The sequence below is a fragment of the Winogradskya humida genome (genome assembly GCF_016862215.1).
Taxonomy (GTDB): domain Bacteria; phylum Actinomycetota; class Actinomycetes; order Mycobacteriales; family Micromonosporaceae; genus Actinoplanes; species Actinoplanes humidus.
Map to the genome: position 1 here is coordinate 54,940 of NZ_BOMN01000041.1, position 226,806 is coordinate 281,745.

Here is a 226,806-nt window from a genome sequence, read left to right on the forward strand (position 1 = left end):
CTGAGTTCGGCCCGCTCGACGCCCCGCCGCTGGATGACGTCGTCGCCGCGTTCCGTGCCTTCGGGGCGGCGGTCTCGATCGTCGCTCCCGGGTTCGAGCAGCGGCTGCTGAGCGAGGGGCGGTGTGTCTTCGAGGGCGCGCAGGGGGTGCTGCTCGACGAGTGGCGCGGCTGGCACCCCTTCACCACGTGGTCCACCACGACCTTCGACAACGTGGCAGCGCTCTGCGACTCGTTCGAGCGGCTCGGCGTGGTCCGCACCTACACGACGCGGCACGGCGCCGGACCGTTCGTCACCGAGGCGGCGCTCGACCTGCCGGAGGCGCACAACGGCGTGGGGGAGTGGCAGGGTTCCTTCCGGGTCGGCCACTTCGACGCGGTCGCCCACCGGTACGCCGTCGAGGTGGCCGGTGGCGTCGACGGGCTCGCTGTCACCCACCTCGACGCCCCGGCACGCTGCCCGGAACTGCGCATCTGCACCTCGTACTCGACGCTGGACCACCTCGGCCCCGGTCCTTTCCGTGATCTGGCCTATCAGGAACGGCTGACCTCGCTGCTGATGCGGGAGCGGCCCGGTGTGCTCTATCGCCCGGACGACTGGGCCGCCGACATCGGCTCGCTGCTCGGGGCGCCGGTGCTGCTCGAATCCTGGGGCCCCAGGCGGGTCAACGTGCGGGTGCCCGCATAGGCCAGGGGGATCAGGGCCGAGCCGAAGAGCACCAGCGCGCTCAGCGTCAGGATCCGGTCGGTGCCCAGCGCCGCGGCCAGCGGACCGGCGAGCGCGTTGCCCACCGGCATCGCCAGCAGCGACGTCAGGATGTCCCACGACGCGACCCGGGCGAGCAGGTGGTGCGGGATGTGGTCCTGGATCGCCGTCTCCCAGGCCACGCCGTAGAAGTTCAGGCCCGCATAGCCGATGACCGCACCGGCCAGCACCGCCGTCAGGGTGCCCGGCCAGACGAACGCCAGCGCCCACAGCGGCATCACCAGCAGGGTGAGCCAGCCCGCATACAACAGCCGGGCGGGCCGCCACCGCAACGCGATCGCCGCGCCGATCACCCCGCCGAGCCCCTCGGCCGCCGCGACGAAGCCGGCGGCGTGCGCCCCGCCCAGCCGCTCGATGGCGAGCACCGGGACCAGCACCAGCAGGATGCCGTTGGCCACGTGATAGACGGTCGCCGCCAGCACACCGGAGAGCAGCCAGTCGCGCCGCCGGATCTCCCGCCAGCCCGCGCCGAGCTCCCGGAGCATCCCCTCGCCCGGCACCCGGACGGTCCGCGCCCGGATCAGCAGCGCGGCGACCCCGGAGGCCACGAAGCTGGCGGCGTTGACCGCGAACCCGGTGCTCGCCCCGAACTGCGCCACGACCAGCCCGCCCAGCGCCGGCCCGGCCACCCGGCAACCGGTCTGCAGCAGGCTCAGCGTCGCGTTGGCGTGCTGGCGGCGGGTGATGTCGACCAGCATCGGCTTGAGCGCGGTCATCGCCGGCTCGAAGAACGCCCCGGCACCGGCGGAGACCGCGGCGAGCGCGCAGAGCAGCGGCAGGTGATAGGACCCCGATGCGAACATCACCGCGATCGCGGCCGTGGTGACGAACCGGACAGCGTCGGAGGCCACCATGACGCGCTGCGGCTGCACCCGGTCGGCCCAGACGCCGCCGAACAGGGTGCAGGCCAGCATCGCGAGCACCGAGCAGGCCATCACGAGCCCGAGATCGCCGGCGCTGCCCCCGCTGATCAGGACGGCGACGGCCAGCGCGATGGTCTGGAAGCCGTTGCCGAGCCAGGACAGGGACATGCCGGTGGCGAGCAGCCGAAAATCAGTGAGCCGGAAATCGGTCATGCCCGATAGAGTAGTTCGGCGTCGAACTATTCGGCAATGAATTATTTGATGCTTGACAGATATCTGGCATGATGGTGGACATGGCTCGCGACGAGATCGACGATCACGTGCACCGCTGGTCTCGGCTCTGGGAGGGCAATCCCGAGGTCGCGCCGGAGATCGAGGGCGCGCTGGTCCGGATGAAGTACATCCAGCGCCGGTCCCAGCGCGGCGATGTCGCGGCGTTCACCGATCCCGACTTCACGCGGGAGGACTACCTGACGCTGCACGCGCTGATGGTCCAGCCGTCGCCGGTCCAGGCGACCCCGGCGCAGCTCGCCGAGGCGGCCACCGTGACCCGGGCGGCGATGACGGCCCGCCTCGACCGGCTCGACCGGGCCGGGCTGATCACCCGGGAGGTCGAGCCGTCGGACCGCCGCCGGGTGATCGTGCGGCCGACGACGGCCGGGCGTGCGAAGTGGGAGGAGCACATCTACGCGGGCATGGCCCGCGACCGGGAGCTGCTCAAAGCGCTGAGCGTCGACGAGCTCAAGCAGCTCAACGCCATGCTCCGCAAGGTGATGCTGTCCTTCGAGCAGGAGAATCAGTAGCCGACTGCCATCGCGTGACCGATCGTCGCCGGGTTCTGTGCTGCTTCCAGGAGGGCGTGGGCCAGGTCGGCCCGGGAGATCGTGCCGCCACCCCGGACGGTGCGGTCGAGTTCGGTCCGGTACCGCTTGTGGCCCCCGTTCGTCAGGCGCGGCGGCCGCAGGATCGTCCAGTCCAGGCCGCTGGCGGCGACCAGCGCGTCGGTCACCGCGAAGTCCTCGAACGAGGCCCGCAGGAAACGGCGCAGGACCGGCTTGAACAGCCTGATCGCCGGCCCGTCGTTCGCGTCGGCGACGTGCCCGGACGCGGTGACGACCAGCAGGCGGCGGGCACCCGTCGCGCGCATCGCGGTGATGATGGCCGCCGCGCCCGGCGCGCAGATCGGGGTGTCGACGCCGGGGCGACGGCCCAGGGCCGAGATGACGGCGTCGCGGCCCTTCACTGCCGACTCGATCGCGACGGGGTCGGTCGGGTCGGCGCGGAAGACCTCCGTGGCGGTGATGTCGCCGCCCGCGCGCACCACGGCGGTCACCTCGTGACCGGCGGCCAGAGCTTGCTCGACGACCTGGCGGCCGGTACCGCCGGTGGCTCCGAAAACGGTGATGCGCATCTGGTGCCCCCTGGTTAGTAAACGCTCACTATCTCGTCAGGATGGTGAGCGTTCACTAACCTGTCAAGGGTGAGCACCCGGGACGTCATCCTCGACGCGGCCGCCGCCGTCATCCGTGACCGCGGCCTGGCCAACGCCACCACCAGGCAGATCGCGACGACGGCGGGGTTCTCCGAGGCGACCCTCTACAAGCACTTCGCCGACAAGGTCGACCTGATGCTGGCCGTGCTCCGCGAACGCAACAGCGGATTCACCGAGCTGGGGCAGGCCCTCGAGGACACCACCGGCGACCTCGAGGAGCGGCTCGTCGCCGTGGCCGGCGCGGCGATCGCCTTCTTCTCCGTGAACTTCCCGATGCTCGCGTCGATCTTCTCCGACCGGGCGATCCTGCGCGGGCACAAGGAGGGGCTGCACAAACACGGTGGCGGGCCGCACATGGTCAACGAGGCGGTCATCGGCTACCTGCGCCGCGAGGCTGTTGCCGGGCGGATCGCCGCGGACTCCGACGTCTACGCGGCTGCGGCCCTGCTCGTCGGAGCGTGTATGCAGCACGCCTTCCTCGGGCTCATGGACTGGTCCGACCGCCGTGACGACGAAGCGGCCGCCCGGTCGTTCGCCCGGACCGTGATCAGGGGGTTAGAGGTACATCCCGGTTGAGGGCGGGATCGGGGGGACGGTCACGGGCTGGGCGCCGGTCCTGAGCGCGTACAGCTCGGCGAGGGTCGCGCCGTCGGGCCCGACGCCCTTCGACGTGCCGAGCCAGGCGACGGCTTCTCCGTACGGCAAACGCCCCACCTCGATGCTCGCCAGGCACCGCCCCGGCCGGACCACCGCGGGGTGCAGCGACGTCAGGTCCTCGTTGGTCGTGATGGCGATCAGCGCGTTGCGGCCCTGCCCGAGCAGCCCGTCGGTGAGGTTGAGCAGCCGCGACAACGACTGACCGGCGCTCGCCTTCGCCTCCCCGCTGATCAGCTCGTCGCAGTCCTCGAGCATGAGCAACCGCCAGCGCGGTTCGTCGTCGTCGCCACTGCCCAGCGCCACGCTCATCAGATATGCCGGGTCGCTGAACAGCCGCTCGGGGTCGAGCACGCAGTCGACCTGGCACCACGAGCGCCACTGCTGGGCGAGGGCACGCAGCGCGGTGGTCTTGCCCGTGCCCGGCTCGCCGTGCAGCAGCAGGAGCCGCCCGTTGACCACCGAGCCGTCGAGGGTCATCAGGCGGTCCAGGGTGCGCCCGACCGCCCCCGAGTAGTTGGCCCGGATCCTCTCCCAGGGCGCGGCGTCGATCTCCCGCTGCGCCCGTCGCGGCCCGTGCGGCCCGAAATGCCAGAATCCGATGGGTACGCTGTCCGCAGCCGGTTCGGCCTCCTCCACCGCATCCACGACCGCCGAGGCCAGCACCGATTCGGCCAGCTCGGAGCTCACCGCGGTCACCGTGACCCGGGCCCGGCGGCTCTGCTTCCACCGGGTCACGTGCAGCGTCCAGCCCTCGCCGATCGACAACCGCCCGTGGCTGTCCTCCTCGAGCGCGTCCCGCACCACGCGGGCGTCCTCGGTGGTCAGCGCGGCATCGGCCCGCACGTTCTCGAGGTACGACGTGCGCCCGTACGGCTCGCGCCCGGTGACGAACGCATCGAGCGCGAGCAGGTCGACCACATCCACCAGCCGGTCACCGTCGTCGACGGAACCGGTCAGCGGCAGCGAGAGGGGCGCACCCCGGCCCGGACTGTCAATCGGCGGAGCGAGCCGGTCGAGGGGCTGATGGGGGGCGCGCATCACCTGATGATCCGCTCTGTTGCCGGGCGCGGCACCCCGTTTTTCACCTAGTTGGTTCTAACGGGACCGTCGTCCGTGGCCTTCGCCCTTCCCATCGTGTGATCGCGGGCTACCACACGAGGCGGGTCGCGGTCAGGCCGCCGTCGACGTCCAGCGTGGCCCCGTTGATCCCGGACGCCGCGTCGGAGACGACAAAGGCCACCATCGCGGCCACCTGCTCCGGCTTGACCGGTACGCCCGCCGGCGTAGCTTTGGCCTGCGCGTCGACCACGTCCTGGGCGTACTCGTTGCCCGGCGTCAGCGTGATGCCGGGCGCGACCGTGTTGACGCGGACCCCGCGTGGCCCGTACTCGGCTGCCCAGGTGCGGGTGTACTGCTCGATCGCCGCCTTCGACGCCGTGTAGCCCGCCCCGAAAGGCACGCCCACCCGGGACATCCACGACCCGATGTTGACGATGGAGCCGTGGCCGCGCTCGGCCATGGCCGGGGCCAGCTCGGCGACCAGCACGTGCGGGGCCCGGACGTTGATGGCCAGCATCCGGTCGAGCTCGGCGTCGGGCAGGTCGGCGGTCGGCGTGACGGGGTAGACGCCGGCGTTGTTGACCAGGATGTCGACCCGGCCGCCCAGGGCATCGCGGGCGGCGGCGGCGAAGGAGCGCAGGCCGGCGTACGTGCCGCCCAGGTCGGCGGGGACGAAGATGCCCCCGATCTCCGCGGCCAGGGCCTCCCCGCGGGACTTGTCCCGGCCGGTGACGACGACGGTGGTCCCGGCGGCGGCCAGAGCGCGGGCGGTGGCCGCGCCGATGCCACTCGTGGAACCGGTGACGACGGCGGTCTGCGGTGTGGTTGTCATGCATCCAGCCTGCGTCCGGCGGCGGGTTTCCGACTGGGCACGGCAGTGCCACCCAGGCCCCGGGATCACGTGCTAATCATGGTTGATGGCAGTCAGGCGCAGCGAATTGGGCGAGTTCCTGCGAGCCCGGCGGGACCGCATCAGCCCCGCCCAGGCCGGGATGGAGGCGTTCCCCGGCCCGCGCCGCGTGCCCGGGCTGCGCCGCGACGAGCTGGCCTATCTGGCCGGGGTCAGCACGGACTACCTGAGCCGGCTCGAACAGGGCCGCCAGCAGAACGTCTCCGACGCGGTGCTGAACGCGCTGTCCCGGGCACTGCGCCTGACCGGCGTCGAGAAGGACCATCTGCGCCGGCTGGCCGCGCCGTCGGGAGCGCCCCGGGGCAGCGCCGACCTTCCGCAGCGAGCCGACCCGGGGATGCTCCGGCTGATGACCGCGCTGGACCATCTGCCCGCCCTGATGCTGGGCCACCGCGGCGACATCCTGGCCAGCAACCACCTGCTGCACGCCGTGCTGGGCCGGTCGTTCGAGCCGGGTGACTCGTTCACGTGGTTCATGTTCACCGACCCGCTGGCCCGCGAACGGCTCGTCAACTGGGCCGCTTTCGCCTCCGCCACGGTGGCAGGGCTACGCCGGGAGGCCGGTGAGCGTCCCCACGACGCCCGGCTGCGACGGATGATCACGAAACTGCGCGAGACCGACAGCCAGGTTGATGACTGGTGGCAGGACCAGCGGATCCTCGCCTACGCATCGGTGGTCAAGCGCATCGCCCACCCCGTCGCCGGACCTCTGAGCTTCGCGGTCGAATCGGTCATGCCCCCGCACGACCCCGAGCAGCGCCTGATCGTCTACACGACCGAGCCGGACTCCCCGACCGCCAGAGCGCTGCCCTTGCTCGCTTCCTACGGCGTTGCTCAGTCGAAGTCATAAACCGTCACCGGGACGTCCCGCGCGCACAGCGACTCGACGACGAGCGGCTCGATCCGCTCCCACTTGCCGCCTGCCAGCCCGCAGCCGATCCGGGGCATGTGCACGCTCGCCCGCAGTCGCAGCGCCTCGTCGCCGAGAGCCATCAGACCCTTCGCGACCGCGTCGTAGCGGATCGGTGGCCCGGCGCTGCCCCGTCTCGTGCCGTGCTGCCCGATCAGGTTGGCGACCCAGGTATCCGGCCGCACCGCGACGAGCCGCAGCGCACCGAGCCCGAAGTCGTTGCCCGACCGTTCCCGGTGCCAGCGGCGGTAGTCGGCCTCCGGCTCCGGCCACCGCTTCGACAGGGCGAGCACAAAGCCCTTGCCCCACCCGCCCATGTCGTTGCAGCAGTGCGCGATGACCTTGGGCCCGCTCGCCTGGGGGCTGGTCGCGTCCCCTTTGATCACCTTCAACGCCTTCACGGGGAAAGCATCCCAGCCGGGTACGACAGTTTCAGCCCTCGATGCGTGTCAGAACGAAAACCGGGATGATGCGGTCGGTCTTGGTCTGATATTCCTCGTACGGCGGGTATGCCGCCACGGCACGCTCCCACCACACGGCACGCTCATCGCCGCTCAGCTCGCGGGACTCGTAGTCGTGCTTCTCCGCGCCGTCCTGAAGCTCGACGTGCGGGTTCTTGGCCAGGTTCCAGTACCAGACCGGGTGCTTCGGGGCGCCACCCAGCGAGGCGACCACCGCGTACTCGCCGTTGTGCTCGACGCGCATCAGCGGGGTCTTGCGGAGTTTGCCGCTGCGGGCGCCCACCGAGGTGAGCAGGATGATCGGCATGCCCCGCAGATCGCCTGCCTGCGCGCCGTTGGAGGCCTCGAACTTCTCCGCCTGCTCGCGGGCCCAGTCCGAGGTGCTTGCTTCGTACTCGCCGGTCAACGGCATGATGGTGCTCCCTAACTGTCGGCTCTGTCCAGCAAAGCAGCCAGGGCGGCATTCCGCTCGGCGAATTCCTGCCAACCCGCGGGGCCCTCGGCGGCGGGGCGGGTGGTGTGACGCTGCGTCCAGGTACGGACCCGTCCCGCACGGACGGTGAACGAGACCAGGACGCCGTCCGCCCAGCCGCGCACGGCGAAGTCACCGGCCTCGTCGCTCGTCACCCGCTGCGGGGCGGTCACCCAGTCCAGGGCGCGGAGCTCCTCGGTGATCCGGCCGGCCAGCTCGAACGCCAGCGAATCGGCAGCTCTGGTGCGTACTGACAGCAGTGTCTCCTGGGCGGCAGCGACCGCGACCGGATCGCGCAGCAGGACCGACGCGACGGCCTGGGTCAGATTCTCCCGGTCGGCGATGGTTACTCCCCGCGTTGCCGCCAGGTCACGCTCGGCACCGGTCAGGCCGCTTCTTGTGTACGCGAGAGGGTGCACCCGATGCAGCGCGCTCACCGTCAGCCGGGTCCGCACCCCGCCCAGATAGGGCCCGAACCGCGTAACCCCCGCCACCTGCGGTTCCGGGACGTGCACGAGGCGCAGGCCGGCCGTGGCAGCGCGCGCGTCGAGAATGAGGTACGCCGGGACCTCCTGCCCGCCGCGGGTCCTGTTCCACCGCGGCTTCGACTCCTCCAGCAGGTTCCGCTCGAGCCACGCCGCCTCGTGAACTGAGTCACAGCTGATCGCCTCGATCCGGGTGATCCGCGGCACCATCCGGCGCAGGTGCCGCCGATCCCGCAGCTCGCCCCAGTACGAGGCCACACGCGATCGCAGCTCGGTGGCGCGGCCCATGTAGAGCACCCGCCCGGTCTCGTCGCGGAACCGGTAGACACCCGGCGCGGCGGGCAGAGCGGAGATCGTACGGCGAATCTGCGGACCCATCGCGACAGTATCCGCCGGTAGGGTTCCGGCATGCCTTCGATCTCCGTCGGCGACGTCACGCTGACCTATGAGGAGTCCGGCCGGGGCGCGCCCGTTCTGCTCCTGGCGGGCACCGGCGCGAGCGGCCGCAGCTGGTGGCTGCACCAAGCCCCCGCGCTGGTCGCGGCCGGTCACCGAGTGATCACCCTGGACAACCGCGGCACGGGCGGCAGCGGTCCGGCCGGGCCCGGTCTCACGGTCGGTGATCTGGTCACCGACACGGCAAACCTGATCACCCAGCTGGTCGGTGGTCCCTGCCACATCGTCGGCACCAGCATGGGCGCCTACATAACCCAGGAGCTTCTGCTCGTACGCCCGGAGCTGGTGAACCGAGCCGTCCTGATGGCCTCCCGCGCCCGCCCCGACCCGGTCTCCACCGCCCTCGCCGCCGCCGACCGCGCCCTGGCCGACTCGGGCATCAAGCTCCCGCCCGAATACGACGCCGTCACCCGCGCCCTGCAGAACCTCTCACCGGCCACCCTCGCCGACCCCGAATCAGCCCAGGACTGGCTCGACATCCTGGAGCTGTCCCCCGCCGCCCCCGCCGACCACCGCGCCCAGCTCAACGTGACGCTGACCACCGACCGCCGCGCCGCGTACGAGAGGATCACCACGCCCACGCTTGTCCTCTCCTTCGCCGACGACCTGATCGCACCCCCGGCTCAAGGCCGCGACCTAGCCGCCGCCATCCCCGGCGCGGCCTTCGTCACGATCCCGGCAACGGGCCACTACGGCTACCTCGAACAACCGGACGAGGTCAACAGAGCGATGCTGGAGTTCCTGACCGCATGATCGAGCGCCTGCTACCCCCCACGATCCAGTCGCGGCACTCCCTCGAGGACAAGCCCGAATCCACCCTCCTCCCCGGCGAGGAAGAACTGATCGCCAACGCCGTCCCCAAACGCCGCGCCGAGTTCACCACGGCCCGCTGGTGCGCCCGCGAGGCAATGGGCAAGCTGGGCGTCGCTCCAGCCCCGATCCTGCGCGGCGAACGCGGAGCCCCGATCTGGCCCGCCGGAGTCGTCGGCAGCATGACCCACTGTCTGGGCTTCCGCGCCGCCGCGGTCGCCCTGTCCACCGACATCGCCGGCGTCGGCATCGACGCCGAGGTGCACGACAAACTGCCCGAGGGCGTCCTCGACCTGGTCTCCCTGCCGTCCGAACGGGCCCACCTCGCCCAGCTGTCCGCCGGGTGGCCGGACGTGTGGTGGGAGCGGCTGCTGTTCAGCGCCAAGGAATCCGTCTACAAGGTCTGGTTCCCGCAGACGGGGGAATGGCTCGGCTTCGAGGAGGCCGAACTCACTTTCTCACCGGAATCCGGCACCTTCACCGCCGCCCTGCTCCGAAACGGCCCGTTCAAAACGCTGCACGGAAAATTCCTGGCCGAGGACGGCTTCGTCCTGACAGCCATCGTCCTGGAACACGCCTCCACCCAGGCGGACCAGCCATGACCGTAACCCTCCCACCCCCGATCCAAACCTTCTTCGACGCCACCAACACTGAGGACAGGGCCACCTTCCTGTCAGCCTTCGCCCCCGACGGCATCATCGACGACTGGGGCCGGGAGTTCCACGGCCACGACGCCATCGGCCACTGGAACGACACCGAAAACATCGGCACCCACACCCGCTTCGAGGTCACCGCCATCACCTCCCCGACCCCGAACACGTACGTGGTCACGGCGACCGTCACCGGCGGCGGCTTCAACGGCCCCAGCTACTTCACCTTCACCCTGGCAAACAGCCAGATCACCCGCATGACCATCACCGCCTGACCGCCGGGCCTGACCGCCGGGCCTGACCGCCCGATCGCCAGGCCATCTGCCTGGCCGCCTGCCCTGCCCGGCCCGCTCCCGGTTGCTGGCCGGCTCCCGCCCGCCAGCCCGGCTTTGCCTGCCCGGCCGCCTTACCGCCCGGCCGCCTGTCGGTCCGTACGCCTGCCGGTCCGGCCGCTCGGCCGCCCGCCCGGCTGACCCGGCCGCCCGCCCGTCTGCCTTGTCCAGCCTGCTCCCGTTTACTGGCCCGGTCCCGCCTGCCGGCCCGGCGTTTGCCGGCCCGGCCGCGGTCAGCAGGTCGAGTGGAACAGTGCGCCGACGGCCCGGTGCTCACTCAGCTCGTTGTAGATCCGCACGGCTTCCCGAGTCTCGGCCACTTGCACCTCGATGCCTTTCCCCGCAAGGAAATCCAACACCGTCTGATCAACCTGAAGCACGAGATCCATCCCGCGCGACAGCACAATCACGTCGGCCCCCCGCTCCAGCAACTCGACCACATCAACAGGCCGAACCCCGGGCCGATGCCGCATCCCCGTCTCCCGCCAATCCCAGGCCCGCCCACCCCCGGGATAAACGATCACATCCTTGAACTCCCCCACCCCCGCAACAACAATCCGCCCCCACTCAACCTCCGCCACCCGAGGCGACCGCCCCGCCCCGCCGCCCTGCTGTGCACCCTCAACCCCCGCATCGGAAAGGTCGGCCGATTCGCCGCCACCCGCCGGCGCCCCCACAGTCTCAGAACCCGATGTCATGCCGTCCATAGTGGCCCGCCCGTCCCTGGCCCGTTGCCCCCGCCCGTCCCTGGCCCGTTGCCCCCGGCCCGGCCCACTGCCGACCGCGCCAGGCCCCACTGCCCCGCTCGGCCCCGGCCCATTGCCTCGGCCCATTGCCCGGACCCGTTGGTGCGGTCACGAGTCGGCGAGGCGGTCGGCGAAGGCCATCAGGTCTCTTCGTTCGATCGCGGCGGCCATCAGATCCGGGAACGCGTCGGGCGTACAAGCGAAAGCCGGCACTCCCAGAGCCGCCAGCGCTGCGGCGTTCTCGTGGTCGTAAGCGGGTGCTCCCTCATCGGAGAGCGCGAGCAGCACCACCACCTGGACACCAGCGGCTGTCATCTCGGCGACGCGGCGCAGCATCTGGTCGCGGACGCCGCCTTCGTACAGGTCGCTGATCAGGATGAAGATGCTGTCGCGGGGGCGGGTGATGAGCTGGCGGCTGTAGCCGATGGCTCGGTTGATGTCGGTGCCGCCGCCGAGCTGGGTGCCGAAGAGGACCTCGACGGGGTCGGTGAGCTGGTCGGTGAGGTCGACGACGGCCGTGTCGAAGACGACGAGGGAGGTTTTCAGAGAGCGCATCGAGGCGAGGACCGCGGCGAAGACGCCCGAGAAGACCACCGAGGCGGCCATCGAGCCGGACTGGTCGACGCAGAGGACGACGTCGCGTTGGATTGCCGTTGTGCGGCGGCCGTAGCCGATGAGGCGTTCCGGGATCACCGTACGGTGCTCGGCCTGGTAGTGCTTGAGGTTCGCGCGGATCGTACGGTCCCAGTCGATGTCGGTGAGTTTTGGGCGGTTGATCCGGGCTGCGCGGTTCAGGGCGCCGCTCACCGCCGTGCGCGTCTTCTGGCTGATGCGCTTCTCGAGTTCGTCGACGACTTTGCGGACGACCTGGCGGGCTGCGTCCTTGGTCTTCTCGGGCATCACGCGGTTGAGGGAGAGCAGCGTGCCGACCAGGTTGACGTCGGGTTCGACGGCGTCGAGCATTTCGGGTTCGAGGAGCAGGCGGGTCAGGTCGAGGCGTTCGATGGCGTCGGACTGCATGACCTGGACGACGGTGCTGGGGAAGTATTCGCGGATGTCGCCGAGCCAGCGGGCCACCTTGGGCGCCGAGCCACCGAGACCGGCCGAGCGGGATCTGCTCTGGCCCTCGGTCTCGCCGCCGCCGTCGTAGAGCGCCGCGAGCGCCGCGTCCATGCGCCCGTCGCGCCCGTCGGCCGTACCCAGGGAAGTCTCTGCCGGACCGCCCAGAACGAGCCGCCACCGGCGCAGCCTTTCGCGCCGCGAGTGATCCGTGTTGTCCGTCATCCGACCTCCCGGCCGAGCAGGGCACGCAGCGTGGGCAGCACCCGCGCGGCGCGTTCGTGGTCCAGCATCAGAGGTTCGCCACCGGCACGGCTCGCACCACCCGCGATCCGCTCACCGATCGCGCGGCGTTCCCCGGTGGCAAAAGCGCCGAACGTACGCCGTAGCAGCGGCAGCACGTCGTCGAAAGCATCCGCCGGAATGTCGGCGAGCCACTGGTCGAGCAGCTCCAGCAGCGCCTCGTCGTGCACGAGCAGCAGCCCGCCGCCGGAGAGGAACCCCTCCACCCAGGCAGCACCGTGCGCGGGCGGCGTACCGATGGTGAGCGACAGCCCGAGCCGCCGCCGCACCTCTGCGCCGTCGACCCGCCCCGCGTCGAGCAGCAACCGCGACAGCCGTCCGGCGAGCAATCCGTGCAGGTCACTCCGCCCCGCCACCGAGGTGAGCGCGTTCAGCCACTGTTCGCGGGTAGCGTCGTCGTCGAGCAAACCGACCGCCTGGTGCACGCCGTCGATGTGCCCGCGCAACTCCTTCGCCGCGTCATCGGACAACGATCCCGACGCCGCGGGCAACCCCACACAGACCCGGGTGAGCAGGCTCGCGGTGACAGTCTCCAACCCCGCCACATCGGTACGCCGGACATCGCCGTACCGCAACGTCCGAGCCAGCGCCGGAATCGCCGCCATCAGGTGATTGAGGTCCGCATCGAGCGCGGCACGCGTGTCGAGCGCGGCGAGCACCGCCGGGAAAGCGTCACCCAGCTCGGCGAGCAGGCACACCTCCACCAGCGCGGTCACCTCACCGAGCGTCGCCGCCTCCCGCGCGGCCCCGGTCACCTTCGCGGTCGCCGCGCCGGCCACGGTCGTACCGTGCATGCTGCCCTCGACCAGCTGAACCTCGAAGTCCGGCAGCCACCGCAACCGCCACTGCTCCCGGAAAGTCCCGGTGCCCCGCCGAGCGGCCTCAGCCTCACCCCACGGCACCCCGATCGCCCGCATCCGGTGCAGCAACCGGCTGCGCCCCAGATCAAGATCCTTCCGAAGGTCCAGTTCAAGAACCCGTTCCAAAGCCTCAGGCTTGAGCCGTACGGCCCGCTGCTGCACCGCAAGATCCTTGGCCAACGGTACGGTCGGCATGTCCGCAGGCACACCCCCGAGCCGCTCCCCGACAACCATCCGCCGCCCGATGAGCTCCACCCGCAACGGCTCCCCGTCACACATGACAGCCTCAGCAGCCTCGGTCACCTCAGCCAGCCCCGCAAGCGGCCGCCCCCGAACCGTCGCCAGCGCCTCCGCCAACCGCGTCGCCTCGATCACGTGCGCCGACGACGTCGGCACCCCCTCCGCCCGGAGCACCCCTGCAGCGTCGACCAGCCACCGTGGAACGACCTCGTCCGCCGTGGTGAAAAGGTGGTGATACCACCCCGGTGACTGCACCCCCGCCCCATAACCGGACCACGACGCCAGCCGCCCATAGGTCCACGGAACCCAGGTAAAACTCACCTTGACCTTCTTGCGCCCCTTGAGCAACGCGGCATCATCCTTGGCGGAAACCTTGCGGCTCAACGCCGGCACATGCCAGGCCCCACACACCACAGCCACATTCTCATGGGTACGCCGAACCTCCCGAAGCACCGTCCGCATATAAGCCTCCCGAACCAGATCCTCAGGATCCTCCGGCGACGCCTCCCGGATAGCAGCCATAGCCTCCGCAATGGCCACGAACGCCGGCATCCCCCGATGCTCCACAACGTCCTCCCACCACCGCTCAGGATCGTCATACCCCGCCGCCGCAGCCAACTCCCCAATCGGATCAACCGGCCGCACCCGCCCGGCCCGCTCCAACGGTGCCTCCCCATCCACATCGGACGGCGGGAAGGTGACCTCGCGCACTGTGGTAGGCGCAGCCACGGCTGAGGGCAGAACCGTGACCGAGCACGCTGACTGCCATGACGCCGTCACACCAACGTCACCGGAGGGCTCGCCACCGGAGGGCTTGGCTGCGGAGGGCTCGCCACCGGAGGGCTCGCCACCGGAGGGCTCGCCACCGGAGGGCTCGCCACCGGAGGGCTCGCCACCGGAGGGCTCGCCTGCGGAGGGCTTGCCACCGGAAGGCTTGCCCGCGGAAGAACCGCTAGGGGAAAGCTCTCCAGCGGAAGAACCGTCAGGGGAAGGCGCATCAGCGGAGAAACCGTCAGGCGAAGGCGCGTCAGCGGAGGAACCGTCAGGGGACGAACCGCTAGAGGAAGGCTTTCCAGTGGAGGAACCGCCAGGTGAAGCAGTCCCGATGGAAGGACCAGCAGCAGAAAGCCAGCCAGCCAAAGGTTCGCTGGCGAACTGACCGTCAGCAGAAAGCCCGTCAGCGTTAGGGCCGTCAGCCGAAGAGATAGCAGCGGAAGTGACAGCGGTCGGGCCGACAACGGACGAAGCAGCAGCAAGCGGATCGGCGGCAGCGGAAGTGACGGCGGCCGGTTCGACAACGGATGTGACACCAGCAGGATCGGCGGCAGCGGAAGTGACAGCGGCCGGGCCGACAACGGACGAAGCAGCAGCAAGCGGATCGGCAGCAGCGGAAGTGACGGCGGCCGGGCCCACAGCAGCGGCCGGGTCCACAGCGGCCGGGTCCACAGCGGCTGAGACAGCGGCGGCTGAGACAGGGGCAGGGCCGGGGGCAGGGGAATTGTCGGTGGGAGGGGAATCGGTGGCAGGGCCGTCAGTGGGGGAGTGGTCCGGGGCAGCGGTGGGTGGGAGGGCGGGGGCGGCTGGGGTGTTGGTCAGGCGGTAGGCGTAGGGGAGGTCGAAGAAGCGGACCGGGATGCCGTTCGTGACGGCCCAGCGGAGGGCTTGCCATTCTGGGGAGAAGATGGCGAAGGGCCAGAAGGCGGAGCGGCGGGGGTCGTCGGTGGCGTAGCCGAGGAGGGCGACGGGGGGTTGGAGGGCGGGGTCGGCTGCCCAGCGGATGAGGTCGTCGGCTTCGGGTGGGCCTTCGATGAGGAGGATGGTGGGTTGCTGGCGGTCCAGCTCGGTGACGACGGCGCGGGCTGAGCCGGGGCCGTGGTGGCGGATGCCGTAGTGGTGTTCAGGCATTGCGGGCTGCTCGGTAGAAGTCGCGCCAGTCGGGGCGTTCGCGGAGGACGGTTTCGAGGTATTCGCGCCAGACCACGGTGTCGGAGACGGGGTCCTTGATGACGGCGCCGACGATGCCCGAGGCGAGGTCGGCGGGTTGGAGGGTGCCGTCGCCGAAGTGGGCGGCGAGCGCGAGGCCGTTGGTGAGGACCGAGATGGCTTCCGCGGTGGACAGGGTGGCCGTGGGGGATTTGAGTTTGGTGCGGCCGTCCTCGGTCATGCCGCTGCGGAGCTCGCGGAAGACGGTGACGACGCGGCGGATCTCTTCGAGGGCGGCGGGGATCTCGGGGAGGTCGAGGGAGCGGCCCATCTGGGCGACGCGGCGGGCCACGATCTCGACCTCGTCGTCGGCGGAGGCGGGCATCGGGAGGACCACCGTGTTGAAGCGGCGGCGCAGGGCGCTGGAGAGCTCGTTGACGCCGCGGTCGCGGTCGTTGGCGGTGGCGATGAGGTTGAAGCCGCGCTGGGCCTGGATCTCGGTGTTGAGCTCGGGGACGGGCAGCGTCTTCTCGGACAGGACGGTGATCAGGGCGTCCTGGACGTCGGAGGGGACGCGGGTGAGCTCTTCGAGGCGGGCGATCGTGCCGGTCTGCATCGCGCGCATGATCGGGCTGGGGGTCAGCGCCGCCTCGGAAGGGCCTTCGGAGAGCAGGCGCGCGTAGTTCCAGCCGTAGCGGATGGACTCCTCGGCGGTGCCGGCCGTGCCCTGCACCAGCAGCGTGGAGTCGCCGCTGATGGCCGCGGCGAGGTGCTCGGACACCCAGGTCTTGGCGGTGCCGGGGACGCCGAGCAGCAGCAGGGCGCGATCGGTGACCAGGGTGGAGACGGCGACCTCCATGAGCCGGCGGGGGCCGACGTATTTCGGGCTGATCTTGGCGCCGTCGCCGAGCAGGTAGGTCACCACGGCTTGCGGGGAGAGCCGCCAGCCGGGCGGGCGGGGACGGTCGTCGGACGCGGCCAGCAGGGCCAGCTCGTCGGAATACTGGTCCTCGGCGTGCGGGCGCAGAGCGGTCACTCGAACTCCTGGAGCATCTCGTGGCGGAAGGTGAGGGTGCGGGCCAGCTCGGCCACCGGGCGAACCCGCGAGGGGTCGGCGGCGGCCTCGTCCAGCTGGACCGCGAGTTTGGACAGGTGGGGCGAGTAACGGGGTGGCATGGCGAGCGCCGCGGCCCGGCACAGCTCGGCGAGCTGCCAGCTGTGTTTGTCGGTGCGGGCGCGGTGGGCGATGGTCTCGATGACGGCTATGGCCAGCTCGTCGGGCCACGCGCCGGGGTGCACGGCGAGCAGCCGGTGGGCGAGGTGGTCCTCACGGCGCAGGAAGTCGGCGGCTATCCGGGCCAGCTCGGCGGGTGGGAGCAGCAGGTGCAGGTCCCAGCGGACGGCCTCACGCAGGTTTTCGTCGCGTACCAGCTCGGTGGCCCATTCCGGGGCCTGCTGGACGATCGCGGCCTTCGCGAACCCGTGCAGCAGCGGCGTCTCCCAGTCGTGGCTGCGGGCCAGGGCGACCACCGCGGCAGGGCCCCGCCCGAAGGCAGATGTCCAGGTCGTCAGCGGTGCCCCGGCGATGACCTCTTCCAGTAACCAGGCCTGCACGCCGGTCCCACGCGCAGGCTGGGCCGCGAGCCCGTCGCGGCGTAGCTCCGGGGTCAGCTCGGCGGGCGGGACCACCACGAGCCGGTCGCCATGAAGGGTGACCGCCGCGAGGGCCCGCTCGGCCATCCGCCGGCCCAGCCCCGAACCGGGCAGGCGCTGCAGCAGCTCAAGAGCGGCCTCGCGGACCTCCTTGCGCCGATCGTCGAGCGCCGCGTCGAGGAATGTGTCGTCGTCGGTGGACAGCCCGTGTGCCAGCGCCGTGATGAACCGGGCACGGTCCTCGGCAGTCTCGGATTTCCACGTGCCCCGGAGCATGGCCAGCGCGGCGCCCGGGTCGGTCCTCCGGAGCCGGGTGAGGTGCTCGAGGCGCTCTCCGGGCGTACCCGTGTCCCAGGTCAGGGGGTCGGACTCGCCCGGGGACTCGTCGCGCAACCAACGCCAGTCGGGCCGCATCGCGGCCAGCCATTGGCCGCGCCGGCCGCCCACCCGGCCGATCGCGGGACGGATCACGCTGTTGCGCCGGCCCGCGTCGAGCAATGCGGGAAGCGTGTCGGGCGGCACGTGCCCGCCGTGGGAAGCGGCCGCGGCCAGCCACTGGCTGAGCAGCTCCTGGGCCTGCTGGGTGCCGCCGGGCGTGCCGCCGTCGGAGAGCAGCCGCCGTAACCGGATGCCGGCCGCACCCGGGAGTGGACTGTCGGTTTCGGCGGGCGCGGGTGGCACGCCGGGCCGGTCGGTGGCGGCAGTGACGCCCGCCCGGGCGTAGATGAGGGCGGTCGCGGCCGCTTCCAGCAGCGACAATCGGGAGACCGGCAGGGACCGGTCGCCGACATCGATACTGGCCGCCGCGAACGGGCGGCGGGCCGTGCCGACCAGCGCCGCGGCGAGCAGATCGGGCGGAAGCTCGGGGGAGCGAGCCACGCCCGCGCCCGGCATGGGCGGACCGGCCGGGATGAAACGGCCGTTGACCCAGGCGGCGAGGGGACGCAGGCCGCCGGGGGTCCACTCGCCGGCGACGGTCGCCGGGGCGCCGCCGGAGAACGCCAGCAGCCACCACGGCTCGCGGTAGCCGGCCGCGAGCGGCAGGGACGCACCGGACGCATCGGTGAGGTGGCCATCGGCGCTGGGCACCACGGCCGCGAGCAGCATCGGGGCGTCGGTGCGCCAGGGCTCGGCGGCCACCACATCGGTCCACCCGGCCAGGGCCACGCCGATCCCGACCGCGCCCACCGGCTCCGGCAGGGGCCGCACGGGGCTGAGCCGGTCCTTGAGCAGGGCACGCAGCGGGACGGCGCCCGGATAGAAGCAGAGCTCGCCGTCGAAGGACGTGCCGGGAACCAGGTCGGCGGCGAGGGACTGGCCGGGCGCGGCGAACGACAGGTGCAGCGCGAAGCGGCCGGTGCCGGCGCCGAGCAGCCAGCTGCGCCGGGTGGTGATCGTGCCGTCGTCGCTGTCGTGCTGACCGAGCACCTGCCAGTGATCGCGGACCGCCTCCCCGGCGAGCACCTCCTCGGTCGGGACCACAAAACCGATCCGGGACCGGACCGTGGCGGCCAGCGCGGGGGAGAGCTCGTCGAGCCGGTCGTGCCCGTCGACCAGCAACCGGAGCATCGCCAGGTCACCGAGCAGCCGGTCACCCCAGTGCGGCCCGATGCCCGCGACGCTGCCGAGGCGGCGCACCGCGGACGCGGCGCCCGGGGCCTGCGCGTCGACGAGGCGCGCGGCCATCGTCTCGTAGGGCTGGTGACCGGCGCGCTCGGCGGTGGCGAGCCCCTGTTGCACCTGGTCGTCCAGCCAGCGGCTCAGCTCGGCCATGCCACCGGCGACCCGCTCGGCGCGCTGCTGGGCCCGTTTCTCCGCGGCGGCGGGATCGGCGCTGCCGGTCGCTCTGGGGGCGGCTGCTCTGGCAGCCCGTGCCGACCGGCTCGCTTGCCACTCGGCGACAAAGGCGGGAGCCTCGGCGGACTCCTCGATCGTCGCGCCCCCGGCCCAGACCAGCAGCAGCCCGAGCGCGTGTTTGCACGGAAACTTGCGGCTCGGGCAGGAACACTTGTAGGCGGGACCGGAAAGATCGACACAGACCTGGTAGGGATTGCTGCCGCTGCCCTTGCACAGGCCCCAGAGCACGTCGTCGAGCAGGCCGGACCCCTGCCACTTGGCAGGTGTGCCGACGCCCCGGGCGCCCTTCAGCGAGCTGGCATCGGGGGCGACGGCGTCGACCTGAGCGGGGGTCCATCGTTCAACGGGCACGGAGAGGACAGTAGGAGCGGGGTACGACAATTTCGCGGAGGTACGGCGGATGAAAGTGATCGTTTTCGGGGCGTCCGGCATGGTCGGCCAGGGCGTACTGCGGGAGAGCCTGCTGGCCGACGACGTCGAGGAAGTTCTGGTGATCGGCCGGCGCGCTCTGGGCGTACACCACCCGAAGTTGACCGAAGTCACCGTGACCGACCTCGGTGATCTTGCGCCGCTCGAAGATCGGCTCGACGGCTACGACGCGTGTTTCTACTGCCTGGGGATCTCGTCCTCGGGCGTGAGCGAGCAGCAGTACACCAGGATCTCCTACGACTATCCCGTTGCCGCCGCCCGCATCCTGGCAAAACACAACCCCGAGATGGCCTTTGTGTACGTCTCCGGCGCGGGCACCGACGTCGACGGCCGCGCCAGCTGGGCCAGGATCAAGGGCCGGACCGAGGTCGAGATCATCAAAATCTTCCCCCATGGGTACGCGTTCCGCCCCGGATTGATCCAGCCGACCTACGGCGCCCAGTCGAAGACCCGCAGCTACCGGCTCCTCTACACGCTCATGGCCCCGGTCATGCCGCTGCTGGTCCGCTACGTACCGAAATACACGACAACGACCGACCGGCTGGGGCGCGCGATGTTGCGAGCCGCACGCCTCGGCTTCCCGGACCACGTCGTGGAGAACGCCGACCTGCGCTGATCAGGCCCGGGCACCGTGCTCCGCGGGCACAACCTCGGCGGGTACGGGCGGGGGCGGCGGGGTGCCGTCGCCGAACGGCCGCCCACCCAGTTTCTCCCGGCCGTGCTCGGTGAGCCAGTTCGCGAGATCCGGCCCGGCCGGCACGATCCCGGTCGGATTGATGTCGCGCTGCACCTCGTAATAGTGCTTCTTGATGTGCACAAAATCGATGGTGTCCCCGAATCCGGGCGTCTGGAACAGATCCCGCGCGTACGCCCAGAGCACCGGCATCTCCGACAGTTTCGACCGGTTGCACTTGAAGTGGCTGTGATACACGGGATCGAAGCGCGCCAGGGTCGTGAAAAGGCGCACGTCCGCCTCGGTGATCGTGTCGCCGACAAGGTATCGCTGCTCTGTGAGCAGTTCGGACAGGCCGTCAAGCCGATCGAAGAGCCGGTGGTACGCCTTCTCGTACGCCTCCTGCGACCCCGCGAACCCGGCCCGGTAGACCCCGTTGTTGACGTCCGCGAACACGAACCGGTTCACCTTGTCGATCTGCTCCCGCAACGCCTCCGGATAGAGCTCCGGGGCACCCTCGCGGTGATACTGCCGCCATTCCGAGGACAGGTCGAGGGTGATCTGCGCGAAGTCGTTCGTCACCACCTGCCCGGTCGGAATGTCGACCATCGCCGGCACGGTGATGCCCTTGTCGTAATCCGGGAAGCGCTTGAAGAACGCCTCCTGCAACCGTTCGATGCCGAGCACGGGATCCTTCGCCCCGGGATCCAGGTCGAACGTCCAGCTCCGCTCGTCATGGGTCGGCCCGGCGATCCCCATCGACAGCACCTCTTCGAGCCCCAGCAGCCGCCGCACGATGATTGCCCGGTTGGCCCACGGGCACGCGCGGCTCACGATCAGCCGGTACCGCCCGGGCTCGACGGGGTATCCGTCCCGCCCGTCGGCGGTGATCCGGGTGGCGATGTAACGCTGGTCACGGGTGAACTCACCGGCTGTTGACACGTAAGGCATTCCCCCATCTTGCTCCCCGAGCCCGCGTCGTAGATCCTCGCTCCGCGTGCTGATCACGACACTTTCTGGCAGGGTTGTTTGATGGCTGCCAAAATCAGTTCGTATTTATCCCATTGGACGACGTACGTCCCAGTGGTCGCTGTGGCGACCCTCATCCTCACCTGGGGCCGCGACCTTCCGCCCCCGCTGGTGATCATCAGCGCCCTGTTTCTCGCCGGTGCCGTGCTGGCCGCCGTGCACCACGCCGAGGTCGTCGCGCACCGCGTCGGTGAACCGTTCGGCTCGCTGGTGCTCGCGGTCGCCGTCACGATCATCGAGGTCGCACTCATCGTCACGCTGATGATCAGCGGCGGTGAGAAGACCCAGGCACTGGCCCGCGACACCGTCTTCGCCGCCGTGATGATCACCTGTAACGGCATTCTCGGCCTGTCCCTGCTGGTCGGAGCGTTGCGCCGGCGGGTCGCGGTGTTCAACCCCGAAGGCACCGGCGGCGCCCTGGCCGCGGTCGCCACGATCGCCGCACTCAGCCTGGTCCTGCCGAGCTTCACCACGAGCCGGCCCGGCCCGCAGTTCTCGCCCGCCCAGCTCGGCTTCGCCGCCGTCGCCTCTCTCGGGCTCTACCTGCTGTTCGTCCTGGTCCAGACCCGCCGGCACCGCGACTACTTCCTGCCGATCACCACGGCCGGCAAAGTCATCGATGCCGAGGAACACCTCGAACCACCCTCGACCCGCGCCGCGCAGGTCAGCCTCGGCCTGCTCCTGGTCGCGCTGATCGCCGTCGTCGGCCTGGCCAAGGGCGTCTCCCCGGCGATCGAGGACGCCGTCGCCGGCGCCGGCCTGCCGCAGGCCGTGGTCGGTGTGGTGATCGCGCTGCTGGTGCTGCTCCCGGAAACGATCGCCGCCGTCCGCGCCGCCGCCCGCGACCGCATCCAGACCAGCCTCAACCTGGCCCTCGGCTCCGCCATGGCCAGCATCGGCCTGACCATCCCGGCAATCGCCATCGCCATGATCTGGCTGGACGGCCCGCTCCTGCTCGGCCTCGGCGGCACCCAGATGGTCCTGCTCGCGCTGACCGTGGCGGTCGGCACGCTCACGGTGGTCCCCGGCCGCGCCAACGTCCTGCAAGGAGGAATCCACTTGGGGTTGCTGGCCGTCTTCCTGTTCCTAGCAGCTAGTCCTTAGGACAAGGCCCGCCAGTCTCTAGAAACGGCTCAGCCCGGCCCCTTCCAACCGGGGGCCGGGCCGAGAAAAGGCCTACTTGGCGGCCTGGAGCTGGTCGTGGGGGGCGGCGCAGGCGCCGGGTGGGACGACCGGGCTGCCGAGGATCGAGAGGGACTGGTTGACCTCGGTCGGGGTGGCGAGTTGGCGGTACAGGGTGCCGACGACCAGGTTGACCGTGGCGTCCGTACGCTTCGGGTCGTATTCGGCTTTTGATTCGTTGAGGAAGAATGCCTGGATCAGCCAGGCCGAGGACAGGCCTTTCGGGCCGTACTGGACGAGCGCGACGCCGGTGAAGCGCTTCTTGCTCTCCGCGGGCTTCTGGGTCGTGAAGCCGCGGTTCTTCATGTCCTGTGTGAGAGCGGCAGCGAGCCCCGGCCGCCCCGTGCCGTTGAGCACCTTCACCGTGACGTCGGACGTGCCGCGGGGAAGGGTGGCATTGACCATGACGGCGCCCTTGCAGGCGTCGGCGACCGGTCCGTTCTGGGTGTCCTTCGTGACGGCGACGATGACGACGACGAGCGCGGACACCACCAGCACACCGAGCACGATGAACGCTCGGACGCGCGTAAGACTCATCTTGTTCACTCCGGGGGAATCGACCGGGCACAGCGCCGGTACCGGCGACGCTAACAAGCGCCACCAAATCGATCCCCGTCTCAGGCTGAGCGACGGGTGACCAGGGTGGGTTCGTAGATGACCGCGGAGACCCGCATGCCGGGGTCCTCGATCCGGGCGAGCAGGAGTTTTGCCGCCTCGGCTGCCATGTCCTCGAGGGGGTGGCGGATGGTGGTCAGGGGTGGGCTGGCCGAGGTTGCCGCGCTGCTGTCGTCAAAGCCGACCAGGGACACGTCGGCAGGGACGTCGCGGCCGGCTTCGCGCAGGGCGAGCAGGGCGCCGAGGGCCATGACGTCGTTGGCGACGAAGACGCCGTCGAGGGCAGGGTTCTCGGCGAGAAGCGTGCGCATGGCTGCCTCGCCGCTCTCCTGGGTGAAGTTGCCGGCGGCGACCGGGACCCAGCCGTGGCCGTGGCGGGCCATGGCGTTGCGGAAGCCCGTGGTGCGGTCGTTGCTGGCGGGGACCTCGGGTGGGCCGGCGATCATGACGATCGTGTGGCGGCCCGTGGCGACGAGGTGGTCGGCGGCCAGGGCGGCGCCGCTGTCGTTGGCCAGGTCGACGTAGTTGATGGGGACCGGGTCGGCGGGGCGGCCGATCATCACCGCGGGGACGCCGGCGTCGGTGAGCATGCGGGGCAGGGGGTCGCGGCCGGGTAGCGACAGGACGATCGCGCCGTCCGCCTGGCCGTGGCGCAGGTCGCCGACGAGGCGGGTGCGCTGGTCCTCGGTGCCGGCGATCTGCAGGGCGAGCTGGATGCCGGCGGTGCGCAGGACGCTCATGAGGCCGCCGACGACCCGGCCGAAGTAGGGGTCGGCGAAGAAGCGCCCCATGAACGGGTCGTCGTCGTGCGCCTCGGAGTCGGAGACGACCAGGGCCACCGTGCCGGTGCGCCGGGTGACCAGGGAACGGGCGAGGCGGTTGGGGACGTAGCCGGTGCGGCCCACGGCGTCCCAGACGAGCTCGTGCAGCTGCGGGTCGACGTTGCGGATGCCGTTGACGACCCGGGACACAGTCGCGCGGGAGACGCCGGCGACCCGGGCGACGTCCTCCAGGGTCGGGAGGCGTTCGACGCGCCCGGTCTGCATACCAGACTTTATAGCACACCCCGGAGAGCGCTCTCCGAAACAAGCCGACGAGAGGCCGGCGAGTCGCCGTGGAGGCCGGGAAGTTCCGGAACCTGAGCGAGATATTGACGTACGTGCAATCGGGGCGTAACACTTCGGAAAGCGCTCTCCAAAGCTTCCCAAGCCGGACCCCGAACCCGGCCCGGAAGCGACCCCTCCCGTGCACCGCGCGGGAAAATCCCCGGGAGATCCCATGAGAACGAAGCTCAGACGTCTCGTCGCCCCGATCGGTGCCGCCGCGCTCGCCGGTGCAGCGCTGCTGGTCGGCATCCCGCAAGCACACGCCGCCGACACCCTGCTGTCGCAGGGCAGGCCCGCTATCGCCTCGTCGCTGGAGAACGGCGAGTCACCCGCCTCCGCCGCCGTCGACGGCCGCGCCGAGACCCGCTGGGGCAGCCAGTGGGCCGATCCTCAGTGGCTGCGCGTCGACCTCGGCAGCACCGCCACGATCACGCAGGTGGTGCTGCAGTGGGAGACCGCGTACGGGAAGGCGTACAAACTCCAGACCAGTCCGGACGGCACCGCCTGGACCGACATCTTCAGCACGACCACCGGCACCGGCGGCACCGAGACCCGCAACGTCACCGGCTCCGGGCGCTACCTCCGGATGTACGGCACCCAGCGCGGCACGACCTACGGTTACTCGCTCATCGAGTTCAAGGTCTACGGCTCCGTCGCCGGCTCGCCGCCCTCCGAAGGACCGGGCTATGTGTACGCGAACCCGCCCGTAACCGGCGTCACCCCGTCCACGGCCACCCCGCCCGCGACGAACCCGCCCACGACGCATCACGAGTTCCAGGCGAACTGCTCGGTGAGCCGCTCGAACCTGCCCGACGACCCGATCGTGTTCCCGAACATGCCGGGCGCCTCGCACTCGCACACGTTCATGGGCAACACGACCACCAACGCGGCGACCACGCTGACCAGCCTGCAGTCCGGTCAGACGTCCTGCATCACGCCCGGTGACAAGACCGGCTACTGGATGCCGACGCTGCTCAACGGCGACACCGCGGTCCAGCCGGTCGGCCGGCAGGTCATCTACTACAAGAGCGGCGTCATCGACTACCGCAGCGTGCGGCCCTCACCGCCCGGCCTGCGTTACGTCGTGGGCAGCCCGGCGGCGACGCTCGACGAGTTCCGCAACTCGCCCGGCGCGGTCGAGGGCTGGGAGTGCGGGGAGAGCGTCCGCAACTGGGACTTCCCGGCCAGTTGCGTCGCGGGGAGCCAGCTCAACATCCGGTACCAGGCGCCGAGCTGCTGGGACGGCATCCACCTGGACACGCCCGACCACAAGAGCCACATGGCGTACCCGACGGTCGGGGTCTGCCCCGCCGACCACCCGGTCGCGGTCCCGATGATCGAGTTCAAGATGGCGTTCCCGGTGAGCGGCACCATGTCCGCGGTGCGCCTGTCCAGCGGCCGGGCGTACTCGTTCCACTACGACTTCTACAACGCGTGGGACGCTCCGACGCTCGCGGCACTCGTCAGCCACTGCATCGACGGCGGGCTGCAGTGTGACCCGCGCGGCTTCGACCAGTACAAGCCGGACCGTGGCGCGGCGCTCAACGAGAACTACGTACTCCCGTAATGCCGGGAAACGTCCGGGTCCCTCGCAATAGGGGCCCGGACGTTTTATCGGGACGCGGATAACAAAAACTCAGCCGAGATCTTTGAGATATTTCTGGCGCGTGGAGATCACCTTTACGGCGAGTTCTTTGGTACGCGGTTCAAGGCCCGCTTTCCCCTCGGAGCCGGCGAGGTTCACGCCCTGCTCGAAGTGAGCCTTCAGCGCCTCGGTGAGGAGCTTGTCGAACGCCGCGCCCCGCACCTTGGTCGCCGCGGTGACCTGCTCGGGGGTCACCATCCCCGGCATCGGCATGCCCTTGTGCGGGTTCTCGGACGGCAGCTTGGCCTCGTCGTGCAGCGCGCGGAGCTGGGTCAGCTCGTCCTGGTGAAACGTCGTGAGCTCGGCGGCGAGCGCCTTGACCTGCGGACTCGAGCCGTTGGCGGGGGCGAGGGCGAGCAGCGGGAGCAGCTCCTCGTCCATCGCGATGTTGATCTCGACCCAGGCTAGGTCGGTGCCGCCGAAGAAGCCCGCGCCGCCCGCCGACGGCGCGGGTGTGGCGGCGGCGGAAGCGGGTGGCGCGGGGGTGTCACCGCTCCCGCACGCGGCTGTGCCGAGCGCGGCGGTAAGCGCCCATGCGGTCACAAATGCGAGGGAGGAATGCCGATTCACACAGCGAGTCTCCGTGTCGCCGACAGCTGTGTCAATTGGGCAAAAGCCCAGCAAGGTATTGACGGTCGGCAACATGGTTGTAACACTGCCCGCAAGCTTCGGAGAGCGCTTTCCAAGCACAAGCGTCAGGAGTCCCCCGTGCTTCCATCCAAGATCCCCCTGTTGATAGCGCTGGTGGTCGCCGCCCTCGTCGGCGTGCCGAGCCCGGCGCAGGCCGCCGATCCGTTGATCTCCCAGGGCAAGCCCGCCACCGCGTCCTCGCAGGAGGGCGCCGACGTGACCCCCGGCAACGCCGTGGACGGCAACACCGGCACGCGCTGGTCCAGCCAGTTCACCGACGCCCAGTGGTTGCAGGTCGACCTCGGCTCCACGTACACCGTCTCCCAGGTCGTGCTGCAGTGGGAAGGCGCGTACGGGAAGGCGTACAAAATCCAGACCAGTGCCGATGGCAGCGCCTGGACCGACATCTACAGCACGACCACCGGCGCGGGCGGCACCGAAACGCTCGGGGTGACCGGCTCCGGGCGATATGTGCGGATGCAGGGTGTGCAGCGCAGCAGCGGCTACGGCTACTCGCTGTGGGAGTTCAAGGTCTACGGCTCAGCCACCGGTGGCGGTGGCGGCGACTGGTCGACCGTCTGGACCGATGACTTCACGGGTACGGCGGGCACCTCGCCGAGCGCCGCGAACTGGATCCTGCGCACCGGCACGCAGTATCCGGGTGGCGCGGCCAACTGGGGGACCGGCGAGGTGGAGACCGCGAGCGCCTCGACCGCGAACGTGTCCCTCGACGGCGCCGGCAAGCTGAACATCAAGGCGATCCGGGACGGCGCCGGCGCCTGGACCTCGGGCCGGATCGAGACGCAGCGCACCGACTTCGAGCCGCGGGCCGGCGAGCAGACCCGCTTCACCGCCGTGCTCAAGCAGCCCGATGTGGCGAACGGCGCCGGGTACTGGCCAGGGTTCCGCGCGACCGGGGCCGCCTACCGCGGCAACTACACGAACTGGCCGGGCGTCGGCGAGACGGACATCATGACCGACGTCAACGGTCGCAGCCAGCTGTCGCAGACGCTGCACTGCGGGTCCGCGCCCGACGGTCCGTGCGCCGAGTACAACGGCCGGGCCAGCGGATTCGCGAGCTGCAGCGGATGCCAGACGGGGTTCCACGAGTACTCACAGGTCGTCGACCGGACGCTGACCGACGAGGAGATCCGCTTCTCGCTCGACGGACGGCAGACCTGGGTGGTCAAGGAATCGCAGGTCGGGGTCGCCGCCTGGCAGGCCGCGATCCACCACGGCTTCTTCCTGCGGCTCGACCTGGCCATCGGCGGGTCACTGCCGAACGCGGTCGCGGGTTACACCACGCCGACCGCGGCCACGACCTCCGGCGGGGTGCTCTCCGTCGACTCGGTGAGCGTTGCCCGCAAGACCGGGACCACCCCGGCGGCGATGACCGATCCGGCTACTCCGGCCGGGCCCAGCGTCGTACGCGTCACGGGCTCGCAGGGGAACTGGCAGCTCAACGTCAACGGGTCCGCGTACACACTCAAGGGTTTGACCTATGGCCCGCCGCAGGCAGCGGCCGATGGTTACCTGCGGGATCTGAAGAGCATGGGCGTCAACACGATCCGGATCTGGGGCGTGGATGACGCCAACACGCCGGGGCTGCTGGACAAAGCCGCGCAGCAGGGGCTGAAGGTCGTCGTCGGGCACTGGCTCAACCAGGGTGCCGACTACGCCAACGACACCGCGTACAAGAATTCGGTGAAGGCCGAGATCGTCGCCCGGGTCAACGCGCTGAAGAACCGGCAGGGCGTGCTGCTGTGGGACGTCGGTAACGAGGTGATCCTGACGATGCAGGACCACGGGCTGTCCGCGGCCGAGGTCGAAGCCCGGCGCATCGGGTACGCGAAATTTGTCAACGAGCTCGCCCAGGCCATCCACGCGGCCGACCCGAACCACCCCGTGACCTCGACCGACGCGTACACCGGGGCGTGGCCGTACTACAAGCAGTACGCCCCCGACCTGGACCTGCTCGCGGTGAACTCCTACGGCGCGATCGGCAACGTCAAGCAGGACTGGATCAACGGTGGGTACACGAAGCCGTACATCGTCACCGAGGGCGGCCCGGCCGGCGAGTGGGAGGTGCCCAATGACGTCAACGGGGTGCCGACCGAGCCCACGGACCTGCAGAAACGCGCCGGATACACGGCGAGCTGGAACGCGATCAAGGCGCACCCGGGCGTGGCGCTGGGGGCGACGGAATTCCACTACGGGCTGGAGAACGACTTCGGCGGGGTGTGGCTGAACACCTTCACCGGCGGGTGGCGGCGGCTCGGATATCACGCGCTGAAGCAGGCGTACACCGGGACGGCCTCGGCGAACACACCGCCTGAGATCACTGCGATGACGGTCGGTAACCAGACGGCGGTGCCGGCGGGTGGCACGTTCACCGTGAACGCCTCAGCCAGCGATCCGAACGGCGACCTCATCCGCTACAACCTGATGTTCTCGGACAAGCACATCACCGGAAACACCGGGCTGACCAATGTGGTCTTCACGGACAACGGCAACGGCAGTTTCACCGTACGAGCACCCGAGCAGCTCGGCGTCTGGAAGGTCTACGTCTACGCGTACGACGGCCAGGGCAACGTCGGCATCGAACAGCGCTCGTTCAAGGTCGTCCCGCCGACGATCCCGGGCACCAACCTGGCCCGGGGCCGGACGGTCACCGCGTCGTCATACCAGCCGACCGGGACGACCGGGCCGCAGCTCCCGGCGTACGCGGTGGACGGCGATTACGGCACCCGATGGGCCAGCGAATGGGTCGACACCGCGTGGGCCCAGGTGGATCTCGGCTCGGTCCAGTCCTTCAACCACGTGCAGCTCGCGTGGGAGGCGGCATACGCCAAGGGCTACACCGTGCAGGTCTCCAACGACGGTTCGTCCTGGTCCACGCTGTACTCGACGTCGACCGGTAACGGCGGCTTCGACGACCTGGACCTCAACGGATCCGGCCGCTACGTGCGTGTGAACGCGACAGGGCGCGCTACGGCGTACGGATATTCGTTGTGGGAGTTCGGGGTTTATCGCAGTTAGGAGTCGGTGCCGCCCTCGGCTGAGGGCGGCACCCACCCTTCAGAACGCGTAGGGCCACGCCGAGGAGTCGAAGCCCAGCAGGTTGATGCCGAGCCGGGCGTCACCGGCGGCGGTGTAGTAGTGGTAGACCAGCACGGAGTCGGTGCCGTCCGCGAACACCGCCGGGTGGCCGGGGCCGTAGACGCTGCCGTGGCTCGCCAGGATCTCGGTGCCACCGCCGGCCGTCATCGCCGTGCCCGCGCGGTCGACGTACGGTCCGGTGATGGTTTTGGAGCGGCCGACCATCGTGCGGTACGTGCTCGCCGCACCCTTGCAGCACGCGTCGAACGCCACGAACAGGTAGTAGTAACCGCCGTGCTCGTAGACGTACGGTGCCTCGATCGCCTTGTCCGTGGTGAAGCGCTCGGCGATGGACCTGATGGTGGTGTCCGCCCGCTTGCCCGACGACGGGTTGATTTTGATCATCTTGATGCCGCTCCAGAACGAGCCGAACGTCATCCACCACTCACCGGACGACGTCACGACGAGGTTCGGGTCGATGGCGTTGAAGCCGCTGGCCGCCGTGCTCTCAATGACAAGGCCCTGGTTGGTCCAGCTCCCGGCCGCGCCGGTGGTGCTGGAGGCCATGAAGATGCCCGAGACGCTCTTCCCGAAGCTCGACGCGGAGTAGTACATGATGTACTTTCCGCCACGGTACGAGATGTCCGGCGCCCACAGGTTCGTGTCACCGCCGGTATATTTGTCCGCCCACGGCGTGCCGTTGGGGAACGCCGTCCCGGCGTCGGCGAACGCAGTGCGGTCGGCCGAGGTCTTCAACCCGATACCAGGCGCTGTGTATGCCAGCAGGTAACCGCCCGCCGGCCGTTTCACCATCGACGGGTCGTGCGCGAACGTCGACCCGGTCACGACACCCGGGTTCGGGTAGGTCGCCGCGTCGGCGTTCTCGAGGCCGAAGACGCCGGCCGCCACCGCCACCAGGCCGGTCGCCACGGTCAGCAGGATCTTGCGCAGAGGGGATTGGCTCACGCGCTCAAGTTGCCGCCCGGGCCGCAAAGGTTGCCCGGGCGGCGCCGGAAATTACAGGTCGCGGGCCCAGGCCAGGACTTTCTCCACATCGTCGCGGGTCCAGCCGACCTCGGAGTCGATCGGCACGAGCAGGGTCGGCGCGGCGCGGTCGGCCGCCCAGCGGCGTCCCGCTTCGGTGTGGTTGTCGTCGATCCAGGCAACCGGGCGGTCCTCCACGACCTCGGCGATCGCCGGGACCTTCTGCTCGGGCAGGAACGGCAGCGGCGGGAACGGCACGAACGGCAACGGCTCGATGCCCAGCATCGGCGCGAACAGCGTATTGGCGTCCTCGCCCCAGGCGGTCGCCCAGCGCAACTCCCCGGCGGTGGCCAGCTCACTGATCCACTCGCCGTGCGCGGGACAATATCGCAGGGGCCCCTCACCCGGGTAGAACTCGTGCTCCACGTAGCCCTCCGGGCAGGTGGACGCACCGAACGGGTTCAGCACGCCGTCAAGATCCAGCAGCATCACGGGTCGGTTCACCCATCTATGAAACACCCGGCCCCTGACACTTTTGAACACACCCGGCCCGTACGTTCCCCGAACATCGCGCCGGTTGATTTCTGGGCACAATGATCGGGTGAGTGACAAGGGGCTGGTCCTGGTCGTGGAGGATGAGCGGCCCATCGCCGACCTGGTCAGGCTCTATCTGAGCCGGGACGGTTACGGGGTGCATGTCGAGCACGACGGTGTCGCCGGGCTGGCTGCCGCGCGCCGGATGCGGCCGGTCGCGTGTGTGCTGGACATCGCGTTGCCGAGTCTTGCGGGCACCGAGATCTGCCGGCGGCTGCGCGAGGCCGGTGACTGGACGCCGGTGGTTTTCCTGACCGCCCGTGACGACGAGGTCGACCGGATTCTCGGCTTGGAGCTGGGTGGCGACGACTACCTGACCAAGCCGTTCAGCCCGCGCGAGCTGGTCGCGCGGGTGCGGGCTCTGCTGCGCCGCGCGGCCGGTCCCGGCGAGGGTGAGCGGGTGAAGACGCTCGGGCCGGTGACGCTGGACCCGGGGCGTCGCCGGGTCACCGTCGAGGGCGATCCGCTGACCCTCACCCCCACCGAGTTCGACCTGCTCGGGCATCTGCTGGGCCGTCCGGGACGGGTCTTCACCCGCGAGGAGCTGCTCGCGGCGGTCTGGGGGTACGCCTCCCACGCCGGCACCCGCACGGTCGACGTCCACGTGGCCCAGGTCCGCGCCAAGCTCGGCGCCGCCGCGGGTCTGATCCGCACTGTCCGCGGCGTCGGTTACACCGCTGATGCCTAGGACTTTTGCTGGGCGGGCCGTGCTGGTCACCGCGGCCACCGCCGTCATCTCCGTGATCATCACGGCGCTGGTGGCGCTGCCGATCGCCGTACGCTCGGCGAACAACGCGGCCCGCGCCGACCTGGTGGAGAAGTCCGCGATCGCCGTCGAGCTGCTCGCCACCGAGCGTCCGGCTGCCCGCGAGCGGATCGTCGCTCGGCTCCGCGACGACGGCATCGCCCTCTACCTGGTCCGGCGGGGCGTCCCCGATCATCCCGGGCTGCCCGCCCGGGTCGTCGAGCAGATCGCGGCGGGTCAGGTCGTCAACACGCGCGGGGTCGTCGGCGGCAAGGCGGTGCTGATCGCCGGGAGCCCGCTCAGCGGTAACAACGCCGGCGTGGTGCTGACCCGCCGCGCGGTCTCCGGCACCGCCGCCAAGGTGTTGAGCGGGGTCTGGATCGCGCTGCTCGCGGGGCTGCTCGGCGGCGTCGGCGCGGGGGCGCTGCTGGCCCACTTCATCGCACGCCCGCTGCGTCAGGCCGCCTTCGCCGCGGCCCGGTTGTCCGCGGGAGACCGCACGGTGCGCCTGGCTGTCCGCCCACCGGCCGAGGCCGCCGAGCTCGCTGCCGCGCTCAACCAGCTGGGCGCGGCGTTGCAGGTCAGTGAGGGCCGGGAACGCGAATTCCTGCTGTCGGTCTCCCATGAGTTGCGTACGCCGCTGGCCACGATCCGCGGTTACGCCGAGGCCCTCGCCGACGGCGTGGTCGAAGCCGACGGCGCGGCGAAGGCCGGCGAGACGATGCTGAACGAGGCGGACCGGCTCGACCGGCTCATCTCGGATCTGCTGGTGCTGTCCCGGCTCGAGGCCGCTGACCTGCCCGTACACATAGTCGCGGTTGATCTTGCAGACGTGACAGGCGCGGCGGGCGAGGCCTGGGCGCCGAGGTGTACGCCGGACGGCCCGTCCCTCACCGTCGACCTGCCGGCCTCGCCGGTCCTGATCGACACCGATCCCGGCCGGATCCGCCAGGTGATCGACGGCCTCTGCGAGAACGCGCTGCGGGTGCTCCCGCCCGGCACACCCCTGATCCTCGCCGTGCGAGCGGGGGAGCGCGGTGGCGTCGTCGAGGTCCGTGACGGTGGCCCGGGCTTCACCGACGAGGACCTCGCCGTGGCGTTCGAGCGCGGCGCGTTGCAGCAGCGCTACCGGCACGTACGCAAAACCGGCAGTGGCCTTGGCCTCGCCCTCGCCGCCCGGCTCGTCAACCGGCTCGGCGGCACCATCGAAGCCGGCCACGCCCCCGAAGGTGGGGCGATGTTCTCGATCACGCTCCCTTACACAACCCGAACACAACGCTGATCGCCTCCATGCACGCGAGCCCGAAGCTGGCCGCATGACACGTTCCCGCATCGCATTCTCTCTGGGACTCGCCGGCCTGCTCGCGCTCGCGGGCTGCGGCGCCGCACCCACCACCGCGGATGTTGCCGCGGAGACCTACGCCCTCACCGCGATGGACGCACCCTCGGCCTCGCCGTCGGAGGCGGCGGCCGCGAAGCCGCGACGGGCGTACCTGCGCAGGAACACCCTGCACGGCGAGATCACGGTGCAGGTCAAGGATGGAACCAGGACGGTGGTGGTCCAGCGCGGCACGGTCACGGCGACCGACGCGAAGACCCTCAGCGTCAAGTCGAGCGACGGGTTCACCCAGACCTGGACGCTGGGCGACAAGGCCAAGGTGCAGGGGACGCTGAAGACCGGCGCCGAGGTCGGGGTCGCGGGCCGTAAGGACGGCAGCACCACCGTTGCGCGCCTGGTCAGGGTGAAGTAAATGGTGCAGGGCCCGCGCTCGGAAGACCGAACGCGGGCCCTGCCCCGCCCCCTCAGTGAAAGTCGTTACTGCAGGATCGCGCCCATCGGCGAGAGCAGCAGCTTGCCGAGCGACTCGGCGGTCCGGTCGAGGCGGGTGCGCTCCTGGGAGACGGCCTGCAGGTCGTGGCGTACGGCCCAGAGGCGCTGGGCGTTTCGCCAGGCGACGTTGCGGGTGTATTCGACGACCTCGCCCTGCCACCAGTCGTCGAGGTCGCCGTTCATCATGTCGATGAGCAGCTGCCATTTTTCGAGGAAGCCGCGGCGCAGACCGGGGATCTGCTCCGCGAAGATGTCGTTGATCTGCAGGTAGTCGCGGTGCTGGTCGCTGTCGTCGACCGGGTCGCAGCCCTGGAAGTCGAGCGTGGTGACCAGGGCGAACGGCAGGTCGTAGTTGATGTGCGCGTTGATGCCCGCTGCGGCGGACGGGAGCGGGCGCGCGTCCGGGCCGGGGATGCGGTGGAACAGCACCATCCAGGAGCGGGGGCAGCCGGCGCTCATGTCGGACCACTGGCGCAGCGCGTCGAAGTAGCGGGCCGCGAACTCGACGTCGAGCCGGGAGAGGAACGCGGGGTCGGCGAACTGGCCGGCGTAGAGCCGCTCCAGCACGCTCGTGGTGATCGTGAGATACAGCTTGTTGAAGTCGGCGAGCGGGTTGCTGCCCATCAGCGGCGGCACGTGGGTGAGCACGTCCTGCAGGCGGGTCAGCTGGTCGACGACCGAGGGCACGTCGTCGGGGTGACCGGCGAGCACATCGGCCATGTCCCGTTGCACGGGTCCCCACACGGACGACTCGGTGATCATCGATCCCTCCACGGCGGGCTGCGGGGCGGAGTGTTCCAGCACCGCCCGGCGACCCATGGCCCTCGTGGTGCGGGGCGGTCCGCCGGGCGGTGCTCCCCCGAACGGACCTCAGCTTTTCACCGCTTACTTACGCGCGGATCGGTAGAACTACGTATCCCTGCGCCGCAGATAACGAATAGGTCACGCCGCACCTAGGTAGACCCGGCTGGCCTGGACGCGGGTGCGGACCTGGAGTTTGTCGAATATGTGACCGACGTGGACGCCGACGGTGCGTTCGCTGATGAACAGGGACTGGCCGATCTCGCGGTTGGTGAGACCCTCGGCGACCGCGGCCAGCACCTCGCGCTCCCGCTCGGTCAGCAGGGAGAGCTCGTCGGTGCCACGCTCGGGCACGACGGCCGAGCCGGGCGCCTCGACCAGGGTGACGCGGGCCCGGCCGGCGATCTGGACGATCTCGGCGGCGAAGGGTTTCGCGCCCATGGCCTGGGCTGTCGCGTACGCCTCGCGGATGGCCATCGTGGCGGCCGCCTTACGGACCCGCCGGGCGAACGAGGCCTCGGCCTGGCGCAGCCGCGAGTAGGCCGCCGGATAAGGCTGCCCGCGCCGGTCCCACGCGCTCGCGGAGCGGGCCCACAGCTCGGGGTCGCTGCGCTGCTCGATGCGGCTGGTCTCGGCGGCGCACAGGTCGAGATAGGCGTCGACGACCGCCCGGACCTGCGGGGCAGCGTCGCCGACCCCGCGGGCCATCCGCTCGACGATGCTGCGCAGCCGCCGGACGGCGGCCGGGTCGACCGGCACCTCGCCGCCGGCCTGGGCCTCCGCCTCGGCGCGCAGCCCGTGCCAGGCGAGCACGCCGAGCAGCACGAGGTCGTCGGAGCGGGTCTCGGTGAGGCCGCGCTGCACGGCGGCGCGGGCGTCGGCGTGCCGGCCCTGCCACATGGCGAGCCCGGCGCGCAGCGTCAGCATCGGCAGCACGTGCCGGGCGCCGCCGCCGGCCAGGATGGTGGCGACGGCGTCCAGGTCGCGGTTGGCGGCCTCGATCTCGCCGAAGCCGACCCAGAGCCGGCAGCGCGCGAGCAGGATGTCGACCGCGTCGGCGCCGGACGGGCGGTGCCGCATCGCGTCGTCGAGCACCTTGCGGGCCTCGCCCCACTGACCGACCCGGAACAGGCCGTTGGCGGCGATCGCCAGCAGCCGGGTCTGGTAGCTGCGGCCCTGCCCGATGGCGGCGAGCTTCTCCGCACCGCGCCGGGCGACGAGGACACCCTCCTCCACGCTGCTGAGCGGATTGGTGAGCAGCTCGGCGAGGTGCTGGTAGGCCACGCCGATGTCCTCGGGGTGCCCGGAGCGCTCGGCGATCTCCACCGCCTGCCGGACGATCGCGAGCCCGGCGTCGGGGTCCTGCAGGAAGGCGAGGCTGAACCCGAGCGCGGCGCTGGCCCGGACCAGGTCGGCGGTCGAGTCCTCGGTGCCGTCGGCCAGCTCCAGGGCCTCGCGGGCCCGGTCGCCGGCGTCGGCATAACGCCCGAGGTGCACGAGCAGCTCGGCCAGGTTGGCGGCGGCGGTGGCCTTCTCCCGCGGGGTGCACTCGTCGGCGGCGAGAACGAGCTCGTACTCGGTCTCGGCGGTCGCCGCCCGGCCCGCCGCGGCCAGGTAACGGGCGCGCCGCAGGTGGAGCTGGCACTTGCTGGGGGCGTCCGGGCGGGCCGCGAGCTGCTCCAGCGTGGTCAGCGCGCGCTGGTGCTCGCCGCACCGGTGGGCCGACTCGGCGGTGTATCCGAGCAGGGCGGTGCGGGCGGAGTCGTCCTCGGGGGTGAGGCTCAGCGCGAGCGCCCAGTAGCGGTAGGCCTCGGTGAAGCCGTACAGCTCCTCCGCGGCGCGGGCGGCGGCGATCACCGAGGGCAGCGCGCGGACCGGTTCGCCGGCCTGCTGCCAGTGCCGGACCAGCCGGGCGTGGTCGTTGTCGCCGGGCGCGGCCTCGATCGCCTCGGCGTAACGGCGATGCCGGGCGGCGTGCTCGGCGGGCAGCACCTCGTGCTCCAGCACCTCCGCCACGACCCGGTGCCGCAGCCGGTAGCCGTCGTTCGCGCTGGTCACGAAGCGGTGCGCGACCGCGGCACGGATGGCCTCGATCAGCTCCGTCTCGCCCAGCGGCAGCACCCGGGCCAGCAGCGCGTGCTCGACCGGCTCCACCCCGGCGGCCACCGCGTGCACCACCTCGTGCGCGTGCGGGGGCAGCTCGTCGACGCGGGACAGGAAGATCTCGCGCAGCGTGTCGGACAGCTCGACGCGGCCGTCACGCAGGTCACGGGCCAGCTCCTCGGCGACGAACGGGTTGCCCCCGCTGCGCTTGAAGACCCGGTCGGCGTCCTCGGAGACGACGTCGTTGCCGGCGATCGCGGCGACCAGCTCGGCGGTGGCCTCACGGTCGAGCGGTGCCAGGTCCAGCACCCGTACGCTGCGCAGCCGCCGCAACTCCGCCAGCACCCGCCGCAGGGGATGGGAGCCGTGCAGCGACTCCGAGCGGACCGCGGCCAGCACCGACAGGTTGATCTCCCCGAGCCCGGCGAGCAGGTAGAGCAGCAGCTGGCGGGTGCTCCGATCGGCCCACTGGAGATCGTCAAGGACGAGCAGGAGCTGCCGGCCCTGGGCGAGTGTCTGCAGCTGGTGTGAGACGCGTTCGAGCAGGGCACCGGCGCCGTCGGAGGCGTCGGGGGAGCCCGGGCCGGGGTGCGCGCCGGCCTGACGCAGCGCCTGCAGGACCGGGTGCAGCGGCGAGGCGTCACCGATGTCCAGACACGCTCCGTAGAGCACGGCGGCTCCGGCCTCGCGCATCGCTTCTGCGGTTTCCCGCAACAGCCGGGTCTTGCCGACGCCGCTCTCGCCGGTGACGAAAACCGCCGCGGTCCCCCCGGGCCCGATGGCGGCCAGGTCGGCCTGAATCGACGTCAGTGTGCCGGTACGTCCGACAAGTGGCGCGTCGTCCCCCTCGCTGGCCATGCGTGGCAGCCTAGTGGGAAGCACGGCTGTGCTCTCTCGGCGGTTCGGACTGTTCTGCGTCACATCTGACAGGACGCGGGGGCGCCCGTCGCAGATACGTCATTCTGACGATCCGTTGTCCGTGGGCCGCTGGCACCGTTCTCTTCGCCTACAGGGAAGGGAGCGGATGACATGAATACGACGTCCGCCGACGTTATCTGCCGACGACAGACAGTAACTATTCTCTTCGTCGACATCGTCGGATTCACCAGCCTCGTCGACGAGCTCGACTGCGCCGACGTGCGAGACCTGCAACGCGATTATTTCGGGACCGTCTCGGCCGTGGTGCGGGCCGCCGGCGGCATCGTGGAGAAGTTCATCGGCGACGCCGTCATGGCCGTCTTCGGGACCGTCGGTCCGGATGCTGGGACGCCGGCCGAGGTGCGGTGCGCGGCAGCGGCCGCGGTGCGAGCGGGGCTGCTGGTGCAGGAGTCGCTGCGGGGGCGCCTCCTGTCCGGCCGGTACGCGATCAAGACCCGGGTAGGGCTCGCGACCGGCACCGCGATGGTCGATCTGGAGGCTGCTCGTGACGGCGGGTACGGCATGGTCAGCGGCAGCGTTGTGGCTACGGCTTCGCGGCTGCAGGCGTACGCTCCGCACGACACCGTCGTTGTCTGTGCCGCCACCCAGGAGGCGAGCGCCGACGCGGTGGACTACCAGGAGCTTCCGCCGGTTTCCGTACACGGCAAGCAATCCCCGGTCGAGCTCTGGCGTGCCCTGCACCCGCGCAACGCGGCGGTAAGTGCCCTGACGTTGCAGGCCTGCGGCTGACAATTCCTACAGCGAGCCCCGGACGCGCCGATAAAGGCGTCGTGGGTGCTTCGCCTTCCGTACCGGCAGAGCCGGCAGCGGTCCAGTGGGAGCTCGGCGACATCGCCGAGCTTGAAGTGCTGGGCGAAATCGGACGGGGCGCCCAGGCGGTCGTATACCGGGTCCGCCGGGACGGCACGGAGTACGCGCTGAAGTCGCTGCTGCAGGACGACCTCAAGCCCGAGCGGCTGCGCGAGTTCCGGCGCCAGGTCGCGCTGCTGGCGTCGTTCGCGAGCCCGAACCTGCCCCGGGTGCACAAAGCCGGCGAGTTCGGTGGCCGCCCCTACGTGATCATGGACCTGATCGACGGCGAGCCGCTCGCCCGGCGGCTGCTGCGCGGCCCGCTCGACGAGCGCGACGCGGTCACGATCGGCGCCGACCTGGCCACGGCCCTGCGTACCGCCCACGCCCACGACCTGATCCACCGCGACATCAAGCCCGAGAACGTCCTGGTCACCGCCGCGGGCACGGCGTTCCTGGTCGACTTCGGCCTGGCCTCCGGCGCCACCGGCAGCGCGATCGGCCCCGACGACGCGATCGCCGGCACGCTGACGTACTGCTCGCCCGAGCAGGCCGGCATGCTCAACCGCCCGGTCGACGCCCGCTCCGACCTGTACGCCCTCGGCGCGGTCCTGTTCGAGTGCGTCACCGGTGCCCCGCCGTTCGCGGCCGACGACGTCGGTGAGCTGCTGCACCTGCACGCGACCGCCCCGGTGCCGGACCCCCGTGCCCTGGCACCCGGGCTCGGCGCGACGTTCGCCGCGATCATCGTCCGGCTGCTCGCCAAGGACCCGGACGACCGCTACCAGAGCGCCGCGGGCCTGCTCGCCGATCTGCGCCGGCTCGCCGGTGACCCGGCCACCGTCTTCGCGCTCGGCGACGATGACGCTCCGGAATTGCCGAACGACGCCCCGATGACCGGCCGTGACGCCGAGTTCGAGACGCTGCGTGAGCACTGGGACAGGACCATCGCGGGCAGTGGCGGGTTCGTGCTGCTGCACGGGCCCACCGGCGCCGGCAAGACCCGGCTGGCCACCGAGCTGGGCAGGCACGTGCGCCATTCCGGTGGCGTCGTGCTGCGGGGCGGCGCGTCGTCCAGTGACCGGCGCCCGATGGGGCCGCTGCGGGCTGCTGTGGACGCGTACGTGAAGGATCTGCTGCGTGCCCCGGGCGGCCGCGAGAGCGCCGCCGAGACCCTGCGTGCCGCGGCGGGGGAGAGCGCCGCCCTGGTCACCAGCCTGTCCCCGGCCCTGGCCGAGCTCCTCGAGGTGCCGCAGGTCAGTGGCGAGGTCGGTTTCGGCCGGCACGCCGCCGCCGTCGCCGACCTGTTCGCCGGGCTGGCCGCCACCGCGGGCCCGGTCCTGCTGCACCTCGACGACGCCCAGTGGTACGACGAGGGCACCGTACGCGTTCTGGAACAGCTGGCGGCCCGCGCCGGTGAACTGCCGCTGCTGATCGTGGCGACGGCCCGGCAGGACGACGCCAAGCCGTCCCCGGTGCTGTCCCGGCTCGCCGCGGCCCAGGTCCGGGAGATCACCCTGGCGCCGTTCGGCCCGCGGCAGGTCGCCGATCTGATCGCGATGCTGTCCGGCGGCATCCGGATCAACGAGCGCAGCGGCGAGGCGGTCGCCATGCTCACGGGCGGAAACCCGTTCGTGACCATCGGGTACGCCCGGGCCGTGATGGACGCCGGTCTGCTCACCCCCGACTGGGGCGTGTGGCAGATCGACCCGGACGGCATCCAGGACCTGGCGCTGCCCTCCGACTCCGCCGAACTCGTGCTGCGCCGCCTCGGCGGGCTCGACGCCGAGGCCCGGCGGCTGCTCGCCGTCGCGGCGGTGGTCGGCACGACCTTCGACGACACGATTGTGGCCCAGGCGGCCGGGGTCGAGCCGCGCGTCCTGGCCGACTCGCTCGCCGACGCCGCCCGCCAGGGCATCGTCGAGGCCCGCGACGGCATGTACCGCTTCCTGCACGAGAGCATCCGCACCACGCTGCTCGCCGGCCTCTCCGCGCAGGACACCCGCGACCTGCACGGCAAGGTGGCCGACGCGCTCGACGCGACGGACAGTTCCGACGTGTACGCGCTGGCCCGGCACTGCTCGCTGGGCGACCCGGCGAGCAACCCGCAACGGATGCTGCGCGCCTGCACCGAGGCGGGCGCGCGGGCCCTCGACGAGCACGCCCCGGACACCGCGTTGACGTACCTGGAGTTCGCCCGGGACGCCGCCGAGTCCGGCGAGGTCCGGCTGGGCAGCCGGTTCAAGCAGCTGCTCGGCACGGCGTACCACCAGAACGGCCGGCTCGACGACGCGGCCGCGACCCTGACCGAGGCGCTCGGGGAGACCACCGGCCACATCGAGCGCGCCGGCATCCAGCTGCTGCTCGCCCGGGTGCACGAGAGCAACTGGAACGGCGCCGCGCAGCTCGAAGCCGTCGAGCTGGGCCTGGCCGAGCTGGGCCGCACCATGCCCGCCAGCCGGGCGATGCGGGTCTTCACCAGCTTCTGGATACTGATCATCGGCGGTCTGTGCCGGTTCACCGGCCTGGGCTACGGCACGGCCCGGGGCAAGCACCGCGACCTGCTGCGGCTGGAGACCACCCTGCACCACTACGGCGTGTCGGGCAGCCTGCGCGACCTGCGCCCGAACCACGCCCTGCTGCACGGGATGCGGACCATCTACCCGATCAACCGGCTCGGCCGCTCCCCGGAACGGGCCCGGGACCTGGTCATGCTCGCGGTGACACTGCGCATGGCCGGCCTGCGCCGCTTCGCCGACCGGATCACCACCAACTCGCTGAAGCTCGCCGCTGAGCTGGGCGACCCCACGATGACCGCCCGGATCGAGTTCCTGCACGCGATGGGCCTGCACGGCGCCGGCGCCGACTCGGGCGAACGGATCCGCCGGGTGCTGCACGAGCGCGAGCGCTTCCTCGATGTCGGCCTGGTGCTCGACTGCTACGCCGTACTCGGCTGGGACTGGCTGCTGCGCGGCGAGCTGGTCGAGGCCGAGGCCGCCGCCGCGGCCCGGCGCCCGTGGCTCGACGCGGTCGGGCACGCCGACCGGCCCACGATGGTCGCCCTCGACGCCGGGGTGCTCGCCCTGCGGGGACGCGCCGGCGAGGCGATCGCCGAGCTCGGCCGGGCCGCCGAGGGGCCCAAGGGTGTCAACGAGGTCGTCGACACCATCATCGTGCGGATGCTGAGCGCGCTCGAGCGCGACGACCTGGGCACGCCGTTCGACGACGCGGTGGCCGAGTTCGAGGGACTCGGGCTGAGCCAGCGCGACCTGCTGCCCGCGCACCACGGCTTCTACGTCTACCTGGCATACGGGCGGCTCGAGCAGGCCCGTCGTGCCGCGCCCGCCGAGCAGGAGCGGGCGATGAAGGCAGCGCACGCCGCCGTCGCCGCCCTCGGCAAGATGACCCGCCGTCCGCTGATCACGGCACACCACCACATCACCCGCGCGATGCTCACGGTGCTCACCCCGGGTGGCGCGCCCAAGGCGCTGGCCATCCTGGCCGAGGCCGAGGATCTGCTGCGTACGGTGGACGCGCCGCTCCCGGCGTTCGAAGCGGCACTGGTACGCGCCAGAGCCCTCGCCGCTACCGGAGTGACCGGGGAAGCGGAGCGGCAGGCCCGTCTCGCCGCCGGGATCGCCGAGGATCGGGGCTGGCCGCATCGCGCCCGGCGCGCCGCCGCGGAGTTCAGGATCGACGCCGGGCGTCGTAACCGCGTACCCGTGGCTGCCGCCCGTGGTCGTGAGGGACAGCGGTGGGCCGCGCTGGAGCAGCTCAGCAACGCCGCGTCGCGGGTCATCGACCCCGAACGGCTCACCCGGGTCGCGCTCGACGAGACCGTGCGCCTGCTCGGCGCCGAACGGGCCATGCTGTTCCTCGTCGACTCGGCGAAGGGCCGGCTCACGCCGTACGTCGGACGGGACGCCTCCGGCCGCGACCTGGCCGAACTCAGCGGGTACAGCACCACCGTCGTCACCAAGGTCCGCAAGAGCCGCGAGCCGCTCGTCGTCACCGGCACCGAGGAGGGCGTCGCGCTCGGCGCCGAGAGCGTCGTCCAGTACGGACTGCGCAGCATGCTCGTCGCCCCGCTCGAGCTGGACGACCGGCTGCTCGGCGTCGTCTACCTGGACAGCCGGGTCGCCAAGGGCGTCTTCACCGTCGACGACGTGGATGTCCTCACCGCGATCACCCACCACATCGCCGTCGGCCTGGAGACCGCGCGGGCCGCCCAGCTCGAGGTCGCGGTCGCCGCGGCCAACCGCCAGCGCGACCTGGCCGAGACGCTGCGCCGCGCGATGGCCCGCCTCACCGGCACGCTCGACCCCGAGCTCGTGCTGCGCCGGTTGCTGCTGACCGCCCGGCAGACCCCCGGCGGCGAACGCGGCTGGCTGCTGCTCGGCACCGCCGAGTCGGACGAGGTCACCGTGCTCGGCGGCTCCGCGGGCCCGTCCAGCGTGGTCCTCGACGAGCACCCCGAGCTGCGCAAGCTGTTCGAGAACCGGCAGGCCGACCTCACCGCGGGGGTGCCCACCTGGGCGTCCGCGCTGGGCGACTACACCGGCGCGAGCTGGCTCACCGTGACGCTCGACGACCGCGAGGGCATGGTCGGCGTCCTCGTGCTCGCCTCCGAGCAGGCCGGCATCTACACCGCCGCGGAGCTCGGCGTCGCCGCTGCGCTCGTCGGCCAGGGCATGGTCGCGTACGACAACGCCCGCCTGTTCAGCCGGATCAACGAGCTGGCCACCACGGACAGCCTCACGGGGGTCGCCAACCGGCGGCGGTTCTTCGAGCTCGCCGAACGCTCCGTGACGGCGGCCCTGGACGCGCGCCGCCCGATCACCGCGCTGATGATCGACATCGACCACTTCAAGCGGATCAACGACTCGCACGGCCACCAGACCGGGGACGACGTCATCAAGGGCGTGGTCGCGCGGGTGCTGAGCTGCGTACCCTCCGACGGGCTGGTGGCGCGTTACGGCGGCGAGGAGTTCGCCGTGCTGCTGCCCGGCGTGGCCGACGACGGCTTCGCGATCGCCGAGAAGGTGCGCGCCGCGGTCGACGGCTCGCCGATCGAGACCCGGACAGGCAACATTCCGGTGACGATCAGTGTCGGGCTCTCCCGCTTGCGTCAGCAGGACAACACGCCGGACGCCCTGCTCGGACGGGCCGATGCGGGCCTCTACGAGGCAAAACAGGGTGGTCGCAACCGTGTCGTGGCTCACGACGAGTGACCTTGACGGTCCTCCCTCGCGGAATCTGTCGTACCAGCCCGGTAGGCTCGCCGCGTCGTTGACGGCTGTGACTGCTCGGGAGTAGTACCTAGTGACTGCGCAACAAGAGATCCTCTACGGGGCCGATGACCTCACGCATCTCGAGGGTCTCGACGCGGTGCGCAAGCGGCCCGGCATGTATATCGGCTCGACCGACAGCCGGGGCGTCAACCACCTCGCCAACGAGATCATCGACAACGCGACCGACGAGGGCGTGGCCGGCCACGCCGAGAACGTCGCCGTTTGCCTGCACGCCGACGGGTCGGTGCAGGTCGACGATGACGGCCGCGGCATCCCCACCGACATCAACGCCAAGTCCGGGCTCTCCGGCGTGGAGCTGGTGCTCACCCGGCTGCACGCGGGCGGCAAGTTCGGCGGCTCCGGCTACAAGACCTCCGGCGGTCTGCACGGCGTCGGCGCGTCCGCTGTCAACGCGCTGTCGCTGCGCTACGACGTCACCGTCAAGCGCGAGGGCAAGGTCCACGAGATCTCCTTCCAGCGCGGCGTGCCCGGTGTCTTCGCCGGCGACGGACCCAACGCCAAGTTCACCCCCGAGCCCGGCCTGCGGGTGGTGCGCCGGATGAAGCGCGGCGAGCGTTCCGGCACCTCGACCCGCTACTGGTACGACGCCCGTTACTTCGAGACCGGCGCGAAGCTGGACGTGGACGTGGTCCGGGCCAAGCTTCGCAACACGGCGTTCCTGGTGCCCGGCGTCGCGTACACCCTGGCCGATCTCACCGCCGAGGAGCCGGTCGAGGAGACGTTCGTCTTCCCGCACGGCCTCGCCGACATGGTCGAATTCCTGACCCCCGCGTCGGACAAGCCCGTCTCCGGCATGCTCATGGTCAACGGCGAGGGCAAATACAAGGAGAACGCCGCCGACGCCAACGGCGTGATGCAGTCCAATGTCGAGCGCATCGCCGAGGTCGAGATCGCGTTCCGCTGGGGCACCGGCTACGAGCGCACCGTCGAGTGCTTCACCAACACGATCCGCAACTCGCACGGCGGCACCCACCGCAAGGGCTTCGAGCGGGCCATGGTCCGGGCCCTGTCCGACGCGGTGCGCAACACCCGCGGGCTGCTGAAGGCCAAGGAGGAGCCGCCGGTCCTCGACGACTACCTCGAGGGCCTCACCGCCGTCATCCACGTCCGCGTCCCCGAGCCGCAGTTCACCTCGCAGACCAAGGACGAGCTCTCCACCGCCGGCATCACCCGCGTGGTCCAGGGCCTGGTCGAGCAGCACCTCAAAGCATGGATCGACGACAAGCGCACCAAGGCCGAGGCCCGGACGATCCTGCAGAAAGTGGTCGACGCCGCGCGCGTCCGGCTCACCCAGAAGCAGCAGAAGGACGCGGCCCGGCGCAAGACCGCCCTCGAGGGCGCGTCGATGCCGCCCAAGCTGGTCGACTGCCGCTCGACCGGCATCGGCCGCAGCGAGCTCTACATCGTCGAGGGTGACAGCGCCCTCGGCACCGCCCGGATGGCCCGCAGCTCCGAGTACCAGGCGCTGCTCCCGATCCGGGGCAAGATCCTCAACGTGCAGAAGGCGAGCCTGCAGCAGGTCCTCGACAACGCCGAGTGCTCGGCCATCGTCCAGGTCCTCGGCGCCGGTTCCGGCCGCACGTTCGACATGACCACGATGCGCTACGGCCGCGTCATGATCATGGCCGACGCCGACGTCGACGGCTCGCACATCCGCACGCTGCTGATCACACTGTTCGCCAAGTACATGCGCCCCGTCATCGAGGACGGCCGGCTCTTTGCGGCCATGCCCCCGCTGCACAAGGTCAGCACCAAGGGGCGCAACGGCGAGGTCATCTACACCTACACGCAGCAGGAGATGGAGACCACGGTCGGCCGCTTCGAGAAGGCGGGCAAGTCCGTCAACAAACCGGTGCCCCGCTTCAAGGGCCTCGGCGAGATGGACGCCGACGAGCTGTGGGACACCACGATGAACCCCGCCACGCGTACGGTGCGGCGCATCACCCTCGACGACGCCGAACGCGCCGAGGCCACACTGGAGCTCCTGATGGGTGAGCGGGTCGAGCCACGCAAGAACTGGCTCATCGAGGCCGCCGGCCGCATCGACCAGGACACGATCGACGCCTGAGGAACGGGTCAACAGACATGGCACGCCGCAAAACCGAGCAAACCCGGGTGGACCTGTCGGCCTTCGACCAGGCCGGTGCCCGGGTCATCGACAACCCCCTCACCACCGAGGTCGAAGACTCCTACCTGGAGTACGCCTACTCGGTCATCCACTCCCGAGCCCTCCCGGACGCCCGCGACGGCCTCAAGCCCGTCCACCGCCGCATCCTGTTCTCCATGCACGAGCAGGGCCACCGCCCCGACCGCCCCTACGTGAAGTCCGCCCGGGTCGTCGGCGACGTCATGGGCCGCTACCACCCGCACGGCGATGTGGCGATCTACGACGCGATGGTGCGCCTCGCGCAGGACTTCTCCCTCAACGTCCCGCTGGTCGACGGGCACGGCAACTTCGGGTCCCCGGACGACGGACCGGCAGCGAGCCGTTATACAGAGTCGCGGATGTCGCGCGAGGCGATGCTGCTCGTGGGGGAGCTCGGCGAGGGAACCGTCGACTTCAAGGGCAACTACGACGGTTCCGAACTGGAGCCGACGGTGCTGCCGGCGGCGTTCCCGAACCTGCTGGTCAACGGGACGTCGGGTATCGCGGTCGGCATGGCCACGAACATGATTCCGCATAACCTCGGCGAGGTCGTGGCGGCCGCGCGGCATCTGATCACCAATCCCGAGGCGGACCTGGACGAGCTCATGCGGTTCGTGCCCGGGCCGGATCTGCCCACCGGCGGGCAGCTGCTCGGGCTGGACGAGGTGCGGCGGGCGTACGAAACCGGTCGTGGTGTGGTCCGGATGCGGGCGCGCGCACAGACCGGGCTGCTGGAAGGCGGCCGGGGCAGGCAGGCGATCACGGTTGTCGAGCTGCCCTACGGGATCGGCACCGAGAAGATCATCGAAGCCATCACCGAAGAGGTGAAGGGCAAGCTGTACGTCTCCGGCCCGAAGAAGGGCCAGCGTCAGGCCGCCCGGCTGCAGGGCATCTCCGACGTCAAGGACCTCACCGACCGCGAGCACGGCACCCGGCTGGTCATCGAGTGCAAGGTCGGCGTCAACCCGCAGGCCCTGCTCGCCGACCTCTACCGGCTGACCCCGCTGGAGACGTCGTTCGGCATCAACAACCTGGTCCTGGTCGACGGGCAGCCGCGTACGCTCGGCCTCAAGGCTCTGCTCGAGGTCTTCCTGGCCCACCGCTACGAGGTGGTCACCCGGCGCACCACGCACCGCCGCACCAAGCGCCAGGACCGGCTGCACCTGGTCGACGGCCTGCTCATCGCCCTGATCGACATCGACCGGGTGGTCGCGATCATCCGGGGCAGCGACGACGCGGCCGCCGCCAAGGCCGGTCTGATGAGCGAGTTCGGGCTCTCCGACATCCAGGCGACGTACATCCTGGACACCCCGCTGCGCCGGCTCACCCGCTTCGACCGCATCGAGCTGGAGACCGAGCAGCAGCGTCTCAACGAGGAGATCGCCGAGCTGAGCCGGATCCTCGACAACGACGACGTCCTCAAGAAGCTGGTCTCCGACGAGCTGGCCGAGGTGGTCTCCGAGTTCGGGGCGCCGCGGCGCACCACGCTCATCGACGGCGACCTCAAGGAGGTCCTCGCGGCGTCGGCCCCGGCCGGCCCGCTCGAGGTCGCGGACGACCCGTGCCAGATCATCCTCTCCGCCACCGGCCTCATCGCGCGCACCGCGGCGGAGAGCGAGGAGGCCACCGAGGGTCGTCGCCGTAGCGGCCGCGTCAAACACGACGCCGTACGTTCCATCGTGCATGCGACCGCCCGCGGCCGCATCCTCCTGGTGACCAGCCACGGGCGTGCGTTCAAGACCGACGTCCTGCCGTTGCCGGTCCTGCCCGAGCAGAGCGGCACGGTCTCCATCCGCGGCGGCATGTCCGCCTCGGAGCTCGTCCCGCTGGAAAAGGGCGAACGCGTCGTCGGCCTCGCGCCGCTCAACCCGGAGGGCTCACCCGGCCTGGCACTCGGCACCCGCCAGGGCGTCGTGAAGGTCTGCGCCCCCGAATGGCCGGTCCGCTCCGACGAGTTCGAGGTCATCACGCTCAAGGACGGCGACGAGGTCCTGCAGGCCACCTGGCTCACCGACGGCGACGAGAGCCTGGTGTTCGTCACCTCGGACGCGTCGCTGCTGCGCTTCCCCGCCAAACTCGTGCGGCCGCAGGGCCTCAAGGGCGGCGGCATGGCGGGCATCAACGTCACCAAGGACTCGCGGGTGCTGTCGTTCAACGCGGTCGACACCAAGGACGACCAGCACGGCGAACCCATGGTCGTCACCTCGACCGGCACCCAGGTGAAGGTCACGCCGTTCGAGCTGTACCCGGCGAAGGGCCGCGCCACCGGTGGCGTCCGGGTCCAGCGCTTCCTCAAGGGCGAGACCCAGCTCGAGGTCGCCTGGGTCGGCCCCCGCCCCGTCGCCGCCGGCACCAACGGCGACCCGATCGAACTCCCCGCCACCGACCCCCGCCGCGACGGCTCCGGCGAACCGATGCCCATGGGCCCGCAACTCGTCGGCCACCTGATCGAACGCGGCTGACCGCCCTGCCCGGGGCCGGCCGCTACAGCCGGTCCCGGGCGTCTGTCAGCAGGATCGTCAGGAGATACAGGATGTTGCGGGGCAGGTCCCAGGATCGTTGGTCGGGGTCGGTGATCCGCAGGCTCCATCGACTGTTGAGCACGTCGCTGTTGAGCACGTAGGCCACGGTTGAACCGTCCACCATGGTGGCCACCGTCAGCGTCGGCGGTGTGAGGTAGCGCAGCATGCCGACCGTTGGGCCTGGCATCGGTGCGGGGAGCGCCGCAGGTGGGGTCAACGTCAGGTGGTCGCCGAGGACGGCGGGTTCGTAGTCCTCCATCAGCCAGCGGTAGTCCGCGGGCAGGTCGAAGGCCACCGCGTCCCAGTCCACCGGCTCCGGGTGGTCGCGCGGGTTGGCGAGCTGCGCCAGCCGCTCGCACAGATCCGCACCGTACGTGAAATCGACCTCCACCAGCAGCGGAAGGTCAGCGTCGTACTGGCCACCGGTCACCGTCACGGCCCAGTGACCCGCTCGCAGCCTGATCCGGCTCCCGTAGTCGACGAGTTCGTCGATCACGAACTCGTCGGCCGGGGCGAGGCCGAGCCCCGCGGCGACCTCCTCGGCAAGCGTCTCGGCAGCAGCCCCAGCCGAGCTCGGTCAGGACTTCCGCCAGGTTCGAAGCGGTCGGGAGGTCGATCACCTGGCTCAGCCGCTGGGCGAGGGCCGCGATATGCATCGCGGGATCGTAGCGGGAGCGCGTAAAGTCGCCCGCGGAACCCGAATTCTGTGCTCTGGATAGGCGTCGCAGGTGGGCACGGGACCTCGTCGTGATCGGGGAGGGGTGGCGACAGCGATGTTCGCTGCCCACTTCACGGAGATGACATGGATCTCGGCCTCGGATTGCCCATCAGTGACGCCGGCCGGCTGGTCGACTGGGCCCGCCGCGCGGAAGCGCTGAATTTCGACACGATCGCCCTGCTCGACCGGCTCGTCTACGACAACCCCGAACCCCTCGTCGCGCTGTCGGTGCTGGCCGGGGCGACCACCCGGATCCGGTTGCAGACCGAGGTGCTGCTCGGGCCGCTGCGGGCCACCCCGTTGCTGGCCAAGCAGGTCGCCACCCTCGACCGGATGTCCCGGGGACGGTTTGTTCTCGGCATCGGGGCCGGCGGTCGCGAGGATGACTTCGCCGCGGCCGGGGTGCCGCTGACCGCGCGGGGACGCCTGCTGGACGAGCAGCTGGCCGGGCTGCGCGAGATCTGGGCCGGTGAGTACATCGGGCCGCGGCCCAGCACGCCGGGCGGGCCGAAGATCCTCATCGGGGCGTTCGCGCCGGTCGCGCTGCGGCGGGTCGCGCGGCACGGGGACGGCTTTCTCTGCGCTGCGCCGCTCAAATGGGCAGGACAATTGGTTCGTACGGTCCAGGATGAATGGGCCGCAGTGGGCCGGAGCGGCAGTCCGCGGTTGGTTTGCCAGGTGAATGTCGCCGTCGGCTCGGCCGAGACCGTCGAACGGGCACGGCGGGCGATCGCCGGTTACTACGCCTTCACCGGGCGGACAGACTGGGGCGAACCGATCAGCGATCCGGCGCAGATCGCCGACCTCGTCGCCGCCTATCGGGACTTCGGTGCGGACGAGCTGATCCTCTACTGCTACGGAGATGAGCCGGCGCAGGTGGATGAGCTTTACGAATTGACGAAGTAGAGTTCCTGCTCGTGCTGGAGCCGCTGTCACCCACCGATCCGGACGCCCTCGGCAAGTACCGGTTGCTGGGGCGTCTCGGTGCCGGCGGGATGGGCACGGTCTACCTCGCCGAAGCGCCCGACGGGGAGCCGGTCGCCGTGAAGTGTGTGCGTCCCGAGTTCTCCGCCGAGCCGGAGTTCCGGGGGCGGTTCCGGCAGGAGATCGAGCGTGCCAGGCAGGTGCCCGCTTTCTGTACGGCCGAGGTGCTCGACGCCGACGTCCGCGGCGAGCGGCCCTACCTGGTCACGGAGTACGTCGACGGGCCCGCGCTCGGGCAGGTCGTGCGGAACGGCGGGCCGCTGCGCCGCGGGAACCTGCACGCGCTGGCGCTGGGAGTCGCCGGTGCGCTGACCGCGATCCACGGGGCCGGGGTGGTGCACCGTGACCTCAAGCCGGGCAACGTGCTGCTCGCGCTGGGCAGTCCCAAGGTCATCGACTTCGGGATCGCGCGGGCGTTCGAGGCGACGACGCGGCACACCCGCACCGGTCAGATGATCGGCACCGTCGACTACATGGCGCCCGAGCGGTTCGACGAGCGCGCCGACAACGCGGGTGCGCCGGCCGACGTGTTCGCGTGGGGGGCCGTCATCGCGTACGCGGCCAACGGGAACTCGCCGTTCGGTGGCGGCTCGCCGACCGTGACCGCCGCGCGGATCCTCACGGTGGAACCGGATCTCGGCTCGCTGAGCGGCCCGCTGTGTGACCTGGTGGCGTGGGCTCTGCGGAAGGAACCCGCCGACCGGCCGACCGCCGCGCAACTCGTGCAGGCGCTGCTGACCACACCCGGTGCCGCCCCGGTGCCGGCGTCGGACGATGACCGGGAGGGGGCCGCGCGGGTGTTGCAGCAGGCGGTCCATGACGGGCATCTCGGGCTCGACGAGTTCGACGGAAGGTTGCAGCAGGCACTTGGTGCGCGTACCCATCGGACTTTGGGTAAAGCTGTCGCCGATCTGCCGATGGCCTCGCCGCCGGAGGTTCAGCCCGTGGAGATCCGGCGGGGGCCGATCGAGCGGAGTCTGCTCGCGGCCGGGCGGGGGTTGCGGTCCACCGCGCTGTTCCTCGCGCCCTCGGTCGCGGCCGGGGTGGGGGCGGAGATCGTCATCCCGGAGTACACGCCGGGTGTGGTGCTGGCCGCGCTGGTGGTCACGGGGCTGCGGAAGATCGTCCGCGCGGAACGCCGTCGCTACAACAAGCCGGTCACCGACCCCGTCACCAGGTCGGGCGAAGGCGGCCGGGGGTAGCCAGGCCGGTCAGGTCGGTGCGTAACGCGGCGAGGCGTTGGGGGCCGAGGCGGGCGGCCCAGGGTTCGAGGACCTCGGTGGCTGCTTCCTCGGCGGCGCGGGTGCAGGCGATGCCGCGGGCCGTCAGGGTGATGAGTTTGGCGCGGGCGTCGTCGGGGTGGGGGTGGCGTTCGACGTAGCCCTTGCGGACCAGGTCGTCGACCATCTGGCTGGCGGCCTGCTTGGTCACGTCGAGGTGCTCGGCGAGCTGGACGACCGTGGCGCCGGTGCCGGAGATGCGGGCGAAGGCGTAGCCGTGGGCCGGGCGGATGTCGGTGAAGCCACGGGCGCGCACCCCCGCGTCGATCCCGTCCACCAGGGCACGGGCCGCGCTGAGCAGCAGGAACGGTACGTCGAGGAGCTCACGGTTCACGACTGGAGTTTGACACATCCGACAAGCTGGTTGACTATGTAGTCAAGCTGCTTGACTAAAACTGCTTGACTGAAACTGCTTGACTAAAAATGGAGGTGCCGTGGAAGTTCATCGGATGCACGGGTCGACGTTCCACTCGTACTTCTCGCCGTCGAGCGGGAGCCGGGAGCTGTGCGCGTGGCGGCTCGAGGTCGCGCCCGGGACGACCGGGGTGCCGCACCGGGTCAGCCGGGAGGAGGTCCTGCTCCTGCTGGACGGCGAGCTGACCGCGACCATCGACGGGGTGGCGGCAACGTTGCGGGCGGGGGAGGCGGCGATGGTCCCGGCGGGCTCGACGTTCGGCATCGACAACGTGTCCGGGCGGCCGGCGAGCGCGTGGGTCACGACCAGCGTCGGGCTGGAGGCCACATTGGACAGCGGTGAGGTGATCCGCCCTCCCTGGACCCGGTAAGAAGAGCTGCCCGGCCGCCTTTCGGCGACCGGGCAGCTCCGGGGCGGGGGTGAAGGTCTACTTGGAGGGCTCGGGGAGATCGCAGGTGATCTTCGGGTTGACACCGAGCCAGTTGAGCGGGCCCGCCACCACGGTGACGATGACCGTGCCGGCTTCGGCGCAGCTCGTGTCGCCGCTGTCCTTGAAGTATCCGCGCTCTGCCGCGGCGACGGCGCCGAGGACGAGCCAGATGAGGAGAATGACTCCGCCTATAGATCCTGCGCGCATCGGGGGGCTCCTAGCGTGGGTGGGCTGAGCCTCATGTACCCCGCCTGCGGCGATCTCTAAACGGCGTTGCGTACGGCCTGCAGCGTGTAGGAGTGCGGAAGGCGCCGCGGCCGATCGGTGACCTGCCACTCGCCGTTCGCCACCTTCGTCATCTTGCCCGGCAGCGCGAGCCACGGGACCGTGTCGTGCTCGACCAGACCGGTGATCGTCATCCCGGCATCGAGCAGCGCCGTCACGATCTCGCCCATGCCGTGGTTCCACGAGTGGGTGACGGTGTTGACGAACTCGTGCTCCGTGGCGACGTACGTGCCGCCCTCGTCCCAGACGAGCGGATCCTTGTGCTCGAAGTAGTCGAACTCGAGGGCCAGCACGTCATCCTCGCGGCCGTCCTGCAATCCCCAGAGCACCGGGTGCCCCTCGCGGATGAAGAGCCGCCCGCCCGGTCGCAGCAGCGTCGCGACGACCTTCGCCCAGCGCCGGATGTCGGGCAGCCAGCCGATCGCGCCGATGCCCGTGAAGACGAGGTCGAAGGCCGCGTTCTCCAGGACGTCCGGTGCGCCGTACAGATCCGACTCGACGAACTCGATGTCGGCCTTCGCCAGCGTGGCGAGCCGGCGTGCCTCGGCCAGCGAGTTGGCGGAGAAGTCGAGGCCGGTCATGGTGGCGCCGAGGCGGGAGAGCGACACGGTGTCCGTACCGATATGGCATTGCAGATGAACCGCCCGCAGGCCGGTGATGTCCCCGAGCAGTGGCCGGTCGAAGGCGATCACATCGCTGATGTGCTGCGGATCGGCCGCGAAGGCGGCGAAGTTGTAGTCGTCCGATGCGGCATGCGCCGGGGCTCGTTCGTCCCAGTTGGCCCGGTTGACGTCGAGATAGTCGTTCACGGCGCGACGGTAACCCATGCGGGGCGCCCGCGTCGCACTGTTAACTCGGGATAGCGTTGAATGAGGAGATCGATGATCGAGAGGCTGGTGCGGGTTGGAGAAGAGGCGTACGACAGTGCGGGACGTGCGCCGCGCTAACCGGGCCAGCCTGCTGACAGATCTCTTCCACGGCGGAAGGCAGAGCCGGCAACAGCTCGGTGACACCACCGCGCTCAGCCAGGCCAGCGTCAGCAACCTGATCGGCGAGATGATCGACGAAGGCCTCGTCGAAGAGGCCGGTCTGGTCGGCTCGGACGGCGGCCGGCCACGAGCGCTTCTGCGGGTCGCCCCGGGCTTCGGGTACGTTGCCGGCGCTGACGTCGGCGAGACCCGCGTGACGGTCGAGTTGTACGACCTCGCCATGTCCCGCCTCGGCTTCGCGCAGTATTCCCTCGGCAGCGACGGCATGTCCCCGGAGGCCGCTGCCGCGAAACTGCTCGAAGGCCTTGATGCCGTGATCGCCGAGGCCGGGGTCAGCGCCACCGAGGTGCTGGGCTTCGGCGTGGGCGTCCCCGGGATCGTCGACCGCAGCGGACCCGACGCGGTCGTCCACTCGCAGACCACCGGCTGGGACGGTGCCGCGCTCGGCGAGATGCTGCGCGCCGGCACCCAGATCCCGGTCCACGTGGAGAACGGCGCCAAGGCCGTGGGCCAGGCCGAGATGTGGTTCGGCGCGGGCCGCGGCGCACGCGACGCCGTCATCGTCATGGTCGGCACGGGCGTCGGCGCTGCCGTGGTGATGGACGGGCGCGGATATCACGGCGCCGCCAACAACGCCGGCGAGTGGGGCCACACCACCATTGTGTACGGCGGGGACGTCTGTCGATGCGGGGCGCGAGGCTGTCTCGAGGCGTACATCGGGGCGGGCCGGATCACCGCTCGCCTCGCGGCCGTCACCGGCGCGGAGCCCGCCCGGGATCTGCTCGTCCGGGTGCTGAACGGGGACGGGCCGCTCGCCCCGGAGGTGACCGAGGTGATCACGCAGACGGTCGGCTACCTCGGCGCGGGGATCGCCAACCTGATCAACCTGTTCTCCCCGGAGCGCATCGTGCTCGGCGGGCCGGCCGGCTTGGCGCTGGGAGAGCGCTTTCTTCCCGACATTCGCGACGCGGCGGCGCAAAACGCTTTACGGCAGCCGTACGCGCAAACCCGGATCGATCTGTGCCAGCTCGGGCCCGACGCTGTGGCGATGGGCGCGGCCACCCTGCCGATCGCCCGGTTGCTCGCCGAGGGCGGGCTGCCGCCCGCTTCGGGGCCGGCGCCACTCTCCCGCGCCGCCAGCCGCCGCTCCCTGAGCCGGAACCGCGGCTAGGCGGGGACCACCGCTTCCTGGAAGTCGGTGATCGCGGAGCCGTGGCGGACGGACCACTCGGTGAGGACCGTGATGGGCTCGATGAGGGTGCGGCCCAGCTCCGTGAGGCGGTAGTCCGAGCCGTGTTCGACGAGGCCGTAGCTCTGCAGGCGGCGCAGGGTCTGGGTGAGGACCTTGCGGGAGATGCCGCCGATGGCGGTGACGAGTTCGCCGTGGTGGCTGGGACGGCGGTGCAGGGCCCAGAGGGTGACGACGGCCCATTTATCGGTCATGATCTCGACCGCGAGCCGGGCGGGACAGTCGGAGACGAAGCCGGTCGGGCACAAGTCGTTCATGATTCGAAGGTACCTGTCGGTACCCGAGGCCGTCCTAGCGTCGTGATCATGGAAACGATTCTTGTGATCGGCGGCACCGGTGCGATGGGTGGCGCTGTGGTGCGCCGCCTCGTGCGGGATGACGTCGTCGTCAAAGTTCTCACCCGCAGTCCCGGGCAGCGGGAAAACGCGGTCAAGGGTGACCTCAACGATCCGGAAAGCCTGCGGGACGCCCTCATCGGCGTCGACCACGTCTTCGCCAACACCGACTTCTTCAATACGGCGAGTGTGCTCGGCGAGCACCGGCAGGGAATCGCGTTGCTCGAGGCGGCGCGGGACGCCGGCGTGAAGCGCTTCATCTGGTCGTCGCTCGACGGAGCGGCGGCGCTGACCGGGGGAAGGATCCCGGTCCCGCACTACGACGCCAAGGCCGCTGTCGCCGCGCACATCAACACGATGCGGTCCGAGGAGTTCATGCGTCAGGAGGAGGACGGCTGGTTCTCCGAGCACGTCCGGATCCTGACGACGGCGCCGTACTTCGAGAACCTCTACGCGCTGGCGCCACAGGACGGGCATGTCTTCGCGCTGCCGCTGGGGGAGGGTAAGTGGCCGCTGATCGCTCTCGACGACATCGCGTGGTTCGCCGGTCACCTGTTCGCGAACTGGGAAATCGGGGATCTGGCGGTTGTCGGTGAGAGTCTGAGCGGGGCGGAGATCGCGGCTGTCTTCGAGCGGGTGACCGGGACGCCGTCGCTGTACCAGCCGGTGCCGCTCGACGTCTTCCAGGACGCCATCCCGGGAGTGGGGCATGACCTCGCCGCCATGTTCCGGTTCTTCCAGGAGCGGGAGCTGGACCGGGATGTCAGCGCGTTGCGGGAGATCCATCCCAGCCTGATGACGTTCGAAGCGTGGCTCCGGTCAACGGGCTGGGACGGGTCACCGCGTTAGGAACGCAGGCGGGCGATGTTGTCGCGGAACCACAGCGCGGACTGCTTGGGCGTACGTTTCTGGGTCTGGTAGTCGACGTGGACGATGCCGAAGCGTTTGGCGTAGCCCTCGGCCCACTCGAAGTTGTCCATGAGGGACCAGGCGAAGTAACCGCGGATGTCGGCGCCCTGGTCGCGGGCTGCTGCTACCGCGGCGATGTGCTCGGCGAGGTACGAGGTGCGGTTGTCGTCGGCGACGAAGCCGTCCGGGGTGGCCCGGTCGTCGAAGGCGGCGCCGTTCTCCGTGATGACCAGGGGGAGGCCGGGGTAGTCGCGGTGCAGGCGGACGAGGAGCTGGGTGAAGCGCTCCGGGGTGATGGGCCAGTCCATCGCCGTACGAGGACGGTCCAGCGGGATCGCGCGTACGACCGGGTGGCCGTCCTCGTCGAGCGGGTTGCCCGCCTCGTCCGTACCCGAGAAGTCCTGTCCGAAGTAGAAGTTGACGCCGAGGACCTCGAACGGGGTGGAGATGATGTCGAGGTCGCGGTCCTGGACCGGGAAGGCCGAGCCGCGGGCGGTGAGGTCGTCGACCATGTCCTGCGGGTAGGCGCCCTTGCGCAGCGGGTCGAGGTAGATGCGCAGGCCCATGCCGTCGGCCCGGCGGGCGGCGTCGCGGTCGGCTTCGGTGTCGGTGGCCGGGTCCGCCGTACCCATGTTGAGGGTGATCCCGAAGGTGTGCCCGGGTGAAGCGGCGGCCTTCATCCGCTGGGTGGCCAGGCCGTGGCCGAGCAGCAGGTGGTGCACGGCCGAGATCGCCGCGTCGAAGTCCTTGCGGCCGGGGGCGTGCACGCCGACGTTGTAGCCCAGCCACGCCGAGCACCACGGCTCGTTGAGGGTGGTCCAGTTCGTGACGCGGTCGCTGAGCTTGTCGAAGACGAGCATCGAGTAGTCGGCGAACCGGTACGCGGTGTCGCGGTTGGGCCAGCCGCCGGCGTCCTCGAGCTCCTGCGGGAGGTCCCAGTGGTAGAGCGTGACCCACGGGTCGATGCCGACGGCGAGCAGCTCGTCGGTGAGCCGGTCGTAGAACGCCAGCCCGGCCGGGTTCACCGGGCCGCGGCCGTGCGGCTGGACCCGGGGCCACGCCACCGAGAACCGGTACGTGTCCACACCCAGGCTCTTGATGAGCGCTACGTCCTGCGGCATCCGGTGGTAGTGGTCGCAGGCCACATCACCGTTGTCGGCACCCACCACGGCGCCGGGCACTCGGCAGAACGTGTCCCAGATGGACGGTGTGCGGCCGTCCTCGGCGACGGCACCCTCGATCTGGTAGGACGAGGTCGCGACGCCCCATTTGAACGACGTCGGGAAGTCGGCGGTGGGCAGCAGCAGGCCGGGCGCTGCGTTGGATGTCAAGAGACCGGCTCCTTAAGAGAAGCGGACGCGGGGTGCAGCCAGCAGGCCACGGTTCGCACGGACCCGTCCGGGGTCTCGGGATGGCCGAGGATCGGGATGGTGTCCGCGCACGGGTCGAACGCCTTCGGGCAGCGCGGGTGGAACGAGCAGCCCGACGGCATGCCCTTGAGGTCGGGCGGGGAGCCGGGGATGCCGGTGAGCTCGCGACGCGGTCCGCGCAGGGCCGGGAACGAGCCGAGCAACCCGGCGCTGTACGGGTGCAGCGAATCCTTGTAGAGGGTGGCCGCCTGGGCCTCCTCGACGATCCGGCCGCCGTACATGATGGCGATCCGGTTGGAGAATTCCACCAGCAGCGACAGGTCGTGGGTGATGAAGATGACCGAGAAGCCGAGCCGCTCGCGCAGCTCGATGAGCTGGCCCAGGATCTGGCGCTGCATGACGACGTCCAGCGCGGTGGTGGGCTCGTCCATGATGACGACCTGCGGCTGCAGGATCAGCGCCATGCCGATCATCACGCGCTGACGCATGCCACCCGAGAGCTGATGCGGGTACGCGTCCATCCGGTCCGCCGAGATCCCGACGAGCTTGAGCATCTCGCGGGCACGGGCGGTGCGGCTGTGCGCCGACATCTTCGGCTCGTGGGCCGCGAGCACGTCGGTGAGCTGGGTCGAGATCTTGTGCACGGGGTTCAGGGAGTTCATCGCGCCCTGGAACACGATCGCGGTCTCGGCCCAGCGGAAGTCGCGCAGTCCCTTGTCGGAGAGGCCGAGGACGTCGTACGCGTCGCCCTTCTCCGGGTGGTAGATCACCTCGCCGCCGGTGATGACACCGGGCGGGGGGAGCAGCCGGGTCAGGCCGTACGCCAGGGTGGACTTGCCGGAGCCGGACTCGCCGGCCAGGCCGAGCACCTCCCCGCGGTGCAGGGTCAGGCTGACGTCACGGACCGCGCGCACGGCCTGGTCGCCGAGGCCGTAATCCACATTCAAATTCTTGATCTCGAGTACGGGCTCAGCGCTCACTTGGCCGCCTCCTTGCTACTGGTGTTCCGCAGAACCGGTGTGGCGGTCGTGCTCTTCAGGACAGGCGTGAAGCCGACGCGCATGCGTACGGTATGGCCGGAGGCAGTCTTGATCTTGGTCTTGCCGGCACTGCGCAGGCGGGGGCTGACGAACTCGTCGATGCCGAAGTTGATCAGCGAGAGGGCGGTGCCGAGGAACGCGATCGCGAGACCGGCCGGGACGAACCACCACCACGCACCCTGCGCGAGGGCCTGCTGGCTCTGCGCCCAGAACAGGATCGTGCCCCAGTTCCAGCCGGTGTCGGCGCCGATGCCGATGAACGCGAGCGTGATCTCGGAGGTCACCGCGAAGATGACCGTGCCGACAAAGCCCGACGCGATGATCGCGGTGAGGTTCGGCATGATCTCGAACAGGATGATCCGCCAGGTCTTCTCCCCGGTGGCCCGCGCCGCCTCGATGTAGTCCCGGCGCCGCAGTGACAACGTCTGTGCCCGCAGCACCCGCGCGTTCCAGGCCCACGACGTGGCACCGATGATCAGGGCGACCAGCACCGCGCCACCGCCGGGTGCCGCGGCGGTCACGATGATGACCAGCGGCAGGGCCGGGATGACCAGGAAGACGTTGGACAGCGCCGACAGGCTCTCGTCGAGCCCGCCGCCGAGATAGCCGGCGGTGACACCGATCAGCACCGACAGGATCGTGGCCATCGCGCCGGCGGCGAGACCGACGACCATGACCGTCCGGGTGCCGTCGAGGAGCTGGCTCAGCACGTCCTGACCGAGGTGGGTGGTGCCCAGCCAGTGCGCGCCCGAGGGCGGCGACACCAGGTCCTTGCTGCGGGCGTCGGGGGCGTACGGCGCGACCCACGGCCCGATGATCGCGAAGAGGATGTAGATGCCCAGGATGACGATGCCGGTGAGGGCCTTGCCGCTGGAGACGAACCGGAACCGGCTGCGCTTCGCCTTGCCCGGCGGGGTGGCATCCGGCTGCGCCATCGCCCCCTGCTCGGGGATCACCTGCTCGATGCTGGAGGTCGGAATGGTCATCGCTCAGCCCTCCTTGCGGGTGCGCGGGTCGAGCAGCAGGTACGCGATGTCCGCGATCAGGTTCGCCACCAGCACCGAGATGGTGATGACCAGGAAGATGCCCTGCATCAGCGGATAGTCCTTGGCGGTGACCGCCCGGAATAGCAGGAAGCCCAGCCCCGGGTACGAGAAGACGATCTCCACCAGCAGCGTCCCGCCGACGATGAATCCGAGCGACAACGCGAACCCGGAGACGTTGGGCAGCAGGGCGTTGCGCGCCGCGTAGCTCAGCGCCACCCGCTTCTCCGAGAGGCCCTTGGCGTGCGCGACCGTGATGTAGTCCTCGGCCGCGACGGTCACCATCATGTTGCGCATGCTCAGGATCCAGCCGCTCACCGACGAGATGAGGATCGTCAGGGCGGGCAGCAGGCTGTGCTGGATGGCGCTCGGGATGAAGTACTGGTCCCACGCCGGGATCAGGCCGGGCGTGTAACCGCCGCCCGACGGGAAGATGCTGTTCGGCCCGGCGAGCAGGAAGATCGCGAGCAGGCCCAGCCAGAAGTACGGCACCGACGACAGGAACGTCGTCGCCGGCAGCAGCCCGTCGACCCAGGAACCGCGGCGCCAGCCGGCGAGCACGCCGAGCCCGGTGCCGAGGAAGAAGCTGATGACCGTGGTGATGCCGACCAGCGCGAGAGTCCACGGCAACGCGCTGCCGATCACCTCGGACACCGGCGACGGGAACGCCGTGAACGACAGGCCCAGATCACCGTGGAACAGCTGCTTCCAGTAGTCGAAGTACTGCTCCCAGATGCTGGCGTTCTTGTCGAGGCCGAACAACACGTAGAGCGAGTCGATCGCCTGGCTGCTCATCTGCCCCTGGAAGCGGGAGAGCAGGGACTTCACCGGGTCGCCGGGGATCATGCGAGGGATGAAGAAGTTGAGCGTGATCGCGGCCCACGCGGTGAACAGGTAGAACGCGATCCGCTGCAGGAGGTATTTCACTTTGCGGCCTCCGGCTCAGTGTCATACAGCCAGCACGCTGCCCAGTGGCCCGGCTTGTCGTTGATCTCGAGGCGTACGGGCAGATCGGTACTGCACCGCGGCATGGCGACCGGGCAGCGCGGGTGGAACCGGCAACCCGTCGGCGGGTGGATCAGGCTCGGGGGCTCGCCGTCGCCACGGTCCGCGGTGTCCGCCGTCATGTTCGCGATGCGGTCCGGGTCGGGCGCCGAATCGATCAGGAGCCGGGTGTACGGGTGCGCGGGGTTCTGGGTGACCGTCTCGCTGTCGCCGCCCTCGACCATGCGGCCCGCGTACATCACCAGGGTCTCGTCGGCGAAGTAACGCGCCGAGGCGATGTCATGGGTGATGTAGAGGATGGCCAGGTTGAGCCGCTCCTTCAGGTCCCGGAGCAGGTTCAGCACGCCGAGGCGGATGGAGACGTCCAGCATGGACACCGGCTCGTCGGCGAGCAGCGCCTCCGGGTTCGCGCCGAGGGCCCGGGCGATGGCCACGCGCTGACGCTGGCCGCCGGAGAGCTCGTGCGGGAACTTGTCGAGGTACCGCTCGGGCGGCGTCAGGCTGACGCGGTTCAGGAGCTCGGTCAGCGCCTGCTCCAGCTCCTGCGCGTTGCTGCCGGCGTTGCCGTGGATCTTCAGCGCGCGGGTCAGGTGGTAGCGGATCGTGTGGACGGGGTTCAGCGAGGCGAAGGGGTCCTGGAAGATCATTTGGACCTTTTTGGCGTACGCGCGGAACTGCCTGCCGCCCTTGACCCTGCTTGATGCTCCGTGCAGCTGGATGTCGCCGTCCGTGCGCGGGTAGAGCTGCGCGAGCAGGCGCGCCACCGTGGACTTGCCGGAGCCGGACTCACCGACCAGGGCGACCACCTGGCCACGCCGCAGCGTGAGGTGGACGTCGTCGACGGCGTGCACGGCTTCGTGGGTGCGCTTGAAGATGTCGCGCAGGTTCCGGCGGACCGGGAAGTGCTTGGTCAGGCCGGTCGCCTCGAGCACCACCGCGGTAGGGGGCGCCGGCGCGTCGGGGGTCAACGTCATGCCGTGGTTCCTTCTGCTTCGGCAAACAAAGGGGTCTTCAGGCCGGCCAAGGGCGGCGGTGGGGTGGTTGGACGGGGGGAGCCGCCCCGGGGACCAGGTCCCCAGGGCGGCGCGACGGATCAGGAGTTGGCGGGCTTGAGGTGCAGGATGACGTCGAGCGCGTTGGCCTGCGTGGGCTGACCGGCACCGTAGGGATTGGTGTCGTCGGGCCAGCCGACCCAGTTCTTCGTGCTGTACGCCATGCCGACGTTGTCCGCGCCGACCGGGATCATCGGGACCTGCTCGACGAAGATCTTCTGGATCGTGGCGAGCGCGGTGGTCCGGGCGGCGTCGTCGGACGCGTTGGCGTACGCCTTGAGCGCCGCGGTGGCCTCGGGGCTGTTGAAGCGGCCGAAGTTGCCACCCGGGGACGCGGTGCCGATCGGCTTGAGCGCCGTACCGTCCATGATCGTCTGGTAGATGTCGTACGGCGTGGAACCGCCGTTGGTCCAGCGGAACGTGGCGTCGAACTTGCCCTCTTCGACGTTGCGCGTCCAGGCGTCCTGGTTGGCCTTGTCAACCGTGGCCGCGATGCCGATCTCGGCGAGGTTGCTCTTCACGATCTCCAGCGAGGTCTGGTAGTCCGACCAGCCGGAGGGGTCGGTCAGCGTGAGCTTGACCGGCTTGCCGCTCGGGTCGTTCAGCGTGGTGCCGTTGAGCTTGTAGCCCGCCGACTCCAGCAGGGCCTTGGCGCCGGGCACGTCGACCGTGAGGTTCTTGCCCTTGTACGCCTCGGTCACGAACGCGTCACCGGCCGGCGAGGGCAGGCCCGTCACGTTGGTGACCTGCGGGTGGAAGTAGCCCGCCTCGGCCTGGTTGAAGATGTCCTCGCGGTTGACGACCATGTTCATCGCCTGGCGCAGCTTCGGGTCGTCGAACGGCTTGATCGTGGTGTTGATGTAGACGCCGTGGATGCCGAGCACCGGGGGAGCCCAGACCTTGTAGTGCGCCGGGTCCTTGTCGAGGAAGACCGTCTTGTAGTTCGGGATGAACACGAACGCCCACTCGTTGGAGCCGTCCGCCAGCGCGGTGGTCTGCGCGTTGTTGTCGGTGTACGACGTGTAGCGCAGCTCCTTGACCTGCGGGAGGTCCTGCCAGTAGCCCGAGTCCTTGACGCTGAGCGTGATGGTCTGCGGGGTGAACGACTTCAGCTTGTACGGGCCGGAGCCGATCGGGTCCTTGATCGGGTCCTTGCTCGGGTCCGCGATCGACTCCCACTGGTGCTTGGGCACGATCGGGGTCTGGCCGAGGAACTTGTCCTTCAGCACGAACATCGAGGCGGTGAAGTTCACGGTCACCACGTTGCCGGCCGCGGTGGCGTCCCCGATCGGGGCGGCGAGGGTGTTGAACGCCTCGACCTTCTTCAGCAGGTTCATGGTGAACGCGACGTCGTCACCGGTGACCTTCTGGCCGTCCGTCCAGGTCGCGTTGTCGCGGACCGTGATCGTGGCCTTCTTGAAGTCCGGGGTCCACTCGACGCCGGAGGCCAGCCACGGCTTCGACGGGTCGGCGGGCTTGACCGGGTTCCACATCAGCAGCGGCTCGTAGAGCGCCCAGCGGTAGCCCAGCGAGTTGGCCGCCGACGTGGAGACGAACGGGTTGTGGTTCTCGGTCTGCGGGCCGTTGGGCATGCCGACGGAGAGGAAGGTGCTGCCGCCGGACCCGTTCTTGCTATTCGCGTTGGGCGAGTCGCTGCTGCAGGCAGCGAGACCGCCCGTGGCGAGCACGCCCGCGAGCGCGGCCGCGAACAGTTTCCTTCTCTGCATCTCTGAACTCCTTGAGGTGAAGCGAAATCGGGTGAGAGGGGTGCCCAGGGTGCAGGCGGGTAACGGCCGGTCGCTTTCGCGGCCGGGCCGAAGGTCTGTGTGTGTTTGTGCTACGAGCCCGTGGAGGCGCGGGCGGTGAACGTCGCGGGGATTATGGTCGGCCGGTTGGGCAGTGGTGAGCCCTCGAAGTGCGCGAGCAGCGTGCGGGCCGCGGCCTCGCCCATCTCCCGCAGCGGCTGGTGCACTGTGGTCAGTGGCGGCTGGGTGTGCGCCGCCATCGGGATGTCGTCGAACCCGACGACCGCCACGTCCTGCGGGATGCGCCGCCCGCTGTCGAGCAGGGCCTGCATCGCGCCGGTCGCGGACAGGTCGTTGTGCGCGAAGACCGCGTCGAAGTCGAGCCCGCCGTCGATCGCCGAGTTCACCGCGTCGAAGCCGGAGGCGATGGTGAAGTCGCCGGGCAGGACGTGGCTCGCCGGAATGGCATGCCCGGACTCTGCGAACTCGGTGCCGAACCCGTCGAGGCGCTGCTGCGTGCACCCGAAACGCTCCGGGCCGGCGACGACGAGCGGCTTGGTGCGCCCGATCTCCAGCAGGTGCTTCGCCGCCGAGCCCGCGCCGGTGAAGTTCGTGGTGCCGACGCTCGGGATCTGCTCGGTCTTGACGTCCCGGTCGTCGATCAGCACCACCGGCAAGCCGCGGGCATGCAGGCCGGCGATGTAGTCGAGGGTGCCCTCGGGCTCGATGACCAGCAGCCCGTCAAAGCTCTTGGCCGAAACCTGCGCCCCGAACTGCCGCATCGACTCGTCCCCGCGGTTGCAGGTGAACAGCAACAGCCCGTAACGCTCGGTCTCCAGCACGTCGACCGCCCCCTGCAGCACCTCACCGATCCACGGCCAGGTCAGCGAGGGAACCAGCATGCCGACAACCCGGGTCCGCCCCCGAGCCAGCCCGACCGCCCGCGAACTCGGCACGTAACCGAGCTCATCGATGACCGCCCGAACCCGGGCAGCGGTGGACTCGTCCAGCTCACCCTTGCCGTTGAGCACCCGGGACACGGTGGTCTTACTGACCTTCGCCCTGGCCGCAACGTCGGCGATGGTGATTGGCACGCGTCCTCCGACTGTGTCCACGCGGTAACACCGCAGTTTCGGAACCGGTTTCGGGACCGGTTCCGGCAGTTAACCCCCGTGAGCCGGGTCACGTCAACGCGTCCGAGTCTTTATTTAGGTTTCGGGTCTATAACCAAGCCGCACCTGAAACGGTTAATGGCTTCGCGCTTCGCCCCAGACCGTGCAAAACGGTCCTAACCCCTGATGGGTACGCCTTCCACGTGCCGAACCAGCGCCGGAAGCACCTGTCCGAGGGCGGCGTCCACAGTCAACTGCGCATACGGCTCGCCCCGGGTCACGCCCTGGTTGACGATCGCGACCCTGATCCCGTCCTTGGCGGCGCGCAGCACGAAGCGTCGCCCGGACATGACTGTCAGCGATGAGCCGAGCACGAGAAGGGTGCGGGCGCCGGCGACGAGGTCGAAGCTGCGGCTGACCCGGGCGGCGGGCACCGTTTCGCCGAAGTAGACGACGTCGGGCTTGAGCATGCCGCCGCAGCCGGTGCAGTCGACCACCGTGAAGCCGTCCAGCTCGGCGTCGTCGAGCTCCACGTCGCCGTCCGGGTTGACCGTTGCCACCGTCTTCGTGTCGGCGAAACCGGGGTTCGCGGCGTTGAGGCGGTCCTCCAGCTCGGCGCGCCCGGTGACCTCGCCGCAGGCCAGGCAGATGACGCGGGCCAGGTTGCCGTGCAGCTCGACCACGCCGTGGGCGCCGCCGGCCTGGTGCAGCCCGTCGACGTTCTGGGTGATGATGCCGTCGAGGCGGCCCAGCTCCTGCAGGCGTGCGACGGCCCGGTGCCCGTCGTTGGCGCGCGCGTCGCCGATCGTTCGCCAGCCGAGGTGGCTGCGCGCCCAGTAGCGGCGCCGGGCGATCGGGTCGCGGGTGAAGACCTGATAGGTCATCGGGGTCGCGCCGCGCGCCACGCCCGACGGCCCGCGGTAGTCCGGGATCCCTGACTCGGTCGACAGACCGGCGCCGCTGAGCACGACCACACCGCCGTCGGACACCCACTCGGCCAACTCACCCACTGATTCCACTCATCCATGGTCCCTCACCAGGATCTCTTTAACCCGAGGGCAGTCGGTCACCCGGCGGAGTGGGACGAAGGACTCAGTCGATACCTTCTGTGCAGAGAGCTCCCGACCACGGTAAGTTAGGCACGTGGCCGCCGTTGCACGCCTGCTCCCCCGTTACTGGGACGGGCGTCGCCTGCTGCAGTTTTTGGCCGGGATGGCGCTCATCGCGCTGGCATTCGCCATCCCGACGCTGACCGCGCCCGAGACGGTTCCCGAGCCGCCTGCGGTCGTCACGGTTGTCGACGCGCCCACGGCCACCACGGATCTCTCCGACCGGATCGTGCAGCCGGAGCCGCTCGCGGACACGCTCGACGAGGACGTTCTCGAGGTCTCGCCGATCGACGCCGGCACGGTCATCCCCGGTGGGCTGCGGCCGAACGCATTCGCCGGTCGCGCGCCGCCACTCGCCTGATCCTTCGCACTGCCCGTTTTCGCGACGCCCCGGCTCATCAGATCTGGGCGTACTCACATCGGGCCGGTCCTTAATCACAGCGAGTGACTTCCGACGTACGAGAGAAGCCGGTGCCAACCGTGGAACCCGCCGTCCTGATCTGGATGATCCTCCTGCTCGTCTTCGCGGGCGCGACAGCGATCTTCGCCGTGCCCCGCCGAGACCCCAACATCGACGGCCCGGCCCCGAGTGACCGGCCGCGCAAGCTGGTGGCCCGCCCCGAAGCCGACAGGTACGCCGAAGAGGTCGCCGCCGCAGCCGAGCAGGCCGCCGTCACCGCCCGTAGCCGCCGCGAGGCCTGGGAACGGGCGCAGGAAGCGGCCGAAACGGCGTGGGCGGCGTTCGACGAGGCCGACCGGATCGCCCGGCGCAGCGCCGCCGCGGCCGTCTTCCCCGTCTTCAAGCAGCGCCGCACCCGCGCCGAGATCGCTGACCGCGAGCGTTTCCTGCACCGCAAGGCCCTCGCCGCGACCCGCCGCCGGGAGCTGTCGATGGACCAGCTCAACGACGTCCTGGCGCACCGCGACGGCTGGAACCCCCGCAAACACCCGGTCGCCCAGGAAACCGCCCTGCGCGCCGCCGTCCGCGAGCACCGGTTCGCCGGCTACCAGGCCGCTACCGAGCGTGAGCGTTATGCATGGCAGGAATCGGAGAAAGCCGCCACGACCCTCCGTGGCCTGCGCGCCGAGGCCCTGGCCGCGAAGATCCGCGCCGGCTCCGGCGTCGTCACCGAACGCCGCACCGCCCCGATCCCCGCCGCCCGCGCCTCCCAGCCCCGCCTGGCCGTCCACTGAGAGCAGAGGTTGCACAGCGAGTTCCAGTTAGGCCAGGTACCGTCTTTAGGGCAAAGCTGGTGGATCACGACGGCCTGCGCCGGGCCCAGGCGTTGACGAGTAACGGCAGGAGGCCGACGTGTCAGTGACCCCGGCGGGCCGCACGCCCGCCGTGCGGCTGCATCGCGCCGCGCGCATCGAGGACGCCGTGCACGAGGTCATCGAGCGGAGGCTGCGGCAACGCGGCTGGCAGCCGGTGATCACCGCGTACACCGGGTACGGAGCCCCCGGCTGGGCCCGCGTCATGGCCCGGGTGGTGCTCACCCGGCGTAATCAGGTGACCAAACGGCTGGAGAAGGTACGCGGCTGGCGCAGCTTCACGACCTCACCGGTGAACAACGCGGCCGTGCAGATCCAGATCGGCGACCGGATCCACGAGACCCGCACCGACCGCAGCGGATACGTCGACACCCGGGTGAAGGGCGACCTCGAACCCGGGTGGGGCAGCGTCCGGCTCAGCACCGACGGCGCTTCCCCCGTGGAGGCGCCGATCCGGGTGGTGGACCCCGCCATGAAGTTCGGGGTGATCAGCGACATCGACGACACGGTCATGGTGACCGCGCTGCCCCGGCCGTTGCTGGCGGCGTGGAACACGTTCGTGCTGGACGAGCACGCCCGCAACGCCGTGCCCGGCATGGCGGTGCTCTACGAGCGGCTCGTCACCGCGAACCCCGGTTCCCCGGTCTTCTACCTGTCGACCGGCGCGTGGAACGTCGCCCCGACCCTGAGCCGGTTCCTGTCGCGCCACCTCTACCCGGCCGGTCCGCTGCTGCTGACCGACTGGGGCCCGACCCCGGACAGGTGGTTCCGCAGCGGCCGGGAGCACAAGCGCAACACCCTGGCCCGGCTCTCCAACGAGTTCCCGCACATCCGCTGGCTGCTCATCGGCGACGACGGGCAGCACGACCAGGAGATCTACTCCGAGTTCGCCAACGCGCACCCGGACAACGTCGCCGCCATCGCGATCCGCCGCCTGTCCGCGACGGAGTCGGTGCTGGCCGGTGCCATTCCTGGCCCGGCCGGCACTCCCGAGACGGTAGGTTCCGGAGGTAAGACCTGGTTCTCCGCGCCGGACGGCGCGGGCCTGTGGTCCCTGATCCGGGATTCCGATGTCGCCTAGCTACGGGCCTCAGTCGTCGTCGACGCTGACCGAGTCCCTCGACGTCTCCGACTCGGCGACCCGGGCATGGAGCCGGTCCCGGATCTCATCGGGCGTGTACGCCCGTCGTTTGCGCTCCTGTCGTGCCAGCACCGCACCCGTGGCGGCGACTCCCGCCAGCCCTGCCAATCCCGCTACTTTCCACCAACGCATCTGCCGAGGATAGACAAGTGGTTGCCGACATCAGCCTCGAAGAGGCCATCGACCTGACCCGCACGGGCGATATCTGGATTTTCCGGGGGCGATCGGGCCCGGACCGGGCCATCCAGACCATGACGAACAGCCCCGTCAACCACGTCGGCATGTCGATCGTGATCGAGGACATGCCCCCGCTGATGTGGCACGCCGAGCTGGGCCGCTCCCTGCCCGACATGTGGTCCGGCACGTTCCAGCGCGGGGTGCAGCTGCATGACCTGCGCGACGCCGTGACGGTCTGGGCGCATCGCTACGGCCAGCGCGGCTGGCTGCGTCAGCTCGAACAGCCGGTCACCAAGGAGATGGAGGACCGCGCCCTCAAGACGGTCGCCCGCCTCGACGGCACGCCGTTCCCGTCGAGCGCCCAGCTCGCGTGGCGCTGGGCCCGCGGCCGGGTGCCGCAGCTGCGCCTGCCGTGGCAGGACGCCGAAGAGCCCGAGGGCGACCTCGAAACGGCCTACTGCGCCGAGGTGGTCGCGGTCACCTACGAGGACATGGGCCTGCTGCCCCGGGACCGCAAGGCCAGCTGGTACGACCCCGGCCGCTTCTGGAGCGGCGACGACCTCGAACTGCGCGACGGTTACCGCCTCGCCACGGAGCTGGCCGTCCGCACCCCCTGATCGCCGTTCGGACTCCCTGATCAACAGACAAAAAATCGGCGGTGCCCGCCCGGGCACCGCCGATCTGTCGTTTCAAAGGCCGGCCGGCCGTTCAAGGCCGGGTGGCTGATCCCCGGCGGACGCCGAAGCGGCTGCCGGGTTTCGCTGAGGTCAGCGACCCCGCCGGCCGCCGACGCGGGAGCCGGAGGAGAACGCCGCTGCGCCGCCGGTGCTGCTGCCGCCACCGGTCTGGGTGCTGTGCACCGGCGTGGAGCCCGTACCACCGCCTCCGCCGCGCCGTCCGCGTGCCTGGCCGCCCGTGCCGCCACCGGCGGTCGTGGCGCGGCCGCCCTGCGCGCCGCCCCGGGAGCCGCCGCCCTGTGCGCCGCGGGCGCCACCCTGGGAGCGGGCACCGCCCTGGCCACCGGCAGCGCCACCCTCGTGGGCAGCTCCGGTCGTGGGCCGGCTGGCACCACGGCGACGTCCGCCGCCGCCGGTGCCACCGCCGCCACCCGAGCCACCACGCCGTGCGCGCGGTGCGGCGTTCTCGCCGTCGCCACCGTCGCGGCCCGCGGCGGGCTGTGCGGCGGCCATGGCAGCGTCGAACGCGGCCGGCTCGGTGTAGGTGCGCTCGCCCGGGGCCAGCTCGGCGAGCAGCGCGTCGCCCGGGCGAGTGCGCGTGGTCGTCGGCTTGATGCCGGCCTTGCGGGTGAGGTCGCGGACGTCGCCCTGCTGGTCGTCGGTCATCAGGGTGATGACCGTGCCCTGGGCACCGGCCCGTGCCGTGCGGCCCGAGCGGTGCAGGTAGGCCTTGTGCTCGACCGGCGGGTCGGCGTGGATGACCAGCGCGACGTCGTCGACGTGGATGCCACGGGCGGCGATGTCGGTGGCGACCAGGGTCGCCGCGCTGCCGTCCGAGAACGCCGAGAGGTTGCGGTTACGCGCGTTCTGCGCCAGGTTGCCGTGCAGCTCGACCGCGGGCACGCCGGCCTGGATGAGCTGACGGGTCAGGGTCTTGGCGCGGCGCTTGGTGCGGGTGAACACGACCGTACGGCCGGGGGCCGCGACCAGGTCGACCAGCACCGGGAAGCGGTCGTCGTGCCGCACGTGCAGGACGTGGTGCGACATCTGGATCGGCGCTTCGGAGGCCGAGTCGACGTGGTGCGTGACCGGCTTGTGCATGAACCGCTTGACCAGGATGTCGACGCCGCCGTCGAGCGTGGCGGAGAAGAGCATCCGCTGGCCCTCGCGCGGGGTGAGGTCCATCAGCCGCCGGACCACCGGGAGGAAGCCGAGGTCGGCCATGTGGTCGGCCTCGTCCAGCACGGTGATCTCGATCGAGTCGAGGCTCGCGTGGCCGTTGCGCAGGTGGTCGTCGAGCCGGCCGGGGCAGGCGACGAGGATGTCGACGCCGTTCTTGAGACCGCGGATCTGGGGGTTCGCGCCGACGCCGCCGAAGACGGTGAGGGTGCGCAGGCCGAGCTTGGTCGCCAGCGGCGAGAGCGTGGCCTCGATCTGGGTGGCGAGCTCGCGGGTGGGCGCCAGGATCAGCGCGCGGGGACGGCCCGGCTTGCGGGGAGCACCGGAGGCGGCGAGACGGGCGACGACCGGGAGGACGAACGCGTACGTCTTGCCGGAGCCGGTGCGGCCGCGGCCGAGCACGTCGCGCCCGGCGAGGGAGTCGGGCAGGGTCGCGGTCTGGATCGGGAACGGCTCGTTGATGCCGAAGCCGGACAGGACCGTTGCGAGCTCGGCGGGCACGCCGAGATCGGTGAACGAGGTCATCAGGTGGGAACTCCGTATGTCTGAGGGGTCGGTTCCTCCCGGCGCGGACCGCGCTTGAGGATGTGGCGCGTGAGTCGCTGCTCGTGGTGGCCGACCCTGATGCTGAGATCAAGTGTACGCGCCTACTCACCGCAACCCCGCTGCACCCGAACGTGACCCGTTCTGCACTCGACGGACCTCACCGTTCTCCTCAGCGCCGGAAATCTCCCCCCGATCCGGCTGGTACCCGAGGAGAAGCTTCCATGAGCGGTGTTGCCGAGACCGATCGCCGTCTAGGTGCGCGGGCTGTCGAGACCGATCGTCGTCGCGAGGACGTCGTCCGGTCGCACATGCCTCTCGTAGGCCACCTGGTGCGCGAGATGCTGGCCCGGGTGCCCGCCCACGTGAACCGCGACGACCTGCTCTCCGCCGGTTACGCGGCGCTGGTGGCCGCGGCCCGTGGGTTCGACGACTCCCGGGGCGTGCCGTTCGCGCGGTTCGCCGCGGCCCGGGTCCGTGGTGCCCTGCTCGACGAGCTGCGCGGCCTGGACTGGGCGAGCCGTTCGGTGCGCCAGCGGGCCCGCCGCACCGACACCGCCCGCCAGGAGCTGACCGCCCAGCTGGGCCGTACGCCCACCATCGCCGAGGTCGCCGAGCGGCTCGGCTGTTCGCCCGAGGACATCGAGTCGGCCGACGACGACGTGCAGCGTGCCGTGGTCTTCAGCCTGCAGGGCTTCGCGACGGCCGGCGCCGACGACATGGTGACGGAGCCGAGTGCCGGCCCCGAGGAGATGCTGATCCGCCGCGAGCGCACGGGTTATCTGCGTCACGCCGTCGACGTCCTGCCGGACCGGCTGCGCGCGGTGATCACCGGTTACTTCTTCGAGGAGCGCCCGATGGCGGCCATCGCCGCCGAGCTCGGGGTCACCGAGTCGCGGGTGTCGCAGCTGCGGGCGGAGGCGTTGTCGCTGCTCAAGGATGGTCTCAACACCCACCTCGAGCCGTCGCTGGCGGGCAACTCGAAGGACGGTTGCGTGGCGCGCCGCCGGTCGGCGTACTACGACCAGATCGCGACCCACGGCACCCTGCGCGACCGGCTCGCCGTGACCGGTGTGGACGGTCTGCCGGTCCCCGTCGCCGCGTGATCCTTTAACAGGTTCCGGCCTTCTTCTGCAGGGCGATGGCCTTGTCCGCACCCTTCGCGTACAAGGCCAGACCCTGTTTGGCCGGTGAGAGCTTCCAGGCGTTGTGCTCATAACGCATCGTGTACGACTGCGCGGCGCCCTTTTGCTTCGCGATCACGACGGCCTTGCCGGGGCCGTCCATCCGGGCGCTTGTCAGCTTGATGGGCAGGCCGTGGCGGGCGCAGGTCTCGTTGAGCTTGATGTAGTCCGCCCTGGTGATCGCGGCCTTGCCGGCGGCGGTGTAGAGCTCCCACGCGCCACCGAAGTCGCCGCCGCTGAACCGGTCGAAGACGGTCTGCGCCGCGGCCTTGGCGCCGTCGAGGGTTTGCGGCTCGCCGGAGGGTGTGGCCGCGGCGGCCGCGGGCTGGTCATCGCCCGAACAAGCAGAGCTTGTGACGAGGGCGGCGACCAGAAGGGCCGCGGCGCCGAGCCGACGTCGCAACTGCTGGCTGTGCGTCATAACACTGTTAATCACTACGGCGGGCGTGGCGTAACGGGCAGGCCCGCGATGACGGATTGCGGACACCGTCCGAAGAACGTCGTAACTTCGCTCACGGAGTCGCCGCGGGGAACGCGGGTCGGCTATTCTTTTCGTTTCTGCACAAACGAAAAAAGCGACCACGAATGGCCGCTGACCTGGCGAATGTTACCACAACAGGGAGCACTTTTGTCAAGCTCCGCCGACGGTAGGAACACTTTGCGGAACGACGCCGATCTCCTCACCGACGAGCAGGCCTATCTCACGGCTCTCTATGAGCGCCTTGACCTGCTGCGCGACCAGGCCGCCGAGAGGCTGCGGGCCATTCTGCTCGAGGCCGGCGGCACCCCGCAGGGCCGCTCGCAGCGCGAGGCCACCCGCAGTCACTGGGCCGAGCAGGTCGCGCAGATGAATGCGGTCGAGAACGGCCTGTGCTTCGGCCGGCTCGACTTCGCCGCGGACAACCCCCGCTACATCGGCCGGCTCGGGCTGTTCGCCGAGGACCGGGACCAGGATCCACTGCTCGTCGACTGGCGTGCCCCGGCCGCGCGCCCGTTCTACCTGGCGACCGCCGTCTCACCGGAGGGTGTGACCCGCCGGCGCCACCTGCGCACCAGGGGCCGCGAGCTGACCGGCATCGACGACGAGGTCCTCGATCTCGCCGCTGCCGGTGCCGGTGGCCGGGAGGACGTGACCGGCGAGGCCGCGCTGCTCTCCGCGCTGACCGCGGGGCGCACCGGCCGGATGCGGGACATCGTCGAGACGATCCAGTCCGAGCAGGACGAGGTGATCCGCTCCGGGCTCGCCGGCGTGATGGTGGTCCAGGGTGGACCCGGGACCGGCAAGACTGCCGTCGCGCTGCACCGCGCCGCCTACCTTCTCTATACCCATCGGGCCCAGTTGACACGGCAGGGCGTGCTGATCCTCGGTCCTAATGCGACGTTCCTGCGCTACATCTCGCAGGTTCTTCCGTCTCTGGCCGAGACCGGTGTGCTGCTCGCGACGCTCGGCGACATGTTCCCCGGGGTGACCGCCCGCGCCGACGAGGCCCCCGCGGCCGCCGCGATCAAGGGCGGTCTCGGCATCCTCGATGTGCTCGCGCAGGCGGTCGCCGACCGGCAGACCGTGCCCGACGACTACGTCGAGGTCGACCACGACGGCTACCCGCTGCGCATCGAGCGCGGCGTCTGCGAGGACGCCCGCGAGATCGCCCGGCGCTCCGGCCGCCCGCACAACGTGGCCCGGCAGCTCTTCGTCACCGAGGCGATCCACGCGCTGTCGCAGCAGATCGCCGATCGCATCGGCGCCGACCCGCTCGGCGGCGAGAACCTGCTCGAGGAGTCGGACCTCGCCGAGACCCGCCGCGAGCTGCGCGAGGATATCGACGTGCAGCAGGCCCTCTTCGACCTGTGGCCGGTGCTGACGCCGCGCCAGGTCCTGCGGGACCTGCTCAGCGACGCCGACCGGCTGGAGTCGGCCGGGGTCGGCGAGGAGGATCGCGGTCTGCTGCTGCGCGCCCACGACGCGCGGTGGGCCCCGGCCGACGTGCCGTTGCTGGACGAGCTCGCCGAGCTGCTCGGTGTCGACGACACGCTGCGGGCCCGGGCGGTCGCGCAGGAGCGGCGCGAGGCGATCGAATACGCCGAGGGCGTGCTCGAGATCGTCCAGGGTTCCCGCTCGCTCGACTTCGAGGACGACCGCGAGGAGGAGGTGCTGTCCGCGATCGACGTCGTCGATGCCAGCGCGTTCGTCGAGCGTCACGAGGTGCTCGACACGCGGACGGCGTCCGAGCGTGCTGCCGCCGACCGCACGTGGGTCTTCGGGCACGTGATCGTGGACGAGGCGCAGGAGTTGTCGCCGATGGCGTGGCGGTTGCTGATGCGCCGCTGCCCGAGCCGGTCGATGACCGTGGTCGGCGATGTCGCGCAGACCGGTGACCTGGCCGGCACGACGAGCTGGGACCAGGCGTTCGAGCCCTACGTCGCGCAGCGCTGGCGGCTGGCCGAGCTGACCGTCAACTACCGCACCCCCGCCGAGATCATGGCGGTCGCGGGGGACGTGCTGGCCGGGGTCGACCCGTCGCTCCAGCCGCCCCGCTCGGTCCGGGAGGCCGGCGTCGAGCCGTGGGCGCGCCGGGTGCCGGCCGCCGAGCTTTCCGATCAACTGATTTCCACCGTACGCACGGAGTCCGCCCAGGTGTCCGACGGTCGTGTCGGCGTACTCGTCCCCGATGCTCTTGAAGAGTCCCTGGGCGCCGAGCTGACCGCCGCCGTCCCGGGTGCGGCCGTGGGGGAGCAGCCCGACCTGCTGAACCACATCGTGCTGATGACGGTGAAACAGGCGAAGGGCCTCGAGTTCGACAGCGTCGTGGTGGTGCAGCCCGACGAGATCATCGCCGAGAGCCCGCGCGGGCTCAGCGATCTCTACGTCGCGGTGACCCGGGCCACCCGGCGCCTCGGCGTGCTGCACACCGCCGACCTGCCCAAGGAGCTCGCCGCCCTGGCGTGACCGTTCCTGTTCCGGACACACGGAAAAGACCGGCGTGGGACGACGCCGGTCTTTTCCGTGTCAGGTACTCAGGCGACCTTCAAGGTCGAGTGGCCGTGGGCGTTGGTCAGCGCGAGCCGCGAGTGCAGGTTGGTGTTGCCGGCGATCGTGGAGTAGTAGGACGCGCGGCGACGAGCCGTGATGCTGGCCGGGTTCTCCGGAGCCGGCGCGAGGTCCGGGTCGAGGTGGGTGTTCATGCCGTCCTTGAGCAGCGACAGCGCCTCGGCGCGCAGCTGCGACACCCGCGACTCGGTGACACCCAGGTCGGCGGCGATGTCCGCCATCGGGCGCTCCTTGAGGAAGTACTCGGTGATGACGAGCTGCAGGCGCTCGGGCAGCGACTCGATCGCGTGGTGCAGGTAACCGATCTGCTCACGGCGGATCAGCATGTCCTCGGGGCCCGGGGCGGCCTCGGTGACCAGGTCGTCGGCGCTGCTGGTGGTGAAGCCCTGCAGCGACAGCACGGTGGCGCGCTGCACGTCGTTGTCGCGCTGCGTCAGGTCGGTCGTCGTGGTGCCGAGCGCCTGGGCCAGCTCCTCGTTGGTGGGCGTACGGCCCAGCGTCGTGGTCAGGCTCTGCCGCGTGGTGTCGGTGTTCCGCGCCTTCGAGCGCACCGAGCGGGTGGCCCAGTCGAGCGAGCGCAGCTCGTCGAGGATCGCGCCGCGGATGCGGGTCGTGGCGAAGCGGTGGAACGGGATGCCGCGGTTCGGGTCCCAGCCGCGGCTCGCCGTCACCAGCGCGTGCAGGCCGGCGCTGGTGAGGTCGTCGCGGTGGATGTGGTTGGGGATGCGGGTGAGCATGTCGCGCACCAGGTGACCGACGAGCGGCATGTGCGAGCGGATCAGCTCTTCCTGCTCGGCGGCGGTCAGGGCCGGCACGGCGGTCACGGCGGCGGCGTCGGCGGTGAGGTCGGCAGCGGTCGTCATGGTGCTCGTCATGTCTTTTCCCCCGGATGTTGTCGGTAGCCCGCGGCAGTGGGCGGTACCGGCTGACAGGGAGAACTTTCCGTGACGTGGGGTATGCGTTCCGGTCGCACAGAGTTGCGTACCGGTTGCTTCGACTCTTTTCCTCAAGCCTCCTGGGGCGGGTGGTCTCCCTGGTGATCCACGGGGTTTCAGCGACGGATGAGGTCCCACACAAAGCGGTCCGGAGCGAACGCTTCCGCATAGCGGACCCGCGCCTGGGCGCCGAAGTGCCGGGCCGTGGCACTGGTCAGCTCCGGGTCGGTGGACACCTCGAGCTTGTCTTTCAGGTACGCCGTGATGTCGACGTACAGCGAAGGGTCGAACCGCAGCGTCGACTCCCCGGCGTAGTGCAGCACCCGGCTGCTGTGCCGCGCCGCGACGACAGTGGCCTCGGCGGCCTGCTGGCGATCGTCGTTCGCGTCCTCGGGTGCGTGCACGTAGATGACATCGGCGTCGACACCGGTGAGCACGTTCTCGATCGCGGCGGTCGCGGGCGGGCGGCCGACCCCGGCCCGGCGGTCCTCGGCACCGCGGTCCCGCCTGCGCCGATCCGTGGCCTGCCGGCGCTCGGCGGCCTCGGGGCCCCAGAGCAGCAGGCAGTCCAGCGCCTTGGCGGCGGCCTCCGTACGTTTGGTCGACGGGTGGTCCGGTCCGTCACAATTCAGCACGAGCATCGTGACGAAATCACCGGCGGCCCGGTGCGCGGCGAGCGTGCCGGCACAGCCGAGCTCGAGATCACCAGGATTCGCACCAACGGCGAGAACGCTGCGCGGGGTCACAGCTCACCCTCCAGAGACTCACGGCCCGGTCGGCGCATGTGGGTACCTCCGCGACTGACTCAGGGCGCCGCATCGGGGGTGGCGGCGCTGAGTGTCCATCGGTCGTGGGGCCCCGCGGTTGAGGACTCTTGCGCGACTACGGCAGTGTTGTCACATGGACCTCAGCGACAGCGGTACGACCGTCAACCTCATCGCCGGCATAGCGATGGTGGTGGGCGTGCTCGGCGTGGTCATCCCGGTCCTGCCCGGACTGCTCCTCTGCTGGGGCGCGGTCCTGCTCTGGTCCCTGCTCGGCGACGCCGGCTCCGGCCGCTGGGTCGTCCTCGCCCTGGCCACGGTCATCGCCCTCGCCGGCACCGTCGTCAAATACCTCTGGCCCGGCAAACGCCTGAAGAGCACCGGCGTGCCGACCACGTCCCTGCTCGCGGGCGGCGTCCTGGGCCTGATCGGCTTCTTCGTGATCCCGCTCGTCGGCCTGGTCCTCGGCTTCATCCTCGGCGTCTTCCTGGCCGAACAGATGCGCCTCGGCTCAGGGCAGGCCTGGCCCTCCACCAAACGGGCCCTGGCCGCGGTCGGCCTCTCCCTCCTCGTCGAATTCACCGCGGCCCTGGGCGTCGCCGTCATCTGGTTGTTCGGCCTGGTCTTCGCCTGATCCGAGCCGGTTGCCGTAGGAGGCGAGGGCAGCAGGGTCTGGCCCTGGGGCACGAAGTTGCGCTCATTCCGGCAATGCCGCAACGTTCTGCGGTGTCAGGTGTCAACCGTGGACCCATCACGTGTGGCCAGGGAACAACTGTTCTGCTGCCAGACACGATTGGCGAGATTTGACGGGCAACACCGCAGAAAGTTGTCGCATCCCGCTGTCCAGCGCAACATTCAGCCAGGCGGGCACCGTTACGGGTGGACAAGCGCCGAGGTCCAGGTTTCGCCCCACGCAGCGGGACCGAAGCTGGACCTCGGCGCAGACAGCCGTGATCCCTCAGATGCGCCCTAGTAGAAAGCCTGCGGGTTGCTGCTGCGGGAGCGGCGGCGGCGCACCCGGCGGCGGCGCTGGGTGAGGAGCAGTAGGAGCGGGGTGGCCGCCAGGACGATGGCGACGCCGGCCGCCGCCAGCAGCGGGAAGCCGTTGTCGTCTGCCGGACGTGCCGCGGCCGGGGCGGGTCTGGTGGCATCCGGCGAGGCGGGTGCGGCGCTCTCCCCGGTGGCCGTGCCGGTTGCTGTGCCGGTGGCGTCGGGGGTGACCAGTTTGCCGACCGAGGCGTCCTTGGGCAGGGAGAAGCCCCAGTCGAGCAGTGCCTCGCCCTGTTCGTAGCCGCGCAGGGGGTTGTTCTCGGCGCCGAGCAGGGTGGCGACGAGGCGGCGGCCGCCGCGCTGGGCCGCGCCGACGTAGCTGTGCCGGGCCAGCTTGGTGAAGCCGGTTTTGCCGCCCATGGCGCCCTTGTAGTCGAAGATCAGGCGGTTTTCGTTCTGGATCTGAAAACCGCCTTTTTTCAGCTGCTTCTGCGCCGGGATCTGGGTGTTCTTCGTCAGGGCGTACCTGCCGAAGTCGGCGTTGGCGAAGCAGTCGCGGGCGATGAGCGCCAGATCGTAGGCACTGGTGAACTGCCCCGGTCCGTCCAGGCCGGAGGGGGTCACGGCATGCGTTTGGTACGCGCCCAGCCGTTTCGCTTCCGCATTCATCGCGGTCACCGTGCCTTGCACGCCGTCCGCGCCGCCGCCGAGGCGGGCGAGGGTATTCGCAGCCTCGTTGCCGGAGTTGAGCAGCAGGCCGAGCCAGAGCGTGGCAATGGTGTACTTGCCGCCCTTGAGCAGGCCGACCGCCGAGCTGCCGGGCTCGATGTTCAGGTCTTCCTGGGTGATCGTGATGGTCTTCTTGGGATCGAGTTTGTCCATCACCGTCGCGGCGAGCAGCAGCTTCTGCACGCTGGCCGGGGTGCCGTAGACGTGCGGGCCGCAGCCGCCCAGCACCTCACCGGTGTCCAGATCGGCGACCAGCCAGCTCGTGGCGGTCAGGGCCGGGGGCTGCTTGGCGCCCTGCGGGACGATCAGCCCGTTGGTGGCGAGGTCGTCGCCGCCGACCGCGCGCAGGACCGGGTCGTCCGCGGGCGGGACGGGCCGGGCGGGCCGTCCCGCGGGCGGCTTCACGTCGGGCTTCGGGCACGGCACCTCGGCCTTCGCGGCGGCAGCCCGCACAGCCCCTGCCGAAGCGGACGCCGAGGCCGGGGTGGGTGCGGACAGGGTCGCGGCGCCGAGGGCGAGGGCGCAGAACGTCGCCAGGGTGCGGCGCCGGGTCGTGGGTGTGGTGTCGCCAGGGATCACGGCCAGACGGCTCCTGCGGTGAGGCGGCGCTCGAGCAGCTGCGCCAGGGGGATGGTTTCGCCGTCGCCGCCGCCCGCGCCGACCACCAGCCGGGGGGAGCTGGGTGACACGGTCGCGCCCGTGAAGCGGGCGCGAAGGGAGGACGGGACGGTCAGGACGTAGTAGCCGCCGTCTGCGCCGACGGCCACCGAGCGGTTCGATTTCAGATACCAGCCGCGCAGCGTGGTGCGGAACGTGGACCGGCCGTCGAAGGCGACCGCGCGCAGGTCGTGCGGTGCCAGGCCCTGCTCGGCGGCCCGGCGCACGAAGCTCGCGAGCAGCGCGCCGGCCTTCTCCGCCTCGGCGGCCCGGTCGGCGGCCAGCGCCGCCGCGTGCCCGTCGACGGCCTGCCGGCGCTGCTCGCGCCAGGTGGCACGGTCGTCGTCGGCGTCCATGGACCCGACCCTAACGGCATCCCGCGGCCGCTGCCCACCCGGGTTTTGCGCACCTCGTGCGGATCGGGGCGCACCGAGCGTCGATTCGCCGACAATAGTGGCGGCGCAATTAGTGGCCCCGCTCGCCGTTAATTGCCCGGCCTCGGCGATATTCTGTGAAATCCTGCGAAACTGTTGCGCGTGCGCCGGTTCACAGTCCATGCTTAAGCCCGTTATTCGGATTCTTCTCAGGAGTCGTTATGGCGCGGCAGGTAATCACCACCCTCATCGACGACCTCGATGGAAAGCCAGCCGATCGCACGGTCGAGTTCAGCCTCGACGGCACGGCATACACCATCGACCTTTCCGAGGCCAATGCCGGCAAGTTGCGCAAGGCCCTGGATCCGTTCATCAACGCGGGCACGCGAATCGGCCGCGCGGGTGCGGCCCGGGCAGCGGGCCGGCCGGCGCCGGTGCGCACTGCCGGAAGCCGCGACGAGAATCGGCTGATCCGCGAGTGGGCGGCCGAGCACGGGCACCAGATCTCCGAGCGTGGCCGCATCCCGCAGGGCGTCAGTAGCGCCTACCGGGCCGCGCACGGTCGCTGATCCCACTTCGAACCGCATTGCCGCGGCCGACCGGTCACCCGGTCGGCCGCAATGCTGTGTGCAGCCGGGCGACCGGCTTGCCGGCCTGGAGGCTGCATGAGCCAGTCTGTTAGCTCTTTGTGGCGAGACGGAAGCTGAAAGTGATCAGCGGGCGGTCGGCAATGGCGATCGGCCCGGCCCGCCGCGGATCCGGGCACCGCGCGTAAATGGTGATCAAGGCGGCCCGCAAGCGATGTCCAAGCGGTCCGGGCTATGCCCAAGTGATGACTAAAGGGGCGGCCGGTCCAGGAAAGGCAGCCGAAGCGCATGCCTAAAGGCGGGGATCGGCCGGGCCCGAAAGTTGCCGGTGCGATCGGTGGGTACTACGCGAAAAGGCTAGGACTTTCGCGAGATACACATCGTTCATCGTCGCTGCGTGCCGGAAAGATTGCGGTGCGTCGCGGGCGGTGGCTCAGGATTCGCGGAGCGCGGGCAGCGCGGCGGCGACCGTTTCGAGAACCCTCTCGTCACCGGCATACCAGCTCGATGCCCGCGGCCAGTGCGCGAGAACGTCGGTGAAACCGAGTTCGCGGGCCCGGCCGATCGCGTCCTCGAATGCCTGCGGGCTGCTCAGCGAGAAGACCGGCGACGAGTCGAGGTTGAGATAACGGTCGACACCGCTGCGGCCGGCCTGCTCCAGCGCCGCGCCGAACCGCTCGCTGATCTCGGCCACCGAGCGCCACCACGCGTTCTCGTCGTCGACCGCCTGGGCGCCGGTGGTCACCCAGCCGTCGCCGTGCCGGGCTGCGAGACGCAGTGCCCGGGGCCCGTTCGCCGCCACGATCAGCGGGGGATGGGGCCGCTGCAGCGGGCCGGGGAGCGTACGCGCGTCCACCGCCTGGTAGTAGGTGCCGGAATACGAGACGTGGTCCTCGGTCAGCAGTCGCCCGAACAGGTCGAGGAACTCGGCGAAACGATCCACCCGCTCGCGCGGCGTCAGCGCGGGCTTGCCCAGCACGTCGGAGTCGAAGCCGAGGCCGCCCGCACCGACCCCGAGCAGCAGCCGGCCGCCTGAGATGTCGTCCACGGCGAGGGTCTCGCGGGCGAAATGCACCGGGTGCCGGAAGTTCGGGGAGGCGACGAAAGTGCCCAGCCCGATCCGGCTGGTCACGCTCGCCGCGGCGGTCAGCGTCGGGACGGCGTCGAACCAGGGACCGTCGACCAGATCGCGCCAGCCGAGATGGTCGTACGTCCAGGCGTGGTCGAAGCCGTACTCCTCCGCGCGCCGCCAGCGATGGCTCGCTTCGGACCAGCGCTGGTCGGGGAGGATGACGATGCCGATACGCATCGGGGGAACCTATCGCACCCCGCGCTCAGGGCGGCGAGCACCGGGCTGGTCAGGCCGTACGAAGCCCGTCGCTGTCATCCTCGGCGGCCGAGCCCGTCGCGACCGATGTCGCTGCGGCGTCGAAGGCCGCGAGGGCCCGCACCAGTTCGGCGCGCCGGGCCGGTGGCATCCGTTCCAGGACCTCCGCGAGCGCCGACTGCCGCCGCTCGCGGAGCTCGTCCAGCAGCCTGCGGGCCGCGGGGGTGGGCAGCAGGCGCACCTCGCGACGGTCCCGGGGGTCTGGCACGCGGCGCAGCAGGCCGGTCGCCTCGAGACGGTCGCAGAGCCGGCTCGCGGACGAGGGCACGACGTCGAGCGTCTCGGCCAGCCGGCTCATGTTGACGTGCTCGTTACGCGAGATGATCGTGAGGACCCGTAGCTGGGCCGGAGGGACGGCCGGGGACTGGGCAAGCCGGGCGCTCTCAAAGACGCCCAGCATCGACTCCACCGTCGACTCCACAGCCGCGGCGACGTCAGTGACGCGCTCCATGCCGGTCCTCTGTACTCGGGGACTGGGGGTTTTCTTGCGGTGCCTGCGTACCCGATCGCCCCGGGTTTGAAGCGTCATCGCCGCCAGTCGAGGCAGACGGTGACCGCGTCGTCGTCGGGGTCCGAACCCGCGTGGTAATCCCGGAGGCCGCGCATCACCGTACCCACTGCCTCGGTCGCGGGCTGCAGCCGCGTCCTGCGCAGTGCGGTCAGCAGGGCTGACTCACCATACGGGGTACGCCCGCCCGGCGCAGCGGCGTGCACGCCGTCGCTGACGATGAGCAGCCGGTCGGCGGGTTCGAGCGAGAAGTGCTGGGTCTCGTAACGCGTCTCGCCGAACATGCCCAGCGGCAGCTGCTGCTCCAGCGTGACCGGCCGGATCTCGCGTTCGCGGGCGATGACGGCCTTCGGCGACCCGGCGTCGACCGCGGCCACCTGCCCGCTGACGAGGTCGACCTCCAGCAGCAGGGTGGCGGTGTGCAGGACACCGGCGTAGCGCCCGTAGATAGCGTCGGACGCCAGCTCGGCCTGCTCGACGATGTTGGCGCCGGAGCGGCGGGCGTTGCGCATGGCGTTGACCGCCACCGTGCTGAGCACCGAGGCCTCGAGGCCGTCGCCGGAGCCGTTGAGCACCGTGACGGTGAGGCGGTTGCCGGAGAGCTCCCAGTCGAAGTGGTCGCCGTACACCGCGTACGCGGGTTCGAGCTGACCGGCGATCAGGAAGCGGTCATCGCCGAGGGAGCGGCCGGGCAGCAGCTCCCACTGCAGCTCGGCGGCCATCGTGAGGCGCTGGCGCCGGGTCACCTGCCGATAGCGGTCGGTGACTACGTCGGCGGCCCGCAGCGCGATGGCGAGTTCGTCCGCGATGGCCGAGAGCTGCTCGGTCAGGCCGGTGCCCGACGGCAGCGAGGTTTCCACGACGAGGACGCCCAGCCGTTCGCCCCAGACGCTGAGCGGCAGGTAGGCCCGGTTCAGCTCGGGGGTGATGTCGACAACCGGGCGCTGGCTGCCGAAGCAGCGCGGGGCGAGGGTGCTGGCGTCCTGGACGCCGGGGTCGATCAGGGGCCAGAGGCCGGTAAGGGTGAGGTCACCGAGCAGCACCTCCACCCGGCCGGCGGCGTGATGCCGGCGCAGGTGCTCGGCCACCACCTCGGGCAGCCGGTCGGGCGGTGCCGCACGCAGCAGCACGCCCAGGGGTGTCGGGCGGTCGGACAATGTGCAGCCTCTTTCCTTTGTGTGAGCTATAGCAATATTTGCCGTAGAGCAAAGATGATAAGGGGGACGCGTGGGACCCCCGCGCGGGGTCGCGCGGTGTTTCCCTGTGGCGGAGCTGTCTCCCGGTGCGGCACCAGGATGTGGATCAATGCGCGGTCGCGAAGGCCTTTTCGAAGTGGATCAGGCTGCCCCGGCGCGGGGTCGACTGCATGCGGACGTTCTCGCTGAGCGCCCGGATGAGGAACAACCCGCGGCCGTGCTCGGAGCTCTGGACCGGGTCGTCCACGGCGTCGGCGTCGAAGCCCTCGCCGTTGTCGCTCACGTCGATGGCGCAGCGGTCCTCGCCGACGTCGAGGCGTACCTCGAGGCTGTCGGCGCCCTCCGCGTGACGCACGACATTGGCGCACGCCTCGGTCAGGGCGATCTCCAGATCCTCGCCGACCTCGCGGTCGACGTGGAAGACGGCCAGGGCGCAACGGAGCAGCCGGCGGACGGCGGGAACGCTGTCGACCTCACGCGGCAGGTTCAGATGAAGCGAGACACGCATGGCGCCGACCTCCTCCGCTGCTCGTATGATCGCGATCGCCGATGACGGTGGAGTGCCCGCGCCGGGCCCCGGCTAACCCCCGGTGTGGCGGCAATCGCGGTCGGAAGGCTCCGGAAGAACGCGCCGAAGTTCCTGTTATCGCAGGCCGTCCGGGCAGTCTCCCTATCCGTGGCCGGCAAAACCGCTGCCGCGAGCAATGATCGATGCTCCACGGAGAGGTCCTCACACAGATGGCGTTTCAACCGGACACCGCGACGGTGGTGGCCGCCCGGGAGGGCGACGCGGCCGCGATCGACCGCCTCGTCGCCGGGTACCTGCCGCTCGTCTACACGATCGTCGGGCGGGCCCTCGACGGGCACGCGGACGTCGACGACGTCGTGCAGGACACGATGCTGCGGGTTCTGCGCAACCTCGGTGACCTGCGCGACCCCGAGGCGTTCCGGTCCTGGCTCGTGGCGATCACCGTCCGTCAGGTCCGCGAGCGCTACCGGGTCCGCCGCGGCACCCCGGACGCGCTGCTGCCCGACGACGTGCGCGACCCCGGCGCCGACTTCACCGACCTGGCGATCACCCGGCTCGAGCTGGCCGGTCAGCGCAAGGAGACCGCGGAGGCCACCCGCTGGCTCGACGAGGACAACCGCGAGCTGCTCTCGCTCTGGTGGCTCGAGGCCTCCGGCGAGCTGACCCGCGACGAGATCGTCGACGCCATCGAGGTGACCCGCCAGCACGCCGCCGTCCGGATCCAGCGGATGAAGGGCCAGCTGGAGACCGCCCGGGTGGTCGTGCGGGCGCTCGACGCGACCCCGCCCTGCGCGGAGCTGGCGTTCGTGCTGACCGAGTGGGACCGGCGGCCGAGCCCGCTGTGGCGCAAGCGCATCGCCCGGCACACCCGCGACTGCCGCCAGTGCTCCCCGGCCTGGTCGGGACTGGTCGCCGCCGAGCGGCTGCTGGTCGGGATGGCGCTGGTGCCGATCCCGGCGTCGCTGGGCGCCCACTTCGGTGGCTACGGAGCCGGTGCGACGGCCGCGAGCCACGTCGCCGCCCACGCGGCAGGCGGCTCCGGCAAGGCGCTCGCCACCAAGATCGCGATCAAGGGCACGGTCGGCATCGGCCGCCGGGTCCTGACGGCGGTGCTCGCAACCGGTGCGGTCGCCGGCGGTGGCGCGGCGGCGGTCGTCTACACCCACGACGACAAGCCGGTGAACAGCGCGGCGGTCGTCACGGCTGCCTCACCGACCCCGCGGCTCACGCTGCCCCCTTCCGCAACACCGAGCACGTCGCCCTCAGCGAAAGCATCGGTCAAGCCGTCCCCCAGTAAGACGAAGACGAAGACCAAGGCGGTCACCCCGGTGCCGGCCACGGAGACGTCGGCCAAGAAGGGCGTGGGCAGCTGGGAGTTCAGCGGTGCCAAGGGCGCACTCGCGGACGTCGGCGCGGGCTGGTACTACAACTGGTCGACGAACAACGACAGCATGCCGGGGCCCGCGGACGTGGAGTTCGTACCCATGATCTGGGGTAAGGCGAACGTCACCACCGCCGACCTCGCCAAGGTCAAGAAGGAGGGCGACGTCCTGCTCGGCTTCAACGAGCCGGACATGGGCGGGCAGGCGAACATGAGCGTCGAGGACGCCCTCGCCGACTGGCCGAAGCTGCAGGACACGGCGATGCGACTCGGCAGTCCGGCGGTCGCCTACGGCGCGGACACCGACGGCGGGTGGCTCGACCGCTTCATGACCGGCGCCAAGGACAAGAACCTGCGGGTCGACTTCATCACCCTGCACTGGTACGGCTCCGACTTCAGCGACGCCGCGGTGGGCCAGTTCCTCGGTTACGTCGACGCGGTACACAAGAAGTACGACCTGCCGATCTGGGTCACGGAGTACGGCCTGATGAACTTCTCCGGCTCCCCGAAGTACCCGTCGGCCGCTCAGGAGGTCGCGTTCATCCAGGGCAGCACGAAGGGCATGGAATCGCGGTCCTGGCTCGAGCGCTACGCCTGGTTCGGCCTGCCCGCGGTCGGGGACAGCGTCGACTTCGGTCTCTACAAAGACGCGAGCACCCCCACGGAAGCCGGTAAGGCGTACAAGGCCGCGGGATAGGGTCGGTTCATGATTCGGTTCGGCTACAAGGCCTCGGCGGAGCAGTTCGCCCCGCGCGAGTTGCTCCGCTACGGCATCGACGCGGAGCAGCAGGGATTCGACTCCGTCTTCGTCAGCGACCACCTCCAGCCGTGGCGGCACGACGGCGGGCACGCGCCCGCCGCGCTGCCCTGGCTGGGCGCGCTCGCGACCAGCACCGAGCGGGTGCTGATCGGCACGAGCGTGCTCACCCCGACGTTCCGCTACCACCCCGCCGTGGTCGCCCAGGCGTTCGCCACGCTCGGCTGCCTCGCCCCCGGTCGCGTCGTGCTCGGCGTCGGCTCGGGGGAGTCGCTCAACGAGGTGCCGCTCGGCCTGGCCTGGCCGGACGGCAAGGAGCGCTTCGCCCGGCTCAAGGAGGCGGTCCAGCTGATCAAGCAGCTCTGGGCCGAGGACCGGGTGACGTTCGAGGGCAACTTCTACCGCACCGAGGTCGCGACGATCTACGACAAGCCGGAGCAGCCGGTGCCGATCTACATCGGCGCCTCCGGCCCGGCGGCCACCCGGCTCGCCGGTCGCATCGCCGACGGCTTCATCACGACCAGCGGCAAGGGCCACGAGCTCTACACCGACACGCTGCTGCCGGCCGTCAAGGAGGGTGCGGAGAAGGCGGGCCGCTCCCTCGACGACCTGGACCTGATGATCGAGGTCAAGGTCTCCTTCGACCCCGACCTCGAACGGGCCCGCAACGACACCCACTACTGGGGTGCGCTGGCCCTCTCCCCGGAGGAGAAGACCGGCGTCGAGGACCCGATCGAGATGCAGCGCCGCGCGGACGCGCTGTCGGTCGACCGTACGGTCACCCGCTGGATCGTCTCCTCCGACCCGGACGAGCACGTGGCGAAGGTCGCCGAATACCTCGACATGGGCTTCAAGCACCTCGTCTTCCACGCGCCCGGCCCGGACCAGGACCGTTTCCTGCGCGTCTACGGCGAGGAGATCCTCCCGAAGCTGCGCAACCGTTAGCCGCTGCGGCGCCGGGGTTCCTCCCAGCCGGAGCCCGTCTCGCTGCCGCCCTCGCCGCGGATGACCCTGAGGTCTCCCCGGCGGCGAGGGCGCGACGGCGGCGGGACGGAGTGCCGGCCGGTCTGCTCTGCGTTGCCGGCGAAGTCTGCGTTGCCGGCGAAGGGGAAGTCGGTGCGGCGCGGGCGCTGGATCTGGGATTCCGGCAGCTCCGCGGCGCGGGGGACGACCCGGCCCGGAGTGCGGCCCCAGCGGCGGGCATATTCGGTCAGCACCGTGCGGAGCACGCGCAACGCCGCCGGGAAGAACTGCCGGGGCCGGTCGCCGTGGATGCGGGGATAGCCGACGGTCGCGACCTCGACCACGCGCAGCCCGCGGGTCGCCATCCGGACCGTGATCAGGGTTTCGATCTCGGCGCCGTCGCCCCAGGCCGGGCTGCCGCGCTTGAGGCCGCGCTGCACCGGAGCCGGCAGGTCGAGCACGGGCAGAAGCTCCCGCCAGTACGCGTTGTAGCCGCAGCTCAGGTCCGTGAACCGGGTGCGGAACGCAACGTTGACGATGCGGCTCAGCACGGCGTGCCCGAAGCGTTCGGCCGGCAGGGCGTCCTTGTGGTCGCCGCCGTATCGGAACCGGGAGCCGTGTGCGGCCTCGGCGCCGGAGAGCAGGGCGTCGACGAAGCGCGGGATCTCGCCGGGGTCGGCCGACCCGTCGGCGTTGAGGGTCACCACGATGTCGCCGGTGGCGGCGGCGAAACCGCAGGCCAGAGCGTTACCTTTGCCGCTGCGGGTCTGCCGGACCACGATCACGTCGGGACGCACCTCACGGGCGACCGCGACGGTGTCGTCGTCCGAGCGGCCGTCGACCACAATCACCTCGTCGACGGCCGGGAGGTTTTCGAGCACGAGCGGCAGGTTGTGTTCCTCGTTGAGGGCCGGGATGACAACGGTCACGCTCGGTGACCAGTTTGCGTGCGACGGGGGCGGACGTCGCGACGAGGGAGGCATGGCGGTGGCTCCTCGGCGGCGGGGCGATTTCTGGGGCGGGACACAACTTACCAATCGACTACGTTCGGTCTACCACGCGGGCACGTTGTGATTAACCGGTTCAGGCGTGGTCACGATCCACTACGGACGGTTATTAGGCTCATCCCGTCCATCTTCCGGCGATAGGGTTTTGACGGGAATCTCCCACGGAGAGGAAATCTCGTGAAACTGGGTCTGCACATCGCCGACTTCACCTGGCCCGACGGATCGGCCGGGATCGGGTCGCGACTGGCCGACATCGTGACCGCCGCCGACGAGGCCGGTTTCGAGCGGATCAGCGTCATGGATCACCTCTGGCAGATCTTCGGCAACCCCGAGGCCGAGATGCTCGAGGCGTACACCGCGCTGGGCTTCATCGCCGCGCACACCAAGCGGGCCAAGCTGCTCACTCTGGTGACCGGCGTGACCTACCGTGACCCCGGCCTGCTGGCCAAGGCGGTCTCCACGCTCGACGTGCTCTCCGGCGGCCGGGCGATGCTCGGCATCGGCGCCGCCTGGAACGAGGACGAGTCCCGGGGTCTCGGCCTGTTCTTCCCGCCCACCGCGGAGCGTTTCGAGCGCCTGGAGGAGACGCTGCAGATCTGCCTGCAGATGTTCCACGGCGACGAGCGGCCGTTCGTCGGCAAGCACTACAAGCTGGGCCGGCTGCTCAACCAGCCGTTGCCGCTGTCGAAGCCGCACCCGCCGATCCTCATCGGTGGCGGCGGCGAGAAGAAGACGCTGCGGTTCGTCGCGAAGTACGCCGACTCGTGCAACCTGTTCGACAGCCCGGAGATCGGCCGCAAGCTGGACGTGCTCCGCGAGCACTGCACGAACGAGGGCCGCGACTACGACGCCATCGAGAAGACGGCCACGCTCGCGCTCGACCCCGGGGCGAAGGGCGAGAAGGTCGACGAGCTCATCGCGAACGCCACGCGGCTGGCCGGGCTCGGCTTCACCGTCTTCCACGGGATGGTCGCCGGGGTCTCCGACCTGAACAAGATCGAGATCCTGCGGACCGAGGTCATGCCCGCGATCGAGGCCCTGTGAGCATCGAGGCGGTCGTCTTCGATCTGGACGGCGTCATCATCGACACCGAGGAGGTCTGGGAGGAGGTCCGCCGCGGCTACGTCGCGGAGCACGGCAGGGAATTCCTGCCCGACACCCAGACCCGGATGATGGGCATGAGCACCGGCGAGTGGTCCACCCACCTCAGCGAGGAGGTGGGCGTGCCCCGGGCGCCGGAGCAGGTCGCCACGGACGTGCTTGCCCGGATGGCCGAGCGTTACCGGGCGGATCTGCCGCTGATCCCGGGCTCGGTCGACGCGGTCCGCCGGCTGGCGGCAGACTTCCCGATCGCCCTGGCCAGTTCGTCGGCGCGCATCCTCATCGACCAGGTCCTGGAGACGGCCGGGATCACCGACCTCTTCCGCACGACCCTGTCGACGGAGGAGGTGCCGCGTGGCAAGCCGGAGCCGGATGTCTATCTCGAGGCCACGAAGCGTCTCGGGCTGTCCCCGGAGGTCTGCGCGGCCGTCGAGGACTCCAGCAATGGTCTGCGCTCGGCCGGCGCGGCGGGCCTGACGGTCATCGCGGTCCCGCACGGCGTCTACCCGCCCGCGGACGACGCGCTGGCCCTCGCGAGCCTGGTCATCAAGAGCCTTGACGAGCTGACGGTCGAGGCTGTGCGGAAACTGAACTGAGGTCGATCTTCGCGCCCCGGTCGCTCGCGATGCGCAGGGTGAGCCGGATGAACCACTCCTGGTTGTTCATCCAGTTCCGCATGCGGATCCCGCGGGCGGTCCGGGGTGCCAGGAACCGCCCGGCCATGTCCCCGCCCTTCTGCGCGCGCCGGGCGAACGGGCCGACCAGCTCCTCGTAGCGAGCGAAGGCCGTCGCGTGATCCGGGCTCGTGGCCAGGGCACCGGCCAGCGCGTATGCGCCGATGAGCGCATTGCTGGCGCCCATCCCGCCGATCGTGGCCCCGCACGCCGCGTCGCCGACCAGCGCGATCCGGCCCCGGGACCAGGGCTTGATGTCGACCCGGCAGATCTGGTCGAAGTACAGGTCGGAAGCGGTGTCGAGAGCGGCGAGCATGCGTGGCACCTCCCAGTCGAGCCCGGCGAATCGGGAACGCAGAATCGCCCGCACAGCGTCGAGGTCGTGGCGGTCATAGGACAGTTCGCCGGAGGAGAACGCCACGAACGCCCCGCCGTCGCCGATCGCCGCGAGCTTCCCCGGCACGTTGTAGTTGAGCGAAACTCCCGAGGGGGAGGAAGAGGGCATCTCCCACCCCGCGACGTAGTAGCCGAGATGGCTCACGAACGAGGGGCCGAAGGCCAGCCGCCGCACGGTCGAGTGCACCCCGTCCGCGCCGATGACCAGGTCGAACGTGCGCTGCAGGCCGCTGCGGAAGGTCACGTCGACGCCGGATTCCGTCTCGTGCAGCGCCGTGATCGTGTCGCCGAAGATCCACTCGGTGCGGTCGCCCGAAGCGTCGGCGAGGATGCGGGACAGCTCGCCGCGCGGCACCTCGATGTCACCGCCCGCGAAATCCGAGGGCATCTCCATCAGTCGCTCGCCGCGTTCGTCCACGAACCGCATCGTCGTGCCCCCGGTCTGGACCGCTCGTAGCTGGTCGAGCACTCCCATCTGTGCGAGCAGGTCCTGCGTGACCGGGCCGCGGTAGTCGACTGCGCCACCGCCGGGCCGTAAGGCCGGGGCGATCTCGACAACGGTCGGCCGGTAACCGTGGTGGTCGAGCCACCAGGCGAGCGCCGGCCCGGCGATGCTGGCACCCGAGATCAGAACGGTCTTCTGCATGACGTCTCCAAAACTGTGTCCGGTGGAATCAGTTGCTTCCGTGTACGGTAGACACAGTTTTCGAAAGGTGCAAGAGGATGACGATCGACTGGCTGTGGGGCGGGCGCCCGGCACCGAAGCGTGGCCCGAAGCCGACCATGACCCTGGAGGGCATCGCCGACGCCGCGATGAAGGTCGCCGACGCCGAGGGGCTGGCCGCCGTCTCGATGCAGCGGGTCGCCGCGGAGCTCGGCTTCACGAAGATGTCGCTCTACCGCTATCTGCCCGGCAAGGCGGAGCTGGTCGCGGTCATGGTGGAGCGGGCGATCGGGGAGCCGCCGACGATGTCCGAAAATGACTGGCGGCCCGCGCTGGAGCAGTGGACGCGGCAGCTGCTGGCCCGGTTCCTCGAGCACCCCTGGGCCGTCGAGGCCACCGCGGGGCGCCGGCCGCTCGGGCCGTACGAGATGGGCTGGATGGAGCAGGCACTGGCCCGGCTGGAAGGGCTGCCCCTACAGGGCGCGGAGCGGCTCGACACCATCGCGGTTCTGGCCGGGCACGGCCGGATGCTGGCACAGCAGGCCGCCGCCATGGTTGACGAGGCGGGGATGGTGGACGCCATGGGTGAGGTCATCCGGGTGCACGGTCACCGGTTCCCGCACCTGATCGCGGCGATGGGCGAGGGCGGTGCGGACCAGGCCTTCGAGTTCGGCCTGGCCCGCATCCTCGACGGGGTCGAGGTGCTGATCAGGCAGCGCAGCTGAGCCGCGCGAGCGCCCAGTCGGCGTGGTCGAAGTTCTTGCCGTCGCCGCCGTCCGTGGCGCGCAGGGTCAGGATGCGCACGCCGGTGACGTCGGCGGTCAGCGCTGCCGGTGGATCAGCGCTGCGGACAACGCCGGAAGCCGCCAACGGGACGCCGTCGCCGAGCACCTGGAAGTCGACCGAGCCCGGGGATGTCACCTCGTCGTCGATGCCGACCCGCGCCGAGAAGCCGTCGCACGCCCCGCCGAGCCAGACGGTCACCTCGCCGGGTGCGTGCATGCCCAGCCCGGTGTCGTAGACCGTTCCCCGCATGGTGAGCGGATTGCCGTCGCCGCCGTCCGCCTCGCCGTTCGACCGGTCGCGTTCCACCGGCCCATAGCCGTTGCTCTCGGTCAGGAACGGCAGCGCGCTGACGTCCGGGGTGCCGGTCGGGTCGGGCGGCGGGACCAGGGTGTGCACCACCTGCTCGACGTGGACGCGCTGGGCACCGGGGCTGTCGGGATAGCCCGGGTCGCCGGCGAAGGTGAACGTGGCCGCGATCGGGAGATCCACCGGGCCGGGCGGGACGTCGGGGCCGGGGGTGAACGTCCAGGCGCCGGTGATCGATTCGCCGCCGCGCAGGGTCGCCGCCGTCACCGGTGCGCCGGTCGTCGACCATCCCCGCGGTGCGCGCGGCTCCAGGCGTACCGAACGAAGGGGACCGCCGGCCGGAAGCGTGAAGACGGCCTTGACGCTCTCCGGGCCTCCGGAAAGAGCGAGGGTGGTCGCGGGCACCTGTCGGACCGGCTCGTCGCAGCTCGCCGACCCGGTGTACGCGCACAGCACCGTCACGAACCCGCCGTTGCCCGCGACCGGCACGCTCAGGGTGTCGCCCCGCCGGACGATCCGGCTTGTCCGTTCCAGCCCATGGTCGCCGTCAGTCAGCGTTTCGGCGAGATAGCGTCCATCGCCGAGCATCCCGAGGCCCGCCGTGACGGTGTGCGCGGGCAGCGCGGAGATGCCACCGACATACCACCGGTCACCGTGCCGGCGGGCGATCACCGTCTCCTGCCCGGGAGCGCCGGAGAGCAGCCGGGACTCGTCCCACGTGGTCGGCAGCCGGCTGAGGGTCCGCAACGCGAGCGGGTGCGACTCGTACGTCTCCGGCTTGTCGGCCAGATGCGTCCAGCCGGACTCGTAGACGAGCGCCAGCGCCACCTCGTGCGCGTCGGTCGTGTCCCTGTCGGTCACCGCCCAGGTCACCGGGGTGTAGTCCATGCCGCCCGGGACATTGCGGGTGTACGGGAAGATCGTGTTGGTCGCCGCCCGGGTCGTGAACTGCTCGGCGCCGCGCACGGCCTCCATCGTCATCACGTGCGGCCAGGTGCGCTGGATGCCCCGGGGGATCGTCGCGCCGTGGAAGTTGACCATGAGGTGCTGGGCGGCGGTGGCGGCAAGGATCTCGTCGTACCAGCGGAACCGTTCCTGGCTGTCGGAGTCCATGAAATCGACCTTCACTCCGGCGACGCCCCAGGCGCGCAGTTGCGGCAGCCGGGTGGCGCGCTCCTGCTCGGTGTCGAGGTCGGTCCAGCGCAGCCAGAGCAGCACGTCGACACCGCGGGCGCGGGCGTAGCGGACGACCTCCGGAACCCAGGCGTCGCTCCACCCCTCGTCGATCAGCACGAACGGCCAGCCGTTGCGGGCGGCGAAGTCGATGTACTGCTTCTGGCGGGCGGGATCGGCGGGGCTGCTGTGCTCCGAGAGCCAGGACCAGGCGACCATGCCGGGCCGCACCCAGGACGTGTCGCTGAGCCGCGATGCCGGGGCCAGATCGTCCACCAGCATCGACCCGGTCACCGTGGCGAGATCACCGACGACGGCGACCCGCCACGGGGTCGAGAGCGGTCCGGCTGAGGTTATGAGCGGGTCGGCCAGGCTCACTGTGTACGCCCCGGAGCCCACCGCATGCGTCAGGCGCCCGCCGTCGTAACGGCCATCCACGTCGGACTCCGTCAGCAACGCGTAGTTGCCCCCGACCCGGAACAGCGAGGGGAACCCGTAGTCACCCGTGGCCGCAGCCCCCGCCGTGGTGGGGACCCGGGTCTCCTCGTAGTTCGGCGTGTAGGGGAGCAGCCACGCCGGCGCGTCCACCGGCAGCGAGTACGACGACGCCTCACCGGTGATCGTCGCGCTCGCCGGCAGGACGTAGCGGTAGGCGGCACCCTCGCTGGAGACGCGGACGACCACGTCGAGCCGGGTGCCGTCCCGGTCGAACGAGAAGGTGGACTCGGTAAGGGTCACATCCCGGGTGAGCTGCTTGCCGGTGGTGCGGGTGTAGCGCTCCCGGACCGTACGGCCGTGGCGTCCGGTGAAGCTCAGTCCGGCGCTGAGGTCGGCGGCGGACGTGGTGAGGCCGATCGGGGCGGGCGCCAGCACCACCGCGCCCTGCCGGTCGACGCCGAAGCTGAGCCGCCCGGCATCGTCGAGGCCGAGCCGGGCGGTGACGGCACCGCCCGGCCCGGTGACGGACCAGCTCTCAGGTTCTCGCAACGGCACCGGCGCAGGAGCTGTCAGGGCCAGGGTGAGAACGATCGAGAGCAGCTGCATTCATCCATTATTGTCGATCAGGGGCGTTCTCGCTCGGGCCGGACGCCACCGGTCAGGCCGTTGGTGGTCTTCGGCTTCGCGGCGGTCGGGGTGAGGGTCGCGGGGCCGCTGACCGGCAGGACCAGCGTGCTGCGTGCCGTATCGACCTCGACGGTTGCACCGGTGTTCGGGGCCTCGGTGGCGCTGTCGCTCTGCGTCAGGATCAGGCCCAGCGTGTGCCCGGCCGGGACGATCGCGTCGTACGCGTTGACCGGCACGGTGATCGAGTACCACCGGCCGGGCTGCAGCGGCGTGGTCAGGCGCAGCGACACGTGGTGCGCCGCGTCCTGGTAGCCGCGGGTCAGCACGGCGTAATCCGTGGTGGCGACCCGCTCGGTGACGTCGAAGTAGCAGGCGTCGTCCGCCGCGGTCGACTCCCCCCAGCAGGACTCGGTCGCGGTCGTCTGCACGCCCTCGCCGCGGTTGTACTGGACGCGGGACGCCGTGCCGTAGTCGACGAGCTTGGCCGTGAGCTGCGTGGTCGGCTGGTCCACGCGTACGCGTAGCCGCACTGAGGCCGAGCCGGAGATGCGCAGCGGCCTGGTCAGCGGGCCGTACTGAAAGGCCAGCCGGCCGGCGAGTGGCGCGCCCGGGTCGGTCACGGCCGCGGCTTCGGAAAGACCCTGATCCGTGTACGCGGCCACGCCCGTCCCCAGCTTCACCGTCACCTTCCGTGTCCCCGGCAGCGGCCAGTCCCGGGCCTGGCTGAACACGCCCGGAGCGGTCTCGATCGTCGCCCGCGGCTCGCGGTCCACGCCGTTGTGCAGCCCCTGCAGCCACCGGTCGAACCACTCGTGCAGCGTGTCGACCCACTCGTCGCGGCGCAGGTCGAACGGGTCGACGTGCCCGGTCTGGTGCAGCCAGATCTTGCGCGGCACGCCCGCGTCGGCCAGCTCGTCCCACCACTTCGCGAACTGCGGGGTGGCGACGTTGAGGTCGTTCACGCCGTGCACGATGAACACGCTGGCGTGCACCTTCGACGCCGACGGCCGGTAGTCGCGGGCGGCCCAGAACGCGTTGTAGTCGGCGGTGTCCTCGGCGCTGTCGTTCGCGAGCGATTCGGTGACCGCCGCGCACTCCGCGATCCGGTCACTGACGACGCCCTGCAGGTAGTTGGGGTAGTCCGTCGAGCGCAGGGTGCCGTTGTAACGCATGTAGTCGTACCAGCTGGAGATCGCCGAGATGGGCACGATCGTCTCCAGGCCCTTGACGCCGGTCGCGGCCACGCCGTTGGCGATCGAGCCGTCCCACGACTTGCCGATCATGCCGACCTTGCCGGTGGTCCACGCCTTCGCGGTCACCGGCGTGCCGTCGGCGGCGAAGCCCCGCGCGCGGCCGTTGAGCCAGTCGATCGCCGCCTTCGCGCCGGCCACCTCGTGCGGGCCGCCGACGTCCTCGCAGCCCGTGGAGCGGTTCGTGCCGGTGAGGTCGACGCCGGCGAACGCGTACCCGCGGGGCACGAAGTAGTTGTCGTAGAACAGCGGTTCCTTGCTGATCACGCCGTTCTCGTCGTACTCCTTGAGCTCGCTCTCGTTGCCCCGGCCGCAGCATGCGTAGTACGGCGACGCGTCCATGATCACCGGCACCTTGACGCCCGGCCCGGTGCGCGGGCGGACCAGGTCGACCGCGACCCGGTCCAGGACGCCGTCCTCGTCGGCGTCGTCGGGGGTCTGCACCCAGACGCTCTCGTGGATCGCGTCGGCGTAGCTGTAGGTGGGCACGGTCTGACCACCGCGGACGTACGGTGTCCGGTCCGAAGCGTGGGCGGGAGAGGGAGCGACCAAAACGCATGTTAAGGCCACAATTAAGACTCGGAGCGCGCCAGAAGACATGCACGTCATTCGATACCAGATATAGATCGAATCTGTGAGCCGCGGCTCAATTTTTACCTGATGGATACAAGCGGGTGTGAGGGATCTTCGCGTCGGGTAAGCGGCGAGCCGACATGCACAGGAGGTGCCCATGGGCGGACTCGTGGCTGAAGGGCCCGGGCTACGGCTCGATCTCGACGTATTCGACTACCTGATCCTCGCGATCTACTTCGCGACGGTGCTGGGGATCGGATTCGCCGCTCGCAGAGCGATCACATCAAGCTCCGACTTCTTTCTCTCCGGCAGATCCATGCCGGCCTGGGTGACGGGCATCGCCTTCGTCTCCGCCAACCTGGGCGCGCTCGAGATCATCGGCATGGCCGCCAACGGCGCCCAGTACGGCCTGATGACCCTGCACTACTACTGGATCGGCGCCGTGCCGGCCATGGTCTTCCTCGGCATCGTGATGATGCCCTTCTACTACGGGTCGAAGGTCCGCAGCGTCCCCGAGTTCCTGCGGCGGCGCTTCAACACCCCGACCCACCTGCTGAACGCGATCATCTTCGCGATCGCCCAGGTCCTCATCGCCGGCGTCAACCTCTACGCCCTCGCGCTGATCCTGGACGCGCTGCTGAACTGGCCGCTCTGGCTGTCGATCGTCATCGGCGCCGCGATCGTGCTGACGTACATCAGCATCGGCGGGCTCTCCTCGGCGATCTACAACGAGGTGCTGCAGTTCTTCGTGATCCTCGCGGGCCTGCTGCCGCTCACCATCGTCGGCCTGGTCAAGGTCGGCGGCATCGACGGGTTGTTCGACAAGGTCCGCAACAGCGACCTCGGGGACGCCGCGCTGCATACCTGGCAGGGGACGGCCAACTCCGGGAACCCACTGGGCGCCAACTGGATCGGCATCGTCTTCGGCCTGGGCTTCGTGCTCTCCTTCGGCTACTGGACGACGAACTTCGCCGAGGTGCAGCGGGCGCTCTCGGCCAAGGACATGAGCGCGGCCCGGCGTACCCCGATCATCGGTGCCTTCCCGAAGCTGCTGATCCCGGCCGTGACGGTCATCCCCGGCCTGGTCGCCGTGGTCACCGTGAAGGGCCTGGGCGCCTCGTCCGGCGACCTGACCTACAACAACTCGATCCCGCTGCTGATGCGGGACCTGCTGCCCAACGGCGTGCTCGGCGTCGCGGTGACCGGTCTGGTCGCGTCGTTCATGGCCGGTATGGCGGCGAACGTGAGCGGTTTCAATACCGTCTTCACGTACGACCTGTGGCAGACCTACGTGCGCAAGGGCCGCTCGGACGAGTACTACCTGCGGGTCGGCCGGTGGGCCACGGTCGGCGGCATCATCATCAGCATCGGTACGGCGTTCATCGCGTCCGGCTACGACAACATCATGAACTACATCCAGGCGCTGTTCTCACTGATCAACGCCCCGTTGTTCGCGACGTTCATCGTCGGCATGTTCTGGAAGCGGATGAGCGCTCCGGCGGGCTTCTGGTCGCTGCTGCTCGGCACGCTGTCCTCGCTCACGCTCTACCTGCTCTACCTCGGCGACGTGGTGAAGTTCAACTCCGACCTCTCGGAGAGCTTCTGGGGCGCCGGGCTGGCGTTCACCACCGCCGTCGTGGTCGCCGTGCTGGTCACCCTGGTCACCAAGCCGAAGCCGGAGAACGATCTTCGCGGCCTGGTCTACGGCCTCGCCGGCACCTCCACCTCGGGTGACGCGGTGCTCGCCGCCGACAAGGTCTGGTGGCGCAACCCGGCGCTGCTCGGCGGCATCGCCGTCGTGCTCGCGCTCCTGCTGTACATCCCGGTCTGGTGAGAGGAGCTGTCATGACTGACGACGAGGAACTGAAGAAAAGGTCGGCGGCCGCCAAGCTCTTCGACATCCGCCGGGTGATCGGTGCCCTGTTCGTCGTGTACGGCGTGATCGTCACTTTGCTCGGCATCTTCGACAACCAGTCGGAGATCGACAAGGCCTCGGGCGTACGCATCAACCTCTGGATGGGGCTGGCGATGCTGGCGCTGGGCGGTGTCTTCCTCGCCTGGCAGTGGTGGCGCCCGCCGGTCGCGCCGACCGACGAGGACCTGCAAACCTCGGATGAGACCCCCAGCGGCACCTGAACGGTGACCGGCCTCGACCGTTTGATTGATGGATCGGTGCGGGTCGGGTGCAGCTCGGTTGCACAGCCTCCTCATACCTTCCAGTGAGGGGGCTGTGCTTCCGATACTCAGGGCATGGAACCCCTCGCCTCAGTGAGCCTCGCCAGCAGCGCCTCGCCGCGCCCGGCTGGCTGGCAGATGCAGCTTCGCGTCGACTACGTCGTCAACAAGGTCATGCAGACGCATCGCGGCCAGTCCGAGGATGCGATCACGCGGGCCATTCAGGATCAGCTCCGCAGTGTCGGCGTGGTGCCGAACGGGAGGCAGATCGCCCAGTACGCGGCGGTGATCAGCCAGTTGCCGCTGCTGCCACCCAACAACCGCGCGTGAGACCGCGGGTCCCCTCCCTCAGCCGTCAGGGGGAGGGGAACCGCGGTACTCCGCATCGAAATGCTTGACACGGTCTCTTCATGGCCGGGAGGGTCCACATACGACCTTCCCATCCATGGAGGCCCCACAGATGACAACAGCCCGCTGGGCGACCGCCTGCGCGCTTTCGATCGTGACCGCGGCCGCCGCGGTCATGCCCGGGATCGCACCGGCCGCCGCGGCCCCGCCCGACGACACGCTGGGCGTGTATGTCGGTACTTTCGACGCCGCGCAGTTCCAGAAACTGCGTGATTCCGGAATCGACACCGAGGAGACCGCGGTAACCGCGGCCGCCGACGGCAAACTCACCGTGGAAGCGATCCTCGGCACGAGGCAGGCCCAGGCCCTGATCAAGGGTGGCCTGCCGCTGACCGCGAAACGGGTCAGCGCCAAGGCCAGGGCCAAGGCAGCCGCCGGGCCGACCGTCTTCCGGCCCTACAACACCCAGGGCGGCATCCGCGAGGAGCTGGTGGCCACGGCCGCCGCCAACCCGCGGATCGCGAAGCTCGAGACGATCGGCAGTTCGGTCAACGGTGTTCCGATCCAGGGCATCAAGCTCACCAGGGACGCCCGGACCGTCAAGGACGGCAAACGTCCGGCGGTGCTCTACATGGGCACCCAGCACGCCCGTGAGTGGATCACCCCGGAGATGACCCGCCGGCTGATGCACTACTTCATCGACGGGTACGGCAAGGACAAGACGATCACGAAGCTGATCGACACGACCGAGCTCTATTTCTTCCCGGTCTCGAACGTCGACGGTTACGACTTCACGTTCACGCCGGGCCATCGCCAGTGGCGCAAGAACCTGCGCGACAACAACGGCGACGGGGTCATCACCACCGGCGACGGCGTGGACATCAACCGTAACTTCCCCGAGAAGTGGGGTTACGACAACGAGGGCTCCTCGGACAAGCCGGCGAGCGAGACCTACCGGGGCACCGCGCCGGCTTCCGAGCCGGAGACCCGGGCCTTCGACGGGCTGTTCAGGCGGGTCGGCTTCGAGTTCATGATCAACTATCACTCGGCCGCGGAGCTGCTGCTCTACGGCGTCGGGTGGCAGGTCGACACGCCGAGCCCGGACGACGAGATCTCGGTGGCGCTGGCCGGCGACGACGCGCACTCCGCGATCCCCGGGTACGACCCCGACCTCTCGGCCGAGCTGTACCCGACCAACGGCGAGACCGACGGTCAGGCACAGGTGCGGTACGGCACCATCTCCTTCACCCCGGAGATGAGCACCTGCGCGACCGCGTCGGACCTCGACCCGGACGACGCCTGGAACGCCGATGACTGCGAGAGCATCTTCACGTTCCCGGACGACGAGAAGCTGATCCAGGACGAGTTCGCGAAGAACATCCCGTTCGCGCTCTCGGTCGCGAAGTCGGCGAAGGACCCGGCGAACCCGGTCTCCTCGGTCGGGCGTACGACGCCGGACCTGAAGGCCGACCCGTTCACGGTCTCCTACGGCGCGAAGCAGCAGGTCGCGGTCACGGCCAAGCGCAGCCTCGGCCCGGTCACCCTGCACTACTCCGTCAACGGCGGCCGGGCGAAGACCACCGGCACCAAGGAGTGGAGGGGCGGCGAGCGGTACGGCGACGGCATGGACAAGTACTTCGCCGAGCTGCGCGGCACGGTGAGCGCCAAGCCCGGCGACCGGGTGAAGGTCTGGTTCACCGCCCGTAGGGCGAGCTCCGCGAGCTTCGAGTACCAGGTCGAGCGCAAGATCGGCGGGGACGTGCTGGTGCTCGCCGCCGAGGACGTCACCGGCATCTCGCCGGCCTCGACCGACGGTGCGACCAGTGCCCGCTACGCCGACGAGTACGCCGCGTCACTGCGCAAGGCGGGCAAGAAGGTGGATGTCTACGACCTCGACACCCACGGCGGCGAGGCACCGCACCCGCTCGGCGTGCTCTCGCACTACAAGGCCGTCGTCTGGGAAACCGGTGACGACGTCATCCCGCGCCGCACCGGGCAGCCGGGTGGCACGCTGTCGCGCGCCGCGGTCCAGACCGAGCTGGCCGTGCGTGACTACCTCAACGAGGGCGGCAAGCTGCTCTACGCGGGCCAGAACGCCGGCCTCGCCGAGGGCACCAACGGGTCGTACTACTACCAGCCCGAAGGCCCGGGGGAGTGCCTCGACCGGACGAGCCCGGCCTGCCTGCCGCTGGTCAACGACTTCCAGCAGTACTACCTGGGAGTGAACACCTACGTCGACGGTGGCACCGACACGCACCCGGTGAACGGGACCAACGGCAGGTTCACCGGCTTCACGGGTACGCAGACCGGGCACAGCGCCCTGCTGCTGTCCACGTCCAGCTTCCTGCCGCCGGCGGAGTTCCCGCAGTTCGCCAGCGTCCCGGTGCTGGCGTACGAACTGCCGGGCGCCCAGCCGTACTCGCCGTACGACGGTGCCTGGTACCTCTGGAGCGGTCAGGCGGACGCGTCGTACAAGCGGCTCACCAAGACGGTCGACCTGACCGCCGCAACGGCCGCCCGGCTCAAGTTCCAGACGTCGTTCGACACCGAGGCGGCCTGGGACTTCGTCTTCGTCGAGGCGCACGAGGTGGGCACCGACAACTGGACGACCCTGCCGGACGCCAACGGGCTGACCGACACCTCGACCGGCGACAGCTGCCCCGAGGGTATCGCCGGCCTGCACCCGTTCGTCGCCCACTACCAGGGCGCGGACTGCTCCTCCACGGGAACGACCGGCACGTGGAACGCCGCGAGCGGTAACAGCGGCGGATGGAAGGAGTTCGATGCCGATCTGTCCGCGTACGCGGGCAAGAAGGTCGAGCTCTCGATCTCGTACATGACGGACTGGGGCACCCAGGGGCTCGGCGTCTTCGTCGACAGCCCCCGGATCGAGGCCGGCACCACGGTCGTCGACCAGACGTCGTTCGAGACCGACCTCGGCGGCTGGACGGTCGCGGGCCCGCCCGCGGGCAGCTCGGCCAACGGCAACGACTGGGAGCGCAGCCAGCAGGCGTTCGAGTCCGGTGCCGCGATCGCCACCGCCGACACCGTCTATGTGGCCTTCGGCCTCGAGACGCTGACGGCCACCCAGCGCGACGATCTGGTCCGCCGGGCCCTGAAGCACCTGAAGGTGTGACCCGGGGGCGGTGAATCCGCCAATCGGCAGTCCGCGCCGCGCGCTTCGTCTAGACATGAGGCGCGCGGCGCGGCTGTCGTGCAGGGCGGAGACATCTCGGTGCGAGCATTCACCCGGCCGTTGCTGGCCGCGTTCCTTGTCGTCGCGGGTGCGGCTGCGGGGATCCAGCCGGCGAACGCCGCCAGGAAACCGGCGTGGAAGCCGTGCCCGGAGGACCGGACGGCGCAGTGCGCCACGGTGCGCGTACCCGTCGACTGGGCCGACCCGTATGGTGCCTCGACCACGATCGCCCTGGCCCGCCGCCAGGCGACCGACCCGAAGTCGCGGATCGGGACGCTGTTCGTCAACCCCGGCGGTCCCGGGGGCTCGGGTGTCGACTTCGCGCTGGACAGCGACTACTTCTTCAGCGCGCAGCTGCGCCGGCGTTTCGACATCGTCGGGTTCGACCCGCGCGGGGTCTCCCGCAGCAACCCGGTGGTGTGCTCCTCGGGGGTGATGGCCGCCGCGCCGCCTATGTTTCTCTCCGACGCCGTCCGCTACAACCGCAACGTCACGTTCAACCGCCGGCTCGCCGCGGACTGCGCGAAGCGGACCGGGCCGGTCTTCGGCCACCTCGACATGCTCAGCGTCACCCAGGACATGGACGCGGTCCGCGCAGCCCTCGGTGAGCGGCGGATCAGCTTCTACGGCGCGTCGTACGGCACCCTGCTGGGCGAGCAGTACGCCGAGCGCTACCCGTCCCGGGTCCGCGCCCTGGTGCTGGACAGCGTGATGGACCACAGCGGCACCACCACCGGCTTCCTCACCGACGAGACCAAGACGGCGCAGGACTCCTTCGACGAGTTCGTGAAGTGGTGCGCCCGCAGCACCGAGTGCGCCCTGCACGGCAGCGATGTGCGGCGCGTCTGGGCCGCGCTGCTGAAACGGGCCCGGCTCGGCACCCTACGCGATCCGTTCGAGCCGGAATACCGGATCCGGGTGCTCGACCTGCTCGACGTCGCATTCAGCTCGTTCTACGACCCGCAGTGGCACGCGCTCGCCCTCTACCTGAAGGAAGCGAATTCCTTGAAGGAAGCGACCGCCGTCCCGAAGCCGGGCGGCCGGCACGCCGTGGTGGAGATCGAGAACAGCTTTCCGGCGATCTTCTGCTCCGACTGGACGATGCGCGTCTCCGGGTGGACCGAGCTGCGGGTACGGCTGGCGCGGCTGGCGAGCACCCATCCGCAGATGCCCGTGTCCCCGCTCGCCATGACCGCGCTCGCCGGTTGCCTGGGCGCGCCGGTCGCGACGGCGAACCCGCAGCGGCGGCTCAGCCCCGCCCGGACCGGTGGCCGGGTGCTGCTGATCAACTCCCGGCATGACCCGGCCACCCCGCACGTCTGGGCGGAACGGGTCGCCGCTCAGCTCGGCCCGGCTGCGACGCTCGTCACGTATGAGGGGTGGGGGCACGTCGCGTACGGCCGCAGCAAGTGCGTGAATGCCCTGGTGGACGGCTATCTGCTGACCGGGCGTACCCCGGCTGCGGGCACGACCTGCCCCGGTGTGGAACCGGCGGCCACCGGCGTGGGCGGGAGAGGGGTATCGTTAGCCAGGCTAAATACCTGGTCACCGGAGGAGGGCGTGGTTGAGCCGCCGAGCGCCCAAGGCGTCCATCGATCCCGACACCCGTAAGACCTGGCTGCGCCGCGCGTTGCCGCTGGTCGAAGCGCATCGTGTAGTCCTCGCCGCCTCGCTGCTGCTGTCGTTCGCCGGGTTGGTCGTGCAGGTGCAGATCCCCAACCTGCTGCGCATCGGCATCGACAAGGCCATCGTCGACCGCACTGCGCAGCTCTCCACGTATGTGTGGTGGATCGCCGGTCTCGCCCTGCTCCAGGGGCTGATCAACTATCTGGCCCGGCTCTACCTGCTGCGCACCGCGTACGAGATCGAGTACGACCTGCGCAACATCGTCTACAGCCACCTCGTCCGGATGCCGTTCGGCTTCTTCGACCGGGTCCAGTCCGGTGAGCTGATGTCGCGGTCCAGCTCCGACATCCGGGCCGTGCAGATGTACCTGTCGTTCGGCCCGTCGATCCTGGTCCAGTGTCTGATCGCGGTGGTGGCGTTCGGGCTGATGCTCTCCATCGACGTGCCGCTGGCGATCGTCGCGATGGCCACGATGCCGGTCATCGGCTTCCTGGGCGTCGGCATGCGCAAGGCGATCTTCCCGATCTCCTGGCTGATCCAGGCGCGGCTGGCCGGGATGGCCACGATCGTCGACGAGAACATCCAGGGCGTGCGTATCGTCAAGGCGTTCGCCGCCGAGGGCCGCCAGCTCCGCTCGCTCGGGGAGTCCGCCGACAAGATCCGGTGGGCCTATCTGCAGGACGCGCGGATCCGCAGCCGGTGGACGCCGGTGCTGGACAACCTGCCCCGGCTCGGCCTGGCGCTGGTGCTGCTGGTCGGCGGCATCATGGTCATCCGCGGCGGCACCACGGTCGGCACGATCGTCGCGTTCAACTCCTACGTGCTGATGCTCCAGCCGCCGTTCCGGCTGCTCGGCATGATGATCATGCTGGGGCAGCGGGCCTCGGCGTCCGCGCGGCGCATCTACGAGATCCTCGACACGCCCAGTGACATCGTCGACGGGCCCGAGCCGCTGGATGTGCCGCTGAAGGGGGACGTGCGGTTCGAGGGGGTGCGGTTCGCGTACCCCAATGGAACGCCCGCGCTCGACGGCCTGGACCTGCACATCCGCCCGGGGGAGACGGTGGCCGTGGTCGGCGCGACCGGCAGTGGCAAGTCCACCCTGGGCCGGTTGCTCGGCCGCTTCTACGACGTCACCGAGGGCAGCGTCACCATCGACGGCCACGACGTCCGGGAGCTGCGCCTGGCGTCGCTGCGCGAGCAGGTCGGCATCGTGCCGGACGAGCCGTTCCTGTTCAGCCTCTCGATCCACGACAACATCGCCTACGGCCGGCCGGGCGCGACCCGCGACGAGGTGATCGAGGCTGCACGCGCGGCCGGCGCCGACGACTTCGTCCGCAAGCTGCCCGAGGGCTACGACGCCGTGGTCGGCGAGCGCGGCTACACCCTCTCCGGCGGCCAGCGTCAGCGCCTCGCGATCGCCCGCGCGCTGCTGGTCAACCCGCCGATCCTGGTCCTCGACGACGCCACCAGCGCCGTCGACGTCACCGTCGAGCAGGCCATCCACGAGTCGCTGGCGCAGCGGATGGCGGGTCGCACCACCCTGATCGTGGCGCACCGCCTCTCCACCATCGGCCTCGCCGAGCGCGTCGTGCTCATGGAGGGCGGCCGGGTGATCGCCGACGGCACCCACGAGTCCCTGCTCGCCACCGAGCCCCGCTACGCCCGGGTCCTCGCGGTTTTTGAAAAGACGGAAGCATGAGCATGTTCGGCGGCGGGTTCGGCGGCTTCAACGCCGGTGGGCACTCCTCGGTCGGCGCGGCCGGGAAGAAGGGCAACGGCCTCCCGTTCTCCGGCATCCCCACCGAGCTCGCCGAGGGCGTGGCCAAGCTGGAGAGCCGCGAGCCGGACCACGGCGACCCGGACGTCAGCTTCGACCCGGTCGCCGACCGCGGTGGGCGGGTCGCCATCATGCGGCTGCTGGCCGGCCGGCCCCGGCTGCTGATCGCCGCCGCGATCGCCGTCGTGGTGGAGACCTTGCTGCTGCAGGTCGGCCCGTTCCTGCTGCAGATCGGCATCGACCACGGCATCACCGGCCGGAACATGCCGATCCTGATCGGCGCGACGGCCGCCTTCGTCGCCGCCGTGCTCCTCACCGGCGTGGCGACCGCCGCCCGGATGCGCCAGAGCGGCAAGCTTGCCGCATCGACCACCCGTGACCTGCGGATCCGCATCTTCGCGCACCTGCAGCGGATGTCGCTCGACTACTACACCACCGAGAAGGCCGGCGTCACGATGACCCGGATGACCTCGGACGTCGAGGCGTTGCAGAGCCTGATCGGCGACGGGTTCGCGCAGTTCGGCATCCAGGCGCTGACCATGGTCGTGGTCACCGCGGTGCTCTTCCACTACAACGCCGAGCTGGCGATCATCACGTTGCTGCTGGTCGTGCCGCCGTTGCTGCTGCTCTCGCTGTGGTTCCGCCGGGCCGCCGACAAGGGCTACGAGCGCCAGCGCGACGCGATCGCCACGATGTTCGCCGACCTGTCCGAGAGCCTCAACGGCGTACGTGTGGTCACCGCCCACAACCGCCAGGAGCGCAACATCGTCGCCCACCGCGAGGTGGTCGGCGCCTACCGCGACGCGAACGACTTCACCGGCCGGATCAACGCGATCTACGGCCCCGGCTCGTCGGTCGTCGGCCTGCTCGGGATGGCCGCGCTGCTGTTCCTCGGCGGCCGGATGGTGCTGCGCGGCTCGCTGACCATCGGCGAGCTCAGCGCGTTCGTGCTCTACCTCAACGCGTTCTTCGCGCCGGTCCAGCAGCTCGTCCAGCTCTACACCCAGTACCAGCAGGCCCGCGCCGCCGTCGGCAAGATCAACACCCTGCTCACCTCGGCCCCATCGGTCCGGTCGGCCCCACAAGCCACCCCACTTCCGTCGGTACGCGGTGAGCTCGTCTTCGACGACGTGACGTTCGAATACCTCCCCGGCCGGCCGGTGCTGAGCCACGTCAACCTGCGCATCGAACCGGGCGAGACCGTCGCCTGCGTCGGGCCCACCGGCGCCGGCAAGTCCACCCTCGCGAAGCTGGTCACCCGGCTCTACGACCCGACCGGCGGCCGCATCCTCATCGACGGCCACGACCTGCGCGACATCACCCTGGAGTCGCTGCGCGCGCAGATCGGCGTCGTGCCGCAGGAGCCGTTCCTGTTCGCCGGCACCCTGCGGGACAACATCGCCTTCGCCCGCCCGGAGGCCACCGACGCGCAGGTGTGGGCCGCCGTCGACGCGGTCGGCCTGCGCGAGCTGGTCGAACGCTCCCCGGACGGCCTGCTCACCGCGCTGCACGAGCGCGGCCAGTCGGTGTCGTCGGGGGAGCGGCAACTGCTCGCGCTGGCCCGCGCGTTCCTGGCCGAGCCCCGGGTCGTTGTGCTCGACGAGGCGACCTCCAGCCTGGACCTGCGCAGCGAGCTGCGGGTCGAGGCCGCGCTGGACCAGCTGCTCGAGGGCCGCACGGCGATCCTCGTCGCGCACCGGCTCTCCACCGCCATGCGCGCCGACCGGATCATCGTCGTCGACGACCTCGGCATCATCGAGTCGGGCAGCCACGACGCCCTGGTCGCCGCCGACGGCCGCTACGCCGAGATGTACCGGACTTGGTCATCGGGCGTGTCCCGGGTTGTGCCCGACGGCTCCTGACGGTAGGCAGGGGGTGACTGTCCACTCTCCACCCAGCCTTCCGGAGGCCCGATGAGGTTCACCCTCGCGCTCGCCACCACCTGTTCTGTTGTTCTCGCGTCGGCCGTCCCCGCGTCCGCTTCCGCTTCCGCGTCCGCTTCCGCGTCCGCTTCCGCGTCCGCTTCCGCGTCCGCTGTCTCGTCCACCGCCATCGGGCACGGCGGAGCCGGCGCCACGGCCGCCCCCACCGCCGTCGGGTACGGCGGGGCCGTCGCCACGGTCGACCCCACGGCCACCGCCGTCGGCCTGGAGGTTCTGCGCAAGGGCGGCAACGCGGTCGACGCCGCCGTGGCCACCGCCGCAGCGCTCGGCGTCACCGAACCGTTCTCCGCGGGCATCGGCGGCGGCGGATTCTTCGTCTACTACGACGCCAAGCGCAAGACGGTCAGCACGATCGACGGGCGCGAGTCCGGGCCCGCCACGATGACCGAGAACATCTTCGTCGACCCGGCGGACGGGTTGCCGTACGACTTCCAGGAGGCCCGGGTCAGCGGCCTCTCCGTCGGCACCCCCGGCAGCCTCGCCACCTGGGAGGCCGCCACGAAGAAGTGGGGCACGAAGTCGCTGAGCAGCCTGCTGCAGCCGGCCGCCGCAGTGGCCGACAGGGGCTTCCCGGTCGACGCGACGTTCCGCCAGCAGATCACCGACAACGCGGCCGCATTCGGGCAGTTCGACGCGACCAAGAAGCTGTACCTGCCCGGTGGCGCGCCGCCCGTGGTCGGCAGCACCCAGCGCAACCCCGACCTCGCGGACACGTACAGGCTGATCGCCAAGCGCGGCACCGACGTCTTCTACAAGGGTGCGGTCGGCGCCGACATCGTGCGTACCGTCCAGCACCCGCAGGTCTCGTCGACGCCGGTCGGCACGTGGGCGTACCCGATCCGCCCCGGTGACCTGCGTCTTTCCGACCTCGCGAAGTACCGGGTGAACTTCCCGGCACCGACCACGTCGGACTACCGCGGGCTCACCGTCTACGGAATGTCGACCCCGTCCAGCGGCGGCACCACGGTCGGCGAGGCCCTCAACATCCTCGAGAAGACCGACCTGTCGAAGGTCTCCACCACCCAGGCGCTGCATCAGTACGCCGAATCGACCGCACTCTCGTTCGCCGACCGGAACCGGTACGTGGGGGCGTACACCTCGCAGTCGGTCCTGAAAAAGCTCCTGAGCGACCGGTGGGCCGGACAGCGGGCCTGCCAGATCGACCCGGCACACGCCCTGGTCAAGCCCGTCCCGCCGGGTGACCTCAACGCCACCGGCTGCACCCCGGCGAAGGCCGGCGCCCCGGTCGAGGAGGGTCAGAGCACCACCAACCTCACGGTCACCGACCGCTGGGGCAACATCGTCGAATACACGCTCACCATCGAGCAGACCGGCGGCAACGCCATGGTCGTCCCCGGCCGCGGCTTCCTGCTCAACAACGAACTGACCGACTTCAACTTCACGGGTACGCAGGGCACGGCCCCGGACCCGAATCTCCCCGGCCCGAACAAGCGCCCCCGCAGCTCGATGTCCCCGACCATCGTCCTCAAGCACGGCAAGCCGTTCCTCGCCCTCGGCTCCCCCGGCGGCGCGACCATCATCACCACGGTCCTGCAGATCCTGATCAACCGGGTCGACCTGGGCCTGACCCTGCCGCAGGCCATGGCGGCGCCCCGCGCGTCGCAGCGCAACAGTGCGGGCATCCAGGCCGAACCCGCCTTCCACCAGCAGTACGGCCCGGGTCTCGAAGCCCTCGGCCACACGTTCGGCCCTGACGTCGCCGAGCTGGGCGCTGCTACCGCGATCGAGTTCACGGGCTACGGCGGCGTCATCGCCACCGCCGAGCCGGTGCGGCGCGGTGGCGGCTCGGCCGCTGTGGTCAAGCCGAAGCGCTGACGTTCCCGCCCGGGGCGCCCTGTATCTGGCGTCCCGGGTCCGTCATCTTGCCCGGCCGGCCGGTCGTTCTCGGCCGGCGCGGCTCCGCTCGGGTCTACCGGCCGGCGGCGTAACCCTGCATTCCGCGGGGGTTCGCCGCCGCGGAGAGCAGCCCGGTCCCCGGATCGCGCAGGACGGCGGACAACCTGCCAAGGCTCCATGGCCCGGCAACCGTGACGTCATGCCCACGCCGGCATAGACCTTCGATCACGTCGCTGCCCAGACGGTCCTCGACGACCACACCCGTCGGCGTCCAGTGCCGCGGCCAGAACGACTGGGCGACGGCCGTGGTGTGGAACATCGGCGCCTCGATCGCCTCCTGCGGGTTGTATCCACCCACGAGCGTGCGCAGCAGATAGACCAGCTGCCACTGATCCTGCTGATCACCACCGGGCGACCCGAGCGCGGAGACAGCCACGCCGTTCCTGCTCAGGACCGTCGGCGACAACGTGGTGCGGGGGCGTCTGCCGGGTTTCAGCGCGGACGGGCTCGCCGGGTCCAGCCAGGTCATCTGCAACCGTGTCCCGAGACAGAACCCCAGCTCCGGGATCGTCGGATTCGACTGCAACCAGCCACCCGACGGGGTCGCCGACACCATGTTGCCGTGCCGGTCGACCACGTCGATGTGCGAGGTGTCCCCTTTGGTCACACCGGTCGGCCGTACGGTGGGCTCACCCGTGCCCGCGCTCTCCTCCCGGTCGCCGGTGCTCCGAAGTGGCACACGGTATGGCTCGACGCCCCGGATCGTGCCGGGCCGCCACACCCCCGACGCCTCGCCGGTGATGAGCGCGGCGCGAGACCTGGCGTACTCAGGGGTGAGAAGTTGCCGTAGCAGTTCGTGGTTGTCCGCGGCATCGCCGTAATAGGCATCCCGATCGGCCATCGCGAGCTTGAGCGCCTCGACGACGTTGTGCACCCCGATCTCCGTCGACGGATCAAGCTCGGCATCACCGAACGTGTCCAGAATCGCCAACGCCTGAAGCAGAACCGGCCCCTGCGCCCAGAACGACGCCTTGGCAATGACATGCCCCCGGAACTCGATCTCCACGGGCTCCTCAGCCACGACCCGGAAGCCCGCAAAGTCCGCCGCTTCAACAACCCCGGCATAGTCCCCGCCGTCGGAGTGCCGATGAACCCGCCCCGCAAACGCAGCAGCCTCGTCCGCCACAAACCCGGTCTTCCACTCCCGCAGCACATCGTCAATCCGCGCAGTCCGACTCGTAGCGTCGCCGGCCGCCTCAACCAGCCGCCGCAGCGTCCGCGCATACCCGGGAAGCCTCACCACCTGCCCGGCCGCCGGAACCTCACCGTCAACCAGCCACGTCGCAGCGGAACTCGGCCAATGCTCCCGAAAGTGATCCGCCATCGTCGCGATGGTCCGCGCCGCCGCCGGCCCAAGAGGCTGACCCACCTCGGCATAGTGGATCGCGTACGCGAGCACATCGGCGACATCCCAGCTCCCGTGCTCCCGCAACATCCACAACCAAGCCTCAACAGCCCCCGGCACCGCCGCAGCCAGCGCCCCCGACCCAGGAACAGCCGAAAGCCCCACCCCGACGTAATGCTCAACGGTCGCCCGCCGCGGCGCCGCCCCCTGCCCGGCAACAACGGCAACATCCGCCCCGACCGGCGCCACCATCGCCACCATGTCCCCGCCGGCACCATTCAGATGCGGCTCAACCACATGCATGACAAACCCCGCCGCCACCGCCGCATCAAACGCGTTCCCACCCCGCTCAAGCACCGCCTGCGCCACCCCGGTCGCCACCCAGTGAGTGGTAGCCGCCATCCCGAACGACCCCTGCAACAACGGCCGCCCCAGATCCCCGGCCGGCTCAACGAATTTCAAGTTCTCCCGCATCGAAGCGAGACTAGACCGCCCCGGCCGGGTTGCCATCGACGTGATGCATGTGTGCAAACTTGACCTATGCCTAGCTGTCGCGAATCTGGTGTGGACTGGTTCGATCGCTCCGAGGTCTCTCTGAGTCTGTGGCCCAGTCGGGCGCCCGCGCTGCATCAGCGCCCGTATCGATTGCACGGCGGAGTGCCCCCTGGCGGCATGAATAAGAAAGGGGCAGGGGGCGTCTACGATGTATCGGGTTTCCCGGTCGAGGTCGTCGGCGGTCGGGACGAACTCGGAAAGCACCGCGTAAAGAAGCGGAGTGGTCCCGGAAACGGCACGAGAGATCGTCGACTGCAAAACACCGTATGCTTCGGCGAGTTCTGCTTGGACGCGATTGCGTCGTAAATATGCCGGGGTGATGACCACAGCCCGGCAGAGACAATGTTTTTCGTAAGATGTTGTGTGGTAACTCTATCCTACCGACGGGCGAGCCGCCTTCTCCTTCCTGGCTCTACCGTGGATTGCCGGGCCCTTGCTGAATAAGCCTCAAGGTGACCCCCTCGCGTCGGCATGTCCGGGCGCCAGCCGCTCGCCTCGTCGTGAGGCTGCTCGGCCCGCGGATCGCGGCAAAGAAGGGCCTCGGACGGCATCGATGCGGGCTTTGTCGTGGCGTCATCGGGGCGGGTCGCCGGCGTCGCTTCGCCTGAGGGGCCCGGTCTTCGAGCAGAGTCTTGGGTGGATGCGCGGCGTCATCGGCGGTTTGCCTGAAGAAGGCCCGGTGCCGGCGGGTCAGCAGACGGCGGCGTGCGTCAGCAGACGGCGGCGTGCTTCACCTGCCAGCGGTTGGTGAAACGGGTCCAGTCGAACAGTTCACCCGCGGCGCGCCTGCGGTCACGTTCGTACGCGGCGTCGGCGCAGGCCTGCGTGGTGTTCGCCGCACTGAACAAGGCACGTGCCGCCTCGATCCACATGACTTTGCCGTCCGGTGTCCGCGCTTCGGGGGAGTCGCGTCGCAGGCGGGCGGTATGACCCAGGGCTTTACCGAAAGCGCGCCGGACCCGGTGTTCACGCCGGAACACTTCGGTTGCCGCGGAGTAATTTCGGCGCTTGGTGGGGTCGCGTAGCCAAGACAATTCGACTGGCGTAAAAATTTCCAGCTGCGTGTATTGCACTCCTTGATACTTCTCGGACAACGGCATGATCGGAAGGGGTGAGTGTGCCATTGCCGGGTTGATGTAGATCACAGGAATGCGAATAGCAGATGGCGAGTAATTGGGTAGCCGGAATTCAGTGGTGGGTGGGTTCCGGGACGGCGATGATTGCTGGGCGGGTGCGTTATGACACAGGGAGGATTGTTCAGGACGGGTGAGATCAGGTCGTCCATCTGGCGCTCAAGGTAGGTCCTGAACAACCCTCGTTGTGCTCGATGCCGGGCGATCGTGCGTGATGGCGAGGAGGTTGCCGCATTCGACTGTCAGACCGCGACGGCGATGGTGAGGGCGCCGGCTGTGACGAGGACTGCTGCCCAGAGGCGGTCGATGGTGAACCAGGGGCGGGTGGCTACGGGGCGGCCGACGAAGTGGTGGACCGTTAGGGCGCAGGCTGCCATGACCGCGAGCATTGACGCCGTGTGGACGCCTGCCGCGAGGAGGCCGGTGAGCGCTCCGCCGCCTGGTGAGGCGTCGGGCGTGTGGGACATGTGGTTGCCGGTCGTGACCATCGGGACGGTGAGCAGGACCGGGAGGAGCATGAGGCCGGCTCCGTGGGCCGAGGACATCAGGAAGGACCAGCCGGCGAGTTGGCCGGCTGAGAGGCGCATGCCGGTCCAGCGGAAGTGGCGGGTGGAGAGTAACTGCCACAGGCCGAAGGTCACCAGGAGTACGCCGCCCGCGATCGCGATCACGTTGGCTGCGACGACCGAGGCCGTTGCCGAGACCACTGCCGCGACGATGGCTACCGAGGCGAGGTGGCCGGCGGCGATGGGGAGCAGGGCGGTCAGCATGCGCGTACGGCTGGAATCCTGGATGCCGCGGGCGACTGCGAAGAGCCAGCCCATCGCCGGGTTGAGGCCGTGGAAGGCGCCCAGGGCAGCGAGGGTGATGAGCTGGCCGGGGGACACCTGTTGATGATCAACTACGGGGGCGGGTGCGGGACAGCGGGTGTTCGGGTGGTTCTTAGCGGGCGTCCAGGGGGAGTTTGACCAGGACTGTTGTGCCGGGGCCCTCGTGCGGGACGAGTTCGACGGTGCCGTGGTGGCGTTGGACTACCGCGCGGCTCAGGGTCAGGCCCAGGCCGCTGCCGGGGATCGCTCGGTCGCGGGCTCGGCTCGTACGGTAGAGGCCGGTGAACATTTTGTCCCGCTCGTCGGGCGAGACGCCGATACCGGTGTCGGAGACCGCCAGTTCCGCGCAGCGGCCTGTCACACGGAGGGTGACCGTGATGCGGCCGCCGTCGGGGCTGTACTTGACCGCGTTGCCGAGCAGGTTGTCGACGACCTGGCGCAGTCGTTTGCGGTCGCCGGGGAGGATCAGCTCGGTGGGGAGGTCGGTGGCGATCGTCAGCGGCTCTCCTGCGACAGCTTCCCGCGTACGGTCAACTGCTTCTTGCACCACCTCGGCCAGGTCCAAGGGGGTGAGGTGCACGTTGGCGTGGCCCGTGTCGAGCGCGGAGAGCTCGAGCAGCTCGGTGATGATGTGCCGCAGCTGGGTGGTGTTGCGGTCGATCACCTCGAGCATGGCCGGGCCGTCCTCGGCCAGCGTGCGGGCGTCCGCCTCGCGCAACAGCTCCGTGTAGGCGCCGATCGAGGTCAGGGGCGTACGCAGCTCGTGCCCGATCAAGGCCAGATACTCGTTCTTGGTGCGGGTCAGCTGCCGTTGCAGGTCCTCGACGAGCCGGCGCTCGACGAACTGGCCGATGTGCGCGACGATCCCCGACATCAGCGCGACCAGTTCGTCGTCGGCGTTCTCGGCGCTGCCCGCGAAGACGGTGAGCACGCCGAACGCTTCCAGGCCGTGCCGCACCGGGATGGCCAGCGCGGCGTGCAGCTGGGACTCGGCGGCGGTCTCGGGGGAGATCAGGCTCTGCGGGCTGCCGACGTCGCGGATCCACAGCGGTTTCCCGGCCTGCCAGGCGCGGCCGGCGAGGCCCACACCGTACGGAAGCTCGGCCGGCACCTCGATCTCGGCCTCCCAGCCCGGGGCGCTCCACTGCGCCGCCGACCGGATCACCGCGGTCTCGGCGCCCTTGGACGCCGAATCGTCTACCAGCCACAACTCGGCGTGCGTCCAGCCCAGGGTGCGGACGATGGCCTCCAGCACGCGGGGGCCCGCCGCCTCGATGCCGGGCGCGTCGGCCAGCGCGGTGATCACGTTGAGCTCGCAGGTGCGGAACCGTTCTGCACGCTTGCGGCGGGTGACGTCCTGCACGGCCTGGACTGCTCCGAGCGTACGTCCATCGGGCCCGATGATCGGCTGGGCGTCGACGATGTAGTGGCGTGCGGGCCGTCCCCGGCCATGCACGATCAGCTCGTCCCCGCGCAGCTTCTCGCCGCGCAACGCCCGCAGCAGCGTGATGTCGTCATGCCCGAGCGGCTCACCGAGCGCATCCGTGAGCCCCGCCACGGTGGCGTTCTCGCCGAGGTTCTGCGGCACCCTGGCGTCGCCCCACAGCTTGTGCATCCGCCGGTTGACCAGCACAATCTTGCCGTCCGCATCGCAGGCGGTGACCCCGTCGTGCAGGCTGTCGAGCACCGCGTCGAGGAACCGCCGCTGCCGGTCCACCTCGTAACGCGCCAGCTGCTCGGTGATGAGCAGCGTCCCGACCTGGGCTGCCTCCTCGACGGCGGCCAGGTCCTCGGCGCTCCATCGGCGGGGACCGGCCTCGAAGGCGCAGCACACACCGAGGATGGTGCCCTGGTCGTCCAGGATAGGGCGGCCCAGGAACGCACCGGGGCGACGGCTCGCACCCTTCGGCAGCATCACCGAGCCGTGCGGGTCGGCGGCGAGATCGTCGATGACCACTTCGCGGCCGAGCGTGACGACCAGGCCGGAGAGGCTGTTCGCGATCGGGATGTCGGCGATGACCTCGCGCGGGGTCTCCAGGCCGTACTCGCCGTAGAGCCGCAGGCGGTCACCCTCGACAAAATGTACGAGGCCGCAGCGGGCCTGGACGGAGCGGGCGAGCAGGGCCGCGAGGTGATCCGCCGCGCCGCTGGTCAGAACGCCGCGATGCAGCTTCGCGCTGTGCTCCGGCTTGTGCGCGTCGTGCCCAGGCTCTTGTGCGCCGGTGCCGCGTTCGTCGCCGGTGCCGCGTTCGTCGGCGCTGGTGCGTGCCTCGGCGCTTTCGCGGGACGAGATGCGCTCGAGGTCAAGATCGCTTCGTGGCATGCTCCGACCTCCGCGTCCCAGCCTACGGGTACGAAAGCGATAAAACAGGCAAATCTCCTAGTCGTGCGGGTCGCTGCGCAGGGCTTCAGCGCCGCCGATAGACAAGATCAAAAATCTCACGTCCCGCTTGTACGCCACGCTGCTCGAACTTCGTGACCGGCCGATGCTGCGGGCGGGGAGCGTACCCGTCGAAGGTGTTCTCCAGGCCGGGGTCGGCGTCCAAGGTCTCCGCCATCGCCTCGGCGTAATGCGCCCAATCCGTCGCGCAATGCAGCGTGCCACCCGGCCGTAGCCGTTCCCGCAGCAGAGCGACATAGGCGGGCTGAATGAGCCGCCGCTTGTGATGACGCGCCTTCGGCCACGGATCGGGAAAGAAGGAATGAACGGAGTCGAGACTGCCCGGCGCGATCCGGCGCACCAACTCGATGGCGTCACCATGCGCCACCCGCACATTCGTCAGCCCCTGCTCCCCGACCAGGGCCAGCAGATTCCCGATCCCCGGCGTATGCACCTCAACCCCAAGATAATCCCGCCCGGGATCGGCCGCCGCCATCAACGCGGTCCCCTCACCCATCCCGAAACCAATCTCGAGTACGCCCGGAGCCCGCCTCCCGAACAACTCCGCAAACTCGATCGGAGTCCGATCCCCGTCCTCGATCGTGATCCCCAGCGTGGGCCACAACTCGGCAAACGCATCAGCATGCCGATTCCCCATCCGCCCCCGCCGTGGATGAAAGGTCCGGATATGCCGTTCAGCGGTCGTCTCACTCATCAGACCGCCAACGATAGTGCCTACTTCCCGGGCTGCACGCTCGGCTGCGATCCGCGGTGGAATGCGACCCGGCCACCCCCGTCGAGGTCCACGATCATCACCCAGGACCCGCCCTTGAAACTCCCGGTGACAACACCGCGCGACTCATCCAGATAGGCGAACTCCCGATCCTGCGTCACCCCGACATCCCGCCGAACCCCGCTCACCGTGTCGTACTCGACCACATGCAGCGGCCGATTCCCCCGCTCGTACGCCGTCCAAGCCAGCCGCCTCCCATCACCACGCCAACTGGGCACCACAGCAAACCCGGAATTCTGCAACCCCCCACCGCCGTACGCCGCAACGGTCCTCTCCCCACCGGAGGCAACATCCCCCACGGTGAGGCAGGAGTCGTACACCGATTCGCAGTCCCCGCCCCGAAAAGCGACCTTGCTCCCGTCGGGCGACCAGGCGACAGCGTCATCACCCCGCAGCCGCTCCTTGACCGAACCCTTGGCCTCGGCGGCGGTGACCACAGGCTCCGGCGGTAATTCCTCATCCCGGCAGTAACTGGGAAACAGCACCTCAGGAACCGCGTCAGCCTCAGTGGCCGAGATCGCATAAACCCCAGGCCCACCGGAACACGAAACCGACGAAAACGCGATCGCCCTCCCATCAGGCGCCCAACTGGGCCCCGAAGCAGCCCGAGTGGTCACGTGCCGCTTCCCCGTCCCATCAGCCTTCATGGTCCACAACTGAGACCCCTTCAGCGCAGCGATCAAATCCCCGTCAGGAGACCACCGGGGCCGTGACCACCCCCGCCCGCCGGCCACCTTGACCTCGCCCTTCCCCTTACTGACGTAAACGCTCCCGTCCCGAACGTAAGCAACCAGCGTCTTGAGGCCGGCCACCCGGCTGTCCCCACCCACAGCCGTTGTCCCAGCAGCCGTTGTCCCAGCTCCGGACACTGCGGCGGCTCCCACCCCACCGAATCCGACCGCACCAACCCCAGCCCCGGCAACCCCCGCCACCACGACCGCGACCAACCGACAAACCCGCATTCCCCACGCCCCCCGACGCCGTACCCGCTTACATCGCAGACATCGTCGCAACCAGCCCGCACCTAAGAACTTCCCCGACCGAAACCAAAACCGATCCCCACCTTTCAGCCACTGCCGTCCCCCACCCGAACGACACCGAACGGCTGACCCCGAGCTGACGCGGAGGCCTGGATCGCGGGAATGGCATGGGCCGGGGCAAGGCCTCGGTCGCGCGGTTGCATGGGGTTGCGCGGTTGCATGGGGTCGCGCGGTTGCATGGGGTCAAGGGGTTGCATAGGTCGCGCGGTTGCTTAGTGTCGCGCGGTTGTGAGGCTGTGGCGGCCCTCGTGTCCGCAATGATCAGCCGGGTCGTGGTGGAAGGGCCCCACGGTCAGCGCTCTGGGCCTTGCGCCTCCCTCCCAACCCGAAACCGGCAACGACCAGGCATCGTCGGCCGGAAGCCGAGCCGGGATGGGGCCGCCGGCCGCTGATGATCGCGGATCCGGCGGTACATGACCGCTCGGCTCCCGCACCAGGTGACCGGTGAGCAGCATGTTCGCCAGGACAGGGGCGACGAGCTCGCGGCCCATCCCGTGCCGCCTCACCAGGCACTCATCCCGATCGGCCACCAAGTGGGCGTCCTGATGAGGGCACGCCGCGAGGTCGGCGCGACGCCATGGCGGTGACGCCGCGCCGAGTCATCCCCTTCCTCCCCGCCGCCTACCTAGCTGCGCAGGCTTACGGCCTGGTCCTACGCGACCTGACCCGACGCGGCGCTCGTTCGGCCCGGCCTGGCCCGACGCGGCGCCTGTTCGGCCTGGGCGGGCCTGACGCGGCGCTTGTTCGGCCCGGCCTGGCCTGACGCGGCGCTTGTTCGGCCCGGGCGGGCCTGACGTGGCGCCGGCCCGGCCTCACCCACCCGCGGCGGGCCGGGGGACGGCGCGTCGCTTTGCGGTCCGGGTGGGAGGGGGAAGGCTCCCGTGCCGGGCCGGGGAGGGTGGGTGAGGAGATCGGTCAGGCGGCGCCGGTGCCCCACATGCTGGTGAAGGCGGCTGCTTCGCCGGCCAGCCAGCGTTCGACGTCGGCGGTCTTGGTGGCGGGGGCGGGGCGGTGGATCTGGGCTCGGCGGATGTCGATGAGGACCGGCTCCGCGTTGGGGAGGATCTGGTCCATGTGGCGGGTCATGAGGTGGAGGGTGGCGGTGATGACCTCGGGGGTGGGGGGTTCTTCGTCGAAGTGGAGGCGGACGGCTTCGCGGCGGTTGTCGGCGTACCTGAGGCCGAAGTGGGGGTTGATCTTTACGGCCAGGGGGCCGACGGAGGCCAGGGCTTCGCGGGTCTGGGCGAGGCCGACGTCGGCGGGGTCGCCGAGGGAGTGGAGGTAGGTCAGGGCGCCGGTGCTCACCGCTTCGTAGAGCGGCTTCCAGCGGGGCTTGACGAGGTCGGTCACGCCGTTGAGGTAGGTGCCGCCGGTGCGGAAGGCGATGTCCGCCTTGAGAGCCTTGACGAGCTGGCTGTGCGGGTTGAAGCCGGTGCGGCGCTCGCGCTGGCGGCGCAGGCCACCGACGAACGTCGCCTTGGCCGGCCCGGTGCGGGCGACATAGCGGGTGAAGCCCAACATCGTTGCGTACGGCGGAAGGGTGGACAAAACGGGCGTTGTCACGATGATCTCCCCGCAGGTCAGTAGCCCTTTTAGTACACACATTCTAATCGACGGGTACGACATTCCCCAGGCGTGTGGTGATCAACTAGGTGTCGCGTTCTCGCGAATGCTGCATGCCGTGGTGGACGACGGTCCGGGACCGGAATCACCCTTCGAGATACTTGTCCCAGTCGGGGCCGGTCTCGTGGGAACCGGGTGCTGCGTTCTCGCCCGCAGTCCTCTCCCGGAGGTCGTCCAAACAACCGGCTGCCCACATCCGGAGCTCGTGCAACTCGGTCTCGGACAGGCCGTAGTCGAAGAACCGGGCATCGGCGCGCAGCTCGGCCGCGCCAAGACGGTCCATGAGGTCAACCAGGGAGAATTCCGGTAGGTGCGCGGCGCCGAGGCGTTCCAGATCTCTGAGGGAATACCCGCCGCGGACGTGAGCGGCGTAGACGTCGATGAAGTCCCGGTGCATGGCCCGGTCGTGCAGCGCCCCGACCTTCAAGCCGACGGCGTCATCGAGGGCAAGCACTGGACCGATGTCCAGCAGGACCGGGGGTCCGATGGCTTCCTTCAGCAGATCCACCTCACACATCTCGCCGCCGGTGGTGACCTCGAGCCTAGCCATCAGTGGCGACGATTCCACAACAAAGACGGTGAAGCCCTTCGGCCCAATACACGTCAGCGAGCCGACCGGTGATAGCGCCGAGCGGTAATGGGGACGCGGTGGCCAGGTCCAAGTCGCGTGACGGGCGTTCGGTGAGCCGGTGTGCGCTGATGGCGTAGCCGCCGGCGAGGACCAGGCCGAGCTCATCGCCGGCGTTGAAGGCGATCCGGGCCAGCTGCTCATGTAGTCGGTCCACCTGGTCAGGCCGCGGCAAGGGCCGGAAGGCGCGACTCCCAGACGCTGATCAGATTTCGCGCCGTCAGACGCCGGATGCTGGGCCAGTCGGCTACAAGATGCTGGGTATGCATCCACCGGGCGAGGTCCTCGCGCCGACCTTCGCCGAGCAGCGTCGTGTACAGGGTCAGTCGTTCGTGCTGGTCACTCACATCGAACGAGGACCGGCCCGACCAGGACAACCGATTGGGCAACGCGACAACTCCGGCCGCCGGGCCGGTGAACTCTTCCCAGGCCGGGATTCGGCCCGCCATCTGCCCGGTCCTGGCCAGCGTCTGGTTGATGCTCACCCGGGCATTATCCACCGGCCGGAGGCGGACCGGGAACCGCCGGCCGGGATGATGGGGGTGTGAAGGCCGAGGATGTCCACTTTCTGATCCTGTATCGGACTCCGGAGCGGTGGCGGACCACGGTGGCCGGGCCGGGTGGGATGGCCTGCGGCGGGCTGGACGGCACCCCGCCCGATGCGCCGTTCGAGGAGGCCGAGCGGGAGTTTCGCGAGATCCTCGCCGAGGTGTGGGGCGTGGAGCGGGAGATCGCCTGGGCCGAGACCAGGCCCGGCTGGTGGAACGCCGATCTGAAAGGGTGATTCATGGCTTTGATCCGATGTGACTTCTTCTCCGAGGTGCTCGAGGTGAGCACCTCCATGACCGTGCTGCTCCCGGGGCAGGCCCGCAGCCAGATCGGCCTGGCAGGGCACGCGGGTGACGCCGCGCCGCCACTGCTCTACCTGCTGCACGGGCTCACCGACGACGACACTGCCTGGACGCGATACACCGGCATTGAGCGGTACGCAGCCGCCAAGGGGCTCGCCGTGGTCATGCCGCAGGTGCATCGCAGTTTCTACGCCGACGAGCGGCACGGCATGAAGTTCTGGACGTTCCTGTCGGAGGAGCTGCCCGCCGTGGTGAAGGGCTTTTTCAACGTGTCGACGGCGCGGGAGGACACGTTCGTGGCGGGGCTCTCGATGGGTGGGTACGGCGCGTTCAAGTGGGCGCTGCGGCAGCCCGAGCGCTTTGCGGCGGCGGCCAGCCTGTCGGGGGCGCTCGATACGGCGTACATGTATGAGCATGACAAGCGCGCGCACATCACCGTACTGATGGAACGGGTTTTCGGTGGCAGGCCGGGTGAGGGGGACGACTTGCTGGACCTGGTCAAGGGCGCGCCGAAAGACCTGCCGCGATTGATGCTGCGGTGCGGGACCGAGGATCACCTGCTTGCCCACAACGAGCGGTTCGTCGAGGCGGCGCGGAGCAGCGGTGTCGAGATCGACGCCGAGTTCGGGCCCGGTGAGCACGAGTGGGGCTACTGGGACGCCCAGATCCAGCACGTCCTTGACCGGCTGCCGATCAAGGCCTAAAACTGCAGCGCCGAGGCCATCTTGGCCTGCTCCTCCAGGACGTCGTTCATGCGCGCCTGCACGGCGTCCATCTGGCCGATCGTGTCGCTGGTGGTGAGGATGCCCGCGGAGACCGTACGCGCGCTGTTCTGAATGCCGGTGATCTGTTCGGCGACGCGCTGGGTGGCCTCGGCGGTCTCCCGTGCCAGGTCCTTGACCTCGCCGGCGACGACGGCGAAGCCCCGGCCGACCTCGCCCGCCCGGGCGGCCTCGATGGTGGCGTTCAGGGCGAGCAGGTTGGTCTGGTCGGCGATCGACGAGATGATTTTGATGACGTCGCCGATCGCGGTGGAGGCCTGGCCCAGGGCCTCGACCTCCTGGGTCATGTCGGAGGCGCGGGCGACGGCGTCCTGGGCGACCCGGGTGGCGTCGTCGCTGGCCGCGCGCAGGCGGGAGACGGTGTCGAGCAGGTCGCGGGAGTTGGCCGACGAGATCTCGTTGCCGCGGACGATGTCGAGCCGCTGCGAGACGAGTTGCTGCACGTTGCGCAGTGCGGAGGCGCGGGAGTCCGAGAGCTCGATGAAGTTGGTGGTGAAGAAGTCCATCGTGCCGATGATCTTGCCGTGGCTGAGGATCGGGAAACAGACGCCGGAGCGTACGCCGGCCCGCTGCGCGGCGGGTGCGCGTACGCAGTCCGTGAGCTCGCCGATGTCGCGTACGAACACCAGGTCCTTCGCCCGCCACGCACGTCCAGAAAGCCCGACGCCCTCCGCAAACGTCGCGGCGAGGGTGACCTTGCGGAACTCGTCACCGGCGGAGCCCGACTCGACCTTGAACTTCAGGACGTTGTCGTCGTCGTCGATCTCCCAGAACGATCCGTAGGCCCAGCCGAACGCCGTGCGTACCGCCTCGAGGGCGATCCGCAGTGTCGCGCTGGAGTCGGAGGCCTCGCCGAGCGCGGTGACCACGTTCGTCACGGCGAGCCGGTCGTCGGCGACCTGGCGCAGCTCGGCGGAGGCGAGGGCGGTGAACCGGGCCTGCTCGGCGATCCGGGCGATCGAGGCCCATTTCTCGCTGCGGGGGCCGTCGATGTAGAGCGGCTCGGCGGAGTAGTACTCGAGGACCGCGATGATCTTGTTGTCGCGCAGCACGGGGCTGATGATGGCGGCGTGCATGCCGTGTTTCGAGGCGGCCTGGCAGCGCTGGCAGTCCTCGCACCGGGTCATGTCGTCGACGTAGACCGACTGCTTGGTGCGGACCGCGCGGCCGACCAGTCCCGCGTCGGCCGGCACCGGCTTGCCCTGGATGACGTTCTGCATCTCGCGGATCAGCGTGCCGGTCTCGTACGTCACGGTCATCTGACCGTTGCCGGTGGGCAGCCAGACCGCGCCGTAGCTGAAGTTGTGCGAGCTGACCGTGCTGTCGACCGTGATCTGCCAGGCGGCCTGCTCGTCCTCGGCCGCGCCGAGATCCATGATCAGCTTTTCGAGGCTCTCCACGTCGCGCGGAATGGCGCGCGACTGATCGACCTTGCTTGCGGCCGACCGCGACCGGAATGAGACCACCACGAACTCCTGTCACTCGAAACGCGTTCGCGTTCCCACATCATCGGACAGGAAGGACGTTGCGGACGGCGGAATGCCAGAACCCGGGCGCTACCCCTCAACCGGCGTGGCAAAAGACCGATCTGTTGCGTTGACACCGCAGCAGTGCCGAGGAATGGAGTGCAGGATGCCGCGCGCCGCCGCCCGAGCGACGACGACGACCCTCGCGGTCCTGCTCGTCGCCCTGATAACGCTGATGACGGGCGCCCACCCGGGGTTCGCCGCGGCCGGGGACGAGCCCGAGGAGATCGCTGACACGAATCCCCACGTCGGCGGTTACATCGCCAGCACGGAGCTGCAGGCCGCCACCCCCGGCACGGCGCAGGGCATTCCCGCGAGCGTCGACCTGCGGCCGTCCGCTCCCGCGGTCGGCGATCAGGGTTCCGTCGGCCAGTGCGTCGCCTGGACGATCTCGCGCAACCTCATGGGCTACTACGCCGGCCGCAGCGGCGGTGTCGACACCCCGTACGCCCCACTCTTCCTCTACATGCGCAACGTCACCGCCGGCGGCGCCCCGAACCGCGGCCTCAACCCGGACACGGTGCTCGCCAACGTGCAGGCGAACGGCGTCGACAGCCAGGACGACTACTTCCAGGGCACCAGCAACTACAAGGTGGCCCCGACGTCGTCACAGATCTCGAACGCCGCGAACTACCGCGTGACCGGCTGGACCCGGCTGTGGAGCGGCGCGAACCAGGGCGCCAACGCGCAGACCGCCGTCCAGCAGGCGCTGGCCGCCGGCACCCCGGTCGCCATCGGCTTCTCGGTGTTCCAGGACTTCATGGATCTCGGGGCGCACAGCCTCTACAGCACCACAAGCGGCACCAGCCTCGGCGGCCACATGGTCACCGCGTTCGGCTATGACGCGGACGGCGTCTACCTGCGCAACCAGTGGGGGACGGGCTGGGGTAACGACGGCGATGCCCATGTCTCGTGGAGCTTCATCGAGACGGTGGTCTCCGGCGCGTACACCATCTCCGGGGTCTCCACGCCCTCCAGCCCGGTCGGCGTGACCCCGCAGGTCACCGCGCTGTCGACGAGCAAGGGCCCGGCGGGCACCTCGGTGACGATCACCGGTGCCGGCCTGGTCAAGGCGACCGCGGTCCGCTTCGGCGGCACGTCGGCGACATTCTCGAGGAGCACCACGAACGGCGTCACGCGGTTGCTGGCCACGGCACCCGTACACGCCGGCGGTCCTGCCGATGTCACCGTCACGAACCCGGCCGGTACCAGCGACTCGAGCGGGACCACCGACGATTTCACGTTCACCCAGTCGCCGCCGACGCTGTCCGGGATCGCGCCCAGCACGACGAGCCAGGCGGGCGGCGCGACCATCACGCTGAGCGGCGCCAACCTGAGCGGCGGGACGGTGAAGGTCGGCACGACGGTGGTCACGCCGGCCACGGTGACCGACACCAGCATCACGTTCGTCGCCCCGGCGCGGACCACCGGCAACGTCCCGATCACCGTCACCACGAGCGGCGGCACCAGCAGCGCCCGCTACCTCACGTTCGTCGCCGGCAGCGTCCCCACGATCACCACGCTGACGCCGAGCTCGGGGGCCAGCACGGCGACCACGATCGTCGTCGTCACCGGCACCAACCTGAGCAACATCCGATCGGTGAAGCTGGGTACGACCACGCTCAGCTATACCGTGGTCAGCTCCACCTCGCTGAAGATCTTCGTGAAGGCCCGGCCGTCCGGCGCGGCGTCACTGGTCGTGACGACCGCCGCGGGCACGAGCAACGCGCTGCCCTGGACCGCGGTCACCCCGACGCGCCCGGCGATCAGCTCGCTCAGCCCCGCCACCGGCCTGACCACCGCGTCGACCGTGGTCACCGTCAACGGCTCCGGCTTCACCGGCGCGACGCGGCTCTCGCTCGGTGGCAGGGCGCTGTCCTTCACCCGGCTGTCGGCCACCCAGCTGCGCTTCACGGCCCCGGCACACCGCGCCGGCAAGGTCAACGTCGTCGTGGTCGGGCCGGGCGGCACCAGCGCCGGCAAATCCTTCACGTACGCGACAAGCGTCGCACCCGTCATGAGTTCGCTGAGCCGCACGACGGGCAGCACGAAGAGCATGACCACCACAACGGTGACCGGGCGTTACCTGAGCAAGGTCACCGTCGTCACCTCGGCGGGCAAGCGCGCCAGCTTCAAGCGCGTCACCGACACGAAGATGACGGTGACGCTGGTCCGCCACGCCGCCGGGGCCGTCACCATCCAGGCGACGTCGGCCGGCGGCAGGAGCAACGGCCTCAGGTTCACCTACGTGAACTGAGCGCCCTATTCGCTGTCGCGGCTCTGCTCGGCGAGGAAGCGCTCCAGCTCGGCACCCAGCTCGTCCGCGCTCGGCAGGCTGCTGCCCGGCTCGGCGAGCAGGCTGGCGTCACGGCCGCGCAGGAACGCGTCGTACTGAGCCTCCAGCGACGTGACCAGCCGGCTGGCCTGCTCGTCATCGGCGACCTGCTTGTCGACCTCGTCGCGGACCTCGTCCGCGGCCTCGTGCAGGGCAGCGGTCGGCAGGACCAGCCCGGTGGTGTTGGCCACCGACTCGATCAGCAGCTCGGCCGCCGCGGGATAGGTGGTCTGGGCGAGGTAGTGCGGGACGTGGGCGGCGTATCCCATAGCGTCGTGACCGGCCTCGCCGAGCCTGTACTCGAGCAGGCTGCCGACGCTGGCCGGGACCTGGACCCGCTGCAGCCAGGACTCGTGCTCGCCGAGCAGGCGCTTCTCGGTGGCGTGCGCGGTGACGCTGACCGGGCGGGTGTGCGGCACCGCCATCGGGATCGCGTTGAGCCCGACGGTGACGCTGACGCCGAAGTGCTCGATCAGGGTCTGCACGGCCTTGATGAACCGCTCCCACTGCAGGTCGGGCTCCGGGCCGGCGAGCAGCAGGAAGCTCGTGCCGGTGAGGTCCTTGACCAGGTGGAGGGCGAGGCTGGGCTGCTCGTAGCTCTCCCAGTGGTCCTCGACAAAGATCATCGGGGGCCGCCGCGACCGGTAGTCGAGGAGCTGGTCGAGATCGAAGGTCGCGACGACCTGGTTCTCGAAGTGCTCCAGCAGGTGTTCGCGGGACAGCTGGATGGCGCTGCCCGCGTCGACGAACCCGGTGAGAGCCTGGACGAGCACCACGCCGTCCAGGTCAGGCAGGTCGTCGGCCAACTCGTAGAGCCCGTGTGGGTCGAGCACGCTGCGGACCTCCTCATGACAATGCCCGTTAGGCGCGGGCATTGTCTCTGCAACAACCGGCCGTCCGGGTTCATTCCGTAATGACGATGATCTTCCACTAAAGGTGCGACCGGTCCGGAACGGGGCGGACCGGTGGGGGTTCCGGTGAGTCACGGCGAAGCTGCACAAAGTTCTGTACGCCACGAAGTTGCCGTGCACGTGCATCTGCAAGGCACAATAGTGATCAGGTCCCCTCTTCGTCCCCTCGGAGCGATCTGGTGAACGATTCCGCCGTACCCCCGTCACCGACCATGTCCGACGACGACACCGGCCCACCCGGGTCCCTCTGGACCAGGATGAAAGCCGATCCCCAGTACGCCCCCGAGCACCTCGCCCTCGAAGCGGTCCGCCGCCTCGGCCCCGAGGCCCAGCACTGGGCCGACCACGCCCGCCTGGAGCACCCGGACGTCACCCCCGACGCCCTGGCCCAGCAGGCCGCCCGCCGTTTCATCAACCACGCCCGCCTCTCCGGTGCCGTCTCCGGCGCCACGGGCCTGCCCGGAGCCGTCGTCGACGTCGGGGTCCTCGCCTGGACCCAGTCGCGGATGGTGCTGCACATCGCCGCCGCGTACGGCATCGACCCGGCCGACCCGGAGCGCGCCACCGACCTGCTCATCCTGCAGAAGGTGCACAAGCTCGCCACGACCGCGCGCCTCGCCCTGGGCGTCGCCGCGGGCCGGGAACGAGCCAGCCGGCTCTTCGCCGACACCGCCGCCCGCCCGCTCAGCGGCATGATGGTCAAACTGAGCGTCAAACTCGCCCAGATGGCCGGTGTCCGCGCGGTCAAGCGGATGTTCGCCAAGGTGATCCCCGGCGCCGCGGTGATCCTCGGCACCTGGGTCAACTCGGCGGCAACCAAAGACCTCGCCACTCGCACCCGGCAGCTCTACAGCCCCGCCTAAAGAGTCCCCTCCGACGGTCGATGGGTCCCGGGTAACGGACGGGATCCACCTACCGCGGGGAGACAGGAATGACGCACCGCAAGCGCTGGCTGCTGCTCCTGGCACCCCTGCTGCTCACCGGCTGCGGCGTGCTGACCGGCTCGTCGGCCACCACGCCGGGCGGCGGCACTCCCGGCAGCGCGTCCGGGAGCACCAACCCCGGCCAGCCCTTCCTGGTCATCGCGCGGGGCAGCGCCACCCCGACCCCCACCCCGAGCAGCGGCGTCCCGCCCTACCCGATCCCCACGGCAACGGGCTTCCTCCCGATCACCGGCGGCGGCGCCCGGGTCACCCCGACCCCCACCTGCGGCCTGGACACCGTCCACTTCTCCCGGATCAACTCGCTCACCGTCGTGCCGGGCACCACCAGCGCGACCGCGACCTGGTACGACGTCGGCGGCTACAACCTCGTCGAATACCGCCTCACCGCGATCAGCCAGGACCTCGTCCAGGGCACCCAGCGCGACGTCGGCTGGAAGGTCGTCAAGCCCTCGATCGCCTGCGGCCCGATGACAGCCACCATCACCGGCCTCGACCGCGCCACCAACTACGTCTTCTCCCTGGACGGCGTCGTGGTCCGCCGCAGCGGCGACGGCACCCACGCCGGCACGCTCTACCGCTCCGGCGTGATCAAGACCAAGTGACCTCCGGCCGGTAACCCTGCGCGCGGGCCCTCCCGATATCGAGGACCATGCCGTCGGTCAACTGATCAACGGCATAGCGGCTCAGCGTCGGGGAGACCTGAGCGAGGCCCCGGACCACCCCGGCAGGAACATGCCTCACGGGTACGCCCAGAGCCCGCCCAACCACGTCATCCCGCCGATAGGGCTCCGCGTCCGCGATGTTGTAGGCGCCGCCGGGCCAGCTCAGCGCCGCAAGACAGGCTGCCGCGAGATTCTCCACCGCCGTCAGACTCATCGCGACATCCGGCCCGGGCAACCAGGCCCGCCCCGCCCGCACCACGCGTCGGAGCCGCGGCAGCAGATGCCGATCACCCTCGCCGTAGACCGCCCGAGGCCGCAGAACCACAGCCCCTGCCGCCAGCGCCAGCCTCTCCCCGGCGGCTTTCGTTCTCCCGTACGCACTGAGCTGCCCCACCGTCGGATGCCCCTCGCCCACCGCGCCGGAGTAAGGCCCCGGCCGGTAGACACTCGCACTGCTCACCCACACGACAGGAATCCCCGCCGCCGCCGCGAACAGCCTCTCGGTGCCGCCGACGTTCACCGCCCTGTACGCGGCTTCGATCGCCCGCCCGGCCCGCGGATCACCCACGGCGGCGGCCAGATGCAACACGGCGTCGACCCCTTCGAACGCGGGCAGCTCGCGGCTCGCATCCCAGGACACGTGCACGCCCACCGGCCCGGGCCGCCGCCCCACACAGACCACGTCGTGCCCGCCGGCATCCGCGAGCCGTGCCACCGCCGCACCACAAAACCCCGACGCCCCGGTCACCGCGATCCTCACGCCCTGCCCGTCCTCACGCTTTGCCCGCCGTCACGCTTTGCCCGCCGTCACGCTTTGCCCGCCGCACGGTGGGGCCGGGCTCGATGATCAACGATCGCCAGGCGGGCAGCGCGGCCTTCCGATCCACCCGGGCACGCACCACCCGCGGCTCATGGACCGCCAGGGCCCGCAGAAAATCCCCGAGCTGGGTACGAGCCAGCCGCGCCCCCGGACAGGCATGCGGCCCGACCCCGAAAGCCAGCTGAGCGATCTGCGCGGAAGCGGGCCGAGCCGGATCGGGATCGCGACCGTGGGCGTCGAGCGCATGCCTGGCGACCAGCAGCATCCGATCCCCGGCCCGCACCGGGCAGCCCCCGGGCAGCACACCGTCCGCTGCCGCGACCCGGGGCAGCAGCGGGGTGGGCGCGGTGACCCGGAGCAACTCATCGGCGAGGGCTGGGCTGCCGGCGTACCCCCAGAGGTTTGCATCCGCAGCCCAGGCCGCAGCCCGCGGCAGCGTGGCAACCGTCGTCGTGATCGCGGCCACCGCGAGTATCACCGCGAGCCCAGCCCCCGCCTCACCCCGGGGCGTGACCAGCCCCGACAACCGGGCAGCCGCTTCTTCAGCCTCGCGGTCGGTGCCAGGTGCGCGGAGACCGGGGAGGTGGGCCCGGGCGGCAGCGGCCGCGGCTTCCTGGGTGGCGGCGGCGAGCGTGCGGGGGTCGATGTCGAGTTCGAGCAGGGCGGCGGCGGTGGCTCCGGCGGCCTCGGCGGCGATCGGGACCAGGTCAACCGGCTGCCCGTCGGCCAGTGGACGCAACCGTTGCGAGAACAGATCGGTCCAGATCGGACGCAGGCGGGTGACCCCGGCGGCTCCGAGCAGCTCCGCGGTGTCGCGGCGGGACTGGCGGTGGGTGTCGCCCTGCTGGTCGAAGAGCAGGTCGCCGCCGGTGAGCCGGCCCGCCGCGCCGCCGGTGGTGCCCGGGGCGGTCCGGTCCAGCGGGATGCGGGTCAGCGCGGCGACAAAAGCCTCCCGGTCATGGACGAGCACGTTGCCGCCTAGCCGCAGCGCAGGGCGTCGGCGGGTGGCCGCGAGCAGGGCGAACAGCACCGGGTGGCTGCCCAGGTAGACGCGGCGGTCGCGGGTGCGGGCCCTCATCGGACGTGGGCCTGGTGCGGGGCGGGGCGGTAGCGGCGGTTCCAGCTCCAGAGGAGGGTTCGGCGGGGGCCCCAGGCGCGCAGGCGGCGCAGGCTGGTCTCGACGACGAGGTTCTCGGCGCGGATGATCCGGGAGCTGTGGTGGCGGGCGCGGTTGAGCAGGGTGACGTCCTCCGAGCCGGCGCACAGTTCCTCGCGGGCCGTGCCGCCGCAGCGGTGGTAGAGCTCGGCGGTGATGGCGAGGTTGTGACCGTGGATCAGCATGTACGGCGTGCGCGCGGCCGGGTCGCGATGCAGCCATCGGCCCGCGTGCCCGGCGAGGCGTACGACGGCCGGGTAGACGTGCCGCTGGGCCCAGGTGGGGTTCTCGTCGCTGCGGGGGATGCTGCGGCCGCAGGCCAGGTCGACGTGGTCCAGCAGGGTGCGGCCGGTCGCGACCCAGTTGCGGGCGGGAAGACAGTCCGCGTCGGTACGCAGAAGCTTCGTCGCGCCGTGCTCCAGTGCGTACCGGAATCCGGTGTCGGCGGCAGTTCCCGCACCCGGCGCGGGTTCGGTGAGCACAACGGCCTCGCTGTTGAAGCCGGTTGCGATCCTCGCGGTGCCGTCCGACGAGGCATTGTCCACAACGATCAGGGTGAAATCGGTGTCGGTCTGGGCGGCGAGCGCGTCGAGCAGGCCCGGCAGCAACCGGGCCTCGTTGTACGCGGGCACGATGACGGCGAGCGGCCTCATGCCTGAGCCGCCAGCCGGGCCGCCGCCGCGCGGTCTGGTTTGCGGGAGCGCCCGGCCAGCGGGACGTCCGCCAGCAGCACCGCGTCGGGGCGGGCCGAGCCCATCCTGCGCAGCGGCTCGCGCAACGCGGCCCGGACCTGCGCGGGCACGGCTCCGGGGGCCGGTTGCACGATGGCGACCACGCGTTCGTCGCCGTCGCCGGCGGGGACACCGACGATGACGGCGAGTTCGACGCCGGGGACGTGCAGGGCGGGCTCGTACAGGCCGGGGTAGATGTTCTCGGCACCGCGCAGGATCATGTCCTTGGCGCGGCCGCCGAGCACGAGCCGGCCCGCGTCGAGGCGCCCGATGTCGCCGGTGGTGATCCATTCAGCGGGCGATGAGCCCAGGTAGCGGTCGGCGGCGTTCGGGCCAGCGAGCTGCACCTGCCCGTCGTCGCCGATCCGCGCCCGGACGCCCGGCAGGAGGTCTCCGACCAGGTCGCCGTCGCCGGTGAAGGTGGACTTCGCGGTGGCTTCCACCACCGCGGCGGGGAAGACCTCGGTCAGCGCGTAGACGCCCCACGCCTGGTCGGCGCCGGCCGTCCGGACCCGTTCCAGCAGGGTGGCGCTGACCGGGGCGGATCCGCTGTAGACCCGGCCGGTGAAGCGGGCGCCGGCGGCCAGGGCGGTCCGTAGCTGCGGCGGTGTCAGATACGTCGCCTGCGGGTTGAGTGTGGAGAGCTGCCGGGCCAGTGCGGCCGGGCGTCGGGCGGGCAGTGCGACGGGTGCCTCCCCGGCGAGCGAGGGCACGAGGACGAAGAACGTGCCGCCGATCACCGGGCGGCCGGGGCCGGGGCGGACGAGGTCGTGGACCACCCGCATCCCGGCGGTGATGCTCGCCCTGGTGTGCACCACCGCGCGGGGGCTGCTGGTGGTTCCCGACGTGAACACGATCACCGCGTCCCCGTCGCCGTCGTATCCCGGCGGGCGCGGTCCGGTGGTGGGGGCGAGGATGGGCGCGCTCCCGGGCAGGCGGCGGCCGATCGTCCGGGTCGGGGCCAGTTCCGCGAAGTCGGGCAGGGCCAGGCGGGCGCGGCGGGCCAGGGGAGCGGCCCAGCCGGCGACGGCCTGCGCTGCCGCGTCCGCGAGGACCAGCCTCGGGGCGGCCAGTCGCAAGCGGGCCAGGAGAACGTCCGGCCCGGCGGTCGGGTCCAGCACGGCGACCCGAAGACCCAGGTGGTACGCCGCCAGCATCATCGCCAGCGAGCGGGGTCCCGGGCGTACGGCGAAACCGACCGTGTCCCCGGCTGCCAGGCCTTCGGCGTGCAGGGCGGCTGCGTACCCGGTCACCAGGTCGGCCAGGTCGCCCCGGGAAGCCGTCGAACGTCGTCCCGTGACGATGGCCGGACGGTCGTCGCCCGTGCGCAGGCCCGCGATCAGCTCGCCGATCATCGGGGGTCCGCCGTGAGTGCGCCGCTGCCGCGGTCGAGATACCACTTGGCGGTGCCGCGGATGCCGTACGCGGCGAGCCTGCGGGTGGAGTTCTCCACGACCATCGTGCGGCTGTGCCGGATCGCCGAGGTGGTCCGGCGTACCCGGTTCAGGAAGGTGCGGTCGGTCGGGGAGGGGCGCCGGGGCATGCCACCGCAGGCACGATAGAGCTCGGCGGTGATCGCCATGTTGTTGCCGGCGTGCATCCGGTAGGGCGCGTGGAACTCCCCGGACCGGTGGGCCGGGCGCAGCCGTCCGAAGAACGCGGCCAGGGCGACCAGCACCCGGAACGCTGCCCGGCCGGCGAGGCCGTGCTCGTCGCGGCGGGCGGTGATGCGGCCGCAGACCAGGCCCGCGCCGCCGGTCAGCTCCGAGCGGGCCGCGGCGAGCCAGCCGGGGCGGGGGAGACAGTCGGCGTCCGTACGAGCGAGGAGGGTCGCGCCGCGCTCCATCGCGTACCGGAATCCGGTGTCGACCGCGCAGCCGACGCCCTTCTCGTGCTCGACCACGACGTGCGTCGGGAAGACCGCGGAGAAGCCACGGGCGATCTCCGCCGTGCCGTCGGTCGAGCCGTTGTCCACCACGAGCAGCTCGAAGCCGGTGTCGGTCTGCGCGGCGAGCGCGTCGAGGGTCTGCCGGATCCGGGCCGCCTCGTTGTAGGCCGGCACGATCACCCACAGTGCCGTCACGCGGACACCTCCCAGACCATGGTCATCAGGCTGACGCCACCGCCGAGCCCGACCATCAGCACCCTGTCGCCGCCGGTCAGCCCGGGGCGGACGCGGTCGAGCTGAACCCCGATGGTGGCGCTGGCCATGTTTCCCAGCTCCGGCACGGTGATCACCAGCTTCTCCTCCGGTACGCCCACGATCTCCACGAACCGCCGCAGATAGGGCACCGTCACCTGATGTACGAGCACGGCCGCGTAGTCGTCCCAGCCCAGGCCGGTCCGGTGCGCGACCCGTTCCAGCAGCCCCGCGCCGATCTTCTCGAACACGCCGCTCAGCTTGGTGCCGTCGCCGGTGAAGTAGGTGTGCTCGTCGCCGCGCGGATGCCGGGAGCCGCCGCCGAAGATGCCGCCGGCCGCCCAGTGCTCCGAGTGGGTCTCGCTGTCCACGTCCACGATCCCGCCCGTGGCGACCGGCTCGACCAGCACCGCGGCGCCCGCGTCCCCGAACGTGTAGCCGGCCAGCGCCGTCCGCGCCTGGGCCATGCCGTCGAGCCGGGGCCGCATCGCCCGGGTCGGCGTCTCTCCGGTGACGACCAGCGCCCGCCGCGCCCGGCCGGCCAGGATCATCGCCCGGGCCAGGTCGATGCCGTTCAGGAAGCTGTTGCAGGCGTTCGTGACGTCGAGGGCGTGCGCCCGGCTGCCCAGCGCCGCCTGCACGACGTGCGCGGTGGCCGGCTCGACCATGTCGCGGGTGGCCGAGGCGAAGAGCAGCAGGTCGATGTCGAGCGGGTCGAGCTCGGCCTCGGCCAGCACCGTACGCGCGGCGGCGATCGCCAGGCCGGAGGCGTACTCGTCGTCGTCGGCCACCCGGCGGCGCTCGATGCCGGTCGCCCGGGCCATCATCCCGGTCGGCAGCGGCAGCCGGCTCGCGCCCGCCACCCTGGCCTGGAGCTCGTCGGTGGTCACCTCCCGCGGGGGCAGGAAGCTCGCGGCGGCGGTGATGCCGACCCTGGGCACGGTCAAGTTCATGGCCGAAAGCTTGCTGGACCGCGACGCCGATGGCTTGAGTAGGGCGACCTATTTTCAAGGGTGGGTTGCGCCACAGGCGGGGGCTCTCAGACTTCTCTAAGCTCTGCGGCATGGAAAGCATCGTCGAGACGGTCGTGCTCGTAGCGATATCCGTGCTCGGCGCGGCCTTCGCCCGCAGACTCGGCTTCATCGCGCCCCTGGTCCTGCTGGTCGGCGGGCTCGCGCTGTCGTACGTTCCCGGTATCCCCGAGGTCCACCTCGAGCCCGAGCTGGTGCTGATCGGCATCCTTCCCCCGCTGCTCTACGTGGCCGCCCTGCAGACCAACCTGGTCGCGTTCCGGCGCGCGCTGCGCCCGATCCTGCTGCTCGCCGTCGGGCTGGTGCTGCTGAGCTCGTTCGTGATCGGGCTCGTCATGCACGCCCTGCTGCCGGACGTGCCGTTCGCGGCCTGCGTGGCGCTCGGCGCGATCGTGGCCCCACCCGACGCGGTGTCGGCGACAGCGATCGCCCGGCGCATCGGCCTGCCCCGCCGGATGGTCACCATCCTGGAGGGCGAGAGCCTGCTCAACGACGCCACCGCGCTGGTGACCGTCCGGATCGCGGTCAGCGCGCTGTCCGGCGCGGCGGTCGGGTTCTGGGAGATCACCGGGCAGGTCGCGCTCAAGGCCGGGGTCGGCGTGCTGCTCGGTCTCGTGCTCGCGGTCGGCGCCGCGTGGCTGCACAAGCGGATCACCGACCCGCTGCTCGACGACGCGGTGTCGCTGCTCACGCCGTTCGTGGTCGTGATCATCGCCGAGGAGCTGCACTCGTCCAGCGTCGTCGCGGTCGTGGTGGCCGGGCTCTACCTGGGTCACCGCATTCCCTACCTGCTCTCCGCCACGTCCCGGCTGCAGATGGACGCCGTCTGGAAGCTGGTGAACTTCCTGCTGGAGGGCGTGGTCTTCCTGCTGGTCGGCCTGCAGTTGCGCGAGCTGATCGAGAACATCGAGACCGACATGGCCACGACGATCCGGGTCACCCTCATCGTCTTCGTGGTCCTGGTCGCCGTCCGGTTCGTCTGGATGTACCCGGCGACCTACCTGGCCCGGCTCATCCCGCACATCCGCGCCAACGAGGAACGGCCACCGATCGCCGTGCCCACGGTCCTCGCCTGGGCCGGGATGCGCGGCGTGGTCACCCTCGCCGCCGCGCTGACCCTGCCGCCGAGCGCTGATGTGGTCGGCGGCGACTACCCCCGTGACCTGTTCGTCTTCGTCGCGTTCGCGATCATCGTGCTGACGCTGCTGCTGCAGGGCATGACCCTGCCGGCACTGTCGCGGCGCCTCGGCGTGAGCGAGGACACCAGCACCGAGGACGCCCTCGCCGAGGCCAACGTGCAGCACGCCGCGAGCCGCGCCGCCCGCGAACGACTCGAGGCCCATGCCGATGGCGCCCCGGGCTCGGTGGTCGACCGGTTGCGCGCGCTGACCGACAGTCGATCCAACGGAGCCTGGGAACGGCTGGGCAATCAGCAGATGGAGACCCCGTCGGCTGCATACGGCAGGCTCCGGCGGGAGATGATTACCGCCGAGCGGCACGTTTTCAAGATCGCCCGTAACGAGGGGCGCATCTCCGAAGAGGTGCTCAACCGCGCCCAGCGCGAGCTCGACCTGGAAGAGTCCCAGCTGACCCGGAGCGACGATTGACCTGCGTGCACCTCAAGGAAGCGACCGAACCGACCCCCCTGGCACCGTACGAGGGCGGCTGCCCCGAATGCGTCCACGCCGGCCACCAGGACTGGGTGCACCTGCGCCTCTGCCTGGAGTGCGGCTACGTCGGCTGCTGTGACTCGTCACCGCGCCAGCACATGTCGAAGCACCACGACGAGACCGGCCACCCCACGATGCGCTCGTACGAACCGAGCGAGAACTGGAAGTGGTGTTTCGTGGACGACCTGCTGGGCGCCTGACATGCGAACCCTCTTCGCGGGCGCGGGCGCGACAGGCGGCTACTTCGGTGGCCGCCTGGCCGAGCGCGGCAAGGACATCACCTTCCTGGTCCGCCCGCCCCGCGCGGCGACCCTGGCCCGGCGCGGCCTCCGCATCCATTCCCCCGCCGGCGAGACCACCATCCACCCCCGCACGGTCACCGCCGCCACCCTCGACGGACCGTTCGACCTGATCGTCCTCGCCGTGAAAAGCTTCGCCCTCGACCAGATCCTCGCCGACCTCAAACCAGCGATCGGCCCTGCAACGGTCGTCGTCCCCCTGCTCAACGGCATGCGCCACCTCGACACCCTGCTCGAAGCATTCGGCCCATCCCACGTGTGGGGAGGGGTCTGCATGATCGCCGGCACCCTGAACGACGAGGGCGACGTCGTCCAGATGTCCGGCATGCACAAACTGACCTACGGCCCCCTGACCGGCCCCGACGACCGGCTCGCCGCGGTCACCGAGGCCCTCTCGGGAGCAGACTTCGAATCCCGCGCCTCGGACGACATCGTCCAGGAGATGTGGGAAAAATGGGTCTTCCTCGCCAGTACGGGCATCGTCAACATCCTGATGCGCGGCACAATCGGCGAGGTCGAGGCAGCCCCCGGCGGTGCCGCCCTCGCCCTCGCCGTCGTCGACGAGGCCCTGGCTGTCGCCGAGGCAGCGGGCCACCGCTCCCGCCCGCCGCAGGAGGCCTTCCTCCGCACATCGATCACCGCCGAGGGCTCCCCGACCACCACGTCGATGTACCGCGACCTCACAGCCGGCGCCCCTGTCGAAGCCGGCACGATCGTGGACGACCTGGTCGCCCGGGCTGAGAAACTCGGCGTCCCGGTGCCCCTGCTGCACGCCGCGCGGGTCAACCTGGCCGTCTACCAGGCACGCCTGGGCTCCTGACGAGCCGGGCCCGCACTGCCGGCGACGACCCGGACGACGCCGTTCGTCACACGATCAAGCGGTCAGCGGTCAGCTTGCGGGACGTGCCTGCGAGCAGGGTGCGCAGCCGGGCCGCGGACAGCGGGGCGCCCGGGTCGGGGGCGGGCATCTGCGGGGGAGTGCCGGAGCGCAGGGCCTCGGCGAGCTGTGCCCAAGCGGCTCTGATCGCGTCGGGGTCGGTGCAGTACGGCACGGTGTAGGGGTCGGTCTCGGGTTCGAAGCGCCAGCTTTCGGCCAGGGGACCGGCGTCGACGGTGTCGAACCCGAGCCGGCTGATCAGCTCGGCGGCACTGGCCTTGGCCTCCGGGGCGTCGCCGGCGATGGGTAGCGCGGTGCGGTCGGCCGCGCGGGCCGGGCGCGCCAGCGCGGGGATGTGGTGATCGCTGATGTTGTTGAAGGCCTTGACGAGCTTGGCGCCGGCCAGATGCCGCTGGACCAGTTCGCTGGTGGTGATCTCCCCCGCGTCGAGTGCGGGGATGTGCCCGTCGCGCGTCGCGTAATAGTTGCTCGCGTCGAGCACGACTTTGCCGTCCAGTGCAGCGGCGGGGAGCTGCTTGTATGCGGCGAGCGGAATGGCCACCACCACCCAGTCGCCGGCCCGGGCGGCCTCTTCGGGGGTCGCGGCACGGGCCCGTGCGCCGAGTTGCGCCACCGTCGCCGTGAGAGTTTCCGGGCCACGGGAGTTGGCGAGGACGACGTCGATACCCGCTGCGGTCGCCTGCCAGGCGAGTCTGGTGCCGATGGTGCCGGCGCCGATGATGCCGAGTGTTGGCATGGGGGTCTCCTCATCTCGCGGACGCGGTCGTCCGCCGGTGGTGCGGAAGCGGGGCTCAGGGTGGGGCAGGTGCCACCGAGCCAATCAAGCGGAGCAGCTGCTCCGGATCAAGCTAGCATTAAACGGAGCATCCGCTCCTGTTGTGCGGATCACAAACGGAGCACGTGCTCCGGAAGGCTGGGCGTGTCGTACGCTGGCGCCGTGACGCTCGCCGACCATGCCAGTCCCGCGCCCCGGCCCGGCCGCCGTGCCGACGCCGAGCGCAACCGGGCGGCGATCATCGAGGCGGCCGGTGAGGTCTTCGCCGAGTGCGGCGGTGGGGTGGACGTGCGGGAGATCGCCCGGCGCAGCGGGGTCGGCATGGGCACGCTCTACCGCCACTTCCCGACGAAGGACGAGCTGCTTGTCACCGTCCTGGAGCAGCAGTTCGAGGCCTGGCTCACCGACGCCCACCAGCAGGCCATGGCCACCGAGGATCCCTGGCGGGCACTTACCGGCTTCTTCGAGCAGACACTCAGCACCCAGGCGCGCAACCGCGCCGTCGTCGAGAGCCTCACCGCCACCGGTGGCCCCAGCAGCTCCTGCGTCGAGCGGTGCTACTCCATCATCGACCAGCTGCGCACCCGCTGCGTGGACGTCGGCATGCTGCGACCCGGTGTCACCACCGAGGACCTGTTCCTGCTGAGCGGCTCCCTGAGCCAGGCCGTCCTGAGCACCGCCGACAGCCGCCCGGGTCAGTGGCGCCGCCTGCTGCGCATCTCCCTCGACGGCCTCAGCAGCCGCAACAGCGAACCCCTGCCCGCGGGCACAATCTGACCGTGGCGCTCGGGTCAGGGCCGGCGGGGGCTCAGAGCCAGGTCTTCGCGACTGCCTCGGCGACGGTGGTGGCCTGGGTGGCGCCGGCCTGCAGGGCCGGGGCGAGCCGGGAGGGGTCGAGGATGTTCGGGCCGATGGCGGCGAGGGCCGCACCGTCCGGGGCGACGAGCAGGCTGCGGGTGGCGTTGAGGGACTCGAGTTCGGTGGCTGGGGGCGTGCGGAACATGCCGCTGCTCGGGGTGATCACGATGACGGAGTCGGCGCCGATGGCGAGGTCGGTGTTGGTGACCGAGCGGACGCCGCCGTCCATGAACCAGCTGGTGCCGATGTGGACCGGGGGGAAGACGCCGGGCAGGGCGCAGCTCGCGGCGACGGCGGCGGGCAGTGGTACCTCGGAGGTGGCGTCCCAGGCGGCGAGTTCGCCGGTGGCGGTGTCGACTCCGGTGATGATGAGGCGGGGCTCGACCGGCCAGGTGTGCACCGGGAGGTGGGCCGCGAACTGGGCCACGTGGGTGGCGTCGTCGCCCAGGGGTGCTTCGCGGGCGAGGGCTCCGAGGTGGGCGCGGCCCTGGGCGGCGGTGAGGTTGCCGGAGGTCAGGGCGGCGAAGGCGCGGCCCATGAAGCCCGGGTCGACACGGGGGGAGAGCTCGATGCGGATGCCTGAGGCCGTGATGATGGCCTCGTCGAGGTCGATGCCGGTGGCCAGCAGCGCTCCGACGTAGGCGCCGGCGGAGGTGCCGACGATGACGTCCGCGGCGGAGAGGTCGGTGCCGAGGTGGCGCAGGCCCGCGAGCAGGCCGAGCTCCCAGGCGATGCCGGTGATGCCACCGCCGCCGAGGACGAGTGCCTTCACGCGGAGAGGGACAGGTCGTCGCCGGGGACGACGGTCAGGCGTGGCTCGGTGAGGCTGCCGTCGGCGAGGGCCTGCTCGGCTTCGCGGGCGATGTGCTCGGCGGCGCGGGCCGCGGATGCGTACACGGCGAGGGTCTTGGCGGCGGCGGTTGTCCAGGCGAAGTCCTCGCGGACCCGGCGGCGGGCGCTGCGGGAGAGGGTGCGGGCGTAGTCGCGGTCGGCGAGCACCGAGGAGACCGCGGCGGCGAGCGCGGCCGGGTCGCTCGGGGTGAAGGTCACCCCGGTGGCGCCGTGCTCGATGACCTCGGCCAGGCCGCCCGTGGTGGCGACCGCAACCGGGGCGCCGGCGGCGGCAGCCTTCAGGGCCATCATGCCGGAGGGCTCGTAGGTGCTGGGGATCACGTGGCAGTCGGAGGCGCCCATCAGCCCGGCGAGGTCGTGACCGTCGAGCTGGCCGGTGAAGGTCACCTCAGGCCCGGCCAGGGACTCGAGCTCCGCGCGGAGCGGGCCGTCGCCGGCGATCACGAGGCGCAGGCCGGGGAACGCGCGGGTGAGCTCGGGGAGCGCGGCGAGCAGATCCTGTGCGCCCTTCTCGGCGACCAGGCGTCCGGCGAACGTGATCAGCGGGCCGGTGCCGGCGTGGTCGCGCCGGGCGGTGGCGATCTCGCGGGGGCGGGCGTACCAGCGGAGCATGTCCACGCCGTCGCGGATCACGTCGATCTTCGCGGCGGGGACGTCGAACTGGGCGGTGACCTCGCGGCGCATGGAGTCGGAGCACGCGATCATGCGGTCGGCCTCGGTGGCCAGCCAGCGCTCGATGTCGTCGATCGTGTGGTGGTACTCCTCGGGGAGCTGCCCCTCGTAACGACCGGACTCGGTGGAGTGCAGCGTGGCGACCAGGGGCACGTCGAGGTGCTCGCGCAGGGTCATCGCGGCATGGGCCACGAGCCAGTCGTGGGCGTGCACCACGTCGTAGCCACCGGTGCGGGCGGCGCGCAGGGCCGAGCGGGTCAGCGAGTGGTTGAACGCGGTGATCCAGCCCACCAGGTCGGCATGCTCCGGCGCGTCGTGCGGTGCGCGGACAACGTGGACGCCGTCGGCGTACTCCTCCCGGGGGGTGCCCTCGATGTGCCGGGTGACGACGGTCACTTCATGGCCGGCAGCGACGAGCGCGGTCGCCAGGGCGTACACATGACGGTCCGGGCCGCTGCCGAGCAGCGGCGGGTATCCCCAGCTCAGCATCAGGATGCGACGCATGCCACCTCGGGCGAGGGAGCGGGGGTTCAGGGGCACACCACCCTGTTTACTCAATATGGATACCGCCAAACCTTCGCCCGATGTGATGACGGCCACAATCTATCTGTCCAGGTTGCGATAACTATCCGCTGGTAACCGGACCGTCGCGGAGACGTTATCAGCCCCATCGGTGAGAATGACCGCTGACGCGGCCGCACAGGATTAACCCGGAGCGCGGCGGGGCAGGAGTGGCCCGCCCGCGGCCCCGAGAATTCCTCGCGACCGCGAGCAGAGACGGTCGAGGGTGGGAGCAACAGATGCAGGTGTGGCCGGGTCACCGGTATCCACTGGGCGCGACATACGACGGTACGGGCACCAACTTCGCGATCTTCTCGGAGATCGCCGAAGCCGTGGAGCTGTGCCTGTTCGACGCGTCCGGCAACGAGCGCAAGGTCCAGCTGCACGAGCAGGACGCGTTCGTCTGGCACGCATACCTGCCCGGGGTGGAGCCCGGTCAGCGGTACGGCTACCGCGTCTACGGGCCCTACGACCCGTCGCGGGGGCTGCGGTGCAACCCGCACAAACTCCTGCTCGACCCGTACGCGCGGGCGATCGACTCGGACATCGACTGGCACCCGTCGCTGTACGCGTACGACTTCGACAACCCCGACGAGATGTCCGACCTGGACTCGGCGCAACACATGGCGAAGGGCGTGGTGGTCAACCCGTACTTCGACTGGGGCAACGACCGCCGCCCGGACATCCCGTACCACCACTCGGTGATCTACGAGACCCACGTCAAGGGCCTCACGGAGCGTCACCCCGAGGTGCCCCGTGACATGCGGGGGACGTACGCCGCGATCGGTCATCCCGCGGTGATCGACCACCTCGCGAAGCTGGGCGTGACCGCGGTCGAGCTGATGCCGGTGCACCAGTTCGTGCACGACAACCGCCTCGCCGACCTGGGTCTGCGCAACTACTGGGGCTACAACACGCTGGGCTTCTTCGCGCCGTACCACGGCTATTCCGCGATGGGCTCGCTCGGTCAGCAGACCCAGGAGTTCCGCGGCATGGTCAAGGCGCTGCACGCGGCCGGCATGGAGGTGATCCTCGACGTCGTCTACAACCACACGGCGGAGGGCAACCACCTGGGCCCGACGATGAGCCTCAAGGGCATCGACAACCGGACCTACTACCGGCTCGTGGACGACCAGCCCAACTTCTACATGGACTACACGGGTACGGGTAACAGCCTCAACGTGCGCAGCCCGCAGAGCCTCCAGCTGATCATGGATTCGCTGCGGTACTGGGTCACCGAGATGCACGTCGACGGCTTCCGTTTCGACCTCGCCTCCACGCTGGCCCGCGAGTTCTACGACGTCGACCGGCTCTCCACGTTCTTCGAGGTCGTGCAGCAGGACCCGGTCGTCGGCCAGGTGAAGCTGATCGCCGAGCCGTGGGACGTCGGTCCGGGTGGCTACCAGGTCGGCAACTTCCCGCCCAACTGGACCGAGTGGAACGGCAAGTACCGCGACACGGTCCGCGACTTCTGGCGTGGCGAGCCCGCGACCCTGGCCGAGTTCGCGAGCCGGATCACCGGGTCCGCCGACCTCTACCAGGACGACGGCCGCAAACCGTTCCACTCGATCAACTTCGTCACCGCGCACGACGGGTTCACCCTCAACGACCTGGTCTCGTACAACGACAAGCACAACGAGGCCAACCACGAGGAGAACAGGGACGGCGAGAGCCACAACCGCTCCTGGAATTCCGGCACGGAGGGCCCGACCGACGACAAGGCGGTCCTGACGCTGCGTGCCCGCCAGAAGCGCAACTTCCTGGCCACGCTGATGCTGAGCCAGGGCGTGCCGATGATCTCGCACGGCGACGAGCTGGGCCGCACCCAGCAGGGCAACAACAACGCGTACTGCCAGGACGACGAGATCAGCTGGATCGACTGGGAGAACGCCGACGAGTCGCTGCTCGAGTTCACCCGCAAACTGACGGCGTTCCGCCACCGGCACCAGGTGTTCCAGCGCCGGCGGTTCTTCACCGGTCTGCCGGTCACCGCGCGTGGCGGCGGCGACCCGCTGCCCGACCTCGAATGGTTCACCCCGGACGGCCGGCAGATGGCCGGCGACGACTGGGGCAACGACTTCGGCCGCGCGGTGGCGTTGTTCGTGAACGGCGAGGGCATCCGGGAGCGCGGTCAGTACGGCCAGCGCCACGTGGACAGCTCGTTCCTGCTGTTCTTCAACGCCCACGACGCGCCCATCGAGTTCTCCACGCCACCGTCGGAGTACGGCGAGAAGTGGGAGAAGGTCATCGAGACGGCCGAACCGTCGCCCGACATCCCCAACATCGTCGAGGCAGGCTCCTCGATCCTCGTGCCCGACCGCTCGCTCATCGTGTTGGACAGGACGGTTTAATGCCCCCCTCCGGTACCTATCGTGTCCAGGTCCGCCCCGATTTCCCCCTCAAGGCCACGGCGGAGCTCGCCGACTACCTCGCCGATCTCGGCGTCAGTCACCTCTACACAGCGCCGCTGCTCACCGCCGCGCCGGGCTCCGAGCACGGCTACGACGTCGTCGACCACACCCGGGTCAGCCCGGCGATCGGTGGCGAGGAGGGCCGGCTGGCCCTGCGGGCGGCGCTGGACGCGGCGGGGCTGGGCCTGGTCGTCGACATCGTGCCCAACCACGCCGGGGTTGGCGTGCCGGCCGCGAACCCGACGTGGTGGGACGTGCTCAAGAACGGCGAGTCGTCGCAGTACGCGAAGTTCTACGACATCGACTGGTCGCGAGGCAGGCTGGTGCTGCCGGTGCTCGCCGACGAGCCGGACGCCCTCGACCAGCTCCGGGTCGAGGACGGGGAGCTGCACTACTACGACAAGCGTTACCCGATCGCCGACGGCACCGGCGAGGGCACCCCGCAGGAGGTTCACGACCGGCAGCACTACGAGCTGGTCAACTGGACCCGCGGCGACGCGGAGCTCAACTATCGCCGGTTCTTCGCCATCGTCGAGCTCGCCGGGCTGCGCGTCGAGGACCCCGAGGTCTTCGAGGCCACCCACCGCGAGATCCTCAGGTGGTACGCCGAGGGCGCGGTCCAGGGCATCCGTGTCGACCACCCGGACGGCCTGCGTGACCCGGGTGAGTACCTGACCCGGCTGCACGAGGCGGCGCCGGACGCGTGGCTCGTGGTGGAGAAGATCCTGGAGCCGGGCGAGGAGATGCCCGACTGGCCGGTCGCGGGCACCACCGGATACGACGCGCTCGCCGAGATCTGCGGGGTCTTCGTCGACTCCACCACCGAGGCGTTCTTCGACACCCTCGACCGCCACCTGACCGGCGCCGAGACCAGCTGGCAGGACCTCGTCCACGAGACGAAGTACACGCTGGCCACGACGGCGCTCGCCGCGGAACTGGCCCGGATGTGCCGTCTCGTGCCCGAGATCGAGGCCGCGCCCCGCGCCCTGGCTGAGCTCGCCGCCTGCTTCCCGGTCTACCGCTCCTACCTGCCGTACGGTGCCCGGCATCTCGCCAGGGCCCGTTCGGAGGCCGGTCGCCGCCGCCCGGGGCTGATCCCGGTGCTCGACCAGCTCACCGCGCGGCTGCGAAACCCGCAGGACGAACTGGCGATCCGCTTCCAGCAGTACACCGGCGCGGTGATGGCCAAGGGCGTCGAGGACACCGCGTTCTACCGCTGGACCCGGTTCACGGCCCGCAACGAGGTCGGCAACGACCCGTCGGAGTTCGGCGTCACGACCGACGAGTTCCACGACAAGGCCACCGAGCGGCAGCGGCACTGGCCGGAGAGCATGACGTCGCTGTCGACGCACGACACCAAGCGCAGCGAGGACGTCCGCGCCCGGCTGGCCGTGCTCGCCGAGCTGCCCGGTGACTGGACCGAGGTCGTGCGCCGCTGGGTGCGGGTCAACCCGCTGCCCGACCCGGCCCTGGCCCACCTCGTGTGGCAGGCCGCGGTGGGTGCGTGGCCGATCGAGAGAGAGCGACTTCAGGCGTACGCGCTGAAGTCCGCTCGTGAGGGTGGGGTCGGCACCACCTGGACCAAACCGAACGAGCAGTTCGAGTCGGCGCTGCGGCGCATGGTCGACACGATCTACGACGACCCGGCGCTCAACAGCGAGGTCGCGGAGTTCGCGGGCTCGATCACCCGGCCCGGCTGGTCCAACTCCCTGGGCCAGAAGCTGGTGCAGCTGACCTCGCCCGGCGTGCCCGACGTCTACCAGGGCACCGAGCTGTGGGACCTGTCGCTGGTCGACCCGGACAACCGGCGGCCGGTCGACTTCGCCCTGCGCCGCGAGCTGCTGGCCCGGGTCGACGACGGGTGGCAGCCACCGGTCGACGAGAGCGGCGCGGCGAAACTGCTGGTCACGAGCCGGATCCTGCGGCTGCGCCGGCAGCGCCCGGAGCTGTTCACGTCGTACCGCCCGGTCTTCGCCGAGGGGCGGGTCGCCGAGCACGTCCTCGCGTACGACCGCGGTGGTGTGGTTGCCGTTGCCACCCGGCTGCCGGTCGGATTGTCACGGCACGGCGGCTGGCACGACACCACGCTGTCACTCGACGGCAACACGTGGACGGAAGTCTTCACGAACACCAGCTACGGCGGCAGTCAGCTGGCCGTGGCGGATCTGCTGCACACGTACCCGGTCGCCCTGCTGGTGAAAGAGTAAAGACGATGACCTTCTTCGAGGTTTGGGTTCCCGAGAAGACCGTCGCCCTTCGCATCGACGGGGATGATCGCGTGATGGAGCGCGGCGACGACGGCTGGTGGCGCCTCGACGTGCCCGAGGCCGGGCCCGGCACCGACTATTCCTACGTGCTGCCAGAACACGACAGTCCGCTTCCCGACCCGCGTTCCAGATGGCAGCCTGACGGGGTGCACGGCCCCAGCCGGGTGTACGACCATGCGGCTTTCACGTGGTCGGACGGCGCTTGGACCGGACGACAGCTTCCGGGTTCCGTCCTCTACGAGCTGCACGTCGGCACCTTCACCCCGGAAGGTACGTTCGACGCGGCCATCGAACGCCTCGATCATCTCGTCGAGCTCGGTGTGGACCTCGTGGAGCTGCTCCCGGTCAACGCGTTCAACGGCGAGTACAACTGGGGCTACGACGGCGTCTGCTGGTTCGCGCCGCACGAGTTCTACGGCGGCCCCGACGGCCTGAAGCGTTTTGTCGACGCGGCCCACAACAGGGGCCTCGGCGTGGTGCTGGACGTGGTCTACAACCACTTCGGCCCGTCCGGCGCGTACGCCCCGATGTTCGCGCCCTACCTCAGTTTCGCCGGCGCCAACCCGTGGGGCGCCTCGGTCAACCTCGACGGCCCCGACTCCGACGAGGTCCGCCGCTACATCACCGACAGCGTGCTCGCCTGGCTGCGCGACTACCACGTGGACGGCCTGCGGCTCGACGCCGTGCACGCCCTGGTCGACCACAACGCCGTGCACCTGCTCGAGCAGCTGGCGGTCGAGGTGGAGAGCCTGTCGACCCACCTGGGCCGGCCGCTCTCGCTGATCGCCGAGTCCGACCTGAACGACCCGAAGCTGATCACCCCGCGCGAGGCCGGCGGCGCCGGCCTGCAGGCGCAGTGGGACGACGACGTGCACCACGCGCTGCACACGCTGCTGACCGGCGAGCGGCAGGGCTACTACGGCGACTTCGGCTCGCTCGACTGCCTGGAAACGGTGCTGACCGGCGCCTTCTTCCACGCGAACACGTGGTCCTCGTTCCGGCGGCGTCACCACGGCCGCCCCGTCGACCGCACGCGGGTGCCGGGTCACCGCTTTGTCGCGTACCTGCAGAATCATGATCAGATCGGTAACCGCGCGATCGGCGACCGGATCTCGGCGACCCTCTCCCCGGGTCTGCTGAAGGTCGGCGCGACCCTGCTGTTCACCGCTCCGTTCACGCCGATGCTGTTCATGGGCGAGGAGTGGGCGGCGAGCAGCCCCTGGCAGTTCTTCACCAGCCACCCCGAGCCCGAGCTCGCCGAGGCGGTCCGCTCGGGCCGGCGCCGCGAGTTCGGCTCCCACGGCTGGGCCGAGGCCGAGGTCCCGGACCCGCAGGACCCCGCGACGTTCGAGCGCTCCAAGCTCGACTGGTCGGAGCCCGGCAAACCCGGCCACGCGGAGATCTTCGACCTGCACAAGCGGCTGATCGCCCTGCGCCGCGAGCACGCCGAGCTCTCCGACCCGAGGCTGGACAAGATCGAGGTCTGGCACGGCGATCAGTACGTCGTGATGCGCCGCGGCCGCTGCATCGTGGCCGCTAACCTAGCCCCGGTGCCCCAGACGGTGAGCCTGCGCTCGGTCCCGACCAAGGTCCTCCTGGCCACCGAGCCGGGCGTCGTCCTGCAACGCGACCGCGTCGAGCTCCCGCCCGAGACAGCGGTGATCCTCTACGCCCGCTAACTGTGGGTGGCGGTGCGCGTCACGGCTCCCGGATCGGGGTTCGCCGGGCGCGCACCGCGCCACCGCTGGCCGAGGCGGTAGGCGAACGCGCGGGCGCCGTGGACGGTTCCGCTCGGGTGCAGTTCACGCGGAGCGTTGCGGATCGGGTCGAACGCCAGCGCCGCATCGGTGGTCATCGGCGTGAGCTGCCCGAAGCGCACCCGGCCGAGCGGATCCCCGGTCCCGTCGCGCAGCAGCAGCCGCGCGTTGTCACTCTCCGCCACGGCGATGACCGAATCAAACGTACGCCCCAGGGGTGTCGAGGTGGGATCCCCGCTCACGCTGAGATGGACTTTCTGTCCACTGCCTGTTCGGTACGCGGTGATCGTCCCGCAGGTCCCGCCGAAGTCCCGCCGTAGCACCGGCACGTGTCGCGACCACCGGCCCTGACCGGCACTGGAGAACAGCAGGTCGAAACGGCGCCCGACGACGGGACCGTGGATCCGGACGGCGACACCGAGCACATCCGGCCACCCCGCCGGCGTACCCACGCCCTTCGAGATCCGCACGGTCACCGGGTGCCGCCCGGGCCGGTCGAGCAGGGCCGCCCCGACCGGCGCGGTCCGGCCGTAGATCTCGAGGTCGCCGGTGAACGACCGCCCGTCCGGATGCAGGAACCGCCGGTGGCGTGACCGCACGACGCGGACGCCGGTGGCCACCACGCCGGCGATCAGCAGAGCTCGCCCGACCCTCATGGCTGCCGGGTACCCGAACTTGTCGCACCCATGCGCCACGATGGGCGCATGGGTGAGTCGAGCGACCGGGCCGTGCTCACGGTGATCCGTGTCTATCGCAGGATCTCGCCGCGCCTGCCGACGCGGTGCCGGTTCACGCCGACGTGCAGCGCCTACGGGCTGGAGGCCGTCAGGCGGTATGGCAGCCGTAAGGGCCTGCGGCTGACGGCCGGACGGCTGATCCGGTGTCGGCCGGGTGTCCCGTTCGGGACGGCGGACCCGGTTCCGTGACATTTCTCCAGGAGGATGGTCGCTTCGACACGGGACGGGGGCGCGGTGCCGACCAGGGATGACGAGCTGGAGCCGATCAGGGTGCGCAAAGTGGTGCTGCGCCGCCCGCCACGGCAGCGGGTGGCACCCGGGGTGCCCGCGACCGCCCGCGTGCGGCGCGGCAGAAGGGCGCTGGAGGGGCTGCAGCGCTCGTTCACCCGGCGGGAGCTGACAGCCCGTGAGTTCGGTGCGTCGCTCGCGCCGTGGCGGCTCGCGGCGATCGGTGTCGTGCTCGTTCTCGTGCTCGGGTTCTCGTGGGTGCGGCTCTTCCACGTGGGTGCACCGTCCGTCGAGGACCTGCGCCGCGCGGCCGGGGTGGACGAGTGGCTGACGCTTCCGATCGGCGTCAAGGACGACCAGCCGGGGGTGGCCTACCGGGATCCGGGAACGGGCGTGTGGAGCGGTTTCGACATCGACATCGCCTACATGATCGCCGAGGATCTCGGGTTCCGCCGCCAGGAGGTGCAGTTCTACGGCATCGAGAGCGAGGACCGGGCGCGGATGGAGGCGGTCGACCTCAAGAACAACCCCGTGCCGGTCAAGATGGTGATCGCGAGTTACAGCATCACCAAGGAGCGCGAGGACATGCCCAACGTCATGTTCTCCGATTCGTACCTGCATACCGAGCAGTCCGTGATCACCCTGCACGGGCATCGCAAAGTGGCCAGCCTCGAGGAGTTCCGGGGCCAGAAGGTCTGCACCCTCTCCGCCTCCACCAGTGCCAGTCAGGCCGAGAAGGCCGGCGCCACGCTCGTCCGCCGCAACCGGGTCTCCGAGTGCTTCGCCCTCCTCGACAACGGGACCGTCGACGCGATCACCACCGACGCCGCGATCCTCGGCGGCTTCAAGGCCCTCAACCAGGCGAAGTACGACCACTGGGATCTCGGGCTGGACGTGACCGAGGCGTGGGGTGTCAGCGTCGGCGCGAACGAGGCGCTGCGGGATCTGGTCAACATCACCCTCTACCGGTCGTACGCCGACCCCGGGGACTCGCGGTGGGAGGAGGCCTACGCGGACACGATCGCCGAGGAGGCCCCGTTGCAGCGCAACATCGGGACCGGGGCCGACACCAGCACGATCACCCCGCTGGCACTGACGGAGCAGCCGTTCACGCCGCGGCCGAAGGTGCGGGAGCTGCCGTGGGAGGACCCGACCCGATGACCCCCGAGATGATGCCCCCGGAGACGCTGATCGTCGACCGGCGCCCGCGGCTGCGGCGGGGCCAGTTGAACTGGCTGCTCACCGCGCTGCCGGCGTTCCCGCTGGTGCTGCTCGTGCTGCGGCTCTGGTATCTCAGCCGCCAGGATCTGCCCACGATGCTGCTGCTGGTGCAGTACATCAGCCCGCTCGGCATGATCAGCGCCCTGATCATCACGCTGATCTGGACCGTGCCGGCCGTGGTGCTCGTGCTGCGTACGCTCGGCGGCATTCTGCTCATCAGCTCGCCCGATCAGAACGAGGCCGCCCGGCGGTCCCTGCTCGCGCTCACGGCCCTGCGGATGCCCGACTGGGTGGTCGTGCTGGCCGCGGGTCTCGCCGGCTTCACGTGGCAGATGCGGATGCTGCCGACCCTGCTGATGCTCATCGTCGCGATCCTCGGGCTGACCGCCGTGCAGCGTTATCCCGGCGAGCGCCGGATGCTGGTCGTGGCCACGCTCGTGGTGCCGGTCGTGCTCGGGCTGCTCGAGCTGCTCTGGGTGTGGCCCGGCATCCGCGGCGCGTTCCGGGCGGGCGAGACCGGCACGGCACTGCTGCTGCTCGTGCCGCCGCTGCTGGGGTGGCTGCTGACCGGTCCGGTCCCGCCCCGGGCCGCGCGGCTGGCCACCCACTGGCCGGCGGTCGCCGCGACCGTGGTGGCGCCGATCGTGGTGGGCGCGGTCTTCCTGCGCGCGCCGGTGCTGCCCAACAGCGCGGTCGAGGTTCAGGAGCAGGGCACGCCTGCAAGGGTGGTACGGGGCCAGCTCATCACCGTCGACGACACGGCCACCACCGTCCTGCAGCGCGGCGGCGACGTCGTCTTCATCGCGAACGATCTCGTGCGGTCCAAGACCCTCTGCCCGGAGCCCGTACGCCCGCAGCACAGCCGGATCACCGTACGTGGCTGGGCGATCGACGAATCGGCGCTGGAGTGGGCCGCGCCGACCCGGCCCGTCACCGGCGAGGTGGACCCGCGCTGCCTCGGCCGGCCACTCCAAGACTGAATTTCCGCGATCGCTATCCTTTTTGCGCAGGTGACGGGGCTTTGTTGCGGCGCGCCGCAGACCGCGTGCAGACAGGGTGGAGCCGACCTGGCAGGCTGCACGCCATGACCTTGCACCTGCGGTGGGCGGCCGTCACCGATAGAGGCCACGTGCGCAGCAACAACCAGGACTGTCACTACGCCGGAGACCGGTTGCTGGTCGTCGCCGACGGGATGGGCGGCATGGCCGCCGGAGACGTCGCGAGCCGCACCGCCATCGAGGCCATGGCATCGCTCGACGTGCCGATCGACAACGAGCATCAGATGGATGCTCTGCACAAAGGGCTGGAGGTCGCCAACGGACGGATCGCCGAGGTCGTCGCGGGCGACCAGGCCCTGCAGGGCATGGGGACCACGCTGACCGCCGTGATCTTCTCCGAGGATCGGGCCGCGCTCGCGCACGTCGGTGACAGCCGCGCCTACCTGTTGCGCGACGGCCGCCTCAACCAGCTCACCAAAGACGACACGTACGTCCAGATGCTCGTCGACCAGGGCCTGATCCGCCCCGAGGAGGCCGGCAGCCATCCCCGGCGCGCCGTCGTCACCCAGGCGTTGCAGGGCGAGCCGGTGAGCCCGTCGTACGTCATCGTGGAGCCCGAGGAGGGCGACCGCTGGCTGCTCTGCAGCGACGGGCTGACCGGTGTCGTCTCGGCCGAGCACATCGAGGCGGAGATGCTCGCCATCCCCGACCCGCGGGCGTGCGCCGAGCGGCTGATCGACCTCGCGCTGCAGGGCGGCGGCCCGGACAACATCACGGTGATCGTCGCCGATCTGACCCTGCGGGACTGATCACGCCGTAAGCCCTCCGGCACGGGGTGCTCACGTCGATGGGGGTTGCGGTACCTTACTGCGCATCCTCGATCGTAGGCTCCGCTGACCGACAGTCCAGGCTTGGGTAGCGGCACAGCAGGTGGTGATGACTACGGGACGGCTGTCGGGACGGACACCCGTGACGCTGACGCTTGCCGTCATCGTTGCGGCCCTCGTGACGGCCGCCGGGGTGTTCGTCGTCCCGGCCGGCGCGGGTCAGCGGCTCTACGACGACGCCGCGCAGTTCGCCGCCGGTGTGCTGGCGGCGTTCGCCTGTTTCGCGGCGGCCCGCGACCACACCGGGCTGCGGGCGCGCTGGCGTACGGTGCTCGGCGTCGGTCTCGCCGGATGGGCGGTGTGCCGGCTGTGGTGGATCGTGCGCGACGTTCTCGAGCCGGACCGGGCCGCGGTGGCCGGGGTCGCGGACATCGGCTTCCTGGTGCTGCCGGTGTGCGTGTTCCTGAGCCTGCTGGCGATGTCGGCGTGGCTGCCGCGGGCGGCGCGCGCGTCGCTGCCCCGCGACAACGTCGTGCTGGTGATCGACAGCTTCCTGATCACCGGGTCGCTGGTGGCGCTGGCCTGGTCCGCGCTGCCCGCCCGGGTCTTCGACGAGCTGGTGCGCGACCCGTGGGCGGCCGGCGTCGCCGCGGCGTACCCGGTCGCGGATCTGCTGCTCGTGGTCATGGCGGTGCTGTTGCTGCTCATGCGCCCGATGTGGGGACCGGCCCGCGGCACGCTGTGGCTGGTGGTCGCCGGGGTCCTCGCTTTCGGGTGCTCCGACGCGGTCCGGCTGCTCCACCTCGGCGGCGGGGTGCTGGGCCCGGTCGAGGCGGCCGGATATCTGCTCGGCCCGGCGCTGCTCGCGATCTCGGCCACGACCAACCCCGGGACGGCGGCGCTGCCCGTGGTCAGGGCGCCCGAATCCGACTGGCTGCACCTGATCCTGCCGTACGTGCCGGTGATCGCGACCGGCGTCGTGATCGGGGTCCGGACGGGGGCGGGTGGGCAGCTCACGTCGTACGAGGCGTATCTGGGTTGGCTCGGTCTGGGTCTTGTGGTGGCGCGGCAGATGTTCACCATCGTCGACAACACGATGCTGCTCGCCCGGGTCTCCGAGGGCCAGGCGCGGCTGCACCATCAGGCCTACCACGATCCGCTGACCGGCCTGGCCAACCGGGCGCTGTTCCGTGAGCGGATGGTGCTGGCGCTCGACGCCTACCGCCGGCGCGGGGTGCGGGTGGCGCTGGTCTTCGCCGACCTCGACGACTTCAAGCTGATCAACGACAGCTTCGGGCACGCGATGGGTGACCGGCTGCTGCGCGCGATCGGTGACCGGCTCGTCGGCTGCGTCGGCGGCGACGATCTGGTGGCCCGGCTCGGCGGTGACGAGTTCGCGGTGCTGCTGGAGAAGCGGGTCGACGACGCCGACCCGATCGCGCACGCCATCCTCGCGGCGCTGCGCGAGCCGTTCGTGATCGACGGGCACACCGTCGGCATCAGCGCCAGCCTCGGCCTGGTCCTGCCCGACCCGGGCGACACGGAGATCTCCGCCGACATCCTGCTGCGCCGCGCGGACGCCGCCATGTACGCCAGCAAGCGCCGCGGCAAGAACGGCCTGGTCCGCTACTCGGGCACCGGCGACGGCGGGCTCAACGCCGACCTGCCGCACCTGCTCATGCGCGCGCTCGCCGAGACCCCGACCGACTACGGCTTCGCGGTCCACTACCAGCCGATCGTGAGCTTCGCCGACGGCGGTGTCGTCGCGGTCGAGGCGCTCGCCCGGTGGACCGACCCGGTGGCCGGCCCGGTCGACCCGGACGTCTTCGTCACGGTCGCCGAACGCACCGGCCTGGTCGCGGCGATCGACGACTTCGTGCTGGACCGCGCGTGCGCCGACGCGGCGGCCCTCGCCCAGACCTACGGGCGCCCGATCGACGTGCACGTGAACGTCTCGGCCGCCCGGCTCGGCCAGCACGGCCTGGCCGAGGGGATTTTCGACGCGCTGGCCCGGCACGGCGTCCCCGCGTCCCGGCTCGTCGTGGAGATCACCGAGACCCGCCGCATCCCCGACCTGCCGCGCGCTGTCGAGGTCGCCGAAACCCTGCGCAGGCAGGGCATCCGGATCGCGCTGGACGACTTCGGCAGCGGCTTCAACGCCCTCGCCCAGCTGCACTCGCTGCCGGTCGACATCGCGAAGCTCGACTCGTCACTGACCGATGTGGACGTCGCCCCGGAGCGGGCTGCCGCGCTGTGCCGCTCGGTCGTGCGAATCTGCGGGGACCTCGACATCGTCGTCGTCGCTGAGGGCATCGAGACGCCGGCGCGGGCGCAGGCCCTCGCTGCGCTGGGCTGCGACCTCGGCCAGGGCTACCTCTTCGGCCAGCCGGGCCCGGTCCACCGCCTCGCAGCAATGATCCCCACCCAGCCCGGCCCCGCCACCGCCGCCCGCCTACCCACCTGAGCGTGGGTAGGCAGCTCAGCCGGCCACCCAGCTAAGTCAAGCCCGCCCCAGCCAGCCCTGACCCGGCCACGGCCCCAGCCCCGGCCAGCCCCGGCCAGCCATGGCCAGCCCCGGCCCCGGCTCCGGTCGGCCCGGCTGGTGTCTGAGTCTTTGATTCGTTTGCGGTAGATGGCGAGGGCGGCAAGGCTCGAGCCACGGGCATGAAGTTGCGCCGAAATCCGTGATGCCGCAACATCCTGCGGCTTGAGGTGTCAAGCATGGACCAATCACGTCTGGCTGGAAGTCATATGTTGTGCTGTCAGACGCGATTACCCGGACTTGACGAACAGCACCGCACAAAGTTGTCGTATGCCGGTGCTCCGCGCAACATCTAGCCTCGCGACCTTGCGGCCGTTGGTGTCCCGACGCGGAGGGTGACGTCCCGACCGGCCGGCATGACCAGCCATGGCCTTAGGTCCGGACCAAACCGCCGACGAGATCCTTGCCACCTGACTGCGAACGAATCAAGGACTCAAGACATCAGGTGGTTGGGGTCCCCAGCAGGGCGAAGGTGAGGTTCTCTTCCAGCCAGGCGGCGGCGCGCGGCAGCGGCCAGGACAAATCGTCAATCATCGTGAAATAGGAGGAATTTCCGAGGTAGAACCACAGCACATCGGTTGCCGTGACAGCGTCCAGCTCCGGCCTGAGCGCGCCCAGCTCGGCCAGCCGCTCGGCGGTGCGCGCGAGGGCGTCACGCAGGCTGGCATGTGCGACGTCGAGGCTTTCGCGGACGCCCGGCTCCCGGGGTGCGGCAGCGACCACCTGGCGCATCAGCGGTGACCACTGCTCGAACTTGGACCGGCTCGTCTCGACGACGTAGCCGATCAGCTCGCGCGCGTCGGTGTGCGTGCTGAGGCGGGCGCGGATGTCGTCGTTCTCGCCGGATCGGACGGCCGTCTCGATCAGCTCGCGGAGCAGGCCGTTCTTGCCGCCGCCCACCGCGTAGACCGTGGCCGGGGCGACGCGGGCGGTTCGCGCTATGTCCTCGACGCGGGTGCCGAAGTAGCCCTGGGAGACGAACAGCTCGCGGGCCGCGGCCAGGATCGCGTCCCTGGTCGCGGCGGCGTACTCGGCTCGGCGGCCGGTTGCTTGGGGTGCCACGCGGTTATCGTACAGGCGGCTACTTTCAGTAGAGTACGCTCTGATCAACATACTGAGCTATGAAGAGAGCTACCGATGAACTTCGTTCTGATCCCCGGGGCCTGGCACGGCGGCTGGTCCTGGCACCCCGTCGGGCATCGGCTGCGGGCCGCGGGGCATAACGCGCTGGCGCTGACGTTGCCCGGTCTCTCGATGGGCGACGACCCGTCCGAGCTGCGGCTGACCGACGCGGTGGAGCACATCGTGACCGAGGTCGAGCGGCGTGACCTGCGCGATGTTGTGCTGGTCGGGCACAGCTTCGCGGGCATCCCGATCACCGCGGCCGCGCACCGGCTGGCGGGTCGGCTGGCCGGGATCCGCTACTTCAGCGCTTTCATCCCGCGGCGGGGCGAGTCGATGACCGACGCGATGGGGCCCGAGATGGGGGCCTATCTGCGCGGCGCGATCACGGCGTCGCCGCAGCGGACGATCGAGGTGGACTTCGCGTCGTTCGGGGCGCAGCTCATGCAGGGGGAGCCGGAGACGCTCCAGCGACTCGTGTACGACCAGTTGATGCCGCAGCCGGGTGCTTACATGCTGGAGGCGATCGATGTGGACGGCGTGGAGACTCTGGGCGTACCCATCTCCTATGTTCTTGCCGAGCACGACCTGGCGCTCGCGGCACCCGGAGTTGAACTGGCCGCTCGCGTCGGGGTGGAGCCGATCATGGTGCCGGGCACGCACGAGGCCCTGCTCACCCACCCCGACGAGGTGGCGAAGGCGCTGCTCAACGCCGCTGGTTGAGCCGGCGGGTGGGCACCGCGGCGGCCGGGTCCTCGGGCCAAGGGTGCCGGGGGTAGCGTCCGCGCATCTCACCGCGTACCTGGGGATAGACGTTGATCCAGAAGGACGCCAGGTCGCTGGTGACGGCGAGCGGACGACCGGCGGGGGAGAGCAGGTGCAGGCGCACGGGCACCCGGCCGTCCGCGAGCCGCGGCGCGTCCTGCCAGCCGAACGTCTCCTGCAGCTTCACCGCCAGCACCGGGGCGGCCGGGTCCGTGTAGTCGACGCGGATGTTCGAGCCGCTGGGCACGGGCAGCCGTTCCGGAGCCACGTCGTTCAGCCGGCCGGCGATCGACCAGGGCAGCAGCGACCGCAGGGCCCCGGTGAGATCCAGTTTGGCCAGGTCGGCTCGGCGGCGGGCCCGGCCCAGGTCCAGCCAGTCGGTTTCGGTCAGGGCTTCGTCGGAGACGTCCGGCCAGGGTTCGCCGAGGGCCGCGTGGGCGAACGCCAGCCGCTGCCGCAGCTCGGTCGCCGGGCGTGACCAGGTGAGCAGGCCGAGTCCCTCGCGGCGCAGCCCCTCCCGGAGCGCCTCCTGCACGAGCGCGGGGTCCGGGTTGTCGATCCGCCGCTCCACCAGGGTGATCGCGCCGAGGCGTTCGGCGCGGCGGGCCACCACGTCGCCGTCGATCCAGCCGATCTCGGTGACCGTACGGGCGAGGGTCGCCGCCGCTTCCACAGCCGTCGCTTCGTCGAGCGGGGCGGCTCCGCGGATGCGCGCGGTCCGTGCCCCCGGCGCACGGTCCGCATCGGCCACCGCCAGCCAGGTCGTCCCCGCCAGCCCACTGCCGCCGTGCAGCTCCGCCTCGGTCCCGCCCGCCATGAGGTACGCCCGTGAGCCCGCCGATCGCGCCCGCGCCACCCTTTCCGGGTACGCCAGCCCGACCACCAGCCCCGCCGCGAGATCATCGGTCAGCCCCGCCGTCCCGCCGCCGCCCATCCCGCCGCCGCCCATCCCGCTGCTGCCCGTCCCGCGGCCGCCCGTCCCGCTGCCCGTCGCGCGGCCGGAGTTCGGGGTTCCGGCGTTGTTGCGGTCCAGGGCTGCGGTCAGGCGGCGCACCTCGGACTGCCAGGCGCCGTCCCGCTCGTTGCGGGCACGCCGCCAGGCAGCCACCACGTCGTCAGCCCGCCCCTCGCCGTCCAACAGCGCGACGATCTCCGCCGCCCGCCGCGAACCCACGCTGGCAGCGCCGTCGATCAGGGCCCGCGCGAGTCGCGGATGCAACCCGGCGTCGGCAAGCGCCCGCCCCCGCCCGGTGACCTTCCCGTCGGCATCGGTGGCCCCGAGGTCGCGGAGCGTACCCATCGCGGCCTGCATGGCACCGGCCGGCGGCGCGTCCGGCAGCGCGAGCCCGCTGCCGTCGGGATGCCCCCACAGTGCGAGATCCAGCGCGAACCCGGTGAGATCCGCGGCGGCGACCTCGGGCTCGGGCTGCGCCGGCAACCGGTCATGCTGCGTCTGCGACCAGCACCGATACACCCGCCCCGGCGCCTCACGCCCGGCCCGCCCGGCCCGCTGCCTGGCTCCGGCGCGGGACACCGGCACGGTCACCAGCGTGCCGAGCCCCCGGCTGTGGTCCATCCGCGGGACCCGGCTGAGCCCGGCATCGACCACCGCGCGTACGCCCGGAACGGTCAAACTGCTCTCCGCAACCGCCGTCGCCAGCACCACGCGCCGCGACGCCCCGGCCCGCAGTGCGGCGTCCTGAGCCGACCCGGAGAGCCGCCCGTGCAACGCGACCACGTCCACGCCGAGCCCGCGCAGTTTCCCGGCGACCGTGTCGATCTCGCGCGCGCCGGGCAGGAAGGCCAGCACGTCGCCGTCGCCGTCGGCCAGCGCGCGACGGATCGTGGCGGCGACGTGGTCGAGCAGCCGCGGGTCGACGCGCAGGCCGTGCGGCGGTGCGACGGGCGGCGACGGCGGGCACCAGTGGACCTCCACCGGGAAGAGGACCGCCTCGGCGGTGATGACGGGTGCGTCGCCGAGGATCTCCGAGAGGCGTTCCGAGTCGGCGGTCGCGGAGGTGGCGAGCAGGCTGAGGTCGGGGCGCAGCGCCGCTCGCACCTCGATGAGGAAGGCCAGGGCCAGGTCGGTGTCGAGGTGTCGTTCGTGGCACTCGTCGAGCACGACCGCGGTGGTGCCGGCCAGCTCGGGGTCGCGGTGCAGCCGCCGGACCAGGACGCCGGTGGTGACGACCTCGATGCGGGTGCGGGCGGAGACGCGGCGGTCACCTCGCACCGAATAGCCGACGAGGCCACCCACCTCCTCGCCGAGCAGGGATGACATGCGCCGGGCCGCGGCTCGGGCGGCGACCCGGCGGGGCTCCGCGACGATGACCCGCCCGGAGCCGGGATCCGCCATCGCCAGCGGGACCACCGTGGTCTTCCCGGTGCCCGGGGGCGCCACGAGCACGGCCGCGCCCGGCCCGGCGAGCGCCGCGGTCACGGCGGGCAGGACGGACCGGATCGGCAGGTCCGGCAGGGCGTCCTGGGGGATCAGCATCAGACCAGTCTTCCGTACGCGCGGAGCGTCCTTCTCTGTCACATGCGCGGTGTATAACTCTCACGTGGAAGCGTTCAACGCCCTGCCCGCCGAGCGGCTCGAAGCCGAGCTGCTCGCCGTTTGCGCTGCTCCGGCATGGGGTGCAGCGGTTGCAGCCGCCCGGCCGTACCCCTCCAAGGAAGCCCTGCTGGCCACGGCCGACCGGATCGGCAGCGAGCTGAGCTGGCCCGAGGTCCTCCTGGGTCTGTCCGCGCATCCGCGCATCGGCGAGCGGGCCGGGGGCGACTCGAAGGAGGCCGCCTGGTCGCGCCGGGAGCAGTCGACGGCCGCGACCACCGCCGACGAGTCCACGAAGGCCGAGCTGATCGCGGCCAACCGGGCCTACGAGGAGCGCTTCGGGCACGTCTTCCTGATCTTCGCCAGCGGCCGGTCACAGGAGGAGATCCTGGCGGCCGCGCAGGAGCGTCTCGGCAATGACGAGCAGGCCGAGCGGGTCATCGTGACCGACCAACTGCGGCGCATCGCCCTGCTGCGCCTGGAGCGCCTGGTCGATGGGCACGCGCTCTCCACACACATCCTCGACACGGTCAGCGGCGATCCGGCCCGCGACGTCCCCGTGCGGCTGGAGCGGCAGACCGGCGAGGGCTGGCACCCGGTCGGCGAGGGCCGCACCGACGGCGATGGGCGGTTCCGCTTCGGCGTGCCGGGCTGGGAATGGCTGGCCGGCGGCTACCGGCTCGTCTTCGCCGTCGAGGAACATCTGGGCAAGGACGCGTTCTTCCCCGAGGTCACCGTGGCGTTCCGCGTGGACGACACCGCGCGGCACTATCACGTGCCGCTGCTGCTGAGCCGGTACGGCTACACCACCTATCGAGGGAGCTGACGCGTGGCGATCGTGCTGGGACCCAACCGGTACGGCAAGGCGGAGAACCGGCTCGTGCGGGTCACCCGGGACGGCGACAGGCACGTCCTGACAGATCTCAACGTCAGCGTCGCGCTCTCCGGCGATCTGGCGGCCACCCATCTGACCGGCGACAACGCCGGGGTGCTGCCGACCGACACCATGAAGAACACGGTGTACGCGTTCGCGCGTGAGCACGGTGTCACCACGCCGGAGGAGTTCGGGTTGCTGCTGGGCCGGCATTTCGTGTCGACGCAGCCCCAGGTCGCGCATGCCCGGATCCGGCTCGAGTCGTTCGGCTGGGAGCGGATCGGCCCGCACTCGTTCCGGCGCGCCGGTGACTTCGTCCGCACGGCGACGGTCGACGTGGCTGCCTCCGGCGAGGTCCAGGTCGTTTCCGGCATCTCCGACCTGACGCTGATGAACACCACGGACTCTGAGTTCCACGGATTCCCGCGAGACCGCTACACGACATTGTCCGAGGCCACCGATCGGATTCTGGCCACGGTGGTCAACGCCTCCTGGCGGCACACATCGGATATCTCGGCATTTGAGGAAGTCAAGAACTCCCTGGTCAACGCGTTCGTCACCACCTACAGCTATTCGCTGCAGCAGACGCTGTATGCGATGGGTAAGCGGGTGCTCGCCGACCACGACGGGGTCGCCGAGATCCGGCTCGCGCTGCCCAACAAGCACCACTACCTCGTCGACCTGTCGCCGTTCGACCTGGAGAACCCGGGCGAGGTGTTCATCGCGGGGGACCGGCCCTACGGGCTGATCGAGGGCACCGTGACCCGTGACGACGCACCCCCGGCTCTGGTGGAGTGGTACCTGTGATCATCATTTCGAACGTCACCGTCGCGACCGTTGATCCTGCGGGCACCGAATACAGCGACGGGCATGTCGTGGTCGGTGACGACGGCCGGATCGCGGCGGTCGGTGCCGGCTCCTATGCGGGCGCGGCCGAGGGCGCGCAGCGGGTCGACGGCACGGGCTGCCTGATCACTCCCGGTCTGGTCAACACGCACCACCACCTCTACCAGTGGGCGACCCGCGGGCTGGCCCAGGACGACACGCTGTTCGGCTGGCTGACCACGCTCTATCCGATCTGGGGCCGCATCGACGCCGAGGTCGTGGGCGCCGCGGCCGCGGCTGCGCTGGGCTGGCTGGCGCTGTCCGGCTGCACGACCAGCATGGATCACCACTACGTCTTCCCTCGTGACGGCGGCGACGTCCTCGAGGCCGAGATCCTGGCGGCGCGCGAGATCGGGCTGCGCTTCCACCCGACGCGCGGCTCGATGGACCTCGGGCGGTCCCAGGGCGGGCTCCCGCCGGACAATGTCGTCGAGGACACCGACGAGGCGCTCGCCGCGACCGAGGCGGCCATCGACCGGTGGCACGACCCGTCGCCGGAGTCGATGCTGCGGATCGGGGTGTCGCCGTGCTCCCCGTTCTCGGTGACGCAGAAGCTGATGACCGAGGCGGCGGCGCTGGCCCGGCGCAAGGGCGTGCGGCTGCACACCCATCTCGCGGAGACCGACGACGAGGACGACTTCTGCCAGGAGAAGTTCGGGTGCACGCCCGTCGAATACGCCGAACGGCTGGGCTGGCTCGGGGACGACGTGTGGCTGGCTCACGGCGTACACCTGGATGATGCGTCCGTGGCGAAGCTCGCCGCGACCGGGACGGGGGTGGCGCACTGCCCGAGCTCCAACGCGCGGCTCGGGGCCGGGCTCGCCCGGGTGCGTGACCTGCTCGACGCGGGGGTGCCGGTGGGGCTCGGGGTCGACGGCTCGGCGTCGCAGGAGGCCGCCCACCTGGGCGAGGAGCTGCGGCAGGCGCTGTACGTCGCCCGGCTGCGCGGTGGCCCCACGGCGCTGACCGCCCGCGAGTCGCTGCGGCTCGGCACGCTGGGCGGCGCGCGACTGCTCGGGCGCCAGGACGACATCGGCAGCATCGAGGTGGGTAAGCTTGCGGATCTCGTGCTCTGGCGCCTCGACGGGCTCGGTCACGCGGGCATCGACGACAAGGTCGCGGCGCTGGTCCTCGGCCCGGCGGCCCCCGTCGAGCTGGCTCTCGTGGCGGGCCGGCCGGTGGTCTCGCGCGGCGAGCTCGTGAACGCCGACGCTGCGGTGCTCGCTCAGCGCGCTCAACGCGTACACGAGCAGCTCTTAAGGAAGATTTAAGGAACTCGGCCGGAGAAAATGTTATCGATTGCGCGCGGCGCGGCGACCAGCAACGCCATTTCCGGCCGTTCTTAATTCTTCTTCCGCGAGTTGAAACAAGTGCTCTGACCTCTGCATACTCCCTTTCGGAAACGCCTAGTCGTGCAGACCCGAAGGACAGTTAATGCGGAATACGCCCGCGCATGTCGCGCCCCAGGACCCGGTCAAGAAGCGCCGCCGCATCACTCGCATCACGCTGGCGTCCGCGGTGGTCGCGGCGCTCGGCGGCAGCGGCATCTACATCGCCGCGGCGAGCGCGGACGAGGTCGTCGTCCCCGGCCGCGTGCAGGCCGAGGCGTTCACCGCCCAGTCCGGCGCCCAGACCGAGGGCACCGGCGACGCCGACGGCGGCAAGAACGTCGGCTGGCTGAGCAACGGCGACTGGCTGAAGTACGACAACGTGTCGATCACCAGCGCCGACCTGAGCGCCCGGATCGCCTCGCAGAACACCGAGGGCGGCTCGATCGAGCTGCACCTCGGCACCCAGACCGGCACACTGCTCGCGACGTTCCCCGTGGCGTCGACCGGCGGCTGGCAGAGCTGGAAGACGGTCACTGCGAAAGCGGCGAGCGTGCCCACCGGCAAGCAGACCGTCTTCGCCGTGATGAAGTCCGCGTCGCGCTCCGACTTCGTGAACGTCAACTGGTTCACCTTCGGAACCGCCGCAGCGCCGTCTCCCTCAACCTCAGCCACAACAAAGCCGTCAACATCCCCCTCGGCGTCCCCGTCCCCCTCGGCCTCAGCAGGCACCCCGAGTGGCGACGGCTGGGTGACGATGGACCAGGCGGCGTGGCAGAAGCAGCTCGCCGACTTCAACGCGCTGAAGCAGAACACCAACGTCCCCAGCAACAACGTCCGGGTGCCGGAGTTCAACGCCTCCTGCACGCTCAGCCACTCGGCCAAGGACGACGCCATCGTCTTCCCGAACATGCCGGGCGCCTCGCACATGCACACGTTCCTGGGCAACAACAGCACCGACGCCGCCACGACGCTCCAGTCGCTGATGGCCAACACCAGCTCCAGCTGCAAGCCGGCCGACGACCACTCGGCGTACTGGATCCCCCAGATGCAGGAGGCCGACGGCACGCCGGTCGAGCTCGAGGGCGTGACCGTGTACTACGGCTCGCGGCTCAAGGACACCACCAAGACCATGCCGTTCCCGCAGGGCTTCCGCATGATCCAGGGTGACGCGAAGAAGCAGATCGACACCCCCGACGGCGCCCCCGGCCAGTTCTGGTGCGCCGGAGCCGGTGGCCAGACCGGCCGCAGCACCGACGGCAACTGGCCGGTCTGCGCGAGCACGGCGAACCTCACCTTCCAGCTGACGTTCCCGGACTGCTGGGACGGCGTGCACCTGGACAGCCCCGACCACAAGTCGCACGTCGGCCCGACCGGCCCGGACGGCACCTGCGCCAGCGGCAAGTTCCCGGTCGCGATCCCGTCGCTGTCGTTCGTCATCGGCTACAAGAACCACGGCAGCAAGGCCGGCATGAAGCTCTCGTCCGGCAACGCCTCGTCGATGCACGGCGACGCGTTCTTCGCCTGGGAGAACGACGCCCTGGGCAGCCGCGTCAAGAACTGCATCTGGCAGAAGGCCAAGTGCAACAGCGAGGGCGGCTTCTGACGAATCCCCCGTCAGAAGACAGGTAGGAAAGCAGTGGCCCCCGTTTCCCCGCGGGGGCCACTGCCCGTTCCGGGACCGATACGGTACGGGGGAAGTCTTCTTGGAGGGAGTCGTCACCCGTGCCCGAGATCCTGTCCCCCGAAGCCATTGCTTTTGTCACCGACCTCACCAGGCGGTTCCGGCCACGCCGCGATGAGCTGCTCGCCGCCCGCGCCGCCCGCCGCGCCGAGATAGCCGCCGGGGGCACGCTCGACTTCCTGCCCGGGACAGCGGAGATCCGCGCCGGCGACTGGACGGTCCCCGCCGCCCCGGCCGACCTGAGCGACCGCCGCGTCGAGATCACCGGGCCGACCGAGCGCAAGATGACCATCAACGCGCTCAACTCCGGTGCCAAGGTGTGGCTGGCCGACCTCGAGGACGCCAACACCCCGCACTGGGACAACGTCGTCGGCGGCCAGCAGAACCTCTACGACGCGATCCGGCGTACGGTCTCGCTCAAGACCGACACCAAGACGTACGAGCTGGGCGAAGGGCCGTATCCGACGATCGTGATGCGCCCGCGCGGCTGGCACCTCGACGAGCGGCACCTGCAGGTCGACGACGCCCCGGCCGTGGGCGCGCTGGTCGACTTCGGGCTCTACTTCTTTCACAACGCCGCCGAGCTCGTCGCCCGGGGCAGCGGACCGTACTTCTACCTGCCCAAGATGGAGTCGCATCGCGAGGCGGCCCTCTGGAACGACGTCTTCACCTACGCGCAGGAGACGCTCGGCATCCCGGTCGGCACGATCCGGGCCACCGTGCTGATCGAGACGATCCCCGCCGCGTTCGAGATGGACGAGATCCTCTGGGCGCTGCGCCCGCACATCGCCGGGCTCAACGCCGGCCGCTGGGACTACCTGTTCAGCATCATCAAGTACTTCCGCGACAACCCCGCGATGGTGCTGCCCGACCGGGCCGCGGTGACGATGACCGCGCCGTTCATGCGCGCCTACACCGAGCTGCTGGTCTCGACCTGCCACCGCCGGGGCGCGTTCGCGATGGGTGGCATGGCAGCGTTCATCCCCAGCCGCCGCGACCCGGCCGTCAACGAGGTCGCGTTCGCCAAGGTGCGCGAGGACAAGGAACGCGAGGCGGGGGACGGCTTCGACGGCTCGTGGGTCGCGCACCCCGACCTGGTCCCGCTCTGTTTCGCCGCTTTCCAGAACACCAACCAGCTTGACCGTACGCGTGAAGACGTCACCGTCACCGCCGCGCAACTGCTCGACGTGGCCTCGCTCGGCGCCGTGGTGACCGAGGCCGGCCTGCGCTCCAACGTGTCCGTGGCCCTGCAGTACCTCGAGGCGTGGCTGCGGGGCAACGGCGCGGTCGCGATCAACAACCTGATGGAGGACGCCGCCACCGCCGAGATCTCCCGTTCCCAGGTCTGGCAGTGGATCCACAACGGCGTGCTGCTCGACGACGGCACCCCGATCACCGCCGAGCTCGTCGCCCGGCTCGAGGACGAGGAGCTCCGCAAGATCGACCAGCCTGCGGGCAACCGCTTCGACGAGGCCCGCAAACTCTTCGAACGGGTCGCGCTGGCGGACGACTTCGCCGACTTCCTGACCACCGCCGCCTACGACTCGATCGACTGACCGTGCGGCTCAGCGACGACGACTACGCGATCATCGACGATCGGCTCGCCGGTCACGACGCGTTCCTGCGCTCGCGGTACCCCGGGGAGCGCTCCGGCCGGCAGCCGGTGCACACCGTCTACGTCCCGGCCGACCGGATCACCGGGTTCCGCGACTGGGGGACGCAGGCACTCGCCGCGCTCGACGAGCACCCACCGGTCCCGTTCCCGGCCGCGCTCGAGGAGCGGGTGCGCGCCAAACTGACCGCCGAGCCGATCGAGGACCTGCGCGTCGACTTCGAGGACGGGTACGGCGTCCGCGACGACGAGCAGGAGGACGCCGCCGTCAAACAGGCGGCCGCGGTGCTGCTCGACGGGGTGCGGCCGCCGTTCGTGGGGATCCGGATCAAGTCATTGGAGGCGCCGACGCGGCATCGCGCACTGCGTACCCTCGACCTCTGGCTCTCGCTCTACCCCGAGCCGTTCGTGGTGACGCTGCCCAAGGTCAGCGGCCCCGACCAGGTCGAGGCGATGGCCGAGCTGTGCGAGAAGCTCGAGACGGTGCACGGGCTGCCGACCGGGTCGCTGCGCTTCGAGATCCAGATCGAGCTCCCGTCGGCGGTGCTCGGCGCGGACGGCACGGCGACCGTGGCCCGGCTCATCACCGCGGCTGCCGGGCGGTGCACCGGGCTGCACTACGGAACGTACGACTACAGCGCGGCGGCCGGCGTCGCGGCGGCCCACCAGGCCATGGACCACCCCGTGGCCGATTACGCCAAGGCGGTCATCCAGGCGGCGGCTGCCGGCACGGGCGTACGCCTCTCCGACGGCTCCACCAACGTCCTGCCCGTCGGCACCGACGTCGCGGTCCACGAGGCGTGGGCCCTGCACCACCGGCTCGTGCGCCGCTCCCTGGAACGCGGCTTCTACCAGGGCTGGGACCTGCACCCGGCCCAGCTGCCGACCCGGTTCGCGGCGACGTACGCGTTCTTCGCCGACGGCATGGACGCCGCGGTCCTGCGCCTGCGCCGCTACCTCGACCGCCAGTCCGGCGGCATCCTCGACGAACCGGCCACGGCCCGCGCGCTGGCGGGATACCTTCTACGTGGCCTCGATTGCGGCGCGTTGTCCACGGGCGCGGTGGGCTTCAGCCGCTCGGAGCTGGTCACGCTCGCGTCGACCTATTAACTCCCGCAGTTGCCGGGCCGGCTTCGCTTGACGTAGCCGCCCGGCAACGCAGGGGCATTAGTGTGATGGTCATGGTCGATCTCGTGGTGCGGTCCCGCCGCGCCGTCACCCCCGACGGCGAACGCCCGGCCGCCGTCTCGGTCCAGGCCGGAAAAATCACTGCCATTGATCCGTACGATGCAGAGCTCACCGCCGTAGCGGACGTTGACCTCGGGGACGTGGCGTTGCTGCCCGGCCTCGTCGACACGCACGTGCACGTCAACGAGCCCGGGCGTACGGAATGGGAAGGGTTCGCCAGCGCGACCCGGGCAGCAGCCGCGGGCGGCGTCACCGCCATCGTGGACATGCCGCTGAACAGCCTGCCACCCACCGTCACCGCCGAAGCCCTCGAGATCAAACAGGCCGCGGCCGTAGGGCAGATCCACGTCGACGTCGGATTCTGGGGCGGCGCGATCCCGGGCAACGCCGGCGACCTCCCGGCCCTGCACGCCGCCGGGGTGTACGGCTTCAAGGCGTTCCTCGCCGACTCAGGCGTCCCCGAATTCCCGCCCCTGGACGCGGACCAGCTCGCCGAGGCGCTGGCCGCCGTCGACGCGCAGTTCGTGATCCACGCCGAGGATCCCGATCACCTTCGGGAAGCGGTCAGCTCCCCGGCGTACGGTCAATTTCTGGATTCTCGCCCACCGGAAGCGGAGCATGCGGCCGTGGCCACCGCCATCGCCGCGGGCCGCCGGGCCCGAGCGCGCGTCCACATCCTGCATCTCTCCGCCGCGACCGCGTTGCCGTTGATCGCCGCGGCGAAGGCCGAGGGCCTGCGGGTGACCGCCGAGACCTGCCCGCACTACCTGACGCTCGACGCAGCGGAGATCCCCGAGGGCGCCACCGAGTTCAAATGCTGCCCGCCGATCCGCGACTCGGCCAACCGCGACCAGCTCTGGGCCGCGCTCGCCGACGGCGTGATCACCTGCGTGGTCAGCGACCACTCGCCGTGCACCCCCGACCTGAAACGCCAGGACAGCGGCGACTTCGCGGCCGCCTGGGGTGGCATCGCCTCGGTCCAGCTCGGGCTGCCGGTGATCTGGACAGCCGCCCGCACCCGCGGCCACAGCCTCGCCGACGTCGTCGACTGGATGGCCCGGCGCCCCGCCGACCTCGTCGGACTCACCACCAAGGGCCGGCTCGCCGTCGGCGCCGACGCCGACCTCGTCGCGTTCGACCCGGACGACACCTTCACGGTCGATCCGGCGGCACTGCACCACCGCAACCCCGTCACCCCGTACGCCGGGAAGACCCTCACCGGAGTGGTCCGCACCACCTGGCTGCGGGGACAGACGGTCACCGGAGAGGCCCCGCAGGGTCGCTTCCTCAGCCGGAAGGACTCCTGATGGAAGAATTCACGCTCCTGCCCGACCTCGCGTCGCGCACCTTCGGCGGCGGGATCATCCACGCCAACGACGAGTTCTTCGCCGCCGCGGACCATCTGGTCGAGCCCGCCTCCCCGGTCTTCGCGCCCCGCACGTTCGGGCAGAAGGGCCAGGTGTACGACGGGTGGGAGACGCGCCGCCGTCGTGAACCCGGCTACGACACGGTGATCGTGCGGCTCGGCGCGCCCGGTGTCGTTCACGGGATCGACATCGACACGGCGTTCTTCACGGGCAACTACCCGCCGTACGCGTCGGTCGAGGGCGCTGCGCTGGACGGCTATCCCGACGCCGCCCAGCTTCTTGAGGCTGACTGGACGCCGCTCGTTCCGCGCTCGGCGCTGTCCGGTGACAGCCAGAACCTGTTCCCGGTCGACTCGCGGCAACGGTTCACCCACGTGCGCCTCAACATCTACCCCGACGGCGGGGTGGCGCGGCTGCGCGTACACGGCGAGGTCGTCCCCGACCCGCGCCTCCTCCCCGCGATCTTCGACGTCGCCGCCGCCGAACACGGCGCCCGCATCGCCAGCTGCAGCAACATGTTCTACGGCCACCCCCAAAATATGATCAACCCGGGCCTCGCCCGCTCCATGGGCGACGGCTGGGAAACCTCCCGCCGCCGCGACGACGGCAACGACTGGGTCCTCGTCCAGCTGGCCGCCCCCGCCATCATCGAACTGGCCGAACTCGACACCAGCCACTTCAAGGGCAACGCCCCCGGCAGCGCCACCCTCCGCGGCATCGACGGCCGAGTAGGCCTCCTCGACGACCCCGACGACTGGTTCGACCTCCTACCCCAGATCCGCCTCAGCCCCGACACCCGCCACCGCTTCCCCATCCCCGTCGTCCCCGTCGCCACCCACGTCCGCCTCGACATCTACCCCGACGGCGGCATGGCCCGCCTCCGCCTCCACGCCCGCCCCGACGCCGCCGTCCTCCGAGCCCGCTACGAAGCCACCACATGACCGCCCCCACCACCCGTCCTCCCCGCGCGCCCTCCAGGCCGTTCTCCCCAGGCCGTTCTCCCCAGGCCGTTCTTCATGGGTTTCTTTTCTTGGGCCGTTCTTCGCGGGTCGTTTTTTCGGGCCGGTCATCACGGGCGGTTTTCCTGGGCTGTTCTCTCTCGGCCGTTGCCTTGGGTTGTTCTCCTTGGGTCCGCTCTTCCCGGGTGGATCTCCTCGGGCCGTCGCCCTGGGTCGTTCTCTCGCGGCCGTTCCTCCCGGCCCATTTCGGTCCGTTTGCCGATTGGGCCACGCTTCGTGATCGGGTCCGCTTCGCGATTGGGCCACGCTTCGTGATCGGGTCCGCTTCGTGATCGGGCCACGCTTCGTGATCGGGTCCGCTTCGTGACCGGGTCCGCCGGCGTGCGCTTCGGTAACCACTTCGGGGCCATCTCATGATCACTACCGCCCGGCTGCTCTCCCGTACATGCTTCGAGGTCGCCTCGTGATCACCACCGACCGGCTGCACTTCCGGCAGATGACCCCCGGCGATCTCGACGACATGGCGGCGCTGCTCGGCTCGCCGGAGGTCATGCTCTACTACCCCAGGCCCCGCACCCGCGCCGAAGCCCAGCACTGGATCGACTGGAACCTCGGCCTCTACGCCGAGCACGGCTTCGGACTGTGGATCCTGTCGCTACGCTCAAGCGGCGAGTTCGTGGGGGACTGCGGCCTGACCTATCAGCAGGTGGACGGAGTCACCGAACTGGAGATCGGCTACCATGTACGAGCCGACCTCCAGGGCCTCGGCCTCGCCACAGAAGCCGCCTCAGCCGTCCGTGACCACGCGCGCGACACCCTCCACGCTCCCCGCCTCACCGCGATCATCAACCCGGCCAACACCCCCTCCCAGCGAGTCGCCACAAAGATCGGCCTCAAGCTCGAAAAACGCTCCACAACAGATCAACTGATCTTCGCCACCTCCTTCACCTGAGCTGCCACCTCGCTGTGCCCCCTTGGCCTGAGTGCCGGCTCGCTGTGCCGCCTTGGCCTTAGTGCCGGCTCGCCGTGCCCCTTCACGTGAGCTGCCAGCTCGTCGGCGTCCAGAGTGGATACCGCGGGTCGGGCGTCCGGGACAGCGTTATCTGCCAGGCCTGCATCGGGGGGCGCCCTGCCGACTCCCACCGGGCGACGATCTCGTTGGCCTGCTCGGTGCAGCGCCCGGCCTCGGGGCCGCCGGCCAGAATCGAGCCGTCGGGGAGGATCGCCGCTCCGCCCGTACCCGTGGAATCCAGTAGGGCGACGGCGTTCTGCCGATGATCGGGCAGGGCGGCGTGGGTTGCCCGGGTGCTCCAGATGCCGGCCGCGTACCAGAGGTCCCGGTAGCGCAGAGAGGTCAGCGGTTCGGCCCACCGTGGTGGGGTTGCCGCTTCCAGGTCAGTGAGGGCCGCGGTCGGCGCCGGATGACTGGTGCTGTGACGGGCGGTCAACGGACCCGCGGCCGTCATGAAGCCCGACGGGCAGATCACGGAGCCCGTCACCGGCCCGTCGGCGGTGCCGGTGACGGCCAGGACCGGGTGGGTGCCGGCATGCTCCACGGGTGCAACGACCAGACCAGGCCGGGACTGTGACAACCAGTGCGGGGAGATGCCCGCCACCCCGACCGTGACGATCACCCGGTCGAAGTCCGGACCCGCGTCGAGGTAGCCGTCGCCGACGAGAAGCCGGACGTCCTGAACACCGGCCAGGCTCAGCGCATCCCTCGCCTGGGCAGCGACGTCGGGCTGAACATCCACACTGGTCACCGAGGCACCCAGGCTGCTGAGCAATGCCGCGTTGTACCCCGTGCCGGTGCCGATCTCCAGCACCCGATCGCCCGGCTGGACCTCCAGGGCCGTCAGCATGATCGCCATCAGGGAGGGCTGGCTGGAGGAGCTGACCGGCAACCCGTCCGCCAGCTTCGTGACGAGGACATTGTCGCTGTAGACCGTCTGAAGAAAGCCGGGCATTCCCGGAGTCGCCCACTTGCCGTCCCGGCGCTGGAACCCGCCGCCCACGAACGCCTCGCGAGGAACGGCCCCGAACGCGTCCGCGAGCGCCGGTGACAGCGGACCGCTTTCCCGTTCGATCTCCGCCACGAAACGGCGCCGCAGGTCAGCCATGGTCTGCACGGGGAGTGGGCCGCGTGGCGTCGACCGCGGCCCGCAGCAGCTCCGGAACGTCGGACTCGTGATAGGGCCGCTCGGACTCCTCGATGTGATCGATAAAGTCCTGGTAAAGCGCCGCCGAGGCAAGGGCCGCCACGGGCCGGATCAGCTCCAGCGCCGTCTCCGGATCAGACCCGGGCACAGCCGCCCGCCACCGCGCCGCCCACTCAGCAACCAACGACCCAGCAGGCAACTCCTGACCCAGCCGCACAATATCGAGCGCCGGATGCCCCACCGCCGAATCAGCCCAGTCAACAATCACCACCCCACCCGCAGCGCCCGGCCCGGCAGCGCCGGATCCCGTAGCGCCCGGTCCCGTAGCGGCGGAGCCCGTAGCGCCGGATCCTGCAGCGCCGGATCCTGCAGCGCCTGGCTCTGCAGCGCTTTGATCGGGAGTGGTGGGGGAGCGGACGTTGCCGGGGTGCAGGTCGCCGTGGATGAGGGTGTCGGGCAGGCCGCAGGCGGCGATCGCGGCGAGGCGGGCCGGTAGCTCGTCGAGCAGGTCGTCGAGGCCGTCGAGGTGGTCGAGCCAGGGCTCGGCGACTCGGGCGAAGCGGTCGTAGGCGAGCCGGCGGTCGGGGATGCCGGCGTCGAGCAGCGTGCCTATGTGGGTGGCGAAGTGTTCCTGGACCGGGTGGAAGGTGCGGGCGACCGCGGCGCAGAAGTCAGGGCCGGCGCCGTAGCGGTCCTCGCCGGGGGCGTGGGAGAGCAGGCTGCGGCCCGCGTCGCCGGTGGCCAGCACTGCGGGGACGAGGCCGGGGGCGATCTCGGCGACCAAGCGCAGCACGGCCGGCTCGTGGGCGGCAAAGATCGGAACCTGTTTGAGCCAGGCCGCCGGGGTGCCGCCGACGTCGATGCGCCAGATCGCGGAGAGATTCCAGGTGCGGATCTGCACCGCCGACGCGCCGCCGGGGCACAACGGCAATGCCCACCGCAGCGAGGCACCGGGACCACCGGGCACTGCCCACGGCGCCCGCAACGGAGACGGCTGAAGATCCACCTCATACGGTTTGAGAGCGACCCCGGCCCGGGCTTCACCAGCGCCGCCCCCGGCCCCGGCTTCACCAGCGCCGCCCCCGGCCCGGGCTTCACCAGCGCCGCCCCCGGCCCCGGCCGTGTGATCAAAGGGCTCGGCCGCGTCATCAAGGTGCTCGTCGATCTGGGCGAGGTAGGTGACCTCGCCGCCGGGTGGTGCGGGATGCCCGGCCGAGAGCAACCGCAGCACCGTGACCGCCAGCCCGTGCCGCTCGCGCACGGCCTCGGCCACATCGGCGGTCTCCTGCCACCACGGCAGCCCGAGCTCGAACGGCGGCAGCGAACCGAGGACGTTTCCGGACGTATCGGTGAGCACGAGCGTCACGATGCGGGTCACGCGAAGGACCGTAACGCGTGCGACGTTTTTGTGGCTGTCCCTGTGGATAACGTGGGGCGGTGGATACCTCGCAGGTCGGTTGCACCCTCGGTTTCGATGTGAGCGAGCCCGCGGAGATCGTGTTGCAGATCGCCGCTCAGAAGCCCCGGAACGAGTCGTTGACGGTCTCGACCGACGGGGGGCGCGTGCCCACGACGGAGATCGGGGGGCGTCAGCACATCGTGCACGCTCCGAAGGGGATCCTCACGGTCACCTACAGCGCGGAGATGCCGGCCGAGCAGCCCCGGCCCGAGGACGTCACCGACCTGGAACGCATCGTCGCCCTGCGTCCGAGCCGCTACTGCCCGTCCGATCGGCTCGGTGGCTTCGCGGCGAAACAATTTAATCAGGACAATACCGCGGATACCGTACGCGCAATAGCGGCCTGGGTCCACGACCACCTCGACTATGTCGTGGGCAGCAGCGGCCCGTCCACCGACGCGAGCGACACGCTGATGGACGGCCGCGGGGTGTGCCGCGACTACGCCCACCTGATGGCGACGTTGTGCCGCGCGAAGGACATCCCGGCCCGCGTGGCGGCTGTCTACGCCCCGGGCCTGTCGCCGATGGACTTCCACCTCGTGGTGGAGGCCGCGGTGCAGGGTCGCTGGACGGTCTGGGACTCGACCCGCCTGGCCCCTCGGCAGAGCCTGATCCGCATCGCCACCGGCCGCGACGCCGCGGACACCGCGTTCGCCACCACGATCTCCGGATATCTGCTGCTGCCCGAGCTGATGATCACGGCGGTGGCCGGCGGCTCCCTCCCTTACGACAACCACACCGACCTGGTCGAACTCCCCTGAAAGAGGTCACAGGACGCGGAAGTCGGTGACGAAGCTGGTGACCTCGCCGTCGGCGCCGCGGCCGATGAACGTGGCGTATGCGCCGTCTCCCCATCCCGTGCTGACCAGCAGAACGTTGGCCCCGCTGGCCTCGTGGGTGACCGCGTCGAGAGGGCTGGGTGCCGCCTCGATCACGGCCGGGATGTAGGCGTCCTCGAGACGCTCATAGGGCCAGCCCGCGAGGGCGGTGACGGCCTGCTCGTCAGCGAACGTGCCGGTGCCGGAGTCGACCGGATAGACCGGGAAGCCGTCCTCGTCGACGCTCGCCGGGTCGGGGACGGGGGGATCGGGCAGGCGGGCCGGCTCCCACGTGGTCGTGGGTTGATCGCGGATGACCAGCTGCAGGGCGGCCGTGCGTCTGTCGGACTCGACCGGGTTGCCGGGTGGCCCGAAACTGATCACGGCGACCCAGGCCCGCAGGGGGTAGCGGCCCGGCGTGACGGGAACGGTGAAGGGTGGCGAGTCGCCGGCGTAGACCAGCGGATCGCAGGCCACGACGCGTCCGGTGGGCAGCGTCACATCGCCGACCGGGACCATCGTGAGGTGGTAGTCATGGGTGTCGTCGGAGTGTCGTGCGCCCTCGCTCAGGAGCCGCCCCAGCAGCTCACCGATATCCACAGCCATACCCCGCACGCTATCCCCGACCACCGACAAAAACCGCCACCCCAGCCCCGGACCTACTGAGGAAAGGCATCCGGATCGACGTCGCTGGTGGTCGCATTGCCACCGACCACCGGCGTCAGCGTGATCGTCCAGATGGAGGACGTACGCGAGGTCGTGCTGAACTTGAACGTGTCGTCGAACTTGCTGAAGCCGCAGTCGCGCGTGAACCCCTTCTTCGCGGAGTTCCAGTCGGCGCCGGTCGCCGTGTAGATGCGGTAGGTACCGTCCTTGATGCCCTTGGCGGTGTAGGTCTTCCCGCCCCGGACGTACACCGTGAAGACCGTCTTCTTGCCCTTGACCAGCGAGACTGTGGTGTCGTCCCCGCCGTTCTCGATCTTCAGGTGACCGAGCCCGCCGGTGGAGGTCCGCTTGACGTACTTGCCGTTGCTGAGGCGGCGGTTCTGGTCCTTGGGCGCCGCCGGCAGGAACGTCCCGAACCTGTACTTGCCGTTGGCCGAGGTCAGCTTCTTCACGTCGGCGCGGATGCCGTCGGCCCAGCCCGATTGCAGCACCGACGCGTACGGTGATGCGGCCGGGCATTCCTGTTTGGTGCCCGCGGTCTCCTCGATGATGTCGCCGAAGCTTTCTAGCTGCTGCGCGAGATCCTCGTGGACGCTTTCGGCACCGGCCGGTGGCTCGCTGGCGCGCAGCTTGCCGGCCTCGTTGCGGATGCTGGCCGCCGCGGCCGGAGCGGCCTTCGCGAACGCCTTGTTGTCGCTGGTGTTGAGCTTGCCGAAGCTCGCCTTGATGGCGTTGTCGGAGCCGGTGAGCAGCGCGGCGTACTGCTCGGGGGTGCTCGGTGCCGTCGTGGTCGGCACGGTCGCCGGCGCGGTGGTGGTGCCCGTCGCGATGAGGGTGTCGGCGACCGGTTCCTCGTCGTCGTCCCCGCCGGAGAAGGCACCGATGACGCCGATGCAACCGGCCAAGAGGACCGCCGCGACGCCGAGCCCTATGAGCTGGTTACGCCGTCCGGACCGCTGCACGGCCACAGGCGGCCCCGCGAAAACGGGTGCGGGGGCAGGGAAAGGCAGCGTTACCCGTACGGTGACTGCGACCTTGCCGCTGGGTGAGTCGACCCACAGCACCGCGCCGTCGGTCGTACCCGGTGGCACCGTGATGTGCAGCGGCCCGTGGGTGGGCGACCAGAGTGATCTGACCGTGCCGGCCGCTGCTTCCGCCGGTGGAATTTCAATGGTTGCGCTGATGTATCCCGGCTCCCCCGTCATACCGAAAAGTATGAATGAGCACTGCCGGATCCCGCTGCCCGCTTTCCGTCACAAAGTGGGGACGCAAAGTGAGCGCGTGCATGCAACGCGACAAACTGGACCCTGGGTCAGCCCATGAACAGCATGGCCGCGACGCCGAGCAGGACGAGCATCAGCAGGCCGAGCAGCAGGCCACGCTCGGAGGAGTCGGTGGCGGGGGCGGTCGTGGTCATCGGCTCAGCGCTCATGGGATGTGTCCTTCGACGCGATGGCGGGCTTGGGGGTGCGTGCGGGTGCCGGGGGGCCTAGCGTTGAGGGCGTCGTCGACCTCGAAGGGCTGCCCGGTGCAACTGGAGGACTGGTTTCTGACCACGCAGGAGCGGGGCAACCCGGACTCCGAGATACCCACCTGGTGCGAGGGAAACACCGCCGAGCCGCTTTTCCACGGAAGAAACTATTTCGACCGGTTGGTGAACGAGGTCGAACAGCTTGGTGACGGCGACCACCTCTTCTTCACCGACTGGCGTGGCGACCCGGACGAGCGCCTGCGTGATGACGGCCCGACCATCGCGGAGCTCTTCGCGGCGGCGGCCAAGCGTGGCGTGGTGGTCAAGGGCCTGCTCTGGCGTTCGCACATCGACAAACTCGCCTACAGCGAGGAAGAAAACCGGGACCTTAGCGAGGACATCGCGGCCGCGGGTGGCGAGGTCCTGCTCGATCAGAGGGTACGCAGGGGAGGTTCGCACCATCAGAAGGTCGTGATCCTCCGGCACCCCGGCGAACCCGAGCGCGACATCGCGTTCGCGGGCGGCATCGACCTGTGTCACAGCCGGCGCGACGACGAGCGGCACCACGGCGACCCGCAGCCGATCGCGATGGCCTCGGCGTACGGTAAGAATCCGCCCTGGCACGACGTGCAGCTGGCCCTGCGCGGACCGGTCGTCGGCGCTCTTGATCTTTCCTTCCGGGAGCGGTGGAACGACCCGGCCCCGCTGGACCAGCACGGCCCGATCTCCACGATCGCGGACAAGCTCCGGCACGCCGATCTCCGCGCCGACCGGCTGCCGCCGCAGCCCGCCGACCCGCCCCGCGCCGGCTCGCACAACATCCAGGTCCTGCGGACATATCCGGCGATGCGGCCGGCCTACAGCTTCGCGAGCCTGGGGGAGCAGAGCATCGCCCGGGGCTATACAAAAGCCATTAAACGGGCACGTCGGCTGATCTACCTCGAGGACCAGTATCTGTGGTCGACCGAGGTCGCCCAGCTGTTCGCCGAGGCGCTCACCGACAACCCCGAGCTCAACCTGATCGCGGTGGTGCCCCGGCACCCCGATGTGGACGGGCGCTTCGCGCTGCCGCCCAACCAGATCGGCCGCGAGGAAGCCATCGAGCTGTGCCGCAGCGCCGCGCCGGACCGCGTCCACATTTTCGACGTGGAGAACCACGCGAGCACGCCGGTCTACGTGCACGCCAAGGTCTGCGTGATCGACGACGTGTGGGCCAGCGTGGGCAGCGACAACTTCAACCGCCGATCCTGGACGCACGACAGCGAGCTCTCCTGCGCGGTCCTCGACGAGACCCGCGACGAGCGGGAGCCGGCCGACCCGGCGGGCCTGGGTGACCAGGCCCGCGCTTACGCGCGGCACCTGCGGTTGTCGCTGCTGCGCGAGCACCTCGACCTGTCCGAGGACGAGGACCTTCTGGACCCCGATTCCGCCGTGCGCACAGTGAACGCGATCGCCGGCAAACTCAGCGAGTGGCACGCGAACGGCGAGCGGGGACCCCGTCCTCCGGGCCGGTTGATGCCCCACAAGCCCGAGCGTCTTCCGTGGTTCCAGCGGTTCTGGGCGAAGCCTGCGTACCGTCTCATGTATGACCCGGACGGCCGGTCCTGGCGCGCTCGCCGGGCCGGCGACTGGTAACCATCGTCGTCGGCGGCTTGAAGGTAGACCCAGGTATACCCCCGCTGTAGACCCAGGAGGCTGGCTCGCCCCGCCCGGCCAGCAATAACGTGACTCCGTGCCTACCACCCAAGCTCCGACGCGGGCCCTCCTGGATCGCCGCTACCTGCTCACCGGCGGTCCCTGGCGGGCACTCTTCTACCTGTTCTCGACGCTGCCGTTCGCCATCCCGGTCGCCATCGCGGCGGGCGTGCTGGCGCTGCCCTACCTGGCGGCCATGTCCAGCCTGAGCCGCGGCGCAGCGCCGGACGGTCCCGTGCTGTTCCTCATGATCGTGTCGCTGGCGCTGCTGCTCGTCCTCGGTCCCCTCGTGGCCGTGCCGCTCGGCGTGGTCGAGCGCGCCCGGCTGTCCCTGATGGACACTCGCCCCCTGCCGTCCCCGCACCCGCCGTCCCCCGCGGACCTCGTCTCCTGGCTCCGCACCCGTTACTCCGAACCGGCCACCTGGCGCGAGCTGCTCTACGCACTGTTCCTCGCGACGGTGGTGCCGGCCGCGTACGCGATAGCCGGTTTCCTGATCATCATCGAGGTGGCCCTGCTGCTCGGCCCGTTCTTCGTGAACGGCGGATCGGCCTTCTGGACGATCGGCGCGTTCGAGGTCCGCACTCCCGCCCAGGCGATCCCGCTGTTCCTGGCCGGAGTGCTGATGGTGCCGGTGTTCGGCTACCTGGCCGGCCTGCTCGCCACCGGCCAGGCCTTCGCGGCCCGGGCCCTGCTCGGCGACCGCACCGGTCTCGAGCTGCACCAGGTGGCCCAGTCCCGCGCCCGCCTCGCCGACGCCTTCGACCTGGAACGCCGCCGCATCGAACGAGACCTCCACGACGGCGCCCAGCACCGTCTGACCAGCCTCACCCTGCAACTCGGCATGGCCCGCCTGGACGTCGCACCCGACTCACCCGCCGCCGAGCCGCTCACCCGCGCCCACGACCAGGCCAAGGACCTGATGGTCGTCCTGCGCGACCTGATCTACGGCATCCGCCCCCAGGCCCTGACCGACCTCGGGCTCCCTGCAGCCCTGCGCGAACTGGCCGGCCGTTCCCCCCTCCCGGTCGCGGTCACCGTCGCGGACGGCGTCCCCCGCCCCGCCGAGCAGACCGAGGGCACCGCCTACTTCGCCGCCTCCGAAGCCCTCGCCAACATCGTCAAACACGCCGAAGCCACCCGGGCCGACATCCTCCTCGCCCGAGCCGGCGAAACCCTCATCCTCGAAATCCGCGACGACGGCCAAGGCGGAGCAGACCCCACCCGGGGAACAGGCCTGACCGGTCTCGCCGACCGCGTAGCCGCATCCGGTGGCCGCCTCCTCCTCTCCAGCCCTCAGGACGGTCCCACCCTGTTACGCATCGAACTCCCGCTGATCCCCGCACCCGCGCCGGCTGCGTCACTTCCCGCGGCCGGGCGCCCGTGACCCGCGTAGTCCTCGCGGAGGACGGCGTCCTGCTCCGCGAAGGCCTGGTCAGCGTCCTCGCCCGCTTCGGCTTCGACGTGGTGGCAGCCGTCAGCGACGCCGAAGAGCTGGTCGCCGTGGTTGCCGAACACCACCCCGACCTGGTCATCACGGACATCCGCATGCCCCCGACATTCCGCGACGAGGGCCTCCAAGCAGCCGTGGCCCTCCGCCGGCTCCGCCCGGACCTCCCCATCGTGGTCCTCAGCCAATACGTCCAGGCCGACTACGCCACCACCCTGCTCAGCACGGGCGACGGCCGAGCAGTCGGCTACCTACTCAAAGACCGGGTAGCCGACGTCCAGGACTTCGCCAAATCCCTGCAATCAGTAACCGCCGGCGCCACAGTCATCGACCCCGAAGTGGTCCGCCGCCTCCTGCACCGCCCCCCGGACCCGCTGACCACCCTCTCCACCCGGGAACGCGAAGTCCTCTCCCTGGTAGCCGAGGGCCACTCCAACTCGGCGATCGCCACCCGCCTCTTCATCACCGAAGCCGCCATCACCAAACACGTCGGCAACATCCTCACCAAGCTCAACCTCCCACCCACCGACCAGGCCAACCGCCGAGTCCTGGCCGTCCTCCGCTACCTCCGCGCCTGACCGTCAGCCGTGCTGCCGCAGGGGCTTGCTCATCTGCAGGTAGGCGCTGCCGTCCCAGGCGACCGCCTGCCGGTCCAGCACATATCCGTTGGCGAGGTAGAAGTCGCGGGCGTGCATGGCGACTCCGGCGTAGATCGTCGAGTGGGCTGTGCGCGTACTGAAATCGTGCTCGGTCCAATGCAGTAAGGCTGAGCCGATGCCCTGGCGGGTGAAGGCCGGGTCGACGTCGGCGAGAAGGGTCGCCACCTCGCCGGGGGAGTAGGCGGTGGGTGCTTGTGCCGAGAACGCGGCGTGGCGGATCTGCAGGAGGCGTGGGACGTCGGTGGGGTGAGCTGGGGTGATCATGCTCGGGAGGCCTACCCGTCGGCGAAAGTGGGTAACCGGGTCGCCATGACGTACCGGGTTGAGTACAACGGCGAGGACCTTGAGGTCGCCACCCTGGATTCTGCGCTGGACAACGCGAAGCATGCGATTGCCAGTGATGTCGGGCAGATCAGTGGGTGGGCCGTTGAGCATGACGAGACGATCAACGACTGGTTTGTGCAGGGTGTGCTCGACGGGCAGGCGGTGGGGCCGACCGCGGTGGTGAGCGGGCCGGAGCCGATGCTGATGGCGGAGACGCGACGGGCGCCCGCGGCTGCGGAGCGTGAGGTGCTGCGGATGACCGTCACCGGGGCGACACCGGCGGAGGCGTTGCAGATGGCCGCGTCGTGGCTGGCCGGGCGGCCGGAGATCATCGACGTGGACGACATCGGATGGCACCCGACCCGGGCGGGGTACCAGGCCAAGATCTACTACCGGGCCTGAGAGCCGCGGGCCTTAAGAAACGCGGGCCTTAAGAGACGCGGGCCTGGGTATTCAGGACCGCGAAGAGCAGCCGGTCGCGCCAGGAGCCGCGGATCAGGAAATGGTCGTGCAGGTGCCCCTCCTGCGTCATGCCGATCTTGCGCAGCACTGCCGCGGAACCGGCGTTCGACGGGTCGCATGTAGCGGTGACCCGGTGCAGGCCCAGTTCGTCGAAGGCGAGGCTGATCAGGGCCTGTCCGGCTTCGGTGGCGTACCCGTGGCCCTGGGCCGGCCCGGCGATCAGATAGCCCATCGTGGCGCGCTTGTTCTCCGGGCTCTCGATGTGGAGTTCCGCCGAGCCGATCAGGGCGTCGTCGGCGGCCCGGACCACCGCGAAACGGTATGCCCGCCGCGGCCGCTCGGTCTCGGACAGCAACGCCAGCCCGAGGAAGATGCTGGTCTCCTCGGGGGTGTTCGGCCCCCAGTCCATCCACCGTACGATCTCCGGGTCGGACGCGAACGCGTGCACGGCGTCATGGTCGCCGGCTCGGAACGCGCGCAGTAAAAGTCGTTGGGTTCTGAGTTCCACCGTCGGATTATGACCCAATGACCTCCGCCGAAATCGAGCAGCTCGCCGCCGATCCCGCCGTCGAGGGCCTGATCCTCACCGGCTCGCACGCCCGCGGCACGGCCACCGTCCACTCCGACCGCGACCTGGTCATGATCGGCCCGGCGCACTACGCGCGACGCACCGCAACCCTGGACGTCGCGGTGGTGACCATCGAAGACCTCGCGGACACTTCAGACATCTGGCAGCGGTACGCATTCCGCGGCGCGAAAACCCTCGTCGACCGCCGTGCCGGTCAGATCACCGACCTCGTACACCGCCAGGCGACCCCCACGCCCCAGGAAGCAGTCGCCTGGTCCCGAGAAGGCCTGGACGGCTACGTGAACTTCCTCTACCGCGCCGCGAAAAGCCGCCGCGACAACGAGCACGTGGCCGCCCGCCTGGACGAGGCGGAAAGCGTGTCGTGGCTGCTGCTGACCGTGTTCGCACTGCACGGCCGCGTCCGCCCGTACAACAAATACCTGCGCTGGGAACTGGAGACCTACCCGCTCGACCCGCCATGGGACGCCACCACCCTGCCGGAACGCGCAGTGGCGAACCCGGCGTCATTCTTCCCCGCGGTGGAAGCCCTGGCCCGCGACCAGGGCCACGGCGACATCCTCGACGCCTGGGGTGACGACCTCGCACTACTGAGATAACCGAAGGGCTACTGAGGTAGCGGAAGCGTGGCCCATGCTGCCAGGGCGGCCTCGCTGGTGATCTCGTCGAGGCCCAGCACCGCGGCCCCCTGCAGCGGCCCGTCGTCCCCGTGCACGGCATCGACCACCGCGGGCGGCCGTCCCTTGTGGAACGCCATCAGCCCGTCGAGATAAGCCTGCTCGAAGGCGTCCGGCGCCGCCCGCCGCAGCAGCGGTGCCAGCCCGCCGAGCGTCACGGTCGCCGGATCATGCACGTTGACCAGCGCCCCCACCCCGCCACCCAGCGCCGCCGCAACCCTGGCAACCGCCGGCCCCGCCGCATCGGCCGGCCCCGCCGCAACCGCATCGCCCGCCGCAACAGCCGCGCCCCCTCCGAGGTGATCCCGGAGGAACGCCGCCGGGTCCTGCGGCTCGGCCACCCCGAGATGCCGGGCGAGGGCACGCCCGTCCACCTCCAGGTCCCAGCACCCCCGGGCCCCGCAAGGACAGATCAAGCTCCGGTCACCGTACGGCTGATGCCCGTACTCTCCCGCCGCCCCGTGCGATCCCGTGGCAGGCCGCCCGTCCACCGTGACCGTCCCGCCGATCCCCACGACAACCATCAGGTGCAGCGCCGTCGACGCCCCGACCGACGCCCCGGTGCGTGCCTCGGCGACCCCGGCCAGTGTCGCGTCGTTGCCGAGCAGCAGCGGCACGTCACCGGCAACCAGGCCCAGATCAACATCACGCCAGCCCAGCGTGGCGGACTGCACGAGCCGCCCCTCATGCACCGTGCCCGCGACGGCCAGAGACACACCCCGGACCCGATTTCCGTACGCCCGGAGCACCGCGTCCACCCGCCCCCGGATCGCCGCCAGCACCGCCCGCGGCGACCGTGACCCGTGCCGGACGCTCGCCGTCTCGGTGAGCTGCCCGTCGAGCGTGACCACCGCTGAGCGCCACTCCGCGGTGCGCAGATCAACGGCCAGCAGCACCGGCCCCTCGGGGTGGGCGCCGAGCACGGTCGTGGGCCGGCCGCGCTGCCCCGTGGCCCGGGGCGCGGGCGTCTCCTCGAGCAGTCGCATCGCTCGCAGCCGGGCGGTGATCTCGGTGGCCAGTCCGCTGTTGAGCCGCAGGTCCTGGGTGAGTTCGGCGCGGGTGCCGCCGGGGTGGGCGCGTACCCAGGTGAGGATCTGGGCGGCCGTGTGCCACCGGGCTTCACCCGCTGTCAATCTGCCGGAACTTGCCATGACCACCGCCTTCACGCCTATCCTGAAGATATCCTCGTGCAACGAGAATATTGGAGGAACCGTGGACCTCAGCGCCATCCGGGCAGTGCTCTTCGACATGGACGGCACCCTGGTCGACTCGGACGCCGCCGTCGAGCGCGCCTGGACGGTGTGGGCCGGAGAGTACGGCGTCGACCCCGCCGCCGTCATGGCGGTCTCGCACGGCGCGCCGGCTGGGCGTACGGTCCGGATCGTGCGGCCCGACCTGACCGAACCGCAGGTCAGAGCCGCCGCCGACCGCCAGCTGGAGCTGCAGTACGACGATCTGTCCGACGTCGTCGCCACCCCGGGCGCCCACGACCTGCTGGCCGGGCTCACCCTTCCGTGGGCGGTCGTGACCAGCGCCGACGTCCGCCTGGCGAAGGCGCGCCTGGGTGCGGCCGGCATCGAGGTCCCGGTCCTGGTCACGGTGGACGACATCCGGGTGGGCAAGCCGGACCCGGAGGGCTATCTGCGCGGCGCCGAGCTCCTCGGTGTGGCACCCGCCCGGTGCCTCGTGGTCGAGGACGCCGAGGTCGGCGTGACAGCGGGCCGGGCCGCGGGCGCGATCGTGGCCGCGCTCAAGGGCGTCGACGGCGACCTGCGCATCACCAGCCTGGCCGAACTCGCCCCGCTGCTCGCCCCATGACCACGATCGGGACCCTCCGCCCGCGCGGGCTGTCGCCGGTCATGCAGGCCGGCATTGCGCAGGGCGTGCTCGGTTTCGGCATCACCGGGCTCGGCGCGTGCCTCGTCCTGCTCGCCGGGGACCTCGGCGTGGCCCCGGAAAGTCTGGCCTGGTTACCTGCCACGTTCGGGTTCGGCCTCCTGGCGACGGCTCCCGCCGGGCCGTACCTGCTGCGTCATGGCCCGCGCCTTGCCCTGGTGACGGGATCACTGGCCCTCGCGGCCGGCCTGACGCTGCTGGCGCTCTCCTCCGCGATGCCCCTGGTGGTCGCGGGTGCCCTGCTGCTCGGCGTGGGCGGCGCGGCTTTCGTGCTGGTCACACCCGCCCTGCTGGCCGGGGCCGGTACGACGTCCCAGCTCTCCAGGGCCACCGCCGTGGGGAGTGCCGCCGCGGTGCTCGCGCCCGCTCTCATCGGCGGCGTGGACGCTACCGGGCTGGTGAACGGGCGGATCGCGCTGCTGGCCGGCGTACCGTTGCTGCTGTTTCTGGCCCTGACTGCCCGCCCTGGCGCGCCCGTCGGGTCCTCGCCGGTGTCGCGTCCCGCGCTGAGCGTTACGGGACGGCGCTGGACCGTGATGGTCCTGGCCGTCTCGGTGGAATTCTGCTTCACGATCTGGGCCGTCGCGCGGCTGGCCGGAACCGGACTACCCGTGTCCCGCGCCGCCCTGCTGGGCACGGCCTTCCCGATCGGCATGGCACTGGGCCGAGCCGTTGCGCCGCTGCTCCTGGGCGTGCTCCCGGTGCGCCGCGGGGGCGTCCCGATTCCGCTGACCGGCATGGTTCCCCTCGCATCCTTGGTGACGGCGGCGGGAGCGGTCCTGGTGGTCGCTTCCGGTCACCCGGCGGTGGTGACCGCGGGCCTGGTGGTAGCCGGCCTGGGGGTGGCGACGCTCTACCCGGTCACGCTCGCCACCTTGGTCGCGACTCCGGGCCTGAGCGGCAGGCACGCCGCATCCCTGGGAGCCCTCGCTTCAGGTGCGGCCATCGTGGCCGCCCCAGTAGCCCTCGCCCGCCTCGCCAACATCCTGGACCTGCGCCTCGCCTACCTCATCACCCTCCCCCTCCTCGCCGCCCTCCTCACCCTCCGCCGCCGCGACTAACCACCGCCCCGCGCCGGCCGCCCCGCGCCGGCCGCCCCGCGCCGGCCGCGCCGCACCGCACCGGCCCAGCCCAGAGCTGGGCAGTGACCCGCGCCCTAGTATTTCAGATTTGAAGGAGTTACTGTCTCTGTCATGGCCGAACCGCTGGACGCCCGTCAGCAAGCGATGTGGCGCGCCTACATCGACAGCTCCTGGGCGCTGCAGACCCGGCTCGAGGACGAGCTGCGCGCGGCGACCGGGCTGAGCATGCCGGACTATCACGTGCTGGTGGTGCTCTCGGAATCGCCGGGGCAGCGCCTGCGCATGGGCGAGCTCGCCGGCCGGATGGTGTTCTCGCCGAGCCGCGTGACCTACCAGATCGCGCAGATGGTCAAACGCGGTCTGGTCCGCAAACAGAGTTGTCCCGACGACGGCCGCGGTCAGGAAGCAGTACTGACCGCCGACGGTCTCGCCGCCCTCGAAAAGGCCGCGCCGCTGCACCTCGCCACCGTCCGCGACAGCTTCGTCGACGACCTCGACGACCACGAGATCGCCACCCTGACCGCTGTCTTCAGCCGTCTCGGCCCCCGACTGCGCCCCGCCACCCCACTTCTCACGCAAGGGAAACGCTGATGCCCGCGATCACCGTCGACGACGTCCTCGTGCTGCCGCGCCTGCCGCAGCTCGACCCTGCCACCACCACTTATCGCGCGGTCCGGCGCCTGACCACGGCCCCCAGCGGCTACGAGGGCGAGGGTTTCCCGGTCCGCCGTGCCTTTGCCGGCGTACCCATGAATGAGCTGGACCCCTTCATCCACCTGGACCAGATGGGTGAGGTGGACTATGCGCCGGGTGAGCCGAAGGGGACGCCGTGGCACCCCCACCGTGGCTTCGAGACCGTGACCTACATGATCGACGGCACGATGGACCACCAGGATTCCCTCGGTGGCGGCGGCAGCATCACCAACGGTGACACCCAGTGGATGACCGCGGCCAGCGGCATCCTGCACATCGAGGCCCCGCCGGAGCAGCTCGTCACCACGGGTGGCCTTTTCCACGGCCTGCAGCTCTGGGTCAACCTGCCCCGCGCGGCGAAGATGATCGCCCCGAAATACCAGGACATCCGTGGCAAGGAGTCGGCCCTGCTGACCACGGCCGACGGCGGCAGCCTGATCCGGGTCATCGCCGGTGAGGTGGGCGGTCACGCGGGCCCCGGCTCGACCTTCACCCCGATCAACCTGGCCCACGTGACGCTGCAGCCGGGTGCCCAGCTCGACCTCCCGTGGCAGCCCGACTACAACGCCCTGGTCTACGTCCTCGCCGGCCGCGGCACGGTCGGCGTGGAGAAGCGCCCGATCCAGATCGGCCAGCTCGCCGCCCACTCGGCCGGCGACGCGATCCGGGTCAACGCCGCCGCGACCCAGGACACCAACATCCCGGCGATGGAGCTCTTCATCATGGGCGGCCGCCCGATCCGCGAGCCGGTCGCCCACTACGGCCCGTTCGTCATGAACACCCAGGAAGAGCTCAAGCAGGCCTTCGAGGACTTCCAGAAGGGCCGCCTCGGCGTCATCCCCGCCGGCCGGCTGCCGCACACCAACTAGGGCGTATCTGATGGATCACGACGGCCTGCGCCGGGCCCAGCTTCCGTCTCGCGGCGCGTGACGAAGGGGTGAATACCGGTTTTGTATTCACCCCTTCGTCACACTTGCGACACGAAACCTGGACCTCGCCGCAGACTCGCCGTGATCCATCAGATACGCCCCGAGTCAGAACACCACGTCGGGGCGGGCGGGGTCGGTGAGGTCCGGGTCTTCGGTGGCGAAGGCCCGGGCGAGGGCCGGCCAGCCGCGCTCCCGGATGAGCGCGGCCTCCGCGGTGGTGATCGGGATCAGCCAGGTCAGCACGATCGGTGTCTCGGCGGTGTGGCAGACCGAGAATTCCTCCGGAAGGTATCGCGGGCTGGCCGCGACCATCGCGGTGGTGCGGGCTCCGGGAAACAGCGGCCCGCGCGGGCCGATCACCTGTCCGTGTTGCAGACCCGAGCCGCGGGTGACCATTTCGCCGGCGAGCTGGAACAGCAGACCCGCTGCTCGCGGGGGGAAGTCGCCGGGTGGGACGTGCATCAGGAGCTCCTGATGCCAGGCCTCGCCACTGGGCAGCGTCAGGTGACGCCGGGAGAGACCCACGGTGGTCAGAGTGGTCGCTCCGCGCAGGCTCGGGTCAGGACCGAAGAACGCGATGTGTACGCCCGGAGGTGTCTCCTCGTCGCCCTGGCTGCCGCCCGTCATCCGGCCGAGATGGGATTCCAGGTGTTCGATCAGGTCAGCCACCCGGCGAATCATTCCAGAGCGGGGATCCTCAGGCGGCCTCGGCGTTGAGCGAGTGGGTGGCCTCGGCGCGCAGCTGGTCCAGGTCGACGCCGCGTTCCGTGAGGATCTGCACGGCGAGTCCGTTTCCCTCGCGGATCAGGCCCAGCAGGATGTGCTCCGGGGCGATGTAGTTGTGCTTGAGGCGCAGGGCCTCGCGCAGCGACAACTCCAGCACCTTCTTGTTGCGTGGTGAGAACGAGGTGCTGCGTGGGGAGCGGCGGCGCAGCAGTCCTCGGCGTTTCGGGGCCGGTGGCGCCAGGTGGAATGCGCCCGGTCCGAAGTTCTCCTCGATGGTGCGCCGGACCGCGTCGAGGTCGATGCCGATCGCCTTGAGCGCTTCCCGGTCCGCGGCGTCCCGGTCGGCTGACGGGTCCAGGGAGGCTGAGCCGGTGCCGACCCGCCGGATGATTTCGGACCGTAGGTAGTGGGCGTCGACTCCCTTGCTGGTCAGGGCCGGGGCGGTGGCTGCCGGGCCGGTCTCGTCCGCGAGCAGGGCCAGTAGCAGGTGTTCGGTGCCGACCGGGGCCTGGTGCAGCTCCTGGGCCTCGGCCTTGGCGCGGACGACCGCGTCGCGGGCGGCGTGGGTGAATCGTTCGAACATGTCAGCTCTCCCGTGGGTCCTGCGTCGGCACTCGGTTGGCGTGTTTCTTGTGGACGCCCTGGCGGGTCACCTCGAGTGCGTCGGCGATCTCCTGCCAGGACCAGCCCTTGCGGCGGGCGTTGCTGACCTGGAGGTATTCGAGGCCCTCCAGGAGGCGGCGCAGCGCCACGACCGCTCGCAGCCCGACCCTGGGGTCGGTGCTGCCCGCGGCTGCGGCGAGGTCGGTTGCTTCGGTCATGCTGTCAACCTACGTTGACAGTACCGCCGTGTCAACCAGAGTTGACATAGAAGGCATGAAAAAAGGCCGGCGGGTGCCGGCCTTCTTTCCACAAGTACTACCGGCCGCGACCGGTCTCTTCCTGCAGCTCGTCGATGCGCTGGGACGCCTCGGCCTTGGTCAGGCCCTCCGGCACGTCCTCATGTGCCTCGGAAGCCAGCGTGTGCAGATACGACTCCTGCGCCCCGGTGGCCGGCTCGTCGCCGGTCGTCCAGTCCGCGGGATCCTTGATGGTGTTCGACGTCGTATCCTGCTCATTCGTAGCCATGACTTGCCCCTCGGACGAAGATGTTCGAACAGGCGTATCAGTACCCGCCGAACGTCAACTCCATGCCTGAAACCGCGTTGAGCTGCATAGTCAACTCGATCGGGACGGACGCGGGGGCCGCGATGGAGAACGGGACGCCCCACGGGTCGAGCAGCTCCGCGTAGGTGCCGAAGCCGGTTTCCGCGACGCCCGAGATCACCGTGCCGCCGTAGGCGCGGCAGTCCTCGAGGGTCTCGTTGCAGTCGGCGACCTGGAACGCCGCGCGCCACCAGCTGCCGCCGCGGCTCGGGGCGAGGCCGGCCATGGCGTCGTGGGCGGTGGTGATCCATTCGCCGCGGGTGCCGTCGCTGCCGTACTCGTCGCGCAGCAGCCAGCCGAACGCCTGGCCGTAGAAGCGGGCCGCGGCCACGGCGTCATCGGTGAGCAGCTCGGGGAAGGTCATGGTGCCGGGCTCACCGCCGACCTGGGTGCCGGTGAAGTCACGCGGCTCCCAGATGCCGAGGACCGCGCCGGCCGGGTCGGCGATGACCGCCGAGCGGCCGCCGTGCCCGTCGGTGGGCTCGCCGACGAGGCGGCCGCCCGCCTCGTGGACGCGCAGCAGCGAGGCCTCGAGGTTGTGTTCGGTGAGATACGTCATCCAGCCCTGGGGCCGGTCGGCGCGGGTACGGGTCAGGCCCGCCGCGGCGCGCCCGTTCAGCTTGAAACGGTCACCGGCTGGTTCCCAGCCGAAAAGTCGAGCATAGAATTCCGCTGCCCGGGCAGGATCCGCGCTTGCCAGCTCGACCCAGCAGGGTGTCCCCGGCGCAAAGCCCCGTAAACGCATCGGCCGCACCTTTCGTCGTCCATAGTGTCGTGGTCCATCGTGGAAACCGGCCATGGGGGAGGTCGTTGATACCGGCCACCGGTACCGCCTGGGGAGTTGACGATCACCTTACAGGTATGAATACGCTCCGCCACTATATCCGGGTTCAATGTCCTAAATAAACTACGGTTTTGCGGCGCATTGATTACCTAGCGTGGTGTCGATTACTGAGCGTGTCGCTCCTCCGGAGTGCGGGAGCGCTCGTTGGATCGGTCCAGAAGCCGCATCACGGGCGTCACCGCAACGCCGTGCAACACCACGCTCACAATGACGACGAATCCCACTGTCGCCCAAATGACATCGAGTGCGGGAAACGTTGCGTGGCTCATTGCGTACGCCAAGTAATAGAACGATCCGATGCCGCGAATTCCGAAGATCGCGATTACCCAGTGCTCCGAAGTGCGGCCCGGTGCACCGTGCAGCGACAGGAATCCCGAAATCGGGCGTACCACCAGAATAAGTGCGAGTCCGATCAATGCGGCGGGCCAGGTCAGCGCGCTCAGCAGGCCGTCGACGACCGCGCCGCCGAGCAGCAGGAGCAGCAGGACGGTCAGCAGCCGCTCGATCTGCTCGGCGAAGTCGTGCAGCACCTGGTGATAGTCGTGCGACCGCTGCGCCGACCGGATCCCGCGGGCCGCGATGAACACCGCCAGGAAGCCGTAGCCGCCGGCGACCTCGACCAGCCCGTACGCCAGGAAGGTCGCCGCGAGCGCTAGGAATCCCTCGGAGTGATGGGCCAGACGCAGATTGCGGTTACGGGCCCGGAAGAACAACTGACCGAGCAGCCGGCCGACGAGCAGACCGCCGGCCACGCCCACCACGACCTTGTAGAGCACGTCCTTGAGCGCCCACTCGCCGAACCAGCTCTCGTGGGTCACCGCCGCGGTCGCGAGCGCGATGGCCGCGTACACGAAGGGGAAGGCCAGCCCGTCGTTGAGCCCGGCCTCCGAGGTCAGCGCGAAGCGCACCTCGTCCTCCGAATCCTCCTCGTCGGTCGGCTCGCCGACCTGCACGTCCGCGGCCAGCACCGGATCGGTCGGGGCGAGTGCCGCACCCAGCAGCAGCGCGGACGCCGGCACCAGCCCGGCCCACCACCAGCCGAGCCACGCGACGGCCCCGATCGTGACCGGCATGGCGATGACCAGCAGCCGCCACGTGGAGTTCCACCGCCGTCCCTTCAACGGGCGGTCGATCTTGAGGCCCGCGCCCATCAGCGCGACGATCACGCAGACCTCGGTCAGGTGCTGGGTCAGCAGGGGATGCGCGAGCGGGTCTGCCTTCGGCAGACCGAGGGGCAGCGCGAACAGCACCATCCCCAGCGCGAGGAAGACGATGGGCATCGAGAGTGGGCGGCGTTCGAGGACCCGCGGCAGGATGCCCGCCAGCAGGGCCCCGACGCCGAAGAGCGCGAAGAGGAGGTCGGACAGCTGCACCCGCCCTGACTGCCCACGCCCGCGGGAAATCATGCGGGCCGGGCGTCGGCTACAAGAGCTTTTTGATCGCGGACCGGTCCAGCTCGGCGAGCAGTTCGGCCGGATCCGCGTACGCCTCCACGGCCCCCGCCTCCAGCAACTCCGCCGCGCTGGTCCCGCCGCACGCGAGCCCGATGCACGGGATGCCGAGCTTGGCCGCGGCCTTGACGTCCCACACCGCGTCGCCGACGAACACGCTGTGCTCCGGGTCGACCCCGGACTGGTCCAGCGCCGCCTGCAGGATGTCCGGCTCGGGTTTGCTCGCCTTCGCGTCCGAGGACGAGGTTGCCGCGTCGATCACGTCGTCCGCGTCGATGACCTTGCGCAGCTTGGCGAGCTCCTCGTCCTTGGCCGACGAGGCGAGCACCACCGTGAGGCCTCGCCCGGCGCACTCGCGCAGCAGGTCGGCGGCGCCGGGGAGGGGCCGCAGCCGCTCCCACCACGCGCCGTAGAGCACGTCGTGCGCGGTGGACAGCTCGTCGTCCTTCGACTTGTCGCGGTCGTCGCCGAGCAGGTGCCCCACCAGCTTGTCCGAGCCCATCCCGATCCCGCGGTGGATCTCGGCCATGGGTACGTCGTGGTCGCCCTGCCGCAACGCCTCCCACCACGCCACCGCGTGCAGGTAGGTCGTGTCGACCAGCGTTCCGTCGACGTCGAAGAGCACCGCGCGTTTGGCTGTCATACGCAGGTTTCTACCCCGATCAGGGCGCGGGTATCAGCATTTCGAACCAGACCGTGGAGCCGCGGACCGTCGGGTCCGTGCCCCAGGTGTCGCTGAGCTCCTCGATCAGGCCCAGGCCACGGCCCCGGCTGCTCAGCGCGTCGGTGCGGGCGCGGGTGACGCTGCCGCGGGTGCCCGTGTCGGCCACGGAGACCAGCAGCCGCTCGGCGCTGAGGTCGATGTGGACCTGGGCGGGGGTGCCCGCGTGCAGCAGCGCGTTGGTGGTCAGCTCGCTGGTGCAGAGGATGGCCGCGCCGATCACCGGCTCCGGGACCGCCCAGTCGCGCAGCCGGGTGGTCATCCACTGCCGCACCCGGCTCGGGCCGGTCGGCTCGGCCGGAACCAGCATCGTCGCGGACCGGCTGAGTGCCACCGCCCGCTCCACTGCCAGCACAGCCACATCATCATCGGTACGCCCGGACACCGCAGCCGTCGCCAATGAGCACAGATTGCGGGGGTCGCCACTGGCCGCCGCCGCGGTGGCCGTCACCAGCGCGTCGAGCCCGTCGCTCAGCGGGCGGTCGCGACGCTCCACCACGCCGTCGGAATACATCAGGATCGTGTCGCCGGGCTCGAGCTGCACCGTGGCCGTCCGCCAGCGCCCGCCCAGCCCGAGCGGGGCTCCCGGCGGGACCGTCACCAGCTCCGCGCTCGCGCTCCCGTGCCCGGCCCGGCGCAGCACCGGGGGAGGGTGACCGGCGCTGGCCAGCGTGATCGTGCCGTCGGCGGGGTCGAGCACCCCGTAGACGACGGTCACGAAGATCTCCTCGTTGCGGGACTCGGCGCCGAGCGAACCGACCAGCCGGTCCAGCCCAGCCAGCACCGTGCCGGGCGCCGAATCGGTCAGGGCGAGCGCCCGCAACGCCGCCCGGACCTGGCCCATCACCGCCGCGGCGCGAACGTCGTGACCGGCCACGTCGCCGAGCACCATCGCCAGACGCCCGTCGGCCAGCTCGAACGCGTCGTAGAAGTCGCCGCCGGCCGCGTTGCCGTCGACGCCGACGTCATAACGTGCGGCGATGCGGAAACGATCCAGCTCGGGCAGGTGCTCGGGCAGCATCGAGCGCTGCAGCAGCTGCGCGGTGCCGTGCTGCGCCTCGAAGCGGCGGGCCCGCTCGGTGGCCTGCGCGACCAGCTCGGCAGCCGCGTAGAGAAGCGCTCTCTCAGCCGGCAGCCACGAATGCGGGGTGCGGTAACCCATGGTCAGCGCCCCGTGCACCGACGCCGTGCGCAGCGGCATCGCGGCCAGCGCCTTGATGCGCCGCTCGTGACGGTCGGTGGCGATCTCCGCCAGCGGGGAACCGTCGGAGACGAACGAAGGCCGCCCGCTCTGCGCCGCCGTGACCATCGGCGAGCCGGGCTGCTCGGCGGGGATCCGCTTCCACAACGGGGGCAGCCGCTCGTCGGCCTCGTCGATCATCTCGCCGCGGATGCGCCGCACATAGCGGAACTCGGCGCCGTCGTCGACCGAGAACACGCAGTGGTCCACGTCGAACGAGGTCATCGCGTAGGACAGGACGACCCGGGCCACGTCGTCGATGGTCAGCGCGGACGCCAGCCGGGCGGTCAGCTCGCCGAGGCTCTGCAGCCGGCGGGTCACGTGGGTGGTTTCCGCCGCGACCGTGAGCACTCCGACGACGGTGCCGTGCTCGTCGCGTACGACGGAATGGCCTCTGGTGAACGACGCCTGCTCGACGTGACCGGCGCGCGGGACCGACACCTGGGTCTCGGCCTCGAGGAACGACTGGCCGGTGCGGAAGACGTCCGCGACGATGTCACCGAACCCCGGCGCGTGCCAGGCCTCGCCGAACACGTCAGCCGCGGGACAACCCATCGCCGCGGGATGCTTGGTGCCGATGATGTCCGCGTAGGCGTCGTTGTAGACCAGCACGAAAGTCTCGCCGTAGGCCATCGCCATCGGCACCGGCGACGCCAGCACCACGTCGACCGTGGAGCGCACGGCCTGGTCCCAGCTCTCGCGCGGCCCCAGCGGCGTGACCTGCCACGGGTGCGCGGCGACCAGCTCGGCGCAGCTCGGCGCCCGGGCCGGCACGCCGGCGCCCTGGGCGGGCAGCGTCGTCATCCCGGAGTGGCTCCCCATGCCGACCATGTCCCTGAGCGTAGCCCGCGTCGGCCGTTCGGACGATGGGGCCACCCTCCGGACGTTCTGTTCTGTCCGGTACGCGCGGATGATGCCGCTGCGCCTCTTGCTGCTGGTGCGGGTTGACGGTAGCCGATTTACTCTCTCCACCAAGCCGGCCCGGTGCCGGATCCCCCCGAGCTCCCGGGAGATTACTCATGAGCGGGTCCGAACTGAGCGACGCGCTGAGCGACATGTGGCGGTCGGTGCTGCTCTTCATACCGGCCGCACTGGCCTTCGTCGCGATCCTGATCATCGGCTGGCTGCTGGCCCGGCTGGTCCGCACGGTCGTCGCCAAGGCGCTGAGCCGGGTCGGCTTCGACCGCGCCGTCGAGCGCGGCCCGATCGGGCGCGCCCTGGGCGACCGCATCAAGCCCAGCGAACTCTGCGCCAAGATCGCGTTCTACGCGGTGCTGCTCTTCGCGCTCCAGCTCGCCTTTGGCATCTGGGGCCCCAACGCGGTCAGTGACCTGCTGACCTCCCTGGTCTCCTGGTTGCCCCGGGCCTTCATCGCGATCGTCATCATCGTGGTGGTGGCGGCCATCGGTGGCGCAGCCCGCGACCTGATCAGCAGCGCGCTCGGCGGTCTCGCGTACGGGCGGCTGCTCGCACAGGTCGCGTACTGGCTGATCGTCGCCCTCGGCGTCATCGCCGCGCTCGACCAGGTGCAGATCGCCACCACGGTCACCCAGCCCGTGCTGATCGCGGTGCTCGCCACGATCGCCGGCGTTGTCATCGTGGGTGTGGGCGGCGGGCTGGTCCGGCCCATGCAGCAGCGATGGGACACGTGGCTGGAGCGGGCGAGCGAGGAGTCCGCGGTGATCCGCGAGCATGCCCGGACCTACTCCGACGAGAAGGCGCGGCTGGCTCGCGAGGCTGAGGAAGAGGCACGGCGGGTCGAGGCCGCCCGGGTCGAGGCTGAGCGTAAGGCCGCGGAGGAGCGTGCCGAGGCTGAGCGTAAAGCGGCTGAGGAGCGTGCCGAGGCTGAGCGTAAAGCCGCTGCCGAGCGGGCCGAGGCTGAGCGTAAGGCTGAGGAGGAGCGCGTCGAGGCTGCTCGAAGGGTTGAGGAGGAGCGGGTCCGGGTTGAGGAGGAGCGCGCTGAGGCTGCTCGTAAGGCTGAGGAGGAGCGCGTCGCGGCTGCTCAGCAGGCGGCGGAGGACGCTCGCCGCCGGGCCGAGGAAGAACGGATCGAGGCGCAGCGCCGGGACGAGGAAGAGCGGGCCGAGGCCGAGCGGGTGGCCGAGGAACAGCGCGAGGAGGCCGTACGCGACGCCGCCCGCCGGGCCGAGCAGGCGCGCGAAGCCGAAACGCGGGCTGCGGCCGAGCGTGAAGCCGAAACGCAGGCTCTGGCGTCGCACGAGGCTGAAACGCAGGCTCTGGCCGAGCGCGAAGCCCAGACGCAGGCTCTGGCCGAGCGCGAAGCCCAGACGCAGGCACTCGCGGAGCGGGCAGCCGAGGCGCGGGCCGAGGAAGAGCGGCAGCGGCTGCTCGAGGAGACCGCGGGCGAGAAGACCCAGATCATCCCGGTGCAGCGGCGCCCCCGCGACCACAACCCGGTGCCCGGCTTCGGCCACGATGACGACGACGAGGAAACCGAGATCATCCACCCCGTGCCGAAGGACCCCCGCGACGACAAGTAGGCGGGGCAGGAGCGCAGGCGGCGCTGGAGCGCAGGCGGCGCGGGAACGTAGGCGGGGCCGGCACCTTGATCAGGTGCCGGCCCCGGGCGGTCTGTACAGCCTGGCGGACGGTGAAGTGGTGCGTCGGTGCGTCGGTGCGTCGGTGCGTCGGTCGGAGGTTGGTGGGTCAGGCCGGGGCGGGGAGGGTGCGGGCGAGGGTGCAGACCGCGAGGAGGCGGTTGAGCACCCAGTCGTTGGCGGTCCAGTCGATCTCGTCCGCCGGCGGGCGCCAGCCGTGCTTGAAGGCGGCGTCGCGGACACCCTCGGCGTAGGCGGCCAGGATGACCGGGGTCAGCGGGCGGACGTCCGTGGAGAGGCTGTCGCGGATGCCGGCAACATGCTGGTCAACCGTGGCGAGCAAGCCGGGGAACCGGGCGGAAGCCTCGAGTCCGGTCACTCCTACGGAGGAACTCAGCTCGGCGAGGCAGGCGTGGGCGGAACGCAGGGCAGCACGGGCGGCAGCGCCGCTGAACAGGCCATTCATAAGATGAAAGTTAGGGACCCCGGGGTAGCTGACGGTTCCCCGAACAGGTGCAGCTCGGTTGAACTGCCCGCCGGTGGGGAACTGACCCGGTCATGACCGTTGCGGACCAGGCACACAGCCGACCCGAGGGGCTCGACGACGTCACCGTCGAGGCTCTGGGCAAGCTGAGCGAGTCGCTCGAGACCGTCGAGCGGATCCGCGGTCACCTCTACGCGATGCACCAGCTCACCGGTCAGGCCGACTTCAACCTCGACGACGGGGTGGCCCTGTTCCGCAAGGCCGGTCACACCCGGCTCGCCGACCGCATCGAGGAAGAGCTGATCGGGCGCAACGTGCTCGCCGGGCGCTGGACGTTCCAAATCGTCGAGGAATACGACGACGGCTACTACGCCGACTTCCGCACGCTGGAGCAGGCCGCCCGCGACGAACTCGCGGCAGGCCGCCGCCACCTCTACGAAGCCGAACTCAAGGAACGCCGCCGCACCCACGGCCGCCCGGGCCACGAATCCCGCCCAGCTCAGGAATCCCAGCCAGTTCAGGAATCCCAGCCAGTTCAGGAATCCCAGCCAGTTCAGGAATCCCGCCCGTGACGGGGGTTATTCGAGCTCGGCGGCTGCTGGCTGCCGGCGCTGGTTGTCGTCGGCGAGGATGACCGTGGCGACGACCAGGGCGACAACAACGGCGAAGAGCCAGGAGGCGTCGTTGATCAGCGAGGCCGCAACAGGAGCCTGGAAAGCGGCGAGCATGAAGCCCACCCAGGCGAGACGGCGCTGACGCTCGGAGAGGAAACCAGCAGCAGATCGCATTCGGCCAGTCTGCCCAGAAACGGACGGATCGCCGTCACCCTTTCGGCCGATCTCGGGTTGTCCGATGGTGCCTACTGCGCAGCGTCGCCACCCTCCAACGCGCGGTAAACGCGTCCCATTTGCCCTGCTCACAGCGCTTTTCCTGGCGGCCTGCAGCCCCGATCCGCCGTCCCCGCAACCCAGAGTGACGGCTCCGTCAGACGAACTCCAGCCTCACGTCGTAGCGGGTGTGGCGCACGGTCGCCGTACGGCTGCGCTGAGCGTCCGCGACGCCGCCTCTCGCGTGGAGATCCGCCTGGTAGCGCTCCCAGACCTGCTCTACCGGATCACCACCCCGGCGGACTCCGGCCTGTCTCCCCGGGTGACCGGCCCGCCAGGAGGTGTCCGACTGGCCCTCGCGTCGACGGGCGCGAGCGGCCCCGACGCCGTGACGATCGAACTGAACCGCAAGGTGCGCTGGGACCTGAACCTCCCTGCCGGCGCGGGTGAACAACACCTCGATCTGGCCGACGGGCGGATCAGCAGGATCAGGCTCGGCTCCGGCGCGGCCCTCGTGCGCCTCCGGCTGCCCCGCCCGTCCTCGGCCGCGGTGCCGATCACAGTCGCCGGCGCGTTCGGGGAGCTGGACATCGAGATCCCGGACCAGACCGCAGTCCAGCTGCGGTTACGCGGGGGAGCGGGCTCGGTCGCGACCCCGTCGAGGGCCTCGGCCCCTGCCGCCCCCGGAGCAATCATCAACACCCACACGGGTACGCCTGCAGCCCACTATGCCGTGGAAATCCGCTCCTCCGTAGGAGCCCTGACCCTCCACAGCTGAGCGCGACCGCCAACTAGGTTGTGTGCAATTAAGTTGTGCACAACTTAATTGCACACAACTTAATTGCGCACAACTGGATCTGGCTCGGCCCAGGCTCAGGCTCAGGTTCAGAGCGGGTATGCGTCAGTTCGGGCCGCCGCGGCCTGTCGTGCTGGGGCGGAACTCGCGATCCGGGTCCGTGGTGCCGGCGCCCTCGGAGTCGGTGGGGTGGGGTCCGTGGCCGAAGGCCTGCTCCTCGCCCGCGTCGTTGCCGGTCGGGTCGCCCTGGCCGTCGGTGTCCCACGTTGCCATGGCGTCGCTGAGGTCTCGCACAGAAAGCTTTTCCTCGTCCCGCCACACGCCGTCATTCTCGCGATCAGTCATATTTGTCGACTACCCAGACTCGCGCCGTGCATACCCGATTGCGGATGTGAACGGGACAACGGCGAGCGCGCTCCGGGCGTACGGAAAAGGCCGCCGGAACCAATCGGCGGCCTTTCGCGTTAAACGGGGTTGTTACGGCTGGGGGCGGTCGACCTGGCCGCGCCAGCCGCCGCCGCTCTCGACGCCGCCGCGCTGCTCAATGTATTCCTTGAAGCGCTTCATGTCGCCCTTTACCTGACGGTCCAGGAAGCCGAGCTTGGCGCCGGCCTGCTCGACCACGCCGTCCGGCTCGAAGTCCATCTGGCAGGTGACCCGGGTGGTCGTGTCGTCGAGGCGGTGGAAGGTGACGACGCCGGCCTGCTTGCTGCCTTCGGTCGAGGTCCAGGCCACTCGCTCGTCGGGGAGCTGCTCGGTGATCTTGGCGTCGAATTCGCGCTTCACGCCGTCGATGTTGGTCTTCCAGTGGGTGGTGGTGGCGTCCAGCTGACGGATCTCCGTGACGCCGCCCATGAAGTTCGGGAATTCCTCGAACTGGGTCCACTGGTTGTACGCGGTGCGAACCGGCACGTCGACGTCAACAGATTCGGTAACGGTACTCACTGTGAATCACTCCCTAGATGCGTACTGTTTCCCGCACCATCAAGGGGTTCCCGGGGTCCGGCGGCTTAAACCGCGACTTTGGGCGGCAGCGGTGGATCGGGGTCGATCTCACCGGCCTGCAGGGCGCGTCCGCGCTGGATTTCCGCGTTCATCTCGACGCCCAGCATCAGCGCGGAATTGGCCAGGTAGAGCCAGACCAGAAACGCGATGACCGCGCCGAGGCTGCCGTACGTCTTGTCGTAGGAACTGAAGTTGGAGACGTAGAGCCCGAACCCGAACGACGCGAGCGCCCACACGAACAGCGCGACCACCCCGCCGACGGTCAGCCAGCGGAACCGGGGGCGCTGCACGTTGGGGGCGATCCAGAACAGCAGGGACAACAGGGTCATCAGGATCAGTACGAGCACCGGCCACCGCCCGATCGACCAGGTGAGCCGTAACGCCTCCCCGGCGTGCAGCGCGTCGCCGACCGCGTCCACCAGCGGCCCGCTGATCACCAGCCCGGCGGCAACCGCGGCCATCAGGACCAGGGCGATCGCGCTGAGCCCGATCTGCGCGGGACGTAACCGCCAGAACGGCCGGCCCTCCTTGACGCCGTAGATGCGGTTCGAGGCGCGGGTGAAGACGCCCACATATCCGGAGGCGGACCAGAGCGCGCCGAGCAGGCCGACGCTCAGCAGGACCTTCGCCGAGCTCTCCTGCGCGATGATCGCGTCGAGCACCGTGGTGAAGCTCTCGTTGCCGACGACGGCTCCGGCGCCGAGGTCGTCGAGGATGCCCAAGATTGTGCTCACCGCCGTGGCACCGTCGGTGACGAGGTTGACCAGCGCGACCACCACGATCATGGCGGGAAAGACGGCCAGCACCGCGTTGTAGGTCAGCGCGGCGGCCAGGTCGCCGCACTCGTGGTCGAGGTATCCGGTGACGCTGCGCCGCAGGACCCCACGCCAGGTGGACCAGTGCAGCTGTCGGACCTTGGTGGGCAGCGGGGCCGCGGCGACTGTCATCGATGCTCCCATCGGTCACGCCATGCGCACAGATCACTACCCGTCACGCGTTTGCGGCAAACGGCCAGGGGTAGGTTCGGGCCGTGGAACGAGCAGACGCGATCGTCATCGGAGCAGGACACAACGGCCTGGTCGCAGCGAACCTGCTCGCCGACGCGGGCTGGTCGGTCGTGGTCCTCGAAGCGACCCCGCACCCGGGAGGGGCGGTCCGGTCCGGGTACGTGACGGCGCCCGGATATCTCAGTGACCTGTTCAGCTCGTTCTACCCGCTCGGTTATGCGTCGCCCGTGCTGCGCGATCTGGAGCTGGGGGACTTCGGCCTGCACTGGACGCACGCGCCGGACGTGCTCACCCACCTGCTGCCGGACGGCCGCGCCGCCACGATCAACCGTGACCTCGAGACCACCATGGCGTCGATGGAGCAGTTCGCGCCGGGTGACGGGGAGCGCTGGCGGCACGCGTACGACGACTGGAACGACGTCTCCGGCTCGATCCTGAAAGCGATCCTCAAGCCCTTCCCCCCGGTCAGAACCGGTCTTGATCTTGCCCGCACCCTGGGCGTGGGCGGCTCGCTGCGTCTCGCCCGGCGGCTTGTTCTGTCGGTACGCGAACTGGGCTCGGAACTTTTCCAAGGCGAAGGGGCCACCCTCGCCCTGGCCGGCTGTGCCCTGCACACGGACCTGTCCCCGGAAGAGGCGGGCGGCGGCGTCTTCGGCTGGCTCCTCGCGATGCTGGGCCAGGAACACGGCTGGCCGGTCCCGGTCGGCGGCGCCCAGCACATCACCAACGCCCTGGTCACCCGGCTCGAATCCCGCGGCGGCCGGATCGAGTACGAGACCCCGGTCAACCGCATCCTCATCGCGAACGGCCAGGCCATGGGCGTCCGAACCGCCGACGGCCGCAACTGGCGAGCCCTGCGAGCAGTCCTGGCCGACATCCCCGCGCCGACCCTCTACCTGGATATGGTCGGCGACCGCTGGCTCCCGCCCCGCTTCGTCGAGGACCTGGAGTTCTTCCGCTGGGACGGCGCGACCCTCAAGGTCGACTGGGCGGTCAACGGCAAAATCCCCTGGAAGAACCCAGCCGCCGCCGGCGCGGGCACGGTCCACCTCGGCGCCGACCTGAACGGCCTGACCCGCTACGCCGCCCACCTGGCCACGGACGAGATCCCCCCGGACCCGTTCCTCCTCCTGGGCCAGATGACCACCGCCGACCCGTCCCACTCCCCGGCCGGCACCGAGTCGGTCTGGGCGTACACCCACCTCCCGCACCGCAAGACCTGGCACCCGGACGAGATCGCCGCCCACGTCGACCGGATGACCGCGGTGATGGAATCGCACGCTCCCGGCTTCGGCCAGCTCGTGGTGGGTCGCAACGTCTTCTCGCCGGCCGACCTGGAGAGGGAAAACCCGTCGCTGGTCGGCGGAGCACTCGGCGGAGGCACGTCGGCCGCGTTCCAGCAGCTGTTCCTGCGACCGATCCCGGGACTGGGGCGGGCTGACACACCGGTCGAGCGACTGTTCCTGGCGAGCGCATCGGCGCATCCCGGTGGCGGGGTGCACGGGGCTCCGGGGGCCAATGCCGCGCGGGCTGCGCTGGCCCGGAACCGGAGGCTGACGGGGGCGCTGTATCAGGGTGTGATCAGCGCGGCCAACAGGGCCATCTATCGGTGAAGGCGGCGCGCTCTGACGGCCGCACGTAATGCCGACCAGAGACGCAGGCGTCTACTGCTGTCGGCCGCTGCCAGGCAGGCCGCGAGCGCCGGTCGCTGCTCCGGTGGCACAAGCGTGACCACGATGAGTACGGGCAGAGCGGCCGCCGCAAGCTCAAGCAGCACAACGAACACGAGCGCGGCGGCCACGACGGCCACGACGGCAAAATCACTCACAGCAACCTCCTGATCAATAGCCGACTGCGGCGGCGGCGACAAGAACGAATGCAATCCCCATGGCGAACGCCACGACTACCGCGGCTGCCTCTGCGCTGAGAAGCGAACCGATTGGTGTGACCGCACGCTTTACATATCGCAGAGCGAACAGGATGAGCGCTGTCGCGAGCACGAGATAGAACACGCTTTTTGGTGTCGCCATCGCGCTCTCAAAGATCGATGTGAGACTGGCATCCATGGTCATCACCGCCGCAGTGAGAAGGGTTCTCTCCTTACTGTGCGTGATCAAAATTCAGGTCGGGTAGCAATATTCACCATCTATCAAATAGACCCCTGGCCTTGTCGTAAGCTGCCATATAGCCTTTTGCCATGCGCAGATGGCTGATCGCTGTCGGCGATATTGCGGCACTGGCGCGATCATTCATAAATATTCACCGCGCATACGATGGACGGACCCGTTGACCAAACCGACCGATCTCAGGCTCAAAGTCGTCGCCAAGCTGTGTTCGGCTGGGGCTTGCCCCACGGTGTATGACAGCGGAAGGGGCACTCTCGTCGTGCAGGGCTACGACCTGCCTGTGTTGCCTGCCCATCTAGAAGTCCCTGACGGAGAGTCACTCGTTGAAATTCCGCTGGAGCTCCTCGCAGAGGTGTTTCGCAACATGCCGGGAGCGATCCGGGAGGGCTGACCATGGAAGCTGGACCCGCCGAGGGGCAGCGACTGCCTCTCGGCACGGTGTTGGCCCAGCATCGCCGGCGCCGAGGCGTCACCGGGACTCAACTGGGCGTTGCGGTCGGTATGAGTCAAGCGAAAATCTCTCGCATCGAGACGGGCGCGAGCATCGCCGCGGCGGACGAGGTCGAGGCGATCGCTCGAGTGCTGGGCATTGATGACGCCGAGACCAGCCGCCTGGTCAGGCAGGCTGTTGACGAGTCGCAGGATCGAATGACCGACTGGCGGCAGGTTCCGCAAGGCTTGGTGGGTCGCCAGCGCAGGATGGGTCAGGTCGAGTATGCGACCACAGCGATAAGAGCGTTCCAGTCGGGCATTGTTCTGGGCCTGCTGCAGACCAGTGAGTACGCGCGTGCTGTCCTGGGAACGCTCGATGATCCTGTATTCAAAGGCATCTATTTTACGGTGTCTGCCGGGGTCCCTGAAGCGGTCTCGACTCGACTGCGCCGGCAGGAAGTCTTGTCCGACCCGACGAAGACTTTCCGATTCGTCATGGCTGAGGCCTCATTGGCCAACCGGGTCTGTGCTCCTGAATTCATGCCGGCGCAGTTGAGGCGTATCCGTGAGATCGCCAACCAGGAAAACGTGTACCTCGGGATCGTCCCGTTTGATCAGCAGTGGCGATTTCTTCCTGTGCATGGATTTGAGGTCTTCGATGACCACACCGTCGAAGTCGATCTGGTCAACACCGGTCTGACGACCCAGGGGGTGTCTGACGTGCAGGTATATCGCGGGGTATTCGACGCGCTGGAGGAGCAGGCAACGACGGACATCGACCCGATTCTGGACCGCTACATGGATCTCTACCTGGACCTGTCGCGGCCCGCGCGCAGGTCAGCGACGCCGGAGCAGGCCGGCCGTGGCGAGGCCGATCCCAGCGCTTAGGACTCCCGTGATCAGGGGCTTGTGGGTGGCTGCCCACAGGGCGAAGGAGCTGGTCCGGCTCTGCTCGTCGAAGACGCCGTGGGCGCCGTGGTCGCGGGTTTCGTCGACGGGCTTGTCGACGTTGTCCTGCCAGGTGGCGGGGTTGATCTTCTCGGAGGTCTGCTGGCCCTGGTAGCCCTCCTTGTCGGTGGAGAGGATCCGGTCCAGCAGGGCGGGGGCGACGATGTTGCCGAGGCGGGTCTTGAGGGTCGGGCCGCCGATGTTGAGTTCCCGCTTGCCCTTGTCGGCGGCCCAGAGGACGCCGCGGGCGATGACTTCCGGCTGGTAGATGGGTGGGACCGGCTGCGGGTGGTTGGGGAGCCGGGTGCGTACCCAGGAGAATTGGGGTGTGTTGACCGCGGGGAGCTGGACCATCGAGAGTTTGACCTTGTTGCCGTCGTGCAGGAGCTCGGCGCGCAGGGAGTCGTTGAAGCCCTGGATGGCGTGCTTGGAGGCGCAGTAGGGGGCCTGGAGCGGGATTCCCCGATAGGCGAGCGCCGAGCCGATCTGGACGATCGTGCCGTGGCCGGCCGGGCGCATGTGGCTCAGGGCGGCGAGGGTGCCGTGGACCGTGCCGAGATAGTTGACCTCGGTGACGCGGCGGTATTCGGCGGGGCTGATCTCCCAGGCGGGGGCGAAGACGGAGACCATCGCGTCGTTGATCCAGACGTCGATGCCGCCCCAGGTGCGTGCCACGTCGTCGGCGGCGTCCTGCACGGCGTCGGGGTCGGCCACGTCCACCTGGTAGGTGCGGACGTCGGCGGCGCCGGCTGCGCGGGCTTCCAGGGAGGCGCCTTCGAGGCCTGCGGCGCCGCGGGCGAGCAGGGCCAGACGGGCGCCGCGGCGGGCGTACGCGATGGTGATCGCTCTTCCTACGCCCGCGGATGCTCCGGTGATGACGACTGTCTGGGTCATGAGTGGCCTTCCGCGCGGGTGGCGACGTCCGATCGGGTGGCGATGTCCGAGAGACGGCGCAGGGATTCGATGTTGCGGCGGTGCAGGATCAGGTCGTTGAGCTTGTTGTGGATCCAGTTGAGCGGGCCGGCGTGGAATTCCTCGATCATGGTGATCTTGGTGGAGGCGGGGCCGGCCGGCTCGAGCTCGAACGTGATCGTGGCTTCGCCGGCGGGCCAGAGACCGGCCTTGATCTTCAGCGAGCGGTCCGGGACCACGGCGAGGACCTCGGACGAGTCGTGCAGGGAGACCGGCCAGGGTCCCGCCTTGTGGTGCAGTTTCGCGCCCTTCTGCGGCCACGAGGCATCGACGTCACGGATGTGCGCCGTGCCCACCACCCAGTCGCTGTAGGTCCAGCCGTCGGCGAGGACCGCGAACACCTGAGCCGGCCGGGCCGGGACGATACGCTGCACGTTAGCCACGAGCGGGGGCATACCCGCCTGCGCCATGTTTACGCTTCGGGGCGTCGGGCAACCTGCACGGCGTAACGCCAGCCCTAAGTCCGGTCTTCTCCCGGAATCAAGCTGTCGGAGGAGGACCACGTGCGGATCGCCATGATTTCCGAGCACGCGAGCCCGCTGCCCACCCCGGGCGGCACGGCCGGCGCCCAGCAGCGGCATGTCGCCGCGCTCTCCACCGCTCTGGCCCAGACGGGTCACGAGGTGCGGGTCTACGTGCGGCGTGACAACCCTGACCTGCCCGCCATGGTGAGCATGGGCGAGGGCGTTCAGGTGGTGCACGTGCCCGCCGGCCCCGCCCGGGTGATCCCTGCCGACCTTCTGCTGCCCCACATGGGGGATTTCGCGCAGTGGCTGCGCACGGAATGGCTCGACAGCGACTGGCTTCCCGAGGTCGCCCACGCCCACTACTGGACCAGCGGCCTGGCGGCTGTCACCGCCGCGCGGCAGGTGGGCATCCCGGTGGTGCAGTCCTTCCACGAGCTCGCCGAGCATGACCTGCCCGGCATGCCGGGATCACCTAACGGGCCGTCGCGGACCGGCTACGAGCGTGCGCTCGGCCGGGCGGTGGACCGGGTGGTGGCGCAAAGCCAGGACGAACTGCGTGATCTCGTACGCATCGGAGTCCCGCGGGCCCGGTTGACGGTCGTCCCGGCAGGCGTCGACAGCGAGCACTTCACACCGGAGGGCCCGAGCGCCGAGCGTGACCCGGAGCGGCCCCGCATCCTCACCGTCGGCCGGCTGGTCGAGAGCAAGGGTTTCGGCGACGTCATCCAGGCGATGCGGTTCGTGCCTGGCGCCGAGTGCGTCGTGGTGGGCGGCCCGTCCCCGCAGCAGCTCGCCGCGGATCCGCAGGCCAAGAAGCTGCGTGCCCTCGCCGAGCAGTACAAGGTCGCCGACCGGGTGCGCCTGATCGGCGCGGTGCCCGCCGGGGACATGCCCCGCTGGTACCGCTCCGCCGATCTGCTGGTCGCCGCACCCTGGAACGAGCAGTTCGAGCTCGCTCCGCTGGAGGCCATGGCGTGCGGGGTGCCGGTGATCGGCACCTCGATCGGGGGCCTCAACGAGACCGTCGTGGACGGGCTCACCGGTGATCTGGTGCCGGCCCGGGATCCGCGTGCGCTCGGCAGTGCGCTGCGCCGGCTGGTCAACGACAAGGTCAGGCGATTCGCGTACGCCACAGCGGCGCTGGACCGGGCGCGGCAGGCGTACTCATGGAAGCGGGTTGCCTCGCAGTTGGGCTCGGTCTACGGGGCGGTCGCGGGCCGTCGCACCAGCGAAGCCGAGGTGGTTGTCTAGTCGCATCAACCAGTTGGTGGACACCGAAACCCCATCGGCTGGTCGACGCGGCGAAGTGCCTCAGCGGGCCAAGCTTTGAGGCATGACAGTCATCGACGTCGCTCATCTTCAGAAGCGCTACGGGGACACCGCCGCCGTGCGGAACGTCTCCTTCACGGTCGACGCCGGCGAGATCTTCGGGATCCTCGGCCCCAACGGCGCGGGAAAGACGACCACCGTCGAGTGTGTCTGCGGCCTGCGCACGCCCGACGGCGGCTCGATCCGGGTCCTGGGCCGCGAGCCGCACGAGCCCGGGCTGCGCGCCGAGGTCGGGGTGCAACTGCAGGAGAGCCAACTCCCCGAGAAGATGACCGTGCGGGAGGCGCTCGAGCTCTGGTCCGCCTTCTACCCCGACCCCGCGGACTGGCGCGTGCTCGCCGGTGACCTCGGGCTGGACGGCAAGCTGGGGGAGCGGTTCGGCAAGCTCTCCGGCGGTCAGAAACAGCGGCTCTCCATCGCGCTCGCGCTCGTCGGCAACCCGCGGATCGCGATCCTCGACGAGCTGACCACCGGCCTCGACCCGCAGGCCCGGCGGGACACGTGGGACCTCATCGAGTCCGTCCGCGACCGCGGGGTCACCATCGTGCTGGTCACCCATTTCATGGAGGAGGCCGAGCGGCTCTGCGACCGGCTCGCCGTGATCGACGCCGGTGCGGTCGTCGCGCTCGACACCCCGGCCGGGCTGATCTCGCACCTCGCCGCCGAGCAGCGTCTGCGGTTCCGCCCGTCCCTGCCCGTCGACGATGACGTGCTGACCGCGCTGCCCGAGGTCACCGAGGTGATCCGGCACGGCAACCAGCTGGAGGTGGCCGGCACCGGCAACCTGCTCCAGGCCGTTTCGGCCACCCTCGTGGCCCACCGGATCATCGCCCACGACCTGCGCATCGAGCAGGCCAGCCTGGACGACGCGTTCGTGCGCCTCACCGGCCGCTCCACCGACCAGGAGGCCTGACATGTCGATCTTCGCCAAGCTGACCCGCTCCGAGCTGCGGCTGTTCCTGCGCGAGCCGGTGCAGGTGTTCTTCACCCTGTTCTTCCCGACGGTCCTGATCGCGATCCTCGGCAACATCCCTGATTTCGGCAAGCCGGATCCCGCGCTCGGCGGCGCTCGGGTCATCGACCTCTACGTCGCGATCGCCGTCGTGTTCACCCTCGGCATGCTCGGCCTGCAGGTGGCGCCGCTCGCCCTGGCCACCTATCGCGAGCGGGGCATCCTGCGCCGCATAGCCACCACCCCGGTCCGGCCGGTCACGCTGCTCGGCGCGCAGCTCGCGATGAACCTGCTCATCGCGATCGTCTCCGTGGCCCTCGTGCTGACCGTCGGCCGGCTCGCGTTCGACGTCGCGCTGCCCCGGCAGGCCGACGGTTTCGTGATCGCGTTCCTGCTCACCGCCGGCACGGCGTTCACCGTCGGGTTGCTGGTGGCCGCGGTCGCCCCCTCGGGCAAGACGGCCAACAGCATCGGCACGTTCCTGTTCTTCCCGCTGATGTTCTTCGCCGGGCTGTGGACGCCGCGCGAGGTCTTCCCCGGTCTGCTGCGGACGATCAGCGATCTCAGCCCGCTGGGTGCCGGCGAGCGTGCCCTGCACGCGGCGATGACGGGGTCATGGCCGTCGTGGGGATCGCTTACCGTGCTCCTGGCGTACATGCTGGTTCTCGGGATCGCCGCGGCCCGCCTGTTCCGCTGGGAATGAGGGACACCATGAGCCTGACGGGTCAGACCGGGCTGCTGGACCGGTTGCGGCTGATCGTTCCGTATGCCGCCTTGGCCGCCTCGACGGTGCTGGTCGTCATCACGCTGGACGATCCCGAGATCCCTCACCGGCCGTTCGGGGCGTCGCTGGCGGTCTCCGGGGTCACCGTCGCCTGGATTCTGTGGTTCGCCACCCTCCACCCGCAATGGCGGACCCGGCAACGGCTCATGACGGTGTTCTTCATCGGGCTGAGCGCCCTGAACGCGCTGCTGATCTGGACAAACCCGCTCTTCGGATTCTTCGCCTGGTCGGTCTATCTCTACGTTCTCTATGCGTTGCGCGGTCGGTGGCGGCTCGTGGGAGCGGCCGGCGTCGGGGTCTGCACGGCGATCTCACAGATGAACGGTTTCTGGATCCTGGGGGAGCCGGGTCAATGGGGAAAGTTCGCCGTTGTCCTCGCTTTCAACATCTCCATCGGCACGGCGATGACCTTCCTGACCATCGCCACGGACGGCCATCACGAGCGCCGCGCCCGGATGCTCGACGAGCTCTCCGAGGCCAACCGAAAGCTCGCCGCCGCGCTCGAGGAGAACGCGGGCCTGCACGCCCAGCTGCTCGTCCAGGCCCGCGAGGCCGGCGTCCTCGACGAACGCCAGCGTCTCGCCGGCGAGATCCACGACGTGCTGGCCCAGGGGCTGACCGGCATCGTCACCCAGCTCGAGGCCGCCGACCAGGCCGCCGAACGCCCCGCCGACTGGCGCAGGCACCTCGGCGCTGCCCGCAAGCTGGCCCGCGACAGCCTCGCCGAGGCCCGCCGCTCGGTCCGCGCCATGCGCCCGCAGCAACTCGACACGGCAGCCCTGCCGGAGGCCCTGCGCGAGCTGGTCGGCGACTGGACGACCCGGCACGGCGTAAGCGCCGAGCTCATCACCACCGGCCCGGCCCGTACCCTGCTCCCCGAGATCGAGGCCACCCTGCTCCGCACCGCCCAGGAAGCGCTCACCAACGTGGCCCGGCACGCCGCGGCCGCCCGCGTCGCCCTGACCCTGTCCTACATGGAGGATCTGGTGACCCTCGACGTCCGCGACGACGGCACCGGCTTCGACCCGGCCGTCCCGCGCCCTCGGCCGGACGGCGGTGGCTACGGCCTGACCGCCATGCGTGAACGGGTCCAGCGGATAGCGGGCACCCTGGAGATCGAGTCCGAGCCCGGCCTCGGCACCGCGATCTCCGCCTGCGTCCCCGCTCTGCGCCTGGAGACCGCGTCATGATCAAGCTGCTGATCGTGGACGACCACCCGGTGGTGCGTGACGGACTGCGCGGCATGTTCGCCGGTGACGACCGGTTCCAGGTGCTGGGGGAGGCCGCTGACGGGGCCGAGGCGCTCGTGGTCGCGCGTGACGTCGACCCGGACGTCGTCCTGATGGACCTCCGGATGCCGGGGATGGACGGCGTGAGCACGATCCGGGCGATGCGCACGCAGGGGTTCCGGGCCCGGGTGCTCGTGCTGACCACGTACGACAGCGACAGCGACGTGTTGCCGGCGATCAAGGCCGGCGCGACCGGTTACCTGCTCAAGGACACGCCGCGTGAGGAGTTGTTCCGCGCCGTGTCGGCCGCCCACCGCGGGGAGTCGGTGCTCTCGCCCGCGGTGGCCGGCAGACTGATGGGGGAGCTGCGGTCACCCGCGCCCGGCCGCGAACCGTTGAGTCAGCGGGAGCTGGAGGTGCTGGGCCTGATCGCGCGGGGCTGCTCCAACCGGGAGGCCGCGACCCGCCTGTTCATCAGCGAGGCGACGGTGAAGACGCACCTGCTGCATGCGTACGCGAAGCTGGGTGTCCGGGATCGCGCCGCCGCAGTGGCCACGGCCTTCGAACGCGGCCTGCTCGGCACCCGCCGGGAGCCCTGAAGCGGGTCATGCGACCGGCGCCAGGGCGAGCGCGGTGCGGGCGTCGGCCATCGTGGCGACGTAATCGATGGGGGCGCCGGTCTCGTCGGAGGAGCGCTGCATCTGCATCGCCACGAGAGGGTTGTCGAGGATGAGGGCGGCACGGCGGATGCCGGCGCCTACGGCGTTCGCCATGGTGCCCTCGATGATCGCCTGGACGCCCGGGATGGTCGGGCCGAGCTTGCTCATGTCGCAGATGACCGTCCAGCCGTCGCGGCGCTCGGTGAGCTTCTCCGAGAATTCCCGGCCGTAACGGTCGGCGAGGGACTGCTCCCAGGTGCCGATCAGGACGATGTTGAGGCAGTTGGCCGGGCGGTCCCAGAAGAGCTCATACGTCGCCTCGCCGGTGCCGGCTGCCGGGAGTCGCAGGGTCCCGGTCGTCCGGCGCAGCTCGGAGGCGATACGGCCGATCTCGGAGACCGCCATCCGGTTGCGCTCGGCGGCGGTGGCCGTCGTGGCGGAGCGTTCGCTGACCACGGCGATGGCCTTGGCGATCGACTCGGCCTGCTGGGAGACCTCGCTGGTGGCGGCGTTCATCTCGCTGGTCGTCACGGTCTGCTCCTCGATCGCGGAGGCGATCGAGTTCTGGTACTCCGAGATGCTGTCGATGATCCGCTGGATCTCGCCGATCGCCTCGATGGCCGAGGCCGAGTCACCCTGGATCTGCTGGACCGTCGCCGCGATCTCCTCGGTGGCCCGGGCCGTCTCCGTGGCGAGATCCTTGACCTCGGTCGCGACGACGGCGAAGCCCTTGCCCGCGTCGCCGGCGCGGGCGGCCTCGATGGTGGCGTTCAGCGCGAGCAGGTTGGTCTGCTCCGCGATCGCGGTGATCGTCCGGACGACGCCGCCGATGGTGGCCGAGGACTTCTCCAGGGCACTCATGGTGGTCGCGGTGGTGGCGAGGGTGTCGACGCCGTCCCGGGCCACACCCACCGCGTTCGTGACGTTGCGGGAGATCTCCTGGATGGCCGCGTGCATCTGCTCACCGGCCGCGGCGATGCCCTGAACCCGGGCGGAGACGTCCCCGGCCGAGTCGACGATCGTGCTGACCTGCGCGGTGGTGTCGCGAACGCCCGACGCGATCGTGTCACCGCTGGAGGTCATCTCCTGGCCGGCGATCGTCAGCAGTTCGACGGCAGAGCCGAGACCACCCAGGGCCTGCCCGAGCGCGGGTACGCCGGTGAGGTCCCCGTCGCGCAGCGCCGCCTCCAACCGGGCAGCCGCGGCGAGCTGGTCACCGGCCACGGTGACCGCGCGGCGGGCGAGCACCAGGGCCGCGACGGCCGCCACGGCGAGCACGATCACCACCGCGACGGTGGGGCCACCGGCCAGAAGCAGCACAGCTCCTGCGGCCATCCCGGCTACGGCAGCCACGGCGGGTGCCCACACCACGCCGTTGTAGGACCGTGCTTGCTCCATGACATCTCCTCGTGGCAGGGCGGTCTGCGCCAGTCACATCGCCCGGAACGGCCGGACTTTGAGGAAAACCACGACCTGGGCGCGCACCCACAGGCGTTGTTTTCGGCACACCACACCGTCGCGCTGAGTGACCTCCAGGGCGCCCCGGACAATTCTCGAATCCGGCAAATGCGTCCATGCCGAGTTCCCTGTCGATCCCCGAACGTGACAACGGGTTTGCCGTACCCGTCCCCGGGTTAGATCCTGATCGCCTGTATACGGAAGCGAAGCGAGGAACCCGTGACGGACGAACCGTTGTACTCCCAGTTCGGCTTCACCGACGCCGAGTGGGGGCTGCTCGTCGGCCTGCCCCAGTCGGTGCTGACCGCGGCCAGCGTGGCGACCCACGACAGCGCGCGCAAAACTCGGCAGGAGCAGGCCGCCGGCCTGGAGAAGATCTCCGACGCCCGCGCCTCGGCCAGCGGCCTGGTCACCGCCGTGGCCGGCGCCGTACTCGCCGCCACCGGCGACCCCGACCTGGGCGAGGAACTACCCGCCATCGAGCCCGCCGACCCGGTCGGCTACGGCGAGGACGTGGTCACCCGCGCAGCCGAAGCAACAACCCTGCTCGCCACCAAGGCCTCCCCGGAGGACGCCGAAACCTACAAGCACTGGCTCGTCGAAATCGCCGACACCGTGGTCGGCGCCGCCTCCACCGGCGGCGTACTCGGCATCGGCGGCGAGGAAGTCACCGACAGCGAACGCGCCTTCCGCGACAGCCTCGCCAAGGCACTCACCGACTGAGTCCTCGTGAGCACGCGAACGGCGCCGGCCTCGAGGCCGGCGCCGTTTGTCGTGGGGGTCAGACCTGGGTGAGGAGTTTGTGCTCCAGGACGACGGGGACGGACAGGGTCTTGTAGCCCTGGGATTCGAAGAGGACGGTGACTTTCTCCTCCTCGTAGCCCATGACCATGCCGGGGCCCCATTCGGGGTGCTGGACGGTGCTGTGGACTTTGAAGGGTTCGTCGCCGGCGGCTTCTTCGACCTCTTCGGCTGCTCCGTCGGCGCAGTTGTCGCAGTGGCCGCATTGGCGGGTGACGTCTTCGCCGAAGTAGGAGAGGAGGGTCTGGGTTCGGCAGGCTCGGGTTTCGGCGAAGGCTCGCATCATGTCGGTGCGTGAGCGTTGGACGAGTTGCTGGCGTTCGTGTTCGGCCAGTGCGTCCTCGGCTGCTTTCGCGGGCAGGGGGGCGTAGCGGGGGACCGTCCACTTGCTGCCGTCGACGTGGGCTGCTCCGACCTGTTCGAGCAGGGCGAGGAGCTGGCCGAGTTTGCGGGGGCCGAGGCCGGTTTTGTCCTTGAGGGCGGTTTTGGTGGTGACGCCGGCGCGCAGGGCGGCGGCGAGCTCGCGGACCTCGACGAGGTCGGGGCTGCCGCCGTTGAAGAAGCGCTGGATCGCTTCGTCCTCGGAGCGCCACAGCAGCAGGGAGCGGCTGGGCTCGCCGTCGCGGCCCATGCGGCCGATCTCCTGGAAGTAGCTGTCCGGGGAGTCGGGGAGGGCCATGTGGGCGACCCAGCGGATGTTGGGCTTGTCGATGCCCATGCCGAACGCCGAGGTGGCCACCATGATGTCGAGCTTGTCGTTGGAGAAGTCCTCGTGGCGCTGCTCGCGGGCGCCTGACGCCATGCCGCCGTGGTAGAACTCGGCGGGGTAGCCGGCCTTGGTGAGTTTCTCGGCGAGCTCCTCGGCGGCGCGACGGGTGGCGACGTAGATGATGCCGGGGCGTTCGACCTCGTCGAGCATGGCGGTCAGGCGGCGCCAGCGGTAATTCTCGTCGGGGCACTGCGCGACCTGGAGGAACAGGTTGCGCCGGTCGAGGCCGGAGACGTGGATCTCCGGTTTTCTCAGGTGCAGGCGGGCGATGATGTCGTCGCGGACCGGGGGCGATGCCGTGGCGGTCAGTGCGACCACCGGGGGCCGGCCCAGGCCCTTGATCAGGTGACCGATCTGCAGGAAGTCCGGGCGGAAGTCGTGGCCCCACACGGAGATGCAGTGCGCCTCGTCGACGGCGACCAGGCCGGGGCGCAGGGCGCGCACCTCGGCCAGTCGCTCCGGATCGCTGAGCTGCTCGGGGGTGATGAACAGGAACTCCGCCCGGCCCTCGCGGATCTCCTTGATGGCCTCGCGCTGCTGAGCCGGCGTCTCCGCGGAGCTGACGCGTACGGCGCGCAGCTTCGGGTCGTCGTACTCGTTGAGCGCGGCGATCTGGTCCTGCTGCAGGGCCAGCAGTGGCGAGATGACCACTGTGGGCCCCGGCAGCAGCACCGCCGGGATCTGATAGATCGCCGACTTGCCGGCGCCCGTGGGCAGCACGACGAGGGCGTCATGCCGGCGCAGGATCGCACGCATCGGCTTGAACTGGCCGGGCCGTAGCGACGGCCAGCCGAAGTGTTTGCGCGCGATCTTGCGCAGCCGGGGCCCATAGACGGGAATGTTCAGCTTCATCGAGCGGCCATTCTGCCCCAGGGGTGTGACAATCAAACGTCAGCGATGCTCGGGGAGGACCTTCGCGGCGTAAAGATCGAAGAGTCCCTGCCAGTTCGGGCCGGTGTTGGCGACGTAGATCTCGTCGAATCCGGCCTTCGCGTACTGGTCGATCATCTCCAGGTGGGCCCGCGGGTCGTTGCCGCAGACGAACGCGTCCTTGACCATGTCCTGGGTGACCAGCTGGGACGCCTGCTCGAAGTGCTTGGGCGACGGCAGGACCTGGGAGAGCTCACCGGGGACGCCGGCATTGGGCCATTTCTCGTACGCGATCCGAGCCCCCTCTTCCTCGGACGCCGCGAACGCCGCCTTGAACCCCGCCTGCGCGACCTTCTCCCCGCCGCCCTGGCTGCGGAACTGGGAAACGAGCTCGCCGTCGGGCATCGTGCTCACGTACCCGTCGCCGATCCGTGCGGCCACCTCGACGGCCTTGGGCCCGAAGCCCGACACGAGGATCTCGACCGGCTTCTCGGGCAGCGTGTAGATGCGGGCGTTCTCCACCGTGTAGTGCTTGCCGCGGTGCGAGACGACGCCGCCCTTCCACAGCTCACGCATGATCGCGATGGCTTCCTCGAGCATTTCCAGGCGTACGTCCGCCTCGGGCCACGCGTCGCCGAAGATGTGCTCGTTGAGCGCCTCGCCGGTGCCGACGCCGAGCCGGAACCTGCCGCCGGTCAGCACGGCACTGGTCGCTGCGGCCTGGGCGATGACGGCAGGATGGATGCGTACGGTGGGGCAGGTGACCGCCGTGGTGATCGGCAGCGAGCAGACCTGGCTGATGGCGCCGATCGTGGACCACACGAACGAGCTCTGGCCCTGGGCGTCCACCCACGGGTGATAGTGGTCGGAGATCCAGAGAGCCGAGAACCCGGCCTGCTCCGCGCCCTTGGCCTGCTCGATGAGCTCGGCGGGCGTGTACTCCTCGCTTGACAGGAAATATCCGATTCGCATGCCAGGCGGATACCCCTGTTACTTGCCGCCGAACATGCGTTTTATGGCCCAGAAGAGGATGAGCGCGCCGAGCGCCACGCCGAGCAGCTTGACGGCGTGAACCTGGGACCAGTCGACTCCGGACGCGGCAAGGACGGCGGGGTTCAGCACGCATCGAAGCCTACCGACCGACGGCGACTTCACGGACTTTAAACATGTTTAATAGAAAGGTTTGTTGACTGAATGGCGGGGGCTGGGCGACCATGGTGCGGTTGCATTGAGGGGGACGCGCTCACCGAGCGCGAATCAATCGTCACCGGAGGTACGCGAAGTCATGCCGAAATCTGGCGACCTGCCCGAGCTAGCCGCCGCCGTGCTGCAGCCCGGGTTCGTGGGCACGACCGCACCCGACTGGGTCCGGCGCTGGCTCGCCGAGGGGCTGGGCGGCGTGGCGCTGTTCGCCCGCAACGTCGAGACGCCCGCCCAGGTCGCGGCGCTCACCGCCCAGCTGCGCGCGGAGCGGCCGGAGGTCATCGTGGCCATCGACGAGGAGGCCGGGGACGTCACCCGCTTCGAGTCGCGCCACGGCAGCTCCCGCCCCGGCAACCTGGGCCTGGGCGCGATCGACGACGTCGAGCTGACCGGAGCGGTCGCCCGGGACCTCGGTGCTGACCTGGCGCAGGCCGGGATCACGCTCGATTACGCCCCGGACACCGACGTCAACAACAACCCCGACAATCCGATCATCGGGGTACGCGCATTCGGCGCCGAACCCGCACTCGTGGCCCGGCACGGCGCGGCCTGGATCCGGGGCCTGCAGGAGTCCGGCGTCGCCGCCTGCGCCAAGCACTTCCCGGGTCACGGCGACACCGCCGTCGACTCGCACCACGACGTCCCGGTGATCGGCCACGACCGGGCCCGGCTCGACGACATCGAACTGGTCCCCTTCAAGGCCGCGATCGCCGCCGGAGTCCGCTCGATCATGACGGGGCATCTGATCGTGCCCGCGTACGACGCGGAACTGCCCGCCACCCTGAGCCGGCGCATCCTGACCGGTCTGCTCCGCGAGGAACTGGGCTTCGAGGGCCTGATCATCACGGACGGCATCGAGATGCAGGGCGTACGCCGTAAGTACGGCCTCGAGGGCGCGACGGTCCGGGCGCTGGCCGCGGGTGCCGACGCGATCTGTGTCGGCGGTGACCACGCCGACGAGCACAGCGCCGTACGCCTGCGCGACGCCATCGTCGACGCCGTGCGTTCCGGTCAGCTCAGCGAGGAGCGGCTGCGCGACGCCGCCACCCGGGTCCGTGCGCTGGCGTCCTGGACGCTGACGACGCAGACGGCGACGGGGGCACGCGCGGTCGCCGATGCGGTCGGTGCCGCCGAGCCGGAGATCGCCGTCATCGGCGGTTCCGTGGTCGGCCAGGCCGCCGCCCGCCGTGCGCTGAAGGTCACCACGACCGTGGCCGCCCCCGAGCTCCCGCTGACCGTGCCGCCGCACGTGGTGGAGCTCGCCCCGCCGCGCAACATCGCCATCGGTGCCGAGACGCCGTGGGGCGTGGGCACGCCGCTGAGCGAGTTGCTGCCCGGCACCACCTCGATCCGGCTCGACGCCGACGACCTGAAAGGCGCCACCGACCCGGCGGCGGCGATCCTGGCCGGGGCAGGCGCACGACCGCTGGTGCTGGTGGTCCGCGACGCGCACCGCCACCCGTGGGTCGCCGACGCGCTGGCCGCCACCCTGGCCGTCCGGCCCGACGCGATCGTCGTCGAGATGGGCGTACCCGTGTCGGTCAGCGGTGGTCTGCACCTGGCCACCCACGGCGCCACCCGGGCCTGCGGTCAGGCCGCGGCCGAGCTGCTCGCCGGCACCTCGGTGCCGGACCGTTCCAGGCAGGCGCTCGCCGCCTAGCTCACCAGGATGTCGTCGTACTCGTGGTGCTCCGACACGTAGTGCGCGAAGAACGGGCAGGCGGGGACGACCTTCTCGCCGCGCTCCTTGAGGGTGTCCAGGGTCTGCTCGGCAAGGACATTGCCCAGGCCCTGGCCCCGGAACTTCGGGTCGACCTCGCTGTGCACGACGACGAGGATCCCGTCGCGGACCCGGTAGTCGGCGAACCCGCTGACCTCGCCGTCCACGAGAAGCTCGAACCTGTTGCGCTGCGGGTTGTCCCGCACAGTGACGTCCATGAGTTCCAGATTAGGCTCGCTTGCGCCAGCTATCCTCGGACTGGTGATGAACACCGCAGCACCTCGTCTTGCAGCCCTGTTCACCGCCGCAGTCCTCAGCGCCGGCCTTCTAGCCGGATGCAGCAGCGACAACGTTTCATGCGGTCTGGACCAGTGCACCGTGACCATCGACCGGACCGTCAACGCCAGCGCCAACGTGCTGGGCGTCGAGGCGAAATTCCTCAGCGCCGACCAGAACACGGTCACCATGGAGATCGCCGGTGAGCAGATCCAGCTCACCAAAGGTCAGCAGGCCGTCGAGGTCGCGGGGCTTCAGGTGACGCTGGACAGCATCACCGAGAACAACATTGGCATCCAAGTGTCGCGTTAGCACAGCCCGCGTGCGTGTGACGGAGGTTTGGAAAAGTTTACCGGCGGTCACATAACCGGTCTATGACTGCCTCCTCACAAGCTCGCAACACCGCATCGCGCGCGGCTGACAGCAAACCGCTCGAATACCTCGCCCGCGGTGGCTTCATCGCGTACGGCGTCATCCACCTGCTGATCGCCTGGCTCGCGCTGCAGATCGCCATTGGCAGCTCGTCCGGTGAGGGAGACCAGTCGGGCGCCCTGACGGAGCTCGCCGCCAAGCCGCTGGGCAAGACCATGGTGGTCATCGCCATCATCGGCATGATCGGGCTGGCGATCTGGCAGGCCTTCGAGGCGGCCATCGGCGAGAGCGGTGAGCAGGACCGGGCGGCTCTCGCGGAGCGCTTCATCTCGGGCTGCCGCACGATCATGTACCTCTACTTCGCCTTCATCGGCATCAAGGTGCTCTCGGGCTCGAACGCCTCCAGCGGTGACAGCTCCCAGAAGAGCGCGTCGAGCCTCATGGACAACACCGCCGGGCGCTTCTTCATCGGCTTCGTCGGCCTGGTCGTGGTCGGCGTCGGTATCGGCCTGGCGATCTACGGGCTCAAGAAGAAGTTCGAGAAGCACCTGAACATGCAGCAGATGGACGCCAAGGTCCGCAAGACGGTCGAGCGGCTTGGCATGGCGGGCTACACCGCCAAGGGCATCGCCTACACGATCGCCGGTGTCCTGGTCGTCATCGCCGCGGTCAAGTACGACCCGGAGAAGGCCCGTGGCCTCGACGCCGCGCTCAAGACGCTCGCCGGTGCGCCGTACGGTCCGTGGCTGCTCGGCCTGATCGCCCTCGGCATCGCGGCCTTCGGTGTCTACTGCTTCTTCCAGTCCCGTTACCGCAAGGTGTGATCTATCCCAAGGTCTGACCTTCCGCGCGCATGTTCCAGACACAGGCGAGCGGGGCACTGTTGATCGCTGGCAACCAACCCTGTTGAGGAGAGGGAACCGTGACCAGCGTTCTGACCGCCCTGCTCGCCGTTGTCGTGGCCGCGGGCGCCGCGACAGTGGCAGTCGAAGCAATCCATCTGGTGGTGAAGACCCTCGGTCGGCGTTCCCAGCTGCTGGCCGATCTCGCCACCACCGCGCATCTTCCGTTCCTCATCGCCGCCACGGTCTTCGCCGTGCAGGTGGCGATCCGGGGGTTCGCGGGTGATTTCCCGGGACGCCAGGGGGTGGTGCACACCCTCGTGATCCTCGTGATCGCCTCCAGCGCCTGGCTCGTCGGCGCGCTCCTGCTCGTCATGGAGGACATAGCGCTCGCCAAGTGGCGCATCGATGTCCCCGACAACATGAAGGCCCGCCGGCTCAAGACCCAGGTGCAGATGCTGCGCCGGGTCACCGTCGCCGCGATAGTCGTCATCACCATCGGCGTCATGCTGATGACCTTCCCCGCCGTGCGGACGGTCGGCGCCAGCCTGCTCGCCTCCGCGGGGCTCGTCTCCGTGATCGCCGCGCTGGCCGCCCAGAGCACCCTGGGCAACCTCTTCGCGGGTCTCCAGCTCGCGTTCAGCGACGCCGTGCGCATCGACGACGTGGTGGTCGTCGAGGGCGAATGGGGGCGCATCGAGGAGCTGACCCTCACGTACGTCGCGATCCAGATCTGGGACGACCGGCGGCTGATCCTGCCCACGTCGTACTTCACGCAGAAGCCGTTCCAGAACTGGACCCGCAAGGGCTCCGCGGTGCTCGGCACCGCCGAGATCGACGTCGACTGGTCGGTGCAGGTGGAGCCGATGCGCGCCGAGCTGCGGGCCGTCTGCGAGGGCACCGAGCTGTGGGACGGGCGGGTCTGCGTACTCCAGGTGACCGACGCGATCGGTGGCATGATCCGCCTGCGGGCCCTGGTGAGCGCGAACGACGCCCCTTCCCTGTGGGACCTGCGCTGCCTGGTCCGGGAGCGGCTCGTCACCTGGGTCTTCGAGAACCGCCAGGACACGCTGCCCCGGATGCGGGCCGACGTCACCAACATCGAGCGTTCCGGCCTCGCCGCCGCGGAGGCGTCGAACAACGTCAAGCTGCCCGACGCCCATGAATTCGACCATAACGGTCACTACCACCCGGCCGTTGAGCCCTCCGACGACGCTCGGGTCTTCAGCGGGGCGGGTGACGGTGACAACCGGGCCGCCGTGTTCGGCGGACCGGAGGAGCCCGGTCCGGACGAATCGGGGCCGGACGGACACCGCACCGCATCGGCCGGCGAACCGGCGCCCGCAACCGCGGGAAATCGCTCATAAGGCGTTCTGCCAGCGAGGATTGACCCGGCGCAGCGCAGGGCATACAGCCTGCAAGGGAAAGGAGGACACCATGGCCGATGTCCTGAACGGTAGCCCGGTTCGCCCGGGTTCCGACCAGTCCACCTCGGAATTGGTCCAGAAAGCGAGCGAGCAGCTCACCCGGCTCGTACGGGATGAGATCGCCCTCGCCAAGGCGGAGCTCACGGAAAAAGGCAAACACGCCGGCATCGGTGTGGGTCTGTTCGGCGGTGGCGGTGTGCTCGCCATGTACGGCGTCGGCGCCCTGATCGCCACGCTGATCATCGTGCTCAATATCTTCCTGCCGCTGTGGCTCGCCGCGCTGATCATGACCGTGGTGCTGTTCGCCACGGCCGGGGTGCTGGCGCTGCTCGGCAAGAAGCAGGTCACCAAGGCGGTCCCGCCGGAGCCTGAGTCCGCCCTCGCGAGCGCGAAGGCGGATGTCGACGAGGTAAAGCACGCGATCAAGAGCGGCAGGAGCCGGGCATGAGCGACAAGAACGGAACGGTGGGCGACAAGCCCGACGTCGAGGCGTTGCGCGAGGAGATCAAGCAGACCCGCGCCGAACTGGGCGAGACGGTGCAGGCCCTCGCGGCCAAGGCCGACGTCAAGGCCCGCGCCAAGGAGCAGGTCGAGGTGACCAAGGCCAACGTCAAGGCCCAGGTCCACGACGCCACCGAGAAGGTGCGAGCCGCCGCCGGCAGCGCGGCGACCGTCGCCTCCGAGAAGGTTGCTGTGGCCTCCGAGAAGGTGCGCGCCGCCACCTCCCAGGCCGGCGACAAGGTCGCCCTGGCCCAGGACAAGGTGCGCGAGTCCGGCGCGCTGGACAAGGCCGGGGAAGCCCGCGAGCAGGTCCGCCGTAACCCGATCCCGTTCGCCGCCGTGGTGGCTGCGGGGGTGGCGCTGGTCGGCATCATCCTGATCGTCCGCGGGAGGCGTAAGTGAGCGGCAAGCTCCAGAAGGTCGCGTACAAGCCGGTAGGTCTGCTGCTGGGCGTCGCGGCCGGCGCCATCGCCGGTGCGGTGTTCAAGGAGGTCTGGAAGCTCGCCGTCGGTGAGGATGACGCTCCCACGCCGGACGACGAAGAGCGTGGCTGGGGTGAGGTCCTCGCGGCCGCTGCTATCTCCGGCGCCATCTTCTCCGTTGTCCGCGCGGCGGTACAGCGCGGCGGGGCGGTCGGTGTCCGCAAGGTGACAGGCTCCTGGCCCGATTAAGGTCAGACATAACCGGATCGACCAAGGTCAAGGCCCTCAGCGTCGCTGAGGGCCTTTTCATTGCGGAGAGTAAGGCCCACTCATTTCCCACTAAGGGGAAGCTTTATCGACGCTTCCTCGGGTACAGTGTGGCCAGTTTTTGTGTACGTGGTTCAGCTGGTAAGCCTTTCGCAGAAACCCTGCTGCGAGGGGCACTCCTTCTGTGGCCGTTCGCGGCGCCGCTGCTCGAAAACGACCATCGGCTCTGCGACACCGGGCCGAAATTTCCAGAAGGAGAGTTCAGCATGGCGCAAGGAACCGTGAAGTGGTTCAACGCAGACAAGGGCTTCGGCTTCATCACCGTTGACGGCGGGGGTGCTGACGTGTTCGTCCACTTCTCGGCCATCCAGACGAGCGGGTATCGCACTCTGGAGGAGAACCAGCGGGTCGAGTTCGAGATCGCCCAGGGCCAGAAGGGCCCGCAGGCGGAGCAGGTCCGGCCCCTCTAAGACCAACCCGCCGGCTTTGCGCCGGCAGCTGATCGCCTGGCGGAGATCGGCTCTAGCGGTAAGCCCCGCTCCTCGGTTCCTCCCGAGAGGCGGGGCTTTCGCTATGAGCGACGTGACCGGGCCGCTATGAGTGACGGGCCGCTATGAGTGACGGGCCGTTGTGAGTGACCGGGCCGTTGTGAGTGGCTAGGCAGCGAGTGAACGCTTGTATTTGCTGCGGGTGCGCACGCCGATGACGATCAGGGCGAGGCCGGCGATCGCCACGACGGGGCCGATGACGGCGAAGATCTTCACGCCGCTCATCGAGCTGTTCGTGACCAGGTCGAGGCCCTGCGCGGTCCACAGCACGCCGGTGACCAGGCACAGCATGCCGCCTGTCAGCCAGGCCCAGCCCTTCAGCGGCACAGCCTCCGGGGCCGGATCGACCAGCGGCGACTCAGGGGCGGGCCCGTCAGCGGCAGGGACACCGTTGACCGGGGCGTTTCCCCAGGTGCCGCCGCCGTTGACCGGAGCGTTTCCCCAGGTGCCGCCGCCGCTGATGGGGGCGGAGATCTGCGGGGCAGGGGGCGGCTGACCCCACGGCTCACGGCCGCCGGGTGCCGGTTGCCGGCCCGGCCACTGGTCACCAGCGGTCATGGACCTGGGGCCGGATCAGCTCGTCGTACACGGACTGGACGACGTCGTGGGCGGCCTGCGGCAGCGGCGGCAGAGCGGCAGCGGCGGCGTTGAGGCGGGCCTGGTCGGCGTTGCGGGCGCCGGGGATAACCACGGTGATCGCGGGGTGGTCGAGGATCCAGCGCAGCGCGAACTGGGCCATCGTGAATTCCGCGGGGACCGCCGGACGCAGCCGGCTGACCGCCTCCAGCCCGGTGGAGAAGTCCACTCCGGAGAACGTCTCACCGACGTCGAATGCCTCGCCGTGGCGGTTGTAGTTGCGGTGGTCGTCCGAGCCGAACTGCGTCTGCTCGTCGTAACGGCCGGACAGCAGCCCCGATGCGAGGGGCACGCGGGCGATGATGCCGACGCCCGCCGCAGCTGCCGCCGGAAGGACCTTTTCCAAGGGCTTGAGACGCAGGGCATTAACGATGATTTGTACGCTGGCCGTGCCCGGTCGCGCGATTGCCGCGAGTGCTTCGTCGACTTTCTCCACACTTACGCCATACGCAGCGATGCGCTTTTCGGCAACAAGTGTGTCAAGTGAGTCGTACACCTCGTCGGAGCTGAAGACGGGCGTCGGCGGGCAATGCAACTGAACCAGGTCGAGCGTTTCCACACCAAGGTTGGAACGGGACCGATCCGTCCAGGCGCGGAAGTTATCGAGCGTGTAGTTGCCCGGTTCCTGTGCCATCCGGCGGCCCATCTTGGTGGCCACCGTCAATTGCGGGCGGTCCTTGATGAATGAGCCGATGACCTGCTCGCTTCGGCCGTCACCATAGACGTCGGCCGTATCGATGAACGTCACACCCGCATCGACCGCCGCACCGAGGGTCGCGTGCGCGTCCTCCTCGCTGACGTCGCCCCAGTCGGCACCCAGCTGCCAGGCGCCCAGACCGATGACTCCCACATCGCGGCCGAGCCGCTCGAATCTGCGCTTTTCCACGGCAGGAGCCTAGCTCAACCGGGGGTGCGCGATGTTAGGCTGCGAAACAAGACGTACGTACGGTTTGGAGAAACGTCATGTGGGATCCCGCTGTCTACCACCGGTTCGGCTCCGAGCGCGCCCGGCCGTTCTTCGACCTTGTGAGCAGGGTCGACGCCGCTGAGCCGCGTACGGTCATCGATCTGGGGTGTGGTCCTGGTGAACTGACCGCGACCCTCGCGCAGCGCTGGCCCGGCGCCCGGGTCGAGGGCATCGACAGCTCGGCGGAGATGATCGAGAAGGCACGGGCCCTCGGCACGGGCGGGTTCCGGGTCGGCGACATCGCGCAGTGGCACCCGGACGGCGAGACCGACGTGGTCGTGACGAACGCCGCCCTGCAGTGGGTGCCCGGCCACCAGGAGCTGCTGAGCACGTGGATTCGGGAGCTGCCGGCGGGGGCGTGGTTCGCGATGCAGGTGCCGGGCAACTTCGGCGCACCGAGCCACCGGGCACTGCGAGAGCTGGCCCGCACCGAGCCGTACGCGCAGGACCTCGACGGACTGCTGCGGGAGGCACCGGTGGACGACCCGCAGGACTACGCGGCGCTGTTCCTGGACGCCGGTGCCACCGTGGACGCCTGGGAGACCACCTACCTGCACCTGCTGCCGGACAACGGCGCGGAGCACCCGGTGCTGCGCTGGATGGACGGCACCGCACTCCGGCCGGTGCGGGCCGCGCTCGACGACACGCGGTGGCGATCCTTCCGGGCCGGACTCGGTGCACGGCTCGCGGCGGACTACCCTGCCCGGAGCGGAAATGTCGCGTTCCCGTTCCGCCGGATCTTCCTGGTGGCGCATCTGCAGGGGGAGAGTTCATGGATCTGACCTCGTTCATCGCCGGCCTGCCGAAGGCGGAGCTGCACGTGCATCACGTGGGCTCGGCGTCGCCGCGGATCGTTGCCGAGCTCGCGTCGCGGCACGAGGGGTCGCCGGTGCCGAGCGACCCGGCGGCGCTGGCCGACTACTTCGCGTTCAAGGACTTCAAGCACTTCATCGACATCTACCTCACCGTCGTGGACCTCATCCGCGACGACGAGGACGTGCGGATGCTGACCTACGAGGTCGCCCGCGAGCTGGCCCGCCAGCAGGTCCGCTATGCCGAGCTGACGATCACGCCGTTCTCGCACGTCAAGCGGGGCATCCCGGCGCCGGCGTTCTGCGCGGCGATCGAGGACGCCCGGGCCGGTGCCGCCGCGGACTTCGGCATCGAGCTGCGCTGGTGCTTCGACATCCCGGGCGAGGCGGGGCTGCCCGCCGCCGAGGAGACCCTGCGGATCGCGCTGGAGGAACGCCCGGACGGGCTGGTCAGCTTCGGGCTGGGCGGTCCCGAGATCGGCGTGCCGCGCCCGCAGTTCAAGCCGTACTTCGACAAGGCGCGCGCCGCCGGGCTGCACAGCGTCCCGCACGCGGGGGAGACCACCGGCCCGGCGACGATCTGGGACGCGCTGCGCGACCTGGGCGCCGAGCGGATCGGCCACGGGATCGCCGCGGTCGGTGACCCGCAGCTGATGGCGTATCTCGCCGAGCACCAGATCCCGCTGGAGATCAGCCCGACCTCGAACGTGCGGACCCGGGCGGTGGCGAACATCGCCGAGCATCCGCTGCCGCAGATCGTGGCCGCGGGCGTGCCCTTCTCGATCAACTCCGACGACCCGCCGATGTTCGGCACCACGCTCGAGGAGGAGTACGCCGTCGCCGCGCACCTGCTCGAGCTGGACGCGGCCGGGGTCGCCGGGCTGGCCAAGGCCGCCGTCACCCAGTCGTTCCTGCCGACCACGACCCAGCAGAAGCTGCTGAGCGAGATCGACGACTACACGGAAAAATGGCCCGCGTGAGTCAGTGACCCGCGTAGAGCGGGTCCTGCCAGACGGCGAGGACGGCGAGGATGCCGATCGTCAGGATCGCCACCACGCGGATCACCCGGCGCCGGTTGAACCGGCCCTTGGGCTCGTCCTCGTCGACCAGCGGTGCGGTACGGATGTCCGTGTCCAGCATTGTCATCTCCCTGGATATCGTTGCCCGGCCTAACCGGGCAGCGCCGTCCAACTCTGGTGCCGGGTCTGTCCCGGGCTCTGCAGTGCGAGCAGGCGGGCCTCGCCGAAGCGCTGGCTGCCCACCCCGACGGCCAGGCCGCCGACGCTCGTGCGCAGGCTGAAGCCGTAGTCGGTGGCGAAGAGCCGCCACCGGCCACCCGCGCTGCAGTCGCCCTGGACCAGCGGGGCACCGGCCACCGGGGTGCCGCCCACCGGGCCGACGCACTTGCCGGTGGCTTTCGACTGCAGCGAGAACGTGTCGGCCCCCGCGGGGACCAGCTTCCACTGTTGCTGGGCGTTGCCGTCGGTGCCGCCCAGCGTGACGGGTGTTCCGTTCGCCACCCGCGCGGCGTAGAGGTCCGCCGCGTCGTCGCCGGTCAGCGAGTTGGTGAGCACGAACCACGTGTTCGCCGCCGGGCGGGCCGCGGGTGCCGACTGGGCCTGGCCCTTGGCGGCGTACCCGAGCTCGGTGTTGCTGATCGTCACGGCGTATTTGCTGTCCGGTTTGAGGCCGATGAGCCGGGCGCGGGTGGCCACTGTGGTCGCCACGGTCACGCCGTCGACCTGCACCTGGTACTTCGCGGTCGGGGACGCCGCGCTCCAGGTCAGCCGTACGGACGTACTCGTGGGATCGCGGATCTCCAGAACGGCCTCGACCCCGGCGGCCGCGGCCTCGGTGGTCGGCAGCGCCGAAGAAAGCGAGGGCGCTGGTTCGTCGCCACCGCCGTCCGCGAAGCCGCTGGACTGCTGCCCGGCGTTCGAGGGCGCCGTGGACGGCTCGTCGGAGGGGGCCGGCACCGCGTTGGGCGCGTCGGGCAGGTCGTCACCGCCATCGCTGCGCAGCAGGAACTCGTTCAGCGCGACGTTCCAGTTGTCGGCGAGGTAGCTGCCCTGCTTCGGGTTGGTGCTGAAGTAGTCGTCGTGCCCGCAGTCGAGACGCGTCTCGTGCTGCTTGGGGCAGACGTCGCGCATAGCCTTGCCCGACCGGTCGGGGCGGCACAGCAGGTCGTAGTTGTCGGTGCAGCTCCCGCCGCCGGTGGAGTTCGGCGAGTCCTGCAGCACCGCACCCAGCATGTGGGTGGTCTCGACGGCGGCCACCGAGGAGCTCCAGCACCCGGAGTCGACCCGGCCGTACGACGGGCCGCCGTTGTTGCGGTTGCCCAGCCCGGGCCGCTTGTCGGCGATGTACGTCCCGATGCCGCAGTACACGTGGCTGTCGGCGAACATGAGGTACTTGCGGTCGGTGCGGTTGTAGCCGAGCGTCTGCAGGGCCGCGATGGTGCGGTCGAAGGACGCGAGCGCACCCGTCGGCAGCTGCACCTCGTGCACGTCCACCCGGCACTGCGGGGTCGTCACGTAGCGGATGTGCCGGGAGCCGCCGGTCTCGGCCGCGCTCTGGTCGTAGATGGCGTCCACACCCGCCGACCAGTTGCGGATCGACCCGGCGTACTCGCTGTAACGGCTCGGGGTGCCGAACTCGTGCAGGTAGAGCACCTGGACGCGTTTGCCCGAGCGGCCGTCGGCCTCGCAGGCCACGTCGTGCGTACCCATGATGAAGTCGGCCTCGCCGGGGGCCGCGTCCGGGATCAGCGCGGGCGAGCCCACCGACAGCGAGGCGCCGCCCTCGTCGCGCACGATCTCGGCGTCCGACGGGACCGCCCCGGTCTCGCGCCGGGGCTCGTCCGGCGTCGGCGCCGCGGCTGTCACGGGGGCGACGTCCTTGCTCACCGACATCCCGGTGGGCGCGACGTCGGGGCCGTAACTGCAGGTCTCCTCGTCCAGCGAGAACGTGCCGGCGCACAGCGAATCCGACGCGGCCGCTTTCAGGCCGGCGTAGACCATGCCCTGGGTGCGGTTGTCGTCGGGCAGGGCGCCGTACGACACCTGCTGGTCGCCCTGGTCCTTGCCGGAGCCGAAGCTGCCAGTGACGATCCCGGGACCGACGACCCCGCCGACGCCGAGCAGGACGACACCCACCGCGAGCGGGAGCAGCCTGCGGGTGCGGGAGGCCGCACGCCGGCGACCTCGGTCAGGGGCCTGCCGGCGCCCGGGCTGAGGTGCTTCCCCACGAAGCGCTAGCCGGCGGTGGGCGGACAAACCATCTCCTCGTGCTGCGGGTACGCGGTGGGAGGGGGCTATGGGGTGACCACCTCCCACCGCGCGGTGGCTTCACCGACCCTGGGTGTGGGGCTGGTGCGGGCTTCGGGCCGGGAAGCCGGATGGGATCGGGTTAGAGGTTGCCAGGCCCGCTACGTCAGGGGAATGCCTTTAATACAGATCTAAGCAATCGTTGTACCGTCCGGGGTAATTCCAGTCTCAACCAGAGTTTTTGCGCCGCGAGGGGTCACGCTCGCGCGCCAGTCTTCCGCGGCCGACCAGCCCGAAACGATTGGCCTGTTTCGGCGGCGCGTCGGCGTCGGCGAGCAGCATCACCACGCTGGCGCCGCCCAGCGCGGCCCGGGCCAGGCTCACCGAGCCGCCCGCGTCCTGCGCCGCACGGCGGGCGATGTCGAGGCCGAGACCCGTCGAGCCCTGGTCGCTCTGGCCGCGCTGCATCGCCTTCTCCGGGTCGTCGATGCCCGGCCCGGCGTCGTCGATGCGCAGCGCCACCCACCCGTCACGGCGCGAGAGGCTGACCTCGAACGCGGTGCCCTGCGGGGTGTAGCGGAAGACGTTGCCCAGCACGGCGTCCAGGGCGGCGGCCAGCTCGGGGCGGGCCACCGGCACCGGGATGCGCAGCTGCGCGCCGACCACCTGGTACTTCCTGTTCTGGTCGCCGGCCAGCGCCGACCAGAAGACCATCCGGTCGCGCACCACCTCGGCGGCGTCGCAGAGTCCCTCCTCGGGGGCCTCCGCAACCTGGGCCGCCACCGCAGCCCGGGTCGTGTTGATCAGCTGGTCGACCTCGCCCTCCAGGGTGACGATGGCCTGCCTGATCCGCCGGATGCCGCGCCTGCGGTCCAGCTCGGCCGCGGAGAACTCGCCGATGTGGGTGTCGTCGGGGTCGAGCGCCTCGGCGTCCAGGCGCAGCACGGTCAGGGGCGTCCGCAGCCGGTGCGACAGGTCGGCGACCAGTTCGCGTTCGCTGGTACGGGAGGTGACGAGCCGGTCGGCCATCCGGTTGAACGCGTACCCGGCCTCGGCCAGCTCGCGCGGCCCGGACGGCTGGATGCGCACGCCCAGGTCGCCGCCGCCGACGGCCATCGCGCCCTGGACGAGGTGCCGCACGGAGTCCACCGCGCCGCGGGCCAGCCGGTCGACCACGATCACCGAGCCGATGACGAGCCCGGCCATGATGCCGAGCAGGATCCACCAGTCACGGGCGGTGCCGTCGCCGAGCTCGGAGTCGGCCACGAACACCTCGACGACCGAGGTCTTGTTGCTGACAGTGACGGGCTGGAGGCGTACGGTGCCGCCGTCGACGTCGATCTCCACGGGCTGACCGCCGCCGGCCGCGTCGGTGAGCGCCTCGGCGGAGACCCGGCTGTTCTTGGTATCGCCGGGGGCATGCAGGACCAGGGTCCCCCCGGCTGCCCGGGTCGCGGCCTCGATGCCCTTCTTGCCCGAACCGGCGGTCACCGCACCGGCGACGGTGGCACTGCGCTGAGCGGCGGCGGACATGGCTTTGTCGCGGTGGTCGGCCCGCAGCTCCCAGCCCAGCGGGATGAGGAACGCGAGCGAAGCGACAGCGGTGGTGGCAGCGGTGACGTAGGCGAGCCGCGCCCTCAGTCCGGCGCCACCAACCGGAATCCGACCCCCCGCACGGTGCGCAGGTAACGAGGCTTCGCCGCGGATTCGCCCAGTTTCCGACGGAGCCAGTACAGATGCACGTCGATCGTCTGGTCCTCGCCGACCGATGGCTGTCGCCATACCTCCTCCAACAGCTCACGACGGGAAACCACCCGGCCCGGACGGGCGGCCAGATAGGCAAGCAGATCGAATTCCTTGCGGGTCAGCGCCAGTGCCTCGCCGGCGAGGGTGGCGCTGCGCTCACCGATGTCGACGCGCAGCTCTCCGACCTCGTGGACGGCGGGCTGGGCGGTGCGGCTGGCCCGGCCGACGCGGCGCAGCACCGTGGTGATCCGCGCGTCGAGATGGGCGCCGGTGAACGGCTTGACCATGTAGTCGTCGGCGCCGGCCCGCAGCAGCCGCACCACGGTCTGCTCGTCGTCGCGGGCGGTCGCGATGATGATCGGCACATCGGTGATGCCGCGCAGCATCCGCAGCGCGTCGGAGCCGTCCAGATCGGGCAGGCCCAGATCGAGCACGACCAGATCCGGGGTCTCGGCGGCGACGCGGCGCAGGGCGTCGAGTGCCGTTCCGACGGCGTGCACGGCGTGCCCCCGGTCGGCCAGCGACCGGAGCATCGCACCGCGCACGACGTGGTCGTCCTCGACGAGCAACACCGTGGCCATGCGAAGAAGGTACTGCCCTTGGCAAGATAGACCGAATCCGTCATCCAGCGGCATCGCTCGGCTACTGAGCGTCATGGAAAACGTAGTAGGATTCGCGTACCGATGACTTTCACTCTCTTTCCTGACACGAGGGCGGCACTGGCCGCCGACGCACTGACCGGACTCTCCGTGGGCGACGCACTCGGCGCCCAGTTCTTCGTCCCGGGGCATTCCCTGGACGTCCCGCCCGACCCGCCGTGGCCGTGGACCGACGACACCGAAGAGGCGTGCTGCCTCGTCGCCGCGCTCACCGCCGGCGACGACCTCGAGTTCGGCCGCGACCACTTCGCCGAGCTGCTCGGGCAGCACTTCGAGCCCTACCGCGGTTACGGCCCCGGCGCCGTGGTGATGCTGCGGCAGATCCGGGAGGGCACACCCTGGCCGATCGCCGCCGCGGCAGCCTTCGACGGACAGGGCTCGGCGGGCAACGGCGCGGCCATGCGGGCGGCACCGCTGGGCGCCTGGCACGCCGACTCCCTCGCGCACGCCGCGGCCCAGGGTGCTCGCGCCGCCGAGGTCACCCACGCGCACCTCGAGGGCATCGCGGGCGCGGTGGCGGTCACCGTCGCCGCGGCGGTCGCGGCCGCTGCCCGCCTGGAAGGGCAGCCGGTGGACCTGCTGGGTGCGGTTCTCGCGCACACACCCCAGAGCCGGGTACGCGACGGGCTGCGCGCCGCCACCACGATCAGCTCAGCCACCGCGGCGGCGTACGAGCTGGGCAACGGCACCCGCGCGATGGCCCAGGACTCCGTGCCGTTCGCGATCTGGGTCGCCGCCCGGCACCTGGACGACTATCCGGCAGCGGTCCAGGCCTGCATAGCCGCGGGCGGGGACATGGACACGACCGCGGCGATGGCCGGCGGGATCGTCGCAGCGCACACGGGCATCGCCGGGATTCCCGCGGAATGGATCCAGGCCCGCGAGCCGCTGCCTAAATGGGTGGCTGCGTCGCCCGAAGCGTGAACAATTGAGGGCAGTAGCATCGTGACCGACCACAACACAAGAGCTGAAGGAGATCCACCGTGTCTGCACCCCGTTCCCATGCTGCGGCCGACGTCCTAGTCGTCCCGGCCGGGACCACGGCGGCCGACGCGGTGGCTGCCGCCGGTCTGCCCCAGTCCGGACCCAAGGCGATCGTCGTGGTCAAGGACTCCTCGGGCCGGCTGCGTGACCTCACCTGGGTGCCCGCCCAGGACAGCGAG

209 protein-coding genes and 2 pseudogenes (2 of these 211 cut by a window edge) are annotated in these 226,806 nt (G+C 70.2%); 104 read left to right on the plus strand and 107 right to left on the minus strand.

Annotated features, from left to right (window positions below):
• Positions 1-686, plus strand: the 3' portion of a protein-coding gene (locus Ahu01nite_RS17585) for an adenylosuccinate synthetase (RefSeq protein ID WP_203837620.1). 508 nt of this gene lie to the left of the window's left edge; 686 of the gene's 1,194 nt are visible here — the last part of the coding sequence; its start codon lies beyond the left edge, outside the window; it ends in the stop codon at positions 684-686.
• On the opposite strand, the gene Ahu01nite_RS17590 is transcribed toward Ahu01nite_RS17585, so the two are convergent.
• Positions 581-1,840: an MFS transporter gene (locus Ahu01nite_RS17590; protein ID WP_203837621.1), complete on the minus strand. Its 1,260-nt coding sequence runs from the start codon at positions 1,838-1,840 to the stop codon at positions 581-583. The genes Ahu01nite_RS17585 and Ahu01nite_RS17590 overlap by 106 nt on opposite strands.
• Positions 1,841-1,920: 80 nt before the next feature.
• On the opposite strand from Ahu01nite_RS17590, the gene Ahu01nite_RS17595 reads away from it, so the two are divergent.
• Entirely contained in the window at positions 1,921-2,430 is a 510-nt protein-coding gene (locus Ahu01nite_RS17595; RefSeq protein WP_203837622.1) for a MarR family winged helix-turn-helix transcriptional regulator, read from the plus strand.
• Here Ahu01nite_RS17595 and Ahu01nite_RS17600 read toward each other — a convergent pair.
• Positions 2,424-3,038 carry an NAD(P)-dependent oxidoreductase gene (locus tag Ahu01nite_RS17600; protein ID WP_203837623.1) on the minus strand — a complete coding sequence of 205 codons (615 nt, stop codon included), beginning with the start codon at positions 3,036-3,038 and terminating at the stop codon, positions 2,424-2,426. The genes Ahu01nite_RS17595 and Ahu01nite_RS17600 overlap by 7 nt on opposite strands.
• Before the next feature lie 69 nt (positions 3,039-3,107).
• Between Ahu01nite_RS17600 and Ahu01nite_RS17605 the strand changes: the two genes are divergently transcribed.
• Complete coding sequence (locus Ahu01nite_RS17605) at positions 3,108-3,695, plus strand: TetR/AcrR family transcriptional regulator (RefSeq protein ID WP_203837624.1); 588 nt, start codon at positions 3,108-3,110, stop codon at positions 3,693-3,695.
• Here the strand turns inward: Ahu01nite_RS17605 and Ahu01nite_RS17610 are convergent.
• Positions 3,675-4,814: a DUF5925 domain-containing protein gene (locus Ahu01nite_RS17610; protein ID WP_203837625.1), complete on the minus strand. Its 1,140-nt coding sequence runs from the start codon at positions 4,812-4,814 to the stop codon at positions 3,675-3,677. The two genes, Ahu01nite_RS17605 and Ahu01nite_RS17610, sit on opposite strands and share 21 nt — an antisense overlap.
• A gap of 109 nt (positions 4,815-4,923) precedes the next feature.
• On the minus strand, positions 4,924-5,667 hold the full coding sequence (locus Ahu01nite_RS17615; protein WP_203837626.1) for an SDR family NAD(P)-dependent oxidoreductase: 744 nt from the start codon (positions 5,665-5,667) through the stop codon (positions 4,924-4,926).
• An 85-nt stretch (positions 5,668-5,752) separates the two neighbouring features.
• On the opposite strand from Ahu01nite_RS17615, the gene Ahu01nite_RS17620 reads away from it, so the two are divergent.
• Positions 5,753-6,595, plus strand: coding sequence for a helix-turn-helix transcriptional regulator (locus Ahu01nite_RS17620; protein ID WP_203837627.1), 843 nt, complete (start codon positions 5,753-5,755; stop codon positions 6,593-6,595).
• Here Ahu01nite_RS17620 and Ahu01nite_RS17625 read toward each other — a convergent pair.
• From Ahu01nite_RS17625 to Ahu01nite_RS17635, 3 genes are read right to left on the minus strand one after another with little or no spacing between them, the layout of a single operon-like run.
• On the minus strand, positions 6,580-7,056 hold the full coding sequence (locus Ahu01nite_RS17625; RefSeq protein ID WP_203837628.1) for a macro domain-containing protein: 477 nt from the start codon (positions 7,054-7,056) through the stop codon (positions 6,580-6,582). The genes Ahu01nite_RS17620 and Ahu01nite_RS17625 overlap by 16 nt on opposite strands.
• Positions 7,057-7,087: 31 nt before the next feature.
• Positions 7,088-7,528 (minus strand): nitroreductase family deazaflavin-dependent oxidoreductase, encoded by a 441-nt coding sequence (locus Ahu01nite_RS17630; protein WP_203837629.1) that lies wholly within the window; start codon positions 7,526-7,528, stop codon positions 7,088-7,090.
• Between the two features lie 11 nt (positions 7,529-7,539).
• Positions 7,540-8,451 carry a GIY-YIG nuclease family protein gene (locus tag Ahu01nite_RS17635; RefSeq protein WP_203837630.1) on the minus strand — a complete coding sequence of 304 codons (912 nt, stop codon included), beginning with the start codon at positions 8,449-8,451 and terminating at the stop codon, positions 7,540-7,542.
• Between the two features lie 30 nt (positions 8,452-8,481).
• Between Ahu01nite_RS17635 and Ahu01nite_RS17640 the strand changes: the two genes are divergently transcribed.
• The 3 genes from Ahu01nite_RS17640 to Ahu01nite_RS17650 are packed head-to-tail and all read left to right on the plus strand — an operon-like array spanning position 8,482 to position 10,264.
• Positions 8,482-9,282, plus strand: coding sequence for an alpha/beta fold hydrolase (locus Ahu01nite_RS17640; RefSeq protein WP_203837631.1), 801 nt, complete (start codon positions 8,482-8,484; stop codon positions 9,280-9,282).
• Positions 9,279-9,941, plus strand: a complete 663-nt coding sequence (locus tag Ahu01nite_RS17645; RefSeq protein WP_203837632.1) for a 4'-phosphopantetheinyl transferase family protein — start codon at positions 9,279-9,281, stop codon at positions 9,939-9,941. Before Ahu01nite_RS17640 ends, Ahu01nite_RS17645 begins: the two co-directional genes overlap by 4 nt.
• Positions 9,938-10,264 carry a nuclear transport factor 2 family protein gene (locus tag Ahu01nite_RS17650; RefSeq protein WP_203837633.1) on the plus strand — a complete coding sequence of 109 codons (327 nt, stop codon included), beginning with the start codon at positions 9,938-9,940 and terminating at the stop codon, positions 10,262-10,264. The genes Ahu01nite_RS17645 and Ahu01nite_RS17650 overlap by 4 nt, the downstream gene beginning before the upstream one ends.
• Positions 10,265-10,554: 290 nt before the next feature.
• Here the strand turns inward: Ahu01nite_RS17650 and Ahu01nite_RS17655 are convergent, their stop codons facing one another.
• The 5 genes from Ahu01nite_RS17655 to Ahu01nite_RS17675 all read right to left on the minus strand — a co-directional run bounded on the left by Ahu01nite_RS17655 (position 10,555) and on the right by Ahu01nite_RS17675 (position 19,313).
• On the minus strand, positions 10,555-10,902 hold the full coding sequence (locus tag Ahu01nite_RS17655) for an Mth938-like domain-containing protein (RefSeq protein WP_239158915.1): 348 nt from the start codon (positions 10,900-10,902) through the stop codon (positions 10,555-10,557).
• 273 nt (positions 10,903-11,175) lie between these two features.
• Positions 11,176-12,351 (minus strand): VWA domain-containing protein, encoded by a 1,176-nt coding sequence (locus tag Ahu01nite_RS17660; protein ID WP_203837635.1) that lies wholly within the window; start codon positions 12,349-12,351, stop codon positions 11,176-11,178.
• Positions 12,348-15,434, minus strand: a complete 3,087-nt coding sequence (locus Ahu01nite_RS51380; RefSeq protein WP_275411757.1) for a DUF5682 family protein — start codon at positions 15,432-15,434, stop codon at positions 12,348-12,350. The genes Ahu01nite_RS17660 and Ahu01nite_RS51380 overlap by 4 nt, the downstream gene beginning before the upstream one ends.
• A complete protein-coding gene (locus Ahu01nite_RS17670) occupies positions 15,427-16,488 on the minus strand; it encodes an ATP-binding protein (protein ID WP_203837636.1) in 1,062 nt (353 codons plus the stop codon). The genes Ahu01nite_RS51380 and Ahu01nite_RS17670 overlap by 8 nt, the downstream gene beginning before the upstream one ends.
• On the minus strand, positions 16,485-19,313 hold the full coding sequence (locus Ahu01nite_RS17675) for an SWIM zinc finger family protein (RefSeq protein WP_203837637.1): 2,829 nt from the start codon (positions 19,311-19,313) through the stop codon (positions 16,485-16,487). Before Ahu01nite_RS17675 ends, Ahu01nite_RS17670 begins: the two co-directional genes overlap by 4 nt.
• A gap of 49 nt (positions 19,314-19,362) precedes the next feature.
• On the opposite strand from Ahu01nite_RS17675, the gene Ahu01nite_RS17680 reads away from it, so the two are divergent.
• Positions 19,363-20,007, plus strand: a complete 645-nt coding sequence (locus Ahu01nite_RS17680) for an NAD-dependent epimerase/dehydratase family protein (RefSeq protein ID WP_203837638.1) — start codon at positions 19,363-19,365, stop codon at positions 20,005-20,007.
• Here Ahu01nite_RS17680 and Ahu01nite_RS17685 read toward each other — a convergent pair whose 3' ends face one another.
• Positions 20,008-21,015 carry a glutathione S-transferase family protein gene (locus tag Ahu01nite_RS17685; protein WP_203837639.1) on the minus strand — a complete coding sequence of 336 codons (1,008 nt, stop codon included), beginning with the start codon at positions 21,013-21,015 and terminating at the stop codon, positions 20,008-20,010.
• An 81-nt stretch (positions 21,016-21,096) separates the two neighbouring features.
• Here Ahu01nite_RS17685 and Ahu01nite_RS17690 point away from each other — a divergent pair, with 81 nt between their 5' ends.
• Complete coding sequence (locus tag Ahu01nite_RS17690) at positions 21,097-22,197, plus strand: calcium:cation antiporter (RefSeq protein ID WP_203837640.1); 1,101 nt, start codon at positions 21,097-21,099, stop codon at positions 22,195-22,197.
• Positions 22,198-22,269: 72 nt separating this feature from the next.
• Here Ahu01nite_RS17690 and Ahu01nite_RS17695 read toward each other — a convergent pair whose 3' ends face one another.
• Both Ahu01nite_RS17695 and Ahu01nite_RS17700 read right to left on the minus strand, forming a co-directional pair.
• Positions 22,270-22,812, minus strand: a complete 543-nt coding sequence (locus tag Ahu01nite_RS17695) for a LytR C-terminal domain-containing protein (RefSeq protein WP_203837641.1) — start codon at positions 22,810-22,812, stop codon at positions 22,270-22,272.
• Between the two features lie 80 nt (positions 22,813-22,892).
• Positions 22,893-23,936: a LacI family DNA-binding transcriptional regulator gene (locus Ahu01nite_RS17700; RefSeq protein WP_203837642.1), complete on the minus strand. Its 1,044-nt coding sequence runs from the start codon at positions 23,934-23,936 to the stop codon at positions 22,893-22,895.
• A 232-nt stretch (positions 23,937-24,168) separates the two neighbouring features.
• Here Ahu01nite_RS17700 and Ahu01nite_RS17705 point away from each other — a divergent pair, with 232 nt between their 5' ends.
• Positions 24,169-25,563, plus strand: a complete 1,395-nt coding sequence (locus tag Ahu01nite_RS17705; RefSeq protein WP_203837643.1) for a DUF1996 domain-containing protein — start codon at positions 24,169-24,171, stop codon at positions 25,561-25,563.
• A gap of 69 nt (positions 25,564-25,632) precedes the next feature.
• On the opposite strand, the gene Ahu01nite_RS17710 is transcribed toward Ahu01nite_RS17705, so the two are convergent.
• The gene (locus Ahu01nite_RS17710; RefSeq protein ID WP_203837644.1) at positions 25,633-26,184 is read right to left on the minus strand and encodes a DUF305 domain-containing protein; all 552 of its coding nucleotides are present in this window, start codon (positions 26,182-26,184) and stop codon (positions 25,633-25,635) included.
• 165 nt (positions 26,185-26,349) lie between these two features.
• Here Ahu01nite_RS17710 and Ahu01nite_RS17715 point away from each other — a divergent pair, with 165 nt between their 5' ends.
• Positions 26,350-29,310, plus strand: coding sequence for a galactose-binding domain-containing protein (locus Ahu01nite_RS17715; RefSeq protein WP_239158916.1), 2,961 nt, complete (start codon positions 26,350-26,352; stop codon positions 29,308-29,310).
• A 39-nt stretch (positions 29,311-29,349) separates the two neighbouring features.
• On the opposite strand, the gene Ahu01nite_RS17720 is transcribed toward Ahu01nite_RS17715, so the two are convergent.
• Entirely contained in the window at positions 29,350-30,336 is a 987-nt protein-coding gene (locus Ahu01nite_RS17720; RefSeq protein ID WP_239158917.1) for an arabinan endo-1,5-alpha-L-arabinosidase, read from the minus strand.
• A gap of 51 nt (positions 30,337-30,387) precedes the next feature.
• On the minus strand, positions 30,388-30,858 hold the full coding sequence (locus tag Ahu01nite_RS17725) for an HAD domain-containing protein (RefSeq protein WP_239158918.1): 471 nt from the start codon (positions 30,856-30,858) through the stop codon (positions 30,388-30,390).
• Positions 30,859-30,955: 97 nt separating this feature from the next.
• Between Ahu01nite_RS17725 and Ahu01nite_RS17730 the strand changes: the two genes are divergently transcribed.
• From Ahu01nite_RS17730 to Ahu01nite_RS17740, 3 genes are read left to right on the plus strand one after another with little or no spacing between them, the layout of a single operon-like run.
• Complete coding sequence (locus tag Ahu01nite_RS17730) at positions 30,956-31,636, plus strand: response regulator transcription factor (RefSeq protein ID WP_203837645.1); 681 nt, start codon at positions 30,956-30,958, stop codon at positions 31,634-31,636.
• The gene (locus Ahu01nite_RS17735; protein ID WP_203837646.1) at positions 31,629-32,975 is read left to right on the plus strand and encodes a sensor histidine kinase; all 1,347 of its coding nucleotides are present in this window, start codon (positions 31,629-31,631) and stop codon (positions 32,973-32,975) included. The genes Ahu01nite_RS17730 and Ahu01nite_RS17735 overlap by 8 nt, the downstream gene beginning before the upstream one ends.
• A 34-nt stretch (positions 32,976-33,009) precedes the next feature.
• Positions 33,010-33,444: a hypothetical protein gene (locus Ahu01nite_RS17740; RefSeq protein WP_203837647.1), complete on the plus strand. Its 435-nt coding sequence runs from the start codon at positions 33,010-33,012 to the stop codon at positions 33,442-33,444.
• 65 nt (positions 33,445-33,509) lie between these two features.
• Here Ahu01nite_RS17740 and Ahu01nite_RS17745 read toward each other — a convergent pair whose 3' ends face one another.
• Positions 33,510-34,286 (minus strand): DUF5995 family protein, encoded by a 777-nt coding sequence (locus tag Ahu01nite_RS17745; protein ID WP_203837834.1) that lies wholly within the window; start codon positions 34,284-34,286, stop codon positions 33,510-33,512.
• Positions 34,287-34,466: 180 nt separating this feature from the next.
• Positions 34,467-37,286 carry a helix-turn-helix transcriptional regulator gene (locus tag Ahu01nite_RS17750; protein WP_203837648.1) on the minus strand — a complete coding sequence of 940 codons (2,820 nt, stop codon included), beginning with the start codon at positions 37,284-37,286 and terminating at the stop codon, positions 34,467-34,469.
• 171 nt (positions 37,287-37,457) lie between these two features.
• On the opposite strand from Ahu01nite_RS17750, the gene Ahu01nite_RS17755 reads away from it, so the two are divergent.
• From Ahu01nite_RS17755 to Ahu01nite_RS17770, 4 genes are all read left to right on the plus strand, one after another.
• Complete coding sequence (locus tag Ahu01nite_RS17755; RefSeq protein ID WP_203837649.1) at positions 37,458-38,096, plus strand: adenylate/guanylate cyclase domain-containing protein; 639 nt, start codon at positions 37,458-37,460, stop codon at positions 38,094-38,096.
• 41 nt (positions 38,097-38,137) lie between these two features.
• Positions 38,138-43,387, plus strand: coding sequence for a diguanylate cyclase (locus Ahu01nite_RS17760; RefSeq protein WP_203837650.1), 5,250 nt, complete (start codon positions 38,138-38,140; stop codon positions 43,385-43,387).
• Between the two features lie 91 nt (positions 43,388-43,478).
• Positions 43,479-45,536: a DNA gyrase/topoisomerase IV subunit B gene (locus Ahu01nite_RS17765; RefSeq protein WP_203837651.1), complete on the plus strand. Its 2,058-nt coding sequence runs from the start codon at positions 43,479-43,481 to the stop codon at positions 45,534-45,536.
• Between the two features lie 17 nt (positions 45,537-45,553).
• Positions 45,554-48,076 (plus strand): DNA gyrase/topoisomerase IV subunit A, encoded by a 2,523-nt coding sequence (locus Ahu01nite_RS17770; RefSeq protein WP_203837652.1) that lies wholly within the window; start codon positions 45,554-45,556, stop codon positions 48,074-48,076.
• Positions 48,077-48,098: 22 nt separating this feature from the next.
• Here the strand turns inward: Ahu01nite_RS17770 and Ahu01nite_RS17775 are convergent, their stop codons facing one another.
• Entirely contained in the window at positions 48,099-48,632 is a 534-nt protein-coding gene (locus Ahu01nite_RS17775; protein ID WP_203837653.1) for a hypothetical protein, read from the minus strand.
• A gap of 306 nt (positions 48,633-48,938) precedes the next feature.
• Here Ahu01nite_RS17775 and Ahu01nite_RS17780 point away from each other — a divergent pair, with 306 nt between their 5' ends.
• Positions 48,939-49,760 carry an LLM class flavin-dependent oxidoreductase gene (locus Ahu01nite_RS17780; RefSeq protein WP_203837654.1) on the plus strand — a complete coding sequence of 274 codons (822 nt, stop codon included), beginning with the start codon at positions 48,939-48,941 and terminating at the stop codon, positions 49,758-49,760.
• 11 nt (positions 49,761-49,771) lie between these two features.
• Entirely contained in the window at positions 49,772-51,040 is a 1,269-nt protein-coding gene (locus Ahu01nite_RS17785) for a protein kinase domain-containing protein (RefSeq protein ID WP_203837655.1), read from the plus strand.
• Here Ahu01nite_RS17785 and Ahu01nite_RS17790 read toward each other — a convergent pair.
• Positions 51,009-51,452 carry a MarR family winged helix-turn-helix transcriptional regulator gene (locus Ahu01nite_RS17790; RefSeq protein WP_239158919.1) on the minus strand — a complete coding sequence of 148 codons (444 nt, stop codon included), beginning with the start codon at positions 51,450-51,452 and terminating at the stop codon, positions 51,009-51,011. The genes Ahu01nite_RS17785 and Ahu01nite_RS17790 overlap by 32 nt on opposite strands.
• A gap of 100 nt (positions 51,453-51,552) precedes the next feature.
• Here Ahu01nite_RS17790 and Ahu01nite_RS17795 point away from each other — a divergent pair, with 100 nt between their 5' ends.
• Positions 51,553-51,903 carry a cupin domain-containing protein gene (locus tag Ahu01nite_RS17795; RefSeq protein WP_239158920.1) on the plus strand — a complete coding sequence of 117 codons (351 nt, stop codon included), beginning with the start codon at positions 51,553-51,555 and terminating at the stop codon, positions 51,901-51,903.
• Between the two features lie 57 nt (positions 51,904-51,960).
• Here the strand turns inward: Ahu01nite_RS17795 and Ahu01nite_RS17800 are convergent, their stop codons facing one another.
• On the minus strand, positions 51,961-52,170 hold the full coding sequence (locus tag Ahu01nite_RS17800) for a hypothetical protein (RefSeq protein WP_203837657.1): 210 nt from the start codon (positions 52,168-52,170) through the stop codon (positions 51,961-51,963).
• Positions 52,171-52,226: 56 nt separating this feature from the next.
• Positions 52,227-53,057: a class I SAM-dependent methyltransferase gene (locus tag Ahu01nite_RS17805; RefSeq protein WP_203837658.1), complete on the minus strand. Its 831-nt coding sequence runs from the start codon at positions 53,055-53,057 to the stop codon at positions 52,227-52,229.
• A gap of 124 nt (positions 53,058-53,181) precedes the next feature.
• On the opposite strand from Ahu01nite_RS17805, the gene Ahu01nite_RS17810 reads away from it, so the two are divergent.
• Positions 53,182-54,408 carry an ROK family protein gene (locus tag Ahu01nite_RS17810; RefSeq protein WP_239158921.1) on the plus strand — a complete coding sequence of 409 codons (1,227 nt, stop codon included), beginning with the start codon at positions 53,182-53,184 and terminating at the stop codon, positions 54,406-54,408.
• On the opposite strand, the gene Ahu01nite_RS17815 is transcribed toward Ahu01nite_RS17810, so the two are convergent.
• Positions 54,405-54,743 carry a winged helix-turn-helix transcriptional regulator gene (locus tag Ahu01nite_RS17815; RefSeq protein ID WP_203837660.1) on the minus strand — a complete coding sequence of 113 codons (339 nt, stop codon included), beginning with the start codon at positions 54,741-54,743 and terminating at the stop codon, positions 54,405-54,407. The two genes, Ahu01nite_RS17810 and Ahu01nite_RS17815, sit on opposite strands and share 4 nt — an antisense overlap.
• 48 nt (positions 54,744-54,791) lie before the next feature.
• On the opposite strand from Ahu01nite_RS17815, the gene Ahu01nite_RS17820 reads away from it, so the two are divergent.
• On the plus strand, positions 54,792-55,670 hold the full coding sequence (locus tag Ahu01nite_RS17820; protein ID WP_203837661.1) for an NmrA family NAD(P)-binding protein: 879 nt from the start codon (positions 54,792-54,794) through the stop codon (positions 55,668-55,670).
• Here Ahu01nite_RS17820 and Ahu01nite_RS17825 read toward each other — a convergent pair.
• From Ahu01nite_RS17825 to Ahu01nite_RS17860, 8 genes are all read right to left on the minus strand, one after another.
• Positions 55,667-57,061, minus strand: coding sequence for a GH1 family beta-glucosidase (locus Ahu01nite_RS17825; RefSeq protein ID WP_203837662.1), 1,395 nt, complete (start codon positions 57,059-57,061; stop codon positions 55,667-55,669). The genes Ahu01nite_RS17820 and Ahu01nite_RS17825 overlap by 4 nt on opposite strands.
• Positions 57,058-58,080 (minus strand): ABC transporter ATP-binding protein, encoded by a 1,023-nt coding sequence (locus Ahu01nite_RS17830; protein ID WP_203837663.1) that lies wholly within the window; start codon positions 58,078-58,080, stop codon positions 57,058-57,060. The genes Ahu01nite_RS17825 and Ahu01nite_RS17830 overlap by 4 nt, the downstream gene beginning before the upstream one ends.
• Positions 58,077-59,126, minus strand: a complete 1,050-nt coding sequence (locus Ahu01nite_RS17835) for an ABC transporter permease (RefSeq protein WP_203837664.1) — start codon at positions 59,124-59,126, stop codon at positions 58,077-58,079. Before Ahu01nite_RS17835 ends, Ahu01nite_RS17830 begins: the two co-directional genes overlap by 4 nt.
• A 3-nt stretch (positions 59,127-59,129) precedes the next feature.
• Positions 59,130-60,110, minus strand: a complete 981-nt coding sequence (locus Ahu01nite_RS17840) for an ABC transporter permease (protein ID WP_203837665.1) — start codon at positions 60,108-60,110, stop codon at positions 59,130-59,132.
• On the minus strand, positions 60,107-61,162 hold the full coding sequence (locus Ahu01nite_RS17845) for an ABC transporter ATP-binding protein (protein ID WP_203837666.1): 1,056 nt from the start codon (positions 61,160-61,162) through the stop codon (positions 60,107-60,109). Before Ahu01nite_RS17845 ends, Ahu01nite_RS17840 begins: the two co-directional genes overlap by 4 nt.
• Before the next feature lie 119 nt (positions 61,163-61,281).
• A complete protein-coding gene (locus tag Ahu01nite_RS17850) occupies positions 61,282-62,967 on the minus strand; it encodes an ABC transporter substrate-binding protein (protein WP_203837667.1) in 1,686 nt (561 codons plus the stop codon).
• A gap of 110 nt (positions 62,968-63,077) precedes the next feature.
• Entirely contained in the window at positions 63,078-64,079 is a 1,002-nt protein-coding gene (locus Ahu01nite_RS17855) for a LacI family DNA-binding transcriptional regulator (RefSeq protein ID WP_203837668.1), read from the minus strand.
• A 194-nt stretch (positions 64,080-64,273) separates the two neighbouring features.
• Positions 64,274-65,116 carry an NAD-dependent protein deacetylase gene (locus tag Ahu01nite_RS17860; RefSeq protein ID WP_203837669.1) on the minus strand — a complete coding sequence of 281 codons (843 nt, stop codon included), beginning with the start codon at positions 65,114-65,116 and terminating at the stop codon, positions 64,274-64,276.
• Positions 65,117-65,240: 124 nt separating this feature from the next.
• On the opposite strand from Ahu01nite_RS17860, the gene Ahu01nite_RS17865 reads away from it, so the two are divergent.
• The 3 genes from Ahu01nite_RS17865 (at position 65,241) to Ahu01nite_RS17875 (ending at position 67,559) form a co-directional block, all read left to right on the plus strand.
• The gene (locus Ahu01nite_RS17865; RefSeq protein ID WP_203837670.1) at positions 65,241-65,567 is read left to right on the plus strand and encodes a hypothetical protein; all 327 of its coding nucleotides are present in this window, start codon (positions 65,241-65,243) and stop codon (positions 65,565-65,567) included.
• Positions 65,568-65,686: 119 nt separating this feature from the next.
• Positions 65,687-66,400, plus strand: a complete 714-nt coding sequence (locus Ahu01nite_RS17870; RefSeq protein ID WP_239158922.1) for a hypothetical protein — start codon at positions 65,687-65,689, stop codon at positions 66,398-66,400.
• A gap of 118 nt (positions 66,401-66,518) precedes the next feature.
• Complete coding sequence (locus Ahu01nite_RS17875) at positions 66,519-67,559, plus strand: App1 family protein phosphatidate phosphatase (RefSeq protein WP_438874793.1); 1,041 nt, start codon at positions 66,519-66,521, stop codon at positions 67,557-67,559.
• Positions 67,560-67,568: 9 nt separating this feature from the next.
• Here Ahu01nite_RS17875 and Ahu01nite_RS17880 read toward each other — a convergent pair whose 3' ends face one another.
• On the minus strand, positions 67,569-67,751 hold the full coding sequence (locus tag Ahu01nite_RS17880; protein WP_203837671.1) for a hypothetical protein: 183 nt from the start codon (positions 67,749-67,751) through the stop codon (positions 67,569-67,571).
• Between the two features lie 17 nt (positions 67,752-67,768).
• On the opposite strand from Ahu01nite_RS17880, the gene Ahu01nite_RS17885 reads away from it, so the two are divergent.
• Positions 67,769-68,413, plus strand: a complete 645-nt coding sequence (locus Ahu01nite_RS17885; RefSeq protein ID WP_203837672.1) for a hypothetical protein — start codon at positions 67,769-67,771, stop codon at positions 68,411-68,413.
• 150 nt (positions 68,414-68,563) lie between these two features.
• Here Ahu01nite_RS17885 and Ahu01nite_RS17890 read toward each other — a convergent pair whose 3' ends face one another.
• Complete coding sequence (locus Ahu01nite_RS17890; protein ID WP_203837673.1) at positions 68,564-70,177, minus strand: DEAD/DEAH box helicase; 1,614 nt, start codon at positions 70,175-70,177, stop codon at positions 68,564-68,566.
• A gap of 242 nt (positions 70,178-70,419) precedes the next feature.
• Between Ahu01nite_RS17890 and Ahu01nite_RS17895 the strand changes: the two genes are divergently transcribed.
• A complete protein-coding gene (locus Ahu01nite_RS17895; RefSeq protein WP_203837674.1) occupies positions 70,420-71,301 on the plus strand; it encodes a sigma-70 family RNA polymerase sigma factor in 882 nt (293 codons plus the stop codon).
• 4 nt (positions 71,302-71,305) lie between these two features.
• On the opposite strand, the gene Ahu01nite_RS17900 is transcribed toward Ahu01nite_RS17895, so the two are convergent.
• Positions 71,306-71,800, minus strand: coding sequence for a hypothetical protein (locus Ahu01nite_RS17900; protein WP_203837675.1), 495 nt, complete (start codon positions 71,798-71,800; stop codon positions 71,306-71,308).
• A gap of 183 nt (positions 71,801-71,983) precedes the next feature.
• Here Ahu01nite_RS17900 and Ahu01nite_RS17905 point away from each other — a divergent pair, with 183 nt between their 5' ends.
• Positions 71,984-74,326: a HelD family protein gene (locus tag Ahu01nite_RS17905; RefSeq protein ID WP_203837676.1), complete on the plus strand. Its 2,343-nt coding sequence runs from the start codon at positions 71,984-71,986 to the stop codon at positions 74,324-74,326.
• Between the two features lie 68 nt (positions 74,327-74,394).
• On the opposite strand, the gene Ahu01nite_RS17910 is transcribed toward Ahu01nite_RS17905, so the two are convergent.
• Positions 74,395-75,303, minus strand: coding sequence for a sigma-70 family RNA polymerase sigma factor (locus Ahu01nite_RS17910; RefSeq protein ID WP_203837677.1), 909 nt, complete (start codon positions 75,301-75,303; stop codon positions 74,395-74,397).
• Between the two features lie 176 nt (positions 75,304-75,479).
• Positions 75,480-76,109 (minus strand): PIG-L deacetylase family protein, encoded by a 630-nt coding sequence (locus Ahu01nite_RS17915; protein ID WP_203837678.1) that lies wholly within the window; start codon positions 76,107-76,109, stop codon positions 75,480-75,482.
• A 154-nt stretch (positions 76,110-76,263) separates the two neighbouring features.
• Between Ahu01nite_RS17915 and Ahu01nite_RS17920 the strand changes: the two genes are divergently transcribed.
• A complete protein-coding gene (locus Ahu01nite_RS17920) occupies positions 76,264-76,761 on the plus strand; it encodes a DUF456 domain-containing protein (protein WP_203837679.1) in 498 nt (165 codons plus the stop codon).
• Between the two features lie 335 nt (positions 76,762-77,096).
• Here the strand turns inward: Ahu01nite_RS17920 and Ahu01nite_RS17925 are convergent, their stop codons facing one another.
• Both Ahu01nite_RS17925 and Ahu01nite_RS17930 read right to left on the minus strand, forming a co-directional pair.
• Positions 77,097-78,383: a D-alanyl-D-alanine carboxypeptidase family protein gene (locus Ahu01nite_RS17925; protein WP_438874795.1), complete on the minus strand. Its 1,287-nt coding sequence runs from the start codon at positions 78,381-78,383 to the stop codon at positions 77,097-77,099.
• Positions 78,384-78,421: 38 nt separating this feature from the next.
• The gene (locus Ahu01nite_RS17930; protein WP_203837680.1) at positions 78,422-78,859 is read right to left on the minus strand and encodes a hypothetical protein; all 438 of its coding nucleotides are present in this window, start codon (positions 78,857-78,859) and stop codon (positions 78,422-78,424) included.
• Between the two features lie 239 nt (positions 78,860-79,098).
• On the opposite strand from Ahu01nite_RS17930, the gene Ahu01nite_RS17935 reads away from it, so the two are divergent.
• Positions 79,099-79,446, plus strand: coding sequence for a histone-like nucleoid-structuring protein Lsr2 (locus Ahu01nite_RS17935; protein ID WP_203837681.1), 348 nt, complete (start codon positions 79,099-79,101; stop codon positions 79,444-79,446).
• A gap of 451 nt (positions 79,447-79,897) precedes the next feature.
• Here the strand turns inward: Ahu01nite_RS17935 and Ahu01nite_RS17940 are convergent, their stop codons facing one another.
• The 4 genes from Ahu01nite_RS17940 to Ahu01nite_RS17955 all read right to left on the minus strand — a co-directional run bounded on the left by Ahu01nite_RS17940 (position 79,898) and on the right by Ahu01nite_RS17955 (position 83,063).
• Positions 79,898-80,773, minus strand: a complete 876-nt coding sequence (locus Ahu01nite_RS17940; RefSeq protein ID WP_203837682.1) for an LLM class flavin-dependent oxidoreductase — start codon at positions 80,771-80,773, stop codon at positions 79,898-79,900.
• 49 nt (positions 80,774-80,822) lie between these two features.
• A complete protein-coding gene (locus tag Ahu01nite_RS17945; RefSeq protein WP_203837683.1) occupies positions 80,823-81,302 on the minus strand; it encodes a MarR family winged helix-turn-helix transcriptional regulator in 480 nt (159 codons plus the stop codon).
• Positions 81,303-81,376: 74 nt separating this feature from the next.
• On the minus strand, positions 81,377-82,516 hold the full coding sequence (locus tag Ahu01nite_RS17950; protein WP_239158924.1) for a PP2C family protein-serine/threonine phosphatase: 1,140 nt from the start codon (positions 82,514-82,516) through the stop codon (positions 81,377-81,379).
• A gap of 145 nt (positions 82,517-82,661) precedes the next feature.
• Positions 82,662-83,063 carry an ATP-binding protein gene (locus tag Ahu01nite_RS17955; RefSeq protein WP_203837684.1) on the minus strand — a complete coding sequence of 134 codons (402 nt, stop codon included), beginning with the start codon at positions 83,061-83,063 and terminating at the stop codon, positions 82,662-82,664.
• 230 nt (positions 83,064-83,293) lie between these two features.
• Here Ahu01nite_RS17955 and Ahu01nite_RS17960 point away from each other — a divergent pair, with 230 nt between their 5' ends.
• Entirely contained in the window at positions 83,294-85,162 is a 1,869-nt protein-coding gene (locus tag Ahu01nite_RS17960; RefSeq protein WP_203837685.1) for a sigma-70 family RNA polymerase sigma factor, read from the plus strand.
• 9 nt (positions 85,163-85,171) lie between these two features.
• Positions 85,172-86,167, plus strand: a complete 996-nt coding sequence (gene fgd, locus Ahu01nite_RS17965; protein WP_203837686.1) for a glucose-6-phosphate dehydrogenase (coenzyme-F420) — start codon at positions 85,172-85,174, stop codon at positions 86,165-86,167.
• On the opposite strand, the gene Ahu01nite_RS17970 is transcribed toward fgd, so the two are convergent.
• Positions 86,164-87,114, minus strand: coding sequence for a glycosyltransferase family 2 protein (locus Ahu01nite_RS17970; RefSeq protein WP_239158925.1), 951 nt, complete (start codon positions 87,112-87,114; stop codon positions 86,164-86,166). The genes fgd and Ahu01nite_RS17970 overlap by 4 nt on opposite strands.
• 255 nt (positions 87,115-87,369) lie before the next feature.
• Here Ahu01nite_RS17970 and Ahu01nite_RS17975 point away from each other — a divergent pair, with 255 nt between their 5' ends.
• Together Ahu01nite_RS17975 and Ahu01nite_RS17980 are read left to right on the plus strand one after the other, a co-directional pair.
• A complete protein-coding gene (locus tag Ahu01nite_RS17975; protein ID WP_203837688.1) occupies positions 87,370-88,236 on the plus strand; it encodes an LLM class F420-dependent oxidoreductase in 867 nt (288 codons plus the stop codon).
• The gene (locus tag Ahu01nite_RS17980) at positions 88,233-88,889 is read left to right on the plus strand and encodes an HAD family hydrolase (RefSeq protein WP_203837689.1); all 657 of its coding nucleotides are present in this window, start codon (positions 88,233-88,235) and stop codon (positions 88,887-88,889) included. Before Ahu01nite_RS17975 ends, Ahu01nite_RS17980 begins: the two co-directional genes overlap by 4 nt.
• Here the strand turns inward: Ahu01nite_RS17980 and Ahu01nite_RS17985 are convergent.
• Positions 88,840-90,009, minus strand: a complete 1,170-nt coding sequence (locus Ahu01nite_RS17985; protein ID WP_203837690.1) for an FAD-dependent monooxygenase — start codon at positions 90,007-90,009, stop codon at positions 88,840-88,842. The two genes, Ahu01nite_RS17980 and Ahu01nite_RS17985, sit on opposite strands and share 50 nt — an antisense overlap.
• 77 nt (positions 90,010-90,086) lie before the next feature.
• Between Ahu01nite_RS17985 and Ahu01nite_RS17990 the strand changes: the two genes are divergently transcribed.
• Positions 90,087-90,752, plus strand: a complete 666-nt coding sequence (locus tag Ahu01nite_RS17990) for a TetR/AcrR family transcriptional regulator (RefSeq protein ID WP_203837691.1) — start codon at positions 90,087-90,089, stop codon at positions 90,750-90,752.
• Here the strand turns inward: Ahu01nite_RS17990 and Ahu01nite_RS17995 are convergent.
• Positions 90,736-93,336: an NPCBM/NEW2 domain-containing protein gene (locus Ahu01nite_RS17995; protein ID WP_203837692.1), complete on the minus strand. Its 2,601-nt coding sequence runs from the start codon at positions 93,334-93,336 to the stop codon at positions 90,736-90,738. The genes Ahu01nite_RS17990 and Ahu01nite_RS17995 overlap by 17 nt on opposite strands.
• 17 nt (positions 93,337-93,353) lie before the next feature.
• Complete coding sequence (locus tag Ahu01nite_RS18000; protein ID WP_239158926.1) at positions 93,354-95,096, minus strand: CocE/NonD family hydrolase; 1,743 nt, start codon at positions 95,094-95,096, stop codon at positions 93,354-93,356.
• Positions 95,097-95,337: 241 nt separating this feature from the next.
• Here Ahu01nite_RS18000 and Ahu01nite_RS18005 point away from each other — a divergent pair, with 241 nt between their 5' ends.
• From Ahu01nite_RS18005 to ggt, 8 genes are all read left to right on the plus strand, one after another.
• Positions 95,338-97,014, plus strand: coding sequence for a sodium:solute symporter family protein (locus Ahu01nite_RS18005; RefSeq protein ID WP_203837694.1), 1,677 nt, complete (start codon positions 95,338-95,340; stop codon positions 97,012-97,014).
• 11 nt (positions 97,015-97,025) lie between these two features.
• Entirely contained in the window at positions 97,026-97,316 is a 291-nt protein-coding gene (locus tag Ahu01nite_RS18010; RefSeq protein ID WP_203837695.1) for a hypothetical protein, read from the plus strand.
• Between the two features lie 114 nt (positions 97,317-97,430).
• Positions 97,431-97,685, plus strand: a complete 255-nt coding sequence (locus Ahu01nite_RS18015; RefSeq protein ID WP_239158927.1) for a hypothetical protein — start codon at positions 97,431-97,433, stop codon at positions 97,683-97,685.
• Between the two features lie 130 nt (positions 97,686-97,815).
• Complete coding sequence (locus tag Ahu01nite_RS18020) at positions 97,816-100,839, plus strand: M14 family metallopeptidase (RefSeq protein WP_203837696.1); 3,024 nt, start codon at positions 97,816-97,818, stop codon at positions 100,837-100,839.
• Positions 100,840-100,938: 99 nt separating this feature from the next.
• Positions 100,939-102,510, plus strand: a complete 1,572-nt coding sequence (locus tag Ahu01nite_RS18025) for an alpha/beta hydrolase (RefSeq protein ID WP_203837697.1) — start codon at positions 100,939-100,941, stop codon at positions 102,508-102,510.
• Positions 102,464-104,227 (plus strand): ABC transporter ATP-binding protein, encoded by a 1,764-nt coding sequence (locus Ahu01nite_RS18030; protein ID WP_203837698.1) that lies wholly within the window; start codon positions 102,464-102,466, stop codon positions 104,225-104,227. The genes Ahu01nite_RS18025 and Ahu01nite_RS18030 overlap by 47 nt, the downstream gene beginning before the upstream one ends.
• A complete protein-coding gene (locus Ahu01nite_RS18035) occupies positions 104,224-106,167 on the plus strand; it encodes an ABC transporter ATP-binding protein (RefSeq protein ID WP_203837699.1) in 1,944 nt (647 codons plus the stop codon). The genes Ahu01nite_RS18030 and Ahu01nite_RS18035 overlap by 4 nt, the downstream gene beginning before the upstream one ends.
• A 51-nt stretch (positions 106,168-106,218) precedes the next feature.
• On the plus strand, positions 106,219-108,084 hold the full coding sequence (ggt, locus tag Ahu01nite_RS18040) for a gamma-glutamyltransferase (protein WP_203837700.1): 1,866 nt from the start codon (positions 106,219-106,221) through the stop codon (positions 108,082-108,084).
• A 94-nt stretch (positions 108,085-108,178) separates the two neighbouring features.
• Here the strand turns inward: ggt and Ahu01nite_RS18045 are convergent, their stop codons facing one another.
• The 10 genes from Ahu01nite_RS18045 to Ahu01nite_RS18090 all read right to left on the minus strand — a co-directional run bounded on the left by Ahu01nite_RS18045 (position 108,179) and on the right by Ahu01nite_RS18090 (position 118,977).
• Complete coding sequence (locus Ahu01nite_RS18045) at positions 108,179-109,984, minus strand: gamma-glutamyltransferase family protein (RefSeq protein WP_203837701.1); 1,806 nt, start codon at positions 109,982-109,984, stop codon at positions 108,179-108,181.
• Positions 109,985-110,775: 791 nt separating this feature from the next.
• Entirely contained in the window at positions 110,776-111,210 is a 435-nt protein-coding gene (locus Ahu01nite_RS18050) for a hypothetical protein (protein WP_203837702.1), read from the minus strand.
• A gap of 230 nt (positions 111,211-111,440) precedes the next feature.
• The gene (locus tag Ahu01nite_RS18055) at positions 111,441-112,085 is read right to left on the minus strand and encodes a hypothetical protein (protein ID WP_203837703.1); all 645 of its coding nucleotides are present in this window, start codon (positions 112,083-112,085) and stop codon (positions 111,441-111,443) included.
• A gap of 55 nt (positions 112,086-112,140) precedes the next feature.
• A complete protein-coding gene (locus tag Ahu01nite_RS18060; RefSeq protein ID WP_203837704.1) occupies positions 112,141-114,351 on the minus strand; it encodes an ATP-binding protein in 2,211 nt (736 codons plus the stop codon).
• Positions 114,352-114,436: 85 nt separating this feature from the next.
• On the minus strand, positions 114,437-115,123 hold the full coding sequence (gene trmB, locus Ahu01nite_RS18065; protein ID WP_203837705.1) for a tRNA (guanosine(46)-N7)-methyltransferase TrmB: 687 nt from the start codon (positions 115,121-115,123) through the stop codon (positions 114,437-114,439).
• Between the two features lie 20 nt (positions 115,124-115,143).
• The gene (locus Ahu01nite_RS50425) at positions 115,144-115,686 is read right to left on the minus strand and encodes a TolB family protein (RefSeq protein ID WP_239158928.1); all 543 of its coding nucleotides are present in this window, start codon (positions 115,684-115,686) and stop codon (positions 115,144-115,146) included.
• 1,470 nt (positions 115,687-117,156) lie between these two features.
• Positions 117,157-117,804, minus strand: coding sequence for a hypothetical protein (locus tag Ahu01nite_RS18075; protein ID WP_203837706.1), 648 nt, complete (start codon positions 117,802-117,804; stop codon positions 117,157-117,159).
• 145 nt (positions 117,805-117,949) lie between these two features.
• Positions 117,950-118,414 carry a hypothetical protein gene (locus Ahu01nite_RS18080; protein ID WP_203837707.1) on the minus strand — a complete coding sequence of 155 codons (465 nt, stop codon included), beginning with the start codon at positions 118,412-118,414 and terminating at the stop codon, positions 117,950-117,952.
• On the minus strand, positions 118,407-118,649 hold the full coding sequence (locus tag Ahu01nite_RS51825; RefSeq protein ID WP_203837708.1) for a nucleotidyl transferase AbiEii/AbiGii toxin family protein: 243 nt from the start codon (positions 118,647-118,649) through the stop codon (positions 118,407-118,409). The genes Ahu01nite_RS18080 and Ahu01nite_RS51825 overlap by 8 nt, the downstream gene beginning before the upstream one ends.
• A 4-nt stretch (positions 118,650-118,653) precedes the next feature.
• Positions 118,654-118,977: a hypothetical protein gene (locus Ahu01nite_RS18090; RefSeq protein ID WP_239158929.1), complete on the minus strand. Its 324-nt coding sequence runs from the start codon at positions 118,975-118,977 to the stop codon at positions 118,654-118,656.
• 59 nt (positions 118,978-119,036) lie between these two features.
• Between Ahu01nite_RS18090 and Ahu01nite_RS18095 the strand changes: the two genes are divergently transcribed.
• Both Ahu01nite_RS18095 and Ahu01nite_RS18100 read left to right on the plus strand, forming a co-directional pair.
• Positions 119,037-119,276, plus strand: a complete 240-nt coding sequence (locus Ahu01nite_RS18095; protein ID WP_203837709.1) for a hypothetical protein — start codon at positions 119,037-119,039, stop codon at positions 119,274-119,276.
• A gap of 3 nt (positions 119,277-119,279) precedes the next feature.
• Positions 119,280-120,047, plus strand: coding sequence for an alpha/beta hydrolase (locus tag Ahu01nite_RS18100; RefSeq protein WP_203837710.1), 768 nt, complete (start codon positions 119,280-119,282; stop codon positions 120,045-120,047).
• Here Ahu01nite_RS18100 and Ahu01nite_RS18105 read toward each other — a convergent pair.
• Positions 120,044-121,591: a GAF domain-containing protein gene (locus Ahu01nite_RS18105; RefSeq protein WP_275411758.1), complete on the minus strand. Its 1,548-nt coding sequence runs from the start codon at positions 121,589-121,591 to the stop codon at positions 120,044-120,046. The two genes, Ahu01nite_RS18100 and Ahu01nite_RS18105, sit on opposite strands and share 4 nt — an antisense overlap.
• Positions 121,592-121,757: 166 nt before the next feature.
• Between Ahu01nite_RS18105 and Ahu01nite_RS18110 the strand changes: the two genes are divergently transcribed.
• Positions 121,758-123,908 (plus strand): IPT/TIG domain-containing protein, encoded by a 2,151-nt coding sequence (locus Ahu01nite_RS18110; protein ID WP_203837711.1) that lies wholly within the window; start codon positions 121,758-121,760, stop codon positions 123,906-123,908.
• Between the two features lie 5 nt (positions 123,909-123,913).
• Here the strand turns inward: Ahu01nite_RS18110 and Ahu01nite_RS18115 are convergent, their stop codons facing one another.
• On the minus strand, positions 123,914-124,819 hold the full coding sequence (locus tag Ahu01nite_RS18115) for a proteasome assembly chaperone family protein (RefSeq protein ID WP_203837712.1): 906 nt from the start codon (positions 124,817-124,819) through the stop codon (positions 123,914-123,916).
• 290 nt (positions 124,820-125,109) lie between these two features.
• On the opposite strand from Ahu01nite_RS18115, the gene Ahu01nite_RS18120 reads away from it, so the two are divergent.
• Both Ahu01nite_RS18120 and Ahu01nite_RS18125 read left to right on the plus strand, forming a co-directional pair.
• On the plus strand, positions 125,110-125,760 hold the full coding sequence (locus Ahu01nite_RS18120) for an EcsC family protein (protein WP_203837844.1): 651 nt from the start codon (positions 125,110-125,112) through the stop codon (positions 125,758-125,760).
• Between the two features lie 68 nt (positions 125,761-125,828).
• A complete protein-coding gene (locus tag Ahu01nite_RS18125) occupies positions 125,829-126,443 on the plus strand; it encodes a hypothetical protein (protein WP_203837713.1) in 615 nt (204 codons plus the stop codon).
• On the opposite strand, the gene Ahu01nite_RS18130 is transcribed toward Ahu01nite_RS18125, so the two are convergent.
• The 6 genes from Ahu01nite_RS18130 to Ahu01nite_RS18155 are packed head-to-tail and all read right to left on the minus strand — an operon-like array spanning position 126,430 to position 132,303.
• A complete protein-coding gene (locus tag Ahu01nite_RS18130; protein ID WP_275411759.1) occupies positions 126,430-127,263 on the minus strand; it encodes an NAD-dependent epimerase/dehydratase family protein in 834 nt (277 codons plus the stop codon). The two genes, Ahu01nite_RS18125 and Ahu01nite_RS18130, sit on opposite strands and share 14 nt — an antisense overlap.
• Before the next feature lie 13 nt (positions 127,264-127,276).
• Positions 127,277-128,401 (minus strand): cytochrome P450, encoded by a 1,125-nt coding sequence (locus tag Ahu01nite_RS18135; protein ID WP_203837714.1) that lies wholly within the window; start codon positions 128,399-128,401, stop codon positions 127,277-127,279.
• Positions 128,398-129,132 carry a glycosyltransferase family 2 protein gene (locus Ahu01nite_RS18140; RefSeq protein ID WP_203837715.1) on the minus strand — a complete coding sequence of 245 codons (735 nt, stop codon included), beginning with the start codon at positions 129,130-129,132 and terminating at the stop codon, positions 128,398-128,400. Before Ahu01nite_RS18140 ends, Ahu01nite_RS18135 begins: the two co-directional genes overlap by 4 nt.
• Positions 129,129-130,565 carry a class I adenylate-forming enzyme family protein gene (locus Ahu01nite_RS18145; protein WP_203837716.1) on the minus strand — a complete coding sequence of 479 codons (1,437 nt, stop codon included), beginning with the start codon at positions 130,563-130,565 and terminating at the stop codon, positions 129,129-129,131. The genes Ahu01nite_RS18140 and Ahu01nite_RS18145 overlap by 4 nt, the downstream gene beginning before the upstream one ends.
• Entirely contained in the window at positions 130,562-131,293 is a 732-nt protein-coding gene (locus Ahu01nite_RS18150; protein WP_203837717.1) for a glycosyltransferase family 2 protein, read from the minus strand. Before Ahu01nite_RS18150 ends, Ahu01nite_RS18145 begins: the two co-directional genes overlap by 4 nt.
• Positions 131,290-132,303, minus strand: a complete 1,014-nt coding sequence (locus Ahu01nite_RS18155; RefSeq protein ID WP_203837718.1) for a 3-oxoacyl-ACP synthase III family protein — start codon at positions 132,301-132,303, stop codon at positions 131,290-131,292. The genes Ahu01nite_RS18150 and Ahu01nite_RS18155 overlap by 4 nt, the downstream gene beginning before the upstream one ends.
• Before the next feature lie 110 nt (positions 132,304-132,413).
• On the opposite strand from Ahu01nite_RS18155, the gene Ahu01nite_RS18160 reads away from it, so the two are divergent.
• From Ahu01nite_RS18160 to Ahu01nite_RS18170, 3 genes are read left to right on the plus strand one after another with little or no spacing between them, the layout of a single operon-like run.
• Entirely contained in the window at positions 132,414-133,988 is a 1,575-nt protein-coding gene (locus Ahu01nite_RS18160; protein WP_203837719.1) for a Na+/H+ antiporter, read from the plus strand.
• Between the two features lie 5 nt (positions 133,989-133,993).
• Positions 133,994-134,251 carry a UBP-type zinc finger domain-containing protein gene (locus Ahu01nite_RS18165; protein WP_239158931.1) on the plus strand — a complete coding sequence of 86 codons (258 nt, stop codon included), beginning with the start codon at positions 133,994-133,996 and terminating at the stop codon, positions 134,249-134,251.
• A gap of 1 nt (position 134,252) precedes the next feature.
• Positions 134,253-135,170 (plus strand): ketopantoate reductase family protein, encoded by a 918-nt coding sequence (locus Ahu01nite_RS18170; RefSeq protein ID WP_203837721.1) that lies wholly within the window; start codon positions 134,253-134,255, stop codon positions 135,168-135,170.
• A 46-nt stretch (positions 135,171-135,216) separates the two neighbouring features.
• Here the strand turns inward: Ahu01nite_RS18170 and Ahu01nite_RS18175 are convergent, their stop codons facing one another.
• Positions 135,217-135,984, minus strand: coding sequence for an NADPH-dependent F420 reductase (locus Ahu01nite_RS18175; RefSeq protein WP_203837722.1), 768 nt, complete (start codon positions 135,982-135,984; stop codon positions 135,217-135,219).
• Between the two features lie 201 nt (positions 135,985-136,185).
• On the opposite strand from Ahu01nite_RS18175, the gene Ahu01nite_RS18180 reads away from it, so the two are divergent.
• Positions 136,186-136,800 carry a TetR/AcrR family transcriptional regulator gene (locus Ahu01nite_RS18180; RefSeq protein ID WP_203837723.1) on the plus strand — a complete coding sequence of 205 codons (615 nt, stop codon included), beginning with the start codon at positions 136,186-136,188 and terminating at the stop codon, positions 136,798-136,800.
• A 31-nt stretch (positions 136,801-136,831) separates the two neighbouring features.
• Here Ahu01nite_RS18180 and Ahu01nite_RS18185 read toward each other — a convergent pair whose 3' ends face one another.
• Both Ahu01nite_RS18185 and Ahu01nite_RS18190 read right to left on the minus strand, forming a co-directional pair.
• The gene (locus Ahu01nite_RS18185) at positions 136,832-137,653 is read right to left on the minus strand and encodes a patatin-like phospholipase family protein (RefSeq protein WP_203837724.1); all 822 of its coding nucleotides are present in this window, start codon (positions 137,651-137,653) and stop codon (positions 136,832-136,834) included.
• Entirely contained in the window at positions 137,650-138,909 is a 1,260-nt protein-coding gene (locus Ahu01nite_RS18190) for a glycosyltransferase family 4 protein (RefSeq protein WP_239158932.1), read from the minus strand. Before Ahu01nite_RS18190 ends, Ahu01nite_RS18185 begins: the two co-directional genes overlap by 4 nt.
• A 296-nt stretch (positions 138,910-139,205) precedes the next feature.
• Here Ahu01nite_RS18190 and glgX point away from each other — a divergent pair, with 296 nt between their 5' ends.
• Genes glgX through treZ form a run of 3 tightly spaced genes read left to right on the plus strand, consistent with a single transcriptional unit; the run spans position 139,206 to position 145,323 of the window.
• A complete protein-coding gene (gene glgX, locus Ahu01nite_RS18195; RefSeq protein ID WP_203837725.1) occupies positions 139,206-141,317 on the plus strand; it encodes a glycogen debranching protein GlgX in 2,112 nt (703 codons plus the stop codon).
• Positions 141,317-143,584: a malto-oligosyltrehalose synthase gene (gene treY, locus Ahu01nite_RS18200; protein ID WP_203837726.1), complete on the plus strand. Its 2,268-nt coding sequence runs from the start codon at positions 141,317-141,319 to the stop codon at positions 143,582-143,584. The genes glgX and treY overlap by 1 nt, the downstream gene beginning before the upstream one ends.
• Positions 143,585-143,589: 5 nt before the next feature.
• Positions 143,590-145,323 (plus strand): malto-oligosyltrehalose trehalohydrolase, encoded by a 1,734-nt coding sequence (treZ, locus tag Ahu01nite_RS18205; RefSeq protein ID WP_203837727.1) that lies wholly within the window; start codon positions 143,590-143,592, stop codon positions 145,321-145,323.
• Here treZ and Ahu01nite_RS18210 read toward each other — a convergent pair.
• Positions 145,320-146,057 (minus strand): hypothetical protein, encoded by a 738-nt coding sequence (locus Ahu01nite_RS18210; RefSeq protein ID WP_203837728.1) that lies wholly within the window; start codon positions 146,055-146,057, stop codon positions 145,320-145,322. The two genes, treZ and Ahu01nite_RS18210, sit on opposite strands and share 4 nt — an antisense overlap.
• A gap of 30 nt (positions 146,058-146,087) precedes the next feature.
• Here Ahu01nite_RS18210 and yidD point away from each other — a divergent pair, with 30 nt between their 5' ends.
• The 5 genes from yidD to Ahu01nite_RS18235 all read left to right on the plus strand — a co-directional run bounded on the left by yidD (position 146,088) and on the right by Ahu01nite_RS18235 (position 151,876).
• The gene (gene yidD, locus Ahu01nite_RS18215) at positions 146,088-146,327 is read left to right on the plus strand and encodes a membrane protein insertion efficiency factor YidD (protein WP_203837729.1); all 240 of its coding nucleotides are present in this window, start codon (positions 146,088-146,090) and stop codon (positions 146,325-146,327) included.
• A gap of 45 nt (positions 146,328-146,372) precedes the next feature.
• Positions 146,373-147,527: a transporter substrate-binding domain-containing protein gene (locus Ahu01nite_RS18220; RefSeq protein WP_239158934.1), complete on the plus strand. Its 1,155-nt coding sequence runs from the start codon at positions 146,373-146,375 to the stop codon at positions 147,525-147,527.
• Positions 147,524-148,567 carry a hypothetical protein gene (locus Ahu01nite_RS18225; RefSeq protein ID WP_239158935.1) on the plus strand — a complete coding sequence of 348 codons (1,044 nt, stop codon included), beginning with the start codon at positions 147,524-147,526 and terminating at the stop codon, positions 148,565-148,567. Before Ahu01nite_RS18220 ends, Ahu01nite_RS18225 begins: the two co-directional genes overlap by 4 nt.
• A 104-nt stretch (positions 148,568-148,671) precedes the next feature.
• Positions 148,672-149,394, plus strand: a complete 723-nt coding sequence (locus tag Ahu01nite_RS18230) for a PP2C family protein-serine/threonine phosphatase (RefSeq protein ID WP_203837730.1) — start codon at positions 148,672-148,674, stop codon at positions 149,392-149,394.
• A 127-nt stretch (positions 149,395-149,521) separates the two neighbouring features.
• The gene (locus tag Ahu01nite_RS18235) at positions 149,522-151,876 is read left to right on the plus strand and encodes a putative bifunctional diguanylate cyclase/phosphodiesterase (RefSeq protein WP_203837731.1); all 2,355 of its coding nucleotides are present in this window, start codon (positions 149,522-149,524) and stop codon (positions 151,874-151,876) included.
• A 519-nt stretch (positions 151,877-152,395) separates the two neighbouring features.
• Here the strand turns inward: Ahu01nite_RS18235 and Ahu01nite_RS18240 are convergent.
• On the minus strand, positions 152,396-153,016 hold the full coding sequence (locus Ahu01nite_RS18240) for a TetR/AcrR family transcriptional regulator (RefSeq protein WP_239158936.1): 621 nt from the start codon (positions 153,014-153,016) through the stop codon (positions 152,396-152,398).
• A gap of 75 nt (positions 153,017-153,091) precedes the next feature.
• On the opposite strand from Ahu01nite_RS18240, the gene Ahu01nite_RS18245 reads away from it, so the two are divergent.
• Positions 153,092-153,799, plus strand: a complete 708-nt coding sequence (locus Ahu01nite_RS18245) for an alpha/beta hydrolase (RefSeq protein ID WP_203837733.1) — start codon at positions 153,092-153,094, stop codon at positions 153,797-153,799.
• Here Ahu01nite_RS18245 and hrpB read toward each other — a convergent pair.
• The gene (gene hrpB / locus Ahu01nite_RS18250) at positions 153,783-156,338 is read right to left on the minus strand and encodes an ATP-dependent helicase HrpB (RefSeq protein ID WP_438874794.1); all 2,556 of its coding nucleotides are present in this window, start codon (positions 156,336-156,338) and stop codon (positions 153,783-153,785) included. The two genes, Ahu01nite_RS18245 and hrpB, sit on opposite strands and share 17 nt — an antisense overlap.
• A 64-nt stretch (positions 156,339-156,402) precedes the next feature.
• Here hrpB and uraD point away from each other — a divergent pair, with 64 nt between their 5' ends.
• From uraD to Ahu01nite_RS18295, 9 genes are all read left to right on the plus strand, one after another.
• On the plus strand, positions 156,403-157,221 hold the full coding sequence (uraD, locus tag Ahu01nite_RS18255; protein WP_203837734.1) for a 2-oxo-4-hydroxy-4-carboxy-5-ureidoimidazoline decarboxylase: 819 nt from the start codon (positions 156,403-156,405) through the stop codon (positions 157,219-157,221).
• A gap of 3 nt (positions 157,222-157,224) precedes the next feature.
• Positions 157,225-158,076, plus strand: coding sequence for a factor-independent urate hydroxylase (gene pucL, locus Ahu01nite_RS18260; RefSeq protein ID WP_203837735.1), 852 nt, complete (start codon positions 157,225-157,227; stop codon positions 158,074-158,076).
• Positions 158,073-159,425, plus strand: a complete 1,353-nt coding sequence (locus tag Ahu01nite_RS18265; RefSeq protein WP_203837736.1) for an 8-oxoguanine deaminase — start codon at positions 158,073-158,075, stop codon at positions 159,423-159,425. Before pucL ends, Ahu01nite_RS18265 begins: the two co-directional genes overlap by 4 nt.
• 163 nt (positions 159,426-159,588) lie before the next feature.
• Positions 159,589-161,088: a DUF1996 domain-containing protein gene (locus tag Ahu01nite_RS18270; protein ID WP_203837737.1), complete on the plus strand. Its 1,500-nt coding sequence runs from the start codon at positions 159,589-159,591 to the stop codon at positions 161,086-161,088.
• Between the two features lie 119 nt (positions 161,089-161,207).
• Entirely contained in the window at positions 161,208-162,722 is a 1,515-nt protein-coding gene (aceB, locus tag Ahu01nite_RS18275) for a malate synthase A (RefSeq protein WP_203837738.1), read from the plus strand.
• Between the two features lie 2 nt (positions 162,723-162,724).
• On the plus strand, positions 162,725-163,888 hold the full coding sequence (locus Ahu01nite_RS18280; RefSeq protein ID WP_203837739.1) for a DUF6986 family protein: 1,164 nt from the start codon (positions 162,725-162,727) through the stop codon (positions 163,886-163,888).
• 71 nt (positions 163,889-163,959) lie between these two features.
• On the plus strand, positions 163,960-165,273 hold the full coding sequence (gene allB / locus Ahu01nite_RS18285) for an allantoinase AllB (RefSeq protein WP_203837740.1): 1,314 nt from the start codon (positions 163,960-163,962) through the stop codon (positions 165,271-165,273).
• Positions 165,273-166,274, plus strand: a complete 1,002-nt coding sequence (gene alc, locus Ahu01nite_RS18290) for an allantoicase (protein ID WP_203837741.1) — start codon at positions 165,273-165,275, stop codon at positions 166,272-166,274. Before allB ends, alc begins: the two co-directional genes overlap by 1 nt.
• Before the next feature lie 481 nt (positions 166,275-166,755).
• Positions 166,756-167,244, plus strand: coding sequence for a GNAT family N-acetyltransferase (locus Ahu01nite_RS18295; RefSeq protein ID WP_239158937.1), 489 nt, complete (start codon positions 166,756-166,758; stop codon positions 167,242-167,244).
• Positions 167,245-167,326: 82 nt separating this feature from the next.
• On the opposite strand, the gene Ahu01nite_RS18300 is transcribed toward Ahu01nite_RS18295, so the two are convergent.
• Both Ahu01nite_RS18300 and Ahu01nite_RS50430 read right to left on the minus strand, forming a co-directional pair.
• Positions 167,327-168,412, minus strand: coding sequence for a protein-L-isoaspartate O-methyltransferase family protein (locus Ahu01nite_RS18300; protein WP_203837743.1), 1,086 nt, complete (start codon positions 168,410-168,412; stop codon positions 167,327-167,329).
• Positions 168,405-169,829 (minus strand): phosphotransferase, encoded by a 1,425-nt coding sequence (locus tag Ahu01nite_RS50430; RefSeq protein WP_239158938.1) that lies wholly within the window; start codon positions 169,827-169,829, stop codon positions 168,405-168,407. The genes Ahu01nite_RS18300 and Ahu01nite_RS50430 overlap by 8 nt, the downstream gene beginning before the upstream one ends.
• A gap of 59 nt (positions 169,830-169,888) precedes the next feature.
• Here Ahu01nite_RS50430 and Ahu01nite_RS18310 point away from each other — a divergent pair, with 59 nt between their 5' ends.
• Positions 169,889-170,671 (plus strand): transglutaminase-like domain-containing protein, encoded by a 783-nt coding sequence (locus Ahu01nite_RS18310; protein ID WP_203837744.1) that lies wholly within the window; start codon positions 169,889-169,891, stop codon positions 170,669-170,671.
• Positions 170,672-170,677: 6 nt separating this feature from the next.
• On the opposite strand, the gene Ahu01nite_RS18315 is transcribed toward Ahu01nite_RS18310, so the two are convergent.
• Both Ahu01nite_RS18315 and Ahu01nite_RS18320 read right to left on the minus strand, forming a co-directional pair.
• The gene (locus tag Ahu01nite_RS18315) at positions 170,678-171,334 is read right to left on the minus strand and encodes a DUF4241 domain-containing protein (protein ID WP_203837745.1); all 657 of its coding nucleotides are present in this window, start codon (positions 171,332-171,334) and stop codon (positions 170,678-170,680) included.
• Between the two features lie 53 nt (positions 171,335-171,387).
• Complete coding sequence (locus Ahu01nite_RS18320) at positions 171,388-172,599, minus strand: hypothetical protein (protein WP_203837746.1); 1,212 nt, start codon at positions 172,597-172,599, stop codon at positions 171,388-171,390.
• Positions 172,600-172,922: 323 nt separating this feature from the next.
• On the opposite strand from Ahu01nite_RS18320, the gene Ahu01nite_RS18325 reads away from it, so the two are divergent.
• The 3 genes from Ahu01nite_RS18325 to Ahu01nite_RS18335 all read left to right on the plus strand — a co-directional run bounded on the left by Ahu01nite_RS18325 (position 172,923) and on the right by Ahu01nite_RS18335 (position 176,588).
• Positions 172,923-174,500 (plus strand): phospholipase D family protein, encoded by a 1,578-nt coding sequence (locus Ahu01nite_RS18325; RefSeq protein ID WP_203837747.1) that lies wholly within the window; start codon positions 172,923-172,925, stop codon positions 174,498-174,500.
• A 97-nt stretch (positions 174,501-174,597) separates the two neighbouring features.
• Entirely contained in the window at positions 174,598-175,947 is a 1,350-nt protein-coding gene (locus tag Ahu01nite_RS18330) for a sensor histidine kinase (RefSeq protein ID WP_203837748.1), read from the plus strand.
• Complete coding sequence (locus Ahu01nite_RS18335; protein ID WP_203837749.1) at positions 175,944-176,588, plus strand: response regulator transcription factor; 645 nt, start codon at positions 175,944-175,946, stop codon at positions 176,586-176,588. Before Ahu01nite_RS18330 ends, Ahu01nite_RS18335 begins: the two co-directional genes overlap by 4 nt.
• A 3-nt stretch (positions 176,589-176,591) precedes the next feature.
• On the opposite strand, the gene Ahu01nite_RS18340 is transcribed toward Ahu01nite_RS18335, so the two are convergent.
• Entirely contained in the window at positions 176,592-176,933 is a 342-nt protein-coding gene (locus Ahu01nite_RS18340; protein WP_203837750.1) for a GNAT family N-acetyltransferase, read from the minus strand.
• A 45-nt stretch (positions 176,934-176,978) separates the two neighbouring features.
• On the opposite strand from Ahu01nite_RS18340, the gene Ahu01nite_RS18345 reads away from it, so the two are divergent.
• Positions 176,979-177,395: a hypothetical protein gene (locus Ahu01nite_RS18345; protein ID WP_203837751.1), complete on the plus strand. Its 417-nt coding sequence runs from the start codon at positions 176,979-176,981 to the stop codon at positions 177,393-177,395.
• Positions 177,396-177,423: 28 nt separating this feature from the next.
• Here Ahu01nite_RS18345 and Ahu01nite_RS18350 read toward each other — a convergent pair whose 3' ends face one another.
• Positions 177,424-177,963: a GNAT family N-acetyltransferase gene (locus Ahu01nite_RS18350; protein ID WP_203837752.1), complete on the minus strand. Its 540-nt coding sequence runs from the start codon at positions 177,961-177,963 to the stop codon at positions 177,424-177,426.
• Positions 177,964-177,980: 17 nt separating this feature from the next.
• Here Ahu01nite_RS18350 and Ahu01nite_RS18355 point away from each other — a divergent pair, with 17 nt between their 5' ends.
• Complete coding sequence (locus Ahu01nite_RS18355; protein WP_203837753.1) at positions 177,981-178,640, plus strand: nucleotidyltransferase domain-containing protein; 660 nt, start codon at positions 177,981-177,983, stop codon at positions 178,638-178,640.
• An 8-nt stretch (positions 178,641-178,648) separates the two neighbouring features.
• Here Ahu01nite_RS18355 and Ahu01nite_RS18360 read toward each other — a convergent pair whose 3' ends face one another.
• Positions 178,649-179,869 (minus strand): ROK family protein, encoded by a 1,221-nt coding sequence (locus tag Ahu01nite_RS18360; protein ID WP_239158939.1) that lies wholly within the window; start codon positions 179,867-179,869, stop codon positions 178,649-178,651.
• Between the two features lie 61 nt (positions 179,870-179,930).
• On the opposite strand from Ahu01nite_RS18360, the gene Ahu01nite_RS18365 reads away from it, so the two are divergent.
• From Ahu01nite_RS18365 to Ahu01nite_RS18380, 4 genes are all read left to right on the plus strand, one after another.
• On the plus strand, positions 179,931-180,536 hold the full coding sequence (locus Ahu01nite_RS18365; protein ID WP_203837754.1) for an HAD-IA family hydrolase: 606 nt from the start codon (positions 179,931-179,933) through the stop codon (positions 180,534-180,536).
• Entirely contained in the window at positions 180,533-181,675 is a 1,143-nt protein-coding gene (locus Ahu01nite_RS18370; protein ID WP_203837755.1) for an MFS transporter, read from the plus strand. The genes Ahu01nite_RS18365 and Ahu01nite_RS18370 overlap by 4 nt, the downstream gene beginning before the upstream one ends.
• Before the next feature lie 132 nt (positions 181,676-181,807).
• A complete protein-coding gene (locus tag Ahu01nite_RS18375; RefSeq protein ID WP_203837756.1) occupies positions 181,808-182,287 on the plus strand; it encodes a MarR family winged helix-turn-helix transcriptional regulator in 480 nt (159 codons plus the stop codon).
• On the plus strand, positions 182,287-183,258 hold the full coding sequence (locus Ahu01nite_RS18380; protein WP_203837757.1) for a pirin family protein: 972 nt from the start codon (positions 182,287-182,289) through the stop codon (positions 183,256-183,258). Before Ahu01nite_RS18375 ends, Ahu01nite_RS18380 begins: the two co-directional genes overlap by 1 nt.
• 165 nt (positions 183,259-183,423) lie before the next feature.
• Here the strand turns inward: Ahu01nite_RS18380 and Ahu01nite_RS18385 are convergent, their stop codons facing one another.
• The 8 genes from Ahu01nite_RS18385 to Ahu01nite_RS18420 all read right to left on the minus strand — a co-directional run bounded on the left by Ahu01nite_RS18385 (position 183,424) and on the right by Ahu01nite_RS18420 (position 190,337).
• The gene (locus Ahu01nite_RS18385; RefSeq protein WP_203837758.1) at positions 183,424-183,987 is read right to left on the minus strand and encodes a suppressor of fused domain protein; all 564 of its coding nucleotides are present in this window, start codon (positions 183,985-183,987) and stop codon (positions 183,424-183,426) included.
• Positions 183,988-184,015: 28 nt separating this feature from the next.
• Positions 184,016-184,627 carry a Clp protease N-terminal domain-containing protein gene (locus Ahu01nite_RS18390; protein ID WP_203837759.1) on the minus strand — a complete coding sequence of 204 codons (612 nt, stop codon included), beginning with the start codon at positions 184,625-184,627 and terminating at the stop codon, positions 184,016-184,018.
• Position 184,628: 1 nt separating this feature from the next.
• The gene (locus Ahu01nite_RS18395) at positions 184,629-184,865 is read right to left on the minus strand and encodes a helix-turn-helix domain-containing protein (protein ID WP_203837760.1); all 237 of its coding nucleotides are present in this window, start codon (positions 184,863-184,865) and stop codon (positions 184,629-184,631) included.
• Between the two features lie 97 nt (positions 184,866-184,962).
• Complete coding sequence (locus tag Ahu01nite_RS18400; protein ID WP_203837761.1) at positions 184,963-185,172, minus strand: DUF3072 domain-containing protein; 210 nt, start codon at positions 185,170-185,172, stop codon at positions 184,963-184,965.
• Positions 185,173-185,209: 37 nt separating this feature from the next.
• The gene (locus Ahu01nite_RS18405; RefSeq protein WP_239158940.1) at positions 185,210-185,995 is read right to left on the minus strand and encodes a VOC family protein; all 786 of its coding nucleotides are present in this window, start codon (positions 185,993-185,995) and stop codon (positions 185,210-185,212) included.
• 203 nt (positions 185,996-186,198) lie between these two features.
• Positions 186,199-187,467: a cation:proton antiporter gene (locus Ahu01nite_RS18410; protein WP_203837763.1), complete on the minus strand. Its 1,269-nt coding sequence runs from the start codon at positions 187,465-187,467 to the stop codon at positions 186,199-186,201.
• Between the two features lie 49 nt (positions 187,468-187,516).
• The gene (locus Ahu01nite_RS18415) at positions 187,517-188,188 is read right to left on the minus strand and encodes an HAD family hydrolase (protein WP_203837764.1); all 672 of its coding nucleotides are present in this window, start codon (positions 188,186-188,188) and stop codon (positions 187,517-187,519) included.
• A gap of 19 nt (positions 188,189-188,207) precedes the next feature.
• The gene (locus Ahu01nite_RS18420; protein ID WP_203837765.1) at positions 188,208-190,337 is read right to left on the minus strand and encodes an ATP-binding SpoIIE family protein phosphatase; all 2,130 of its coding nucleotides are present in this window, start codon (positions 190,335-190,337) and stop codon (positions 188,208-188,210) included.
• 188 nt (positions 190,338-190,525) lie between these two features.
• Between Ahu01nite_RS18420 and Ahu01nite_RS50435 the strand changes: the two are divergent.
• Positions 190,526-191,180: pseudogene (locus Ahu01nite_RS50435) on the plus strand (mechanosensitive ion channel family protein); the annotation flags it as partial.
• 993 nt (positions 191,181-192,173) lie between these two features.
• Here the strand turns inward: Ahu01nite_RS50435 and Ahu01nite_RS18430 are convergent.
• Positions 192,174-192,530 carry a DUF6401 family natural product biosynthesis protein gene (locus tag Ahu01nite_RS18430; RefSeq protein ID WP_203837767.1) on the minus strand — a complete coding sequence of 119 codons (357 nt, stop codon included), beginning with the start codon at positions 192,528-192,530 and terminating at the stop codon, positions 192,174-192,176.
• Between the two features lie 92 nt (positions 192,531-192,622).
• Between Ahu01nite_RS18430 and Ahu01nite_RS18435 the strand changes: the two genes are divergently transcribed.
• Positions 192,623-193,120: a hypothetical protein gene (locus Ahu01nite_RS18435; protein WP_239158941.1), complete on the plus strand. Its 498-nt coding sequence runs from the start codon at positions 192,623-192,625 to the stop codon at positions 193,118-193,120.
• A 6-nt stretch (positions 193,121-193,126) separates the two neighbouring features.
• On the opposite strand, the gene Ahu01nite_RS18440 is transcribed toward Ahu01nite_RS18435, so the two are convergent.
• Positions 193,127-193,336: a hypothetical protein gene (locus tag Ahu01nite_RS18440; RefSeq protein WP_203837768.1), complete on the minus strand. Its 210-nt coding sequence runs from the start codon at positions 193,334-193,336 to the stop codon at positions 193,127-193,129.
• A 229-nt stretch (positions 193,337-193,565) separates the two neighbouring features.
• Between Ahu01nite_RS18440 and Ahu01nite_RS18445 the strand changes: the two genes are divergently transcribed.
• Entirely contained in the window at positions 193,566-194,153 is a 588-nt protein-coding gene (locus Ahu01nite_RS18445; protein ID WP_239158942.1) for a toast rack family protein, read from the plus strand.
• 123 nt (positions 194,154-194,276) lie between these two features.
• On the opposite strand, the gene Ahu01nite_RS18450 is transcribed toward Ahu01nite_RS18445, so the two are convergent.
• The 3 genes from Ahu01nite_RS18450 to Ahu01nite_RS18460 form a co-directional block, all read right to left on the minus strand.
• Positions 194,277-194,516, minus strand: a complete 240-nt coding sequence (locus tag Ahu01nite_RS18450; RefSeq protein WP_203837770.1) for a hypothetical protein — start codon at positions 194,514-194,516, stop codon at positions 194,277-194,279.
• A 132-nt stretch (positions 194,517-194,648) separates the two neighbouring features.
• Complete coding sequence (locus tag Ahu01nite_RS18455) at positions 194,649-195,116, minus strand: SRPBCC family protein (RefSeq protein ID WP_203837771.1); 468 nt, start codon at positions 195,114-195,116, stop codon at positions 194,649-194,651.
• Between the two features lie 65 nt (positions 195,117-195,181).
• Positions 195,182-196,123 carry a YihY/virulence factor BrkB family protein gene (locus Ahu01nite_RS18460; RefSeq protein ID WP_239158943.1) on the minus strand — a complete coding sequence of 314 codons (942 nt, stop codon included), beginning with the start codon at positions 196,121-196,123 and terminating at the stop codon, positions 195,182-195,184.
• 83 nt (positions 196,124-196,206) lie between these two features.
• Here Ahu01nite_RS18460 and Ahu01nite_RS18465 point away from each other — a divergent pair, with 83 nt between their 5' ends.
• Positions 196,207-197,796, plus strand: coding sequence for a phytoene desaturase family protein (locus Ahu01nite_RS18465; protein WP_203837773.1), 1,590 nt, complete (start codon positions 196,207-196,209; stop codon positions 197,794-197,796).
• On the opposite strand, the gene Ahu01nite_RS18470 is transcribed toward Ahu01nite_RS18465, so the two are convergent.
• On the minus strand, positions 197,787-198,011 hold the full coding sequence (locus Ahu01nite_RS18470) for a hypothetical protein (protein WP_203837774.1): 225 nt from the start codon (positions 198,009-198,011) through the stop codon (positions 197,787-197,789). The genes Ahu01nite_RS18465 and Ahu01nite_RS18470 overlap by 10 nt on opposite strands.
• A 13-nt stretch (positions 198,012-198,024) precedes the next feature.
• Complete coding sequence (locus tag Ahu01nite_RS18475; RefSeq protein ID WP_203837775.1) at positions 198,025-198,249, minus strand: hypothetical protein; 225 nt, start codon at positions 198,247-198,249, stop codon at positions 198,025-198,027.
• Positions 198,250-198,702: 453 nt separating this feature from the next.
• Here Ahu01nite_RS18475 and Ahu01nite_RS18480 point away from each other — a divergent pair, with 453 nt between their 5' ends.
• Positions 198,703-199,629 carry a helix-turn-helix domain-containing protein gene (locus tag Ahu01nite_RS18480; protein ID WP_203837776.1) on the plus strand — a complete coding sequence of 309 codons (927 nt, stop codon included), beginning with the start codon at positions 198,703-198,705 and terminating at the stop codon, positions 199,627-199,629.
• On the opposite strand, the gene Ahu01nite_RS18485 is transcribed toward Ahu01nite_RS18480, so the two are convergent.
• Together Ahu01nite_RS18485 and Ahu01nite_RS18490 are read right to left on the minus strand one after the other, a co-directional pair.
• Positions 199,579-200,583: an SDR family oxidoreductase gene (locus Ahu01nite_RS18485; RefSeq protein ID WP_203837777.1), complete on the minus strand. Its 1,005-nt coding sequence runs from the start codon at positions 200,581-200,583 to the stop codon at positions 199,579-199,581. The two genes, Ahu01nite_RS18480 and Ahu01nite_RS18485, sit on opposite strands and share 51 nt — an antisense overlap.
• Positions 200,580-201,044, minus strand: coding sequence for an SRPBCC family protein (locus Ahu01nite_RS18490; protein ID WP_239158944.1), 465 nt, complete (start codon positions 201,042-201,044; stop codon positions 200,580-200,582). The genes Ahu01nite_RS18485 and Ahu01nite_RS18490 overlap by 4 nt, the downstream gene beginning before the upstream one ends.
• 120 nt (positions 201,045-201,164) lie before the next feature.
• Here Ahu01nite_RS18490 and Ahu01nite_RS18495 point away from each other — a divergent pair, with 120 nt between their 5' ends.
• From Ahu01nite_RS18495 to Ahu01nite_RS18515, 5 genes are all read left to right on the plus strand, one after another.
• Positions 201,165-202,379 (plus strand): glycosyltransferase, encoded by a 1,215-nt coding sequence (locus Ahu01nite_RS18495; protein ID WP_203837779.1) that lies wholly within the window; start codon positions 201,165-201,167, stop codon positions 202,377-202,379.
• 82 nt (positions 202,380-202,461) lie between these two features.
• Positions 202,462-203,370, plus strand: coding sequence for an ABC transporter ATP-binding protein (locus Ahu01nite_RS18500; RefSeq protein WP_203837780.1), 909 nt, complete (start codon positions 202,462-202,464; stop codon positions 203,368-203,370).
• A gap of 1 nt (position 203,371) precedes the next feature.
• Entirely contained in the window at positions 203,372-204,112 is a 741-nt protein-coding gene (locus tag Ahu01nite_RS18505; RefSeq protein WP_203837781.1) for an ABC transporter permease, read from the plus strand.
• Positions 204,113-204,120: 8 nt separating this feature from the next.
• Positions 204,121-205,383: a sensor histidine kinase gene (locus Ahu01nite_RS18510; protein WP_203837782.1), complete on the plus strand. Its 1,263-nt coding sequence runs from the start codon at positions 204,121-204,123 to the stop codon at positions 205,381-205,383.
• Positions 205,380-206,021 carry a response regulator gene (locus Ahu01nite_RS18515; RefSeq protein ID WP_203837783.1) on the plus strand — a complete coding sequence of 214 codons (642 nt, stop codon included), beginning with the start codon at positions 205,380-205,382 and terminating at the stop codon, positions 206,019-206,021. The genes Ahu01nite_RS18510 and Ahu01nite_RS18515 overlap by 4 nt, the downstream gene beginning before the upstream one ends.
• Positions 206,022-206,027: 6 nt before the next feature.
• On the opposite strand, the gene Ahu01nite_RS18520 is transcribed toward Ahu01nite_RS18515, so the two are convergent.
• Positions 206,028-207,479, minus strand: coding sequence for a methyl-accepting chemotaxis protein (locus Ahu01nite_RS18520; RefSeq protein WP_203837784.1), 1,452 nt, complete (start codon positions 207,477-207,479; stop codon positions 206,028-206,030).
• A 279-nt stretch (positions 207,480-207,758) separates the two neighbouring features.
• On the opposite strand from Ahu01nite_RS18520, the gene Ahu01nite_RS18525 reads away from it, so the two are divergent.
• On the plus strand, positions 207,759-208,262 hold the full coding sequence (locus Ahu01nite_RS18525) for a hypothetical protein (protein WP_203837785.1): 504 nt from the start codon (positions 207,759-207,761) through the stop codon (positions 208,260-208,262).
• A gap of 58 nt (positions 208,263-208,320) precedes the next feature.
• Here the strand turns inward: Ahu01nite_RS18525 and Ahu01nite_RS18530 are convergent, their stop codons facing one another.
• Genes Ahu01nite_RS18530 through Ahu01nite_RS51385 form a run of 3 tightly spaced genes read right to left on the minus strand, consistent with a single transcriptional unit; the run spans position 208,321 to position 211,101 of the window.
• Complete coding sequence (locus Ahu01nite_RS18530) at positions 208,321-209,961, minus strand: RecQ family ATP-dependent DNA helicase (RefSeq protein WP_203837786.1); 1,641 nt, start codon at positions 209,959-209,961, stop codon at positions 208,321-208,323.
• A 39-nt stretch (positions 209,962-210,000) separates the two neighbouring features.
• A complete protein-coding gene (locus Ahu01nite_RS18535) occupies positions 210,001-210,951 on the minus strand; it encodes a TIGR03557 family F420-dependent LLM class oxidoreductase (protein WP_203837787.1) in 951 nt (316 codons plus the stop codon).
• 18 nt (positions 210,952-210,969) lie between these two features.
• Positions 210,970-211,101 (minus strand): hypothetical protein, encoded by a 132-nt coding sequence (locus Ahu01nite_RS51385; RefSeq protein ID WP_275411761.1) that lies wholly within the window; start codon positions 211,099-211,101, stop codon positions 210,970-210,972.
• 163 nt (positions 211,102-211,264) lie between these two features.
• Between Ahu01nite_RS51385 and Ahu01nite_RS18540 the strand changes: the two genes are divergently transcribed.
• Complete coding sequence (locus Ahu01nite_RS18540; protein WP_203837788.1) at positions 211,265-212,842, plus strand: glycoside hydrolase family 3 protein; 1,578 nt, start codon at positions 211,265-211,267, stop codon at positions 212,840-212,842.
• On the opposite strand, the gene Ahu01nite_RS18545 is transcribed toward Ahu01nite_RS18540, so the two are convergent.
• Positions 212,839-213,120 carry a GNAT family N-acetyltransferase gene (locus Ahu01nite_RS18545; RefSeq protein ID WP_239158945.1) on the minus strand — a complete coding sequence of 94 codons (282 nt, stop codon included), beginning with the start codon at positions 213,118-213,120 and terminating at the stop codon, positions 212,839-212,841. The two genes, Ahu01nite_RS18540 and Ahu01nite_RS18545, sit on opposite strands and share 4 nt — an antisense overlap.
• Positions 213,121-213,166: 46 nt before the next feature.
• Here Ahu01nite_RS18545 and Ahu01nite_RS18550 point away from each other — a divergent pair, with 46 nt between their 5' ends.
• The 7 genes and pseudogenes from Ahu01nite_RS18550 to Ahu01nite_RS18580 all read left to right on the plus strand — a co-directional run bounded on the left by Ahu01nite_RS18550 (position 213,167) and on the right by Ahu01nite_RS18580 (position 217,479).
• The gene (locus Ahu01nite_RS18550) at positions 213,167-213,490 is read left to right on the plus strand and encodes a hypothetical protein (RefSeq protein WP_203837852.1); all 324 of its coding nucleotides are present in this window, start codon (positions 213,167-213,169) and stop codon (positions 213,488-213,490) included.
• Positions 213,491-213,552: 62 nt separating this feature from the next.
• The gene (locus tag Ahu01nite_RS18555; RefSeq protein WP_203837789.1) at positions 213,553-214,374 is read left to right on the plus strand and encodes a DUF1206 domain-containing protein; all 822 of its coding nucleotides are present in this window, start codon (positions 213,553-213,555) and stop codon (positions 214,372-214,374) included.
• A gap of 98 nt (positions 214,375-214,472) precedes the next feature.
• Entirely contained in the window at positions 214,473-215,759 is a 1,287-nt protein-coding gene (locus tag Ahu01nite_RS18560) for a mechanosensitive ion channel family protein (protein ID WP_203837790.1), read from the plus strand.
• A gap of 70 nt (positions 215,760-215,829) precedes the next feature.
• Positions 215,830-216,267 (plus strand): phage holin family protein, encoded by a 438-nt coding sequence (locus Ahu01nite_RS18565; RefSeq protein ID WP_203837791.1) that lies wholly within the window; start codon positions 215,830-215,832, stop codon positions 216,265-216,267.
• A pseudogene (locus Ahu01nite_RS50440) lies at positions 216,264-216,396 on the plus strand (DUF3618 domain-containing protein); the annotation flags it as partial. The gene Ahu01nite_RS18565 and the pseudogene Ahu01nite_RS50440, both read left to right, overlap by 4 nt.
• 322 nt (positions 216,397-216,718) lie before the next feature.
• On the plus strand, positions 216,719-216,991 hold the full coding sequence (locus Ahu01nite_RS18575; RefSeq protein ID WP_203837793.1) for a DUF4235 domain-containing protein: 273 nt from the start codon (positions 216,719-216,721) through the stop codon (positions 216,989-216,991).
• A 284-nt stretch (positions 216,992-217,275) separates the two neighbouring features.
• The gene (locus Ahu01nite_RS18580; protein WP_011905669.1) at positions 217,276-217,479 is read left to right on the plus strand and encodes a cold-shock protein; all 204 of its coding nucleotides are present in this window, start codon (positions 217,276-217,278) and stop codon (positions 217,477-217,479) included.
• A 186-nt stretch (positions 217,480-217,665) separates the two neighbouring features.
• Here the strand turns inward: Ahu01nite_RS18580 and Ahu01nite_RS18585 are convergent, their stop codons facing one another.
• A complete protein-coding gene (locus tag Ahu01nite_RS18585; protein WP_203837794.1) occupies positions 217,666-218,115 on the minus strand; it encodes a hypothetical protein in 450 nt (149 codons plus the stop codon).
• Complete coding sequence (locus Ahu01nite_RS18590) at positions 218,102-219,079, minus strand: aldo/keto reductase (protein ID WP_203837795.1); 978 nt, start codon at positions 219,077-219,079, stop codon at positions 218,102-218,104. The genes Ahu01nite_RS18585 and Ahu01nite_RS18590 overlap by 14 nt, the downstream gene beginning before the upstream one ends.
• A gap of 77 nt (positions 219,080-219,156) precedes the next feature.
• Between Ahu01nite_RS18590 and Ahu01nite_RS18595 the strand changes: the two genes are divergently transcribed.
• Together Ahu01nite_RS18595 and Ahu01nite_RS18600 are read left to right on the plus strand one after the other, a co-directional pair.
• Complete coding sequence (locus tag Ahu01nite_RS18595) at positions 219,157-219,942, plus strand: trans-aconitate 2-methyltransferase (RefSeq protein WP_203837796.1); 786 nt, start codon at positions 219,157-219,159, stop codon at positions 219,940-219,942.
• On the plus strand, positions 219,933-220,952 hold the full coding sequence (locus tag Ahu01nite_RS18600; protein WP_203837797.1) for an adenosine deaminase: 1,020 nt from the start codon (positions 219,933-219,935) through the stop codon (positions 220,950-220,952). The genes Ahu01nite_RS18595 and Ahu01nite_RS18600 overlap by 10 nt, the downstream gene beginning before the upstream one ends.
• Position 220,953: 1 nt before the next feature.
• Here the strand turns inward: Ahu01nite_RS18600 and Ahu01nite_RS18605 are convergent, their stop codons facing one another.
• The 4 genes from Ahu01nite_RS18605 to Ahu01nite_RS18620 form a co-directional block, all read right to left on the minus strand.
• Positions 220,954-221,112 (minus strand): hypothetical protein, encoded by a 159-nt coding sequence (locus Ahu01nite_RS18605; RefSeq protein ID WP_203837798.1) that lies wholly within the window; start codon positions 221,110-221,112, stop codon positions 220,954-220,956.
• Between the two features lie 29 nt (positions 221,113-221,141).
• Positions 221,142-223,127 carry an RICIN domain-containing protein gene (locus tag Ahu01nite_RS18610; RefSeq protein WP_239158946.1) on the minus strand — a complete coding sequence of 662 codons (1,986 nt, stop codon included), beginning with the start codon at positions 223,125-223,127 and terminating at the stop codon, positions 221,142-221,144.
• A gap of 339 nt (positions 223,128-223,466) precedes the next feature.
• On the minus strand, positions 223,467-224,771 hold the full coding sequence (locus Ahu01nite_RS18615; protein WP_239158947.1) for a HAMP domain-containing sensor histidine kinase: 1,305 nt from the start codon (positions 224,769-224,771) through the stop codon (positions 223,467-223,469).
• A gap of 104 nt (positions 224,772-224,875) precedes the next feature.
• Complete coding sequence (locus Ahu01nite_RS18620) at positions 224,876-225,565, minus strand: response regulator transcription factor (protein ID WP_203837800.1); 690 nt, start codon at positions 225,563-225,565, stop codon at positions 224,876-224,878.
• A 102-nt stretch (positions 225,566-225,667) separates the two neighbouring features.
• Between Ahu01nite_RS18620 and Ahu01nite_RS18625 the strand changes: the two genes are divergently transcribed.
• Positions 225,668-226,567: an ADP-ribosylglycohydrolase family protein gene (locus Ahu01nite_RS18625; protein WP_203837801.1), complete on the plus strand. Its 900-nt coding sequence runs from the start codon at positions 225,668-225,670 to the stop codon at positions 226,565-226,567.
• Between the two features lie 59 nt (positions 226,568-226,626).
• Positions 226,627-226,806, plus strand: the 5' portion of a protein-coding gene (gene thrS, locus Ahu01nite_RS18630) for a threonine--tRNA ligase (RefSeq protein ID WP_203837802.1). 1,821 nt of this gene lie beyond the right edge of the window; the window shows 180 of its 2,001 coding nt (coding positions 1-180); the start codon lies at positions 226,627-226,629; the stop codon falls past the right edge of the window.

Excerpts from the sequence above, each read along its gene's own strand:
- Ahu01nite_RS18160 (WP_203837719.1), top strand. The coding sequence starts at position 132,414 with ATGGAAAGCATCGTCGAGACGGTCGTGCTCGTAGCGATATCCGTGCTC.
- Ahu01nite_RS18515 (WP_203837783.1), top strand. The coding sequence starts at position 205,380 with ATGATCAAGCTGCTGATCGTGGACGACCACCCGGTGGTGCGTGACGGA.
- Ahu01nite_RS18405 (WP_239158940.1), bottom strand. The coding sequence starts at position 185,995 with ATGCGTTTACGGGGCTTTGCGCCGGGGACACCCTGCTGGGTCGAGCTG.
- Ahu01nite_RS18540 (WP_203837788.1), top strand. The coding sequence starts at position 211,265 with ATGCCGAAATCTGGCGACCTGCCCGAGCTAGCCGCCGCCGTGCTGCAG.
- Ahu01nite_RS18355 (WP_203837753.1), top strand. The coding sequence starts at position 177,981 with ATGACCTCCGCCGAAATCGAGCAGCTCGCCGCCGATCCCGCCGTCGAG.
- Ahu01nite_RS17895 (WP_203837674.1), top strand. The coding sequence starts at position 70,420 with ATGAGCGGTGTTGCCGAGACCGATCGCCGTCTAGGTGCGCGGGCTGTC.
- Ahu01nite_RS18600 (WP_203837797.1), top strand. The coding sequence starts at position 219,933 with ATGGATCTGACCTCGTTCATCGCCGGCCTGCCGAAGGCGGAGCTGCAC.
- Ahu01nite_RS17935 (WP_203837681.1), top strand. The coding sequence starts at position 79,099 with ATGGCGCGGCAGGTAATCACCACCCTCATCGACGACCTCGATGGAAAG.
- Ahu01nite_RS17705 (WP_203837643.1), top strand. The coding sequence starts at position 24,169 with ATGAGAACGAAGCTCAGACGTCTCGTCGCCCCGATCGGTGCCGCCGCG.
- Ahu01nite_RS18440 (WP_203837768.1), bottom strand. The coding sequence starts at position 193,336 with ATGCGATCTGCTGCTGGTTTCCTCTCCGAGCGTCAGCGCCGTCTCGCC.
- Ahu01nite_RS18270 (WP_203837737.1), top strand. The coding sequence starts at position 159,589 with ATGCGGAATACGCCCGCGCATGTCGCGCCCCAGGACCCGGTCAAGAAG.
- Ahu01nite_RS18480 (WP_203837776.1), top strand. The coding sequence starts at position 198,703 with ATGGAAGCTGGACCCGCCGAGGGGCAGCGACTGCCTCTCGGCACGGTG.
- Ahu01nite_RS18170 (WP_203837721.1), top strand. The coding sequence starts at position 134,253 with ATGCGAACCCTCTTCGCGGGCGCGGGCGCGACAGGCGGCTACTTCGGT.
- Ahu01nite_RS18375 (WP_203837756.1), top strand. The coding sequence starts at position 181,808 with ATGGCCGAACCGCTGGACGCCCGTCAGCAAGCGATGTGGCGCGCCTAC.
- Ahu01nite_RS17880 (WP_203837671.1), bottom strand. The coding sequence starts at position 67,751 with ATGCGTTGGTGGAAAGTAGCGGGATTGGCAGGGCTGGCGGGAGTCGCC.
- Ahu01nite_RS18035 (WP_203837699.1), top strand. The coding sequence starts at position 104,224 with ATGAGCATGTTCGGCGGCGGGTTCGGCGGCTTCAACGCCGGTGGGCAC.
- Ahu01nite_RS18140 (WP_203837715.1), bottom strand. The coding sequence starts at position 129,132 with ATGAGGCCGCTCGCCGTCATCGTGCCCGCGTACAACGAGGCCCGGTTG.
- Ahu01nite_RS17920 (WP_203837679.1), top strand. The coding sequence starts at position 76,264 with ATGGACCTCAGCGACAGCGGTACGACCGTCAACCTCATCGCCGGCATA.
- Ahu01nite_RS17700 (WP_203837642.1), bottom strand. The coding sequence starts at position 23,936 with ATGCAGACCGGGCGCGTCGAACGCCTCCCGACCCTGGAGGACGTCGCC.
- Ahu01nite_RS18585 (WP_203837794.1), bottom strand. The coding sequence starts at position 218,115 with ATGACCGCTGGTGACCAGTGGCCGGGCCGGCAACCGGCACCCGGCGGC.
- Ahu01nite_RS18395 (WP_203837760.1), bottom strand. The coding sequence starts at position 184,865 with ATGACCGAAGCAACCGACCTCGCCGCAGCCGCGGGCAGCACCGACCCC.
- allB (WP_203837740.1), top strand. The coding sequence starts at position 163,960 with ATGGTCGATCTCGTGGTGCGGTCCCGCCGCGCCGTCACCCCCGACGGC.
- glgX (WP_203837725.1), top strand. The coding sequence starts at position 139,206 with ATGCAGGTGTGGCCGGGTCACCGGTATCCACTGGGCGCGACATACGAC.
- Ahu01nite_RS17990 (WP_203837691.1), top strand. The coding sequence starts at position 90,087 with ATGACGATCGACTGGCTGTGGGGCGGGCGCCCGGCACCGAAGCGTGGC.
- Ahu01nite_RS17610 (WP_203837625.1), bottom strand. The coding sequence starts at position 4,814 with ATGCGCGCCCCCCATCAGCCCCTCGACCGGCTCGCTCCGCCGATTGAC.
- Ahu01nite_RS18510 (WP_203837782.1), top strand. The coding sequence starts at position 204,121 with ATGAGCCTGACGGGTCAGACCGGGCTGCTGGACCGGTTGCGGCTGATC.
- Ahu01nite_RS18015 (WP_239158927.1), top strand. The coding sequence starts at position 97,431 with ATGGAACCCCTCGCCTCAGTGAGCCTCGCCAGCAGCGCCTCGCCGCGC.
- Ahu01nite_RS18370 (WP_203837755.1), top strand. The coding sequence starts at position 180,533 with ATGACCACGATCGGGACCCTCCGCCCGCGCGGGCTGTCGCCGGTCATG.
- Ahu01nite_RS18505 (WP_203837781.1), top strand. The coding sequence starts at position 203,372 with ATGTCGATCTTCGCCAAGCTGACCCGCTCCGAGCTGCGGCTGTTCCTG.
- Ahu01nite_RS18145 (WP_203837716.1), bottom strand. The coding sequence starts at position 130,565 with ATGATCGGCGAGCTGATCGCGGGCCTGCGCACGGGCGACGACCGTCCG.
- Ahu01nite_RS18415 (WP_203837764.1), bottom strand. The coding sequence starts at position 188,188 with ATGACAGCCAAACGCGCGGTGCTCTTCGACGTCGACGGAACGCTGGTC.
- fgd (WP_203837686.1), top strand. The coding sequence starts at position 85,172 with ATGATTCGGTTCGGCTACAAGGCCTCGGCGGAGCAGTTCGCCCCGCGC.
- Ahu01nite_RS17755 (WP_203837649.1), top strand. The coding sequence starts at position 37,458 with ATGAATACGACGTCCGCCGACGTTATCTGCCGACGACAGACAGTAACT.
- alc (WP_203837741.1), top strand. The coding sequence starts at position 165,273 with ATGGAAGAATTCACGCTCCTGCCCGACCTCGCGTCGCGCACCTTCGGC.
- Ahu01nite_RS18100 (WP_203837710.1), top strand. The coding sequence starts at position 119,280 with ATGGCTTTGATCCGATGTGACTTCTTCTCCGAGGTGCTCGAGGTGAGC.
- Ahu01nite_RS17995 (WP_203837692.1), bottom strand. The coding sequence starts at position 93,336 with ATGCAGCTGCTCTCGATCGTTCTCACCCTGGCCCTGACAGCTCCTGCG.
- Ahu01nite_RS17800 (WP_203837657.1), bottom strand. The coding sequence starts at position 52,170 with ATGCGCGCAGGATCTATAGGCGGAGTCATTCTCCTCATCTGGCTCGTC.
- Ahu01nite_RS17740 (WP_203837647.1), top strand. The coding sequence starts at position 33,010 with ATGACACGTTCCCGCATCGCATTCTCTCTGGGACTCGCCGGCCTGCTC.
- Ahu01nite_RS18565 (WP_203837791.1), top strand. The coding sequence starts at position 215,830 with ATGGCCGATGTCCTGAACGGTAGCCCGGTTCGCCCGGGTTCCGACCAG.
- Ahu01nite_RS17780 (WP_203837654.1), top strand. The coding sequence starts at position 48,939 with ATGGATCTCGGCCTCGGATTGCCCATCAGTGACGCCGGCCGGCTGGTC.
- Ahu01nite_RS17695 (WP_203837641.1), bottom strand. The coding sequence starts at position 22,812 with ATGAGTCTTACGCGCGTCCGAGCGTTCATCGTGCTCGGTGTGCTGGTG.
- Ahu01nite_RS17690 (WP_203837640.1), top strand. The coding sequence starts at position 21,097 with ATGGCTGCCAAAATCAGTTCGTATTTATCCCATTGGACGACGTACGTC.
- Ahu01nite_RS18485 (WP_203837777.1), bottom strand. The coding sequence starts at position 200,583 with ATGACCCAGACAGTCGTCATCACCGGAGCATCCGCGGGCGTAGGAAGA.
- Ahu01nite_RS18625 (WP_203837801.1), top strand. The coding sequence starts at position 225,668 with ATGACTTTCACTCTCTTTCCTGACACGAGGGCGGCACTGGCCGCCGAC.
- Ahu01nite_RS18225 (WP_239158935.1), top strand. The coding sequence starts at position 147,524 with ATGACCCCCGAGATGATGCCCCCGGAGACGCTGATCGTCGACCGGCGC.
- Ahu01nite_RS18005 (WP_203837694.1), top strand. The coding sequence starts at position 95,338 with ATGGGCGGACTCGTGGCTGAAGGGCCCGGGCTACGGCTCGATCTCGAC.
- Ahu01nite_RS18245 (WP_203837733.1), top strand. The coding sequence starts at position 153,092 with ATGAACTTCGTTCTGATCCCCGGGGCCTGGCACGGCGGCTGGTCCTGG.
- Ahu01nite_RS18230 (WP_203837730.1), top strand. The coding sequence starts at position 148,672 with ATGACCTTGCACCTGCGGTGGGCGGCCGTCACCGATAGAGGCCACGTG.
- Ahu01nite_RS17955 (WP_203837684.1), bottom strand. The coding sequence starts at position 83,063 with ATGCGTGTCTCGCTTCATCTGAACCTGCCGCGTGAGGTCGACAGCGTT.
- Ahu01nite_RS17750 (WP_203837648.1), bottom strand. The coding sequence starts at position 37,286 with ATGGCCAGCGAGGGGGACGACGCGCCACTTGTCGGACGTACCGGCACA.
- Ahu01nite_RS17735 (WP_203837646.1), top strand. The coding sequence starts at position 31,629 with ATGCCTAGGACTTTTGCTGGGCGGGCCGTGCTGGTCACCGCGGCCACC.
- Ahu01nite_RS18615 (WP_239158947.1), bottom strand. The coding sequence starts at position 224,771 with ATGTCCGCCGCCGCTCAGCGCAGTGCCACCGTCGCCGGTGCGGTGACC.
- Ahu01nite_RS17835 (WP_203837664.1), bottom strand. The coding sequence starts at position 59,126 with ATGACCATTCCGACCTCCAGCATCGAGCAGGTGATCCCCGAGCAGGGG.
- Ahu01nite_RS18555 (WP_203837789.1), top strand. The coding sequence starts at position 213,553 with ATGACTGCCTCCTCACAAGCTCGCAACACCGCATCGCGCGCGGCTGAC.
- Ahu01nite_RS18460 (WP_239158943.1), bottom strand. The coding sequence starts at position 196,123 with ATGACAGTCGCCGCGGCCCCGCTGCCCACCAAGGTCCGACAGCTGCAC.
- Ahu01nite_RS17910 (WP_203837677.1), bottom strand. The coding sequence starts at position 75,303 with ATGACGAGCACCATGACGACCGCTGCCGACCTCACCGCCGACGCCGCC.
- Ahu01nite_RS18430 (WP_203837767.1), bottom strand. The coding sequence starts at position 192,530 with ATGAATGGCCTGTTCAGCGGCGCTGCCGCCCGTGCTGCCCTGCGTTCC.
- Ahu01nite_RS17680 (WP_203837638.1), top strand. The coding sequence starts at position 19,363 with ATGAAAGTGATCGTTTTCGGGGCGTCCGGCATGGTCGGCCAGGGCGTA.
- Ahu01nite_RS17630 (WP_203837629.1), bottom strand. The coding sequence starts at position 7,528 with ATGCCGTTGACCGGCGAGTACGAAGCAAGCACCTCGGACTGGGCCCGC.
- Ahu01nite_RS17660 (WP_203837635.1), bottom strand. The coding sequence starts at position 12,351 with ATGACGGACAACACGGATCACTCGCGGCGCGAAAGGCTGCGCCGGTGG.
- Ahu01nite_RS17960 (WP_203837685.1), top strand. The coding sequence starts at position 83,294 with ATGGCGTTTCAACCGGACACCGCGACGGTGGTGGCCGCCCGGGAGGGC.
- Ahu01nite_RS18190 (WP_239158932.1), bottom strand. The coding sequence starts at position 138,909 with ATGCGTCGCATCCTGATGCTGAGCTGGGGATACCCGCCGCTGCTCGGC.
- Ahu01nite_RS17945 (WP_203837683.1), bottom strand. The coding sequence starts at position 81,302 with ATGGAGCGCGTCACTGACGTCGCCGCGGCTGTGGAGTCGACGGTGGAG.
- Ahu01nite_RS18320 (WP_203837746.1), bottom strand. The coding sequence starts at position 172,599 with ATGACGGGGGAGCCGGGATACATCAGCGCAACCATTGAAATTCCACCG.
- Ahu01nite_RS18450 (WP_203837770.1), bottom strand. The coding sequence starts at position 194,516 with ATGACTGATCGCGAGAATGACGGCGTGTGGCGGGACGAGGAAAAGCTT.
- Ahu01nite_RS17815 (WP_203837660.1), bottom strand. The coding sequence starts at position 54,743 with ATGAACGACTTGTGCCCGACCGGCTTCGTCTCCGACTGTCCCGCCCGG.
- Ahu01nite_RS18530 (WP_203837786.1), bottom strand. The coding sequence starts at position 209,961 with ATGAAGCTGAACATTCCCGTCTATGGGCCCCGGCTGCGCAAGATCGCG.
- Ahu01nite_RS17615 (WP_203837626.1), bottom strand. The coding sequence starts at position 5,667 with ATGACAACCACACCGCAGACCGCCGTCGTCACCGGTTCCACGAGTGGC.
- Ahu01nite_RS17635 (WP_203837630.1), bottom strand. The coding sequence starts at position 8,451 with ATGGGTCCGCAGATTCGCCGTACGATCTCCGCTCTGCCCGCCGCGCCG.
- Ahu01nite_RS18520 (WP_203837784.1), bottom strand. The coding sequence starts at position 207,479 with ATGGAGCAAGCACGGTCCTACAACGGCGTGGTGTGGGCACCCGCCGTG.
- Ahu01nite_RS18360 (WP_239158939.1), bottom strand. The coding sequence starts at position 179,869 with ATGGCAAGTTCCGGCAGATTGACAGCGGGTGAAGCCCGGTGGCACACG.
- Ahu01nite_RS17685 (WP_203837639.1), bottom strand. The coding sequence starts at position 21,015 with ATGCCTTACGTGTCAACAGCCGGTGAGTTCACCCGTGACCAGCGTTAC.
- Ahu01nite_RS18420 (WP_203837765.1), bottom strand. The coding sequence starts at position 190,337 with ATGGTCGGCATGGGGAGCCACTCCGGGATGACGACGCTGCCCGCCCAG.
- Ahu01nite_RS17900 (WP_203837675.1), bottom strand. The coding sequence starts at position 71,800 with ATGACGCACAGCCAGCAGTTGCGACGTCGGCTCGGCGCCGCGGCCCTT.
- Ahu01nite_RS18340 (WP_203837750.1), bottom strand. The coding sequence starts at position 176,933 with ATGATCACCCCAGCTCACCCCACCGACGTCCCACGCCTCCTGCAGATC.
- Ahu01nite_RS18545 (WP_239158945.1), bottom strand. The coding sequence starts at position 213,120 with ATGGACGTCACTGTGCGGGACAACCCGCAGCGCAACAGGTTCGAGCTT.
- Ahu01nite_RS17930 (WP_203837680.1), bottom strand. The coding sequence starts at position 78,859 with ATGGACGCCGACGACGACCGTGCCACCTGGCGCGAGCAGCGCCGGCAG.
- ggt (WP_203837700.1), top strand. The coding sequence starts at position 106,219 with ATGAGGTTCACCCTCGCGCTCGCCACCACCTGTTCTGTTGTTCTCGCG.
- Ahu01nite_RS18210 (WP_203837728.1), bottom strand. The coding sequence starts at position 146,057 with ATGAGGGTCGGGCGAGCTCTGCTGATCGCCGGCGTGGTGGCCACCGGC.
- Ahu01nite_RS18175 (WP_203837722.1), bottom strand. The coding sequence starts at position 135,984 with ATGCCAACACTCGGCATCATCGGCGCCGGCACCATCGGCACCAGACTC.
- Ahu01nite_RS18020 (WP_203837696.1), top strand. The coding sequence starts at position 97,816 with ATGACAACAGCCCGCTGGGCGACCGCCTGCGCGCTTTCGATCGTGACC.
- Ahu01nite_RS17645 (WP_203837632.1), top strand. The coding sequence starts at position 9,279 with ATGATCGAGCGCCTGCTACCCCCCACGATCCAGTCGCGGCACTCCCTC.
- Ahu01nite_RS18580 (WP_011905669.1), top strand. The coding sequence starts at position 217,276 with ATGGCGCAAGGAACCGTGAAGTGGTTCAACGCAGACAAGGGCTTCGGC.
- Ahu01nite_RS17600 (WP_203837623.1), bottom strand. The coding sequence starts at position 3,038 with ATGCGCATCACCGTTTTCGGAGCCACCGGCGGTACCGGCCGCCAGGTC.
- hrpB (WP_438874794.1), bottom strand. The coding sequence starts at position 156,338 with ATGCTGATCCCCCAGGACGCCCTGCCGGACCTGCCGATCCGGTCCGTC.
- Ahu01nite_RS18535 (WP_203837787.1), bottom strand. The coding sequence starts at position 210,951 with ATGCGAATCGGATATTTCCTGTCAAGCGAGGAGTACACGCCCGCCGAG.
- Ahu01nite_RS18125 (WP_203837713.1), top strand. The coding sequence starts at position 125,829 with ATGACGCACCGCAAGCGCTGGCTGCTGCTCCTGGCACCCCTGCTGCTC.
- Ahu01nite_RS18060 (WP_203837704.1), bottom strand. The coding sequence starts at position 114,351 with ATGCCACGAAGCGATCTTGACCTCGAGCGCATCTCGTCCCGCGAAAGC.
- Ahu01nite_RS18080 (WP_203837707.1), bottom strand. The coding sequence starts at position 118,414 with ATGGCTAGGCTCGAGGTCACCACCGGCGGCGAGATGTGTGAGGTGGAT.
- Ahu01nite_RS18435 (WP_239158941.1), top strand. The coding sequence starts at position 192,623 with ATGACCGTTGCGGACCAGGCACACAGCCGACCCGAGGGGCTCGACGAC.
- Ahu01nite_RS51380 (WP_275411757.1), bottom strand. The coding sequence starts at position 15,434 with ATGCCTGAACACCACTACGGCATCCGCCACCACGGCCCCGGCTCAGCC.
- treY (WP_203837726.1), top strand. The coding sequence starts at position 141,317 with ATGCCCCCCTCCGGTACCTATCGTGTCCAGGTCCGCCCCGATTTCCCC.
- Ahu01nite_RS18620 (WP_203837800.1), bottom strand. The coding sequence starts at position 225,565 with ATGGCCACGGTGTTGCTCGTCGAGGACGACCACGTCGTGCGCGGTGCG.
- Ahu01nite_RS17940 (WP_203837682.1), bottom strand. The coding sequence starts at position 80,773 with ATGCGTATCGGCATCGTCATCCTCCCCGACCAGCGCTGGTCCGAAGCG.
- trmB (WP_203837705.1), bottom strand. The coding sequence starts at position 115,123 with ATGAGTGAGACGACCGCTGAACGGCATATCCGGACCTTTCATCCACGG.
- Ahu01nite_RS18235 (WP_203837731.1), top strand. The coding sequence starts at position 149,522 with ATGACTACGGGACGGCTGTCGGGACGGACACCCGTGACGCTGACGCTT.
- Ahu01nite_RS18475 (WP_203837775.1), bottom strand. The coding sequence starts at position 198,249 with ATGGATGCCAGTCTCACATCGATCTTTGAGAGCGCGATGGCGACACCA.
- Ahu01nite_RS17845 (WP_203837666.1), bottom strand. The coding sequence starts at position 61,162 with ATGACGTTGACCCCCGACGCGCCGGCGCCCCCTACCGCGGTGGTGCTC.
- Ahu01nite_RS18045 (WP_203837701.1), bottom strand. The coding sequence starts at position 109,984 with ATGCGGGAGAACTTGAAATTCGTTGAGCCGGCCGGGGATCTGGGGCGG.
- Ahu01nite_RS18155 (WP_203837718.1), bottom strand. The coding sequence starts at position 132,303 with ATGAACTTGACCGTGCCCAGGGTCGGCATCACCGCCGCCGCGAGCTTC.
- Ahu01nite_RS18315 (WP_203837745.1), bottom strand. The coding sequence starts at position 171,334 with ATGGCTGTGGATATCGGTGAGCTGCTGGGGCGGCTCCTGAGCGAGGGC.
- Ahu01nite_RS17890 (WP_203837673.1), bottom strand. The coding sequence starts at position 70,177 with ATGACCTCGTTCACCGATCTCGGCGTGCCCGCCGAGCTCGCAACGGTC.
- Ahu01nite_RS17770 (WP_203837652.1), top strand. The coding sequence starts at position 45,554 with ATGGCACGCCGCAAAACCGAGCAAACCCGGGTGGACCTGTCGGCCTTC.
- Ahu01nite_RS18605 (WP_203837798.1), bottom strand. The coding sequence starts at position 221,112 with ATGCTGGACACGGACATCCGTACCGCACCGCTGGTCGACGAGGACGAG.
- Ahu01nite_RS17820 (WP_203837661.1), top strand. The coding sequence starts at position 54,792 with ATGGAAACGATTCTTGTGATCGGCGGCACCGGTGCGATGGGTGGCGCT.
- Ahu01nite_RS18135 (WP_203837714.1), bottom strand. The coding sequence starts at position 128,401 with ATGAGGGCCCGCACCCGCGACCGCCGCGTCTACCTGGGCAGCCACCCG.
- Ahu01nite_RS18500 (WP_203837780.1), top strand. The coding sequence starts at position 202,462 with ATGACAGTCATCGACGTCGCTCATCTTCAGAAGCGCTACGGGGACACC.
- Ahu01nite_RS18550 (WP_203837852.1), top strand. The coding sequence starts at position 213,167 with ATGAACACCGCAGCACCTCGTCTTGCAGCCCTGTTCACCGCCGCAGTC.
- Ahu01nite_RS18380 (WP_203837757.1), top strand. The coding sequence starts at position 182,287 with ATGCCCGCGATCACCGTCGACGACGTCCTCGTGCTGCCGCGCCTGCCG.
- Ahu01nite_RS17650 (WP_203837633.1), top strand. The coding sequence starts at position 9,938 with ATGACCGTAACCCTCCCACCCCCGATCCAAACCTTCTTCGACGCCACC.
- Ahu01nite_RS17620 (WP_203837627.1), top strand. The coding sequence starts at position 5,753 with ATGGCAGTCAGGCGCAGCGAATTGGGCGAGTTCCTGCGAGCCCGGCGG.
- yidD (WP_203837729.1), top strand. The coding sequence starts at position 146,088 with ATGCGCCACGATGGGCGCATGGGTGAGTCGAGCGACCGGGCCGTGCTC.
- Ahu01nite_RS18120 (WP_203837844.1), top strand. The coding sequence starts at position 125,110 with ATGTCCGACGACGACACCGGCCCACCCGGGTCCCTCTGGACCAGGATG.
- Ahu01nite_RS18390 (WP_203837759.1), bottom strand. The coding sequence starts at position 184,627 with ATGTTCGAACGATTCACCCACGCCGCCCGCGACGCGGTCGTCCGCGCC.
- Ahu01nite_RS17640 (WP_203837631.1), top strand. The coding sequence starts at position 8,482 with ATGCCTTCGATCTCCGTCGGCGACGTCACGCTGACCTATGAGGAGTCC.
- Ahu01nite_RS17905 (WP_203837676.1), top strand. The coding sequence starts at position 71,984 with ATGTTACCACAACAGGGAGCACTTTTGTCAAGCTCCGCCGACGGTAGG.
- Ahu01nite_RS17590 (WP_203837621.1), bottom strand. The coding sequence starts at position 1,840 with ATGACCGATTTCCGGCTCACTGATTTTCGGCTGCTCGCCACCGGCATG.
- Ahu01nite_RS18010 (WP_203837695.1), top strand. The coding sequence starts at position 97,026 with ATGACTGACGACGAGGAACTGAAGAAAAGGTCGGCGGCCGCCAAGCTC.
- Ahu01nite_RS17595 (WP_203837622.1), top strand. The coding sequence starts at position 1,921 with ATGGCTCGCGACGAGATCGACGATCACGTGCACCGCTGGTCTCGGCTC.
- Ahu01nite_RS18345 (WP_203837751.1), top strand. The coding sequence starts at position 176,979 with ATGACGTACCGGGTTGAGTACAACGGCGAGGACCTTGAGGTCGCCACC.
- Ahu01nite_RS18110 (WP_203837711.1), top strand. The coding sequence starts at position 121,758 with ATGCCGCGCGCCGCCGCCCGAGCGACGACGACGACCCTCGCGGTCCTG.
- treZ (WP_203837727.1), top strand. The coding sequence starts at position 143,590 with ATGACCTTCTTCGAGGTTTGGGTTCCCGAGAAGACCGTCGCCCTTCGC.
- Ahu01nite_RS18300 (WP_203837743.1), bottom strand. The coding sequence starts at position 168,412 with ATGGCTGACCTGCGGCGCCGTTTCGTGGCGGAGATCGAACGGGAAAGC.
- Ahu01nite_RS17985 (WP_203837690.1), bottom strand. The coding sequence starts at position 90,009 with ATGCAGAAGACCGTTCTGATCTCGGGTGCCAGCATCGCCGGGCCGGCG.
- Ahu01nite_RS18400 (WP_203837761.1), bottom strand. The coding sequence starts at position 185,172 with ATGGCTACGAATGAGCAGGATACGACGTCGAACACCATCAAGGATCCC.
- Ahu01nite_RS17745 (WP_203837834.1), bottom strand. The coding sequence starts at position 34,286 with ATGATCACCGAGTCGTCCGTGTGGGGACCCGTGCAACGGGACATGGCC.
- Ahu01nite_RS18595 (WP_203837796.1), top strand. The coding sequence starts at position 219,157 with ATGTGGGATCCCGCTGTCTACCACCGGTTCGGCTCCGAGCGCGCCCGG.
- Ahu01nite_RS17850 (WP_203837667.1), bottom strand. The coding sequence starts at position 62,967 with ATGCAGAGAAGGAAACTGTTCGCGGCCGCGCTCGCGGGCGTGCTCGCC.